Source organism: Niabella sp. CPT15-335-S11 (genome assembly GCF_058792415.1).
Map to the genome: position 1 here is coordinate 1235022 of NZ_JBYTEI010000001.1, position 230686 is coordinate 1465707.

Here is a 230686-nt window from a genome sequence, read left to right on the forward strand (position 1 = left end):
AAGAATCGCAAGTACTTAGGTTCGTACACCATTTTTAATCCTTTTATTTTCTTACGACGTTCAAAAACCCGGGCCGTTGATTCAGCCACTACATCCATGTGCGCTTGTGTGTAAACACGGCGGGGTAAAGTAAACCGAACCAGCTCCAGCCTGGGATGGTAGTTTTCTCCATTCGCTTTGCGCCCCGCGGATACAATGCCTCGCTCCATGGTGCGCACACCGGAGTCCAGGTAGATTTCCGCCGCCAGCGCCTGCGCAGGATAATGGTCCTGGGGAATATGTGGCAGGAATTCTTTCGCATTGACAAAAATTCCATGACCGCCGATGGGTTTTACAATGGGGATGCCATATTCGATCATTTTTTGGCCGAGGTAGATCACTTGCCCTACCCGCGCCCTGATATGATCATCGTCCACACTCTCCAGGATACCGATGGCCATGGCTTCCATATCGCGGCCTGCCAGTCCGCCGTAGGTGTGCAATCCTTCATAGACCACGACCAGGTTCCGGGCTTCTTCAAACAGATCCCAGTCGTTCAAAGCCAGGAAGCCACCGATGTTTACCAGGGCATCTTTTTTAGCGCTCATCGTACAGCCATCCGTATAAGAGTTGATCTCTTTAATAATTTCCCGGATCGGTTTGCGTTGAAATCCCTTTTCCCGCTCACGGATAAAATAGGCATTTTCTGCCACTCGCGTCATATCATGGATGATGCGGATGCCTTGCTTTTGTGTGTAACTCCTCAGTTCCCGGAGATTAGCCATGCTCATAGGCTGACCGCCAGCCATGTTGACACTGGTAGCTATGCTTACATAAGGGATTCGCTTTGCCCCATATTTTTTCACCAGCCGGTCCAGCTTTTCCAGATCCACATTTCCCTTGAAAGGGAACTCGCTGTCGGGGTCATGGGCTTCATCAATGATGATATCTTCAAACCGCCCGCCTGCAAGCTCCTGGTGGAGGCGGGTAGTGGTGAAATACATATTACCGGGAATAATATCGCCTTTGTGTATCAAAATTTTGGATAATATATTTTCAGCTCCCCGGCCCTGGTGGGTGGGGACCAGGTATTTGTATCCATAGACTTCCTGCACGGCTTTTTCGAGGTTATAAAAGTTCCGGCTGCCTGCATAAGCCTCGTCGCCCATCATCATACCCGACCACTGCCTGTCACTCATGGCCGATGTGCCGCTGTCGGTAAGCAGATCAATATAAACATCTTCCGATCTTAATAAAAAAGTATTGAACCCCGCCGCCTTCAACGCTTTACGCCGTTGCGCCGGACTGGTGATCTTTAACAACTCAACCATTTTCATTTTATAGGGCTCGGCCCAACTGTGTTTAACCTGCATGATTTTTCTTTTTAATTGTTGAATCGCATTAGTGGATTCAATGCGATAGATGCATTAAGATTTTATAAATATTCCGTTTACTGTTTCGATATTGGTTTCGCTATGACCTTTTTCAGACATCAAGGGAGACTGGTCTTAGCTTCGCTGTGAAATGCCTGAGCACGGGTGATTCTTCGATGATTTCCAGTCCGCGGACCCGGTGCCGTTTAGTGAAAAGTTCCAGTATCACTTCGGCCACATAATCGATATGGCTTTGCGTGTAAACCCGCCGGGGAATAGCTAGCCGCACTAATTCCGAGCGGGCCGGGATCAGTTTTCCCGCCCCATCGTATTTTCCAAACATGAGCGAGCCGATTTCGACGCCACGGATTCCACCTTCCAGAAAAATAGCGCAGGCCAGTGCCTGAGCCGGATATTGCTCAACCGGGATATGTGCCAGAAAGCGGCTGGCATCAATATACACCGCATGTCCTCCCGCCGGCCTGATCACCGGAACTCCCGCAGCATGTAGTTTTTCATTCAGATACTCGATGCTGCGGATCCGGTAATGGAGGTAAGGTTCTTCAAGCACTTCTTCCAGGCCGACAGCAATAGCTTCCAGATCGCGCCCTGCAAGTCCGCCATAGGTCGGGAACCCTTCGGTAAGAATGAGCAGGTTCCGGCACCGGGACGCCAGGTTTTCGTCGCGTAGCGCCAGAAACCCCCCGATGTTCGCAAAAGCATCTTTTTTCGCGCTCATGGTGCAGCCATCGGCATAGGAGAACATTTCCCTGGCAATATCCGGCAGCGATTTTTCCTGGTATCCCTGCTCCCTGGTTTTGATAAAATAGGCATTCTCAGCAAAACGGCAGGCATCAATAAACAAAGGGATACCGTGCCGATGGCAAAGCTGACTCGTCTCGCGGATATTCTGCATGCTCACAGGTTGGCCTCCTCCTGAGTTATTTGTCACCGTCAGGATACAAATTGGGATATTTTCTGCGCCTTTATCAACGATCAGTTGTTCCAGGGCTTTTAAATCGATATTGCCTTTGAATGGCGCAGGCATGCTAAGTTCGCGGCTCTCGGCACAAGGAAGGTCAACCCCTTGTGCTCCGGTGAATTCAATATTCGCACGGGTGGTGTCGAACAGGGTATTGGCCGGAAAGAATTTCCCGGCGCCACCCAGCACGCTGAAAAGAATCTTTTCTGAAGCCCGCCCCTGATGTGTAGGAATGATCTCGGGCATCCCGGTCAGGTTCTGAACCGCATCTCTGAAATGATAAAAACTGGGACTGCCGGCATAAGATTCATCACCCATCATGATGCCTGCCCATTGGCGATTGCTCATCGCGGCCGTGCCGCTGTCGGTCAGCAAATCGATCAGCACGTCTTCTGAATCGATCAGGAAGGGATTGTAGAAGGCTTTTTCCAGTACTTGTTGCCGTTCTTCCCGGGTGGTAAAATGAATCGCTTCCACGGATTTTATCCGGAAGGGTTCAATAATTGTGCGCATATAAAAGTTTTTCGAAAATTGTAAAAACGAAAGAACACAGACGGACCCGCCTTTAGGCAGTTGTCAAATCGGGAAAAGGAAGGAGGTGGCTTAGGTTGGTTTCCGGAGTATTTTGCTCCACAGGATCTCTGGTGCTGAGCTGCGGGTGGCAACGGCAGCTTTCACGACCAGACATTGGATGCAAACTCTCATATTATAAATATACAACTTTATTTGGAAGCAAAAAAAATAACTTTCGTGCTGTGTTTTTCCTGGGAACTTCGGCTTTGATAGGTTTCGTAACCGGCTGTCCCGAATCATTTTAATACCCGGATCATTTTTACAAAATGGTCCAGGTAGTAACCCGCAAACCGGCTGATGATCACACCGCGGCTGGAGGATGCGTGGATGAAGCGGAGCTCGGGCCCCTGGTCGGTCAGGATGCCTATATGCCCGATCCGACTGCTGTCACTGGCAGTAAAGAGAATGAGGTCTCCCGGCTGCGCCATGACGGGATCAACGTCCGCGCCCCAATGTTCGAATTCGTACGTGGATCTGGGAGATTTAATATTAAAGTGTTTGAAAACATAAAACAGGAATCCTGAGCAGTCGAAACCTTTGGCCGGGTCTGCCGAGGCATAGAGGTACCGGGTGCCCAGAAATTCTTTGGCATAACTGATGAATTCTTCCCTGTTTACATCGTGCAGGACGGCAGCGCCTGGAGCAGCAGATTGCGGGCGATCCGGGTCAGGCGTCGGCGTAACAACAGGAGCCGGCACCGGCGTTTTTTTACCTGTTGATTTCCTGGCCGGGCTGCAGCCCACCGCCAACAGGGCGATCAGCGAAACAGTTATCAGACCGGTTACGTTCATTATTTCAAAGATAGGGAATCATATACGGGCGATCCCCGGACGGCAGATTTTGGGGTCAGATTGTATCTTGTCAAATTTTTAGAGAGAGCAATCGCGGCCATAGCAGCTCATTCTGGCAGTCTTAACCTGTTTATCTACCTTTGGCGGAACGAAAAATTGAAATATGACAAGATACGGATTCTTTGCGTTGGGTATTTTTCTGCTGATCCCATTTCTGAGTCAGGCGCAGAGCAAGTCTGAGAAACAGGTAGAGAGAGCCGTGGCCTTACTCGTTAAAGGAATGGAAGACGGTGATCCCGGGATCCTGAACCGCATAGCCGACGATGGGTTGACCTATGGGCATTCCGGCGGCAAGGTCGAAAACAAATCCGAATTTGTGAACGCTTTTATCAGTGGCGCATCAGATTTTGTAAAAATAAATATCAGTGATCAGAAAATAGATGTGTTTGGCAAGACGGCCATTGTTGGCCATCTTCTCGAAGCCGATACCAATGACCGGAAAGTTCCGGGCCACGTAAAGTTAAAGATCATGACGGTCTGGAAGAAAAAAGGCGGCCAGTGGAAAATGATTGCCAGGCAGGCAGTTAAACCAGCCTGATCGCCAGACTGTTATGTTAATCCACATACGAAATTGAAATCGTTTTTGATCAGCAATGTTGCTTGATCGCCGGACTGCTATTTTAATTCCTGCATCTCGACCAATTTCCGGTAAAACCCTTTTGCTTCCATCAACTGGGCATGTGTTCCCCGTTCCACGATCCTGCCTTTTTGAAGCACGATGATCTCATCTGCATGTCTGATAGTGCTCAGACGGTGGGCGATCACAATGCTGGTGCGGTTTTGCATCATCGTGTTGATGGCATCCTGAACCAGTCGCTCGCTTTCCGTGTCCAGTGAAGAAGTGGCTTCATCCAGGATAAGAATAGGCGGGTTTTTCAGCAGGGCCCTGGCTATCGTCAGGCGCTGTTTCTCACCACCGCTTAACTTACTGCCGCGATCCCCAATATTCGACTGATACTGGTCTTCTTTCTGCATAATGAAGGAATGAGCATTCGCGATTTTAGCGGCCTCAACTATCTCTTCCATAGATGCATCAGGTTGACCTAAAGCAATATTTGCCGCGATGGTGTCGTTGAACAGGATGGGTTCCTGCGTCACGATGCTCATTTGATTTCTAACCGAATGAAGTGAGTAGTCGCGGATATTTATGCCGTCAATCAGCACTTCCCCGCTGGTCACATCATGGAATCGGGGGATCAGATCGGCCAGGGTAGATTTTCCCGCTCCCGAAGAGCCTACGAGCGCAACGGTTTTCCCCTTTTCGATCACCAGGTTGATATCATCCAGTATGACCGCATCCTCATAGGCAAAGCGGACATTCCTAAACTCGATCCTGTCTTTGAAAGCATCGAGCTGAAGGCCATCTGGGTTTTCATCCACCGTGACCGGGGTATTCAGCACCTCTTCAATCCGGGTAATGGCCGCTGAACCTTTTTGCATATTGCTGAACGAAGTGGACAGTGTTTTCACCGGATTGATCAGGTTATAAAACATAGCCAGGTAAGCAAAAAAAGCAGAGGCTTTCAGGTTGATTTGTTCGTTAAGAATTAGACCACCGCCAAACCAGACGATACCCACAAACACCATCACACCCAAAAATTCTGAGGTCGGCGAAGCCAGATCACGGCGCCGGCTGATCCGGTTCTTTGCTGTCAGCAATGCATTATTTATAGATGTGAAACGATTTTCAAGCACGCGCTCCACATTAAATGCTTTGATCACCCGGAGTCCGGCAAGTGTTTCCTCCAGGACTGACAATGATTCACCGTGTCGCAGTGCCGCTTCATTTGACTCACGTTTCAGCGCTCTTGAAATTCTGCCCAGGATAAATCCGATCACCGGAATGCAGACCAGAATCGCAGCGGTAAGCAACGGACTGATGATCAGCAATGCCGCCAGCGTGAGCAGGATGGTCAGCGGATCCCGTATCCAGCCTTCCAGCGCACCCACCATCGAGACTTCTACTTCGTTCACGTCATTGGTTACCCGGCTGAGCAGGTCGCCTTTTCTTTTCTCGGTAAAATAGCCGATCGGAAGAGAGAGGATCTTGTGATAAAGATCGGAACGAAAAGTATTCACTACTGTGTTCTTCAGCGGGTTCAGTACATAAAACGAGAGATATAGAAATAAGTTCTTCAGGAATATAGCGATGATCAGAATAATACAAATAATAGCCAGCAGACCAGTTTTGGAAAGATTAGCCCCCTGCACCGTCTGCAGCAGAAACCCTTTTAGTTGATCCAGCATGTTGGCGCTTCCCGCGGGCTGCGCACAGGGACAATTGGTCTGGGCACCGTAAAAAATGATGTCGAAAAATGGCTGTAATAAAGCGAAGCTGAACAGGGAAAAAAGGATCGACAGAATGGTGAACAGGAAGTATAGGCCTATCTTATTCTTGTAACCGCTTAAATAATAAAAAATTCGTGAATATTTCTTCATTCCAGGCTGATATACTGTCTTAAGCAGCAAAGTAACTATTTTTACAGCGAATAAAATATATTATTATGCAGGAAAGCAAGAGGCAAAAGCAGGTGGCGGGGTTACTGAATGCAGAAATAAATACGATATTTCAACGGCTGGGTTTGAATATGCTGAGCGGCGGAATGGTTTCGATTTCAGACGTGAAGGTGACCCCCGACTTGCTCGAAGCGAGGTTCTACCTGAGCTTTTTCCAGGTATCGGATACAAAAACTGCCATGAAAAAGATAGAAGACAGGCATCACGAGATAAAAAGGGAACTGGCCGCGTCGGTCAGGCACCAGTTGCGTAACATTCCCGTTTTAAAGTTTTACCCCGATGATACGCTGGACCATGTGTTCAAAATGGAAGAAATTTTTAAAAAGATAAGGGAGGAAAGAAAATCAGATGAGCCTGAATGATGTTGCTGCGGAACTTCTGTGAGTGCTTTTAACCATCAATAAAAATTATCGATTTGCATTTCTTATTTGCCTGGAGATATTTCAGGGCCAGGAAGTCCACCCAGGCGATCAATATCATAGCCTGGGTTTGTATCGTGGCGATCATCATCGGTACCACCGCGCTGATCCTGGTATTGAGCGTTTTCAATGGGTTTGAGGGTCTGGTAAAATCCTTGTATTCTTCCTTTTACCCCGAATTGAAAATTTCTGCGAGTCAGGGAAAGATGATGACCCTCACACCTGAACAGGTTGAGAAAATTGGTACGTTTCCCGGTATTGAAAATTATTCCCTGGTCGTGGAGGAAAAGGCGCTGCTGCAAAGCGATTATAACCAGACGCTGGTCCAGATAAAAGGGGTGGACAAACAGTATTCGAAAATAAACCAGGTGAAGGATCACGTAACGGACGGTGTGTTCAATACGGGAAATGAACAGCATCCCCTGCTTGTGTTGGGCATGGGGGTCGAGGGCGCCCTTGGTATCCGGGCTGCGCGGAATCCCGAACCACTAATGATCTATGTGCCTAGAAAAAATGACTCGGAAGAATTGGATCAGATAAATAATATTTCCAGTGATACGATTCATACTTCAGGGGCTTTTTCCATTCAGCAGGAGTTCGACAGTAAGTATGCGCTGACAGATATCCATTTCCTGAAAAAAGCGCTGATGCTGGAAGATGATCAGTACAGCGGCGTAGAAATTGCCGTTTCTCAGGGTGATGATATTGACCGTGTCAGGGATGCATTATCGCAGATGCTGGGTGATAAATACAAGGTGGAGAACAGGTTTCAGCAAAACCGGAATCTCTATGCCGTCATGAACCTGGAACGCTGGGTCTTTTATGCCGTACTTTGCCTGATCCTGGTTGTGGCTGCTTTTAATATGGTAGGCACGCTGACGATGCTGGTGCTTGAAAAGGAAAAGGACATCAGCGTACTTCACGCGCTGGGGGCCAATAGACGCTTTATTCAAAGGATCTTTTTGACTGAAGGATTTCTGCTGGCGATTGTAGGAGGGTGCCTGGGCATGGCTCTTGCCTTGGTTCTGGTAATTTTGCAGCAGAAATTCCATGTGATACCGTTACAGGGAGGTTCGTTTCTGATTGATTATTTTCCGGTGGAGTTGCGCCTGATCGATTTTCTCCTGGTTGCGCTGACCGTATTCATTATCGCCTTTCTGGCATCCTGGTTCCCTTCACGGAAAGCATCCCTGCAGGAATTTTCACTCAGAAGTGAATAAACAAATGTTTCAGGAGAAGACCGGCCGTTAAAGCGGTCTGAAGTATTTTAGTTTGTACAAACCGATCAGTAATCGCCCAGTGTTTCGGGAAGCTGGCTCAGTGCTCTTGCAAGTTGTTCATCGTTGGGAGCAATGCCATGCCATCCATGGTCGTTTTCCATAAAATCAACGCCTTTTCCCATAATGGTATGCATCATAATGGCGATAGGTTTACCTTTTCCGGTCAGTGCTTTTGCCTGAGCCAGCGTTTCCAGGATGCTATCCATATCATTACCACTCATTTCCAGCACTTCCCAGTTAAATGCCCTGAATTTATCGCCTATATTTCCAAGGCTCATCACCTTGTCCGTGGGGCCATCAATCTGCTGTCCGTTCCAGTCAACGGTGGCAATCAGGTTATCAACCTTATGATGTGCCGCGAACAGGATCGCCTCCCAGTTCTGTCCCTCATTCAATTCACCATCACCATGCAGTGAATAAACCACGCGGGTGTCCTTGTTGAGTTTCTTCGACCACGCCATACCGAGAGCAACACTCATTCCCTGACCCAGTGAACCGCTTGCAACGCGCACGCCGGGAAGACCCTCGTGTGTTGCGGGATGCCCCTGTAGTCTGCTGTTTATCTTCCGGAAGGTTGATAACTCTTTGATGTCAAAATAACCTGACCTGGCGAGTACTGAATAGAATAATGGGGAAATATGTCCGTTTGACAGGAAGAATACATCTTCATTATAGCCTTCCATATGAAATGCGGGGTCGTGTTCCATAACCTTGAAATAGAGTGCCGTCATGAAATCTGCGCAACCCAGGGACCCGCCGGGATGTCCGCTTTGCGCACCGTGTACCATTCTTACTATATCTCTTCTTACCTGCGATGCAATCTCCTGTAAACTTGCCATGGTAAATTCTTAGTTTGTTTACAAAGGTGCGGATTATTTTTGAAAAGGCAAGAAAACTTGGTTCATTTTCAACAGGCTAAAAGTCTGATTTTTATCATTTAAATCCTGGTTTACAGACGCCCGGAAGAATCCATGAGTGCTGGGGTATGACACCGGTGATTCCGGCTGACGATGTAGCCTGTGCCCACCGGTCCCGCGCTGCAGTTCCGGATATTCGCGCAATTCCGCTTATTTTTGCAGCCCGTTTTAATAAAAGTTAGTCAGTTATGTTTAATAACCTGCAGGATAAATTAGACAGTGCATTTAAAAACCTGAAAGGCCAGGCGCGGATTACTGAGCTGAATGTGGCGTCTACGGTCAAGGAGATCCGTCGGGCGCTGGTGGATGCCGATGTGAACTATAAGATCGCCAAAGAATTCACCGATAAGATCAAGGATAAAGCGCTTGGGGAGAAGGTGATAAATGCCGTGAGTCCAGGACAACTCATGGTGAAGATCGTGAAAGACGAACTGGCGGAACTGATGGGCGGGCAGGAGGCTGAGTTCAATGCTAAGGGCAATCCGGCTGTTGTCCTGATCGCTGGTTTGCAGGGTAGTGGTAAAACCACTTTTAGCGGTAAGCTGGCCAATTATCTGAAAACCAAAAAAGGACTGTCACCCTTGCTGGTGGCCGCCGATATTTACCGCCCGGCAGCCATGGAGCAATTGCGCGTTTTGGGCGAGCAGATCGGGGTAGAGGTCTATATTGAGGAAGAAAACAAGAATGCTATTGATATTGCTAAAAATGCGGTAGCAAAGGCAAGGTCGGCCAACAAGAATGTAGTGATCCTGGATACTGCGGGGCGGCTGGCGATTGATGAGGCGATGATGGCTGAAGTTACTGCCATCCGGGATGCCGTTAATCCGCAGGAAATTCTCTTTGTCGTGGACAGCATGACAGGTCAGGATGCCGTGAATACAGCTAAGGCATTCAATGAACGTCTTGATTTCTCGGGTGTTGTGCTGACCAAACTCGATGGCGATACGCGAGGTGGGGCGGCGATATCCATTAAATACACGGTCAACAAACCCATCAAATTTATCAGTAACGGCGAGAAGATGGATGCGCTGGATGTATTCTACCCCGAGAGAATGGCGCAGCGAATCCTGGGGATGGGCGATATTACCTCGCTGGTCGAAAAAGCCCAGGAGCAGTTCGACGAAAAGCAGGCCCGGAAACTCGAAAGCAAGATCCGGGAAAATAAGTTTGATTTTGCGGATTTTAAACAGCAGCTAGCCCAAATTAAGAAAATGGGCAATATGAAAGACCTCCTTGGAATGATACCCGGCGTAGGAAAGCAGATCAAAGATCTGGATATCAGCGATGACAGTTTTAAAGGCATCGAAGCCATCATTGATAGCATGACGCCCGCTGAAAGATCAAACCCCGATCTGATTAACGGTAACCGCCGGAAAAGGATCGCCCTCGGAAGCGGTAAGGATATTTCGGAAGTCAATGCTTTCATGAAACAATTTGAACAAATGCGACAGATGATGAAAAGCATGAATAAGATGGGGGGTATGGGTCGCATGATGCCTGGAATAGGGGGCAGAAGATAATCCCGAAAATACCGTAGGAAAGCTTGTTTCTGTAGGGGATTCTCCATTTTTATAATGAAATGATAAAAGTCCTGTTTTCGCATTAATCTGGCTATCTAAGCTTCATTTTTGCGCATAATTGCTTAATTTCGCAGTCCGTTACCCCCCGCTTAGGCGGGGAATATGAATAAACAATTATTATTTAAAGCCTTAAATTTCTATTTAAAATGGCATCTAAAATCAGATTGCAAAGACACGGGTCTAAAAAGAGGCCCTTTTACTTTATCGTGGTTGCTGACGCAAGAAGCCCCCGTGACGGTAAATTCATCCAAAAACTAGGCACGTACAACCCTCTGACCATCCCTGCTACCATTGAGCTGGACCGTCAAAAAGCATTGGAGTGGCTGAACAAAGGGGCTACCCCCACCGACACTGTTCGCCGTATCCTCAGCTTCAAAGGTGTACTCTACCTGAAACATTTACTGCGTGGTGTAAAACTGGGACTTTTTGATGAAGCTGCAGCAATGCAAAAGTTCACTACCTGGAGCGCCGAGCATGACATTCAGATCAAGAAACGTCAGGCTAAAGCGATCGAGGAAAGAAAAGCCAAACGTAGGGTTGCCAGTGCGGCACCGCGAAAAGTATCTGAACCTAAAGCTGAAACCGCTGCTCAGGACGCTAACAACGCTGAAAAAGGAGAATAAAAAGCTTAAAGGTACAAGAAACAGAAGGCTGTCCGGGATGGGCAGCCTTTTTTCCTGGTTACCATCGGATTTTTTGGTTGGCATCTCATAAGCTCTGGGGGAATTCAGCTTTGTTACATTGAATTAGTTGTTATTTTCGGATCGCCGGAGGTGATGGGATTACTTCGGATTTGTGTCTAAAAAATAGGATGAATACAAATCAAAAATATGTCAGCATAGGGAAGTGGGTGAGTACCCATGGACTGAAAGGCGATCTTGTACTCAGGCATGGGCTGGGGGAGAAAGTAACCCTGACAGGCCTGGGCGCGATTTTCGTCCGGGATATAACCGGAGGCTGGCTGCCCTGGTTCGTTGAAAATACAAGGGTCAAGAATGAAACCGAAATTTTTGTAAAACTTGAGGGTATTGACAGCAAAGAAGCCGGCAGGCCCCTGCTTCAAAAGGAGGCCTGGCTGAAGCAGGAAGACTTTGACGAATATGCGGATAAGTCGGCCGTCATCAAACTGCTGGGTTTCACAATCGTAGAAAAGGGGAAACCACTTGGCACCGTTGAGGAAGTGATCGAACAGCCACACCAGATCCTTTGCCGGATTGATATGGATGGGAAAGAAGTTTTTATTCCGTTGCATGAACAGACCCTGCTTAAAACAGATCAGCGCAAAAAATTGATTTACGTGTCACTACCCGAGGGACTCCTGGATATCTATCTGAAGGGGTAAGAAGTTAAGTTAAAGGAAATTAAGAATGATCAATTACGAATTACGAATATATTATACTAGTTATTCATTAATTTATCGTTGCGAATAGTTTTTCAGGACTGCTTAGTAGCATAGATCGATTAAATAAAGTAAAGAATAATATATTAGTAATCTAATATCTGGCGTCAAGTATCTAATGTCTAATTTTATTTCGGTCCACGGATGAAATCGGCCAACAGTTTCATCCGGAAATAAAGATTGCTCAGCATTAATCCCGTATTGTTTTTCAGGTGTGCTACTGTCTGGTTGTTCATTCTCTTTAGATTCTTCAACTCTTCAATTTTTTCGTCGATTTTTTCTACAAGCCGTTCCGCTGTCCAGCCCATGTAGCGCCTGTTTCTTTCGTCGGCAATATGATAGGGCTCAATCGTACCAGGCTTCAATTGCCTGAATTTAAAATTTCCGCGAATCGCGTCCTTGATGGCTTCATTACTCAGCAAATCGATCAGTGAATCGGCCGGTATATTATTCAGGTAGGCGTTATAAAAAATATTGAGGTTATCACGTAGCTCCCGCACGACTTGCTTTTTTGATGCATTGGAAGATCGGTTGATCTGATTTAAATAAGTGATCAGATCTTTCAGCGAATCAATACCGGGAGCAATGAAATCCATACTAACCTTTTCAGATGAATGAAGCTCTGCAAAATTAAAGGGGTTTTCCGAAAGGTAGCGCCGGTGAATTCCTCCTTCTTCAGGTCGGAGAAAACAGTCCTGAAGCCCCGGCCGGACATTTTGCAGCAAACAGAATACCGGAAGTTTGAGGTAAATTGCACGGAAATAAATGCAGGAAAAACAGGTTCCACATATTGCCCATTTTGATCTGGATTCTTTTTTTGTATCCGTGGAGATATTATTGAACCCGACCCTGAAAGGGAAGCCGGTCATTGTAGGAGGCACATCGGGCCGGGGCGTGGTTTCAACCTGTAGCTATGAAGCCCGAAAATTCGGTGTACATTCAGCCATGCCGATGACCACCGCCACGAGGCTTTGCCCGCAGGCAGTTATCCTGCCGGGTCAGCACAAACAATACAGCCATTATTCCGGAATGGTGACAGATATCATCGCCGCAAGGGTTCCCGGGTATCAGAAAGCTTCCGTGGATGAGTTTTATTGTGATCTCTCGGGTATGGATCGGTTCTTCAACGTCAGCCAATATACACAGGATCTGCGTCATTATATCATTCGGGAAACCGGACTCCCTATTTCCTGCGGGTTGTCTTCTGTAAAGTTCATCAGTAAGATGGCTACCAACGAAGCAAAACCCAACGGTTTCCTGGAAGTTCCACCGGGAAAGGAAAAGGAATTCCTCTGGCCACTTGGTATCGATAAAATTCTGGGAGTGGGGAAGCAGACAGAGCCTCGTTTGAGAGCGATGGGATTGCACACTATCGGGGATATTGCCAAACTTTCCAAAGAAACGCTGGAAAAAAAATTGGGTAAATGGGGCGCTATACTGTGGCGGAAATCACAAGGCATCGGGAGTGATGAGATCGAAACATCCTGGGACCAGAAGAGCATGAGCCGCGAAACTACCTTTCACGAGAACCAAACCGACCTGGTTTTTCTGAACAGCCGGCTGGTCAGGCTCACAGAAAAAAATGCATTCGACCTGCGACAGGATGGGAAGCTTACAGGATGCGTCACAGTAAAAATCAGGTATAGTGATTTTGAGACCGTCACCAGGCAGGAGACCATCAACTTCACTTCACTTGACGATGAACTGATTGGCAAAGCACAGGAGATCTTCGGCGGTTTCTACCAAAAAGGCCGGCCTGTCAGGCTCATAGGGATCCGGTTCAGTCAGTTGGCTGATTCAGGTATGCAAATGGATCTGTTTAGCCGTCAGGAAGAAAAATTAAAATTGTACCGCGCTGTTGACGACATTAAGAATAGGTTCGGCACCCGTGCCGTGACCAAAGCAGCCGGTAAATTTTCATCGCAGACCTCCAAACCTGCTGGCAAACCTCCCGCAAAAGGCGGGGCCCGTCAACATTAAATAAAATTACCCGTTTGCAGCACACACCGAACATGAAATGATTCGGATTCATGTTCAGCCTTCAAAATCTGCTCATCCTCCTAAATTACTGTCCGGGTTAACGAACGCCAATAAAAATCACATTCGCGCACGTGTCATAAATTAAGTAATCAGCCGAAACTGCAAGATGATGAACGAGTATTACAGGTAAGCGAGATTTACGCAGTCTGGTCGCTTACCGTGGCGCCCGGTGCGTTTTCTTTAACCGAGGCAATTCCGTTATCGCGGCCGGCTTCGCTTTCGTACATTTCACTGGTACCAATGATCTGCCCGTTAGAAGCTTTGAGGTTGAAGTAAAATTTACCGTTGGTGGATGTTTTCCGGTCGTACCTGTTATCGTCCACGGCGTTTTTACGTACTGAGTCCACGCCATTATCACAACCGGCTCTTGTTGTGTAACCTTCGCTTAACAAGATGTTTTGCCCGTTACCAGCCTTCAGGTTAAATTGAAACTCTCCGTTTGTTCTTTTTTTGATTACAAATTGACCCATAGTTGTTTTTAATGAGTTTGCAATCAAAAAGCATTCCATTTCAACTTTATACGTCCGGTGTAACACAAAAATGATGCATATCTTTTAGAAAATTATGAAGCGCTTCCATCCCTTGAAAAGGTTCGGCAATCAGCAGGAATGATCTTCCGGTTTGTTTCAACCGGGCCTTATTGGTGCCGGTTTGAACGTACTCGATGATCCGGTTAAAAACTGCAGATTCAAAATAGGGTGAATCCGGGCTGTTCACAAAATGACACCGCAAAGTTTCATTTTTCAGGGTCATCTTTTCGAATCCCAGGTCTATCGCCAGCCTGCGGCATCTGACCGTTTCAAAAAGATCGTTTACCTGAGGGGGGACCGGACCAAACCGGTCTTGTAATTCATGGTAAATTTCCATCAGTGAACCCTCGTCTTCACTGCTGTCCAGTCGCTGGTATAAAGATAACCTTTCGGTGATATTTTCAACATAGCTGTCGGGAATGAGAATTTCCAGGTCAGTGTCGATGGTACAGTCCTGTACAAAATCATCCTGCCGGCTGATCTCTTCTTTAAACAAGTCCCTGAATTCTGTACGCTTCAGTTCACGAATCGATTCATCCAGGATCTTTTGGTACATTTCAAAGCCGATCTCGGCCATAAAACCACTTTGTTCGCCGCCCAGCAGGTTACCGGCCCCGCGGATGTCAAGGTCACGCATGGCAATCTGAAAACCACTTCCCAGTTCACTATGCTGTTCCAGCGTCTGCAGCCTTTTTCTTGAATCTGCCGGCAGCGTACTCATCGGCGGTGCAAGCAGGTAACAGAAAGCTTTTCGGTTGCTTCGCCCCACCCGCCCGCGCAACTGGTGCAGGTCACTCAAGCCGAAATGATGCGCATTATTTACAATGATCGTATTAACGTTGGGAATATCCACTCCACTTTCAACGATATTGGTGCAAACCAGCACATCGTATTTACGGCTGATGAAATCCAGCACTCTTTCCTCCAGTAAGCGCCCCTCCATCTGGCCATGTGCGTAACCAATCGACAGGTCAGGGCAAAGCCCCTGAATGATGCTGGCCATTTCGGCCAGGCCCGCAACCCGGTTGTGAATAAAAAATACCTGCCCTCCGCGTTCAGTCTCAAAATAGATCGCTTCGCGGATTGCATCTTCCTGATAGACCTGTACTTCGGTTTGAATCGGTTGCCGGTTAGGCGGCGGTGTATTGATGATACTCAGGTCCCTGGCTCCCATCAGCGAAAACTGAAGGGTGCGCGGTATGGGTGTGGCAGTCAGTGTGAGGCAATCCACGGTGGTGCGAATGGTCTTGATCTTCTCTTTATGGGCCACGCCAAATTTCTGTTCCTCGTCCACAACCAGCAGTCCGAGATCCTTAAACTTCACTTCTTTTCCAATGAGCCCGTGGGTGCCTATGATAATGTCTATTTTGCCTTCTTTGAGTTTTTGAAGGGTCTCTTTTTTCTCTTTGGATGATTTGAACCGGTTGAGGTAGTCCACCGTTACCGGAAATTCTTTGAGTCGCTCGCTGAAAGTCTGGAAATGCTGATAAGCCAGAATCGTTGTCGGTACCAGTACGGCGGCCTGTTTCCCGTCCACGCAGGTCTTAAACGCTGCCCTGATGGCTATTTCAGTCTTGCCGAAGCCCACATCGCCACATATCAGCCGGTCCATGGGGGAGGGCGATTCCATGTCTTTTTTCACGTCGGCTGTGGCCCGGCTTTGATCAGGCGTATCTTCAAACAAAAAAGACGCTTCCAATTCGGTTTGGAGGTAACTGTCCGGACTATGTTCAAAGCCGTGTTGCGCCTTTCTTTTAGCGTATAGTTTGATCAGGTCGAAAGCGATTTCCTTTACTTTGGTTTTGGTCTTTTCTTTTAGTCGGTTCCACGCATCGCTGCCGAGTTTGTTGATTTTAGGCACACTTCCTTCCTTGCCGGTATACTTCGTGATTTTGTGCAGGGAGTTGATATTTACATAGAGGACATCTTTGTCTTTGTAAATGATCCTCACAGCCTCCTGCAACTTCCCGTTTACTTCAAGTTTCTGTAATCCGCTATAGACACCAACGCCGTGATCAATATGTGTAATATAATCGCCTGGCTGAAGTTCGCGGAGGCTCCTGAGCGTAATGGCCTTATTTTTATTGTAAGCCTGTTTAACTCGGTACTTGTGATAGCGCTGGAAAATCTGATGATCGGTATAACAGACCAGTTTTAGTTCTTCATCAATAAATCCCTGTGGAATAGCCAGGGGCACCGGATTGAAGACCACTCCGTTCTGTCCGCCGGATTCAGCCGAGAGATCATCAAAGATGGTTTGTAGTCTTTCGAGCTGTCTGGGATTCTCTGCGAAAATGTAAATGCTGTATCCCAGTTTTTCCCTGGACTTCAGGTCCTGGGTCAGCAGTTCAAACTGGCGATTAAAAGAGGGCTGTTCGCGGGTTTGGAAAGCAAACTCATGGGAGACCTGCCGATCGGCGTCCGGACTCATATACACCACCGCTCTCTTTTGGAGCGAAGCCGCCAGATCCCAGGATCTGATGAAGTCTTCCGGGCTGGTTTCTTTTCTGATCATTTTGCCCGTCTCCTCGGCAACCGATGCCGGGGTGGTGGTTTCAAGAAAATGGTCCAGCTCCTTTGCCATCTCATCAAGCTGATGCAGGCAATACGCTTCGTCTTGAACCCAGGCTACGGTGTTGGCAGGCAGGAAATCCAGCAGGGAAATCATACCATGACTACCAGCTTCCTGTTTTGAAAGATCATCCAGGTTTGGAATGATAGAAACCTGCAATAATTTTCGTTCGCTGAGCTGAGTCTCGGGGTCGATAATACGGATAGAGTCCACTTCGTTGCCAAACAGTTCAATCCGGTAAGGCTTGTCGTTGCCAAAAGAGTATATGTCCAATATCCCTCCACGAATGGCAAATTGGCCCGGCTCATAGACGAAGTCGCTTCGCTCAAACCCGTATTTATCAAGGGTCAGCAGCAGTTTGGGTATATCAAGTGTATCCGCCGTTTTGATATAGATGATGTTCTCCGCTACTGTTTGTGCGATCAGCACTTTCTCAAAGAGTGCTTCGGGATAGGTGATCAGAATCTTGCGCTTCAGCGTTTGGCTTGTGCCTGCATCCCTGGCTGGCGCCGAAAGCCGCATCAGTGCTTCAGTTCGCAACATGACATGCGAGGGATTGAGGACACTGAAGTTTTTATGCGTTTTGAACGAAGACGGGAAATAGAAAATATCAAGTTCTCCTGTAATGTTTTCTATCGAATTCTGAAAATAAGCAGCCTCTTCCGCATCGTCCAGGATTACCAGGTGGTTGAGGCCTTCAGCGTGGCCGGCACATGCAGCAAAAACAAACTGGGAGGCGCTGCCGGCGAGGCCCGACAGGGAGATTTTGACGGGGCCGGACATAGAAAGGGTGTCCGCAATTTTTAAACAGCGGGGGTCGTCAGCATAGAAATTCTTCAGCACATCCGGGCTCATCAACTGCAAAGATAAAAAAAATCGAGTTTTTCTCCTAAGTCAGGCGGATAGTTGAACCTGGCGTCATTGATCCGGAGATGTAGCATCTGTCTCAGTGGACACGACCGGCAGACCCGAATAACCCGTATATTTGTTATCACTGCCATTGTCAATAACCCCTACAGTTATTATGCATATCCTGATTGCCCCCAATGCGTTTAAGAACAGCCTGTCTGCAACAGAAGCTGCAAATGCCCTGGAAAAAGGTTTGAGGCAAAGCGGGCTGAAGTGCACCTGCACCCGTTTTCCTGTGGGGGATGGGGGCGACGGAACCGGCGCGCTGCTTACGAAGCATTTCAAGGGTAAGCAGTTGACCACCAGCGTGAAAGATCCGCTCGGCAGGCTCGTTCAGGCAGCTATGGGACTGTCGCCCGACCGGCGCACCGCGGTCATTGAATTGGCAAACGCTTCTGGATTGCGCCTGCTCTCACGTCGGGAATACCGGCCGTTGGTCGCCAATACCAGGGGGACGGGCATGCTGATCAGGGCTGCCCTTGACGAGGGCGTCTCAAAAATACTGCTATGCGTGGGTGGCAGCGCAACGATTGATGGGGGATGTGGCATGATGCGGGAGCTTGGCGTGAGATTTATTGACTCGGTTGGGACGGTGATCGAAGATTTCCCCCTCGGTCTGGCTGAATTACAGACGATCGATTGCAGTGCGATAGATAACAGACTCTTCCAAACTGAAATTAACGTGTTATGTGATGTTAGTACAAAATTGCTGGGCAGAAAAGGTGCGGCTGCAGTGTACGGTCCCCAAAAGGGAGCGAAACCGGGGGACATCAGGTTCCTGGAAGGGTGTTTGGCAAAATTGGATGATGTTGTGGCTGGGATTACCGGCAAAAGAATGAGCAGTCAGCCATTCAGCGGAGCAGCCGGGGGCACCGCGGCCTTGCTGGAAGCTCTTGGCGGTGCGAAAGCGATGGACGGAGCGAAGTATTTCCTGGAACTGACCGGTTTTGAACGACATTTAAAGCGGAGTGAATGGGTGATCACCGGCGAAGGGTCATTGGACGGTCAAACGCTTCAGGGTAAAGTTCCGTTTCAGGTGGCCAAGATCGCCAAAGAAAGAAATTTGTCGGTAGCGGGTGTGGCGGGGGTTATCGACAGAAAAGTGGAAAAGGATCTGAAAAAATATTTCGATACGTTAATCCGGATCAATCCGCCGCGGATCAGCTTGCCGAATGCTCTCGCAAATAGCGGCCCGAACCTCGTAAAGGCGGGTTTCAGAATAGGGCAATGGCTTGTGAGTACTTTACCAGTCTTTCCCGGCTGAGCCTCCACCAAGTGATTTTTCCTTTGACATTTTTTCGCTGATATTTTTTTCCTTTTGTTCCAGTTTATCAAGTTGCTTTTGAGCCTGGCTCTTGCTCATATCCGACTGGCTTGGGGATTGCTGCTGAGAACTACCGCCACCCCCACTTTGTTTTTGTTCCAGCAGCGCTTTTTGGAGATTTTCCCGGGCTTTCTGGTCATCAGGGTTCAGTCGAAGCGCTTTTTTATATTCTTCAATACTCTCCCGGATCTTTTTCTGACTGGAAAAAACTACACCGGCATTATAATAAGCCCCTGATCTGAGCATCGGATCGTTATTTTTTGCGTCCGCAGCGGCCTTATAAGCTTTTACTGCATCGTCATATTTTTTCTGGCGATAGAGCGCATTCCCCTTGTTCAAGAGGGCAATGTATCGATACTTGCCTTCAGTGGCCATGTCGTAAGCCTTTTCAGCGCTGACCCACATTGCTTTCTTGTACGACTGGTTTCCCTGCCGGATAGCATGGGCATCACCCTGCGCAAAAGCCTGCAGGCAGAACAAAGAAAACAGTATCGATAATTTCAACTTCATAACTTAGTTTCTTTTCCTTCGGGTAACAGGAGCTCCATGATTAACAGTATGAGCATCAATCCGGTAAAAATCCAGAAGTAATAGGTAAATGACATCAGGTTGATGTCCCCGCTAACTTTTTTATCGATTTGTGACAGTTGCTTCAGGACAGCCCTAACGGGTTCCCTGCCTTGATCGAGGTGTACATACAAACCGTTTGTGTTTTGTGCTATCTGCTTTAATTCGGCCTCATTAAGTCGCGAGACAATAGGCTGTCCGGTCTCAGGATCTATTTTGTGTCCGCCGGTAGAGTCATCGGGGATATAGCTTCCCTGCGACGAACCAATCCCCACGGTAATGAGCATCAGCCCGCGTCGGGCCAGTTCTTTGGAAATCTCGACGGCTTTTTCATCGTGATCTTCGCCATCGGAAATCAGGATCACCGCCTTATATTTGGCTTCACGCACTCCGAAAGCTTTCAGGCTTTGTTCCAGCGCTTCTCCAATCACGGTGCCCCCAACAGGAATGATATCGGGGTTGGCTTCCGCCACAAACATCTGCGCAGCGCCATGGTCCCCGCTTATCGGCATTTGGACATAGGCTTTGCCCGCAAACCACACCAGGCCTATGCGGTTTTCCGGCATTGCCTGAATCATATCAGAAATAAATTTCTTAGCCCTTTCCAACCGACTGGGAGCAATATCCGTGGCCAGCATACTCTTACTTAGGTCAAGCGCAAAGACCACATCGATACCTTCCCGCCTGATGCCATCATCTCCCCTGGGTTTACGCAGACTCATCACCGCAAGTACACCGAAGGCGAAGGCAAGCAGGATCAGGACGAATTTCAGGTTGGCTTTTCGTGGCGAGTAACGGCGTATCAGCGCTGTCACCAGGGCCGGTTCGCCCATCAACCTGAGTACGCGTTGCTTCCATCGATTCCGACGCCAAAACAGCCACAGCAGGATGAGTGTGCCCCCCATCAACCAAATCAAATCAAAGTATTGAAACTGAAAGCCCAATTTTCAAAGTTTTTTATCTATCTATACGATTCACCATTCCTCTCAAGTCTGAGATAGTGAAAATATTCTACGGCACGCCGACCTACCGGAAATTTTAGATCCGGCACATCAGTTGCGGCTGGGATCTCCAAATCCTGGAACTATTGTAAATTACCCACCCCGTATCCCGATCGGCGCCGGCTTCTCTAACGACGCAAAATAGATGCCTGATTTTATATGCGGCCGGTCCACCCTCGAATTCACAGGGATGATCAGGGATTCGCAGCTCACATTTTCCCGCTGAAGAATCCCATATTTGTCAATAATTCACGCAAAAGCGTTATTCTGGCTGTCTGCATATCAAAATCAGGATCCGGCGATTCCATGTTGAGCACAAAGAAATAGGGATGGTTGTTTTCCTCAATCCAGCCCACGATCCAGCCTAATTGATGGTTTTCAGGGGTCAGGCCGGTCCCGGTTTTATAAGCCAACCGGTAATTGGCATTATTTTCCATCAGCATGGCTTGCCTGACCTTTTCCTGGTATAATTTGAAAAACGGCAACTCATTGAAGTATAGCTTTTTTACCAGACCCAGGTTTTCATCCGGGGTGATCTTCAGCGTATTGTCGAGCCAGAAGGTATCTACCGCTGTAGTGATCCGGAACGCCGTGTCTTTTTTCCCCGCGCCATAATGCAAGGTATCTATCCAGAACTGCATAGTGTCTTTCCCGATGCGCCTGGCCACTTCCTGGAAATAGGGGACCGAGGAGGCTCTGAAGGCCTGAACCATGTTAAGGTCGTGATTCCATGCTTCCACAGAACGTTTTATGCCATCCCAGGGAATTATCATGCTGTCGCTGCTGATAATGCCAGTCTGTAAACCAATCAGCGCGTTAACAATCTTGAATGTGGATGCCGGCAGATAGGCGCTGTCCCGGTAACGAGGAAGATTGTACACCGTAAACATTCCGGTACCGTTGTCCAGCAAAGCAAAGCAACCGGTAACCTTCTGACCATCGAAATATTTTTTCAGGCTGTCGTCCTTTTTGACGTTGTTCTCGCTGCAGGAGGCCAGGATGACCATCAGCAGCGCTAAAAGTTGCAGACTAAAGCGACTGCTCCGGTGGCCCGTCTTTTCAGTGTAAAACGCATCGCGGGAACGGTTGATTTTCTTCACTGTTGTGAGAGAAAAACGGATTAACTGCTGTAAACCTGGCTTCATTATGCTGGAAATTATTATTATTTGTCAAAAAAAAGCCTTTTATCGCAATTCTTCACAGTTTTTCTTGAATATATTGAAAAATTTACCTATATTTACAGAACGATAGAGAGTGAGGAGGGATCTGATTACTTTTAAAGTGCTTTGTCATGCAGACCATGATGCAATACGGAAGTGATCCTCTGAATGATTACCGGCTGATTTTGGACACGCCGCAACCGGTGAAAAAGAAGGTCGCCGCCGTGAAAATAGCTTTCGATCAGGATTACCGGGGAATGGTGATTGCCGGAGGGAACCCTTTCATCTACCTGGCTACTTTTTCGCAGCATGAATCGGGCGAGCAAGCTGTTGTTGATGCGCTGGACCGGATCGCGCTGGGCTATATGCCTTTCAGAATGCACCTTCACGGTTTCGGTACCCTGGATGACAACGAAATTTATCTGAAAGTCGCGGAGCAGGAACCGGTATCCGCGTTGGTCGAACAGCTAAAAACGGTTGAAAAAATGATGCTTAGTGCAAGGTTTAACGATTTGCCCAGAATATCAATCGCCCAGCGTTTACAACCCTGGCAATTCCAGAAAAGCTGGCCTAAATATACACGTAAACAAGTATCGGCAGGTTTTCTGGCCGACAGCATGCTGCTGCTTAAACGGATGGAAGGCTTCAGGAGCTGGCAGATCCTGAAATACCTGGCCTTTCAGAACCAGATCGTGTCTCCGATCAAATTTACCTGGTAACCCGTTTCGTCACTGCCCTCTCAATACTTATTTTTTATATATTATATAAGGAGATAAGTTCTCTTTCGTTTGGCGGGAGATAAATTTATTCGCAGGGAGATTATTCGTTAAACGACCATCCCATCTGCATTACCAATGAAACCAGGAAGGTTACTGTTGTGGAGATGAGTTTTTCTTCGTTCCCTGCGCGTTTAATAGTTAAACGACCATCCCATCTGCATTGCCAATAAAACCAGGAAGGTTACTGTTGTGGAGATGAGTTTTTCTTCGTTCCCTGCGCGTTTAATCGTTAAACGACCATCCCATCTGCTTTGTCCACAAATTCTGTAAGGCTGATGTACAGTCTGAAACTTTAAAGTTGCTTTACAATTTGAAACCTTAAACTTTAATATAGATTTTCTTTTTATCGAGCCAGTAGCAAATAGCCCACATGAAGACAATCACCGTAATAGCAAATAACAGTGAACCATTCTCAGGTGGACCGGGCACGTGTACCCACACTTTTTTGTATAGCCAGTTCCAAGGGTTCAGGTTCTTATCCAGCCTGATAAGAGCGAGGGTCTTCGGCAGAAAGGCGCTTAATGCAAAAATAAACAACGCATTCTTTCCAAACACTTCGAAAAAACGACCGATGAAGCCCTTTCTTTTTTTTATTTCGACGATGTAGATCATCGTCGCAATGGTGATGATTCCAAGTCCGGTTGTATACACCACAAAAGAGCTGGTCCAGATTTTCTTATTGATCGGGAATACCATATCCCAGCAAAAGCCCGTTATCAGAAATGCTACGCCAATGACAAATAACCCGCTGAGCATTTTGTATAGCCCCGAGGGTTCTCCACCCTCAACCTGGGGTCCGACGGCCCCGCTTTTGATATACATGCCTACAAAGTATCCAAAAACAACCTGAACAATGGCAGGGATCGTACTCAGCAAACCTTCCGGATCAAACGCCAGGCCCTCCCCCTTATACATGTGCGGAACACCCAAAATTGCTTGATCAACCCGGTTGCCCACCCATCCCGTCAGGCTATAGGGGTCTGCAGGATTACCAGCGAGACAAATTCCCCAATAGAACAGAAGAAGCGCAAGGGCAGTGAAATAAGCCGTTTTCGGTTTGAAAAAATAAACGATCACCGAAGCGAAAAAATAACAAAGCGCGATCCGCTGCAGCACGCCCAGGATCCGCACGCCTTTTGTCGGATCGCTGCCACTAACCCACGGGATCCATTCCAGTGTATTCTGATTCCAGCGGATAAACGGGTACCAGTTCAGGAAAAGGCCAATGGCGAATATGATCAGCGTTCTCTTGATTATTTTCTTCCAGAACGCCTTGGTGCCCTCGGCCTGCAGTCGGGGTATGACGAAGGCCATCGCATTACCTACTGCAAACAGGAAAAACGGGAAAACCAGGTCCGTAGGGGTCAGGCCATGCCAGTGCGCATGTTTCAATGGCGCGTAAGTATGCGCCCAATTTCCGGGATTATTAACCAGGATCATCAGGCAAACAGTCGCTCCCCTGAAAATATCGAGCGATTGAAAACGTATCTTCATTGCTGGCAATTTAAAGATCTAAGATAATGGAAATTATAATCTGAATTCCAAACTTTGAAATTGCTCCGATGCCACTCCCAATTTAAACGGAAACTCGGATGGCGTTTGCGCCCGAATGCGGCACCTGCCGGCACTGGACCACGGGCAATTGTAAAGGATGGCCCACCAGATTTCCCGCCTGCATTTTTCGGATAATCCTGACCAGGGAACCGGTCCTGCAGCTATCCATTAAATAATCATTGGCTACATTTGCCTTTTGCAGCAAATGGAACAGGAAAAACTCCGACTCGACAAATACCTCTGGGCCATCAGGATGTTTAAAACAAGACGATTGGCTACGGATGCCTGTAACAGTAACAAGGTGAAATATGGTGATGAGCCGGCAAAGCCAGGTAAAAATGTACACTTGGGAGATATCTACGATATCCGAGCCGAAAGCCGGCGTTGGCGTATAAAAGTCACGGGGTTACTGCACAACCGGCTCAAGTATTCTGAGGCCATCAATTATTATACTGACCTGACTCCCCAGGATGAGATCGATCAGATCCAATACCAGCCATCCAGTTTCCATACCGGTAAAAGGCTGAGCAAAATCGGGAGACCTACAAAAAAAGACAGGAGGGATCTGAAGGATTTCCTGGAGTAGACAGAAGGGAGTTGTACGGTTAAAGTGAGATTTCATTACGGCCTGGTGCAGCCTGGAGCACAGTCTTCTACCAAAAAAATCGAGGAATATATTAAAATAATAGCAATCTGTAAACACCCAGATGCCATTGCGGGTTGGTCAGTGGTCAGCGCGACAGACCATGAAAACCTCGTTTTGTTGCCCCTCGCAGCGCCTGGATAAAGCGGGCTTTGCCACAAGGTTCTTATCTTCGTTCCATGCATATTGATATTGTATCCGTACTGCCCGAGTTGCTGAAAAGCCCCCTGGAACACAGCATCCTCAAAAGGGCGCAGGCAAAGGGGTTGCTGGAAGTGGATGTGCATGCACTGCGAAAATGGGCGGTTAATGAGTATGGACAGGTTGATGATTACCAGTACGGAGGCGGAGCCGGCATGGTGATGATGTGTGAACCTCTGGCAGCATCAATCCGGGAACTGGGAGAGAACAGGGTATTTGATGAAGTCATCTACCTTACACCGGACGGGGGGAAGCTGGATCAGAAAATGGCTAACACCCTTTCACTAAAAAAAAATATACTCATGATTTGCGGTCATTACAAAGGTATTGATGAACGGATCCGTCAGAAGTTTGTGACCAAAGAAGTTTCGATTGGCGACTATGTCCTGAGTGGAGGCGAACTGGCAGCGGCGGTATTGGTTGACGCGATAGGGCGACTGATACCCGGGGTTTTGAACGATGAGACCTCTGCACTCACCGATTCGTTTCAGGATAACCTTTTGGCGCCCCCAGTTTATACACGCCCGGTAGATTTTGAGGGAATGTTAGTTCCGGAGGTGCTTCTTAGCGGGGACCACCGGAAAATTGAGGACTGGCGATACGAGCAGTCCCTGCTGCGCACGCGCGAAAGAAGGCCCGGCTTGCTGGAATCCTGAAGGTACCATTTGAATGCACGGTTTAAATAAGGTTCGTCAAAAATCTATCTACTAATAAAATGGTAAAAACATTTTCGATCAGGGGACGTTTCGTCGATATACCTGGCAGGAACATTTATCCGGCAGAACTGCTGGTGGAAGATGGAAAAATAATTTCAATCACACCGGTCGAAACGCGATCGCAGGACGCCGCTGATGAATTTGGCGAAGGTTATATCCTCCCGGGTTTTGTGGATGCTCATGTGCATATTGAAAGCAGCATGCTGGTCCCCGCTGAATTTGCAAGGATGGCCGTCGTGCACGGCACAGTGGCAACTGTTAGCGACCCGCATGAAATCGCCAATGTCTGCGGTTTGAAAGGCGTCGAGTATATGATTGAGAATGGAAAGACGGTGCCTTTTAAATTTCATTTTGGCGCACCGAGTTGTGTACCTGCGACTATTTTCGAAACGGCAGGCGATGCGCTTGACAGCAGCCTGGTGGAAGGATTACTGCGGCATGAAGATATTTATTACCTCGCAGAGATGATGAACTTTCCGGGTGTCCTGAGTCGGGACCCGGAAGTGATGAAAAAAATTGAATCGGCTCACCGGCTGGGCAAGCCGGTAGACGGCCATGCGCCGGGACTCAGGGGGGAAGATGCCCGGAATTATATTCGTGCGGGTATTTCCACTGATCATGAATGCTTTACCAGGGAAGAGGCACTTGAGAAACTAGGCTATGGGATGAAGATCCTGATCCGCGAAGGGAGTGCTGCTAAAAATTTTGAGGAACTGGTGGGTCTGCTGCCCGAGCATTTTGAAAACATGATGTTTTGCAGTGATGACAAGCACCCCGACAGCCTGGAGGCAGGTCATATTAACCAACTTTGTGCGAGGGCGGTTGCCAAGGGAATAGACTGGTACAAAGTACTGCAGGCGGCCTGCATCAATCCTGTCGTTCATTATGGTATGAGGAATGGTCTGTTGCGTGCCGAGGACCCCGCAGATTTTATCATCGTTAAGGATCTGGTGGGTTTTGAAGTGATGAAAACCTATATTGATGGTTTACTCGTCGCAGAAAACGGCAAATCTTTAATAAATACACCGAATAGTGATATTATTAATAAATTTAACTCTCCGGCAAAAGAACCTGACGACTTTGCCGTTCCGGCATTTACCAGTGAGCCGCTACCTGTGATTGAGGCGCTGGACGGGCAGTTGATCACCCGCAGATTATTGCTGAAACCACTTATTAAAAATGGAAATTTTGTAAGCGACCCGGAAAGGGATCTTCTAAAGATTGTAGTGGTAAACCGATACCGGCAGGCGCCGGTGGCAAAAGCATTCATTAAAAACTTCGGTTTGAAGTTGGGCGCACTGGCGTCCTCAGTGGCTCATGACAGCCATAATATTGTAGCAGTTGGTGTTGATGATAAAAGTCTTTGTGATGCGGTGAACCTGGTTATCGGGGAAAGGGGTGGTATAGCGGCAGTCATACCGGGAAAAGAAATCGTTCTGCCTCTGCCGGTGGCGGGGCTGATGAGCGTTGAGGACGGTTACCGGGTATCTGAAGCCTATAAGGCACTGGATGTAATGGCTAAAAAAGATATGGGCAGTAGCCTGGGATCTCCCTTTATGACCCTTTCCTTTATGGCATTGCTGGTTATTCCGGAACTCAAACTCAGTGATCTGGGGTTGTTTGACGGTGCAAGGTTTCAGTTTGAGATTGGTTGGGATCCGGGAGCATCCCGTCCTGCGTGATGTGGGTTGCCGTTCATTTACCGTAAGAAACCGTTCATTCACCGATTATTGCCAGCGGTACACATCCCTACTGTTGTCTGCGCTTCCATATTAATCTATTTTTACATTAAAATTAAAAAGTGATGAGTGATCAGAACACCTATAGTACGGAATCCTACAATCAGCCGGAACGAAGCTATGAGCCGGAAGCTACTCCTGGGTTCAGGCGTCGGCATCCAAAAACGCATATCTGGCTGGGCCTCCTGCTGCTTGTGGTTGGAGGAAAAGTCCTGCTGAACAAAATGGGTTATGAATTGCCCGAATTTCTCTTTTCCTGGCAAATGTTCGTGATTGCGCTCGGTGTGATCATTGGTATCCGGAAGGATTTTCAGGGAGTGGGCTGGTTGATTATCGTTTTGATCGGAACGCTGTTCCTGATCGACGAGTTTGCGGTCGATGGAGGACTTCGAAAGTTCATCGTGCCTATAGTCCTGATAGGCACCGGGCTATTCTTTATTTTCAAGCCCCGCGGGCATTTTTCCGGTCGATGCATGCAAGGACCATCAGCCACTGAAAGCGAAACATTGTCACCGGGGGCATATTCCGCAGAAGACGTGTTGGATGTTACCTCTATTTTCGGAGGTATCAAAAAGAAGATATTTTCAAAAAATTTCCGCGGTGGTGAAATGGTGAATATTTTCGGGGGCAGCCAGATTGATCTGACACAGGCCGATCTGAATGGAACTGCCATCCTCGATGTCTCCATCCTCTTTGGGGGCGCCACATTGCTGGTTCCGGGTAACTGGAATGTTGTCTCTGATGCCGTTGCTATCCTGGGAGAAGTTAAAGATAAAAGGGTCGTGCAAAATTCTCCTGAAACATCGAGAAAAACCCTGTTGATTAAGGGCACCGTGATTTTTGGAGGGGTGGATGTAAAGAGTTTTTGATTATTTAATTCATGGGGTTAATCGTTCACTGGCGCGGTGCGGACAAACGATTTCCCCAAAAAAAGAAACATGCCTCCATCCCCCTTAGCAGCAAGAAAATTCCTTATTTCTCTAGGTGCCGGTTGGGTAGTACTCATGACGGGTCAGGTATATCTGTTGACAAGCCTGCATTTTTCGCTGGGGACTTCTGTTCTCGACAGCGTAATCAGTAATACGCTGCTGTTATTTGCCGCGCTGCTCATTCTGAATGTTTCTACCTATTACCTGCCCTCATCCTTTCAATACCTGGGTGTAATTGGTTCCTGCCTGGTGCTATCTGCACTCTGGCTTTTCATTACAGATCGTACCCTGGTCATTGTCTTTAGCGATTCGCAAACCTATCTCTCTTTCCTGGAGAATTCTTTGCTCGTGCGTTATGGTTTTGCTTTCCTTGTACTGAGCGTAGTGACATTTGCCGGGATCGTGTGGAATAATTGGGTGGAGCGACAGAAAACTGAACAGCGAAAAGAAGATGTTGAGAAATTGTCCAGGGACGCAGAGCTGTATAATCTGCGTCAGCAACTGCAGCCCCATTTTCTTTTCAACAGCCTCAATTCCATCAATGCGCTAATCGGAATTAATCCCCAGCAGGCGAGAAAAATGATCCAGCAACTTTCCGACTTTCTCCGGGGCACCCTAAAGAAGGAGGAGACACAGACGGCCACACTGGAAGAAGAGATCTGCCATTTAAATCTATACCTGGAAATTGAAAAGGTACGCTTTGGCAACCGCCTCGTTACCGAGATTCAGATCCAGGACGAAGCCCGGCAGAAAATGCTACCGGCTTTATTGCTGCAACCCATCGTGGAAAATGCTATCAAGTTTGGATTATATGACACAACGGGGGAGACCCTTATCAAAATAGTATGTTTTATGGAAGGGAAAGAACTGATTATCGAAGTCAGCAATCCACATGATCCTGAGACCTCCATTCCAATAAGAGGGACAGGATTTGGGCTTTCCTCTATCCAGCGAAGATTATTTCTGCTTTATGCGAGAAACGATCTACTCCTGACGGAAAGTGGTCCGGAGATTTTTAAAACGATTGTAAAAATACCCCAACATATATGATTAAAGTAATTATTATAGACGATGAATTCCTCGCCAGATCCATGGTGAAGGAATTTATGCAAAAACATCCGCAGTTGCAATTGGTGGCCGAGTGTGAGGATGGCTTTCAAGGCCTGAAAGCAATTCAGGAACAAAACCCCGATCTGATAATTTTAGACATCCAAATGCCAAAGATCAGTGGATTCGAAATGCTTGAACTGCTGGATCAGCCGCCAGCCGTCATTTTCGCAACCGCGTTTGACGAGTACGCGATCAGGGCTTTTGATGCGCATGCGATCGACTATCTACTGAAGCCATTTGACCAGGAGCGGTTCGACCGGGCAATCGAAAAATTTATGGCGCAGACAAAAGGAAACCAAGCCGCGACAAGGGAACTGTTAAATGACGCCAGTCTCCCTGGTGTTAATAACAGGATCGTTGTGAAAAACGGTTCCAAGATAAAGATCATCCCGGTGCAGGAAGTGCTGTACTTAGAGGCAGCCGATGATTTTGTAAAGGTGTTTACTAAAGATGGTTATTACCTCAAGAACAAGACAATGTCTTTTTTTGAATCTTTTCTGTCTGCAGATATGTTTGTGCGCTGCCATCGCTCCTTTATTGTGAATGTCCAGGAAATAACGCGGATTGACCCCTATGAAAAAGATGGGCATATCGCCATCCTCAAAAGCGGGGCCAGGGTCAACGTAAGCAGGAACGGTTACGGGAAACTGAGGGGTGTGCTGGGATTGTGATTCCCGAATTAAAGTGATAGCGTAACGGGCACAAAGCGGCCTGTTCGTTCCGCCGTAGGTATTTTTTACTGTTTTAGTCGGGTATTTGGCTGCAACGAAAACGCTGGTGAAAAAACTGCAGCCGCGCGCTTACAAAGAATAAACAAATTTATTATATGTAATTTCTGTGGTTGAACACGAATCGACCTTCCTGTTATTCCGGTTTATCCCATTCATATCCGATATCGTTTCGGTAATACATTTCGTCAAAACGAATATTTTTTAATGCGTTTCGCGATTTGGCTGCTGCCTCAGGAATTGAGCTCCCAAATGCTGTTGCACAAAGAACGCGGCCGCCATTGGTGACCAGCTGTCCTTCATGAAACTTTGTTCCGGCTTGAAAAAGAATGGTATCAGGATGCGCATCGGCTGATGCTGAGATGGAGATCTTATATCCTTTTTCAAAACTGCCGGGATATCCCCCGCTCACGGCTACGGTTGTTACAGCCGCACGGGCGTCAGTTTCGATGTTGATATCGGCGAGACGATGCTGAGCAGCCGCCAGGCAAAGATCTGCCAGGTTGTTCTTCAGCCGGGGCATAACTACTTCCGATTCCGGATCGCCCATGCGGCAATTGTATTCAATGACGAAAGGTTCGCCGCCAACTTTGATCAGACCAAAAAATATAAAACCGGTGTAGTCTATGTTTTCCCGGTGTAATCCGGCTACGGTTGGCCGGATGATCCTTTCTTCAACTATCTTCATGAATGCGTCTGAAGCAAATGGGACGGGGCTGACAGCACCCATACCCCCCGTGTTCAGGCCGGTATCTTTTTCTCCGATCCGTTTATAATCCTTGGCTTCCGGCAGCAAAACATATTCCTGTCCGTCGGTGAGAATGAAAACGCTCAGCTCAATGCCGTCCAGGAAAGCTTCCACAACCACTTTTTTGCCCGCATCCCCAAACTTTGCCTCCTGGATCATCTGTCCGAACACCTCCACCGCTTCTTCGGCGCTATGGCAAATGACCACTCCCTTTCCCGCAGCTAATCCATCGGCTTTCAACACAACAGGCAGGCTGTGCTGCTGGAGATATTCCACGCCTTCCTCAAAATTATCGATCGTGAATTCCCTGAAAGCGGCGGTAGGAATCCCGTGCCTTTGCATAAAACTTTTGGCAAAAGCCTTGCTGCCCTCCAGTTGGGCGCCGTATTCGGAAGGGCCGATGAAATGAATATGTCGCAGATGTTCCTGGTTTCTGAAGTAATCCCGGGCTCCTTTGACCAACGGCTCTTCCGGTCCGGCAATCACCATTTCGATCTTTTGTTCCAGGCAAAACCTGCCGATGGAAGCAAAGTCGGTGACAGGCAGGTCAATGTTGGTCCCACACAGGGCAGTCCCCGGGTTTCCGGGGGCCGAGAAAATTTCATCCCTTCCCTGGGAGCGCTGTTGTATATTCCAGGCCAGGGCATGCTCGCGACCACCGCCGCCCAATATCAAAATCTTCATAGTTCTGTCTTAAGTTAATCTCGGGGTTTAAATTCAAAAAATGAACGTCTGTGTCTGGTCGCAACTGTAGTGCTGACCCTGCATTCGACCGAAGCAGTTTTGCCGCAGCGATCATTTTCCGGGGCGGAAGATAGCCAAAAATGAAAACTTGAATAATGAATAATTTTGTTTTATTTTGGCAGGAATTTTTAAAAACCATTAACGATGACCGATACGACCGCCGTTCCCGTGCAAAAGGGTCACCCCCGCGGACTCTACTTGCTTTTTTTCACTGAAATGTGGGAGCGTTTCAGTTATTATGGAATGAGGGCTATTTTCATCCTTTTTCTGACCAAGGCTTTGCTGTTTAGTGATAAAGACGGTTCCAACATCTATGGAAGCTACACCGGGCTTGTTTATCTGACCCCCCTGCTGGGAGGATATCTCTGTGACAGGTTCCTGGGCAACCGCAGAAGTATCCTGACGGGAGGGATACTGATGGCTATTGGCCAGTTTCTGATGTTTTTATGCGCCAGCGTCCTGCATAATCCGGGATTATCCACCACGCTCATGTGGGCGGGACTGACTTCACTGATTATCGGGAATGGCTTCTTTAAACCCAATATTTCCACGATGGTGGGTCAATTGTATCCGAAAAGTGACCACCGTGTGGACAGCGCTTTCACAATTTTCTATATGGGGATCAACCTTGGCGCCTTTTTTTCTCCCCTGATATGTGGTGGTTTAGGTGATACTGGTAACGTGATCGATTTCAAATGGGGCTTCCTGGCCGCTTGTATTGGAATGATCATCAGTATTATTTCTTTTGAAATATTTAAAAACAAATACCTGCACAATGCGGAGGGAAAGCCCGTGGGTATGCCCGTGAAAAAATTGGATATTAAGAGTTTGGGTATGACCCTGGGAGCGGTCGTACTGATCTTTTTCCTGCTAGGTTTCAAGACTTTTTTCCACAGCGATGCCGAGGTGGTTAGCTACCTGATTTTTGGGGCCATGGTGATTGTCCCTGCCGTTATTATTACCGATAAATCCCTTACGCGTGAAGAAAAATCCAGAATATGGGTGATTTTCATCCTGGTCTTCTTTGTGATCTTTTTCTGGAGTGCTTTTGAACAGGCGGGGGCTTCGCTTACTTTGTTTGCCGATAAGCAGACTGAACGTCATATAGGCGCCTGGGAAATGCCGGCAAGCTGGTTTCAGTCTATAAATCCTTTGGCAATTATTGCTCTGGCTCCTATATTTTCTTATTTCTGGGGATTTCTTAATAAAAGAAATATGGAGCCTTCCTCCCCGTTAAAAATGGCCTGGGGCCTGGTCCTGCTGTGCCTGGGTTATGTGGTGATCGCTTTCGCGGTGAGGGGCGCCGACACTACTTCCAAAGTAGCCATGTGGTGGCTGTTTGGCCTGTATGTTTTGCATACAATGGGTGAACTCTGTTTGTCGCCCATAGGCTTATCAATGGTATCCAAGCTGGCTCCGGTACGGTTCGCCTCCCTGCTGATGGGTACCTGGTTCCTTGCCAATGCAGCAGCCAATAAGCTGGCGGGGACGCTGAGTGCCTTAATTCCCACCGAAAAACCGGGGAATCTCCTTGGCATACAAATCACGACCCTGTATGACTTCTTCATGGTATTTATTGTCATGAGTGGCACCGCGGCCATCATTCTTTTCCTGCTGAGCAACGTGCTGAAAAAAATGATGTACGGGATTAAATAAGGTTTGTTATTTATGGAAGGACCGTTCCCAAAGAGGAGCGGTTTTTCTTTAACACGGATTATTACAATATCTTCTGTCTAAAAACTTTGTTATGTGGAAAAAGCATCCTAAGGCCTTGCCATACCTGTTTTTCAGCGAAATGTGGGAACGATTTGGGTTTTACCTGATCCTGGGTATTTTTACTTTCTACCTCAAGGATGCCGTTACCGGTTTCGGTATGGATGAAAAAGAATCGGCCAGCCTGTATGGTACCTTTATAGCGCTGATTTATTTCACGCCTTTTTTGGGGGGATTGATCGCTGACCGCATCCTTGGATACCGGAAATCGATTATCATGGGCGGGTTACTGATGGGTGTTGGTTACTGCCTCATGAGCGTTCACTCGATTAGTATGTTGTATACGGCCATGACCCTGATCATCCTGGGAAATGGTTTCTTCAAGCCTAATATTTCAACCTTGCTGGGCAATGTTTACACGATGCCCCAATACCAGGACAAAAAGGATGAGGGATACAATATCTTTTACATGGGGATCAACATCGGTGCCTTCGTCTGTAATTTTTTCGGAGCGGCTTTATACACGATGATCGGCTGGGGAGCTGCTTTTATCGCAGCAGGTATCGGTATGTTTATCGGTGTGATCATTTTCCTGACGGGCACCAGGCATTACCGCGACTTTGATGTACGCAAGCCTATGAAACCGGGTGATCTTTCACTCGGCAGAATCATTGCCATCGTAATCCTGCCCTGTATTTTGTTTGGCGTGATCGGGTATTTTATCGGGGGGACAGAGGGTTATATATTTGACAGTAAAAGTACAGATGCGTTCATTTTTGCCTGTTTCCCGGTCCTGGTTTTTTTCATCTCTCTGTGGATCCGGAGCCCCCGGGACGAAAAGCCACAGCTTTCTGCCCTGCTTTCCATATTTGCTGTGGTTATTTTATTCTGGGCTATTTTCAAACAAAACGGATCCGCCCTGAATACCTGGGCAAGCCGCTATACGGAACGGCATGTGGATGGGGTGAGCGGCCAGGTATTATCCACGCTAAAGCAAACAGAAACCCTGCATTATACCCGGGATTCGATGGTGTTGCTGGACGACCAGTTCAGAAAGATCAAAGAAAATGGCCGGGAGGTAAAGGGGATAGATTATCCTCCCTACTTTAAAAATATGGACCAGAGCAAAACTCCCCTGCGTAACGGGGACACCGTGAAAGCCTGGGTGCCCTCTTTAAGCCAGTCTATCAACCCGTTTTGGGTTATTCTGCTGACGCCGCTGTTAGTAGCCTTTTTCACCTGGCTCAGGAGGAAGGGCAGGGAACCGAGTACAGCTACCAAGATCGCTTTTGGGTTACTGATTTCGGCCCTTTCGGTACTGGTCATGGTATGGGCTGTGAGAGCCGGCCACAACGGCGCCCAGAAAGTGAGTGTAGGTTGGCTGGTTGCAAGCTATGGGGTGATCACCATTGGAGAATTATTCCTGAGCCCGATGGGATTGTCGCTGGTCTCTAAACTTAGCCCTCCGCGGATCACCGCGCTGATGATGGGTGGATGGTTTCTGTCAACCTCTATCGGGAACAAACTTAGCGGTATTTTGTCCAGTAAGTGGGATCAGTACGATGACAAGAGTCATTATTTCTGGCTTAATTTTATCCTGCTTTTTGCAGCTGCAGCTTTTATGTTCCTCATCCTTCGCTGGCTGAACCGGATCATGAAGAATAAGGGCGTACATTAAACCCGAGCTTTTACCAGAGCATTTTTTCGGACCGCCCCTGTTGAAATCACTTTGCCGGTTGTTAGCCCAGGGTGTAGTAGCTTGTAATGCCCCGAGCAGGGACGCTGGGGGAAAGTCTGGTCGCGCATTACATCCTTTCGGGTGATTGCAACTTCCCGCTCAAATAACTTCCCGCCTTTTGTTTAGAGGCGTTTCGCAGGCCCCCCGCTACTTTCTGTTAAGTAACCCGGATATTGATTCATAATCAGGTTGATAAATAAATTAGCATTATTTTGCTAATTTATTTAGTTTTTTGGTTTAATTTAGCCCTGGAATGGATACCGTTACCATGGCAGACGCAGCATTTAACACCCAATTATTTCAACAACTGCAGGATAATATTTTGCAATGGCAGGGAATGCATGCGCCTCTGGATGAATCGTGCCCCGATATGGGTTTGGGGATGATGGGTGCCTCTTTTCCACACAGCGTATTCCCCGTTAGCGCGGTGCATGAGTTTGTCAGTCAGTCCAGGCAGGAAGCGGCTGCGGCCCTGGGTTTTATGGCTGGTTTACTGCGTATTCTTATGCGCAGGGGCCCCTGTCTGTGGGTTAGTGCGCATCGGATGGTATTTCCCCCGGGTTTAAAGGCTTTTGGTCTTTCTCCCGACCAGGTCATTTTTGTTCATGCGATCAATAATAGGGATGCGCTTTGGGCTATTGAAGAAGGGTTGAAAAATGAAGCGCTTTCAGCCGTGGTGGGAGAGGTACAGGATCTGGCTTTTACTGCATCCAGGCGCTTTCAGCTTGCTGTGGAGAAAAGCCGGGTAACAGGATTTATACAACGAAGGTTGAAGGGGGCAGGGGGGACGACAGCCTGTGTTTCCCGCTGGAGGATCAGGCCGCTTGCCAGTCTGACTGAAGAAAACATGCCTGGTGTGGGGTTCCCTCATTGGAAAGTGGAGCTGCTGAAGATCCGGAATGGCAGACCAGGTAGCTGGCAGGTACAATGGACGGGAAAGGGATTCCGGGTAGCTGAGGATAAAGAGGCCAGCATACCGGTGATGATAAAAAAAGTTGTGTAGAATGAGCAGGTATCTATCTATATGGTTTCCCAGCCTGGTAACAGAAAGGGCTATAAAGCTCCGGCCACAATTAGGACTAGTTCCGTTTGTGGTGGCCATGGCAGACAGGGGGCGTTTGCTGATAAAAGCCACGGGGCCGGTTGCCTGGCAAAAAGGAATCCGGCCGGGCATGGTAGTGGCAGATGCCCGTGCCATACTTCCGGGCCTGAAGGTGTTCCGGGACAGGCCCGGTGTTGAGGAGAAGCTGTTACGGGCGTTGGCAGAATGGTGTTTCCGTTTCACACCCACCGTTGCCATCGATCTTCCCGATGGACTGATCTTAGATATTAGCGGGTGCCCGCATCTTTGGGGTGGCGAACAGAAGTATAGGAACGATATCATAAACCGGCTCCATGTAATAGGATATACCGTACGGGTTGCCATTGCCGATACGATTGGCGCTGCCTGGGCAGTAGCCAGATATGGCCAGGGAGACCCTGTCATTAAACCCGGCCATCAAAAAGAAGCCCTGTTGTCCCTGCCACCGGCGGCCTTACGCCTGAATGCTGAGATCCTGGAACGAATGCGCCAGTTGGGTTTTCATACTATAGCGGGGTTTATCGATATGCCGGGATCTGTATTACGCCGCCGTTTTGGACAGGAACTGATAAACAGGATAGATCAGGCGCTGGGCCTGGCTATTGAACTGCCGGAACCGGTACAACCCGCTCCTGTTTTCCGGGAAAGCCTGCCCTGCCTGGAGCCTGTTAAAACCCGCAATGGGATTGAGTTCGCCCTGAAAACCCTTTTGGATGTGCTTTCTAAACATTTACTCCGGGAAACAAAAGGGCTGCGAACGGCCTTGCTTACCTGTTACCGGTTAGACGGCGGGGTTCAGCAGGTGGGAATCGGCACCAACAGACCTGTCAGGGATGTGTTGCACCTGTTAAAATTGTTTGAGCAAAAACTGGATATGATCAGGCCCGGGTTGGGCATTGAACAGTTTGTATTAGAGGCCCCGGAAGTGGAAGATCTGTCCGTCCGCCAGGAGTCGCTCTGGACCGCTCTGGGTGGCGGTAGTGAGCGCGAAGAGCTTGCGAATCTCCTGGATCGCATTACAGGCAGGATTGGCGAAAAAGCCATCAGCCGCTATTTACCAGCAGCGCGTTATTGGCCAGAACGATCCGTGCAGCCCGCCGGTTCCGTATTTGAAAAGGTGGATAGGGTTTGGCCGGATGACAGGCCACGACCTGTTTACCTGCTTCCCAACCCGGAGCGGGTTAATGTAATGGCCCCCATTCCGGATTATCCTCCCAAGCTCTTTGTGTACAAAGGGAAAGTCCATCATATCAAAAAGGCAGACGGTCCGGAGCGTATCGAACGCGAGTGGTGGATGGATCCGGGCCTGGTCCGGGACTATTATATAGCCGAAGATGAAGATGGAGCAAGATATTGGCTGTTCCGCTCGGGATATTATGATCAGCACAAACCGGAATGGTTTTTACATGGCTTTTTTGCTTAATTTGTTATGGAACAACCGCAATACACAGAATTACAGGTTACCAGTAACTTTAGTTTTCTCCGGGGGGGATCACACCCTGAAGAGATTATAGACCGCGCAGTATCCCTGGGCTACCGGGCAATAGCGATAACAGATCGTAATACCCTGGCAGGAATTGTGCGTGCACATGCTGCCACCAGGGGCCGGGATATCAGGCTGATCCCCGCCTGCCGCCTGGATCTGCTGGATGGTCCGGATCTGCTGACTTACCCTACCGACAGCGCTGCTTACAGCCGGCTTTCTGCATTGCTGACCATCGGCAACCTGCGTACGGAAAAAGGAAAATGCGATCTGTATAAGGCGGATGTATATCAGCAAGCGGAAGGCATGAAGTTTATTATTGTTCCCCCTGCAGAACTGAACAGCCAGTTTGATTTTGAAAAGGACTTCAAAGATGGGGTGTGGGAGTATAAGCAAATACTGGGCGATCGTCTTTACCTCGGCGCTGTTTTTACCTATCAGGGAAATGACCATAAAAAATTGTTCCGTTTGTCCCGCTTGTCGGAGACCTGCCAGGTTCCCCTGGTGGCGCTCAATGATGTGCATTATCATGGTCCGGACAGGCGGGAACTTCAGGATATTCTTACCTGTATAAGAGAAAAGTGTACCATTCATACTGCCGGATTCAGGCTGTGCCAGCATGCAGAACGTTATCTGAAGCCGGAAAAGGAGATGTTACGGTTATTTCGACAGTATCCGGATGCCATTGTCCGAACCAGGGAGATCGCTGATGCCTGCCGTTTTTCTTTGGATGAATTGAAGTATATCTATCCGCAGGAGCTGACCGGTGAGGGCCGTACTCCACAGGAGGAACTGGTCCTGCTGACCTGGAAAGGGGCAAAAGAACGGTTTGGAGACACTATCCCGGAGAAAATAAAAAAGACCATTCAGGATGAGCTGACCTTTATTGCCCAGAAGGATTATGCTTCCTATTTTTTGACGGTTTATGACTTTGTCAGCTTTGCAAGAAGGGAAGGCATTCTCTGCCAGGGGCGCGGATCCGCGGCAAATTCAGTGGTATGCTATTGCCTGGGGATCACTTCAGTAAATCCTGAAAAAATTTCTCTGCTGTTTGCCCGGTTTATGTCGGAAGCGCGGGATGAACCACCCGATATTGATGTGGATTTTGAACACGAGCGGCGGGAGGAAGTGATGCAATATATTTATAAGAAGTATGGGCGCGATCGTGCGGGTATTGTAGCCACCGTAACGCAGGTTCATTGGAAGGGGGCGGTGAGAGATGTGGGAAAAGCGATGGGTCTGTCTGCCGATGCTATTGATCATATGGCAAAATCAGGCTATGAATTTGATGAGGAATGGCTCGCAGGATATAAGAAGTCTGCCGCGGGTTTTATTGCCAATGATCCGCACTTGCTTAAAACGCTTGAGCTTACGCGGCAGTATATCGGGTTTCCCAGGCAACTGGGACAGCATACCGGTGGGTTTGTTATCACGCAGAATAAGCTTTCGGATCTATGCCCGATCCTGAATGCCCGAATGGAAAACCGGACCAATATTGAATGGAACAAGGACGATGTAGAAACACTCGGGTTTATGAAAGTGGATGTGTTGGCGCTGGGTATGCTCACCTGTATCCGGAAAGCATTCGACCTGGCCCGGCAACATTATAGTTTGAACCTAACCCTTGCCAATATTCCTGAGGATGATCCGGAGGTTTATGAAATGATTGGTCGCGCGGATACGATTGGAGTGTTTCAGATTGAGAGCAGGGCGCAGATGTCCATGTTACCCAGGTTACGTCCCAAAGAATTTTATGACCTGGTGATTGAGGTGGCAATCGTAAGACCCGGTCCCATCCAGGGCGATATGGTTCATCCCTACCTTCGTCGGCGAACGGGAAAGGAAAAGGCGGTGTACCCTTCAAAAGAATTACAGGATATTTTAGGCCGTACGCTAGGTGTGCCGTTGTTTCAGGAGCAGGCCATGGAAATAGCTATTGTTGCCGCGGGCTTCACGCCAACAGAGGCAGATGGTCTGCGCCGCAGCATGGCAACATTTAAGGCGCATGGTCAGGTAAGTAAGTGGCGGGCCAAACTGGTAGATGGTATGGTTGCCAGGGGGTATGAGAAAGAATTTGCGGAACGCGTCTTCCGGCAATTAGAAGGGTTCGGGTCCTACGGTTTCCCCGAGAGTCATGCGGCAAGCTTTGCATTACTGGTATACGCTTCATCCTGGCTTAAATGTCATTATCCCGATGTATTTGCCGCGGCGCTGCTGAATAGCATGCCTCTGGGATTTTATCAGCCCGCGCAGATAATTATCGATGCCCGGCGGCATGGTGTGGAGGTGAGGCCGGTGGATGTGAACTACTCGCAGTGGGACAATATCCTGGAAACGAAAAAAGGGAAATATTACGTTATCCGGTTAGGGTTCCGGCAGGTTAAAGGTCTGGCGGAAACAGAAATGGAAGTATTGGTTCAACAAAGAAAGCAGCCTTATACCGGTATCCACCGGGTACATGATGCCGGTGTATCGCAGTCTGCCCTGGAACGCTTAGCTAACGCAGATGCTTTCGGGTCTTTGGGGCTGGACAGGCGGCAGGCATTATGGGAAGTCATGGCACTTGCTGATAAACCCGAGGGTATTTTTCAGGGACAACCATCAGAGAGCAAACAGGAACCTGAAGTGTCATTGCCTCAGTTAAACCTTGCAGAACAGGTGCTGCAGGATTACAGCAGTACAGCATTGTCGCTGAAAGCTCATCCGCTCAGTTTTGCCAGGCAGCAGTTGTCGGGGCGAAGCGTTCTTACAGCCAAAGCGCTGGAAGGGTTGCAGGATGGGGTATTTGTTAAAGTAGCGGGGCTGGTATTGGTGAGGCAGCGTCCGGGCACGGCTACCGGGGTTTGTTTTATTACGCTGGAAGATGAAACGGGTGTTGTTAACCTGGTTGTATTCAGGGCTGTATTTGAGAAATACCGGAAGGAAATTTTACAGGCCAGGTTGCTCGGCGTATCCGGGAAGCTGCAGCGTGAAGCAGGCGTGACTCACGTAATTGTAAGGCATTGCTATAATATGAACCAGGTATTGTTAACTATGGCGTTCCCTAAAAACACTGCTCCTCTGCAGGAAGTCACAGCTCCCGCTGATGATATTTCAGCCGGTGACAGTAAAAAGAAAACGGCGAAAAAGTTGGTACAGGGAGAGTTGTTCCCTTCAAGAAATTTCAGGTAAATCAAAGGCGCCCGGATACTGGTCAGGACTTGTTGTATCAATAAGCATGATCCAAACCGGTAATTTCAAAAATCGTCGGCCTGCGGTCTGCTGTAAGAATTGAAGACAACGATCTGCGTCCGTCAATTTGATTTACCGGCTTTGATCGTAAGGCCAAAATGGCTTTTCAGGCCGAGTGTATTAGCCGACAAAGTGTCGATCACCCAATCGTTACCGCTGCTGATCATGTTGGTGCCGCCGCCGGTACGGCGAAAAGTCAGGGTATCGCTATGTAATCTGAAAACAGCTTCCTCTGTGATGCCGGCCATTTCAAATTTCATGGTACTGTCTTTGAAAATCAAACTCCCTTCCCTGGGTTGATCTCCCCAAAGTACGATGTTCCATTCTCCCTGCAGTAGTTTCTGCCTGTTGTCGCCGGAGGTGCAGGCGCCTAAAACTCCGGTCACCAATACAATCATTAAGGCAATATATAATTTCTTTTGCATAGGTTGCAAAGATAATTGAAAGGGATAATATCTACTTAATGCGCTTCAAGCCAATTTTCTCCAACGCCGCATTCTGCGACAACCGGCACACCCGAAGGCAGGGGAAGTGCGTTCTCCATATTTTCCAGGATCAGGGGTTTGAGTTCGTCAACTTCATCTTTCCAAGCATCAAACACCAATTCATCATGTACCTGGAGGATCATGCGGCTGCGCATTTTTTCTTTTTTCATGGCAGTATGAACCTTTTGCATCGCCAGCTTGATCATGTCGGCGGCTGTCCCCTGGATGGGAGAATTGATCGCATTGCGTTCTGCAAATCCCCGAACGGTGAAATTTGCTGAATTGATATCTCTCAACCATCTTTTCCTTCCCATGAGGGTTTGCACAAATCCATGCTCTCTTGCAAAATTGATGGTATTATCCATGTAAGACTGGATACCTTTGAACTCCTTTTTATAATTATCAATAATCTCTTTGGCTTCGGTTCTTGAAATGCCCAGGTTATCGGCCAGTCCGAAAGCACCCTGACCGTAGATAATACCGAAATTTACGCTTTTGCTTTTGTACCGCATTTCTTTGGTCACCTTGGAAGGATCTATTTTAAAGATCCGGGCAGCAGTGGCGGTGTGAATATCCTCGCCGGATTTAAATGCCTTAACCATATTTTCATCTCCACTGATAGCGGCTACAATGCGGAGTTCAATCTGAGAGTAATCCGCCGAAATTAGTACGCGATTTGAATCCCCGGGTATAAACGCCTTTCTGATCTCCCTGCCCCTGTCGGTACGGACGGGTATGTTCTGCAGGTTTGGGTTGTTGCTGGCCAACCTGCCGGTTACTGCAACAGCCTGGCCGTAGGTGGTGTGAACCCGGCCTGTTTTCGGATTTACAAGTTGGGGTAAAACGTCCACATAAGTTGAGTTCAATTTTGTCAGCTCCCGAAAAGTGATAATTTCCTCCGCGATAGCTAAGTCCCTGGCGGCGAGTTTCTGAAGAACGTCCTCGCCGGTTTGATACTGACCCGTTTTAGTTTTTTTGGCAGAAGGGTCAAGTTTCAGTTTGTCGAACAACACTTCGCCTAATTGTCTCGGGGATGCCAGGTTAAAGCGTACTCCCGCTAACGCGAAAACTTTTTCTTCTGCTTCGGCAGCATCTTTCTTCAGTTCCTTTGAGTAGGATTTTAGAAAAGCTTCATCAATTTTTACGCCCACAAATTCCATATCTGTAAGCACCTTTACCAAAGGTGCTTCTACTTCTGTGAAGACCCTTTCGACTTCTTTCCCCTTCAGCATAGGGACAAACACATTTCGGAGTTGCAGCGTAATGTCTGCGTCTTCAGCGGCGTATTCGGTGATCTGGTCCAGGGCCACATCCCGCATATTTCCCTGGTTCTTTCCCTTCTTGCCAATCAGCTCTTCGATATGGACAGGTTCATATCCCAGATATTTTTCGCTGAGTTGATCCATACCTCGTTTCCCATCGGGTTCTATAACATAATGTGCCAGCATCGTATCAAAAATATTTCCCCTGAGTTCATAGCCGAGCCATTTTAGTACGAGCATATCATATTTCAAATTCTGCCCCACCCAGGTTTTCTTTGGGTCTTCAAAAAGCGGTCTGAAAAGATCAAGTATTTTTTTTGTTGCGGACTGATCCGCGGGACAGGGCACAAACCAGGCATGGCCGGGAATCACAGAAAAGCTCATCCCCACCAGTTCAGCCATGCTGGCATCAAGACTGGTGGTCTCGGTATCAAAACAAATATCACCATATGTTGATAATTCCTTTATCAGATCTTTGATGTCTTTATCTCCGCTGACCGGAGTGTATTCATGCGGCACATCATTTATATTCTTTAGGGTGGTAAGAGTTTTTTCTTCCCCATCCGACTCCGGGAAATTTTCTTCCGTTTCTTCATCCTGCGTATCTCCGTCGCCGGTAATATTGCCAAACAAGTCTATTTGTACACCTTTCGGTGTTTTCAACGCTTTTGATTTTTCTGCAGAAGTAGCGGTACTCTGTGCCGCTTCCTTTGGCAGCGCATCCGGTTCCTCGTTCAGCAATCTCTTTGCCAGGGTCCTGAATTCGAGTTCTGCGAATACTTCTTTCAGTGCTTCCTTATTCCATTCCTTCAGTCTGAAATCTTCTTCATGAAATTCCACGGGGACATCGATAATGATCGTAGCCAGGCTTTTAGAAAGAATGGCCATGTCCTTTCCCTCCTGAACTTTTTTTCCAATGGCGCCTTTTATGTTATCTGCGTTCGCGACTACGTTTTCCAGCGTGCCATATGCCGCCAGGAGTTTGGCCGCCGTTTTTTCACCGACGCCAGCAATACCCGGAATATTATCTACTGCATCACCCATCAAACCGAGTACATCAATAACCTGCGATACGTTTTGGATGTTCCATTTAGCGCAGACTTCTTCCGGCCCCAGGATCTCGGGATCGCCACCCTGATAACCTGGTTTGTAGATCTTAATATTTTCGCTGACCAATTGCCCGTAGTCTTTGTCTGAGGTTACCATAAACACCTTGTATCCTTCTGCCTCGGCCTTTTTGCTCAGTGTGCCAATAATATCATCGGCTTCAAAGCCGTCTGCCTCAATGACCGGGATATTAAAACCTTCGATGATTCTTTTTATATCTGGCACTGCAATCAGAATGTCTTCAGGAGTTTCCTGGCGGTTCGCTTTGTAATCGGCATAACTGATGTGTCTTTCCGTTAGTTCATGGGTATCAAAACAAACGGCCATATGAGAAGGTTTCTGTTTCGTCATCAGTTCCACCAGCGTGTTGGTGAAGCCGAACTGGGCATTGGTGTTTTTATTTTTGCTGGTGATTCTGGGGCTGCGGATCAGGGCGTAATAGGCCCTGAAAACGAGGGCATAGGCGTCTAACAAAAACAGTTTTTTCTCCATAGGCGCTAAGATAGTTATTTGGGGGTATAGATAAATGTGAAAAAGCCGCCAGGCTCTTGCCATCGACCCCAACCATCAGTAGGCGAAAGGAAACCTGAACCGGGCTTTGTCGAAAAATAAATGATTTTACCTGAAACTAAAGTTTCAAACGCTTTAGGCAACATTTCAGACAATTGTATTACAGACAGTTGGACAAGAAATCGTAACTTGGCGCGACAGGCAGTTTTTTTGGATAATTGAATGCTACGTTTTCGTCTAAGACGAAAACAGCTAAACTTAAGAGCTAGATTTCATAATGGGAATTTTTACAAGGAAGAAAGCCGCTTTAATGGATTTGTCAGTCCTAAAGGCTGATATGCACTCTCACCTGCTTCCGGGTCTGGATGACGGATCCCCGGATATGGAAGCTACATTACGACTTATAACCGGTCTTCGGAAACTGGGATTTAAGAAACTGATCACCACACCGCATATTTTCTGGGATTTTTATAAAAACACGCCGGACATCATTCAAAAAAAGCTCGGGGAAGTGCAGGAGGCGCTCCTGAAAACCGGTCTGGATGTGGAGTTGTCTGCAGCCGCGGAATATTTCCTGGATGAACATCTGGCTGAGCTCCTCAGCCAAAGAGCGAAGTTACTCAGTTTCTCGGGGAACAAAGTATTGGTGGAATTCTCTACCATGCACGTGTCACTGGCTATGAGGGAAATGCTTTTCGAAATGCAGCTTGCTGGTTACCAGCCTGTGTTAGCGCACCCCGAGCGCTATTTGTACCTGAACGGCGCCAGGGAGATTTTTCATGAACTAAGGGAGAATGGCTGCATGCTGCAACTAAATATCCTCTCACTTACCGGTATTTACGGTAAAACGGTCCGTGACCTGGCCAATTACCTGATTGAAAAAGACCTGTACAGCTTTATGGGTACAGATTTGCATCACCAGGGTCACCTGGAACGACTGAAAAGGATTTGGATTACCCCCGAATTGGAAATCCTGCTCAACAGTGGCAGTTTACTGAACAATACCCTGTAGGAATGGCAGACGCCACGTAACGGTAAAGTTTTTGTTATTATTTATTTAAACTATTGGAAAGACAAAGTTTAAACATTAATTTAGAGGTTCCCAAATCAACAAACAAAATGGCAGTCAAAGAATTTAAAAATTTATTGATCGATAATGCTGATTTCCTCAAACCCTTTGCGGTAAACCTGACCAAGAATCCCGAAAGCGCCAAAGACCTCTATCAGGAGACGTTGTTCAGGGCGCTGGCAAATCATGAAAAGTATCGTAACGGAACAAATATAAAAGCATGGTTGTTCACGATCATGCGTAATATCTTTATTAATGATTATCGCCGGAATGCCAAAAGAAGAACAGTCTTCGACAGCACCCCGGAAGATTACCTGATCAATCTGAAGCAGGTGTCTATTTCTAACCAGGCCGATAGTAACCTTCGGGAAAAGGAAATTCTGAAAGCCATTGAAGATCTACCTGAGACATTTCGCACTCCTTTTAAATTGTATTTTGAAGGGTATAAATACCAGGAGATTTCGGACTATCTGGATGAACCATTGGGTACGATCAAAAGCCGTATTCACTTTGCCAGAAAGTTGCTGAAAGAACAGATACGCCGGTATTGATTCAGGACTAAATTGTGGGAGTGCCCCCAGTACAAGGCAGACTTTGAGCATGGGGCGTTTCTAAAGCGATATTTCGTTTTAGCGGTTGAATTAAGCCGTGTTTTTCTTAAAGTTTATATAAAATCACTTCCGGTTTTTTTTCAGGCGCGGGGGTTTTTCAATGAGTATCACTGGCCGGGTTTGAAGTGGGTGGATCGATCACGCCTTGCCCTATAAGACGAATCCCCGTCCTATTTCCGGACAGGGATTTATCAATTTGGTGTCATCCTGCAACAACCGGTTGGTTCGGCAAGTAATTCGGAGTATTAATTCGAATTCCCTATTTTCCTATCGGAGTTACAAGATGACAAAGATCTTTATTGGCAGCAGTTACAGGCTAATGTTTGCCTGTCATTAATTTTCGGAGGTTGATCAGGCCATAGCGCATTCTGCCAAGCGCAGTGTTGATGCTGCATCCGGTGAGTTCGGCAATTTCTTTAAAACTCAGGTTACCGAAATGTCTCAGAATAATTACTTCACGCTGTTCCATGGGTAATTGCTCAAGCATGTCTTTGGCTTTCCCTATATTTTGAACAGAAATGATTTTTTCTTCAACGTTTTGGTCTGCACAGTTGATATTATCCAATGCTTCATGATCCACGCTGCTTTTTGCAAAAGGGATCCGTTTTAGTTTCCTGAAGTAGTCAACACTCAGGTTATGGGCAATACGCATGGCCCAGGGCAGGAACTTTCCCTCCTCCTTGTATTTACCGCTCTTGAGTGTTTCTATGATTTTGATAAAGACTTCCTGAGAAATATCCTCAGCGTGATATTTGTCTTTAACTATAAATAAAATTGCATTGAAAAGTTTGTCTTTATATCTGTCTAAAAGTAAATCTAAAGCAGAGTCATGGCCATTCGCAAACAAACTAATTAATTCATTGTCACTTTTCTTTAAATAAGTTATCATCTTCCGTCAGATTTTATTCCGGTGACAAAAAGTATCGCCGCGAGGTTAAGATTTCAAAACTATTAAAGGAAATAGCCTTTAAAACAAAATTCTGCCTTTTTGGAGGTCAGAACGGATGCGAAAATAGGAATTTTCGGGTCTTTGTTCCAATTTGTAGCCCCGAAAACCGCTAAGTTTTGAAAAATTTATGTTAAAATTCATTAACAAATCTGTTAATTGCCTGGTTCCTAGACAATAATGAAATACCAAATTGAGTTGTCACTGGCGCCATATTTTTAGTGAGCTTGTCACTGACCGTATAAGAATCGTTGCCTGCCAGACGCTATTCTTTCCGTTTCAACTCAAACTCAATATCAAAACTCGATTTGAAAGAATTGCCTTAATTCTTGTTTTATTCAGGATTATTTCGTATATTGAGGGGTTGTCTTTCTCGAACCCGCCAGGTTGCCCCCGGGGTTAAATTTGGTTAGCGGGGAATGAATATTCCTGCATAAGTTTGTAGGCTATAGCAGGAAATTGAGTTCCTAACCTGTAGGGGTAAGTTCAACACTGCGCGCACTATAATAAATTCTATTCTTGTGGCTGTTAAAACGATGGATGAGATTCTGGTCAAAGGGGCCAGGGTTCATAACCTTAAAAATATTACTGTAAGCTTCCCGCGGAACAAGCTGATTGTTGTTACTGGTGTTTCGGGTTCTGGAAAATCATCCCTGACCATTGACACGCTGTACGCGGAGGGTCAACGCCGGTATGCAGAAAGTCTGAGCGCCTATGCCCGCCAATTTCTGAACCGGATGAACAAACCCGATGTAGATAATATCAAGGGGCTGAGCCCGGCGATTGCCATCGAACAAAAAGTCATAACACGCACCCCGCGAAGTACCGTAGGCACTATGACGGAGATTTATGACTACCTGCGTCTTTTGTATGCGAGAGTGGGAGACACCATCTCGCCGGTATCGGGAAATATGGTAAAAAAAGATGATGTTCAGGACGTCATTCAAGCGATCAGAGGGTTTCCCGCGGGCGACAGGATCTATATCCTTGTGAAGTTTAAACAACAGCCCAACCGGAACTACCGGGAAGAGCTCAATATACTGATGCAAAAAGGTTTTTCGCGCCTGGCCACGCTTTCTGAAAACGCCATAGATGATATCCGCATCGATCGGATAGAGGATCTGTTGGAGAAGGACAATAACGAGCTGGAAGGACCTTCAGGAAAGGCCCGGACAAAAAAGACGGAGGATGTTTATGTCCTGGTTGACAGGATTGTAGCAAAAGATCTGGACGAGGATGATGAGCACCGGCTCGGGGACTCGATTGGCACCGCTTTTTACGAAGGTGAAGGAGATGTTTTTCTTTGGCAGGAAAGCGGACAGACAGAAACTCCAAAAAAAAATGGATCAGGCAAAAGAAAATCCGCTTTAATATCCCCCGGCAAATTGCATCGTTTCAACAATAGGTTCGAACTTGACGGAATAGTATTCGAGGAACCACAACCCAATCTTTTTTCTTTTAATAACCCACTCGGCGCGTGCCCTGTCTGCGAGGGATTCAGTCTGGTATTAGGCATTGATGAGGACCTGGTGATACCTGACAAAAACCTGAGCGTTTATGAAGGGGCAGTTGCTCCCTGGAAAGGAGAGAAATTAGGCCGGTGGAAAGACCGCTTCGTACGTTACGCCGCTGATTACGATTTTCCGGTTCATAAGCCTGTATCCGAACTGACCAAAGCACAGTACGCGCTGCTCTGGAAAGGGAAGGGACTGCTGCCGGGTATCGATGAGTTTTTCAGGGAAGTGGAACAAAATCTTTACAAAGTTCAATACAGGGTATTACTCAGCCGCTACCGTGGCCGTACGAAGTGTCCGGCATGCAATGGTCACAGGCTGCGAAAGGAGTCACTGTATGTGCAGGTTGGCGGCAGGAATATTGGGGAGCTCACTGAGATGCCGGCCAAAGACCTGAAACAGTGGTTTGGTAAACTCAAACTGAATGCCCACAAGAAAGAAGTAGCCAAAAGAATATTGCTGGAAATAAATAACAGGTTGGATACGCTGTTGAAGACCGGCCTCGGTTATCTTACCCTCGGCCGGGTAGCCAATACACTAAGCGGGGGCGAGAGCCAGCGGATTCAATTAACGCGAAGCCTGGGCAGCAACCTGACGAACTCCCTGTACATCCTGGACGAGCCGTCCATTGGCCTGCATTCCAGGGATACGCAGAATCTTATCAAAGTGCTTAAAGAGTTGCGCGACCTGGGAAATACAGTGATTGTGGTGGAACATGATGAGATGATGATGCGCGAGGCCGATCATATTATCGACATGGGCCCCCTGGCCTCTCACCTGGGGGGAGAAGTAGTGGCAGTCGGCGATTACCAGGATCTTATGTATAATCCTTTAAGTCTAACTGGAAAGTACCTGAGCGGTGAACTTAAGATTGAGAAACCAAAAATACTTCGTAAATGGAATCGATCTATTAAAGTAGAAGGCGCCCGCCAAAACAATCTGAAGGATATAGATGTAGAGTTCCCGCTGAATGTACTGTGCGTAGTCAGTGGAGTGAGCGGGAGCGGGAAGACCACACTTGTCAGGCAGATCCTTTACCAGGGTCTGCAGCGTATAAAGGGCGGTCCGGTCGCCGGCGATAAAGCCGGGCTTCATAAATCTATCTCCGGTGATCTTCAAAGCATACACCAGGTGGAAATGGTGGATCAGAACCCGATCGGGAAATCATCGAGGAGCAATCCGGTGACTTATATCAAGGTATACGATGAGATCCGGGATCTTTTCGCGAGGCAACCCCTTAGCAAAATGCGGGGATTTTTACCTAAGCATTTTTCGTTTAATGTAGATGGTGGGCGCTGCGACACCTGCAAAGGCGAGGGGGAACAGGTGGTGGAAATGCAGTTTCTCGCTGATGTACACCTGGTGTGTGAAAGTTGTGGCGGAAAGCGATTCAAAGACGAAGTGCTGGAGGTGCAAATTCAGGGAAAGAGTATTCATGATGTACTGAACATGAGCGTGGATGAGGCTATCAGCTTTTTTGCCGGTCAGCCGGGCTCTATTGACAGCGCGCTTCAGCCCTTGTCGGACGTAGGGTTGGGGTATGTCAAGCTGGGGCAATCTTCAGCCACACTTTCCGGTGGCGAAGCTCAAAGGGTAAAGCTGGCGTCATTCCTGGGTAAAAGCAGGAACAGCAACAAGATCCTTTTCATTTTTGATGAACCTACGACTGGTCTGCACTTTCACGATATCAAGAAATTGCTGGCTTCCTTTAACGCACTGATTGAGCAGGGTCACTCCATCCTGGTCATTGAACACAACCTGGACGTAATTAAGAGTGCTGACTGGCTGATTGAGCTCGGTCCTGAAGCCGGAGAGGGTGGTGGCGAGCTGGTGTTCGCCGGCCGGCCCGAAGATATCAAAAAAGTAAAGCGTAGTTATACGGGGAAATATTTATGATGCCCGACCTTATTTCTTGCCTGCCTGCATCGCCATCTCCAGCGCTGAAGTGGTGATGTAATATTTGGTGATCATATTTGGAACTTCCCAGTCGGGAAGCTTCCCGTCTTTCAGGTATTGCAGATATTTTTCTGTCACCTGGCCAAAATGCGCTTCATGTCCGGTATTATATTTTTCAGGAACAACAACCTGCCAGCCGGTTGCGATTTTTTTTATTTCGACGCCGGGGTATTTTTCCTGAATCGATTTCAGGGATTCCGTCAGGTCTTTGTCAAAACCGGCATCGTTTTTCTTAACTGATTCGATGTACAGGGCCGGTTTGTAATTTTGTTCTTTCCCCTGGCGGATGATCAGGTTTGCCCGGGTTCCTCTCATGATGGAGTAATGCGTGTCGCCGGTGCCTTCCGGAGCTTTATAGGCCCAGGTGACGGAAACTTTCGCATGTACGCCGCGCAACTTATAATTAATTTCACCGTTACTGAAAACGTTTAGCGTGCTGTCATTCACCAGGTCTTTTTTCAGGTAGTCTGGAAATGCATCAAGCCGTGTAATGTCGGCAAACTGGCTCCTGGTCATCGTTGTCGGCCAGCGTTTGGCTGATACCATTTCAACATCTTTTTTGTAGTCGAGCACCTGATCAGGGAAGCATTCCCATTGCACCAGATCAACCAGGTGAGTGGTAACATCCACAATCCCCTCACCCTGCTGGGTAACATCCATGAACCAGGCGGGCCGCTGAAGGATACTTCCCGACACTGATTTGTAGAAATGGTGTACACTCTCTTTGGTCACAGCGGGATTTTCTGCAGTTCCTTTTTCCAGTTCCCCAAATACGGATGGGATCTGCGAAAATGCTTTCTGAAGCATGGTGTTGATCTCGAATCTTTCGGTCATGATATCATAGAGCAGCACTTTCTTTTCAGCGGCTTTTGCAAATGCCTGTTGCAGTAGACTGAATCCCTCTTTATTGATGGCCATGGGTTTGTCGGCAAGGACATTCATCCCTGCATCCACTGTTTTCATGATGTATTCAGTCTTTTTTTGATTGTTTCCTGCCATGACAACCACATTACCTTTTTTTTCAGCAATCATCTTTTCGAAGAAGTCGCCGCCGGTATAAGTATGTTCCTTCCAGTGTGTAGGGTTGTCTGCCCGGGTGTTGAACCCCTCAATCCGCTGGAGGTGCATTTGAAGGTCGGGTCCATCGGGAGCATAAACGTATACATTGGAATCCACTTCGGGATACATGGTTTTCTGCACGAGGGCAGCATGGAAATGGCCCGGGTCGAGGGTTACAAGGGTTATAGAGGCCGCATGCTCTTTCTGCTCACCGGATCCGGGGGTGTTATGACAGGCTATCAGTAAGGGTAACATAAACAATGGCAAAAGTCTTTTCTTCATTTTCATATATTTTATTTGTAATACTATTTCGGCACTCATTATGTCCGAAGCCATCACCGGCTAGTAAATCCGCAGGTATGTTATAGTAATATTTTATCATATTAAAACAACGCGTGTAAATTTCCGCAAGCAGCGCTCTGCTCACGAGGTAACGAAGGTATCGCTAAATCTTCAATTTGGAACACGGGAAATAATCTCCCCGTTAATGCGTTTTATCAAAACAGGGTGAAATCCCCCGGGGGTGAATGTTGATGTGAAAGTGTAGATCAGCCTTGACCGCCACAATGCGGGGATCTGATATATTATATTGTGTCAGATATATATTTAAATGCGGTCATAATTTTTCTGCTTCATCCCGACCCAGTTCCTGCCTGGCCTGCATAAATTCCTCCATGACCTGATGGATTATTTCCGCGGCGGGAAGAATATGCTGTAACAGCGCGCTGACCTGGCCAATTTCGAGCTCCCCTTCTTCCGTGTCACCATCAAACATCCCTTTTTTTGAACGGCCGTGTCCAAGTAAGGCCTTCAGTTCTTCGACCGATGCCCCGCGGGTTTCGGCTTCTGAAATGTCCCTGAAGAATTTGTTTCTGAGCAGCCTGACCGGTATCAGTTGTTTCAGGAAGAGCCGGGTGTCACCTTCCCCCGCCTTCAACACGGCTGTTTTAAAGTGTTCATGCGCAGAAGCTTCTGTACTGGCCACGAAACGGCTTCCCATCTGAACCGCTTCAGCGCCAAGGGCAAAGGCTGCCAGCATTTGCCGACCCGTGGCTATGCCTCCGGCAGCAATGACCGGTATTTTCACAGCCTTCGAGACCAGCGGAACGAGTACCATGGTTGTCGTCTCCTCACGTCCATTATGGCCCCCTGCCTCAAAACCTTCAGCTACTACGGCATCACAACCCGCTTCCTCTGCTTTTGCGGCAAACTTGCTGCTGCCGACGACGTGGACGACCCTGATGCCGGCGTCTTTAAAAGTTCCGGTGTAAATACGGGGGTTTCCTGCGCTGGTAAAAACTATAGGAACTTTTTCCTGCAATATTGTAGTGACATGTTCCGGGGCCGATGGGCTGAAAATGGGTAGGTTCACAGCAAAAGGGCGGTCCGTTTCCTGTCTGTATTTTTGAATATGTGCTTTTAATACATCCGGATACATGGATCCGGCGCCTATAATTCCCAGGCCACCTGCCCGGCTGACGGCGCTGGCCAGCCGCCATCCGCTGGTCCATACCATACCAGCCTGAATGATGGGGTACCGAATCTGAAACAGCCTGGTAATCCTCGTTTGCAGCATGGAGTATTAATATTTAATCAGATGGCAAACGCCATGACTGATAAATATAACTATTTGATCGTAATTCCGGGAATATTTATTGAAAGCAGGGGGTGCGGCGGCCGGGTATCAGCCCAAGTCAATCGTGGTATCTTCTCCTACATTCAGAATTCGCTTCTTGCCCTTCAAAAGGGTATCTCCGCCGATCAGTGAATCGGTCAGTACAATATCCGAAAGATTCGCCCAGGACCCTATGATGGAGTTGCTCACGATTGAGCGTTCAATTCGGGTGCCTTCGCCCAGGGTAACATTCGGCCCAATAATGCTGTTGCGGATGATGCAATCTTTTCCAATGCTGACCGGATCAATAATTACTGAATTTTCGTATTGCTGCGGGTTTGTCGTAATTCCTCTCTTTTTAATCAGGATGGCGTTGGATCGCAACAGTGATTCCTTATTGCCCGCATCAAACCAGTTGTCTACCTTAAAAGATTCAAACCTGACGCCTTGCTGAATCATACAATCCAGTGCATCCGTGAGTGTAAACTCCCCATGTGATACAATTCCACCGGCAATATTTTTTTCGAGACAGTCGAAAAGCATAGCAGTCTCGCGGATCTTGTAGATCCCCACCAGGGCTCTGTTGGACTTTGGTATCTGGGGCTTCTCAATCAGTGAATCGATGAAGCCATCACGAACTTCAGCCACGCCAAAATCATGCGGGTTATCCACTTTGCGTATGCCAATCATCGAATGCGGGTTTCGCAGGACCGCTTCCGTATCGTATTCACAGATGGTATCACCGAGTGATATCAGTATTTCATCATCTCCCACATCTGCCCGGGTGAGAAATACGGCATGGCCAACTCCTTTCCGGTCTTCCTGATTAACAAATTTCGCAGAGATATCGGGATGTTTCTCCTTCACGTAATTGATGACCTTGTCTCCCAGGTATCCAACTACAAATACGAATTCGCTGATTCCGGCTTCCTGTAACTGGTCAATAATGATGCTCAACACAGTTTTGCCCGCGAGCGGGATGAGCGCTTTCGGCTGTGTATAAATATGTGGTCGAAGTTGTTTACCGGCGCCCGCAAGAGGTATGATTGCCTTCATCGATCTTTGGGTCGTTTGAGTTGAATGTCCAATTGTTTATTTTGATTCTGATCTTCACCAGACCCTTATGCCCGGCCTGATGCTCCGTATTGGGTTGGCAAAGATCGGCGAAACTACGAATAATATAATGGAAGATTTTCCGTGAGGCGCATCAGGGTGACCGAATCCGACGCCTGCGCCCGGCGAAACCTGTGGTTTATCCGGTGTTACAACATCGGCCCCGCAAAGGGCCTGGATTCAGCGTACAAAAAAACCGCTTCGTTTAAAAAGCGGTTTTTGATACAATAATTTTTTATTAAGATTTCCGGGGCGCGTACCGGTCGTAGGGCGACAGATCGAAGGCGTCTACTTCCTCCATAGTCAGCCCAAGCGCTTTCGCCACACCTTTCCCATATTCAGGGTCGGCTTTAAAGCAATTACGGATGTGCCGGATCTGGATAAATTTATCTGCACCTCCCACTTGCGCTGCCGTGTTTTTGAAAAGGAGATCCGCTTTTCCATCCTTTTTGATGATCCTGAACAAATCTCCGGGCTGCGTAAAATAATCTTCATCGTCATCCCTGTAATTATGTGCATACGCGGTTCCGGTTAATTCCAGCGGAGGCTCTTTGGTTTCCGGCTGTTCCTGCCACTGACCAAAACTGTTAGGTTCATAGTGCAGTGTATCGCCATAATTACCGTCCACGCGCATGGCGCCATCCCGGTGATATGCGTGGTATGGACAACGCGGCTTATTTACCGGTATTTGAAAATGGTTGACACCCAGCCGGTAGCGTTGTGCATCTCCATAGGAAAACAAACGGCCCTGCAACATTTTATCGGGGGAAAATCCAATCCCCGGGACAATATTAGCCGGATTGAAAGCAGCTTGCTCCACATCCTGGAAATAGTTGTCGGGATTACGGTTCAGCTCCATTTCGCCAACTTCAATGAGTGGAAAATCTTTTTTTGACCAGACTTTCGTCAGGTCAAAAGGATGGAAACGATAGGTTTTTGCCTCTTCTTCCGTCATGATCTGTATAAAAAGTTTCCATTTGGGAAAGTCGCCTTTTTCAATAGCTTCAAACAGATCGCGCTGCGAAGATTCGCGGTCCCTGCCAACGAGTTCTGCTGCCTGTTCGTCGGTCAGGTTTTCAATTCCCTGCTGGGTCCTGAAATGAAATTTTACCCAATGGCGCTGGTTGTCTTTGTTGATGAAGCTATAGGTATGACTCCCAAACCCGTGCATATGCCGGAAACCTCTGGGAATTCCACGGTCGCTCATGACAATCGTAACCTGGTGTAAAGCTTCGGGCAGGAGTGTCCAGAAGTCCCAGTTATTGTTCGCACTACGCATATTGGTCTTGGGGTCCCTCTTAACGGCATGATTAAGATCGGGGAATTTCATCGGGTCCCTGAAAAAGAACACCGGTGTGTTGTTGCCGACCAGGTCCCAGTTTCCTTCGTCCGTGTAGAATTTCAATGCAAATCCCCGGATATCCCGTTCGGCATCGGCGGCTCCTCTTTCACCCGCAACTGTTGAAAAACGGGCAAACATCTCAGTTTTTTTTCCAATTTGGCTGAAAATATTCGCTTTGGTGTATTTCGTAATATCATGGGTAACAGTAAACGTGCCAAACGCACCCGAGCCTTTGGCATGCATCCTCCTTTCCGGAATTACTTCCCTATCGAAGTTTGCCATTTTTTCCATAAACCAAAAGTCCTGCAAAAGCATTGGCCCTCTTGGACCTGCAGTCTGAACGTTTTGGTTATCAGGTACCGGCGCCCCGGTCTGCCGGGTTAATTTGTTTTTCTTTTGTTCCATAATATAAAGTTTAGATGTTTTCAAATTTAACGAAAATAACGCTCGAAAGTTGCCGGGTCCGGATCAATTAATAGTTATTAACGGGAAATAGTGCAGTATCTTAAAAATAGGGTTCCACAGCCAGGATTTGAACCGGTTATTCAGGGAAGTAAAGTAAATTTCTACCTGCTGTTTGCGAGGAAACCCTAAAGACTTTCATAGCCCGGGAATTGCTCATCTACCAGGCTTTTCCAGGCTGGATGTCTTTTGATATATTGTGCAATATAGGGGCAATAAGGGAGTACTTTTTTGCCATGCTGCTCTAGATACTCAAGTGTTTTTTCGACAAGCACGGGTGCCACGCCTTTTCCCTCCAGGGGCGGCGATACCTCGGTATGCAACAGCGAGACCAGGTCGCCTTTTTCATCATAGATAATAAAGGCCGGATAGCCATCGACCTCTATTTCAAACCTTTTCCGATTTTCATTTTTTTTGACTGATATGTTATTCAAGTCAGTTGCCATGATCATTTGTTTAATTATATAGAAATGTATCTTATAAGATCCTGGTCGATTCTGCGCGGTGCAGGCAGGCCGCGGTACTATAACGATGCCTACCGGCCCGCAATATGCTATAGTCTGACATGACCAAGCGACTGTGGCAGCGGCACAAAATCTTTTTCATCGCCCGGAACCAACGGAAAGACGTCCAGGTTCCGGTTCAGCCAGTCGAGCTTTGCTTGTTCAATCACTTTTCGGTCTGAATGGACAAAATTCCAGAAGATAAATCGCTGCTCCGGAAACGGTTCGCCGCCGAAGAGGTAAACGGTGGCATTCTCACTCATTTCAAATTCGCAGAGAGTAGCATCCTTTGCAACCAACAGTTGCCGGCCACCGTAGGAGTTTCCTTCAATGGTCACTTCTCCTTCCATTACGTACAATGCAGATTCACCGAACAAATCTTTTCCGATATTCAGTTTCTGTGCGCCTTTATTTTTTATTTCGATGAAGAACAATTTGCTGAATACCGGTACGGGGGATTTTCTGCCAAATGCCTCGCCGGCAATCAATTTAAAGGAAAGATCACCATCTCCCCAAACCGGCAGGTCCTTTGCTTCGGTATGGGAAAAAGAAGGATCAACCTGCTCAAGTTCCCGCGGGAGGCCTACCCAGATCTGAAAGCCATGCAGTTTTTTGGGAGAATGCCGCATTGGTTCAGGGGTCCTTTCCGAGTGTACTACGCCCCTGCCGGCTGTCATCCAGTTTACAGCACCAGGAGTAATCTCCATTGCGTTACCGAGACTGTCCCGGTGAAATATGGATCCTTCAAAAAGGTAGGTGAGTGTAGACAGGCCCAAATGCGGGTGTGGAGCTACATCCAGGTTCTGACCGGCGTCCATGGATTTGGGTCCCATATGATCAATAAACACAAAAGGCCCAACCTGTCTTTTCTGACGAAATGGTAACAATCTGCCCACCAGAAAACCTCCGATATCCGCAGCTTTCTCTTCGTTGATCAATCCAATATTTGACATAAAAAAAGGTGTTTAGTTTTTGATAGGAAATATGACCCGTTTACTCCACCATATTCCCTGAAATCAGGTCCCCGCACGTTGTCGGTGCGGCTTTGCTATAAAAAGCAGGGCTAATCCCTAAAACTACTACAAATTTCAATACAAAACCTGCATCGGGCAAAAGCTTCAAATAGAGCAGCTTCGTAGGCTGCTGGGTCCGCGTATCTTTCCGGCTTCGTTCGTATTAGGAAAGCGACGGTTGATTATTCTGCGGCTGTACCGTTTTCTCCAGAGCCAGCCGGCGTTTCACTTCGGGTATCACTTCTTTGCCGTAAAGCTCAATGGATTTCATAGTCAGTTCATGAGGTACCCAGCCAATACTGGTGTGCGCCATAAACCTCGTAAACCCGAACAGTTTATATTCATAGATGATTTTCTCCACCACTTTCTCCACATTTCCGGTCATTAGAGAACCCTGGTCGCTCCGCATGAATTCGAATTGTTCCCTGGAAAGCGGGGGCCACCCCCTGTCTCTGCCTATTCTGTTCATCATGGTGGCATAATAAGGGAAGTACTTGTCGGCAATTTCTTTATCGTTTTCGCCGATCAGCACGTGATTGTTGATGCCAACCTGAAGTTCTTCCGGTTTTTTACCAGCCTTCAGGGAACTACGCTTGTACAGATCGATGAAAGGTACGAACTGATCGGGTCTGCCGCCAATGATAGCCAACATCAACGGGAGGCCGAGTTTTGCAGCCCGTAATGCGGAGCTGGGCGTACCGCCGGCGGCTATCCACACGGGCATTCCTCCGTTCAGCGCCCTGGGGTAAACGCCGAGGTTGGGAATCGGACGCCTGAGTTTGCCGTCCCAGCTTACTTTTTCATTTTGGTTAATTTCCAGGAGCAGCTTTAGTTTTTCCTCAAAGAGTTCGTCGTAGTCCTGCAAATCGTATCCAAAAAGTGGAAATGATTCTACGAATGATCCGCGACCGGCCATAATTTCTGCCCTTCCGCCCGAGATAAGGTCCACCGTGGCAAATTGCTGGTACACCCTTACCGGATCGTCAGAACTCAACACCGTTACGGCACTCGTCAATCTGATTTTCTTCGTGATGGCTGCGGCAGCAGCCAGTATAGTCACGGGTGACGACACTGCATAATCCACCCTGTGGTGTTCCCCAATGCCAAAAACATCGATACCCAATTCGTCGGCCAACACTATTTCTTCCTTCAGGTCTTTGACTCTCTGATAGGCGTGCTGCCCTTTTGTGGGATCGGGCTCAGGTTGCATGTCTGCAAATGTCATAACGCCAAATTCGATAGGTTTCATATTAGTTAAAATCCTCTTTGTTTAAAAAATCAACATTCAGTGAAAAATTTAGTATCTGCGCAGACTCCTTCATTTAACGTTGTGCAGTCACGCTGAATTATCCAAAGTGAATGATCAAATACAAATGCGCACGGGTCCAAGGTGATTGCCTCCGCTGTGGTGCTGCTCTTCCCGATTAGTCTTCCAGGTATCCGAATTTACCCCTGTTGAAATCATCAAAAGCCTGGATAATTTCCGCTTTGGTGTTCATCACAAACGGTCCGTGAGCCTCGATAGGTTCTTTGATTGGTTCGCCGCTCATAACGAGTACCACTGAGTCTTCCAGGGCTTCCACCCAAAAAGATTCGCCATCCCTGTTAAACTTTGCGAAGTGGTCCTGCAGCACGGCGTCGGTGCCATTCACCAGTACGCTCCCCTCGATGACCAGCAGGGCTGTGGTATAGCTTTCGGGAAAACTAAAAGGTACACGGTTGCCTTTTTTGAATTTTACGTTTAGCAAATGAACGGGCGTAAACGTATGTGCACTACCCTCGTGTCCATCGTACTTCCCGGCAATAACTTCTACCAGGCTGTTACCTTCGTTCAGTGAAACCTTTGTGAGCTCTGTGTTACGCAGACTCTGATAGCCTGGCTCACTATTTTTATATTTAGCCGGGAGGTTGACCCATAACTGCACCATCTGAAAGATGCCCCCTTTTCTGCTAAAGTTTTTTTCGTGGAATTCTTTGTGCAAAATTCCATTGGCTGCGGTCATCCATTGTACATCTCCTTCATAAATTACACCACCGTTGCCGGTACTGTCGCTATGCTCCACACTTCCTTTATAGGCAATGGTCACGGTTTCAAAACCTTTGTGCGGGTGCACGCCCACACCTCTTGGAATTTCGCTGGGTGTAAAATTGTATTTGCTGTTGTAGTCCAGCAGGATGAAGGGGTCCATTTCCTGCATGGTGGATTCACCCGGTATAAAATTGTGTACCCTGAAACCATCTCCCACAAAATGGGGGGCGCCGGGTTTCATGATTTTTGATATTGTTTTCTTTGCCATATTAACGCTCCTGTTTTTCAATTATGCTGCAACAAAACTACACCATACCTTAGGGATCTTCCATTGATATAGGTTAAGAAACACACAGAAGTGAAGAAATTCAGTAGCTGCCGGGATGATCAAAATACCGGATGCTCCCATCAGACTGTGCATCCATCCATTTCGCCATCAGCCCGCTCATTTTGTAGCGGATGAATTCCTCATCCGTGAAGCTAAATTCAATTTGAGCAGCATCGGGATGCAGGAGATCCGACAACCGGATCAGCTTTCTGTATTCTGTTTCAGGCAATGCCTTATCCACGATCAGCAGATCATACCGCTGCTGATGCATAGCCTCTACCACATGTTCAGAATCTTTCAAATAATTCAGTACAATGCCTTTGTATGTTTCGGCGATTTTATCCAGATTGCCGGTATCTGTCGCGGGATTAATCACTGCGAGTACATTCATTGCTTTCATAATAAACCTGATATAGTCAAAGGTACTTTCAAAACGCCTGCTTTCCGTTGATCTATGATAGGAACACAAATCCCCGGACTCACTGATCTCCTTGATTGTAATATATAACAGGTAGCGGGATCAGGCTTAGCCCCGGTCGCTCATTAAGTTAAGCCCATCCTTAATGTGCAGGCGCCTGAATACCACACCCGAGAAAATGGTGAGGATACCAAACACCAGGAAGGTGTACCGGAAGGCCTCGTGCGAACGGCTAACGCTTTGTCCCGCTCCGCCGTCAAAGAGTTTCAAAACAACAAGACCGAGCGAAATGCCAAATCCAACGGCCAGTTGTTGGTTTACCGACAACAATGAATTCCCGCTGCTGGTCTGGCTGGCACGCAGATCCGCAATAGAGATCGTATTCATGGCCGTGAACTGTATCGAATTGAAAAAACCGAGTACCGCGATGATGGGAATGAACCAATAAATGGAGGTATCTATTCCGGGAATAGCCAGGCTCAGGATGAGCAGGCCGATAATGGCCGTGTTAAGCCGAAGTGTCAAACGGTAGCCCAATCGGTTCAGGATCCTCAAGACCGATTGTTTGGCAAAGATTGACGTCAGTGCCATCGGCGCCACAATCCAACCTGAAACTACAGCGCTCTGTTTGTAGGCAACCTGTATCATTAACGGTATTAATAGTGGAATGGCACTAATGCCAAGTCTGGTCGCGAGGTTGCCGATGATCCCGATCCTGAAGGTCCTCACCTGGAACAGTTCGAGCGGAAAAATGGGGTTTTCGGTTTTCTGAGCGTAGCGGTAATAAAAGTACAACATCAGAAAGCCGAGGGTAAACACGAGAAGTACCGGCGTCATATTCTGTGTATTTCCCAGGAACTCCAGTGCGAGCGACAAAAAAAGGGAAGACAATGCGAAGATGAAAAATCCTTTCAGATCAAACCGGTTTTCATCATCTTTATAGTCTGGCATATATCGCAGCCCCAGTGCAATACCGAGGATGCCAATCGGAATATTAATCAGGAATATCCAGTGCCATGAAAAATAGTTCACGATATAACCGCCCACCAGGGGTCCCAGTATGGGACCGATTAAGGCGGGGATGATGGCAAAATTGAGCGCCTTCACCAGCTCGTCCTTCTCGAATGTTTTCATTAAGGCCAGCCGGCCCACCGGGTTCATGAGCGCACCACCCAGACCCTGAACGACCCTGGAAATAACGAGGAGGGTCAGGTTCGTGGAAAGCGCGCAAAACAGAGATCCGAGGCTGAACATGAAGACGGCGCTGGCAAACACGGTTCGCGTTCCCAGCCTGTCCGCGAGAAAACCACTGACCGGCATGAATATCGCCAGTGTTAACACATAACTGATAATGGCATTCTGCATTTCCAGTGGCGACTCATTCAGGTCTTTGGCGATAGCAGGCAGGGAAGTATTCAGGATAGTGGAATCAAGCATCTGCATAAAAATCGCAGTTGCAAGAATCGAGGGTAAGACCCGCTTTACATCTCTGGAGTTCCCTTCTGTCACCTGCATTCTGCAAAATTACCGGTTTCCTTTGTGGTACCGGTAAGCGGCAGCCAAAAAAGCACCGGTTCAACCAGTGCTTCCTATCATATCTTAAACAATTTGGCTTACAACCAGCCTCAGGCAGATTTAGTAAACTGCACTTCTGCGTGCACTTTCACCTCATCACTTACGAGTACGCCACCAGTCTCCAGCGCAGCATTCCAGTTTAGTCCCCATTCTTTCCTGCTAATCTTGCCATCAACAGTAAAACCGGCCTTATCATTACCCCATGGATCTTTATTGACACCGCCTGATTCTACATTCAGTGAGATCTCTTTCGTGATATCACGAATAGTCAGATCGCCAACCAGCTTGTATTCGTCCCCGTGCTTCTTAGTCAGGGATTTGCCCTTGAAAATTATTTTCGGAAATTTTTCAGCGCCAAAAAAATCATCGCTTCTCAGGTGGCCATCACGATCAGCCTGGTTGGTATTTACGCTGGCAGCATCGATTTCAACTGTTGCTGTCGCGGTTTCAAAATCTTCTCCGTCAATCTCGGCTGTGAAAGACTGAAAGTTTCCTCTCACATTTGCGATCATCATATGTCTCACCTTAAATTCAATTTCGCTGTGCGCGGGATCCAATGTCCATTTGGTAGTTGCCATTTGTTAATTTTTTATATTTAATTAATAACGCAAAGTTAGCCGCCGTCGGGGCCGTGCCCCATTGACCTATGGTAAGAAATCATTTTTTGAAATTCCTCTCGGCGAGTTCCTTTCTAACCCGGCTCAGACTCTCGGGAGTAATACCTAGGTAAGAAGCGACCATCCATTGAGGTACACGCAGCATGATGTCCGGATAAGTTTTAATAAACTCCAGGTAACGCTGTTCTGCTGTGAAACTTAGCAATTGGTTGATCCGGTTTTGTAATTGCCGGATGTGGTTTTGCAATAAACGGTTATTCAGTTCAAGAAACTGATGGTTTTCTTTGGCAAGTTGATTGATGTAAGATTCTTTTACGACAAGTGCTTCGCTGTCTTCAAGCGCATCGATAAAGAAATCGGCATTCATATTCAGACAGGCGCTTTGCCGGTCGCTCACGAACCAGCCCTCGGGTGCAAACTGGAGAATATGTTCTTTGCCTTTATCATCTATTGAAAAATAACGGAGCAAGCCTTTTTGCACGTAGTAAGATTGCTGGTGCATTTCCCCCTGGCGCAATACGTAATCGCCTTTCTTGATCTGAACGGTCTTACTGTTGTTTCGAAGGGCGTTAATGAAGTCTTCATTTACCGAAGTAACCGGCGGGAAATAAGGCTGCGGGGGAAGCTGATTCATATTCACCTTTTAGTATTTAAAGATAAGATTAATTTCAGAATAGGAAAGTGATCCGGGGCGCGCTCATTTTTAATTTTATTTTCCGGTCAGGCAATGCTCCTTCCGGTTGGGTGTTGGTTTCGCAGTTTTGCCGCCCGGCAGTTCCAAGGTTCTGAAATCAGCATGAAAAATTTTATGTAGGTTTGCGCCATGCAAAAAGACACACGCGTATTCGACCTTATCGGCAAAGAGCTGGAACGCCAGCGAAACGGAATTGAACTGATCGCTTCGGAGAATTTTGTATCCCAACAGGTGATGCAGGCAATGGGTACTGTACCGACCAACAAATATGCCGAGGGGTACCCCGGCAGGCGATATTACGGCGGATGCGAAGTGGTGGACGAAATCGAACAACTTGCGATTGACCGTTTGAAAGAAATATTTAATTGTAGCTGGGCCAATGTTCAGCCGCATAGTGGGGCTCAGGCGAACGCCGCCGTTTTTTTTGCCGCTTTGAACCCTGGCGATAAAATCATGGGCCTTAACCTGAGCATGGGCGGTCACCTCACGCACGGAAGCCCGGTGAATTTCAGCGGAAAACATTACCAGGTGACAGCATACGGTGTGGGTAAAGAAACCGGCACGGTAGACTATGATGAACTCGAACAGAAAGCACTGGCCGAAAAACCTAAAATGATCATTTGCGGAGCTTCTGCCTACAGCCGGGACTGGGACTACGCGCGGATTAGGGCCGTTGCAGACAAGATCGGCGCGATCGTTTTTGCCGATATCGCACATCCCGCAGGCCTGATAGCCACAGGATTGCTGAACGACCCGTTTGACCACTGCCATATCGTGAGCAGCACAACGCACAAAACCTTGCGAGGACCACGCGGGGGCATCATTATGGTCAGACATGATTTTGAGAACCCCTGGGGATATAAAGATCCGAAAGGGAAGACCCGCACCATGACCCAACTGCTGGATCTGGCGGTATTTCCCGGTGTTCAGGGTGGTCCGCTGGAACACATCATTGCATCAAAGGCAGTCGCCTTCGGCGAAATTCTGCATGAGGATTTCAAAAGCTACGGGAAACAGATCATTGCCAACGCCCAGGCTATGGCGAAAGCATTCACCGATAAAGGATACAATATCATCAGCGGGGGAACAGACAATCACCTGATGCTGATCGACCTGCGCAATAAAAACATCACCGGAAAAAAAGCACAGGAAACACTGGATAAGGCAAATATTACTTTAAATAAGAATTCCGTACCTTTTGATGACAAATCCCCCTTTGTTACCAGCGGGATCCGAGTAGGTGTTCCGGCTATGACTACCCGGGGATTAAAGGAGGCGGACCTCGTAGAAGTAGTAGGTATGATCGACAGGGTGCTGACAAATGCAGATGACGAAAAAACGGTTTTGAGTGTAAGGGAAGAAGTGAAAAACTTCATGCAGAAGTTTCCGCTGTACCCGGGTCTGTCAAATTAAGTAACGTGTACTGGCTATTAAAATAAATATAGTATGATCCAGAGACGACAAACCCTTTGGCTGCTCCTCTCGCTGATTTGTGCCGCCTTTACTTTTAAATATCCATTTTTTAACGGTACAATCGCCAACGTTACCGGCGGCATCAGTGCAGCGGAATTAACGGCCATGAGTAATTTACCGCTTTTATTGCTGACAGTAGCGATCATCCTGGTATCCCTCCTGTCCATATTTTTATTTAACGACAGAAAACTGCAGATTCGCGTCACTTTTGTCGGTTTTTTGCTGTCAGTGGCCCTCATTATTCTGTACTTTTATGATACACGAAAATTTGAACCCGGCGGTCGAATCTCTCTGACCTCTTTATTTACCTTATTAACAGTTTTTGGATTTTATATGGCACTCAAAGGCATCAGGAAAGATCAGAAGCTGATTAAGGACCTGAATCGCCTGCGATAGACTAACAGCGGGCTATTCCTTTACCCGGGGTCTTCGGGCCTTTTTCAGGTATTTCTCCCGGATTATATCCTGGACATGTTTATCGTAGATTTTGCTCTCCAGCCAGCTAACCACATCAAGGTAAGCAAAAGCACGGCCCTCCAGCCGGTCCTTCGGTAACTTTTTCAGTTGGTTGAGTAACTTAACGAATTCCGGTTTTATGGATTTGGTATTGAAATGGGAGGAGTTTTTCAAAAATGCCAGCATGGCCATCTCCACCCGGCTGATATTCTCCATTTTCAACATGTAACGGTACACCGACTTGATCAGATATTCCATCAGCTCAAAATTTCCCAGCTCATAATGAGCGATGAGATGAAGTAAACGGGAATAGCTTTGAAGATCTGAACGCAGGTCGTCTTTCTGATTGATGATCCGGTTCAGGTACTCGATGGTTTTCGCGTTGTTTCCGCTGCCAAAGTACAGGCTGGCAATTTTATAATAAAAGACCATTACCCGGTGGCGGTCCAGGTATTTCTCATATTTCACCAGCATCCGTTCCAGGAAAGGAACCATTTTAAGTCCCTTTGTAAAAGTGCCTTCCAGAAAATGCAGGTTGATGACAGCCGTATACAAGTAAACATAAACAACAATCCGGTTGTTTTCGCTTTGTTGTACAAGGCTGCTTTGAGCAAACTTTTTAAACCGTTGAATACAAGCGGCAAGTTTCTCATCATTCATCAGGTCGAAATGCGCGCTCATGAGGTTGTGCATACCTTTGGCATACATTGCAGTCTCAGCAGCGATCATTTTCGGATCTTCTTCAAAAAGATCCACCCATTTTTTGCTGTAGCGGTAGTAGGACAAAAAATCAAGCCTGATGAAAGCGTACCAGACATGGCATTGAAACAAATATATTTTTTCATAAAAACTTTCTCCCAGCATGCCGGGTGATGGCAGGTTGCTTTCAAAGAATTGCTGAACATTTTCGAGGTCTCCGATATTGCGGGCATGACCGTGCTGAATATACCAACTATACAGTTGAAGGTTCAAATTGGATAGCCGGTTAGTATTCTGAAGGATCCGGTTTACGTTTTCGGCCTCCCTGGTAAGTTCAGCAGCCCTGTTTTGAAGGCTCCTGGTGATATATAATGCCTCTATCTTTTTTTCAAAAAATAATGCCTGCTGCAGGTAGGTCTGCTGGTTATAGTCCGATGCCGTCTCCCTTATTTTTTCCAGTATTTTCAGAACCTGCAGGTACAGCCCTTTGTTGTACAAGATCCGGGCGTAATCCAGCATTTCGCGAAGTTGGATATCGATATTGTTGTAATTTTTAAGGAATCTGAGGCTCGAAAGAATCTGCTTCTGCAGCAGGGCTTTAGTATTGGACAATTGCAGCTTGCTTACTGATGGCACCTTTTTCAGGAGAACCGTCTCGTCATAATCGGCCATTTTGTCCAGCGCATTGAAGAGTTGCATAGTTTTCAGGCTTTCAGTTCCTGAATTTCTTTTTACAAACAGTTTCAAATTGCGCTTTTCGCTCTTTTCAAGGGATTTGATCAACTGAAACAGGGCATCCGTACTTTTACTGGGCATCGTAAATTTGTCCGATTTTAATCTCTGGTTTTCAATATATTACGACAAATATACGATTTTTATAAGACGTAATTGTATCGGTAAATTAGTTTTACCACAGGTGTGGGAATGCCTAATTTTAGGACCGGAAATAATATTAGCGCATCTTTGTCGGTTAACAGGCCCCGAATTTTCGCAAAAATTTTTAATTTTCAACGATTTAGATATGGCTCAAGATAAGGTCGATATTTTTGATACGACGCTCAGGGACGGGGAACAGGTCCCGGGTTGTAAGTTGAATACAGAAGAAAAAATTAAGCTTGCTTTAAGGCTGGAGGAGTTAGGTGTGGATATTATTGAAGCGGGGTTTCCTGTATCCAGTCCGGGTGATTTCAGGTCAGTACACGAAATTTCCCGGGTTATCAAAAATGCGACCGTGGCGGGGTTAACCCGGGCTGTTGAAAATGATATCCGGGTGGCCGGGGAAGCTTTGAAGCCTGCTGTTCACCCACGGATCCATACGGGAATCGGAGCGTCTGATAATCATATTCATTATAAATTTAATTCAACGCGTGAAGAAGTGCTTCGGCGGGGTGTTGAAGCTGTGAAGATGGCCCGTAACTATGTGGCCGAAGTGGAGTTTTACGCGGAAGACGCCGGCCGTGCCGATCTGGATTTTCTTGCCCGGATGGTGGAGGCCACGATCGATGCGGGTGCCAGGGTAATCAATATTCCTGACACAACCGGTTTTTGCCTTCCTCATCAATACCAGGAAAAGATTGCATTCCTGATGAACAAGGTGCCAAACATTGATAAAGCCATCCTTTCCTGCCACTGTCATAATGACCTGGGACTGGCCACGGCGAACTCCATTGCCGGCGCGATCGCCGGAGCGAGGCAAATCGAATGCACGATTAACGGAATCGGAGAAAGGGCCGGGAACACTTCTTTGGAAGAAGTGGTCATGACCATCAAGAAGCATCCGGAACTGAACTTATATACAGATGTGAAGACCTCCCGCCTGCTGGCCATGAGCCAACTGGTATCTGATACCATGCGGATGGTTGTCCAGCCAAATAAAGCGGTCGTCGGTGACAATGCCTATTCCCATTCGTCCGGTATTCACCAGGATGGATTTCTGAAAGAGGCAACCACTTACGAAATCATAGCGCCGCATGAAGTGGGCGCTGATATGTCGCGGATCGTTCTGACAGCCAGAAGCGGTCGCAGTGCACTGGCCTATCGGTTCAAAAACCTGGGTTACGATTTCGACAGGAACCAGGTGGATATCTTGTATGCGCAGTTCCTCAATATAGCCGATGCTAAAAAGGAAGTGGATGACGGCGATTTGAGGGAACTGGCCGAAAAAGTGATCGTCTCGGCGTGACCCGCCATTGCATCAAATTTAAAAAAAAGATGTGTGAAAATGGTGACAAGCCCGGATTGAATGCAGCCGGCAAGTCAGGACTGTTTTTTTTGATGAGCAAGTATTTTAAATCATAAACTATCAGCTATTACAATATCATATTAAAGAATGTTACGGTACACCAATCCGGAAAATATGAGCTGAATAATATTTCACTCAGGCTAGCGGCTGGCGAACATCTCGCGGTTTTCGGTCCGGGTGGAAGCGGTAAAACCCTTCTAGCCAAAGCCCTGAAGGGATCAGTTTTTCACACAGGGAGTGTGGCTTACAGCCGGAAAGGACAGGTTGGTAAACCCAGGGTAGCGTTAGTGCCCGCCACGCATACACTTAAGAATCTTTCGAATCGTACAGACTTTTATTACCAGCAACGTTTTAACAGTTTTGATGCGGATGATACGATAACCCTGAGGGAGGAATTACTTAAGAAAGGAGCTGAAGAAGAGATTATCAACTGGCTTAATAAGTTTCAACTGCTTCACAGGATCGATTCACCATTGATCCAGCTTTCAAATGGTGAACTGAAAAAGACCCAGTTGATCAGCTATCTGCTTGACCGCCCCGAAGTGCTGATCCTGGATGAGGCGTTCAACGGCCTGGATGCAGAGAGCAGGAAGGTATTGCACCGGGTCATCAATGAACTTGCGGGGAGCGGCGTTACGATCATACTGATCACTGATACCCACGAGCTGCCATCCTGCATCACGCATTTTGCGGAGCTGGGCCTTGGGAAGCTCGTAAATTTCGGACCGATAAGCAGGCTGGGTTACCTGGGCTATCATATCAATACCCGTTTTGGTGAGGCAAGCCCCTCTGTAAGCCAGGCATTTCATATCGGGCCTGTCATTCAGATGATGGGAGTTAACGTTTCTTATGGAAAAAAACGAGTATTGGAGAATATTCACTGGCAGGTGATGCCGGGAGAATGCTGGCTGGTAAAAGGTCCCAATGGCGCGGGGAAATCCACTTTGCTAAGCCTGATCAATGCGGACCACCCACAGGGCTATTCGCAGCCATTAAGTTTATTTGGCAGAAAAAGGGGAACAGGCGAGAGCATCTGGGATATCAAAAAAAAGATCGGATTTGTTTCACCTGAACAACATAGTTTTTTTGATAAGAGCATTACCGTTTTTCAGACCATCGCCTCGGGCTTTTTTGACACGATGGGCTTATATAAAAAGTTAAATCCATTCCAAACTGATAAGGTTAACGAATGGATTCATTATTTTTCGCTCTCGGCAAAGGCCGGTTTGCCGTTGTCCTCGCTTTCTTTCAGTGAGCAACGGTTAGTTTTTATCGCGAGAGCCATGGTAAAGAGTCCGCTGATTCTTGCTATGGATGAACCCTGTCAGGGACTTGATGACTACCAGAGAAGGAAAATAATCGCGCTGGTGGATGAATTATACAAGAAAGCAGGCATGACGCTGCTCTTCATTAGTCATTATGAAGAAGACGTCCCTTCCTGCGTGAAATACGTCCTGGAACTGGAAAATGGCCGGGCGGGGACAAGGATTTTCAGAAGTAAAAAAATCAGAATACTACAAGAATTATAAAATGAACAGCTCAGTAACAAAAAAAATTGCCGTCATTGAAGGTGATGGTATTGGCCCGGAGGTCACCCAGCAGGCCATTAAGGTATTGAATGCGATAAGCGAACAATTTGGTCACCAATTTGAATACACGCAAGTGTTAATGGGAGCATGCGCGATTGATAAGACAGGTGTTCCCTTACCGGATGAAACCATCGAAACCTGTTTGAAAAGCGATGCCGTTTTACTTGGTGCGATCGGCGATCCTAAGTACGACAATGATCCGACGGCAAAAGTAAGACCTGAGCAGGGATTGCTGAAGCTCAGAAAATCACTCGAATTATTTGCCAATATCCGGCCGGTAAATACTTATCCCGCTTTACAACATCTGTCTCCATTAAAACCCAAGAATATGGAGGGCGTGGATTTTATCATTTACAGGGAGCTCACCGGAGGTATTTATTTTGGTAAAAAGGAAACCAGCGCTGATGGCAATCAGGCATCGGACGATTGTGTGTACCACCGCGATGAAATAGAGAGAATTGCGAGGCTGGCCTTTCAGCATGCGGGGAAAAGGAATAAGAAACTGACGCTGGTCGATAAGGCGAATGTACTGGAAACATCGAGGCTGTGGCGAAAGGTGGTTCAGGAAATGGCCTCGGAGTTTCCTGATATCAAAGTGGATTACCTGTTTGTGGACAATGCCGCTATGCAGATCATTGTGAACCCCAAACAATTTGATGTGATGCTCACGGAAAACATGTTTGGCGACATCCTCAGTGATGAGGCCAGTGTTATCAGCGGGTCGTTGGGTATGCTGCCCTCGTCTTCCGTGGGAAGCAAGGTGGCTCTTTTTGAACCTATTCACGGGTCCTACCCCCAGGCAGCCGGTAAGAACATTGCAAACCCGGTTGGTTCTATACTTTCAGCAGCATTGCTGCTGGATCATTTCAACCTCACAGATGAAGCTGCGCTTGTGAGAGAAGGAGTGAGCTGGGCGCTGCAAAGCGGGTTCGTTACGCGTGATATCGACCCGGTGAATTCCTATTCTACCAGTTCCGTTGGCGACCTGGTCAGCGACTTTGTAGCAGGCAGGGTACCCGGGTCCCCCAAGAGCGAGAATATCCTGGCAAGAAAATCAACCATTATCTGATTCATAAATTCCGGGGTGAAAGAATATATCCCGGACCAAATGAAAAAATTCAAAATATGTCTGAAACAAATAAATACAGTAAAACGCTAACACAGGATGAAACCCAGCCGGCGGCACAGGCTATGTATTATGCGATCGGGTTTAAAGATGAGGACTTCAAAAAACCTCAGGTAGGTATCGCCAGTATGGGATGGGATGGTAATCCCTGCAATATGCACCTGAATGATCTGGCTACTGAGGTCAGGAAAAGCGTGAATGACAGCGGATTGGTAGGTTTGCGTTTTTATACCATCGGGGTTAGTGATGGCATCAGTATGGGTACCGATGGCATGCGGTACAGCCTGGTAAGTCGGGAGGTTATTGCGGACAGTATCGAAACGAATGCGGGCGCACAATATTATGACGGACTTATATGTATTCCCGGGTGTGATAAAAATATGCCTGGTTCCCTGATCGCGATGGCCAGGCTGAACAGACCATCCATCATGTTGTATGGCGGAACAATCGCGCCGGGACATTATCACGGGGAAGAACTCAATATAGTATCTGCGTTTGAAGCACTTGGGCAAAAGATTGCGGGCGACCTGAGTGAAGGCGATTTCAGGGGGATTGTAAGGAATGCCTGCCCTGGTGCCGGTGCCTGCGGAGGTATGTACACGGCTAACACCATGGCGAGCGCAATTGAGGCCATGGGGATGAGCCTGCCGAATTCATCGTCGAACCCCGCACTCAGCGCGGACAAACAAAAAGAATGTGAAGCGGTTGGGGAAGCCATGAAAAATCTTTTGGAAAAAGATATCAAGCCCGGGGATATCATGACACGCGAAGCGTTTGAAAACGCGATCACGGTGGTGATCGTCCTGGGAGGCAGCACCAATGCCGTTTTACACCTGATAGCTATGGCTAAAGCGATGGGCGTGGATATCACCATTGATGACTTCCAGCGAATCAGTGATAAAACTCCGGTGCTGGCAGATTTTAAACCCAGCGGTAAGCATCTGATGGCAGACCTGCACCAGCACGGAGGTGTTCCCGCGGTTATGAAATATTTACTTGAAAATAATATGTTGCACGGGCATTGCCTTACGGTGACTGGAAAAACGGTGGCGGAAAATTTACAAAGCGCTCCCGCACTGGATTTCGAAAAGCAGGACATCATTCAGCCGCTCAACAAACCCCTGAAAGCGACCGGACATCTGCAGATTCTTTATGGTAACCTGGCTACCGGGGGAAGTGTGGCGAAGATCAGTGGCAAAGAAGGTGAGAAATTTGAAGGTACAGCCCGCGTATTTGATGGTGAGCATTCGGTAATCAAGGGTATCTCAGAAGGCAGGGTACACGCCGGAGATGTTGTGGTTATCCGGAATATCGGGCCGAAAGGCGCGCCGGGAATGCCTGAAATGCTTAAGCCAACGGGAGCCATCATCGGCGCCGGATTGGGAAAAACAGTCGCGTTGATCACAGATGGCCGTTTTAGCGGCGGGACCCATGGTTTTGTGGTAGGACATATTACACCTGAAGCTGTGGAGGGGGGGCTAATCGGACTGGTTGAGGATAATGATATCATTGAAATTGATGCGACAAAAAATACTATTACGTTAAAAGTACCTGAAGAGGTAATTAATGAACGGAGGAAACAGTGGAAAAAACCGGAGCCAAAAGCTAAGAGCGGGGTATTGTATAAATATTCTCTGCTGGTTCAGGATGCTTCCCACGGATGTGTCACCGACGCCTCAGGCAACTGAGGAACCGTGCTAAGAAAACGGTGACTCAGCCTGCCTCTTAAATCTTTACCGCCGTTGTGTGCACCTGCGGTGACGACGATGGAAGTTGAAGGAGGTATGCGCCTTGGAGGCTTCAGGAAAGATCAATAAACAAATTCAATGTATAATTCAAATAATTAAAAATGGAAACAACGACTATAAAAAAACAAACCGACGCCAGGGAAGAGGCAACCGGTTCAACGCAAACCCAGGAAAAAGAACTAAAATCGCTAAAGGGTAGTGAGGCTGTGATTGAAGCCTTGCTCGCCGAGAAAGTAACTACGATATTCGGATATCCGGGAGGAGCCATCATGCCGATTTATGATGCATTGTATGACTACATGGATAAGGTGAAACATATTCTGGTAAGGCATGAGCAGGGCGCTATTCACGCGGCCCAGGGATTTGCCAGGGCCAGTGGGAAGACCGGTGTGGTTTTCGCGACGAGCGGTCCGGGCGCCACCAACCTGGTTACCGGTCTGGCTGATGCCATGATCGACTCCACCCCATTGGTGTGTATCACGGGGCAGGTTTTCGCACATCTGCTGGGCACAGATGCATTTCAGGAAACAGATGTAATTAACATCACAGCGCCGGTTACCAAATGGAATTACCAGGTTACCAACGCTGAAGAAATTCCGGAAGCACTGGCTAAAGCCTTCTTTATCGCCAAAAGTGGCCGGCCAGGACCAGTGCTGATAGATATAACCAAGAATGCACAGATTCAGGAATTTGAATTCAGTGGATATAAAAAATGCAACCATATCCGCAGTTACCGGCCAAAGCCTTTTGTGCGGAAAGAGTACATCAGGAAAGCTGCGGAGCTGATCAATTCAGCTAAAAAACCGCTCGTGGTTTTCGGGCAGGGCGTTATACTGGGTAAAGCTGAAAAAGAGTTTAAAGCCTTCATTGAAAAAGGAGGACTTCCTGCTGCGTGGACGCTGCTCGGCCTGAGCGCTATTCCTTCCGACCACCCGCTGAACGTGGGTATGCTGGGCATGCACGGAAATTATGGCCCAAATGTACTTACCAACGAATGCGATGTGCTCATTGCTGTGGGTATGCGCTTTGATGACCGTGTAACCGGACGCCTGGACAAATATGCCAAACAGGCCAAGGTGATCCACCTGGATATTGATCCGGCTGAGATCGATAAGAATGTGAAAACGACCGTACCGGTTTGGGGAGATTGCCGGGAAACATTGCCCCTGCTCACCGCGCTGATTGAACAAAAGGACCATAAAGAATGGCTGGCCAAATTTGGCGAGTATGCCAAAGAAGAAGATAAGATTTGTATTCAGCCGGAGATGCATCCCGAGACGGAGGTCATGTCGATGGCGGAGGTGATCGAAGCGATGAATGAACTTACCGGGGGTGAAGCTATCGTGGTTACGGATGTGGGACAACATCAGATGGTTGCCTGTCGCTATGCGAAGTTGAACAATACTAAAAGCAATATTACTTCAGGCGGACTGGGTACCATGGGCTTTGGCTTGCCCGCAGCAGTGGGTGCTTGTTTTGGTGCGCCAGAGAGGCAGGTTATTGCCATTATGGGAGACGGGGGATTCCAGATGACCCTGCAGGAGCTGGGCACCATCATGCAGTTCGATGTACCGGTTAAGATGCTCATCCTGAATAACGAGTTCCTGGGCATGGTGCGGCAGTGGCAACAATTATTCAATGACAGGAGATATTCCTTTGTAAATATTACCAGCCCGGATTTTGTGGCGCTCGCTAAGTCTTATGGAATTGCCGGGAACAGTATCGACAGGCGCGAGACCCTGAAGGAAGCGCTGAAGGCCATGCTGGATCATGAAGGTTCTTATTTGCTGGAAGTGAAGGTTGGAAAAGAAAACAACGTATTTCCTATGGTACCGCAAGGTAGCAGCGTCAGCGAAATCAGATTGAAGTAAATATCTCTAACCATTGAAAAAATAAAAATTAATAAATGAAGCAGGAATATACCCTTACAGTATACGCAGAGAACCATATCGGTTTACTATCGCGTATCGCCATTATCTTTACTAGAAGAAAGATCAATGTGGAAAGTCTCAATACATCTCCCTCGGAAATTGAGGGGATCCATCGGTTTAATATCGTTATCTCTGAAACAGAAGATGTCGTGAAAAAACTTTGCCGGCAGTTAGAAAAACAGGTCGAAGTGCTGAAGGCTTATTACAACGTAGAGGAGGAGATCATCTGGCAGGAGCTGGCGCTGTTCAAAGTGCCCACCCGCGAGGTTACCGAGAAAATGAGTGTGGAACGGATTCTGAGAAAGTATGGAGCACGTGTGGTGGCCATTAGAAAAGATTATACCGTATTTGAATCCACCGGGCACAGAGAGGAAACCAATAAACTGATCGAAGTATTAGGAGGTTATGGCCTGATCGAGTTTGTACGCAGCGGCAGGGTGGCTATCATTAAAGCCAGCGAAGGCTTCCACAAAAAAATCAAGGAATTCGAGTCAAGGCAACCTCATGAGGAAGTTGTGGAAAACGAATTTCTCTCTGAACAGGACCAGGTTTTTTCTATGTAAAGGGTCCCGAGACCAACAGCGTGACCAGGGAAGTCATTTAAAAAGAATTACCAAAAATAGTAATAAGAACAACTGTAATCAATGCGTAACCGCGGATCGCGCGACGATCGTGCAGCACGCAAAAAATCAAAAATCAAAAATGGCAAAATTAAATTTTGGCGGCGTTGAAGAAAACGTTGTAACCAGGGAAGAATTTCCTTTAAGTAAAGCACAGGAAATTTTGAAGAATGAGACAGTGGCTGTCATTGGCTACGGCGTACAGGGTCCGGGTCAGGCGCTGAACCAGAAAGATAACGGAATTAACGTTATCGTAGGTCAGCGTAAAAATTCAAAAACCTGGGAAAAAGCTGTTGCTGACGGCTGGGTACCGGGCCAGACCTTGTTTGAAATTGAAGAAGCGCTCCAACGCGGCACGATCATTTGTTATTTATTGAGCGATGCTGCACAAATTGCACTTTGGCCTACCGTTAAAAAATATCTGACACCGGGCAAGGCACTCTATTTCTCTCACGGCTTTGGAATTACATTCAATGAGCAAACCGGCATCATTCCACCTAAAGACGTGGATGTAGTTCTGGTTGCACCTAAAGGGTCCGGGACATCGCTGCGCAGGATGTTTTTGCAAGGCCGGGGGCTTAACAGCTCCTATGCAATCTACCAGGATGCAACCGGCAAGGCCTTCGATCGCGTGATCGCACTGGGCATCGCCGTAGGAAGTGGGTATCTGTTTGAAACCGATTTCAGAAAAGAAGTGTATAGCGACCTGACCGGCGAGCGCGGCACGTTGATGGGCGCCATCCAGGGAATTTTCGCAGCACAGTATGAAACCCTGCGTTCAAACGGACACAGCCCCTCAGAAGCTTTCAACGAAACCGTTGAAGAACTTACTCAATCGCTGATGCCGCTGGTCGCCGAAAACGGTATGGACTGGATGTACGCAAACTGTTCTACCACAGCGCAGCGGGGGGCGCTGGATTGGTGGAAGCGATTTAAAGACGCCACTCAACCTGTCTTCAATGAACTGTATCAAAGTGTGGCATCCGGAAAAGAAAGCCAACGCTCTATTGATAGCAACTCTCAGCCGGATTACCGGGAGAAACTGGAAAAGGAACTGGCTGAATTGCGGGAAAGCGAAATGTGGCAGGCGGGCAAAACCGTGAGAAGCCTGCGGCCGGAGAACCAGGACGTCTGAGCATTCATTCAAACGCTGAAGAAATGCGAGGCGGTTCGTCTCGCATTTTTGATTTCGGTAAACCAATGCTTCTTTCCTTCCGGCGGAAATAAATCAATCTTGCCGGAACGATTCAGGTGGTCGGCTGTTGAAGTAGAGACGGTCTCTGTGAATAGTTCAGGATTGGCCATTTTTGAAAGGTTGCCAATAGTCCGGAAGTAATTTTCCAAAGCTTCCCAAAGCAGGCGGGGACACCCGGGGGTTGGCTCTGCCGTGTGACAAATAATTATGATTGAAATTGAAACATTAAAACATCAGGATATAGACGTATCCGGTGCTGCAAAGCGACTGGCTAATATTGTTCAGCGGACGCCCCTGCAACTGAACGCTAATTTGTCGCGCAAACATCAGTGTCAGGTATTTCTGAAAAGAGAGGACCTGCAGGTTGTACGTTCCTACAAGATCCGGGGGGCATATAATCTCATCAGTACCCTGCCGGCCGAAAATTTGAGCAACGGCGTGGTTTGCGCCAGCGCCGGTAACCATGCGCAGGGCGTTGCATATAGTTGCCGTGCCCTGAATATCCGCGGTGTGATTTTTATGCCTACCAGCACACCCCGGCAGAAGATCGTCCAAACCCGGATGTTCGGCGGACAAAATATTGATGTTGTACTAACCGGGGATACCTATGACGACTGCGCACAAGCTGCTATTCAATACGCACAGGAACGCGGCATGTCATTTGTGCATCCATTTGATGACCTGAAAATCATAGAAGGCCAGGGAACCGTAGGATTTGAAATCTGGGAAGATCTGAAAGATATTGATTACCTCATTGTACCCATTGGTGGTGGCGGACTGGCGGCCGGAGTGGGCACATTTATTAAATCGGTCAGCCCAAAGACGCAGATCATCGGTGTGGAACCCGAAGGAGCGCCGTCCATGAAAGAAGCCTTTGAAGCGGGGCACCCGGTGGAACTCAGGACCATGGACCGTTTTGTGGATGGGGCGGCAGTAAAAAGAGTAGGAGAGATTACCTACCGGATTTGCAGGGAGGTTTTGAGTGAAGTCGTGCTGGTTCCCGAAGGCAAGATTTGCAGTTCTATTTTAAAAATGTACAATAAGGAGGCTATAGTGGTGGAGCCTGCCGGCGCGCTTTCTACTGCCGCGCTGTATTTCTTAGGAGACAGGATTCGGGGAAAGAACGTGGTTTGCATCGTCAGCGGTAGCAATAACGACATCGACCGGATGCAAGAAATTAAAGAAAGAAGTCTCCAGTATGAAGGCTTCCGCCATTACTTCCTGATCAGTTTTCCACAGCGGCCCGGCGCCCTCAAAGAATTTGTTAACCAGGTACTTGGCCCTGATGACGATATCACCAGGTTTGAGTACATCAAAAAAACGATGAAGGAATATGGCCCGGCGCTTGTGGGTATTGAACTGAAGAACCGGGAAGACTACCCCTCATTGATCCGGCGGATGGAAGAGCGGGGAATCAATTACACGGCATTGAACAAAAATGATACGCTATTCGGATATCTCGTTTAGCCAGGGTGATAGCCTCCGGCCAGATCCGGTGTCACTAGTTTGTAATAAATGGGGGACCCCAACTTCCGGAGGTATTATGGAATTATTGAATTTCAATTATTTATATTAAAAAACCTCTAAAAAGCTTGGAGCAAGTTTGCAGAATGTGTATTTTTTTTAGGAATTTGTTATATATTTGTAAAAGAGGGTAATTTTTTATTACCTTACACTGCTTCGACTGCCCACCCCATTGTGAAAACCTTAAAATTAATTAAATTATAGTAGCGTACTTATGACAGAAAAACAAGGACTATACGACCCTTCATTTGAGCGGGATGCCTGTGGTATTGGATTTGTAGCGAATATCAAGGGTAATAAAAACCATCAAACGATTTCTGATGCCCTTACAATTCTCGAAAACATGGAACACCGGGGAGCCTGTGGATGTGAACCTACCACAGGTGATGGCGCCGGTATCATGATTCAGATTCCGCATGAGTTTTTTTACGATGAATGTCTTCAGCTGGAGATCACGCTGCCCGACGCCGAGCAATATGCCGTGGGCATGATATTTTTTCCCAAAGAGATCAGATTAAGGGAAGAATGCCGCGATATTTTAAGCCGCGCCGCTGATAAAATGGGTATGAAAGTACTTGGCTGGAGGAATGTTCCTTCCAGGAGCCAGGGCATCGGACCTTCTGCCCTTAGTGTGGAGCCCGACATTGAACAGGTGTTCATTGAACGACCGGCAAATATTACAGACGCTGACGAGTTTGAAAGAAAATTATTTGTCCTCCGTAAATACGTTACGCATATTACCAGTGCGGCTGTAAAGAAAGATCCCATCGGATTTTATGTAGCTTCACTATCCTGCCGTACCATCATTTACAAAGGCCAGCTCACGAGCATGCAGGTGCGTGAGTATTATACAGATTTGTCAGACAAGAGGGTGGTAAGTGCATTCGGACTTATTCATTCCAGGTTTGCCACCAATACCTTCCCTTCGTGGAAACTGGCCCAGCCTTTCCGTTTTATTGCCCACAACGGGGAAATTAATACACTACAGGGAAATCTAAACTGGTTGCGCTCGGGTGAGTCAAGTTTTGAATCGCCTTTGTTTACCAGGGAGGAAATGGATATGCTTGTTCCCATCGTGAGTAACGTAAAAAGTGACTCCGCATGTCTGGACAACATGATAGAACTCCTGTCTCTGGCAGGCAGATCCCTGCCGCATGTGATGATGATGCTGATCCCTGAAGCCTGGGATGGCAATGAGGACATGGATCCGGCTAAAAAAGCTTTTTACGAGTTTCACGCCTCGCTGATGGAGCCTTGGGACGGACCGGCTTCTATTTCATTTACCGACGGAAAAATAATCGGAGCAACGCTCGACCGGAATGGTTTAAGACCTTCGCGTTATTGTGTAACAAGGGATGATCGTGTGATCATGTCCTCAGAGACGGGCACGCTTCCCGTGGATCAGAGCATGATCCTGGAAAAGGGGAGATTACAGCCGGGTCGGATGTTTGTCGTGGATATGGAGCAGGGTCGCATTATCAGCGATGAAGAGCTGAAACAACAGATTTGCCGGCAAAGACCCTATAGCGACTGGCTGAATAAGCATAAGATCAGGTTAAGTGAGTTGCCCGAGCCCCGTGTCATGTTTACGAATCTGAGTACAGATCAGGTGTTTAAATATCAGAAAGCATTTGGATACACGTCTGAAGACCTTGAGGACTTGCTGATAAAGATGGCCATCGATGCGAAGGAGCCGATAGGAGCGATGGGTACAGACGTACCGCTTGCGGTATTGAGTGATCAGCCCCAGCATTTGAGTTCATACTTCAAACAATTGTTTGCGCAGGTTACCAACCCGCCAATCGACCCCATCAGAGAACGGATGGTGATGTCGCTGGCAACTTTTGTGGGCAATAACGGAAGTCTGCTGATAGAGGAAGAGCTCGACTGCCACGTGGTGGCTCTCAAACAACCGGTTCTCACGAATTACGAGCTGGAAAAATTAAGAAGTATTGATACCGGCAGATTCCAGGCGAAGACCCTGCAATGCTATTTTTTGGCTGATGGCAAACCGGGTTCCCTGGAGAGAGGGGTGGAAAGGATCTGTAAATATTCGGAAGATGCCGTCAACGACGGTTTTGAAGTGATTGTACTGCAGGACAGGGCCATCGACAGTGATCATGCCGCTATCCCCAGCCTGCTGGCTGTGGCAGCCGTACACCATCACCTGATCCGGAAAGGACTGCGCGGGAAAGTGGGGTTGGTCGTAGAAGCCGGCGATGTTTGGGAAGTTCACCATTTTGCCTGTCTCCTTGGGTTTGGCGCAACAGCCATCAACCCGTACCTGGCGTTTTCTTCTATCCGGACGATGAAAGAAAGCGGTAAGATCAATACTGATTTGACTGCGGAGAAGCTGGAGAAAAACTATATCAAAGCCATCAGCGATGGGCTGCTGAAAGTTTTTTCAAAAATGGGAATTTCCACACTCCAGTCTTATCAGGGTGCACAAATTTTTGAGATCATCGGGATCAACCGGGCTGTCGTGGATCGTTATTTTACCGGCACAACCTCCAGGATCGAAGGTATTGGCCTGGATGAGCTGGCACAGGAGAGCCTTGCAAAACACAGGTTTGCCTACAGCAAGAAGGACGTACCCGTGGATTTGTTACCTGCCGGTGGGGTATATCAATGGAAAAGGAAAGGTGAGGCGCACATGTTTAACCCTCAGACCATCCACCTGTTGCAGCATTCGACCAAAATGAACGATTACGGCATGTTTAAGAAATACAGCCGTCTGATCGACGAACAGGGAGAGAAAGCAATTACCCTGAGAAGTCTTTTCGATTTTAAACGCACCCGGCCTTCCATTCCAATTGAGGAAGTGGAACCGGCAGAGAAAATATACAAAAGGTTTGCAACCGGAGCTATGAGTTTTGGTTCCATCAGTTGGGAAGCACATACCACGCTGGCAATCGCCATGAACCGGATCGGCGGCAAAAGCAATACGGGCGAGGGCGGTGAGGACGACCGTCGTTATCAGCCGCTGGAGAATGGGGATAGTATGCGAAGCGCCATCAAACAGGTTGCCAGCGGAAGATTCGGTGTTACGAGCTTGTATCTGACCGAAGCCGATGAGTTGCAGATCAAAATGGCCCAGGGTGCCAAGCCCGGCGAAGGCGGTCAGCTACCTGGTCACAAAGTAGATGATTGGATCGGTAGGACGCGGCATTCCACGCCTGGCGTGGGTTTGATCTCACCGCCTCCCCATCACGATATCTACTCCATTGAAGACCTTGCACAATTGATTTTTGACCTTAAGAATGCCAACCGGCACGCGAGGATCAATGTGAAACTGGTGAGCAAGGCAGGTGTTGGAACGATAGCTGCCGGCGTAACCAAAGCAAAGGCTGATGTAGTGCTGATCTCCGGCTATGACGGAGGAACAGGCGCATCACCGGTGAGCTCGATCCGACATGCAGGTCTGCCCTGGGAAATGGGATTGGCTGAAGCTCATCAGACCCTGGTGAAGAATAAATTAAGAAGCCGCGTGGTTTTGCAAACCGACGGGCAACTTCGTTCGGGCAGGGATATTATGATCGCGGCTTTGCTGGGCGCCGAAGAATGGGGAATAGCCACGGCGGCCCTGATCGTGGAAGGGTGCATCATGATGCGTAAATGCCACCTGAATACCTGTCCCGTGGGTGTGGCCACTCAGAATCCGGAACTCAGAAAGAGATTTACCGGTCAGGTGGACCATGTAGTGAATTTCTTTAAGTTCATTACCCAGGAGCTGAGGGAATGGATGGCAGAACTTGGATTCAGGACAGTAGATGAAATGATCGGGCAAACCAGTGAACTTAAAATGAGAGACGGTATTGATCACTGGAAATATAAAAACCTCGATCTCTCACCGATCCTTTACCAGGAGAAGGAGGAGGCAGGGGTTGGACTCTACTGTAGTGAAGAGCAGGACCACCTGATGCAAAATATCCTGGACTGGCGCTTCCTGGAAGCAGCCAGGCCCGCACTGGAACGCGGCGAGAAAGTAAAGGCAACTTTTGATATACTCAATACAGACCGTACCGCCGGCACCGTCCTGTCGCACGAACTGACAAAGATCTACCGTGGCGAGGGCCTGCCGGATGATACGATCCACCTCAAACTGAATGGTACAGCCGGTCAGAGTTTCGGGGCATTCTGTAACAAGGGTATCACGCTAGAGCTGGAGGGCGATGCCAATGATTATTTTGGAAAGGGGCTAAGTGGTGCACGTCTGGTCACTTACCCGGCTAAAAACGCCGGATTTGTTCCGGAAGAAAATAGCATCATTGGCAATGTGGCGTTTTACGGGGCAACCAGCGGGGAATCCTTTATCAGAGGCAAGGCTGGCGAAAGGTTCGCCGTCAGAAACTCAGGCGCCAACGTTTTAGTGGAAGGCGTTGGGGACCACGGTTGTGAGTACATGACGGGCGGTAAAGTCGTGATACTGGGCGATACCGGCAGAAACTTCGCTGCGGGAATGAGTGGCGGGATAGCCTATGTGTATGATGTGAAACAGCAGTTCGCAAATAACTGCAATATGGAAATGGTTGAATTGGATCCTTTGGACGAGGCGGATACACGTTTCCTTCACGAAATGATTTCAAAGCATTTCGAATATACGGAAAGTACCGTTGCCCGTTTCCTGCTGGAGGACTTTGATAATCAGATCAAAAATTTTGTCAAGGTATTTCCCAGAGATTACAAACGGATCCTGCTGGCGAAGAAAGAGGCGCAGACAGCCGTTTGATAAACGGTTTTGCGTGGGAAGGTGAACGGAAAATCACACGGGGTGAACAGGGCAGGTAAAAGCGCCGTGTAGTTTTTTTGGAAGAAAAAATAAAAACAAATACTCAAAAATTCAAATCTAAAGATGGGGAAACCTACAGGCTTTTTAGAATTTAACAGGGAAACACCGGAAAGAAAGCCGGTGGAGGAAAGATTAAAGGATTATCGCGAGTTTGTTGGCTTGTTACCGGAACAAAAATTGAACCAGCAGGCGGCAAGGTGTATGGATTGCGGCGTGCCTTTTTGTCAAAGCGGATGCCCGCTGGGAAATGTCATACCCGAGTTTAATGACGCCATATATCGTAAGGATTATCTGGAGGCCTATAAAATTTTGACGTCAACGAACAATTTCCCCGAATTCACGGGGCGCATTTGTCCCGCTCCCTGTGAGAGCGCCTGTGTGCTGGGGATCAATCAGCCACCGGTGACAATCGAAGAGATTGAAAAACACATCATCGAAATAGCTTTTGAAAAAGGTTTTGTCGAAAGGAAAGCGCCCAATATACGCACCGGCAAGAAAGTTGCCGTTATAGGCAGCGGCCCGGCAGGCATGGCAGCCGCTGTACAACTGAATTATGCGGGTCACCTGGTAACGGTATTTGAAAGGGATGAACAGCCCGGTGGGTTGCTGAGGTACGGCATCCCGGATTTCAAACTGGAGAAATGGGTGGTTGAGAGACGAATAGACGTGATGAAAGACGAAGGTATTATTTTTAAATGCCACGCTAATGTGGGTGTTAATGTAAATATTCATGATATCCTCCGGCAATTTGATGCCGTGGTTTTAACAGGGGGCAGTACAACGCCACGGAACCTTCCGATTCCTGGGCGTGACCTGAATGGGGTGCATTACGCCATGGACTTTTTAAAACAGAATAATAAACGGGTAGCCGGCCTGGATTTTCTCGCTCATAAGGATATTGAAAGTAATATACTTGACGAAGAGCTGCTGGCAACCGGTAAAAATGTTGTGGTGATCGGAGGTGGTGACACCGGCAGCGACTGCGTAGGCACCAGCAACCGTCATGGCGCGGCATCGGTCACCCAGTTTGAATTGATGCCTATTCCACCAAAAGAAAGAACTGATTTGATGCCCTGGCCTACCTATCCGATGTTATTGAAAACAACTTCCAGTCATGAAGAGGGGGCTAAACGTCATTGGAGCATTGCGACCAAAGAATTTGTAGGCGATGAAAATGGCAACCTGAAAGCGTTGAAGATCGTGGATCTTGCGTGGACTCCCGCCAAGCCTGGGCAACCAGCCAGGTTCACCGAAGTGGCAGGCAGCGAAAAAGAAATTCCCTGTGAGCTGGCATTGTTAGCGATGGGATTTTTGCATCCCCAACATGAAGGAATGCTAGAGCAATTAGGCATAGAATTCGATGGTCGGGGAAATGTACTGGCGTCCGAGACTGATTACCGGACGGCCATCAAGAAAGTATTTGCTGCCGGAGATATGCGCCGCGGGCAGAGTCTGGTTGTTTGGGCGATCAGTGAGGGGAGGGAATGCGCAAGGCAGGTTGATGAATACCTGATGGGAAGTTCTCTTTTGGAAAAGAAAGAAGCATCCATCATGATGTCCTTCAAATAATTTAATTACCGGAGGTTTGCAAAATTCTCCGGATAGTTACAATATTCAAGGCGGAGTTTCGAAATGGTTGTTCTGTCTGCAGATCTTAAATGATCAAGAGTGCATCGCCATAGCTAAAGAAGCGGTATTTATCTTTGATGGCTTTTTTATAGGCTTCCATCGCCAGTTCGTAACCTGCAAAAGCACAGGTCATGATCATCAGGCTGGTCTTGGGTAAATGAAAATTGGTCACCAGCGAATCCGCAATATTAAACTCGTACGGTGGATGAATGAAAATGTTCGTCCAGCCCTCTGCAGGTTTTAAATACTGCTGGGCAGTAAAAGAGGATTCCATGGCCCGCATGGTGGTTGTTCCGATTGAACAGATCCGGTTATTATTCTCTTTGGCACGGTTTACAATTTTGCAGGCATTTTCATCTATCCGGAAATATTCGGCGTCCATCTTGTGTTTGCTCAGGTCTTCCACTTCTATCGGGCGGAAAGTTCCGAGACCGGTATGGAGGGTGATTTCTGCAAAGCGAATCCCCTTAATCTCCAGTCTTTTTATCAGTTCGCGGCTGAAATGAAGGCCAGCAGTCGGAGCTGCTACGGCTCCTTCGAACTTCGCATAAACCGTCTGGTAACGCTCCTTGTCTTCTTCGTCGGGCTTGCGCTTAATATATTTTGGAAGAGGCGTTTCGCCGAGTGCTTCCAGCCTGGTTCTGAATTCTTCTTCAGGACCGTCCCATAAAAAACGGATTGTCCTGCCGCGGCTGGTTGTGTTGTCGATAACTTCGGCTACCAGCTCTTCATTTTCACCAAAATATAATTTATTGCCCACCCGTATTTTCCTGGCGGGGTCAACGATCACGTCCCAGAGTTTATTGGGTTTATTAAGTTCCCGGAGCAGGAATACTTCTATTTTGGCGCCGGTCTTCTCTTTCCTGCCGTACATGCGGGCAGGGAACACTTTGGTGTTATTGACTACAAACACATCCTTGTCATCGAAATACTCGAGGATATCCCGGAAATGTTTATTCTCCATTTGCCCGGTATGACGGTGAACCACCATCATGCGGGAATCTTCACGCTTTTTAGCAGGTGTTTGAGCTATTAGGTTAAGCGGCAGATCAAATTGAAATTGTGAGAGCTTCATTCAGAAACAGATTTAATTGTCAGTTACAATCAAAACAAGTGAAGCGGGGATGTAGCATTGAAAATCTATGGGTATAGCACTTTCAGCCTGTCGGTCCCCGGTCTTACGGCACCGGTTTTCGATTTTGGGTGCAAAAGTACTACAATTTTGGGGAGTAACCAAATTTAAATTATTGTATGATGCTGGTATCATTTTGATTAGAGGGAAAAAGTTTTTGAAATTCAGATTGATATATCGTTCGTCGCACAGGCAGGTTCAGGTCTTGGGGATCGCGGCAATCAGTTTTTTCGTATAGTCTCTAACCGGTTTCTCGTAAATCTGGTCTGCCGGTCCGGACTCTTCAATCTCCCCTTTATTCATCACCAGGATCCGGTCGCTGAAATAGCGGACTACAGAAAGGTCATGGCTGATGAACACAATAGTGAAGCCAAACTCCTTTTTCAGGTCATTCAGCAGGTTCAGTACCTGGGCCTGCACGCTCACGTCAAGCGCCGAGACCGACTCATCACAGATGATAAACGATGGTTGCAAAGCGAGGGCCCTGGCGATAACGATACGTTGTCTTTGTCCGCCACTGAATTCGTGCGGATACCGGTGGTAATGCCCTGCTTCCAATCCCACTTTCTCCAGCAGTTCAATGACCCGCTGCCTCCGCTCCCCGGCACCCGTTATTAGTTGGTGGACTTTTAGCGGCTCTTCAATAGCGTACCCGATCTTTTTTCGTGGGTTCAGCGATGAGTAGGGATCCTGGAACACGATCTGGAGTTGCTTTCTGAGAGCCCGGAGTTCGTTGGAAGTGTACAGATCCAGATCTGTCTGTCTGAAATAGATCTTCCCTTCGGTTACTGGTATCAGTTTTAGCAAGGCCCTCCCCAAGGTAGTCTTTCCGCAGCCGCTTTCGCCGACTATACCCAGCGTCTCGTTTCGAAAGACGTCAAAACTGACTTTGTTCACCGCTTTCGTGTAAGTAAGGGTCTTGCCCAGCCAATTTTTCTTATTGGGAAAGGTTACTGAAAGATTTTTCACCCGAATCAATGGTTCGGTATCTGCGGTTTCCGTTTCAGGTCCGGATGTTGGGGTCGAAAGTTTCATCTTTTTACCAGAACCATTCAGGAAATCGGATACTACCGGCAATCTATCGCCTCTTCTGTGATTTGCGGGGCGACAAGCAAGCAAGGCGCGCGTATATGGGTGTACCGGCGACCGAAAGAGCTCTGATACTACGCCTGATTCTACTATACCGCCCTGAAACATGACCAGGGCACGATCCGCAATTTCTGCTACCACGCCAAGATCGTGGGTGATGAAGATAACACCCATCCCTGTTTCACGCTGCAGGGTTTTTATTAGTTGCAGAATATTTTTCTGAACAGTCACATCCAGTGCGGTGGTTGGCTCATCGCAGATCAGAATACGAGGCCGGCAGCACATGGCCATGGCGATCATAACCCGTTGTTTTTGCCCGCCGCTTAATTGATGGGGAAACCGGCTGCAGACACCTACGGGATCCGGGAGGTCCACCCGCTCAAACCAATAGATGGTTTCTTTCAGGGCTTCTTCTTTTGAGATTTTCTTGTGCGCCCGCAACACCTCCATAACCTGTTCGCCGCAAGTATATACCGGATTCAGCGAGGTCATGGGTTCCTGAAAGACCATTGAAATGCTATGACCCCTGATGGTCCGCAGCGAGTCCCGATCCAATGTAAGTAAGTCTACCGGTGCCTTTCCCGGGTCTGAAAAAATGATCTGGCCCGATTCCATTTGAGCGGGCGGCGAGGGTAGTAACCGGAGGATAGAGAGTGCCGTCACTGATTTTCCCGAACCCGATTCGCCTACGAGCGCTACAATTTCTCCCGTGTTCACTTCAAAAGAAACATTTTTCACCGCGCGGTGAATTCCATCCCCGGACTGAAAATTCACTGAGAGGTTACTAATTGAGAGGACCGGCTGTGGCATTATTGAATAACTTGAATATATAGCTTTTTGCCAGGAGTGGGATAATAGGCCTTGCAAACAACGCAATTATCCGGGCTGATGGGCTGAATGAGTTTGAAATAAAAAGTGTCTCCTTCTTTCAGTTCGCGGGGCAGGTCGCATGAATTGGATACACCAAAAGCGTTGCGATAGGTTTTCCGGGTAACCGGATCTGTCCAGCTCGCCTCTACGAGGTTGGGATCAATATCGCCTTCCAGCACCGAAAAAGTGTAGTTAGCACAAATAGCTTTTATTTCGAACCTAGCCTTATACGTATTTCCTTCTGCAACAGGTACCTGTGACCGGGAGCACCCGGCCAGAAAAAGGATGACCAACAATAGCAGGGGAAAGATCGACATGCATTTTTTCATAACCTAACCATTTTACAACAAAGATGTCAGATTTAGAATACAAGATGTCTGACTGTCTGTTTGTTTTCAATAAGTTGTTTCAGCGATTCGATGCCAATATGTAAATGATTTTCTACATATTTCTCAGTCACAACCTTGTCGCTCTCCGCTGTTTTCACTCCTTCGGGAATCATGGGCTGATCGCTTACCAGCAGGAGGGCGCCCGTTGGCATTTTATTGTAGAAGCCCACGGCGAAGATAGTGGCTGTCTCCATATCCACCGCGTAGGCCCGGATTTTCTGGAGGTAAGATTTAAATGCCGTGTCATGCTCCCAAACCCTCCGGTTTGTGGTATATACCGTGCCGGTCCAGTAATCCGTATGTGCCTCACGAATGGCTGTGCTCACTGCTTTCTGCAAAGCAAAAGCAGGGAGTGCAGGAACCTCAGGCGGGAAATAATCGTTGGACGTACCTTCTCCACGTATAGCCGCGATGGGCAGGATAAGATCCCCTACCTTATTTCTTTTTTTTAATCCGCCGCATTTACCCAGGAACAAAACGGCCTTGGGTGAGATGGCCACCAGCAAATCCATAATCGTTGCGGCTGTGGGACTTCCCATGCCAAAATTGATAATCGAAATATTCCCCGCGGTAGCGCATTGCATGGGTTTATCTTCACCAACAACAGGCACATCATGCCAATGGGCAAATAACCTCACGTAATGGTCAAAATTCGTCAGCAGGATATATTTCCCGAAATTGTCCAGGCTCTCACCCGTATAACGGGGCAGCCAGTTCTTAACTATTTCTTCTCTGGTCTTCATATCTTTCAGTCAATCCGTTTATTTGTCCGCCCGCGTGCCGCAAAAATCGATCGCGAGTTAAATATTTCACTAGTCATTCAACGATAATAACAACTTCCCAATTGTCTTTAGGAGACAGACCTATACACCCGGCTGCAAAACCTGATTTCAGCCGGCGGAAAATCCGGCTTCCACAGCATCGCCGTTCACTATTGCTAAATTAACCATTATTTTTGAGCTGGTGATTGAAATACAGTATCCTGAACCTTTGTTTAATGTGCAGCAGCGCGAAGGACAGCTTTATATCCTGGACCCGCTCCGGAAAAAATGGCTGCTTTTGCGGGATGAGGAATGGGTGAGGCAGAATTTTCTGCAGTACCTGATTCAGGTGATGCTTTATCCTAAACCCCTGATTGCACAGGAAAAGGTGGTCATGTTGGGCAGCCTTAAAAAGCGATTTGATATTCTCGTATTCGATCGAACACATCATCCCTGGATGCTGGTGGAATGCAAGGCCCGGGAGGTAACCATCAGTGAACAGACTATCGACCAGATATTACGTTATCATATTCCGTTACCAGCGAAATACCTGGTCGTAACCAATGGTGATACGACATTCGGATGGGAAAAAGTCGACAACAAATTTTTGGAAATTGGTAAACTACCTGAATTTATCACTCACCTGTAATTCCCTGATGCCGGTCGTGTAAACGTAAAATCCTTCCCCGCTCTTCACTCCCAATCTCCCGGAATTCACCATATTGACCAGCAGGGGGCTGGGCGCATACCTGGGGTTACCAAATCCGCGTTGTAAAACCTGTAGAATAGATAAGCAGACATCCAGCCCTATAAAATCGGCCAATTGAAGCGGACCCATCGGATGACCCATACCGGTTTTCATAATCGTATCGATGGCTTCCACGCCAGCGACTCCTTCGTGAAGCGCACAGACCCCCTCATTGATCATCGGCATTAAAATCCGGTTAGCGACGAATCCCGGGTAATCATTAGCCAGCGCCGGGATCTTTCCGAGTTTTTTAGCCAGTTCCATGATCGTTCCGGTGACGTAAGGGTCTGTTGAAAACCCGTTAATGACCTCTACCAGCTTCATGACCGGCACGGGGTTCATAAAATGCATCCCAATCACCTGTTTTGGCCTGGCGGTTGCAGCGGCAATGAGCGTTATGGAAATCGAAGAGGTATTCGTGGCCAGGATGCAATCCTGAGGTGCAGCCTGATCCAATTGCTTAAATATTTTCAATTTTTGCGTTTCCTCCTCAATGGCTGCTTCCACCACGAGGTGCGCATCGGAGACTGATCTTTCGAGGTCGGTGGTGGTAGTAATGTTTCCGGCTGCTGCCAATTTTTGGTCTTGTGACAATATTCCTTTGCTCACCTGGCGGTCCATGTTACGGTCGATGACCTGCATCGCCTTTTCGAGCTGCTGTGGTGAGAGGTCCATCAGCGATACCATGAAGCCTTGCTGGGCAAAAACATGCGCGATCCCATTCCCCATGGTTCCGGCGCCAATCACGGATACGTTTTTTATCATGGAACAAATGTATTAAAACGGGGTATATTTATACTGGTAATTAACTTTGCAGTGAATAATCATCTATGCGAAAGAGTGTTTCAAACATCCTGTTTCTTCTGATTCTCCTGGTAGCGGTAGTTTACCTGTACCGCAGTTTTGTGCGACCCGGGAAAAAGGGTATCGCGCCGCAAACTGAAAGTCGCGCCAACCAGGTTCGCGGTAACGAAGTGGCCGACTCAGCGCCCGGAGACATTGAAGCGCTGACACGGGAAGCCGTGGTTGTGCCCTATGTAAAGCAGCACAACAGGTTGCCCTACTATTATGTGAGCAAACGGGAAGCCCGGCAAAAAGGCTGGATCGCCTCGGCCGGAAATTTGTGTGATGTATTGCCTGGTCATGCAATTGGAGGTGATGTATTTACCAACCGCGAAAGAAGCCTGCCCTCCGGACCGGGAAGGAAATGGTTTGAGGCCGATATTAATTTCAGGTGTGGCAGGAGAACCACTGACCGGCTGATATACTCCAATGACAGCCTGGTTTACGTGACCTACGACCATTATAAAACCTTTCAGCAAAGATAAAACTTGCGGGAAGTTATCCGACAGACTGATCATCAATCAAGGAATTCCATGAAAATATCAATCTTTGACTTCGACCTGATCGCTTCAATGGACGATTTTTACGAGCAGAGTGCCGAAGAATGGAAACTTCCGCCGGAATTTGGCAGGAACCTGGATGCGCTGTGGGATGTTGTCACCGGTGACCTGGAAATGCCCGTCGATATTCAATTCCGAAATCTGTCACCTGGCAAGCTGAAAACTTTTGAACAACTGATCAGACTTTTCAAGGATGCTGAAGCAGAGATGGATGGGGATCTCCACTTTTCCATTTTCCTCAAAATGAGATAATACAGGATTGGGGAACTATCCCGGTTTGCTTCAAATACTCCCGGCGATTTAATTGTTTTTGAAATCACCCCGCTTCCAGGCTTGAATGAATTCGCCCCAGGCCGCGGGATTAAAAATATTCATCGGGGGGATCTGGCCCTGATATCTGGCACGTTGGTACATTTTATTAAACTGCAGATTAGCCGCTTCACCGCCATCACCGGGCGTGGTACGGAGCAGTCGTTTCCTGGTTTCGGGGCTGTTATTTTTCCGGATGATCTCCATTTCGTCATCGGCGACACGGGTATTCACAAAATCACGGGCAAATTGTTCCCGCGTAGGTCTGGGTTTGATGATGGCCACGGGCAGGTAGGCTGTATCCCTCACCATCAACTGCACGATGCTGTATTGGCTCCCTTCCAGGTTTCGCGGAACCTGGGTGATCTTGGGTTTGTAACTAACGTGGGAAAATTCGATGCGGTCTCCTTTCAACACGGCTATGGAAAATACGCCATCTTTGTTTGTGATGGTACCCCGGTGAGTGCCTTTGATAACTACGCTTACATTGGGAATTCCATCCAGGCTGTCTGCCGTCATCACAATACCGAAAAGCTGGACCACCGAGTCGCGCGCCTTTTCAAATTGCGCGCTTGCCCCCAACGGTAATAAGGAAAATAGGATGATAGTACACGATAGAATTTTCTTCACGGCGCCAAAATTAAGTACTCAATCCAAATTAAGACAACAAAAACGGCCGGGGGATGTTTAACTTTGTAATTCGACATTGAATTTAACATAAGCTTAGATAATGACAAAAGAAAGAGTATTAGAGGCACTGAGTACTGTTCAGGAACCCGATTTAGGCAAGGATATCGTGACCTTGAATATGGTTAAGGATTTGGCGATAGAAAAATATTACGTTTCTTTCAATATTGAATTAACTACACCCGCTTGTCCGTTAAAGGACAAAATGAAAAATGATTGTATCCGGGCGATCAAAGAAATGGTGAACCCCGATGCTGTGGTAAAGGTAGGCTTTAACAGCAATACCACAACCAGCCGGCAACCAAGGGAGGCAGTGCTGCCTGGGGTGAAAAACATTATTGCTGTGTTCAGCGGAAAAGGCGGGGTTGGAAAAAGTACGGTTGCCGCGAATCTGGCCCTGGCGCTCTCCCAGAGCGGAGCCAGCGTCGGGTTGATGGATGCCGATATTTACGGGCCCAGTGTGCCGATCATGTTTGGTGTAAGGGGTGAAAGGCCGATGATGCGTGAGACCAACGGAAAGCCGCTAATTGTTCCGCTTGAACGATTCGGCATTAAGCTCCTGAGTATCGGTCTGCTGGTTGATGAAAACAAAGCCGTGGTATGGCGGGGACCGATGGCCAGCAGTGCCATCAGGCAGTTTATTTCCGATGTTGACTGGGGTGATCTGGATTACCTGATCGTTGATATGCCCCCGGGAACCGGCGATATTCATCTGACGATGGTGCAGACTGTCCGGGTTACGGGTGCAGTCATCGTAACCACGCCCCAGGATGTAGCTTTGGCTGACGCCAAAAAGGGTATTGCGATGTTTGGCCAGGCACAACTGAACACGCCAATTATTGGACTGGTCGAAAATATGAGCTATTTCACACCAGCCGAACTGCCGGAAAACAAGTATTATATTTTTGGCAGGGAAGGAGGGCGCAGGCTCGCTGACGAGTATGAAATACCGTTCCTCGGGGAAATTCCTTTGGTTCAGGGTATCCGGGAGGGAGGCGATATAGGGGTGCCCGTTATGATGGGAGATGACCAGGTTACCCGCGATGCATTCCTCAAATTTGCGGGCGAAGTGGCCAGGTTCGTTTCAGTTAATAATGCACGGAACTAACCGTAGCCTTTTTTCTGCGAGCTATTTATATGGGTGAAGTGCCGCATTCATCACAATCCCAGCACGTCTTTCATCGTAAATAGCCCTTTTTTATCCCTGATATAAGCCGCACCCAATAAAGCGCCGGCGGCGAAACCCTTGCGGCTGTGCGCGGTGTGGGTGATCGTGATATCATCGATTTCGGACTTGTAGTAGATACTGTGCGTGCCTGGGGCCGGATCGATCCGTTTACTTTCGATAAGCAGTTCGTCGTCAGCGGGTTTAACGTCATTCACCCATTTCTTCTTTTCGGTATAAACTTCCATGACCTGTTCTGCGAGTGTGATGGCGGTGCCGCTGGGCGCGTCGAGTTTTGCAGTATGATGAATTTCTTCCAGGCTGACTTTATAATCAGGATAGGGATGCATCAGTACCGCGAGTTTCCGGTTTAATTCAAAGAAAAGGTTGACCCCAATACTGAAGTTGCTGGCATACAACAGTGTGCCCTGATTCTCATTGCAGATCTTTTGGGCTTCATCTAACCGGTCAAGCCAGCCCGTTGACCCGCTCACTACCGGAATACCAAACTGAAGCAATTTTATAATATTATCAAAAGCTGTATGAGGCCCGGTAAATTCTATGGCCACATCAGCCCGTGCTACATTTTCCGCTGTGAATTCCTCCCGATTGGTGACATCAATCTTTAAAACGACCTTGTGCCCTTGCTGAAGGGCAATTTCTTCAATGGCTTTACCCATTTTCCCATATCCAATTAGCGCTATGTTCATTCGTATTTATTTTCTAATTTATTTTAATCCTACGACCAGGCTTAATCCGTTCGTATTTGCCAGGCTGCTATGGCCTGGCTTCACACGCAGACTCAGGTTGGGCGAGATGTCAAAACCGCTCAGATGCGCGTCCACCGATGCCTCCACTACATTCAACGCCCAGGCAATCAGGAAGTAAAGCCCCGCGTAATCCACTTCACGCCTGGTTTTATCACGGGCAAACTGCAGGGCTTCTACCCGATCCAGGACGGGCTGCAACTGTTTATATACTTTTGAAAAGTTTGCCGAATCCTTGTTGTAAGCTACCGTATAGGCAAAGCGGTAACGGTGGTACCACTGCAGATTATACAGGAAGTACCAGCCCGTGGTGCCCATTACAGCATAAACCACGGGTATTTTCCAATATTTATGGTTATAGGCCTGACCGAGGCCCGGCAATATCGCAGAGCGTATTGCGGCGCCCCGGGGAGTCCGTTCTTTGTGTCTTTTTTGTGGCAGGCTATCCGCTGCCGGTGAAGTTGGGTGAAGCAAAGCTCCGGGTACAGTGGTATCTTTCAGAACCAGGGAATCTTTTACCTGGGCTGTCAATGTAATTTGGCTGAACACGCATAACAGGAAAAAAATCAGATAATTATTCCTCGGGAATACCATAGCGCAAATAAAAAGCTTATTAGTCTACTGTCACGTTAAAGTTCTGCAACAGTTTATTCAGTTCTTCCAGTGAATAATAATCAAAAGAAATCTGACCGTTACCCTTCGGGCTGTGTTTGAGTTTTACTCTTGTGTCGAACCTGGAGGCCAGTTTGTCTTCAATTCGCTGAAAAGCGGCAGGAAGTCCCCTTTTTTGGGATTGTTGCTGTCCACCCGGTTGCTTGTAGGTGCTTCTGACAAGCGCTTCAGTCTGGCGTACTGAGAGGTCTTTTTCCCGGATCTCTTTAAAAATGAACAACTGCCGTTCCACCGTGTCTACGTTAATGAGCGCGCGGGCGTGACCCATGCTGATGGTTCCCGAACGCACAGCCAGTTGGATATCAGGTGGTAATTTGAGCAGTCGGATGAAATTAGCAACCGTGCTCCGGTCCTTTCCCATTCTTTCGGCTACTTTTTCCTGCGTGTATTCGAGTTCGTCCATCATCCGCTTATAACTGAGCGCTACTTCCATTGCATTCAGGTTCTCGCGTTGCAGGTTTTCCAGCAATGCAAGTTCCAGCAACTGGCTGTCATTGGCGGTGCGGATATAGGCAGGGATATCGGTCAGTCCAGCTTTCCTGGCAGCGCGCAGCCGCCTTTCTCCCGAAATCAGCCGGAACTTTCCATCGGGTTTTTTAGTAACGGTAACAGGTTGAATAATATCATGAAGCCTTACAGACTGAGCCAGCTCGTCTAAAGCCACCTCATCAAAATCACTCCTGGGTTGCCGCGGATTATGTTCGATGTCGTCCAGTGGAATTCTTGTGATATGGGTGACGCTTTCAATAACCGTTTTCTTCAACTCCCCGGTTCCGCTTTTTAATTCAGCGTCTATACTTCCCAGCAGGGAACGGATCCCCTTTCCCAGCGCGTCTTTATTTGGTTTTTGTGTAGCCATAATTTTTTGTTTATTCCGGGCTTTATCCAATCCTGATACGGTGAAACAGACTTTTTTTATATTCATTCAGGAGGTTGACACCGTACCCAAAACCCGCTGATATTCACCAAATGGTGATTTTTTCCGAAGTCCTGCAAATTATTCTATGATCTTTTCGTCATTCCGAATTTTTGTCATATTGTTCTTTTGCAGGATCTCTTTTGCCAGGTTCAGATAATTCAGGGCGCCCTTACTATTGGCATCATACAGCAGGGCCGGTTTTCCAAAACTAGGTGCTTCACTCAGTTTTGAATTCCTGTGTATGATCGTGTCAAAAACTATATCTTCAAAATGGCGGCGCACTTCACTGACTACCTGGTTACAAAGACGAAGTCGGCTGTCATACATGGTCATCAGGATGCCTTCTATCTGCAGTGCCGTATTAAGCCGGCTCTGGACTATTTTAATCGTGTTCAGTAATTTCCCCAGGCCCTCCAGTGCAAAAAATTCACATTGGACCGGAACGGCCACTGAATCGGCAGCAGATAAAGCATTCACCGTGATCAACCCCAGCGAAGGAGAACAGTCTATAATGATAAAATCATATAAGTCCCTGACATCTTCAAAGATGTTCTTCAGAACCATTTCCCGGTTGGGGTAATTGATCATTTCAATTTCAGCGCCCACCAGGTCAATATGAGACGGAATGACATCCAGGTTAGGAATCTCGGTTTTGAGAATCACTTCTTTGGCACGGGTCTGGTTTGTCATGCAATCGTAGAGGCTATGGGTAATATTATGAAGGTCGAAGCCAACCCCGGTCGTGCTGTTTGCCTGAGGATCAGCATCCACCAGCAGCGTTCGGTATTCCAGGACTGCGAAGCTGGCCGCCAGGTTGATGGCCGTGGTGGTTTTGCCAACCCCGCCTTTTTGGTTAGCTACGCCTATAATTTTGCTCATAACATAATTCTTGTTCAGTCTTCTAAACTAAATGATGCCGATTCTGTTTTTAAAGCAAATGTAAAGTATTCTGATTCTAAAAACGGATAAACGCGGAATTCGTTCCGATTCTAAAGAATTAGTAAATTTGTACATTGTATAAGTCCTGAAAATATGCGGCATTTTTCGTTTTGGTGGATCATTCTGGGAGTGATGTTGCTGGTGGACATCTATGTTTTCTTTGCGACCAGGTACTTGTTTAACCAGGAACATTCCAGGGGGCGAATGTTATACACTTTGCTTTACTGGCTGGTGACTGCGGTTGCCATGGTATTGGTTATCCTGTTGCCCTACCTGCAATTTCAACGACAAAATGGTATCATACGCAGCACGCTCTTTGCCCTGGTGTTTGCGCTTTATTTTGGAAAAATTATAGCGGTCTTTTTCTTTTTTACAGATGATCTGCGCAGGATGGGGCAGTGGGTGTTTTTAAAGATATTTCGGGGCAGACCGGTAGTTGCAGGTCCGGCCGGGGTTGAAGGTGACGGCATTTCAAGGTCTGCCTTCCTTACCTGGGTGGGAATGATCGCAGGTGGCAGCCTTTTCACCACCTTCGTGTATGGTCTGAGCAATAAGTACAATTATCAGGTGAGGAGAGTCAGGCTTCATTACCCGAACCTGCCCGCTTCTTTTAAGGGGATCAGGATCGCACATATTTCTGATATTCATAGTGGTAGTTTTACTAATAAGTCAGCAGTAAACAAAGGGATAGATAAGATCCTGCATGAAAAGCCTGATCTGATCCTTTTCACCGGTGATCTGGTCAATAACCGGGCGGATGAGATGGACGACTTTAAGGATATCTTCAGCAGGGTACAGGCGCCAATGGGCGTATTTTCGATCCTTGGGAACCATGATTACGGCGATTATTCTTCCTGGGAGACCCGAGAAGCAAAAAAAGCAAATCTCGAAAAGCTTAAATCCGTACATGGTGAGTTGGGCTGGCGTCTGATGCTGGACGAGCACCTGCCACTGCGCCGCGGAGATGATGAGATTGGTCTGGTTGGCGTTCAGAATATCAGCGGCCGCTCAGGTTTTCACAGTTACGGGAGCTTGTCAAAGGCCATGAACGGCGCAGGTAATTATCCGTTTAGAATCCTGATGAGCCATGATCCGTCACACTGGGATCAGGAAGTTAACACAAAATATAAGGATATAGATCTCACTTTAAGCGGGCATACCCATGGGATGCAATTCGGGGTGGAGATTCCCGGATTCCGCTGGAGTCCGGTGCAGTACGTTTATAAGCGCTGGGCCGGATTGTATGAAGTGGGCCATCAGAAACTTTACGTGAACCGGGGGTTCGGGTTTATCGGCTATCCCGGGCGTGTGGGTATCCTCCCGGAAATAACTTTGATTGAATTAGTTTAACTGATCCTTTTGTTTTCCTACTTTTGGGATTCGCTTTCTGGCCTGGTTTTGGCGAAAGCTACAAAGTAGTCAAATTATTATCCTAAATATTCTGTTATGCGTAAATTAAGATTCATATTGATTTTTGGCTTTATTTTATTGGTTCTCAATGCACAGGCACAGTTCAGTGTAGGTGTGAAAGCGGGTACTAATATCTCCAAAATAACCGGTAAGTCGTTCAACGATGAATTCCGGTACAACTACCTCCTCGGTGCTTTCGCAGAGATCGGATTGGGGGAAGTAATCAGTCTGAACCCTGAACTATTATTCAACCAATCCTCCTCAACACTTGATAGTAGCGGTTTTAAGAGCGTTTACCAAAATATTGGTATCAATAATTCACAAACCCGTGCCAGACTGAATTACCTATCCATACCCTTGCTGGCGAATATCAAACTGGGCGGACCGCTTCAGTTGGAGGTGGGGCCACAATACAGCATCCTGATGAGTTCAGACAAAAAATTCCTGGACAACGCCCACGATGCCTTTAAGGGCGGCGATTTTTCGATGGTCGGGGGTGTAAAACTTAAATTCAGCAAATTCAGGCTGGGTGGCAGGTATGTGATCGGCCTGGATAATATCAGCAACCTGGGTTCGCAGGATAAGTGGAAGAACCAGGCTATTCAGCTCAGCGCCGGACTGGCTCTGTTTTGATCTGCATTTCGCGCAGCAAACGGAGAAAGCTGAAACAACAACATTACTTCATCGTTTGGATTCCGCAGATCATGGCGTGATACGATTTCCAGGGTGGATCGCGCACTGACTGCGGATTTTTGTTATAGATAATCGGCGATATAGCATTCCTTTTAGCGTTATTCCCGCCTTATTAGCATATTTGTTCCTGACAAAAGCCTTATTGAAGGTCAGCTTTTCTGTAATATTGCCGATGGCACCATAATTGCCAAAAGCATATTGCACAAAAATTTTGAGCTGTCCGGCTCAGGCCGTGACAGTTTGTCTTATATTTAGAGAAAGATGAAAATAGATAAGGTGTATTTTGGACCTGAGGATGAAATGGATTTTATACCAATAATTCCGCTTAACGAGAGTGATACCGATGAACTTCCGGATAAGATCCCGGATGAGCTGGCCCTGTTACCCTTGCGAAACACTGTCCTGTTCCCCGGCGTAGTGTTACCCATCACGGTGGGGAGGGATAAAAGCATCCAGGCAGTAAATGATGCCTACAGTGGCGAGAAGCTGATCGGCGTGATCGCCCAGAAAGACAGCAATATAGAAACGCCTCAACCGGGAGATCTTGAGTCAGTAGGTACCATTGCCCGAATTGTCAAGCTGATCAAAATGCCGGACGGCGGAACTACGGTGATCATCCAGGGCCGGAACAAGTTTCAGGTTAATACCATCACGACTTCCGAACCCTATTTCAAAGCAAAGGTGTCCCTGATCGAAGATATACCGGCTCCTTCCGACAATGAATTTGAGGCGCATATTTCTAATATCAAGGATCTGGCTACAAATATCATTCAGCAGTCTCCAAACCTTCCGTCCGAGGCTACGCTGATCCTGAAGAACATTGAGAAACCCTCTTTCCTCATCCATTTCGTAAGCAGCAACCTGAATACAACCATCCAGGATAAACAAAGGCTGCTGGAGTTGAGAGATGTCCGCGAAAGGGCGGTCAGCCTCCTTGCACTTTTGCAGAAGGAATTGCAATTTGTGCAGTTGAAAAACAAGGTAACCGATAAAACCCGCACAGAACTCGACAAACAACAACGCGAATACTTCCTGCAACAGCAGCTCAAAAGTATCCGGGAAGAGCTTGGCGGTGATGGCAATAGCCAGGAGATCAAGGAACTGCAGAAAAAGGCCGAACTCAAGAAATGGCCCGCTTCCGCGAAGCAGGCTTTTGATAAGGGCATCGAAAAGCTGGAAAGAATGCATCCCAGTACGCCGGATTATTCCGTGATTTATAACCATGTCGACTTCATGCTCGAACTCCCCTGGGGTACTTATACGGAGGATCATTATGACCTTCTGGAGGCGCGGAGGACGCTGGATAAAGACCATTATGGGATGGCGAAAATTAAAGAGCGTATCCTGGAATACCTGGCCGTTCTGAAGCTTAAGGGCGATATGAAGAGTCCCATATTGTGTTTCCTGGGTCCCCCCGGTATCGGGAAGACGTCGCTTGGGAAAAGCATTGCGGGGGCTCTGGGTCGAAAGTACATCAGGCTCAGCCTGGGAGGTATTCATGACGAAAGTGAGATCAGGGGACACCGGAAAACCTATATCGGCGCAATGCCAGGGCGTATTTTGCAATCGCTGCGAAAAGCTAATAGCAGCAACCCGGTGATTGTGCTGGATGAAATAGATAAAGTGGGCAACGATTTCAGGGGCGATCCCGCCAGTGCACTGTTGGAAGTATTGGACCCCGAACAGAATAACAATTTTTACGATAACTACCTGGAACTGGAGTATGACCTGAGCAAAGTGATGTTTATCGCAACGGCCAATACCCTCCAGACCATACAACCCGCTCTTCGCGACCGGCTGGAGATCATTGACCTGACCGGTTACGCCATCGAAGAAAAGATTGAAATAGCAAAAAGGCACCTTGTCCCCAAACAAAAGGAGCTGCACGGACTAAAAAAGAATTCGTTCCGGATCAGCGACAAGACATTGCAAAAGTTAATCACCGATTATACCCGCGAAAGCGGTGTCCGCGAACTCGACCGGCAACTTGCGGCAATCATGCGGCATCAGGCCAAACGGCTGGCGATGAACGAAGGTCTGGATCCGTCATTGAGCCCCGATGATCTGGCCGTAGTTCTGGGTAAACCTAAATACAGCAACGACCTTTATAAAACGGTGAATATGGCTGGTGTGGCTGTGGGTCTGGCCTGGACCTACGTTGGAGGCGATATCCTTTTCATTGAAACCATCCTGAGTGACGGCAAAGGTGATCTTAGCCTCACGGGTAACCTGGGCAATGTGATGAAGGAAAGTGCTACGACGGCCCTGTCTTATCTGAAGTCAAATGCATCTAAATACGGGATTGACCCGGTTCTTTTTCAAAAGAAGAATATTCATATTCATGTACCCGAAGGTGCGACGCCAAAGGACGGTCCCAGCGCGGGTATTACGATGATGAGCTCTATCACGTCGGCGCTGACCGGAAGACGAATCAAACCCTACCTGGCTATGACCGGCGAGATAACGCTTCGCGGTCGGGTTCTGCCTGTCGGAGGTATTAAAGAAAAAATTCTGGCAGCCAGAAGAGCAGGATTGAAAGAGATCATTCTCTGTAAGCAGAACGACAAAGATGTTGCTGAAGTGGAGCCTGCTTTCATCAAAGGCCTGAATTTTCATTATGTAGAAAAGATGGAAGAAGTGCTGAAAATAGCGCTTGAAGTGGAAGTTAAAGCTTAACGGGAGAACGGGAGAGGAACGCCAAAAAGGTTGCATCTTCTATCGCGGAATTGAATAAGCGATCCTTTTGGCGATTCGCCGGATGCGACCGGACCCTTATAAAGATCGGTTTACCGGCAATAAATCCCCGTCTGCCGGTTGATGCTTCCTCCCAATATTTCCATATTTATACCTTTGGTTCCTTTAACTTCACAGCAGGAAAAGATGGCTGCTTTTCTCAGAAAATATTTGGAGCCGATAATCTGGTTGAGCGCTTTGGTTTGTTTGTTTTTGATGAACGGATCGGAATCTGAATTTTCTCTATGTCCATGGAAGACATTTTTTTCGAGCGATTGCCCCGGCTGTGGCCTGGGACACTCGATTCATTATGCGCTTCACCTCGATTACAGATCGGCCGTGCAGGCCCATATCCTAGGTATCCCGGCCACCTTGATTTTGCTGTACCAGAGCGGTAAGTCTTTCTACATTATTCATAAAAACAGCAACAATGGACCAACAAAGAATTTTAATGATGTTTCCGGATATGGACTCAGAAGAGCTTTACACAATTCAGGCTTTGATGAAGAACATGAACAGTGATCAGGAAAATACATTTCTGGCAATATATAAGGGCCGCCGGAGGGATCGCCAGCTCATGGTCATCCTGTGTATTCTGGGTTACTTTGGAATTGCCGGAATCCACCGGCTCCTCATGGGCGACATTCTCCTGGGTATCCTGTATATTTTCACCGTAGGCCTGTGTTTCATCGGTACTACTGTTGATCTGGTCAATATCAACCAGTTGACAATCCGTTACAATACCGGCCAGGCTAATGAAAGTGCAAAACTGGTCTGGTCAATTAACCAGGGTCATTAAAGCTATGCCTAAGGTTTTGGTCTGTAAAACCCGATAGAAATTCCGGCGTAAAAATTCCGACGGGGGGCTGCATTGAAATATCTTCCACCTGCGGCGTTAATATCATTTCCAAGGCTATAGATTTCATCCAGAAGATTATCAGCCCCTGCGTACAGGTTGAGATTTACTTTCGACAGTGAAAACTTCCGGCCGGTTCTGAAGCCCAGCAGGTGGTAAGCACTGGATGTAGCGGTATTCGCATCGTTCATAAAAATACGACTGGCGCCGAAATAGGATCCGTTTATGTACCAACCTCCGCGAAAAAAAAGATCTCCATTAAGTGAAAATGTTTGTTCAGGTATGCCGGGAACTTGTTTGCCCGAATAGTCCTTGCCGTCCTTTTCAAACTGTTTGTAGAGAAAATGGCTATAGGTATAGCCGGCTTTGAAGTACATATGATCTATCACCAGGTTAGGCGAGATTGGCACATAAAGATAAGAAGACAAAAGCTCAATCCCAGATTGGTTAATTTTTCCCGCATTGGTGAAAAAATCAGCCCCTGCAGCATCTCTCCGTTGTACGAGCGCCTGGTTCATAGTGAACTGAAAGCCCGTAGCCTCAAACAATAACTTCTTTCGCAGGAGGAATTGCCTGGCCGTCAGCTCATAATTGTATCCATGTTCAGCCCGCAATCCGGTTTCAATAATTCCGGTAGATGGCAGTAGCTCCGCAATAGTTGGCGGAGAAAAACCCCGGGAAACAGTAGCCAGTAAGGATAGATCATTTTGGAACTTTTTGAGGATCGAAAATCTCGGCGCCAGTTCGTTATAATAAGAGAAAGTCTGGCTGCGCACAGGATAACTGTTGAGTCTCGTAAACCGGAGCTTGTTATTATTCAGGCTGATACCACCCGTGAAAAGAAGGCTATTACCTGCCGCCCCAAGTGTTGCCTGGGTAAAAATGCTGTAAACGAATGACTCGATATCATCATCGGTTCGGAGACTGTCAGGCGAACCATTCCGGTTTTTCGCGACCTGGGTATTGAAATAGCCCTGTTGAAACTCAAGACCTGCGGTCCAGCGCAGGGAAAGTTTTTCTCTATTTCCCGTTTCGAAATTGAAAACGGACCTTCCTCCAAAATGAGGTTCATTCCTCCTTTCAAAATTCCGGATAGCGCTGTTTTTTACCTGTGCAAAAGCTCCATAGACCGAAGTGCGGTTCTCCAACCATTTTGTGATTTGATTGCGATAGCTCAGGCCCGTCAGAAAGGTTTTCTGAAAGATAGAGGCCCTGGCATCCTTTGCCGATGGAAAGGTCCCGACTGCAGGGCGGGCGGCACGAGGATCCCTTTCAAACTCACTCCTGGTGAGCGCGCCGGGAGTTTGGTAATACATATCCGTGTAAAGAAGCGAAGCCGTCAGTTCCTCCCTATCCGAAAGTTTCATCCGGCCCGTCCAGGAAAAATTGTCCCGCCGCATCTGCGTTTGCTCCCGGTATCCGCTTGAAGTTGTATGCGCAAAACTCAGGGTATGGTCAGAACGCTCACCACCCGTAACCGCCGTTGCCAGCAGGTTTCGGAGGTTATAGCTGCCCGTCAGGTACTCGAGACCAACTCCATGTCGGCGAGCAGTATCGTTGTTCAAGATGATCAATCCCCCGGTCCCCGCGCCATACAGACTTGAAGCGGGACCTTTGAAGACTTCCACACTAGTGAAATTATTGGTCGCCATCTGGTTGAAATAGGTGTTGCCCCCCGGATCGGTGAGTGGAATATCGTTCCAGTAGATTTTTACGTTTCTAACGCCGAAAGGCGACCTGAGGGAGCTCCCACGAATATTGATCCGGTAGCTTCCTGGCGAACGTTCCTCCATCCTGGCGCCGGGAACAGTATTGAAATCCCGTAAAATAGAAACCCTGTTTCCCGGGCCGGTAGGCCTGATCACGCTGACCAGGGCCGTCGTCATTCCACCCTCTTTGTGATCAAAAGCCTTTACCGTAACGCCTTCCAGGGTTTTCACTGTGTCTTCTTCCAATACCTGCGCCGAAATTTTAGTGAAGGGCAATGTTGCGCAGAGCATGAACAAGGAAAGAATCCAGATATCTTTCGAATCAATCATAGAACCCAAATATATTACCTGTCTGGCGAATTTTGTTTTCTGCTCTCATAAAATCGCATCATTTGCTTACTTTGTACCCTTGTTTGAGTATCCATAACAGATCATGCAACGAACTATTTCCATCAGTCTGAAATCCGGAGAAGCGGCCGATGAGCAGCGCATTATTCAGGAAATCGCCTCAGCATTGTCGGTGAATCCGGAGGAAGTAAGCGGTTATACCGTGCTGAAACGTTCGATAGACGCCCGTTCGCGCCAACCGTTGATCAGGCTTTCCCTCCTGGCTTACGTGGATGAACCTGCTCTGCCCAGGCAGTTGATGCCATTTGAATTTAAAGATGTACATGCAGCAAAAAAGAGCGTGGTAATTGTTGGTGCGGGTCCCGCGGGATTGTTCGCGGCCCTGCAATTAATTGAAACGGGGATCAGGCCGGTCATACTGGAAAGGGGTTCAGATGTCAAGAGCAGACGTCGCGATCTGGCAGCGATTAACAAACAGGGGGTGGTCAATCCGGAAAGCAATTATTGTTTTGGAGAAGGTGGCGCCGGCACCTACAGCGATGGAAAGTTATACACCCGGAGTCACAAAAGGGGCGATGTGGAGCGGATCCTGCAAATATTTCATTTTTTTGGCGCAGACGAAAAGATCTTGTACGAGTCGCACCCGCATATTGGAACCAATAAGCTGCCAAAAATCATTACAAATATGCGCGAGCAGATCCTGGCCTGTGGCGGGGAAGTCCATTTCAACCAAAAGGTTGTGGATCTGATTGCAGACAGCGATCGGATCAAGGGGGTAAAAACAGCCGACGGAACTACGTTTGAAGCTGATGCCTATATACTGGCAACTGGTCATTCAGCAAGAGATATTTATTATTTATTACATGCGAAAGGGATTCATCTGGAGTCAAAACCCTTTGCGCTTGGGGTAAGGGCAGAACATCCACAGGAACTGATCGACAAAGCCCAGTACCGTTGCGACGTGCGCGACCCATTTCTTCCCCCCGCTTCTTACAGTTTAGTGGAGCAGGTGGGGGGACTGGGTGTTTTTTCTTTTTGTATGTGTCCGGGCGGCATCATTGCCCCCGCAGCGACCAGTCCCGGTGAAATCGTCGTGAATGGTTGGTCGCCCAGCAAGCGAAATAATCCATATGCGAATTCGGGGATTGTGGTACAGGTCAGGGAGGAGGATGTCCGGTCAACCAGCTTTGCTAATGAAATTTCCGCCCGAAGTGGTCCGGATGCCTTATTTATGCTCGATTTTCAGCAATGGGTTGAGCAACGCGCATTTAAGGAAGGAGGTGGAGGGTTGGTAGCTCCAGCTCAGCGAATGGTGGATTTTTGTAATAATAAGGTGTCCCCCGATTTGCCGGGATGTTCCTATTTACCCGGGATTCATTCATCGGATCTGCGGGAAGTGCTACCCGGATTTATACATCAGGCCCTGCAGAAAGCCTTTGTGGCCTTCGGAAGGAAGATGCGCGGGTATTACAGTAATGAAGCGGTATTAGTGGCCACGGAATCGAGAACATCGTCACCTATCAGGATTCCCAGGGATACGGAGACGCGCAGCCATCCAGGGTTCAGGAATTTGTATCCTTGTGGTGAAGGTGCCGGGTATGCAGGTGGCATTGTGAGTGCGGCCATGGACGGAGAAAGGACGGCGAAAACTATTACGTCTCTTTGGACCTGATCAGTCTATTGATCGCCTGGCGTAGATTGCAGGCTGGTAAGCCATTTTTTCGCTACCAGGTGATTTTTGCGAAACGCCCGTCTTTCCCTTTTAAATTGATTTTTTTCCTTCCGACTAACTTTAGTCTGATTGAGATCCGGTCTTCCCGCATCCACCCATGCCGTATACCAAAAATCGGCAATAGCATTTGCTGAGGCGATTAGCTGGGTATTGATGGATGGGCCGATCGCTTTGTAATAATCGGCCGCGAATGCCTGTGAATAAAACCGTCTGTTACGACCCCAGCGGACCTGCCACCTGTATTTCGTAGTTTCGGTGAAACGTTTGGAGACCTCCTTTTCGGCAGCGAGCATTCCGGGTAACAACGAATGGGTATGTTCCAGGATCTGCCAGATGGCCTCCTGCGGAGACTGCAAGTAACGGGCCTTGTGGCGGCTCTGTAGGGTGAATTGAGAGAGTTTCAGTTCGGGAACCGATGTCTCCCAAAGATCGTGAATACCAAGCTGATTGGTTAGTTGTCCATCGTAATTCAGGGAAGTATGCAGTGGAACATGCGCGTCGCTGATGTAGTGACCGATATCAGCCGCATAAAACAGGATGCTGTCTGCATCCCGGTTCCGAAAGGCCCGTGTAAGTTTTTCCTGCGTGGCTATCACCGTGTAGGGCAGGGTCCCGTATTTTTTCAAGGTGTCCTCACTGTATTTCTTGACAGCATCAGTCCATGCATGAGGTACGGTACGGAATGGATTCTCATCGTAGTATTCCATGTCCATGAAGTGCTTATTGCCTTCTGTAGAATCGGTGTTGCGTCTGTTATCCGGACGTGGCGCGTTCTCAATCAGGTAATCTTTGTGTCTGAAAAAAAATCGGTCCAATTTTTTTGGCAATGCGTAAATGGCCAGTTGATTAACGGTCCGGTGGACGAGAAATCCCCAGCTGCTCAGTGTCAGGATCAGGCCAACAAAGAAAAATACCCTGGCAATTTTCCAGTTCATAGGCTTTAAAATTTCTGCAAATTTGAGCGAAAAAATCTTAAACGGTATGAAAAAAAGTATGGGCGTCACTATGCCTACGAAGAAGCGGGTAAGTTCAGGGACAAGAGTTATATTTGGATTCTAATTCAACCAATATGTCAATATTACAACTGCAGAACCTAAAAAAGTATTTCGATTCGCAGAAAGCTGTTGACGATGTGAGTCTGGGCATTGATCAGGGTCAGATTTTTGGGTTGTTGGGACCCAATGGCGCGGGCAAGACCACACTCATCCGTATGATTACGGGGATTTTTTATCCGGATGCCGGATCTATAATATTTGATGGCAAACCCTTTAATGCCGACCGCGACATCCCAAAGATCGGATATATGCCGGAGGAGCGTGGTCTGTATAAGAAGATGAAGATCGGAGAGCAGGCGTTGTATCTTGCCAGGTTGAAGGGCTTAGACAAGCGGGAAGCGGTTCAGCGCATTCGCACCTGGTTTCAGAAACTGGATATGGAGTCCTGGTGGAATAAAAGAGTCGAAGATCTTTCGAAAGGGATGCAGCAGAAACTGCAATTTGTGACTACGGTTTTGCATCATCCCAGTCTGGTTATTCTGGATGAGCCGTTTAGCGGACTTGATCCGGTCAATTCTAATTTGATCAAAGACGAGATCTATCAATTGGCAAAGCAGGGGGCCACTATCATTTTCAGCACCCACCAGATGGAACAGGTCGAAGAAATTTGCGATCATATTGTACTGATCAATAAAGGCAAGAAGATTTTAGATGGAACGCTTGCCCAGGTAAAACAGGACTTTAAAGAGGATCTGTATCGCATCCGGTTTGAAAAGGATATTTCAGCACCCGAACTTGAAACCAACCTGTTTTCTATCAAGTCATCCGGCGCTAAGGAACTGGTTATCCAGCGCCAGGAGCAAAGGACCAACAATGAGATCCTGCAATATTTTTTAGATAAAGGATTTCCTGTGGAATCGTTCAACGAAATTCTGCCGTCGTTAAATGATATTTTTATCCGCCAGGTGGAGGGCACACCGCTCGCCCGCAGGTTCGAAACCCTTTCTGCATGAACAGACTAGTATGCTTCAAAATCGTTAAATGAACAAGATCCTTCTAATTATTGAAAGAGAGTTTCTGACCCGCGTTCGGAAAAGAAGTTTTATTATAACAACGCTTTTGTTTCCTTTGCTCTACCTGGGTTTGATATTCGGAACGGCATATATCGGAGAAAAATCTTCCACCCGATTCAAAATTGCGGTCATTGATTCCTCAGGTAAATTTACCGCAGCCCGCCTTGAATCTGCGAACCATACAGACAAATCCAGTACGCTGGAATTGGTGCATGAAGCACCAGCAAAACTCGCAGCTAATTTTGAAGAAAGGGGATATGACGGGTATATTGTCATTCCCGAAAATACGATGATCGCCCGGTCTCCCGATCATATTGTCATCAGATCAAACCGGACTTTGGGCACGGCTTCTACCGTCCAGGCTAAACTCAATATGATCTGGAATGAAATTAAGTATGAAGAGCTGGGTATTGACAGCACCAAAAAGGCGCTGCTCAACGAGAGCCGGCTGAACGTGCAGGCGGAAAACATGAAGGACAAGAGTGCCAATGCAAACGTTGCCCTGGTGATAGGTTATGTATCAGGCTTCCTGATATATTTCATTTTGATTATTTACGGTTCGCAGGTGATGATGGGCGTTATGGAGGAGAAGACCAGCCGCATTGCCGAGATTATGGTATCTTCTGTCAAACCTTTTCAACTGATGTTAGGTAAGATCATCGGCATTGCCCTGGTGGCCCTTACTCAGTTTCTACTGTGGGTAGTTTTCATTTTTATTATTTATAATATCACGAAATCAGGGGCCGGCAGTAATCCCGCGATGAATGAAGTGGTGGGGAAGGTGCAGGACGTATTTACCAGCGTCAACATTTCTATGTTGCTGTTTATGTTTATCTTTTACTTCCTGGGGGGATTCTTTTTTTATGCTTCGTTGTATGCGGCCATTGGTAGTGCAGTGAATGAAGATATGCGTGAGGCACAGTCGCTCAGTTTTCCAATAACCATGATCATTATTTTCGCCATATTCATCCTGACCATCGCCATGCGGGAGCCCACCAGTGCTGTAGCCATTTGGGGCAGCATCATTCCCCTGACTTCGCCAATTGTGATGATGGCGAGGATCCCTTACGGGATTCCGGGTACGGTAACTTACTGGGAATTAGGATTGAGCATGGTATTACTGGTGGCCGGTTTTCTATTTATGGCCTGGTTTGCGGGGAAGATTTACCGCACGGGTATCCTGATGTACGGGAAAAAACCAACCTGGAAAGAAATGATCAGGTGGGCGTTCAGAAAGTAATCGGACTAAGGAGGCAGACTACCGGGAATGTGCTGATCGGCTCCAATCTGCGCTCCTGGCGAACATGTTCAGGTTTCAACGTATCAAATTCACTCCTATGAATAGACAAACGATCTTACTGTCACTATTTGTATTAATTACACTGGCTGCCTGTCACGGAAACAGGGAGCACAAAGAAGATAATCCTGAGGGAAGCGATTCCGCAATCGACCATCCTGCTGCCGTCACAGACGGGAGTTTTTATTCAAGATATGAAGGTGCGATTGGGGGAAAACCTGTGGTCATGCATATTTCAAAATTTTCCGATGAGATCAGTGCCAATTATAACCATGATGGTCAGGTTGGGTATACGCTGTTGTACCGCGACAGGGATACCGTTTTGCTCCGCGACAGCATTTCGTTATTTGAGGTCTCCGATTACGGGGGAGGGGATGCAGCGCTGCAGCCTGATCCGCGATGGCATGTGTTGGTCACAGCAGAGACCGTGCAAGGTGAGCGGATTAGTGGCGATAGAAAGAACAGGTACAGGATCGATCTGAAAAAGAGCTTCCCTCCGCGTTCTTCAGCATTTGATGTAATCGGCTTTCAAAATATCTATCGTTTCACCGGTTTAAAAAATGAAACCCCTGAGGCCAGGACCTCAGTCATGATGTTGGAGCCCTCATTGAGGGATGTCGACGGGCAATGGTTTAACCGGATAGTGAACAGTACTGTGTTTGGAGCGGGTTATGAATCATTGAATGTCACGCAGGTAGTAAAGAAATGGGGAACAGCGTTTATAGACAGTTATCGAGATGAGATGGACAGCCTGAAACCCTTGCTGCTGGCGGATACAGCGTCTCATCACGTGTTGAACTACGAGCAGATTATGAATACGAATCTAACCTATAATAATAACGGATATGTGGTGCTGCAGGTGATGGGATATGCCTACCAGGGTGGCGCCCACGGAATGTACGGTACCACGATGATTTGTTTTGATATGCAGGAAAAAAAGAAGATGGAACTGGCGGATATCGTGACTGCGGATTCACTGACGCTGAAGAGCCTGCTGGAGAAGCACTTCCGGATACAGCGAAATCTTCGGCCGCAGGAGTCACTAAATAGTACCCTGTTTGAGAATGACTTGCCGCCAAACCGGAATTTTTATTTTACACAAAAAGGGCTCGGGTTCAGTTATCAGCCCTATGAAGTGGCGGCCTATGCCTTCGGCGAAATAAGGGTGGTCATCCCCTACACCGATCTGAAACAATGGTTGAATCCGGTGTTCAGGAAAAGGATGAATCTCAGGTGACAGAAGAATTGATAGAAATTCAAATCATATATGACGTATTTAATATCTAACGTTTGATGTCGCCGCATCCGTCCGCCGCATCGGACGCATCGTTCGGGTGGGCAGGCCCGCCACAGGTGGGTAGAGTCTTGCGTCTAACCTTACATTCTCACCATTTAGAGATATTTCAGGTCCGTTTTTGGCGTAAGTGCCAGCAACGTCTCATACATCAGGCGGATCGTGTTTTCAACATCGTCCTTGTGTAGTATTTCCACCGTCGTGTGCATGTATCTCAGCGGTATTGAAATCAATACTGACGGGCATCCGTCGTTGGCGTAGGCGAAAGAATCCGTATCCGTGCCTGTGCTGCGACTCAAGGCGCGCCATTGTACGGGGATCTTTTTCTCCTCAGCGATCTTTTCTACAAATCCCAGGAGTTTATTATGAACGGCCGGGGCGTAGGCTAGCGAGGGGCCTTTTCCACACCAGATATCCCCTTCAATATTTTTATTGATCATAGGGGTGTTGGTATCATGGGTTACGTCGGTCACGATGGCTACATCAGGCTTAATGCGCCGGGCGATCATCTCCGCACCACGTAGTCCGATTTCTTCCTGGACAGCATTCACGATATACAAGCTGTAAGGCAATTTTTTCTTGTTCTCTTTTAATAGTCTGGCGACCTCAGCAATCATGAACCCGCCGACGCGGTTGTCGAAGGCGCGGCCAACCCAATGGTCATAGGATAATTCATCGAAACCATCCTGATAGGTAACCACTGCGCCGATATGGATGCCGAGTTTTTCAATCTCTTCTGCCGACCTCGCACCGCAATCCAACCAGATCGTCTCTGGTTTTGGCTGATTATCGTTTTTATCTCCTACGCGCGTATGGATGGCCGGCCAGCCAAAGACGGCTTTCACTGTTCCTTTTTTCCCATGGATATTCACCCGCAGCCCAGGTGCGATCTGATGATCGCTGCCTCCATTGCGTTTCACATATATCAACCCCTCCTTGGTAATATAATTCACAAACCAACTGATCTCATCGGCATGGGCTTCGATCACCACTTTAAAGGGTTTACCTGGCTGGATAACACCGACGGCAGTACCATAGGGATCAACGAACTGCTCATCGATAAATGGCGACAGGTACTCCAGCCAGAGCTTTTGCCCCCAGGTCTCGAAACCGACCGGGGAAGCATTATTGATGTAATTCCTCAAAAAGGACAATGAAGTTGCGGTTGTCAGTGTTTTTGGATGAGTTGTTGTCTTTTTGGCAGGTGCTGATTTAGCCATTTGTATAACGTATTTGAATTGTGAATAAACCGGTCCTGAAAAATGGACGTCATTTTACAATAAAGACCTGGTCTCAAATGTAAGAAAAAAGTTCAAGCATGCCGGGCAAAGCCCCGGGATTGGGTATTATTTGAGCTAATCGTCACCTGTTTGCGTATAAACGCAGCTTTTGAGTACTTCAAATCGTCTAACTTAAAATATCAAACTAATATGAAAAAGTCAGTCAGCATACAGCTCTTGTTATTAGGTGTGCTGTTTTTTACTGGGTCGAAGGTTGAGGCCCAGTGGGGACGTCCGATATGGGGCGACAGGTATCAACGCGGGATGGTATACCGAAGCAGGCCAAGGGTATCGGTTGGAATAGGCGCCTTTGGGGGCTTTGGGTTATATCCTGGCTATTGGGGTTTATCGGTAGGCCCGGGAATGGGGGTATCTGTTGGAATGAATTTTCCGGGTGTAGGTATTCGCATGAATATGCTACCTCCAGGTTACCAGCGTATGGATTTTGGAGGAGTTCCTTATTATTATTACGATGACGCTTACTATCGGCGACTTGAAAGGGGTGGCTATGTATCGGTAGCCCCGCCTTTGGGAGCAACAGTGAGGAGGCTGCCCAGCGGCGTAAGAGAATTGGATATCGATGGCGAGGTTTATTATGAACGCGGCGGTACCTATTTCAGGGAAGAAACCGCAGGTGACGGGGCGTTGGTCTACCGGGTAGTAGGTGTCCGGGGCAGGCTTGATACCGGATCAGGGCGCTCGGGTGGATATTCAGGAGATGACCCGGTGTACAATGATTCCGGTCGAAATTATCCTCCGGTTAACGATCAGTATACTCCATTAGAGGATCAAAAGAGTGAGACAGCGACCGGTGATGATTATAATACGGGTCCACAGGTAGGAGACCGTTTTGATCAGTTACCCCGCAACAGCCGGGCTATTTCGGTGGATGGCGCCAAACAATTTGTATCGCCGGGTGGAACTTACTACAAAGAGGTTCGGGAGGAAGGAAAGACCGTCTATGAGGTTGTGAGAACGCGCTGATAAGCAGATTTTTCGGTTGATTCCGGTCAGTGCCGCCTGTTTGCAACGTTCTGCAAAAAAGAAAGAGGCTGAAGTATTTTCAGCCTCTTTTAGTTACATCAGTATTTTGTTACTAATTAGTTTCCACTTTCAAATCCATTGGGTTTTAACAATGGGTTGGCATCGATAGCCTGTGGAGGAATGGGGAATATAGTTTTGTCTTTTCCATCCGCGGGTTTATCCCACCATTCTTCACCAAAACGATTCCAGCGAACAAGGTCGGTTCTCCTGTGACGCTCTCCGAGAAATTCGCGACCAAGCTCGTTTACAAACTCCTTATCGGTAAGCTTGGAAATATTGGCCACATAGCTTTCGTCAGGCCAGCTGGCATCGTCGAAATTTCTTTTCTTCACGGCGTCGATCAGTTGGGCCGCTCCGGCTTTATCGCCTGCGCGGAATTTACATTCGGCCAACGCGTAGTAAATTTCTGCCAGCCTGATCTCGGGTGCTGAATTCGATTGGAAAAGACCTGCAGGCCGTGGAAGCCAGGGGAATTTCAGGAGTCGTACTCCAGAGTTTTCTTCGCCAGTGGCAACGTGTGAACCTTCGGACCAGCGCCCACCGGGCTTTTCGGAGAATCTTCCTACCTGGTCAACAAATTTTAATGGTTTACCATTATACTCCTCGGTACCATTGAGGATCCTTGTGCTGTCATAACCATATCCCTTAGTCTGGTCATAATAGTACATCTGTCCAACGATAAAGAATCCTTCATAATTGCCGGTAGCGGAAGTGGTTCTGAACGTTTGTTTTCTTTTGTCTGTAGCGGCGTATTTCTCATAAGGTCCTCCAAGCTGATAGTTGTACAGGTTTCCATCAAGGTCTCTGGATGGTGATAAATGGATACCGTTCCATCCGCCCCAGTCGTTGCCCAGTGCATACCTCATTTGATAGTGAGAGAAAGCGTTATACATCCATCCGAAATTGTATACATCCAGTTTGTGAGGAAACTCAAAAAGGTTTTCAGGGGAACGATAGCCGTTAACCCCGGAACGGAAGGGTCCGCGATAATCCCGATCGATGGAATAAGTGCCGTATTTTCCATTGATGATATCCTGCGCAACAGCAGCACATTCAGTGTACATGGGTTTGCCAATCCATTTTTCGGCATTCAGGTACAGGCGTACCAGCAATGCTGCCGCACTTCCCTGATCCCAGCGACCGAGTTTTCCGTTCTTCGGAAGGTCCGGAATTGCTGTTTTGATTTCCTTTTCGATAAAGCTGAAAACTTCCTGTGGTGTGGATTGCGGTTTTGCTTCGCCCGCCTTTTCAACAATGGGCACATTTCTGAAGAAATCCAGCAGGAAAATGTAAAACCAGCTCTTCAGGGTGTTTAGCTCGGCCTGATGTTGTTTCTGATCGTTTGCAGTCATACCAAACTTCGTATAGTCGAGTTTTGCCAGGTCACCGCCAATAACAACACACTGCATGATTCCCTGCCAGGGTCCTATCCAACCTCCATAAATTTGCCCTTGTCTGTCATTCCATGTGTGACCGTGTAATTTAATCCAGTTGCCACCATCGTATCCGTGACGTCCTTTTTGAGTCCAGGTAAACTGATCTGCAGTTAGTTCCTGTAGGTACCACCTGTCACCATCCCAGCCACACCAATGGCCGTGTTCGTAGGGCCTGAGCAGGGCCGCCTGGACTGCGCTTTTGTCTGTATAATAACCATCTGCCGGCAAATCGCTGAACATCTCCTCAGTCAATTTGGTGCAGGAGGAAATTGCCATTACAAACAATGACAATGCGAATATTAAAAATTTATAGTTCTTCATAATAATATCGGATTAGAGATTAAAAATTTAATTGAACACCGAAAGTGTAAGTTCTGGTAACGGGATAAAGATCTAACTTGTTTACTCCGGGTTCGAGTCCTGTTGTCTGAACCGCTGCAGGATCAAGTCCCGTAAATTTGGTGAGGGTAAATACGTTCCTTACGTTTCCATAGAACCTCATGCTGTTCAATTTAAACTTGTTCATTTTTTTCGTCCATCCCAGGGTCAGGTTATCCAGCCTCAGGTAGTTTCCGTTCTCCAGAAAATAATCGGTGATCACTTTGCCCGATTTAATATGACCATTTCTGGTGTAAGCGTCCTGCAGGAGATTTACACCAGGTTCGGCAGCCAAACCAAAATACATTTGGTACAGGTTCAGGATCTGGTAGCCAAATTTGCCCTTGAAGAAAAGAGACAGGTCGAAGCCTTTGTAGTTAAGATCGTGGCCCCATCCCAATTCGACTTTGGGTACACCATTTCCCGTGGTCACTTTATCGTTGTCTCCGGCCTTGTTGGTCGCGTTTATTTTTTCATCTGTCAATTTTCCATCTTTAACAGCGTAGACCAGGATGTTACCCTTATCGTCTACACCCGCATACTTGAATCCCCAGAAATCGCCTACATACGAACCTTCCTGGTAGCGGAACGCTGGCCCAGGATTACCAGGTGAAGGCAGGTAGTAATAGTAGCGTTTGTCTGCCTTAAATTTTTCATTTGAGAACTTGGTCAGTTGTGAACGTGTATAGGATCCTGCGAAGTTGGTCGAATACTGAAGCGCATCGGTTGCGATTACTTTCCAGTTGAGGGTTAGTTCGAAACCTTTGTTAAGTTGATCGCCCACGTTCACGTACATACGGTCGTGCAGGTACGGTGGTACGGGAACCAAATAGTCGTTAATCAGATCGCTGCCTTTTCTGTGGAACCAGTCGAAGCTTCCTGACAACCTATAATCGAAGAGTGAGAAATCAACACCGAGGTCGTAGGCATGTTGTTTTTCCCACCTGAGGTCGGGATTGGGATTTGGAGAACCGGGTCCGTATACCCTGATCCACTGACCTGCGTCATTCAGATACCTGCCATAAGGTGAGTATTTAGCCAAAGAGGAGTATCTGTCAAATCCAGAGCGGCCGGTAATACCATAAGAAAAGCGCAGTTTAAGATCATTGATCGCTGAAATGGATTTGATAGCGTCCAGGTTTGAGATTCTCCATGCTGCTGAAGCGGATGGGAAGAAACCCCATTTGTTATTGGGACCGAATTTGGTATTCCCTTCATACCTGCCTGAAATGGTCAGGAAATAGGTTTCGTTGTAATTATACATTGCCCTGGCCAGGAAGGCGATGGTTTTTTCTTTGCTCCTGTTGGAGTAGATGATATCTGAGGCGTTGAAGACCTGACCGTTGTTCCAATCACCGGTCCCGATATTATTCCATTCAAAATAATCATTTGGAAAACGCCTGTTTTGCATTTGATCTCTGAAATAGTTGAGTTCGTTATAGCTGTAACCACCCACTGCTTTGATGTCATGCTTGTTTATTTTTTTAGCATAGTTGCCCAGCCATTCCAGGGTATAATCCCTCCATTGCTCATTGTTGATTCTGGCGAAACCAATGTAACCGCCGTTTACAGAGTTTTCATAATCGGCTGTTTCATACCTAAGCGCTTTTCGGGTATGTCCCTGTCTGGACAACCTCAGTTCTGTATTCAAATCACGGGTCAGGTTAAGTTTGAAGTTCAGGTTGATCACATCGTACTGCTGTTCGGCTCCATCTTTGCGGGTCAACAGCCTTTGCACGGGATTGTAAGTGTCATAGCCCTGTAATGTATTATACTTAAGAGGGTTAGTCGGGCTCATCAGTGGAATGGTAGGATTGAGTCTGACAGCTTGTTTGAAAGCGTCATAATCGGTAAAGTCTTCATTTGCAAATCTGTAAGACATGTCACCACCGATTTCCAAAATACCGTCCAATGCTTTTTGGAGGAAATTAGCTCTCAGTCCATATTCTCTCCTGTCGGTTGCTATGTCAATACCCTGTTTCCGACGGTAGTTTCCGGCAACGCGGAACATTGAATTCTCGCTTCCTCCGCTGGCTGCCAGGTAATGGTTGTAGCCAATGTTATTATCCCTGATCAACAGATCATACCAGTTCGTTGATGAACCAAAGTCCTTATCTCTCTTGTGTTCCAGGAATTGTGCAGGTGAAAGTATATTTGGACGTTTGGCTACCACGTCATGATCCAGCCAACCATCATAATTCAGTTTTACCTGACCTCCTTTTCCTTTTTTGGTGGTAACCAGGATTACGCCGTTAGCGCCTCTCGTACCGTAGATTGATGCGGATGCGGCGTCTTTGAGGACTGAGTAAGATTCAATATCCTGTGGCGTCAGGTTTCTCAGATCACCACCGGGCATCCCGTCGATAACGATGAGCGGACCGTTTCCGGCTCTGAATGAACCTGCTCCTCTAACCTGTAGTTCGGGTGCTGCGTTCGGATCGGCTACTGACCGTCCGGAAACTGCGAGACCGGCAACTTTCCCATCGATCTGCTGCATCGGGCTGTTAAATGCACCCTGCAGAAAATCCTTGCTGTTGACGTTGGAGATAGATGCGGTCAGGTCCTGTTTACGGGCCGTTCCGTATCCGATAACCACGACTTCATCCAGGTTGGTAGATTTGGAGGTCAACACAATTGGACCCAGGTTGCTCCTGTTGTTCACGGGGACTTCCACGGTGTTATATCCTATTGATGTAACCGAAAGGACTGCGTGTCCGCTGGCGACATTCAAACTGAATTCTCCGATTTCATTGGAGCTTACAGCGTTCGCCGTGCCTTTTTCCTGAATGGTTGCCCCAGCGATAGGGTTGCCTTTATCATCCATAACCTTACCGGTTACCTGGAAGACTGTTTTAAAAACTGTAAGTTCGTCTTTGCCGGGAAAAGGTCCTGTTCCCGAAGCAAAAAGCGAAGCACCTACTAACATACTGGCGAAAAATAGAATCGTCGCCCTGTACGGCAGCGTTGCACGCTTTAGTGCAAGCAAACTTGTTTTTTTCTTGTTTTCTTTCATGACAGAATTGTTTTTTGTGTAATAGTGTGTAAAGCAAAAAGTGCAACAGTTGGGCCAACGGGAACGAGATAAGTAGCCTGTCCAGCAAGCATTTAAGTGTTGCGTGTACAATTTTTGGTTTGGAACTGACTTGGCCGATTCATTCTCATGGCTAATGATCGTTTCGAAGTCTGGTTCAGTTTAAAGTTTTATTTCGATCTCTTAACGTTATACGAATTTGACAATGATCTCTATTAATCTCTGAGGAACTTCGGGATCCATAATTTATTCACCTGCCCCGTTTGCTATAATTTCATACCGTTTTTGCAAAAATCAAACTGAAGCATTCTTGACGTTTAGTCTATGCTAAAACGTTTTAGCTCATGTTTGACCAATAAATCGCTTTTCATTTTTCATCATGTAAGCGAGTCCCTTACTTAATCAAAAGATTCTGGCCCAAAATTAAAGGCAATTTTAGAATAAAGAAAATTATTTTTTTATTGCCTTACTGATACGCTGCCGGAGAAAAAACTCCTGTACGCACCAGCGCCAGGGCATCACAGCGATAATTCTGTTAGTGCAGGAACAATAGCGTTTTTTGTTCAGTCCCGGTAACTTTTATCTACCGGTCGCGTTTAGTACAAAAAAAGAGACTGAATTATTTTCTGTTTCTGTTACTGTTAGCGACAAAAATATCTTGTTACTTACTAATTTCCTCTCTCAAATCGATTAGGTTTTAAGAGCGGGTTGGCATCGATAGCCTGCGTAGAATGGAGTATACGGTTTTGACTTTCGCAACATTGGATTTAATCCGAATAACATCCATTTAATTAATACGTCATTTATTTTTTGGTAGAATTTCTCTCAATCAGTTTAGGAGAAACTAAAAAAGTCTCGTTCTTGGGGGAATTCACCGGTTGGTGAGAAAATTTACCTTCGATTCTTTCGAAAAGAATCCCGACCGAAATGTTTACAATCTGTTCAAGCGGCTGATCAATAACGGTGATTCCGGGCTGATAAAGGCGAAATAGCTCGTGATCATCAAAACAAATCACACCAATATCATCAGGTATCCGCAGATTTAGCAAACCCAGGCATTCCAGTCCCGCTATTCCCAGATAGTTGGTTCCGAAGAAAATCGCATCCGGCCGGTACTGTTGAATTGCGTGCTGCATCTTCTGTAATACCTGGTCTCTGGGTTCCTGAAACTTTACTTTCAGAATCTTTGCGGGGTAACCGGCAGCTTTCATGGAATTCAAATAACCCGCCTCTCTTTTTTTAATCTGCACCAAATTGAGCTGCACCGAGACAAAAAGGACCCTCTGATACCCACATTGAAACAGGTGATCCATACCCAGCTTAATACCCGCAAGGTTGTCGACCAGCACGCCGGGCACATCCAAACTCCTGAAATTCCGGTCGATGAATACAACCGGTAAATTTTTGCTCAGTAAGAAACGGATTGAATCCTGGATTCCGTCTACCGGAACGATCAGGAAACCGTCGACCAGCCCGTTTGCGAGGTTTTCAATGAGCCTGATCGTGTTGTCACGGTCGTTGTTTGTGCTGGAGCAGACCAACTGGTAGCCCTTCTCCCGGACAACACCTTCAACAATATGAGTGATGGTTGAAAAAAAATGGTTCGAAATATCTTCTACTATCAGGGCAAGGACCCTGGTCCTGCCGGATTTCAGTCCCTTTGCCACAGAATGTGGACCATAACGCATATGCTGCGCAATGGCGGCGACTTTCCTGATCAATGCATCACTTAAACGCATTTCCTTTCCGCGGCCGTTTAAAATGAGGGATACCGTTGTTACGGACACTCCTGCCTTATTGGCAACATCTTTTAAACGCACATTTTTCACGCCGGGTAGTTCAGGTATGTTTGATTTTGTTCTTATAAAATAGACAGACTTCTCTGAGCCCGCATATTTCACATTTCGGAGTGCGCGCCAGACAGATGTACCTTCCGTGGAGAATCAACCAGTGGTGAGCTTTGTGGATCAGATTACCTGGAATATTTTTCACCAGTTCTTTTTCTACCGCCAGCGGTGTACGGGCCCCTGCAGATACAAGCCCGATGCGTTTACTAACTCTGAAGACATGGGTATCCACAGCCATATTCGGTTGTTTTTCGACAACCGATGTGATGACGTTCGCTGTCTTCCTGCCTACACCCGGCAGCGTCATCAGTTGATTAACGGTCATGGGAATTTCACCGCCGAAATCGCTAACGACTTTACCGGCCATGCCTATCAGATGCTTGGTTTTGTTATTGGGGTAGGAAATACTGCGGATCAGCTGAAAGAGATCTTCCGTTTTGGCCACACTAAGGGCTTTTACGTCGGGGTATTTTTCAAAAATCTGTGGGGTCGTCTGGTTCACCCGTTTGTCTGTGCATTGGGCCGAAAGTATAACCGCCACAAGCAACTGGTAGGGATTATCATACACCAGTTCAGTCTCAGGTTCAGGGGCATGCTTTGTAAAATAGTCTATAACAAAACGATATCGTTCTTTTCTGGTCATTTCTACCGCAGTTGAAACAAATATACTTTTAATGGTTCAAATTGCATGGCGCCCATTAAAAAAACCGGCAATCCGCTTCGCGGCTGCCGGTTTTCAGCAATTTAATATTGTAATTATTTCGCCTCTTCTTTATGCGCGTTGTCTTCAGTCAGAAATATATCCTCGTTTGCCCTTTTCATCAGATATTTTTCCCTGGCCAGTTTTTCAATCAGGGCCGGGTCTGTCTGGAGGTTCTTTTTAATCTTCTGTAACTCGGATAATTCCCGGGTATAATAATCCTTACTGGACTCCAGCTCTTTTAGTTCCTTCCGTCTCTCCATATTGGTGATGAGGTCATTCTTATCAAGGAATACCATGACCACCACAAATATGGCGGAAGCAATAAAGAACTTGTTGGTCAAAAACCGGCCAATTTTGCTCAGTGCGCGCCTCCTTGCCACAGGTTTTTGTCGCGGCAACTGTTGTTCTTCTCTGACAAAATCTACAAATTTTTCCATATTGAAAAGATTAAATCCGGTCTGTAAAAAATCCTATACTTTCAAACTCCGCGCGGTTGTCACTTGTTAAACCGCCAGTCAATCAGCTCAGGAACCTGATCTTTCCATGGGGATATACCGCGCTTTCGCCCAGCAATTCCTCGATTCGGATCAATTGGTTGTACTTGGCGATCCGATCGGTCCGGCTGGCTGAACCCGTCTTGATCTGACCACAATTCAGGGCTACTGCCAGGTCGGCGATAGTCGTATCTTCGGTCTCGCCGCTACGATGACTCATAATCGTGTTGTATCCATTGGTCTGTGCCAAAGTCACCGCGTTGATCGTCTCGGTAACCGTTCCGATCTGGTTTACCTTTACGAGAAGTGCGTTAGCAACTCCTTTATCAATTCCTTGTTGAAGACGCTCCACGTTAGTAACAAACAGGTCGTCGCCCACGAGCTGACATTTCTTGCCGATCGCTTCGGTGAGCATGGCCCATCCTTTCCAGTCGTCTTCGGCCATGCCGTCCTCGATTGAAACGATTGGGTATTTTTTCACCCAGGTTTCCCAGTATTTTACCAGTTCTTCGCTGCTCATGGCTTTGCCACTGCTTTTGTGGAACACATATTTTTTCTTTTTGGCATCCCAAAGCTCGCTGTTAGCTGCATCCATCGCAATCACGATTTCAGAACCGGTCTTGTATCCCGCGGCAGTAATCGCTTCGAGTACCGTTTCAATCGCTTCTTCATTGCTTTGAATATTGGGTGCAAAACCGCCTTCGTCACCCACATTGGTGCTAAATCCTTTTTTCTTCAGTACATTTTTCAGCGCATGGAAAATTTCCACTCCCCAGCGGAGGCCGTCACTGAATGTTGTGGCGCCTACCGGCATAATCATAAACTCCTGAAAATCGATCTTATTATCCGCATGAGCACCGCCGTTGAGGATGTTCATCATCGGGATGGGTAAAGTCTTGGCATTGGTGCCCCCTACATAACGATACAAAGGCAGACCGGCTTCTTCAGCCGCAGCCTTGGCTACCGCCATACTTACTGCCAGCAGGGCATTGGCGCCCAGTTTGGCTTTGTTGGGTGTACCATCCAGTTCAATCATCAGTTGGTCAATGCCTGTTTGGTCAGCTACATCATACCCGATCAGCGCGGGCATAATGACCTCGTTCACGTTTTTAACTGCTTTTAGCGTACCCTTCCCCAAATATTTTTTCTTGTCTCCGTCTCTCAGTTCAACAGCTTCATGTATGCCGGTGCTGGCACCACTGGGAACGGCTGCACGTCCCAATATGCCTTCATCCGTAACTACGTCAACCTCCACGGTCGGATTGCCACGACTGTCCAGAATCTGTCTTGCAAAGACATCAGAAATGTAACTCATGCGAATAGTTTTATGTTAGTTTAATTAAAATGCCTTATTTGGTGACGCAAGTTAAACAATCGGCTGCGGAAAGCGGAATTTTTAGGGAAATTTTATAGCACAGATGTGGAAAAGCTCCCGCTGTTTCAGCGGGGAAACGCGATACCCGCGTCACGGATCTGGTGTTACACGGAGATAGTCCCTTTACTGTTGATTGTAGGTGAAATCGATACTTCCGGCCTCCGGATCACAGGTCGTCATAAAGATAAAGCGGATCGATCTGGCTGATATCGGGTTTTATTTCACAAAGGGTATTAATAACGCCATTACTGAGTCCGTAGACCCAGCCGTGCAGGTGTGGCGCCTGCCTTTCCTGCCAGGCTTTTTGTATAATGGAGGTCTTAGAAAGTTTTTGAACCTGTTCAATGACATTCAGCTCCACCAGCCTGTCTGCGCGTTTATTCTCATCCGCAATAGCTTCCAGTTCTTCACGATTATGAAATTGAACATCTTTAATATAGCGGAGCCACATATTGAGCACCTGGTTAAAATCGTGGTTGCTCATTGCAGCTTTAATACCGCCGCACCCGTAATGGCCACAGACGATAATATGCCGGATCTTTAAATGTACTACTGCGTATTCCAAAACACTAAACAGGTTGACATCCGTGTAATCCACGACGTTGGCAATATTCCGGTGGACGAAGATCTCGCCGGGGTTTGTTCCTGTGATTTCAGTTGCAGGAACCCGGCTGTCACTGCACCCGATCCATAAGAACTCAGGATGCTGAATATGTTCCAAACGGCTGAAGTATTCGGGGTCGAGGGAGAGTTTTCGCGCTGCCCAGTCCCGGTTCGACTGTAATAATTTTTCGTAGGATTTCATTCGTGGTAAGTTCCGGGTTGATTTAGCTCCCCGTTAAGTAAAAGTAAGGGTAAATGAAGAAGACGCAGAAAAAATCCTGATCATGACGGTATTTTCAGGTAGATAACGTCGATAGTCTAAAGTCTGACTTTCTATGGTCCGGCGCCCGGAATTCACAACTTATTTGAGATTAAATTGTCATATTTAAATGGGTGTATTAAAGCAGATGGCGGAATACCTTTGGTTGCGAAAAAAAGATTCCAATCGCCCCAGGAGTTCTTGGGTGGGTTATATGCATGGGATCAACAGGATCAGCATCATCTTATTCATCCTTTCGCTGATCATCATTGTTATTAAGCTGCTTCGACACTAATTGCAGGATCTTAGCCGCCGCTTTTTCAGAGGCGCTGCCTGAAAATGAAAGCAGGTCCTTCAGTTGCTTATAATCATCTGACAAGGTTTCTTTCCGATTTTCATCATATAACAAAGATCGCAGCTCGCGAACGAGGTTTCCCACGCTCATTTCACCCTGGATCAGTTCCTTCACGACTTCCCGATCCATAATCAAATTGACCAGTGAAATATATTTAATGCTGATGACCTGCTTCGCTATCAGGTAACTGATCGATGATCCTTTGTAGCAAACCACTTCCGGAACGCCAAACAAGGCGGTTTCGAGCGTTGCTGTCCCTGAAGTGACCAACGCGGCAGTTGCCTGCATCAACAAATCGTAGGTCCGGTTATTCACAACGGAGACATGGGGATAGTTGGCAGTGAACCGATGGTAATAAGAAGCGTCCAAAGAGGGCGCCCGTGCGATCACGAAATGAAAAGAAGGAAACTTCAGGCTGGCCTCAAGCATCACGGGCAGTTTCCGCTCAATTTCCTGTTTCCTGCTGCCGGGGAGCAGGGCTATCACCGGTTTGTTTTTTGCCGCACCGCGAATTTCGTCAATGGCCGACTCTTTGACCGGCTCCGATTTCTTTTTTTCGATTTCTTCAATTAAAGGGTGCCCGACATAAGTGACCTCCCAATTCCATTTATTTTTGAAATAATCTTTTTCAAAGGGCAGTATGACAAGCATCTCATCAATGCATTTCTTCATCATCTTAACCCTTCCCTCTTTCCAGGCCCAGACCTGTGGTGCAATATAGTAGGCAACTTTGATGCCCTGTTTCTTTGCCCAGGAAGCGATGCGCAGGTTAAAGCCGGGATAATCAATCAGGACCAGTACATCAGGTTTGAACGCGAGGATATCTCTCTTACAAAAACTGAGATTTTGCAGGATAGTACGCAGGTTTAGCACGACCTCCGCGAAGCCCATGAAAGCCAGGTCCCGGTAATGTTTCACGAGTTCAGCTCCCGCATCTGCCATCCGGTCACCCCCCCAGCATCTGATCGTAGCGGTGTTGTCCAGTTTTCGAATGGCACGGATCAGGTTGGACCCATGCAGATCGCCGGATGCTTCGCCCGCAATCAGGTAGTAACGGGTACTGCCCTGCCCGAGGTTTGAGGAACTTTGTTCTTCCCGGATGTTCGGATTCATGTCCAGCCTGTTTATTTGTCTGCTGTTTTATTTGTGCGAGTTTTCGTTTGCCGCTGTTTTGTAACCCCGTTTGTACCCCAGGTTTTCTCCAGTCTCTTTTTTACTTCGTAGGAGGTGAGGTCAAACTCAACCGGGACCACACTCACGTAATCATTTGCCAGTGCCCACACATCGGTATCTTTTGATGTGTCAAAATTGACGAAATCGCCCGTCAGCCAATAGTAATTCAGGCCGGTCGGATCCTTACGTCTCAGGAATTTCTCTTTATACTTGGCATAGGCCTGTTTACAGATCTTGTATCCCCTGATATCTTCCAGGGGAAGTTTTGGAATATTGACATTCAGCAGCAGGTGCGGATTTCCCTTTTCTTTCAGCAGTTTTTCAACAATCAGGCGTGCATAATATTTAGCAGCGGAGAAATCAGCATCGATGCGAGAATCCAGCAAAGAGAAACCTGCGGCAGGAATGCTTTCGATAGCGGCCTCCATGGCTGCCGACATCGTACCAGAATAAATAACGTTAATGCTATGGTTGGCTCCATGGTTGATGCCACTGATGCAGATATCCGGTTTTCCATGCAAAACCTTATCCACAGCCAGTTTTACGCAATCTACCGGCGTACCCGAACAGGAATAGGTTTCTGCACCCTCATACAGATCTATTTTTACAAGTCGCAGCGGATGTCCGATTGTGATGGCGTGCCCCATTCCAGATTGCGGCTTATCGGGCGCCACCACAACGATTTTTCCAAGTCCCTGCACGGCTTCTACAAGATTGCGGATGCCGGGTGCAGACACGCCGTCATCGTTGGTGACCAGGATAATGGGCTCTGTTGTCTTAACTTTTTTTCGTACTGCCATGCGGCAAATGTAAATCATATCCCGCAGGCCATAAATAATTCAATCACATTCCACCCAAATACCTGTCGGATGCAGGTTTCAGGCTGGAGTTACGGTCTGATTTTCCTAATCCTGCAGCAGGATCGAACTCGATTGATGGGTGAGTTTTCCACCAGCGGCCAACAAAATCCGGCGTGGCATCAGCATATAATTTGCCCCGCCCAACCGGCAAAAGCTATAATTTTGCCGCCTGCCACAACAATTAATTAATTTTGAAGATGCACAACGTTGATTTTTTAGTGATCGGTACCGGAATAGCTGGTCTGACCTACGCCTGGAAAATGGCGGGTCGATATCCGGAAAAAAAAATCCTGATCCTGACCAAGGCTACCGCAGATGAAACAAATACCAAGTACGCCCAGGGCGGTGTGGCTGTGGTGAGCGATACCGTAAACGACAGTTTTGATAAACATATCGAAGATACGCTGATCGCCGGCGACGGACTTTGCGATCAGAAAATTGTGGAGATTGTTGTCAGGGACGGGCCAGACCGGATCCATGAACTCATTGAACTAGGTGCTAGTTTTGACAAGGAGGCTGATGGCGATTATAAACTGGGTAGGGAAGGCGGGCACAGTGAATTCAGGATCATGCACCACAAAGATATCACCGGCTGGGAGATTGAGCGGGCCTTGCTGGATGCTGTTTCAAAGGTTCCGAATATCGAGATTTCAAAAAACCGGTTTGTGATTGATTTAATCACCCAGCATCACCTGGGTTACCTGGTTACCAAATCCACGCCGGACATTGAATGTTACGGTGTCTATGTGCTTAACCTGGATACGAACGAAACGGAAACCATACTTTCTGATCATACCTACCTGGCCACCGGAGGAAACGGGCAGGTGTACCGGAACACCACAAATCCGGGTGTCGCAACGGGAGATGGGCTGGCGATGGCTTACCGTGCAAAGGGAAGGATCGAAAATATGGAGTTTATCCAGTTTCACCCGACAGCACTTCACGAACCGGGCCTGACGGGGCAGGCCTTCCTGATCACGGAAGCGGTCAGAGGAGATGGAGGTATCCTTCGAAACAAAGACGGGGAAGCTTTTATGGAGCGATACGACCCGCGAAAAGACCTGGCCCCCAGGGATATTGTAGCACGTGCTATGGATAATGAATTAAAGGTGTCGGGTGACGACCATCTGTGGCTCGACTGCCGTCATTTTGAAGTGGAGAAATTTGTGGAGCATTTTCCCAATATTTATGAGAAGTGCAAAAGTATTGGCATTGATATTCATACCCAGATGATACCCGTTGCTCCGGCTGCCCATTATAGTTGTGGTGGCGTGAAAGTGGACGAATGGGGGAGGACTTCTATCCGGAACCTCTACGCGGTTGGCGAGTGCGCGTGCACAGGGTTACATGGTGCCAACCGGCTGGCCAGTAATTCGCTGCTGGAGGCGATGGTATTTGGTCATCGTTGTTTTGAATACGTTTCCGGTATTGTGGATTCGGGGCAAATGCACAGTTCCTACCGGGACTCCGCTACGATCCCATCCTGGAATGCCAAAGGCACTTCACACCCCCGTGAAATGATCGTGATCACGCAAAGCCTGAAAGAGCTCAGATCTGTGATGAGCGATTATGTGGGGATCGTGCGAAATAATTACAGGCTTCAAAGGGCATCCAGGCGGATCGATATGCTTTGGGAGGAAACAGAACAACTCTACCGAAGCAGTAAGTTGTCACCACAGTTGCTTGAACTCAGAAACATGATCACCGTTGGATATCTCATCATCAAAGGAGCCAGTTTCCGGAAGGAAAGCCGCGGTTTGAATTTCAATACTGACTATCCCGAAAAGAGCAAGCTGACACAAGATATCGTATTATAAATAAAACAGCAGCCGATGCCGGATTCCGGCGTGTATTTGAGATATGTACTATCTTCTTTATTCATTGTTATACCTGGTATCACTGTTACCGCTGAGGGTGTTGTACGTCCTTTCCGATGCCATCTACTTCCTGGTCTATTATGTAGCAGGCTACAGGAAGGGGGTTGTGATGCAGAACCTGGCTATCGCGTTTCCGGATTCTTCCGCGGGCGAACGGAAAAAGATTGCCCGCGAATTCTATCGCCGGTTTATCGATTCACTGATAGAAAGCCTTAAGCTGCTATCCGCGGACGCCAGTTTCTTTGAAAAGCGATTCCAGGGAAACTGGGAGGTTGTGGATCGTTTTTATGATGAAGGCCGCGCGGTGCAGTTGCACCTGGGGCATACGTTCAACTGGGAGTGGGGGAACGCTGTTCTCACCAAAAAAATCAGGTATCCATTTTTGGGCGTGTATATGCCACTAAAGAATAGAGCCATCGATCGGTTATTCCTGAAAATGCGATCCCGGCATGGCAGTATTTTGCTGAGTGCGCAAAACATGGCCAGGGAGTTTGCCCCTTACCGTGGAACGAAGTATTGCCTGGGTTTAGTGGCAGACCAGAATCCGGGGTACAACCTGCATTTGGCGAAGTGGTTCACCTTTTTCAACAGGCGGACAGCGTTTACAGTCAGCCCGGCTAAGAACGCGATCCGGAATGATACGGTGGTGATATTTGCCGCCATTCGCAGGCCCAGAAGAGGATATTATGAGGTTAGCTTTGAAGTGGGAGAAGAAAATCCATCGAGCAGTAACGAGGATCAATTGACCCTGAAGTTCGTCAGGTACCTGGAGCAGGTGATCATCCGGGATCCTTCCATGTGGCTTTGGAGCCATCGTCGGTGGAAACACGAGTGGGAAGATGGCCTGCACTTTGTAGCCTGACAGAAAATTCTACCGCTCCGATCCTGATATAAAGATTATCCGGGTGAGGCGAGGCCAGACCTGACTCAGGGGATGCAGGATATGGGCATCGTTTGTTACGTGAATTATTCCTGAGCTTTTGCCTGTTAACGCATGCTTTCTAGCGTCTTATTCCCTATCTTTGCGGCCGGCAGGTCTCATACGACCAGCTCCTACTGAACCTCCCCAGGGTCGGAAGGCAGCAAGGATAGGTGGTTGTAGCGGTGCGATGTGAGTAGCCTGCCTTTTTTTTATTTATACCGGTATTTTCATTGGATTGTAGAGCCTTTTAACTGGACCGGGACGGACGCCGGCAGCATCGTAAACCCATCATATTTGTGTAAACCTATTGTAACCATCAGAACTGAATTTTAGACTTTTGAAAACAAGAAGGCGGGCAAAAACGTTAATTTTCAAAACAAAGACTGATTATAATATGAAATTTTTCATCGACACAGCAAATCTGGCACAGATCCAGGAAGCCTACGAAATGGGAATTCTGGATGGCGTAACCACGAATCCAACGCTGATGGCCAAAGAAGGGATCAAAGGTAAACCAGCCGTCATGCAGCATTACAAGACCATTTGTGAAATGGTCAAAGGAGGAGATATCAGTGCCGAAGTGACCACCACTGATTTTGATAGCATTATTAAGGAAGGCCAGGAATTAGCGGCGATTCATCCGCAGATTGTCGTAAAAGTACCCATGATCAAAGATGGTGTTAAAGCCATCAAGTGGTTTACCGATCATGGCATCAGTACCAATTGTACCCTGGTCTTCAGCGCGGGACAAGCCATTCTTTGTGCCAAAGCCGGTGCAAAGTATGTGTCTCCTTTTATCGGAAGAATTGATGACAGTGGTTGGGACGGCGTTCAGTTGGTTGAGCAGATTGTGCACATCTACAATGTACAGGGTTTTGAAACGCAGGTTCTGGCTGCATCTATCCGCAATCCGAATCACATCATCCGTTGTGCGGAGGCTGGCGCCAATGTATGTACCAGCCCGCTGGAATCGATCCTGGGTCTGTTAAAACATCCGTTGACTGATATCGGTTTGGCCAAATTCATGGAGGACGCCAAAAAATTCCATTAGCAGATCTGCCGGATTACCCTGCGCATATCATTGATGTAATAATCCCCAGCAATGAATGTATCTGCCTTTATTGCCAACCGGATTGCCTTTAACCGCCAGCACTCCTTTTCGCGGTTTATTATCAGGCTCACGCTGGCTGCAACAATCATCAGCGTGGCCGTGATGATTATTACGCTTGCTTTTGCGAATGGATTTCAGCAAAAAGTGAGCGAGAAGGTCTTTAGTTTTTGGGGGCACATCCGGTTGCAGGAAATGCAACCCTATCAGTCGGTGATCTCAGAGGAGATGCCGATCAATGCCAACGATACGATTGTCCGTTTAATCCGGCAAATACCTGAAGTGCAAAGTATCAGTCCCTTTGCAACCCGTTATGCCATTCTCAAAACCCGCGATGATCTGGAAGGGGTACTTGTCAAGGGGCTTGATAGTACTTACTCTTTTAGTCACCTGAAAGATTTTTTGGTGGAGGGTGTCCCGCCGGTTTTCAATGACAGCTCTTACAGCCGTGAGGTTATGATCTCCAAATATATCGCCGGCCAAATGAAGCTCAAAGTCAATGACAGGGTACTGATTTATTTTGTACGGCCAGACGGCAGCCTGCGACCCGACCGCCTCAGGATTACAGGACTTTTTAAGACAGGTATTGAAGAATACGATAAGACCTTCGCTTTGGGCGATATCAGGCTGATCCGCAGGCTGAATGATTGGCAGCCCGATCAGGTGGGAGGGTATGAAATTTTTTTAAAGGACTACCATAAAATAGATCAGATCACCGATCAGATATTCAACCTGCCTGGGATGCCCTCGGGATGGGCTCCGCAGAGTATCAAGAAGATTACACCAAATATTTTCGACTGGCTAAATATGCAGGACGTTACCCGGAATGTTCTGATGGCCATAATGGTTATTGTGGCGCTGATCAACCTGATAACCTGTCTGATCATCCTTGTCTTGGAAAGGGTGAGAATGATTGGGGTGTTAAAAGCTGTAGGCGCGACGGACTGGGCCGTTCAGCGAATATTTTTGCGGCATAGCCTGATCATTACATTGACCGGAATTATTGCCGGTGCCGCGCTGGGCTTGGCCGTCCTGTGGTTACAGGTAAAAACCGGATTTATAAAACTTAATGAGGAGGCTTATTATCTTGATCGGGCGGCCGTTCATATAACCACTTCTGAGGTGCTTTTAATTTGTACCAGCACATTTGTGGTCTGCCTGCTTGTATTACTGATCCCTACATATATCGTAAAGAAAGTTCAGCCTGTAAAAGCGATTCATTTCCGTTGACGACGCTCATGGGGTCAGGTGCGAAAGTATAATGCCCGTGGCAACCGCCGCATTGAGAGATTCCGCAGCGCCATATTTTTCGATGGTGATCATCTTGCGCGCCAGTTTTGACACTGCCGCGCTTATTCCCTTAGACTCATTTCCAATGACGAGGATTCCTTTTTCAAGGCTTCCGGCGGATTTGAGAGGAACACCCTGGAGACCCGCCACGTAAATGGGGATTGTTTCCAGCGCTCCGAGAAACTCTGCTAATTTCGTGTAATGCATTTCAACCCTGAAGGTGCTCCCCATAGCTGATTGTACCACTTTAGCATTATACTGATCTGCACAGTCCTCGCTGCAAATAATTTGAGGAACTCCAAACCAGTCCGCGATGCGAATGATTGTTCCGAAGTTACCCGGGTCCTGAATGCAATCCAGCGCCAGCACCCAATTATGCAGGTTCACACGAAAAATATCCTTCCACGGTTTTTCCACCAATGCTACTACCTGATTGGGCGTTTTTAGCATTGAAATACGCTGCAATTCAATTTCTGTGACTTCAGTTCCGATGGAAGGAGGCAATAAACGCGCATGCTCCTGTATCCAGGAATGCAGCGCATACAGTTTTTTAACAGGTGTCCCAGGTGTTTTTAGGGCCTCTTCCACTATTTTTGGCCCTTCAATAAGGTATATATTTTCAAGATCCCTGAATTTTTTTTGGGATAAACTTTGAATATATTTGATTTCGGATTTACTGAGCATGGTAGACTGTAAATATAAAGCATTGAAGCAGCCTGGAAACTTTCACAAAAATATATTTCTTATCCTAACCGTCGCGATGGCGACCTTCCTTTTGCATTCCTGTAAAATTGGAACGGTAGTCAAGAAATATCCGGAGGGGCCGTTTATTTTCAAAACGACCTTAAAAGTTACAGATAAGCGAATCAGCAAATCTGAAAAGAACCGACTGGAAGATGGATTGCGCAGTCAATTAGACGATAGCCTGCAATCCCGTGAAGTGGATAAGGTATTCTATGCAACGATCAAAAACCCGCCCCGGCTGGATAGCGCCGCTATTGGAAAATCTTTGCAGTTCATGCATTATTACCTGAATGCCCAGGGCTATTTTGCGGATTCGATGAGTTTTACCACGCGCATCAAACCGGTGGGGGATCAGCAGCGTACTTTCGTGGATTTCGACATTCTTCCCGGTCCCATTACCAGGATCGACTCACTTAGTTATACGCTCCGAGACAGCAACCTGCAGGAGATAACAAAAGCGCACCCGAAAGATGTGCTCGTCAGGAAAGGTGATCCTTTTGCGCAATCGCCCATTTCTTCTGAAATGGACCGTTTGGTTGAGTTATATCACAATAACGGATACCAGCAGTTTTCCAGGAACCAGCTTTTTGCGCTTTGGGACACGCTGGATCTGAGTATGCTGCAGCTCACCCTCGACCCGCTGGAACAGGCTGAGCAACTGGAGCGGCTCCGGCAGCGGCGCCATAATCCGACGGCCAATCTGGATATCCGGTTACGGCCGGTTACAGATAGTAGCACGATCAGGCAGTATTATGTGGGCAAGGTGCTCGTTTACCCCGATGCGACTGCCGACACGACGGGACGCAAAAGACTTGAAACCACTATGGGTAATGTGACGGTTGTTCAGCATTACAAAAAATTCAAACCGAAGATCTTTCCGCCGGTGATCTACCTGAAGCCAGGCGAATTGTACAGGCAGAGTCGCTATTTGCGTACGCTGAACCGGCTAAACAATATGGGGAGCTGGCGACTGGTAGATATTCAACAGATTCCCAGGGAAAAACAGGATACGGTCGATTTTATTGCCCGTTTGTCTCCGGCTAAACTTTATAGTTTTACAACGAACCTGGAAGGAAGTTTCAGCCAAAGCGTCATTTCTGGCAATTTTGTCGGGTTAGGCGTCAATGTCGGTCTCCAGAACAGGAACTTCCTCAAAGGGGCCAATCTCCTGTCCACCAACCTTAGGTATGGTGTGGAGCTGGGTCAGCTTAGTGCCGCGCAGTTTATACAAACGCAGCAGGTCAGTCTGAGTAACTCGGTGATGTATCCCCGGTTTATATTTCCGGGCGCATCGGGATTTAAGAATAATTTCAGGGGCAATACCACATCCATTTTAACGCTCAATGGTGCCAATACCGAAAGACGCACTTTGTTTAACCTGACCAGCCTAAACAGTTCCTGGGGATACGAATTTACCTGGCGGGGACCGGATTACACATCTACTAACCGTAGTTTTACGTTAGGCATTAAGATTCCCAATATTGAATATTCCTATCTGGTCAAGCGGCAGGGGTTGTTGGATATGATCGAAAAAAATCCTGCTGTTGCGAATGTATTCTCAGATGGTCTGATCGCCTCGAATATCATCAATTTTACGATGCCGTGGACCAAAAAGAACAGCCGGACTACGCAGGTGCTTCGTTCCAACCTGGAGTATTCCGGGTTGCTGGCGGGTTTGATCCGCAATAAATTCCTGGATGATCAGCTTTATCGTTTTGCCAAGCTCGATCTGGAATATGCACGGATGGTAAAATGGACCCGCACTTCACTCGTATTGCGGGGCTTTGGTGGCTTGGGTTACGAGTTTGAAAGTACCCGCAATCCGGCTAAGCGTGACAAGCTGCCTTTTTTCAAACAGTATTACAGCGGGGGTCCCAACAGTATGCGGGCCTGGCAGTTACGCAGACTGGGTCCTGGTTCCACTGTTAAGGCTTTCACCGGGGAGCTGAGTGTTCCTGACCGGTTTGGCGATGTACAACTGGAGGGCAATATTGAGTATCGTGTGCCTCTTATCCGCCTTGCTGGCATTCCCATAAATGGAGCGATATTCACCGATGTGGGCAATGTGTGGTATTTAAAGGAGCAGGCGGGTCGTCATGATGAAGTATTCAATATATCCCGACTGGGAACCGACCTCGCCATTGGCAGCGGCGCCGGTGCGCGTATTGATTTTGGATTTTTTGTAATTCGTCTGGATTGGGGGTATAAAGTGAAGGACCCCAGCCCGAATCCGCAGAATATGAGTTATCAGAATAAATACTTTGCTTATCCGTTCTTCAAGGGAAGTCAGTTGCAGCTGGGTATTGGGTATCCGTTTATTTTCTGAGGGATCTGTTCCGGTTTATTTGGGTTAATTTAAATTCCCGAAATCGACTCGCTTATATTTTTTTTGTAAAAACAACTGAAATAACAATTTTAAATGCGTTATAATTAGTATAGATATGTCTAATATCTAATGTCTAGCGTCTAACGTCTAATATCTAGTCTCTCTCCTTAACGGCATTTGCAAATTCTTCAATACTAAGTGCGTTTTTCAGTTGAAAATCGCCGATTCGGGTTCTGCAGAGGCTGCTGAGATAGGCGCCGCAGCCGAGAAGTTTACCAAAATCATTGGCCAGGCTGCGGATATAGGTGCCGGTGCTGCACACAACCCTGAAAGGTACGCCTGGTAGCATGGAGCCATCTACTTCGAATTCGGAGATGGTAACAGGCCTGGGTTCCAGCTCCACCTCGATGCCCTTGCGAGCTAGTTCATACACCCTCTTACCATCTTTTTTTATGGCCGAATGGATGGGCGGTACCTGGCTGATGGCACCCGTTAATGCAGTTGCGGCTTTTAGGAGGTCTTCCTGGTGAAGGTGTTCAAATGGTTTGAAATTTACCGGTTCACTTTCGAGGTCATAAGTGGGGGTGATAGCGCCCAGGGTAAAACTGCCGGTGTATTCTTTTTCTTTAGCCATTAATTCGTTTATTTTTTTGGTGAACCGGCCGGTGCAAACGATCAGCAGTCCCGAAGCCAGGGGATCCAACGTGCCGGCGTGACCCACTTTTTTGATCCTGACGAGGTTCCGGATCTTCCGGACCACGTCGAATGAGGTCCAGCCTATTGGTTTATCAATCAGCAAAACTGCTCCTTCTTCAAAATCAGCCTTTATGATATCCTCTATTGTCATGGCCGCAAAAATAAATGCATTTATTGCTAGTCGGCTTCAAATGAGCATAACAAAGTTTTTAACAGGGAGATTGACAACATGCGGATAGCCATGGTATGGGCAACTGGGCCGACACGGTCCCCTTTGCCAGAAGGATTGGCGACATGCAGATCGCTCCGAATTAGCGACTGAAAAGATGGAGAACAGGCCGGATTTATCCCTGTGGTGGGGCCATTACATTCGGTAAGTACCTGAATCTGGTTAATTTTGGGCCATGAATCATTTTTCTGAATGGCAGGATACCATTGTGGCATTGGCTACGCCGCCGGGGGTTGGGGCTATCGGTGTTATTCGTTTGAGCGGGGAGGATGCGATCGCCATTGCTGGCAGGCTGTTCAAAGGGAAAAAGCTGGAAGACCAGCCTTCGCATAGTGTTCATTTTGGCACTATCCGCTCATCAGACGATACTTCCGGGCAAAAGGGCGAAGCGCTGGATGAGGTGTTGATTACTCTGTTCAGGGCGCCCCATTCCTATACCGGGGAGAACGTGGTAGAGATTTCCTGTCATGGTTCTCCCTATGTGCAGCAACGGATCATTGAAGCCTGTACTGCTGGTGGAGCCCGCCTGGCGAAGCCCGGCGAGTTTACCCAGCGAGCGTTCCTCAATGGTAAGATGGATCTGGCCCAGGCCGAGGCCGTCGCGGATCTGATCGCCGCCAATACCCGGGCCGCGCAGGTTACAGCATTCCGACAATTGCGGGGCGGATTTTCGGGTGATTTGAAACAATTGAGGGAGGAGCTGATACACTTTGCGGCACTGATGGAACTGGAGCTGGATTTCTCGGATGAGGATGTGGAGTTTGCAGACAGGGCGCAGTTCCGGGAGTTGATTGCCCGACTAAAGTCGCAGGTGAACAAACTGATCGAATCTTTTAGTCTGGGCAATGCCATTCGTCATGGCGTGAGTGTAGCCATCATTGGTAAGCCGAATGCCGGCAAGAGTACACTATTGAACGCCTTGCTCAATGAAGAACGTGCCATAGTAAGTGAGATTGCTGGGACCACCCGGGATACGATTGAGGAGACTTTGGTTATTGATGGTGTGTTATTCCGGCTGATTGATACGGCGGGTATCCGGGAGCACAGCACCGACACCATTGAGAACCTGGGTATTGAAAGGAGCCGTCAGAACGCGGAAAAAGCCAATATCATTTTGCATCTGGTGGACCTGACCGATGAGGAGGAGCAGCATTTTGAATGGTTGAAGCAGTATGCAGGCAAGACGGTGCAGGTCTTTAATAAAATAGATCTGGTTTCGGCAGACGACGAACTTGCTGAAAACCCTTTTGCAATTGGGTTATCTGCGAAAAACAAAACCGGCATTGAGGATTTGAAGAAAATGATTTTTCGCAAGGCGATTGGAGAAAGCGTTAATACGGGCAACACCCTCGTCACCAATGCCCGTCACCTGGAGGCTCTTCAGAAAACTGCACGCAGCCTGGAAGCAGTTGAAGAAGGGATGACGCACAAGTTGACCGGCGATCTCCTGACGATAGATATCCGTCGTGCTTTGCATTACCTGGGCGAGATAACCGGCCAGGTGGAAGTAGACAGGGATATCCTGGGAACGATATTCGGGAAGTTTTGTATTGGGAAGTAGGTGATACTAGCTAGCGTATAACAACGGGGTGACTCAAATATATCTGGAAGAATGTGTATTTTCATACTTCCTCAGCGTTGCGGGAACGGCGTGAAGAGAAAACGATACAGGTTCATATAAAATTTAAGCGACCATCCAATAGAGATGCTGCGGATTTTTTTTAAACTAGCGATATGCAAATCATACAAGCCATACAGAACAGGATTTACGAAATCAGGGGTGAAAGGGTTATGCTGGATTTTGACCTGGCTGCCCTATACGAAGTAGAAACCAAGGTTTTCAACCAGGCCGTAAAGAGAAATATCAAGCGCTTCCCCGTTGATTTTATGTTTCGGCTTACAAGCGACGAATGGGAAGATGTCAGGTGTGAACGTGAATCTCTGTTTAAACAGCACGAACCTTTAAGGTCACAAATTGTGACCTTAAAGGTTGGCAGGGGCCAACACACAAAATATCTGCCTTTCGCTTTTACAGAGCAGGGCGTAGCTATGCTCAGCGGTGTTTTAAACAGCGACCGGGCCATAAATATGAACATTGCCATCATGCGGGCGTTTGTCGAAATACGCCGGGTGCTATTGCAGCAAACGGATATGAAGGAGCAGTTGCGTTTGATACAGGAACATATAACCGAGCACGACGTTCAGTTAAGTCAGATTTATGACAGCATAGAGAATTTGTTAGATGAAAAAGCAGCGGGGCGAAAATGGGAAAACAGGGAGAGGATAGGGTTCAATCGGAATAGTTCAGATGGCGGTTCGTAGGTGTGCATGTAGGATTTGGAAATGTGCGACCATGTTTTTTTCTGTGCGGTTGGTTAATAGGCAAAAGGTCCTCAGGCTACCCAACCTACAGCCAGGAGATTCCTTGAATTCGGATTAAAACTTGCCTACCAGTGGGTTTACAACTTAATTTGGATAAATCACAATGAGGGATATTTACCTAATTCTGTCATCCAATGTTTTTGTGGTGTTTGATAGTCTTTTTGTCCCTTACTTTTATATAACCAGTCCATAAAAATATCCTCATGAGCGGCTGTGTCGATTTGATCATAATCAGCGAAGTGCAAATTATACGATGTCACTTGCAAGATCATTTGATTGATGTGCGCCAGCATGGATTTACTATTGGTTTTACCTACCATATAATCTGAGGCATAGAGCATTTCATTTTCTATGAACTTCGTTGGAAATCCGTGCCGATGCAATAAATGCTTTAGTTGGTCGCGAAATTTATCGATGGTCGATGCTATAGTTTTTCCTTTTACCACCACCGTCAGTAATGAAGGTTGATGTATGTAAAGCAATAGCATTTTGCCAGTGAAACCGCTTCTGCACAATACCGCATACCAGTTATGCAAGTGTTGGCCGGGGGCGGGCTCACTCACATACAGTACAGGTTTAATCCTGCTGGTGTTTAATAATTTTTGTGTTGCGTGAAAATGTAACATGCTGTATTTCTTTTAGTAGTCCGGTTTGGGGTATCAAAGCAAGAATCTGATGGCGGCCAATTCGTTGCCGATTTGCTGCACCCCTTTCAGTATTCTTTGGGTTTGAGTAGGCGAAGGTTTTTTATTGCCTTTGATGTATTGGGCTAAAAGGCTTTGATTCATGCCGATTCTTTCTGAGAAGGCCTTTGCATTGATGACCTTGTAAAATTCAAAAAACTGGGGCAAATCCAAAGTGATTTTCAAGTCCTTTTCGGTTACAGATTTGCCGTCCTTTTCAAAGTACAAATTAAGGGCCTCAATGCTTTTCTTTTTCAGGGCATCCAAAGTTTTGCCCACTGTATAAACAGGGTATTTTTCAGCATAAGCTGAATAGCCGGTCTTAGTTTTTTCTATGATCACCTCAATTTTCATAACACCTCGTTTCTATTTGATTCCTGTGTCTCTTTTAATTTTCTTTTCCAGCCCTTTGCCCACTTCGTGGCTACCGTGAAGGGGCCAAACGATCTGACCCTTTTTTTGCGGGATGCTCCATTATCTGGTGGCTGCCTGTTTGTTTTACAACAAACCAACCGTCGTTTTTAAGCAACCTTACCAGTTCACTGGATTTCATCTTTCAAAGGTAATAAAATTATTACTTCTCTCAGAGTTTTTAATAGACAGTCGGCCAAGTTCGTATGTTTTGAACTTTTTAGTGAGTGCAAGGAAAGATTGCCGACCGGAGCCAAATCAGGCCAGTTGCAGGGCCGGATTTTTCCAATCTATCGATATGTTGGCCATACAAACCAGTCAGAACAGGGTTTTGAAATCAGTCGCAAAAGGATTACTTTAGATTTTGATCTGGCTGCCCTTTTCGAAGTTGAAACCAAGGGTTTCAACCCGGCCGTAAAGAGAAATATCAGACCTTTTCCGACTGTTTTTATGGTTTGCTTTAACAGGCAGGAGTGGAAAGAGGTCAAATTTCTCGCATCGACACAAGTTATAGATATAGGTAGTATTACAACGAACTGGTCACAATTTGTGACCAGTTCACAGAGGCACGACTAGCAATCGAGCCGGATTTAAAGCGGCTTTGAAACCCACAAAAAAGCAGATGACGAGTGCCAGCCTTTCGGATAAATTATGAATCACGTAGTGTGAAAAATAAAAAAGGACTGTTTGTCAATCAAATAGTTGGCATAATTTACTTCAAATAGTCAATCTATACGTTTACTAGATTAGTAAAAAAGTAAATAAATAAATTTACAAAATGATTGACTATGTCAAATAATAACTTTACTTTTGTCTTATTAGGGTCAATGTATAACTTTACATTATGGGCAAAGAATCGCTTCGACTGCAACAACTAAACGACAAAATGTTACGCTTTGTTTCGCTTAAGCGGGTGGCCGTACCACCTACGGGGTGGATAAAAGCCATCCGTACCGCTGTTGGTATGTCGATGCAGCAATTGGGCAATAAACTCTCGATCTCCAAACAGGCCGTTCTTGATATGGAAAAGCGGGAAAAGGAAGGTTCCATTACTCTCAAGTCGCTCCGGGAAGTAGCCCGGGTTATGGATATGCAATTGGTGTATGGTTTTGTACCCATTGATGGATCACTGGATGCACTTATTGAGAAACGGGCAAGGGTACTGGCTACTGAAATCGTTATGCGTACCGCGACAACCATGAAACTCGAAGATCAGGCCAATTCAAAAAAGCGCATTAGAAAGGCTATTGAAGAAAGGACCGCATCAATTAAGAATGAAATTCCTAAGATCTTATGGGATTAGACTTGGAATACGTTTATGGTCAGACACCCTTGGACGAAGACGAGAAAGAAGGTCTTCTCATTCCTACCATAGCAACCCGGGGAGAGTTAGACGAGTTTGAGCAGCAGAACATTGAACGGGCCGTGCAATGGACGCTGGGGCGTTCATTTAAACCGGCGGTGGTCTTCACGGAAGATTTTGTCCGCACGGTGCATAAACGCATGTATGCCGATGTATGGGGGTGGGCTGGTGACTTTCGTAAGACCAATAAGAACATTGGCGTAGACAAATGGCAAATACCCACGGCGCTAAAATACCTGCTGGATGATACATTATATTGGCACGAAAACGATATTTATCTACCTGATGAAATGGCCATACGGTTTAAGCACCGCATGGTAAGTATTCATTGCTTTCCTAATGGCAACGGGCGACACAGCCGACTAATGGCCGATATTGTTGTCGGAAACCTACACAAGATTCCGGTATTCAGTTGGGGCTCGGACAATCTATCCAACGAGGGCGATGTTCGGGCCGCATATTTAAAAGCGTTGAAGCAGGCAGACCAGGGCAACTTTGGCCTGCTCTTGGCTTTCGCCCGATCATGAAATAACATCCAATCAATTTTCATTCGCTTCCTCGGAGACTTTTGTGTACCATTTGTTTTGGTCTAAAGGGAATCATCTTGTCGGTCCAACGAGGATCGGCTTCTTTTTAAGGTCTGTCTGGTATTTCAACGCAAGAAGACCACAGGTTAGTCGTTTTTGTAGGCCGAAGAGCCGCACAGCTTATGTTTCTACTGAATTGTACGTAAAATTTAATGAGTGAAAAACTATCAAAGTGTTGGTTTGAGGATCCACGAAAAGGGGATAGCTTGTGCAAACGGTTGAATCTTTGATCAGATATTTTTCTGTTATTACACCGTAACTTAGCACATGGCCAGACAACGGGTTTGGGTGGGCTTGGTGTTTGCCGGTGCCCGGGTTAAAAGTATCAACGCGCTGCTGGTATATATGGATCATTTCATCATTTATGAATGTTTTATTGGGAAGCGAAGCACGGAAAAATGTTCTTATACACGCGAACGTTCTTGTGAAGTTCTGTCTGACAAAATCATTAACCGCCAAAGGCGGTGAACCAAAAATATACGGATGAAAAAATTAATGCTACTAACGGTTTTTACGGTCATTCTTTTGGCCGTGCGCGCACAGCGCGAAAAGTTTAACGAGGATTGGTTGTTCAGGGTTGACAACGCGAATAACTGGGACGAGCAAACCATCATCAAGCGAAAACCGGTGCCGGTGACTTTACCGCACGACTGGAGTATTGAACAGCCTTTTGATAAATTCAGCCCCAGCGGCAACGGGGGCGCATCGCTACGGGGCGGGCTTGGGCTGTATGAGAAAAAATTTACCCTCAGCAACCAGGATAAAGACAAAAAGATCTTTATCGTTTTCGACGGTGTGTATATGAACAGTACTGTCATCATCAACGGGCACACGCTCGGCAACCGGCCTTCGGGATATATTTCCTTTGAATATGACATGACCCCATTTCTTAAATTCAATGGTGAAGAAAACCTGCTGACGGTCAGGGTAGAGAACAAACAACCCAATTCCCGCTGGTATAGCGGCAGCGGCATTTACAGAAACGTCTGGCTGGACAAACGGGGCACCGTTTACATAAAAAACTGGGGGACTTTTATCACTACTCCGGTGGTTAATAAGGATAGGGCCGTTGTGGATATCAAGACCCAGGTGGTTTCAACCAGCCGGCAACAAAACACCCTGCTGAAAACAACCCTGTTCGGGCCCGATGGCAGCAGACTGCAGGTGTTTACCGATACGATCGGCAGCCAGAAAGGTACGCAGCAGGTTGAGAGACAGCTAACAGTCGATAAACCACAATTATGGAGCACAACAGATCCGAAGCTCTATACAGCGGTCTCCGAAATAATGATCAATGGCGAGCTTCAGCATACCTACACCACAAAATTTGGGATCCGGACTTTTCAGTTTGATCAAAAGACTGGATTTTCACTCAATGGTGAGAAAATAAAGATCGTTGGCGCCTGCATGCATCATGACCTGGGATCCCTGGGGTCGGCTATCAACATACGGGCTATGGAACGCCAACTAATGACTTTGAAAAGTATGGGCATAAATGGTATCCGGACTTCCCACAATCCGCCTGCACCTGAATGGCTGGATCTCTGCGACAGTTTGGGATTGCTGGTGATGGACGAGGCCTTCGACGTATGGTCAGAAATAAAGACAGGCACACCCTTTAACTATAATCTCTATTTTGATGCCTGGCACGAGAAAGACTTGTCAGATCAAATCCTGAGAGATCGGAACCATCCATCCATTATCTTGTGGAGCATTGGCAATGAAATTCCCGAGCAATATGGGAAGGATGCCGACACCATTGGCAGAACGATCGCACGAAACCTCGTAAACATCATCAAGCGCTATGATCAAACCAGGCCGGTTACCGCGGCTATGAACTTCGCAAATAACGAAAATAACCTGTTTCTTTCGGGGGCGCTCGATGTTATTGGAGTAAATTATCACCATAAGCAATGGCAGGACCTTGGGACCAAACTTTTCGCCGGAAACAAACCCTTTATCCTGGCGGAAGACGTATCTGCACTCGCAACGAGGGGTGTTTATGACATGCCTTCGGATAGCATACGCCGCTGGGCAGGATTTAGGGAAACAAAGCCTGGTGGAAATAAAGATTTCACTTGCTCGGCTTACGAAAACTGCTCGGCCCCCTGGGCTTCTACCAACGAAGAAGCACTAAAGCTTTTTCTGAAATACCCCTACCTGAGCGGAATGTATTTATGGACCGGTTTCGATTACCTGGGTGAGCCTACACCATACCCGTTCCCGGCACGCAGCTCTTATTTTGGTATTGTTGACCTGGCGGGCTTTCCCAAAGATGCTTATTACTTATACAAAAGTATTTTTACAAAAGATAATGTTTTGCATATCCTGCCGCATTGGAACTGGACAAAAGGTCAAAAGATAGATGTGCATGTTTATTTTAATAATGCGGATCAGGTGGAGTTGTTCCTGAACGGGAAGTCACTCGGTAAAAAATCAAAGGTCGGGGATGATCTTTTTATCCGGTTTAACGGCATCACTTACCAACCCGGCACGTTGAAAGCTGTATCTACACGGAAAGGAAGGAAAGTGATGGAGTCGGTAGTCAGAACTGCCGGTGAGGCATACCAGGTCGTCGCTGAGGTAGATAGAAAACAGATTAAGGCTGACGGGGAGGACCTCTGTTTTGTGAAGGTCTCGATTCTGGATAGGCAGGGCAACCTGGTGCCGCGCGCTAATAACAAACTAGACTTTGAAATTTCAGGGGCTGGGGCCATTGCTGCCTTAGACAACGGTTACCAGGCCGATCTGGAGCCATTTTCCAATAAGAAATACAGAAATGCATACAACGGTTTGGCATTGGGTATCGTGCGACCGATGAAAGAAAAAGGTGAAATCATGCTCCGGGTCAATGCTGATGGATTGAAGGGGACGACTGTAAAGATTAATGCGGAGTAAAGAAAATTAAACGGAACAAAGAAATTGAATGTTATGACGGTGAAAGCTAATGGAAAATTATTGATTATTGTATTGTGTTTATTTATTATTTTTCCTATTATTCTCCATGGGCAGAGCCTGGCAAAACTCAATGAATTCGACAGGATATTCACAACTTACCCATTCTCAGATCCCAATCCAGTTCCGTCGTTCGCGAAAATCTACCCTTATTTCAGATTCGATGGGTTTGCGACAAAAGCCATCAATCGAAATTGGAAAGTAGTGCATCTTGAAAATGACTATATTAGTGTAGAGATCATGCCGGAAATTGGCGGTAAGGTCTGGTCAGCCTACGACAAAATCCATAAAAAGTATTTCATATATTATAATCAGGCGGTTAAGTTCAGGGACGTAGCAATGCGCGGTCCATGGACAAGCGGTGGGATTGAATTCAATTACGGTATCATAGGCCACACGCCAAATACAGCTACGCCTGTTGACTATATCACACGCACAAACGGTGATGGTAGCGTAAGCTGTATTATCGGTACCCTTGATTTGTTAACCCGGACAAGATGGAGCGTGGAGATCCGGCTGGAGAAGGACAAGTCGTATTTCACAACCCGGTCGTTTTGGTATAACGCAACCGACCTGGAGCAGCCATATTACCAATGGACGAACGCAGCGGTTTACGCGCACAAGGATCTTCAACTGATCTATCCGGGAGACGTTGCCTTAAGCCACAACGGGACGGTGCTGCCCTGGCCTTACGATTCCGCAGCAAAAAAGCAGGTATCCGACTGGCGGGAGAACGACTATGGCGGATCTAAATCATTCCATATTTATGGAAGCGGGAAATCTTACTTTGGCGCCTACTGGAAGGATCAGGATTTTGGGATGATGCATTACGTGACCAGAGATGATAAACCCGGCAGAAAAATGTTTACGTGGGCTTTGAGTGATCAGGGCGATATTTGGAAAGACCTGCTGACGGACAAAGACGGGCAGTACGTGGAAATGCAGAGTGGCAGACTGTTCAACCAGAATTCTGTCCAGAGCAGCTTGACACCCTTTAAACAAATTCGTTTTAGTCCTAAGGGTAGCGATACCTGGATCGAGTACTGGAGTCCGTTCAGCGGGACCGGCGGCGTGACCGATGCTAACGAGACCGGCATTATTTCATTTAAAAACGATGAGCTTAGCATTTCATCAAATTTGTTTATTAGAGATACGTTGTATTTGCAGGATTCGCTTGGAAATATAATCTTCCGGAGGATTGTACAGTTAAAACCACTACAGACTATCTCTCTGAAACTGAATCTAAACGCCGGATTAATGCGGGGCGCAACAATAAGTTTGGCCGATGCCCGATGGACTCTGGGGAAAGAGTCATTGAGTCGCCCTGATGAAAGTCCAGCAAATTTTGACTGGAGCTCAGTACAGGGATTATTTATTTACGCGAGGGATCTTGCCGGACTCAGGAACTATCCGGAGTCAGAAATCTATCTGCGAAAATGTCTGGAGAGAGATCATTATTTTGTTCCTGCATTATCATTGCTGTCGCAATTGCAATATGAAAAAATGAACTACGACTCTGCGTTTCATTTTGCGCGTTTGGCCCTTAGCGTTGATACCTATGACCCGCAAGCCAATTATTACTATGCACTGGCTGCATTCAAACTGGAAAAAAAATCCGATGCGTTGGATGGTATGGAGATTGCTGCTTTATCCACGTCCTTCCGATCGGCAGCTTATACGGGAATCAGCAGAATTTATCTACGTGATAATAATTTGCAGAAAGCGTTTGACTATGCAAAAAAGTCGATGGTTAATAACACTGCTAATATGGAAGGCTTGCAACTTCAATTTCTGGTAAACCGCCTGCGCGGAAAGGGCAATCGGGAGCTGGAAAATGAAATCAGATACCTTGAGCCACTCAATGCGTTCCTCTCCTTTGAACGATACTTCAAAGAAGATCACAAAGGAAAATTAGGTTCTTCTATACCCGTATTCAGGAATGAATTTCCGGAACAAACATTTCTGGAGATGGCTATTTGGTATGCAGGCCTGGGCAGAACGGAAGATGCAAAATCAGTTCTAAAACTGGCGCCTGAGCATCCTATGAAATATTACTGGCTTGCATGGTTGAGCGGGAACAGCCAGGACGAGCAGGTCTATATGCATCGAGCCATTGCTATGCCGGCAGATTTTGTATTTCCGTTCCGGGGAGAATCCAAGCCTGTTCTTGAATGGGCTTGTTCCAAAAGCGGAGACTGGAAATCTGTATATTATTTGTCTTTACTACATCTTTCTAAAAATAACAGGAGTCAGGCGGAACATTTACTGGAAGCCATCAAAGAGGAAACCGGTTTTGCGCCGTTTTACCTTACCCGGGCATCTTTGCATTCGGATTCAGCTATCGTATTGGCTGATTTGAAACGGGCAGAGAAAGTTGGCAACCATGACTGGCGGTATGCATATGCACTTGCCGAATTTTATCTGAATCATTATAATTACGCAGAAGCCCGCAGGACCATTGAACCCTATTATGTTCAGTATCCCGAACACTACATACCGGCCATGTTATACGTAAAAACGTTATTGAGACTTGATGATAATAGAAAAGCTGATAGTGTTCTATCCAGACTTACAATTCTCCCGTTTGAGGGCGCCGGGGAAGGAAGGAGGCTTTACCAGGAAACGAAACTGAGAATGGCTTTGGCCAGCCTGAAAGATGGCGAAAATGAATCTGCCTTGAAATATGTGGAAGAATCCAGGAAATGGCCGCATAGCATGGGTGCCGGGAAGCCTTATGATGACCTGGTTGATGAGAGGGCGGAGGATTACCTGCAAGCGACCATACTAGAGAGGTCAGGTAAAAAAGATGCGGCAATGAATTTCTTTAATAAGATAGCTGGTTCAAATAAGGATCCGTATTCAAATAATGCGCTCCTGCAAATACTTTCTTTGATTAAACTGGGTAAGTCACAGCAAGCGGGTGAACTATGGAATAAATGGAAAGGAAATCCGGGGAACCAAAGTTTTATGCAGGCCGCGGAAAATTTCATCAGTCAGTATGAGAAGAAATCGGATCAAATCGATTACAGCCGGTTTGACCGGTTTTTAAAAATGATTTCTTCTTCAAAAGACCAACGTTTGTTTTAATTAAGTAATATGAAAAAATTTAAGTTAGTATTGATTTGGGTCCTGTTTTTAACGACGGGCAGCTATGCACAGAACCTGGAATTTCACCAGGTGGACCCCTTGTATAAAGTTTTTAAAGAAAGAACCTGGTATCCCGAATCGAGAGATACGCTGCGGGCTGCCGCCGGCGAAACCGTGTCGGTCCAATTGGTCGTAAAAGCATTGAGACCTATAAAAGGCCTTTCAGTTTTACGTGCAGATGCTACAAATGGCAGGATATCCCTTTCGGCGCGGAAAGGTTGGGTGACCTATGTACCGGTGGACAGGAGTTATTATCCTGCATCCCGGGATATTATCCGTTCGGTATCGGGCTATTTTCCTGATCCTATTGTAGATGATACCACGTTGAATCTTGCAGCAGGAGAAGTGAACCCCTTGTGGATTTCAGTTCCAGTTCCAGTAACCGCGCCAGCCGGCATTTATAAAGGAAAAGTGACGTTGACCGGATTGGTGCAGGGTAAAAAGGAGTTGTTCTCCGGAGAGTTTAATATCAAAGTATATCCTGTAACGGTTTCTGAGACTTCCCTGTGGATCACGAATTGGTCGGCACATTTCAGCCCGTTAATGCTTGAGTACCTCAACAGGGGGAAGAAGGTAGATATCTATTCGCCTCTGTACTGGGAGTTGTTGAAAGTACACGCGGACATGATGGCTTCCCATAATCAGAATATACATCGTATATATGCTGCATGGAATACGAAATTTACTTTCAAGGACGGTAAGTATGGATTTGATTTCAGCAATTTTGATAAAGAAGCGGAGATCTTCGAAAAAGCTGGAGCACTGAAGAGAATTGAGGGCGGGCACCTTGCCTGGAGATCCGGAGCCTGGGATGATCCGTTCTTTGTTGAAGTCCCGCTACCCGATGACGAAAACAGCCGGAAGCTGCGCCAGGCGCCCAATCCATCGGCCTTATTGTGCGGGATGCGTTCTGTATTGCTCCCGGTAAATGACGAACGGACAAAAAATTTCCTAAGCCAATTTTTACCGGCATTGAAGGATCATCTGGAAAAACGGGGATGGTTGCATAAATATCTTCAACATATCGCTGATGAACCAACTTCAAAGAATGCCGCCTCTTATGTAAAAATCAGCAGTTATGTAAAAAAATATCTCCCAGGCGTGAAAATAATGGATGCCGTGATGACATCCGGTGAACTCAAGGACGGAGTGGATGTCTGGGTACCCGTGCTGAGTGTTTTTCACAAAGACTATCCATTCTACGAGGGGCTCAGGAAGTCGGGCAAGGAGATCTGGTTTTATACCTGCGTGGAACCGCGGGGAAATTATGCCAATCGCTTCATTGAGCTCCCGTTGATTCAGACAAGATATCTGCACTGGATCAATTTTAAATATGGTGCCACGGGGTATTTGCACTGGGGTCTCAACTACTGGGGCAGCCCCGATCCATTGAGGGATAACGCTTCCCGTGACCGGGGTAAACTGCCCGCGGGAGATGCATGGATCGTATATCCCGGATACAAAAAACTTTATACTTCGATACGCTTTGAGACGATGAGAGACGGTATCTATGATTATGAATTGCTCAAAATGCTCGAACGGAAAGACTCTGTCAAATCAAAGCAAATCATAAATGATCTGATCCGCAATTTTGATGACTATGACAACAGCGTATTATATTTCCGGAAAATCCGCAAGGAAATTCTTGAGCTTCTAAGCCGTTAAACTGAAAGAGATAACTCCGGACTAAACTTTGCATCATTGAATCAACAGCGATAGTAGAGGTCAAGGTTTATTATCGGAGAAGCTGCGAAAAAAAGAGCATAAAGTTTTTCGGGCAGATTTGCAATTATGCAGGATTTCCTAATTTTAGGGAAGATGGCACTACAAAAAAGGATATCCGGCAAAAAAGCAATCGATAACACGGGGCTAAACACCTCCACAGAGGCTAAATACGCGAGGTTTGTAAATAAAGACGGGACGGCCAATATTGTAACCAGGGGGACCGCTTTTTTCAACAAATTCGGAGTCTATAACTTCTTGATCAATCTTTCGAGTTGGAAGTTTGCCGTGTTGATCCTGGCATTTTACACGCTGATAAACCTACTGTTTGCGGTCATTTATTATTTATTTTGCCTTCCATATTTACGGGGTATCGAAATCGGCAGTCCGATTGAGACCTTTGAAGAGGTTTATTTTTTCAGCTCCCAGACCTTGACCACGGTCGGTTATGGCCGGATCAGCCCCTCGGGATTTTTTACCAACACCATTGCTTCATTTGAAGCACTTACCGGTATCCTCACCCTGGCCATCATCACAGGCCTGCTCTATGGCCGGTTTGGCAGGCCCAAGGCCTATATTCGCTTCAGTACACACGCACTCATTGCTCCATTCAGGCAGGGAAAGGCCATGATGTTTCGGGTTGCGCCCATTAAGAATGCGACGCTGAGCGAGGTAAACATCAAAATGGCTGCGAGTATGATGGTAGAGGAAAACGGAAAGATGATCAATAAGTATTTTGACCTGCCCCTTCAGTTTGATACCATCAACACCTTATATATTTCCTGGACCGTAGTACATCCGATTGATGAAAATAGTCCGATCAATAACCTGACCTCAAGCGATCTGAGAGATGCCGATTTTGAATTGGTCATCTACCTGAAAGCATTTGATGAGGATTATTCAAGTACAGTCATCGCAAGGACCAGCTATACCTGGGATGAAATTGTTAATGGTGCAAAGTTTGTCCCGGTGTTTTTTGATTCCCCTGAAGGCAAGGGCACCATTGTTGATTTACGAAAGTTGAATCAGTTTGTTCCTTTCGAATCAGTAAAGATCTGAAGCAGTAGACTAAATATAATTTTTAGGACTATATTTTGATTTCGAAAAGATCTCTCTTTTGTTATCTCCCTTTTAATGCAGACAAATACCGGTCCAGGTAAGCTTCTTTCTCTTTGCTTTTGTATTGCTGGATATACCTGGGATGATCCAGGATGACAATATTCTCAAAAAATTTTTTCTTCTTGTTCACCTTAAGGATAAACTCCGCATTTTTTTTGCCCAGCACATAGACTTCAGAAGTGTCCAGACCCAGAGAAATATGTTTGTTCAGCGAATCGATCATAAAAGATTCCGTCATGGCCATCAGCTCACGATCATCGTAATAGTTGGCGTTTACCCATTTCCCGTCTCCGTTCTGGCGGATGATGGCTAGCGGAAAAGGTGAGTTGATATAAAAGCGGCCAAAGAATTTCCTGACGCCGCCAAATCTTTCAATCACTTCATAAACAAAAACAGATGAGGGCTCATGGGAATAGGCGCTGCTCATTTTTATCCCGCAAACTGCATCCAGTCGCTTTGTATCGGTAAAAGGAACACCGGTTAGCCCTGCGCCCCAACGACCGGGATTAATACCGATGATAAAACGACGCTTTTTCTCGTCATTGTAAAACTTTTTATAAAACTGCTGCATGACCTGCATGGTCTCCGGATTGCTGCGAAACGGATTAAGCACATCGAAACCGGCAGGCAGACTACCCTCATAATGCAAGTTCTGATTGAACGTTATAACTCTATCTGAAAAACTCATGGTAATAAGGTCATAACAAAAAATCCGCTTCCTGGTTCATAAACGACTCCCGAAATCATTGGATCAGCAGGTTAAAACTTCCCCTAAGCATCGATCCAGCCTGGAAAAGGGCTTTTCGTCTGCGGTAGAATTTTGGCGGCGGCTCGGTAGTGGGTGTTCAGGTATTTCTAATAAAATGTGATAAATCTTGAAATTTTCGTAAAGAAATCACTTTGGTTTGAATCGATTTGACTGAATTCCCTAAATTAGCAAAATATTGCCAATAGCAAAACAAGATTCCGGCCAGTATAAAGATTTTTAAATAACAAAAGCCATAGACACGGATGCCCAAAAGTTTCAGGACCCAGGCAGCGCATGACGAGTACGTTGCCCGGCGCAAGAAGAATAGTACAATCTGGAGTGTGATCACTGCATCTTCTCTGGGAACCTTAATTGAGTGGTATGATTTTTATATTTTTGGGAGCCTCGCCGCTGTACTGGCTACTAAATTTTTCCCTTCTGAAAATCCTACTGCTGCTTTTTTATCAACGCTAGCCACCTTCGCAGCCGGGTTTGTTGTCCGACCGTTCGGGGCTCTATTTTTTGGTAGGCTGGGAGATATGATTGGCCGTAAATATACATTTCTAGTTACCCTGCTGATCATGGGCGGATCTACTTTTCTTATCGGTTGCGTACCCGGCTATCAGACAATCGGCTATGCAGCTCCCATATTAGTCCTGTTGTTGCGGCTGCTTCAGGGACTGGCTTTGGGTGGTGAATACGGCGGCGCCGCTACTTATGTCGCTGAGTACGCGGAGCCGGGACGGCGTGGATTCTGGACATCGTGGATTCAAACGACCGCTACCGCCGGTTTGTTTGTGTCTCTGATCGTGATCTTAGTGACCAAATCGTCACTCACGCCCGAAGAATTTGACAAATGGGGCTGGCGAGTGCCGTTCTGGATATCGATCCTGATGGTGGGTGTATCCTATGTGATTCGGAAAAATATGAAAGAATCGCCCTTATTTGCCAAAGCAAAGAAGGAAGGAAAAACCTCTTCAAATCCACTCAAGGAGAGTTTCGGGAACAGGTACAACCTGAAATACGTGCTGCTTGCGCTTTTTGGAGCGGTTATGGGTCAGGGCGTTATTTGGTACACCGGGCAGTTCTATGCCATCAGCTTTATGCAAAAGGTGATGCAGGTTGACAGTGCACAGGTTGATGCGCTAATGGCAATAGCCCTTTTTGTTGCTACCCCTGGCTTCGTGCTATTTGGCTGGCTTTCGGATAAATGGGGCCGGAAAAGTATCATGCTAGCCGGTATGCTTTTGGCAGTACTTGCTTACCGGCCGATCTATGACCAGATGTTTCAATTGTCGAACCTCTCCGAAAAGCAGGTGGCTGCCAATGGGATAGAGGAGAAGCGGAACGGATTTGAAAACGAGGAAATTCGGGGCGACAGCACCATTACTTTTTCCAGGATCCTGACTTTTACCGATGGAACGGTTAGCCGGACCGACAGCGTGGTTCACAGGAGTCTGCAGCCACAAATGGCTAGCCCGCCCGCGGTGGTTTCTAAAAAAATTATCCTCAATAGTCCGGATAAATGGACCCTGGCTTTCCTGGTATTTATCCAGGTATTATTTGTGACGATGGTGTATGGCCCCATCGCAGCATTCCTGGTGGAAATGTTCCCGGTCAGGATACGCTATACATCGATGTCGCTTCCTTATCATGTTGGTAATGGCATTTTTGGAGGGTTACTCCCGGCCGTGGCCACCTATCTGGTAACCAATGGGAAGGCAAGCGGCCATAGTCACTGGTACCTCGAAGGACTTTGGTATCCAATTGTGGTGGCGTCGGTATGTTTTATTATCGGACTGATTTACCTCGATGGAAAAAACAGGGAACCGAGGGAGCTCTGAATGGTCTCTGGCAGTTAGCTTAAAAAAAATAAATTAAAAATTCTAAATATTGATTATGGATATCATTAAGAAATTCTTAGGTGCGATCTGGCTATTGCTATCAGTCGTTACCGCCTATTTCTGCATTTTTGTTTTTGGCGTACCCAAGCTGTTAACGGGCAAACAGGAAGACCTGGTGTTTGGTCTCATCATCCTGGTTATACTTACGCCCATTATCGTGGGTGGCCTTGCGATGTTCGGATACTTTGCCGTGAAAGGTGAATACAGCAGTCATCATAAATAGCAAATATCTACTGACTGACAGATCAGTGTAGATGCGCATTTTGAAGAAATTTTTTATTAACAGGAGTAATAGATTGTTTTGTTTTATATTTATCCCTCCTGAAGTTATTGCAAATCAAATTAACCCTTAAAGTAGTGATCAAATGAAGAACTATGTGATCGAGTCGCTTCCTGACTATTTCAAACAGTATAAAAAGTCGATCAAAAACCCAAAGAAATTCTGGGATAAGGTGGCGGATGAGAATTTTGTCTGGTATCAGCGCTGGGAGAAAGTGGTGAACTATGATATGCGCGAGGCTAAAATTGAATGGTTCGTTAATGCCAAAATGAATATCACCAAAAATTGTATTGACAGGCATCTTGCGCCCAGAGGAACCAAGCCCGCAATTATTTGGGAGCCGAATGATCCGAACGAAGAAGCCCAGACCATTACTTACCAGGAATTGTATGACAGGGTTGGAAAAATGTCTAACGTCCTGCGCGACCAGGGCGTGAAGAAAGGCGACCGGGTTACTATTTATCTGCCGATGATTCCTGAACTGCCCGTTGTCATGCTGGCTTGTGCCCGTATCGGCGCTATCCATTCCGTGGTGTTTGCAGGTTTTTCATCGAATGCACTGTCCACCCGGATTAACGACAGCGAAAGCAAGGTTGTGATCACTGCAGATGGCAGTTACCGCGGTAATAAAGTGCTGGAACTAAAAGCGATTGTGGATGAGGCGCTGAATAAATGCCCTGTAGTCGAAAAGGTGCTGGTAGTAAAGCGTACCCATAGCGATATAAAAATGAAAGAAGGCCGGGACATCTGGTTGCAACCGTTACTGAACAACGCACCAGTTGATAATATCCCCACTATTATGGATGCGGAAGATCCTTTATTTATCCTATATACATCAGGTTCCACGGGTAAACCAAAAGGGATGCTCCATACCTGCGCGGGATACATGGTATTTACTGCATATACGTTCAAAAACGTTTTTAACTACCAGGAAAATGATATTTATTGGTGCACGGCTGATATTGGCTGGATCACCGGTCATTCCTATATCCTGTACGGACCGCTGGCAAACGGCGCTACAACCCTGATGTTCGAGGGGATACCTACTTATCCGGAACCTGACCGCTTTTGGCAGGTCATCGAAAAGCATAAAGTCTCGCAGTTTTATACGGCACCCACTGCCATCAGGGCACTCGCAAAAGAAAGTACATCCTGGGTGGAGAAGCACGATCTCTCTTCACTGCGCGTGATCGGGTCTGTTGGCGAACCGATTAATGAAGAGGCCTGGCACTGGTATAATGATCAGGTGGGTAAAAAGAAATGCCCTGTCGTTGATACCTGGTGGCAAACCGAAACGGGAGGCATTATGATATCTCCGCTTCCGTTTGTAACGCCTACTAAACCCACTTATGCCACCTTGCCACTGCCCGGTATTCAACCGGTCTTGATGGATGAAAAGCGAAATGAGATCACTGCTAATCAGGTTGATGGCAATCTTTGTATCCGTTTTCCGTGGCCTGGTATCGCGAGAAGTATCTGGGGCGATCATCAACGCTATAAGGATACCTATTTCAGTTCATTCCCGGGCAAGTATTTTACGGGAGACGGAGCCTTACGCGACGAAGTGGGCTATTACCGGATCACCGGCAGGGTGGATGATATCATCATTGTGTCCGGGCACAACCTGGGGACAGCTCCTATTGAGGATACCATCAATGAGCACCCGGCAGTTGCGGAAAGCGCCATTGTAGGATATCCGCATGATATTAAGGGAAATGCGCTGTACGGCTTCGTGATCCTGAAGGAAAGAGGGGAGACGCGGGACAGGGAGAACCTCCGAAAAGAAATAAATCAACTGATTACCGACCAGATCGGGCCGATCGCCAAATTGGAAAAGATCCAGTTTGTACCGGGATTGCCCAAGACACGCAGTGGCAAGATCATGCGGCGGATACTCAGGAAAATCGCGGAAGGCAATTTTACTGATTTTGGTGATACCACTACATTGCTCGATCCGGAAGTGGTGGAAGAAATTAAGAATAACAGGATTCCGTAGTTAATCCGGGAGGTTGGAAGACTTGTTACCCTTCAGGAAATCCTTGAGTCCATGGCCCATGATCTCCTTCCATCCAGCCTCGAAATTTTGCGGGGTGAAAGCAGGCCCCAGATCTGCAAAGGCTTCCAACCCCTCATGGGTGAGCCTGACCTGGGTATTGTCACCATCAGGCGATAATTTCCAGGTAACCATTGTGATCCCATCCCCAAGTTCGGGATAAGTCCAGGTATGCTGCAGTTTTTGCAGGGGAATGATTTCTTTGATGGTACACTGGTGATGGAATTGCCGGGCGTCGCCAGGTTCATAGAAGTTGAAAACAGCGCCAACGCGAAGTTCAAAATCAGGGATATCGAAATACCATTTTTTTATTGTGTCTTTATCAGTTAACGCCTGCCATACTTTTTCGACAGGTACATGGTAAAGTTCTTCTCGTACATAGTTCTCCGGGTGCATATACTATCATTTAAAAATTAAAGTCGTTCACATGCCGGGTCCAGTTTAGTTTCTAATTTCCAGGCTGGGATTCAAGACCTATTTCCCTGGCCTTCGCGATCAGAAATGTTTTTGAATCTTCGTAAGTGTTTGGAATATCTCCATCCAGGATCGCGTCTTTCAGTGCTTCTTTCAAAAGACCAACGGGTCGGGAAGGTTTCAGGTTAAACATCTCCATAATTTGCACGCCATCGATCGGTGGTTGCCAGTTCCGGATATGATCTTTCTCTTCCACTTCGCGGCAACGCTCCCTGACGAGCTGGAAGTTCTCAAGATAACGCTTAACCCTTTGTCTGTTCTTGCTGGTAATATCCGCCTCACAAAGCATCATCAGTGCTTCAAAATCTTCACCGGCATCAAACAGTAAACGGCGAATAGCAGAATCCGTAATGTTTTCTTTGGTCAGACTGATAGGGCGGAGGTGCAGCTCCACCAGCTTTTTGACCTGCCGCATTTTTTCGTTTTGCGGCAACCGAAGCCTGGCAAATATACCCGGGACCATCTTTCCACCCACTACTTCATGACCGTGAAATGTCCATCCGTGCCCCTTTTCAAATTTCTTGGTCGCGGGTTTCCCGATGTCATGGAGAATGGCCGCCCATCGGATCCAGAGGTCATCGGTGTTCATTGAAATATTATCCAGCACTTGCAGGGTATGGTAGAAATTATCTTTGTGACCCAACCCGTCGATATACACTGCTCCCGCCAGCGCTGCCATTTTGGGGAATATGATTTTCAGTACGCCGGTCTTAAACAGCAGGTCAAAGCCGATAGATGGTTTTTCTGCCAGGATAATTTTATTCAGTTCATCAGTGATCCTTTCCTGTGAGATGATTTGAATCCGCTCCGCGTTTCGACTGATCGATTGCAGGGTCTCGTCGGCGATCGTAAAACCCAATTGTGTCGCAAAGCGGATGGCGCGCATCATACGCAACGGATCGTCACTGAAGGTTTGGTCGGGTTCCAGCGGCGTAATGATAAGCTTTTCTTCGAGATGCCGGAGACCGTCAAACGGATCGTTCAGCTTACCGAAATCTTTTTTATTCAGGCTGATTGCCATTGCGTTGATTGTGAAGTCCCTCCGTTTCTGATCGTCTTCAAGGCTCCCTGGCTCAACCTGGGGTTTACGACTGTCCTGTTGGTAACTTTCCTTCCTCGCCCCCACGAATTCGAGGTCAAAACCGGCCGTATGTAAATGCGCAGTACCGAAATTTTTGAAATAATTGACAGCAGGCACCGGATTCATTTTTTCTGCCACCGCTTTGGCGAGGCGGATCCCGTCGGCGTCACAAACGATATCGGCATCCCTGGTGGGCCGGTTCAATATTTTATCGCGCACAAATCCGCCAATCAGATAACATTCCATGCCGAGGCTTTCAGCGGCATCCGTCACTGTTTCCAACAATTTTTTCTCGACTGGGGTCAATTCAATTTCCATCAGCCGTCAAAGATAAATATTTTGTCCGGGGCTGGAGATTCAGGGCCGGATAATGATGATCTCTCCGTTTTTCCATCGGATGATGGGCGAGGACTTATGCGGCGTTTCATCGTCCTGTCGGTACGAAACAACATAATCAACCCCCAACCTGATCTGATCGCTTACCGACTTAAAATTGGCCGGCGTGGCCGCACCGGAAATATTGGCGGAGGTGGATACGATTGGTTTCCCAAAGCGTTTCAGTAGACTCCTGCAGAATGTATCCCTGCAGATTCTGATCGCAATGCTTCCGTCCTGTGCCGTCAGGTTCTCGGCAAAACCGATCCCCTGGTCATAAATAACGGTGGTGGGTTTTTGTACAGTTGACAGGTAGTCGAACAGGCTCAAATCGGCTTCGGAGGTGTACTTCATGATTTCCAGCTCGTCGGCAACTAATACAATGAGCGCCTTGCTGTCGGCCCGTTCTTTAAGGGTATACACTTTTTCAACAGCATCCGTACGCGTTGCATCACAGCCTAATCCCCATACGGTGTCTGTGGGGTACAGGATAACCCCACCCCTGTTGAGGATATTAATACAATGCCTTATGTCTTCTTCAAAAATGTTCATAGCGTTGTTTTAAACAAAAAATGGCAGACGCCCTCCGTAACTCACGCCCCTGCGACTGTTTCATACATCTTCATCACTGCACCGACGTAGGTCTCAGGCAGAAATTTTTTTACCTGTTCAAAGCCAAGTTGTGTCATGTGTTCCGCCAGTACCGGGTCGCCAACTATTTTCCGGAACCCCTCCGCCATTTCAGATGGATTTTCAGGATTCACATAAAACGCCGCCTTGCCGCCCACCTCAGGCAGGCAGGAGCTGTTGGAAGTGATTACGGGGGCGCCACCCGCCATGGCTTCCACGATTGGAATACCGAATCCTTCGTAAAAGGAAGGGTAGATCATGGCAGTGGCCATTTGGTAAATGGCAGGGAAATCCTCCCGGAGTACAACCGGTGAATGCCCAGCCCCGGAGAGGCTTTCGGAGAGAAATAAGATACTGTTTTCCATTTGGTTTTCCCCGATAAATTGCTTAACTTTATCTTTATACCTTTTGCCGTCTCCCACCACCACCAGGGGGATATTAATTTCACCCTGTATCATCTTCATCGCCCGGCAAATATTGAGGAGGTTCTTTCTCTCAATGATGCTCCCCACATGCAGAAAATAGGCAGGCGGAAGCTGATACTTTTCGCGGATATTTTCTTTCTCAGCCCGGCTTTGCAGCTTTGAAAAAACAGGGTCGAAACTTTGATAGATCACTTCAATTCTTTCGGGGTCAACCCCATACTTTTCAATAATATGTTTTTTAGTTTCCTGGCTGATAGCCATGATCCGGGTTGCATTTTTGCAGGCATATCTCGATTTGCTTCTGTATATTTTCACATCCAGCGGTTTATATTGCTCTGGATAAATCTCTGGAAATAAATCGTGCATGGTCACGATGGATGGAATACCCGTTGCAGGCATCCCCCGGGGTATCTCATGGCTTAAACCATGGTACAGGTCCAGTCCGAGTTTTTTAATGTCTCGGGTCGAGCATTTGCTGCGCCAGAGGCTGCTCAGCATGCCGGTTAAATACGGGGGCGGCAGTATTTCAGAAAGGGATGCGCCGGATGCGTTGAAAAGATTACCCGGTTTGGGATTGAACAGATAATACTGGTTATCCGGATAGTTATCTACGAGCAACTGGATGAGCACCCGGCTGAAAACGCCCAGCCCGGTGTGATTATGGAATGCTCTCTTTGCATCAAACCCGATCTTCATCCGGCAAAGATATAGGGGTTTGAGGCTGGATCGCTAACAGGTATTCTGTGGATCTGTTTTTCTAACATGGCCGGAAAGCGTCGGTTATGCTGGATCCCGATGAGCAATTTCTATTATCTTTGAGGCCTTTAAAAATTAAATATGAAGGAACTGATTGAAGCGGCCTGGGCTGACAGAGATTTATTGAAAGATAAAAAATACGGCGATGCCGTTCATGAAGTTATTGCCGCACTGGATCACGGGAAACTTAGGGTGGCGGAGAAAAACGGTAATAAATGGATCGTTAATGAATGGGTGAAGCAGGCCATTCTGATGTATTTTGCTATCCAGCCGATGAAGACCTGGGACCTAGATCCGTTTGAATTTTACGATAAGATGTTGTTGAAAAAGAACTACCAGGAACAAGGCGTCAGGGCTGTGCCTCACGCGGTGGCCCGTTATGGGTCTTTTCTTGGGAGGAATGTTGTGCTGATGCCGTCTTATGTGAATATCGGCGCCTACGTAGATGAGGGGACCATGGTGGATACCTGGGCCACAGTGGGAAGTTGCGCGCAAATCGGCAAGGGTGTGCACCTGAGCGGAGGCGTAGGTATTGGAGGGGTTCTGGAACCCCTGCAGGCCAGTCCGGTGATTATTGAAGATGGATGTTTTCTGGGAAGCCGTTCTATCGTTGTCGAGGGAGTGATCGTTGAAAAAGAAGCTGTACTTGGGGCCAATGTCGTATTGACGAAAAGTACCCGCATTATCGATGTGAGTGGTTCAGTTCCCATCGAAAGCAAGGGCAGGGTGCCGGCCCGGAGCGTAGTGATACCGGGAACCTATGCGAAAAAATTTCCGGCCGGTGAATTTCACGTGACCTGCGCACTGATCATCGGTAAGAGAAAAGCCAGTACCGACCTCAAAACAAGTCTGAACGATGCACTCCGCGCATTTAATGTAAGCGTCTGATCTTCAGCCTTAGACGGTGCGGTGGGGCTGGGACCGAAGGTCAGCGCGCATTTTGAAGTCCGTGGGTTGCAGGAATTTGTATTAATATATTATTGAATACATTTAGATTGATGCTTTACAGATAAAGCCAGTTTTAAAAACGCCATGTCATTTTCCGCGATCGTTTATAAATCAACCGGTAGCTGGTATACCGTAAAAGATGCAAAAGGGGTGTTTTATAATGCCCGTATCAAAGGCGTTTTCAAAATAGACGAAATCACCAGTACCAATCCAGTTGCAGTTGGTGACGAAGTAATGGTGGAACTGGAGGACGAAAAAGGATCTACTGCCATTATCACGGAGATTTTACCCCGCCGGAATTATATCAACCGTCAATCCCCCCGTTTAAAACATCAGCAGCACATCATTGCAGCAAATCTGGATCAATCGGTACTTGTTGCCACTCCCCGGGAGCCGCGTACTTCAACGGGGTTTATCGACAGGTTCCTGGTCGTGTGTGAAATGTATCATGTGCCGGCAATACTGGTGTTTAATAAAACGGATCTGTACGGAAAAAAAGAGTGGCAGAAACTGGAAGCTACCAGGAAAATTTATGAAACGATAGGTTACGGGACCCTCACGACCAGCGTTATTCGGGATGAAGGTCTGGCGGAACTCTCCGACCGCCTGGCTGGCAAAACCACCTTGTTCAGCGGCCATAGCGGCGTTGGGAAATCGTCCCTTTTAAATAAACTGATTCCCGGCCTTGAGCTCAAGACCCAGGAGCTTAGCGGCTGGAGCGGAAAGGGTCAGCACACGACAACATTTGCCACGATGTATGACCTCTCAGCGGGAGGCCGGATCATCGATACACCGGGCATACGCGAGCTTGCCATCACGTCGCTCGAGAAAGAAGAACTTTCGCATTATTTCCCGGAGATGCGCGAGCGCCTGCAGGACTGCCAGTATAACAACTGTGTACACGTGAATGAACCAAACTGTGCGGTCAAGAAGGCGGTGGAAAATGGTGATATATCGGAAGAACGATATATAAATTATCTGAATATTTTGAATAGTCTGGGTGAAGGTCTGCCCAGATACGGATAATTTTAGAACCTCAGCACCGGCTCAGGGAAGTGCCTGTGATGGGGCGGCAAATTAAATCAGCGATCATGGAATTTGGCATCATTACGGTACCGGCAGCACCGGTAAGGAAGAAGCCCGATCACCGGCAGGAAATGGTGAATCAATTGCTTTTTGGCGAAGCTTTTGAAATAATTGAAAGCCGTCAAAAGTCCTGGTATAGGGTCAAAAGCCTCTACGACGGTTATTCGGGCTGGATCACCCATCATCTTTTTACGTCAGTGAATAAGTTAGAAGCTCAGTCATCCAACGGGTTGTTTGCTGGGGATTACCTGAACAGGATACTGCTGAATGATGTACCTGCTTATATCCCGATGGGTTCTTTTCTACCTGGTTTTGACGGTACCTGGGGTAAGGCGGGAGATTCCAAATATCAATTTCAGGGAGACGTCGTGAATCCTGCCGAAAGCACCGCTCCAAAATCAAACATGGTTGAGTCGATGGCCATTAGCTGGCTGAATGCGCCTTATTTGTGGGGAGGTAGAACGATTCTTGGTGTCGATTGCAGCGGCTTTGCCCAGACTGTTTTTAAAATGGCCGGAGTGCCACTGCCCCGGGATGCCTGGCAACAGGCCCTTCAGGGAACCGCGGTAAAGAAATTAGCCCTTTCTCAAAAAGGTGACCTGGCTTTTTTTGATGATAAAGATGAAATCGTTCATGTGGGAATATTGCTGGGCACCGACCGGATCATTCACGCATCAGGAAAAGTCAGAATTGATCTACTGGATAAGGAAGGTATCACTAACGCTGAAACCGGCAAGAGAACGCACAAGCTGAATTCCATCAGGAGGTTTTGGTAGAAGGGAGGGTCAGTCTGAATTCCCATAAATACTTTGTTTCGAAAAACCGAACGGCACCGCATAATTGTCGACAACCCTCAACCTGATCAATAGGGTTAGCACCAGTTGCTTTGACTGCGACAGGGTTTGCCAACTCAGCGAGGCGGGGCTCACCAGGGCGAGTTTATTATAATAGGTACGGACTTCGCCATCCTGCACATTTTTCACGCCACGCAAGCTACTCGCTTCCACGTCGGGCAGGTCTCGCTTCAGTTTTCTGGCGAGTGTATTATATTCTTTTTCCAGTGCTTTCCTGATGGCAGGATTATCCTGACAATACACGATAATCTGGTAGTTGTAGAAAGTCAGATATTGAGGCTGATTCTTTCTGTCTTTCATAGAAAACTCATCTTCCGCGAAAAGGATCTCAACCTTTGTTGCCGGAAAATTAAAAGGGTTAAACACTTTGTACTCGCCGGTCAGGATGTACATGGTGCTGTCTGTTTTCAGGGTCTCCTTCTTATTCAGCAGATCAGGATCGGTGCGCAAGGTCTCCAGAAACGCCGGGAAGGGTCCTCCGATCGGATTGACCCTGAATTGTGATTTCAGAATCCTGGAAAGTTGAAACTGCCCGAAAACGATAGAACAGGCCAATAAACTGCCAGTTAATAACAGGATATTTTTGAAGTTTCCGGGCACGTTGTAACTGATTAAGTGTTGATGCTATCGCTGAAAATTTTCCTTGTACAGGTCGATCGCTTCCGTAATAACAGTAAGTGCGGTAGCCCTGTCCTGGAAAGTATCAATTTCAACTTTCTTGCTTTCGAGAACTTTATACTGTTCGAAAAAATTGCGCAACTCCAGCAGGAAGTGTTGTGGTAATTCATCGATATGATCGTAGTGATTCACGGATGGATCATCCTGGGCAACCGCAATGATCTTATCATCATATTCTCCGCTGTCGATCATCTGCATGTTACCGATCACTTTTGCGCGTACCAGGCAAAATGACCGGATAGCCTGTGAACAAAGGACCAGGATATCAAGAGGGTCATGATCATGTCCCAGCGTTTGTGGAATGAATCCATAATTGACAGGGTAGTGAAACGATGAATATATCACACGGTCGAGCTTCAGTAGTCCGGTTTGTTTGTCGATTTCATATTTTGACCTTGAACCCTCCGGGATTTCTATAATTGTATTCACTATCTCCGGTGCATTGGGACCGTAGTGTACCCCGTGCCACGGGTGATTGACTGTTATCATGTGTATTTTAGTTTTTGTCCGGAGTCGATTTTATTCATTTCGACTCGCGGAGGATATTTGAACAATAATTCACGGACAGACCTTGTATTCTGTCAGACCCGCGATCACCTGCATCTTTTTCCGCTTTTAGCTGATTGACTTACCGGGGAGCGGAGTTTTCCAGGGAATCGATACGGGGATATGCCTGATCGTGATCAAAGAGATACTTAAAATCCACCAGCCACTTACCATCCTTTCGCACGATTTTTAATGTGTCTTTATTATCAGCATGAAAGGAATTTGAGTAAATGATGATGCTGGTACTGTCATTAACGAGTTTCCTGCTATGTATTTTAACGGTGGCATCCCACAGTCCCTGACGTTCGTCGGGAGTGAGCCTCATCCGCGATACAGCTTCCAGATGCTGGTCGTTGACAGAATCATGCAGCATATAGTTTCCGGCCAGATCATATTTTCCTTTTAAAGCTGCCTGAACAAACCCGATGGCGACATTCAGGTCATTGTCACTGTCGGCCTCTCCGGAGCTGTTGTCTTCATCCGGTGAATTACAGGATGCCAACCATAAGAGGGAGAGGAATAGGAAAGTATAAAACCTTTTCATCCGTAATTTTTTTAGTTCACCGCCTTTGGCGGTTAGGAATTTTATCGGATGGAACTCCGCATATACATCCCCTCTGTAAGAATAATTAACGAGGCTTCGGTTCATCCGTAATTTTTTTAGTTCACCGCCTTTGGCGGGCATGCCTGCAAAATAAAAACTTTATAACCGATTATTCAGATTTATGTTTTTCCAGGTTTTTTTGGATTTCTTCAACCTTACCAGGATCCATATTTCTGAGAATGCTATCGGCCAGTTCCATCGAATGTTGAATATCCTGGGGGTTCAGGTTGTGGGTGCTGTCCATAATCAAGTCGGCATCATTTTTGGGTTTATGCCGGCCCAAAGCAGCCAGGTTTTCCAATGTTAACGCAACTTTCCAGTTTTCTCCTGTTTTGATGAGCTTGAATTGTGTCAGAACCCTTTTCTCCGATTTCAGCCGCACCGGGATTGTAGCCGTATTCCCTGAAATTAGCGCTTCGCCCACTTCAAGGTTGCTAAACACTTTTGTACTATCTGTTGCAGATCCCCGATCTCTTAATTTCTCCGACCATTCCATTCCTCTCCTGATCATGTCAATCAGGTGCCGGCTATCTTCCGTGGTGAGCCTGGCAGCTCCATTCAGATCGTTTTTTGAAAGCGATTCAATGAACGAGTTAAAAACGGCGTTGGGACCATGCGGCCCCGACGACCGGCAGGCCGCAAAGAAAAGGGTTATAAGCAGAATCAGGCAACAAAGGTTTGAAGTGCTTTTCTTCATCAAAATTCTTTTATCTAATACAAATTTAAGGATTGTTCTATTCAGGACGTTAGTCACTTTTTCAACGAGTGTTCCATCTGGATTTGCCGTGCAAGAAACTTTACGCCGGTTCAGAAATGACCAGCAGTATAGCCGCGGCGCGAACCGGAAGCCATTAGTCGGGGACGTTCGGCCGACAGTGAAGCTAACCGAATAGCGGGTTTCAGGTATTACTGTCGGGCCTGTAATGCTGGTCCCGATTACCTGTATTAGAATTTTCTGTATTGCGTTCGTGTTCCGCGTGGTAGGCTTTGATGATTGCCTTCACCAACCGGTGGCGTACCACGTCTTCTTCATCCAGTTCAACGTGACCTATACCCTGTATATTCTGGAGGATACGAACGGCAGTCTGAAGGCCGCTCCGCTGGTTCCGGGGCAGATCAATCTGGGTCAGGTCGCCCGTAATAATCGCTTTGGCGTTTGCGCCAATCCGAGTCAGGAACATTTTTATCTGGAGATCGGTGGCATTCTGCGCTTCGTCCAGGATAATAAAGGCATTGTCGAGCGTGCGGCCGCGCATATAGGCCAGTGGTGCAATTTCAATAGCCCGCGTGGTCATATAATAACCGAGTTTATCCGCAGGAATCATATCATCCAGCGCATCATATAAGGGCCTCAGGTATGGGTCGATCTTTTCTTTCAGGTCACCCGGTAAAAACCCGAGGCTTTCTCCGGCTTCGACGGCGGGACGGGTGAGGATGATTTTTTTTACCTGTTTATTCTTCAAAGCTCTAACTGCAAGGGCAACGGCAGTATAGGTTTTGCCGGTCCCTGCCGGGCCGATCGCAAATACGATGTCATTTTTTTCGGCTTCCTGCACCAGTCTTTTCTGGTTGGCGGTCCGGGCTCTGACCGACTTTCCGTTTGGCCCGAACACCAGCACATCATTGGGATGGCGCTCAACGAAATTGTCAATCGATTCCGCATCATCGCCACCCAGAATCTGGTCAAAATAATTCTCACTCATGTGACCATTTCGCTCGATGTAGGAGATGACCAGGTTGATTTTCTCTGTAGCCGCCTGAATCTGTTCGGGGGACCCACTCAGTTTTATCTGTTTACCTCTCGATAAGATTTTCAGGAGAGGGAATTTTTTTTTCAGGATGTCCAGCTTCCCGTTGTTTACGCCAAAAAACTCAATGGGATTTACGGTTTCAAGGTTAATAATTGTCTCGGTCAATTCAGCATTTTTTATGAATATGCGTGGCCGGCAAAGGGCGAACCGGGATATAGCTCATCATCTGTATAATTTAGTTTACAAATGCCTGCCCTTCTAATTCAAATTTATTCAGGAAAACCCTGACACTGAAATAATTTTTATTCACAGGTGTGGATTTTCAGGGCCTGGAAATTATAATTTAACATTTGCCTGCTTAAGTTTTGAGATTGCTTGCGAAGGGTCATTCGCCTTAAATATTGTAGTGCCGGCGACAAGAACATCGGCGCCTACTTCCAGGATCGCGGCGGCGTTTAACAATGTCACACCCCCGTCGACGACTATTTGCGTACGCAGATTTCTCTCCCGGATCATTTTTTTCAGTTCCCTGATCTTTTGAATACTATGCGTGATAAACTGCTGTCCGCCAAACCCAGGGTTTACACTCATGATCAGCACGATATCTAAATCATGCAATATATCTGCGAGTAACGCTACAGGTGTATGTGGATTCAATGCAACACCTGCTTTCATACCCAACGACCTGATCTGCTCCACGTTGCGGTGAAGGTGGGGGCAGGCTTCGAAATGTACGGTCAGGTGATCCGCACCTGCATTCCGGAAAGCTTCAGCGTAATTTCCCGGCTCTTCGATCATCAGGTGTACATCACAGGGTTTTTGGGCAATTTTTTTAACAAATTCAACCATCATCGGCCCAAAGCTGATATTAGGAACAAAACGCCCGTCCATAATATCCAGGTGAAACCAGTCTGCATCACTATTGTTAACCAAATCACATTCCTCCTGCAATCTCAGGAAGTCCGCAGCCAGCAGCGAAGGAGCGATCAATGCCATTGCTCAGAATTTAGCGCAAATTAAGCCAAATTCCCTGAAATCCCTATATTCGCAAACATCAACAAAACCAATTAATTTAATTAACATGGAGACAGCTCTTCTTCATACCCACAGCTTCCTGCGCTGGGTGATCCTGTTTTTATTGCTATTAGCCATTTTCAAAAGCCTTGGAGGGGGGAACAAACCATTTACCGCCGGACACCGGAGAACTGGATTGTTTCTGATGATCGCCTGTGACATCATGCTGCTGATAGGACTTTATCAATGGTTTACGGGGCAATATGGTCTGTATCTTTTTCAGCACTTTGGAATGGCAGAAATCATGAAGACTCCCGTGTACCGATTTTTCGCGGTTGAGCATATCAGCATGATGACCCTGGCTATTATCCTCGTTCATATTGGAAAATCCTACGCGAAGAAAAATATATCCGATCGGAAAAAGCATCGCAAAACAGTACTTTTTTATGTACTGGCATTGATCATTATACTGGCAGCCATTCCATGGCCCTTCCGTGAAATCGGACAAGGGCGCGGTTGGGTTTGAGCAACGAGGCTTCATTCCAGCAATAGTTTTTAATTGTTGATTCCGGTTCGCCTGATTGACCGGTTAAGGGAAGTGCCTGCTTATTTTTTACCGAGTTCGATGACCTCACAATCCCGGATGTCATTTCCATCGATGGTAAACCGAATCAGGGTTCTGACTTTATGCCAGCCCTGGCGGCCGCATGCACCGGGATTCATGTGCAGGCATTGAAGTTGTTCATCGTAAATGATCTTCAGAATATGTGAATGCCCGCTAATAAATAGTTGTGGTTTTTCAACGATCAGTTGTCGTTTGGTTTCTCTGTTATAGTTGGGAGGATAACCTCCGATGTGTTTCATCATCACCTTGATCCCCTCACAGTTGAAAAGGTTGACCTCGGGGAAGATGTTCCGGACCGCCTGGGCATCTATGTTTCCGTATACACCTCGTAAGGGTTTAAAGGCCTGCAGTCGCTCTACCAGTGACAAATCCCCAAAATCACCGGCATGCCATAGTTCATCGCAATCTTTAAAGTGAACAAAGATTTTTTCGTCTAAAAAGCCATGTGTATCTGATAGCAGTCCAATCCGCAACATCCCTTTTTGATTTTAAATTTGAGATAAAAATATTATTTGTGCTTCATTGATTCAAATCAAAGTGGTCTTCGTAACTTTAACCTAACCATAAAACGTTATTTTATGCAACTTACAGACCTTAAAACGGGCGACTGGGTGAAACTAAATGATGAAGGGGTGGAGCGAGAGGGTACTGTTTTGCGGGTTAGTCTCGAAGAACACGAAGTATGTGTTGACAATGGCATCCAGGAATTCTGGTACCACATCGATCAGGTGTCGGGTCTGCCGGTTGATGAAAACCAGTTGCTCAGGCTGGGTTTTACTAAAATGGAGGCAGAAAATGGGGTTAAGTATGGAAAAGGCGCCTTTAGGTTATGGGCGCCAACCGATTTTTCGATGGTAGAAACCTGGTACCGCGAAGATCATCGCCAGTTCGACCGGCCGTTGATGGTTCATGAACTTCAGAATATTTTTGAACAGATGACAAAAATGCCACTGAATTCCTGAGGTTCAACGGATTCCCGGAAGAAAACAGCCGGTGACATGCGGGGTAATCACCATAACGGAACAAAAACCCATCGGGTTGCTTGATTGTATGCGTATATAGCTGATAATCAACAATATACAAGATAATTAGTACTTTTGATCTGTTGCCGGGACAAAAAAGCACCCGAACGGATCTATAATTAATAAAAACTTCGTATCTTTGCACCCCAAAAATTTTTATGGCCAAACAACCATTGATTAAACAGGATGGAGTGATTCTGGAAGCGTTATCTAATGCGATGTTCAGGGTGAAATTGGAGAACGGTCATGAGATTTTGGCGACTATTTCGGGTAAGATGCGAATGCACTACATCCGTATTTTGCCTGGTGACAGGGTGGGGTTGGAGATAAGCCCTTATGACCTGTCGAGGGGAAGGATCAATTTCAGGTATAAAAATTAGCTTTCCGCGAATTATTGAACTTTTTTTAAAAATAAGAATATGAAAGTAAGAGCATCCATTAAGAAACGCAGCGCAGAGTGCAAAATTGTACGCCGCAAAGGGAAGCTTTATGTAATTAACAAAAAAAATCCCCGCTTTAAGCAAAGGCAGGGATAGTTCCGGATCGGCTTGGTTTTACCCTGAATATGGGTGAAATGGGGCGCTCTTCACAAACTGTAAGATCTTAAAAGTAAATATCAAAATCTAAATTATCATATGGCTCGTATTGCCGGTGTTGACTTACCAAAAAATAAAAGAGGCGAAATTGGACTGACCTATATTTATGGGATCGGTCCCTCTACGGCAAAGTATATTCTTGACAAGAATAATATTGACCGTAATAAGAAGGTACATGAGTGGGATGATGCGGATCTGAATGCTATCCGCCAAACCATCACGGAAGAGTTGAAAGTGGAAGGCCAGTTGCGCAGTGAAGTACAAATGAATATCAAGCGACTGCTGGATATTGCCTGCTATCGTGGTTTGCGCCACAGAAAAGGACTTCCTGTTCGTGGACAACGCACCAAGACCAACAGTCGCACCCGCAAAGGAAAACGGAAGACAGTTGCTGGTAAGAAGAAAGCAGCTAAGAAATAAGATCTGGCTGTTTGGCCTCCGCCGTTATATGCGAGGGTGGAACAACCGGATTTGCACCAGTTTTTTCCGGACCAACTGCGGATTCCAGGTGCAGGCGGAGAGTTGGTTTGGGTTTCGCAATTTGCGAAATGAATTATTAAATTAAAAGATTACCTGAATTTCTCATGGCAAAAGCACAATTAAGCGCAAAGGCCGCGGCTAAAAAAAGAATTGTAAAAGTAGACGCATACGGCGACGCGCACATTTCAGCAACATTCAACAACATTATCATCAGCCTGACCAACAAAAGCGGTCAGGTGATCAGCTGGAGCAGCGCCGGCAAGATGGGGTTCCGCGGTAGCAAGAAGAACACACCGTACGCAGCACAGATGGCAGCCGCAGATGCAGCCAAAGTGGCTTACGACGCTGGTTTGAAGAGAGTTGATGTATACGTTAAGGGTCCGGGATCCGGCAGGGAAGGCGCTATTCGCTCGCTTTCTCAATCTGGTATTGAGATCGTGATGATCAAAGACGTTACCCCGCTGCCGCATAACGGCTGCCGCCCACCCAAGAAACGCAGGGTATAAGTCCTGTTGCTCTTCCGTTGGGAAGACACTTAGATCTTTCAAAGTATGCCAGGAGGAGAGCCCGAGTCGTTTACAGCACCGGGTTTCAACGAATGGCAGACATATAGCCAAATGGCTTTTCATTTTTAATAAAGGGTACCCAATTAATTTTTTCCAAAGCTTTTTATGGATTGGCGTACCGGTTTTTAAAAAAGCTTAAATGAAAGTATAGTATGGCACGTTACAATGGTCCAAAGACCAAAATCTCCCGTATTTTCGGAGAGCCTATTTTAGGAAATGGTAAATGGTTGGGTAAGAACAGCAACCCGCCCGGTATGCACGGCGAAAAGCGCAAGAGAAAAACACTCGGGGAATATGCGCTTCAGCTTCGTGAAAAACAAAAAGCAAAGTATACCTACGGTATCCTGGAAAAACAATTCCGCAAGACTTTTGAAGAAGCAAACCGCCGCAAGGGCGTTACCGGTGAAAACCTGATTAAATTACTGGAATCCCGGCTGGATAATACAGTCTTCCGTATGGGATTCGCGCCAAGCCGTCCGGCAGCGCGCCAATTGGTAAGCCACAAACACATCGAAGTGAATGGAGAGGTCGTGAATATCCCTTCTTATCAGTTAACGAACGGGGATGTTGTCACCCTGAAAGAGAAGAGTAAATCCAATACATCCATCACCAGCCAGGTACGGGCAAAAAACCCGAAATTCAACTGGCTCGATTTCAATGAAACTGAGTTTACCGGTACTTTCATCACCTTCCCGCAAAGGGAAAGCGTTCCGGAAAATATCAAGGAACAGTTGATCGTGGAATTGTACAGTAAGTAATTTTTTGGGTGAGCGCTACCGGCGCTGACCCTTTATCATTTAATACTAATCTACATATGGCAATTTTAAATTTCCAGCAGCCCGACAAGATTATACTGCAGAAAGCTTCTGATTTTGAGGCTCAGTTTGAGTTCAAACCTCTGGAGCCGGGTTACGGTGTAACCATCGGAAATGCCCTGCGCAGGGTATTGTTAAGCTCCCTGGAAGGATATGCAATTACAGGCGTTAAGATCGAGGGTGTCGATCACGAGTTCGCAACGATCAAAGGAATCAGCGAAGACGTTGTGGAAATCATCCTGAATCTGAAACAGGTACGCTTTAAGAAAAAAGTTGATCACGAAATAGCAGGTGAGAAAATCTCTATTTCTGTAAAAAACAAAACAGAATTCACCGCCGCAATGATCGGCGATGCGACCCCTTCATTCCAGATCATGAATCCTGAATTAGTGATCTGTACACTGGATGCAACCGCTAAACTGGACGTTGAATTAACCATCGGGAAAGGACGCGGCTATGTACCTGCGGAAGAAAACAAAGTAAAAGATGCTCCGGTAGGTCTGATAGCCGTGGATGCGATCTACACTCCAATTAAGAACGTAAAATACAGTATCGAAAATACGCGTGTTGAACAGCGGACCGACTACGAAAAGCTGATCATGGACGTTGTTACCGATGGAACTATTCATCCCGAAGAAGCGGTAAAGCAGGCAAGCCGTATCCTCATTCAGCATCTCATGATTATCACCGATGAGAATATCACGTTCGATAACAAGGAAGAGAAGAAAGAAGATATGGTGGACGAACAAACCCTACAGCTTCGCAAGGTTTTGAAAACCCCACTGGAAGACCTGGATCTTTCTGTAAGGGCGTTTAACTGCCTGAAGGCTGCGAAAATCAATTCACTGAGTGAACTGGTGCAGTACGAGCAGGAAGATCTGATGAAGTTCAGAAACTTCGGACAGAAATCCCTTTCCGAAATCGAGCAGGTGCTGATAGAAAGAGGTCTGGGCTTTGGTATGGACCTGCAAAGACTGGGTATTGAAAAAGACGAGAACTGATAGTTCAGTCTGAGGATATAAAAACCAAAAATTATATATATCGTAAGTAGATTGTAATTCCTGACACGGTACAATCGAATTTTTTAACCGGATTTGCGTTTGTAAGAAAGCAGACAAAAATCTAAAATTAATAAGTCATGCGTCACGGAGACAAAATCAAAAATCTTAGCCGGACCAAAGCGCACAGGGATGCGTTGCTGGGAAATCTTTCCAGCCAGTTGATCAAGCATAAGCGTATCGTAACCACGCTCGCCAAAGCAAAGGCCCTGCGTGTGTTTGTCGAACCGCTGATCACAAAAAGTAAAGATAACACAACGCACCAGCGCAGAATTGTATTCAGCCATTTGCAGGATAAAGAAGCAGTTACTGTACTGTTTAACGAGGTGGCCACTAAGGTGGCGGGCCGTCCCGGTGGATATACCCGAATAATTAAATTGGGGACCAGGCCGGGGGATGCCGCTGAGAAAGCCCTGATTGAACTGGTGGATTACAATGAAATTTATGGCAAGGGTGTTGGCGATGCCAAGGCCGGTAAACGCAGTCGTCGTCGTAGTGGTAGCCGTAAGAAATCTGAAACAGAAGGAACCGTAAGTGAAGCAACTCCGGTTGCCCAGGAAGCACAGGTTGTAGCGGATGAGGCAGCAAAATCAGAGAAGGTAGCACCTGCCGCTGAAAAGACTGACACTGAAGGTGGAGAAAAAAACAGTTAGCCGACGCCGGGCGTTGCGAACAGTGTAATGAGAAATTTACCTGGTCAGTAACGAGAAAACCGGCCGAAGAAAATTAGGATAATGCCCCGCAATTGCGGGGCATTTTTTTGGAGACTGCAAAAAAAGCAGCACCTGTCGCGAAAAAATATTATCTTGAACCGCATTGCCTGCCGGAAAGTTGAAACAAAACAAAAACGGGTTTAAAAAATGGATATTGTCGCAAGCAGGAGCTTATATCATTTTAAAAGCGAAGTAGGCACGAGATTTCAGTTATACAGCAGTCTCTTTACCTCTTTGCCCTTTCACAGGATAGAGAAGACGGGAATTCTTCTCTCCCTGTTCCTGAATGAATGTGAAGAAGGATACCAGCGCCAACTCAGCCCGGAAGAAATTGTGGAGGAATTTTTTAACGCACATACTAATTACCAGGACGAGAAGGGAAAGTTGGATCTGCTTTTCAGGTTTATTCAATACGTAGAGAGGCAGGTAGTTTTGTTTGATGCACTCGAAGACGCTTCTTTTAAAGCCACGCACGATGTCAACGGAGCAGGTACGCTCAAACATCTGTTGTCTGAGATAACACAGCAGGATATCGCGGCAAAATTGAAAAACGTATTAAATACGTTCTCTATACGATTGGTGCTGACCGCTCACCCCACCCAGTTTTACCCGGGTTCGGTATTGGGTATAATCCACGACCTGAGCCGGTCCCTGGTCAGAAATGATGCAATCGAAATCAACAAGTTGCTACAGCAACTTGGGAAGACTCCTTTTTTTAAGAAGAAGCAACCTTCGCCCTATGATGAAGCTGTCAGTCTGATCTGGTACCTTGAGAACGTGTTCTACCAGGCGGCAGGCCGCATTATTGATACGATCAAAGCGCAGCTCCCATCGGTATTACCGGAAAATAAATCCATCCTGCAGATGGGATTCTGGCCTGGTGGGGACAGGGATGGGAATCCGTTTGTAACCAGCGAAATTACCCTTCAGGTTGCGGGAGCACTTCGTTCGGCTATTCTGAAATGTTATTACCTGGATGTCAGGAGACTAAAGAGGCGCCTGACTTTTGACGGTGTGGAAGTACTATTGCAGGAGCTTGAGCAAAAAATTTATGATAACCTGTTTATCCCTGGGGCAGACACAGGTTTATCAGCCGGTGAGATCAGAAACATCCTTGAAGAGATCAGAGCCATTCTTATTGAAAGACATAATGGTCTTTTCATATACATGGTGGAAAGCCTGATCAATAAAGTGGACGTGTTTGGGTTGCATTTTGCTGCGCTCGACATCAGGCAGGATAGCTCGATACACCAGAAATTATTTAAAAAGTTAGCCGCGTCAGATGCGGGTATACTGCCTGCGAATTACGATGATTTAGATGAACATCATAAGATCCAGGCCCTGCTCCACATTCAGGCCGGTCTGCCCGTTTCTTTTCCGGACGATCCCATTGCTGAGGACACTATCCAATCTGTGGCTATAATCCAGAGAATACAGGAGACTAACGGTGAGGCCGGCTGTAACAGGTATATCATCAGCCAGTGCAATAGTATCCTGAATATGGTAGAAGTATTTACGCTCTTTAAACTGGCCGGGGTACCCCCGGAAGAAGTGAAGGTAGATATTGTACCGCTGTTCGAAACCATTGATGACCTTCAGAACGCTCCGGGGATCATGCGCGAGCTGTACAGTCTGCCTTTTTACCGGGATCACCTGAAACGGAGGGGACAAATCCAAACCATCATGCTCGGTTTCAGTGATGGCACAAAAGACGGTGGATACCTGATGGCTAACTGGAGTATTTACAGGGCTAAGGAAGAGCTTACACGGGTTTCCAGGCATTACCAAATTGACGTGGCATTTTTTGATGGCAGGGGAGGTCCCCCATCAAGAGGAGGCGGAAAAACGCACAAGTTTTACGCGTCGATGGGAAATAATATTTCCAACAAAGAAATACAACTGACGATCCAGGGGCAGACCGTGAGTGCAAATTTCGGAGTGATTGATTCGGCGCAGTTCAATATGGAGCAATTGCTTACAGCCGGCATCACCAACCAATTGTTTGCAGATAAACATCCGTCTTTTCCCGGGCAGGATGAACAATTGTTGCAGGAGTTCTCATCTTATGGTTATGATCATTACAAAAAGTTGCGTGACCATCCTGAGCTCGCTAATTACCTGTACGAGATCAGCCCGGTCATGTATTACAGCGATACAAATATCGCGAGTCGCCCCGCAAAAAGGGCGAGCTCAGCTCACACGGTTTCCCTGAAGGGCTTGCGTGCGATCCCGTTTGCGGGAGCATGGAGCCAGCTAAAACAGAATGTGCCGGGATTCTTTGGCGTGGGAACTGCGCTGAGGCAAATGGAATACATCGGTAAGTTTGACGCACTAAAGAAACTCTATCACGGATCGCAGTTCCTTAAGACATTATTGGATAATTGCGAGATGGCCATGTCTAAATCCTTTTTTCCATTGACATCCCATCTAAAGAATGATCAGCAGTTCGGACCAATCTGGCAAATGATTTATGATGAGTTTCAGCTCACTGAAAAGTATCTGCTTAAATTATCGGGAAAGCCTTATTTAATGGCCGATTACCCGGTTGAAAAACTTTCGATCGAAATGCGGGAGAGAATCGTCCTGCCGCTTACCACTATTCAGCAGTATGCGCTGGCTAAGATCAGGGCTGAAGAACATTCGGGGGCTACAACAGACGGGTTGAAAGAGATTTACCGGAAACTGGTGGTTAGATGCTCCTTTGGTATTATCAATGCCGGGCGTAATTCAGCGTGATCAAAGAAGAAAATTGTTTGGTGGAATAGTGCCTCGTGTTTCCGGGCGGTTAACGGCCCAACCAGGCCCTTGGATCTACATTTCTGTCCTCAATCATCAAAAGGAAATCCAGCTTGCCATTACCCGTTTCCTCGTCGGCGCCCACTCTCCCGAGAGTCTGACCTCTGGCAACAACAGCGCCCTTGCTTACGTTTACGGAAGACAGGTTACTGTAGGCTGTGAAATACTTTCCATGTCTGAGAACGACAAATGACATGCCCCCAACACTTGAAATGGTGGCTACTTCACCGTCAAAAACAGCGCGAACCGGGGATCCGACCGCCGCGGAATAAGTCACGCCGGGATTATCTCCTACAATATCGGGCCCAAGCCCTTCAATCCGGTAACGTCCGAATCCAAGGGTAATTACGCCATCTACGGGCGCCTGAAGCGTACCTCGGTGAGCAGCGAAGCTGTTGTTTACGGATACGTCGACCGGTTTATAATTCAGGTATCCTCCCGTTGGCTTGCTCGTGGCTACCGGTTCTGGCCGCGCGACTTCGGCGGCGCCCGCTGGATTTTCCACACGGATCGGATTTGCCCTGGCCGTAAGTGAACGACTTGTTCCGGTTGGGACAGTCCTCGTATTCAGCGTCGGCCCACTGGTTACCTTACCCGGTTTTGGGAGATTAGTCGTTTTTATCTCAGCCCCTTCACCTGCTCCTTCGGTCACCGCGGGCGTTTCGGGTGCACGTGCAATATCTTTTTCCCTGGCGTTCGTCAGCGCCTTCCGTTCAGCTTCCCTTTGTTGGTTTGCCAGGGCTTCGGCGCGGGCCCTGGTCTCCGCGGCAGCTCGTTTTTTAGCGTCTTCCCTGACTAACCGCTGAGCTTCCGCCAGTTCCTTCCGGATGACCGATTTTATGCTGCTGTTTAATTCACTATCCCTGTGCTTTTTTTTCGCAAACTGTTTCTGCAGATCGCTGGTTTGTGATTTTAACTGTGTGATAACTGAATCTTTTTCCCGTTTTTGGTGCTCTAGTACGGTATACTCATCAGACCTGTTGACCAATGCTTTTTGTTTTCCGTCTTTCAGCTTTAATTGCCGATCGTAGCGGCTGGCGATCAGATCGCGGGTTTTGTTGATGTCACTGATTTGATTTTGCCGGTAATCGCGATAGCTTTTTAAGTAAGCAATCCTTTTTATCGCGTCATTGAAACTGCCTGCCGAAAATATGAAGTTGAGGTAATCATAGTTACTCCGGTTTTTGTAGGCATAAACCACCGTCCGCGCATAATGCGTTCTGAGCGTGTCGAGCTGGTTCTTCAGTGTTCTGATTTCAAGGGCACTATAATAAATATCATCATCAAGCAGGTGAATTTCTTTGCCGATATTGTTGATGTATTTCTCCTGCAAATCAATCTTTTTGTTCAGGGATGCCAACTGCGAAATGTTGACCCGCGTTTGACCTTTCACCGCCTTGAGGGCAACCTGGATCTCATTCATTTCCCTTTGGATTTGAGCGCGCTCGTTAACCATGGACGACTTATCGCTGCTTTTTTGTGCTGTTGCAGCTACCTGAATTCCGGTCAGCAACACTCCGAAAATAATATGTTTTACGCTAAACATGCAGAATATTGATTGAGGTCAGAGTCATTTATTTACTTTACCTTGAATCCTTTGGGGATAGCGAACGGCGTTGATATTTCATGATTAAAATTATATTTACCAAAACGTAACTGAATAGTGATGTTTTTCTTGTATTTGATCAGGATATTTCGCAGCGTTGAAAAAGAAGCGTTTCCTTCCGGATGATAATCACTATAACTTAATTCTGCTGATCTCTTCCTTGACGAGTCAATAGCGGCCAGTTTACTGAAAGTAGGAAGCAGGCCGGGGTTCGTGACGAGGAGCTGGTTACTGATTCCGCGATCTTCGCTACTGATTAGCCATCCCTGCTCATTCCGGATAACATGGCTGCTGTCAATATTGATGAACACGGGATTGCCAACCAAAAGATCCTGCATGGAATTCAGATCAAGCGGCAGCCCCAACTGATCCTGCAGGTAGGAAATGCTCCGCTGAATGTATTCCCTGTTCAGCCGGTTAATGATCTTAACTGAGTCGCGCGTGATTATACCTCTCATGCCTTCAATTCCCAGCGGACCGGTGGCTGAAAACCATATGATACTGTCGCGCAGCATGTTCACCTTAATATCGAAATTATTCTTTTTGCCTCCGTCCTGGGCGAAATCAACTTCAGCCCTTCCGGAAAAGGTCTGATACTTTACGCGGTTCAGTCCCGAGAGATCCGGCGCGGTAACAACCGAATCCACGGGTGGCTTAGCCGTCACTGTATCCTTAGGTGGCCCTGATACCGGTTGTTGAATTTTCTTCGCAGCTCTGCAGGACACCAGTATCAGCGCGGCCATACTCAGATATAATATCTTCTTCATTTCTCCAATGTTAAAAACCAGCATAACTAAACGACCGTGCCTGATTATTCGGTGCCGGTATGACCAAAACCGCCGGTATTTCTTTTTGTTTCTTTTAACGCTTCAACGGCTTTCCATTGTACTTTTTCTACTTTTTGAATCACCATTTGCGCGATCCTGTCTCCATCGGTTACAGACTGATTTTCGTTGGAAAGATTGATCAGGATGATCCTGATCTCTCCCCGGTAGTCTGCATCAATGGTCCCCGGAGTATTCAGGCAGGTGAGCCCCTGTTTCAGGGCCAGTCCGCTCCGCGGGCGTATCTGAGCCTCATAGCCTTCGGGCAGTTCAATGAACAGCCCGGTTGGAATGAGTATTCTCTCCAGGGGCTTGAGTCTAACCGTTTCTTTCAAAGACGCTTTTAGATCCATACCCGATGCACCCGTGGTCGCATAAGCGGGCAAAGGATGCGCCGAGTGATTGACAATTTTTACTTCCAGAAAAGGCATCGTGGCAAAGATAATTCCTTCATATCAAAGCCGGAACCTTTGGTACACGAAAAAGGACAGGCGGTTACCGGGAAGACGAGGTCAGCTTCCACATGGGATTGGGAGTGAATTTTAAGCTTTTTGTAACAGGGCTGTTGCAGAGGCCATCAGGCCTTCTTGCCGTCCAATTGAGCCAAGCAGTTCGGCGGTTGTAGCCTTAATGGAAATATCCCCGGTGTCCAGTCCCGTTACCTGTGCAATAGCGGCCCGCATGGCCTGTACATAGTTTTTTATTTTGGGTTCCTGCAAGACAACCGTGGAATCGATATTAACGATCTGATAGCCTTTTTCTCTGATCATGGTCACACATCGCTCCAGCAGGATTTTGCTGTCGATATCTTTATATTGTGGGTCTGTATTTGGAAAATGAATGCCGATATCCCCCAGGCCCAGGGCACCAAGCAGGGCATCGCAAATGGCATGCAATAATACGTCTGCGTCGCTGTGCCCCACTGCCCCTTTGTGATGTGGGATCTTTACTCCGCCGATCCAAAGATCACGCCCTTCGGCCAACTGGTGAAAATCAATACCCGAACCAATTCTGTACGACATGAGTTTTTTTGTAAAAATAGCGGAACGGAGGGTATAGAAGATAACTTTTTCAAAAAACAACCAGATAGTTATTTTTGTCGAATGAATGTCCCGGAATTGTACAACATCTTTCTCAAAAACCCGTCCGTACAGACCGATACCCGGAAATTGAAACGGGGTGATCTGTTTTTTGCACTGAATGGTGATAATTTCAACGGTAACAGGTTTGCACAACAGGCCGTTGATGCAGGCGCCGCCTGGGCGGTTATCGACGAGAAGGAATATGAAATACCCGGGAAGACCCTGCTTGTTGAAGATGTGCTGACAGCCTTGCAGGAACTAGCCGGATATCACCGTAGACAGTTTAATATACCTTTTATTGCCATCACGGGAAGCAATGGCAAGACAACAACCAAAGAGCTGATTCATGCGGTACTAAGCCGGGCATTTACCGTCTACACGACTGAGGGTAATCTGAATAATCATATCGGCGTGCCGCTTACCGTTTTGAAAATCAGACAGGATGCAGAAATCGCCGTTATTGAAATGGGAGCCAATCATCTGCACGAAATTGAAAGTTATTGCAGGATAGCTGATCCTACCCACGGGTTGATCACCAATTGCGGAAAGGCGCACCTGGAGGGGTTTGGCAGTATCGAGGGTGTCAGGAAGGCCAAGGGCGAACTCTACGACCATCTGAGGGAACGGGGCGATGGTACGGCCTGGGTTATGTGGGACTATGATTATCTGCGTGAAATGAGCCGTGGGATCCATCGGATACTGACCTATGGTACGCATGATGCATCGGTGACGGGAACAGTGACAGAAAGTGCTCCTTTCCTAAAAATCAGCGTACAAATCGGGCAGGGGCTTGTACCCATAGACACCCGTCTGGTTGGCGCCTATAATCTCCCCAACGTGCTGGCAGCGATAGCCGTAGGCATTGAAATGGGTGTGCCATTCGATCAGATCAAAGATGCCATTGAAAAATTTATTCCATCCAACAGCAGATCACAACTGATTGAAAGGGGGACCAATACTTTCATTCTGGATGCTTATAATGCCAATCCGACCAGCATGAAAGAAGCGGTGGAGAATTTTGCGGGCATCGCACAACCCCGTAAAGTGCTGATGCTGGGCGCTATGGCTGAAATGGGTTCCGAGACCGTTAAGGAGCATGAAAACCTTGTTAAGCTGATCGAAAAATTTTCCTGGACCGACGTGGTTCTTGTCGGTCTGCCTTTTGAACCTTTTAAAGACAAGTATCGTTATTTTGAAGATAGCGAAACGGCAGGGAAGTGGTTTCGGCAGCAGAATTTTGAACACACCTGGTTTCTCGTGAAAGGAAGCCGGACTACGGCTATGGAAAAAATTCCGGACCTGGGTGGGATCGCCTAATTTTGAAAAATTAATTATTCGCAAATTGAGTGTTGAAAAATCAGCCGGAAATTATCTGGCTTCAGTGGTAGCCTGCAGGTGCCCAAGATGCAGGGAGGGAAAACTATTCGCCCGACCGTATCGTTTTGGATTCAGACATGTCCTGGACATGAATAAGACCTGTCCGGTTTGTGGTCAGCCTACAGAAATTGAAGTGGGTTTTTATTATGGCACGAGCTATGTAAGTTATGCTTTATCTGTTGCCATCAGTGTTGCCAGCGCCGTTGCATGGTGGGTGATCATCGGTTTTTCTGCCCATGACAACCGGTTCCTTTACTGGATATTTACCAATGCAGTGCTCTTAGTGGTCCTTCAGCCTTATTTGATGAGGCTTTCCCGCAGTGTGTGGATCTCCTGGTTTGTGAGGTTCGATCCATACTGGAATGAAAACAATCCGGCCGACGTTTCGGAACGACTGAATGACGATCAGGGCAATAACTGGTGAAGTGCAGGCTGAGGCTGTCTCAGTAGGTGGACCACAGCTCCTTGATGATGATGAATATGCCCATCAACAGGATAAACCAGCCGAATAAGGGTTTCATCTTCTTGCCATCAATCCGTTTGGAGATGGCCATACCGATAAACATGCCGACAATGGCGGCCCCCGACACTTTCGCTAGCAGGATCTTGTCGAACTGAACCCTGTTTATCACATCACCCAGGAAACCGATCAGGGAATTGACCGTAATAATGAATAAGGAAGTGGCAATCGCAAACCTGAGGTCCATCTTCCCATAAAACAGCAGTGCCGGCACGATCAGGAATCCTCCTCCCGCGCCCAGGAAGCCCGTGATAACGCCAACGATCAAACCGATGATTGCAAGCCGGAATGGTGAGGCGACTCCTGTTTCGGTTGTTTCCCTTCGCCGGATCATCGAAACGGCCGCTGCGATCATCAGGATGGAAAACACCACCATGATCAGTATGTGTTTGGTCAGGGTAAAATTGCCGGCGCTGAAAAGGACTTCGGGTATCGCTGGTAAGAGATATTTCCGGGTAAGCAAGAGTGTCACTAACGAAGGGGCGGCAAAGATCAGCGCCTCCTTCAGTTTGAGGTTGCCCAGCCTGTGATGCCGGAAAGACGCGATGGAGGAAGTAATACCCACGATGAACAGGGAGTGCGTGGTGGCGTTTTCAGGTGTGACTTTAAACAAGTAAACCAGAATCGGCACAGCCAGAATGGAGCCCCCACTGCCGATTAAACCGAGAGAAATGCCAATGAGTAACGATATGAAGTATCCAATGATTTCCAACAGAATTTATTTTTAAGTGACCCGAAGTAAGGGAGCAAAGAAACTAAATCCCCGTTTATAATTCGTGATTTTAGTTACACATGAGGGGCGGAGAATCTGAACCTGACAACATCGAAAATAAAAACCAGAAAGCCAGGTCATGGGACCCCGACCGGGTAACATCAACCCCAATTACCTCGGTTTAAACTGGGCGGGAAACAGGTTCCGGAACCTGGAAAAAATATTTTTGCAATCGGTTACAATTGTCGAAAGTTGTTATAACTTTGTTAAGGATCAGTTTGCGGGAAAGCAATTATCTTGAGACCTGAGTTAAGCCATATGTGTTGGTTCTTGCTGTTCCCTTTCGATTTCTCGTTTGCTATTTCCTATTGTATTATATAATCATTCAATCATGCATTATGAGTAAACCTAGATTCTTGCAATTAATGATGCTGGTTCTCCTGATGTTACTTGTTTCTCCGGAGCTATTCGCTCAGGGCCGGACAGTGGCCGGGGTGATCCAGGATCAGAACGGTTACCCGTTGCCCAACGCAACGGTAACAGTGAAAAATACCCGGCTGGCCACCAGCACCAATCCGAACGGAAGGTTTAGTATTCAGGTCCCAGCCGGTGCAACCACGCTGGTGATCACCTATGTGGGGGCCAAACCGAAAGAGATCTCGATTATGGACAGATCTGAAATTACTGAATCGATTGATGTTTCCGATAACAGGATGAGCGAGGTGGTTGTAATCGGATACGGATTAGCCAGAAAGGCAAACCTCACGACGGCCCAAACATCGGTTTCAGCCGCCGCCATTGACAAGACGGTCAACACCACCATCGAGCAGGCTATTCAGGGACGGGCAGCCGGTGTATATGTCACGCAAAATTCAGGACAACCCGGTGGTGGCATTTCGATAAATATCAGGGGTATCAGCTCGCTGAATGCCACACAGCCGCTCTATGTGATAGACGGTGTTCAAATCCAGGCCAGCTCAGATGTTTCGTATGGTTCGTCCAGTTCATCAAACCCCCTGTCTGGTTTGAACCCTTCGGATATCGATGACATCCAGATCCTGCAAGGACCATCGGCCACGGCAATCTATGGCTCCAGGGCCACAAACGGAGTAGTGCTGATCACCACAAAACGCGGGAAGGCGGGCGATGTTAAAATCAATTATATCTATCAATACAGTCTCCAAACACCACCCGAAAATCTGCCGGTCATGAACCTGAGGGAGTATGCTCAGATGGTAAAAGAATATCATGCCGTTGCGGGAGGAGCTACGCCCGGAGAATTCCTGGATCCCTCTTTACTGGGTGAGGGTACGAACTGGCAAAAAGAGTTGTTCAATAATGCAGCGATGAACAAACATCAACTTAACCTAAGCGGCGGTTCCGAAAATACTACGTATTATCTTTCAGGAGAATATCTGAAGCAGGAAGGTGTAGCCGAAGGATCTGGTTTCAAACGTTACGGATTCCGGCTAAACCTCGACAATAAGCCGAGGAAATGGGCAACTCTCGGAGCAAATCTCAGTTATAACCAAACCAATGAAAAACTTACGTCCACCAATTATGGAGACGCCCAAAGCCCACTTATTGCTAACGCGCTTAGACTAACCCCTCAAATCCCTGTAACCAACCTGGACGGTTCCTGGGGGGGAAGTGACCCCGTTAATGGTGCGAATCAGTTTGCTCCCATCAATCCCATAGCGCTCGCAAACCTGATTACCAATAACAATATGAAAAGACAGTTCCTGGGCGGCGTTAACCTGGCGATAAATATATTTAAAGGTCTGGTCTTTCGAACCTCATTTAACGGTAATGTCGGAAATGGACTCTCTACCTATTATACACCCACCTATAAGATTGATCAATGGCATTACAATACCCTGTCTTCGCTGCAAAGCGGAACTTATTCCAGTTGGTACTGGAACTGGAATGAGCTGTTGGAATACACCCGTCAGATAAACAAACACAATATTCACCTGATGGTGAGCCACGAGGCCCAGGAAAGCGAATGGAAGGCCCTTTCCGCGGGCAGGACGGGATTCCTGACCAATGATATCTTTGATGTGAATGCAGGTAATCCCACTTCAGCCACCAACGGAGGTGGCACTTACCCCTGGTCCATGGAGTCCTATCTGGGAAGGCTGAATTACAATTACGATAACCGTTACCTGGTCACGGCCACTTTCCGCAGGGACGGATCGCCTTACTTCGGCGCCGATAATCGATGGGGTAATTTCCCCTCGGTATCCGCAGCCTGGCGGGTAAATAATGAAAAGTTTTTCAATGTGCCCTTCATTAGCGATTTGAAACTGAGGTATGAAACCGGGGTAACCGGTAACCAGGGCTCGGGTTCAGGTATCTACGCACCGCTCTCCACCGGCGCGACACCCTGGGGAACGGGACTGCGCCCTTCAACTTTCACGAACCCAAAATTGAAATGGGAGCAAACCCAGACCAACAACTTCGGTCTGAACCTCGGACTGCTTCAGAACAAAATCACCCTTGAAGCAGACTACTATGTGAAATCAACCGACAATCTGATCATGCCCGCAAGCCTTCCCTGGTATATGGGAACGAACGGAAGTCCCGGCTCTGTAGGCGCTCCGCTGGTTAACGCCGGATCGCTGGAAACAAAAGGCTGGAACTTCACCATTACCACCAATATCATCGATAAAAAAGATTTCAGGTGGCAGTCTAACCTGAACCTTTCCCATTTTAAAAGTATCATAACATCCCTCAATTCCGAAAACGCATTTATAGACCGGACTTCCTGGTGGATGAATAACTGGACGCAACGTGCGGCCATCGGAAAGGAACCCTGGCTTTTCAGAGGGTATATTGTTGAGGGTATTTTCAAATCAGTAGATGAAGTAAATAACAGTCCGGTACCGGTGGATAACAGCGGTAAACGCAGGCCCACGGATCCACAGACCGGAATATGGGTGGGAGATGTGAAGTATAAAGATATCAGCGGACCAAAAGGAACACCCGATGGTATCATTGATGTAAATGACATGACATTCATTGGTAACCCCTGGCCGAAAGTCAGCGGAGGCTTCACCAATACTTTCAGTTATAAGAGTATCGATTTGAGTGTGCTGATTACCGGCGCTTATGGCAATGATGTGTACAATTATATAGCCGCCGAGGCCAGTAACCCCAATAATATCAACCTCAGCAGAAATTTATTGAAGGATGCCATGGATTATGCTAAAGTCATTACAGATCCCAACGGAAAGGTCGTGCTGTCAAATCCCGAAACGACCATTCCGCGGATGTCCAGTAACCAGATTGCTAATGACAATAATTACGGCCGGATTAACAGCAGGTTTGTGGAAGACGGATCCTATCTCCGGGTCAAGAATATTTCACTTTCGTATAGCATCCCGGCGAAACTGCTGGGTTACACAAAAGTGATCCGGAGTTTAAGGGCAACTATCGGTGCACAGAACTTGTTCACGATTACAAAGTACAAGGGATATGACCCCGAGATCGGTGCCTATGTGGGCACCGGCTCAAGTGGCTCTAATCAGGCAACCGGTATTGATTTTGGGCGGTATCCGCTGACACCGATGTACACAGCAACCCTAAGTGTTAATTTCTAAACATATTGAATATGAAAAACTATTTATCCGTAAGATATATTTTCCTGTTCCTCCTGCTTCCCGGGTTGTTCGGATGCAAGAAGAGCTTTTTGGAAAAACCACCTTTAAGCTCTGTGGTTGACGCTAATTTTTATAAGACAGATGAGCAGGTGATGGCCGGTACAGCGCTGCTATATAGCGAAGTCTGGTTTGACTACAACGATAAAGCCATGTACAACCTGGGCGACTTTCGCGGCGGCACCGCATTTTCCGCCTGGAACGACCGCGGTAATGTCATGTTCAATACAACGGGGGATAACGGCGAGAACGGCGCCTCCTGGCGGGCGTTTTACAATGTTGTTGGACAGTCTAATCTCTTTCTGTACAACATTGCGAGGTACGGTGGAAGCGCCGTATCGCCACAGGTAAAAAAGACAGCTATCGCCGAAGCCAGGTATATGAGGGCGCTGGCCTATCGTTTCCTGGTGATGAACTGGGGACCTGTTCCGGTCATCGAAAACAATTTTGACCATCTGTTTGACTCCTCTATAACCAGGAATACTATTCCCAGTGTATGGCGCTTTATTACCAGGGAGATGAAGGCTGCCGCTACTGATCTGCCGGAGACGGCGCCGCAGCCGGGCAGGCTGACCAAATGGTCTGCTGAAGGTATGCTGGCCAGGTTCTATCTGACACGCGCCGGCGTTGAATCCAGCGGCGGTTCAAGGAGGCAGGAGTTTTTGGACAGCGCGAAATATTATGCCCAACGAGTGATAAATAATAGTGGAAAGACACTGTTGAGCAGCTATGAAACCCTCTTCAAATACCCGTATAATAATAACAATGAATCACTGTTTGAACTGCAGTGGGTTTTTTCCGGATCTAATGTATGGGGTACCAATAACAGCATGCCTGAATACCTGGCTTATAATCCGGATATCTCTTTTGGCGGATGGGGAGGTGATAAGGGTGCTACCTGGTGGATGATCAAACAGTATGACGGATTTAATCAGCAACCCGATGGCACACTGAAAGGCAGGACCCTGGATCAACGGCTTCATGCGACCTTTATGCTTCCCGGGTTTTACTATCCGGAAATTACAAAGGTATCAGATAAGACAAAACTCGTCTTTCCGTATACCGGATTTAACCAGAGCGCTTCTAATAGTAATAATTTCCTGTCTATTAAGAAGTATGTCATTGGTTCACCTATTGATTTGGCGGGCATTGCATCACAGCAACACTATCCCAATCATACTTATATGATGCGGTTGGCGGAGATGTTTCTGATTTACGCTGAGGCTGCGGTTGGTAATAGTGCCTCAACTTCAGACGCGACGGCCATTGATTATTTTAACCGCGTGCATACCCGGGCTGGCCTGCCCGCCTGGATTGTATCCGGAGCTAACGCCAATGGACCGCTGACACTGGATGCAATTTTCTCCGAACGGTTTAAGGAGTTCGCCATGGAAGGTATGGCCTGGTATGATTTGGTCAGTCTGCATTACTGGAACCCGGCAAAGGCATTCAGCATCCTGAACAGTCAGGATCGGGGCCTGTTTTTTACACAACCTGATCAGATGCCAAACCCAACACAGTGGACTTTCACCAAAACATCCTGGTTCAATGAACGGATGATCAACGCCAACGAGGGAAACTTCCTGTTGCCTATTCCAAATGTGGAACTAGGTCAGGCGCCAAATTTGAAGAAAGCACCTGTGGAATACCCATAGGAATTTGCGCAAAAGAAACTGTTTAAATTATATCAACATTTAAACTACTAAAAGATGAAATCAATCAATAAATATTTGCTGATTTTTCTGGTTGCGGTGGTGACCATTCTTTCGATGGTTTCCTGTAAGAAGGAGACTTCCGGAGGTACACCTACCGTAAGTTATGTTAGGGTAACCAATCCCGAGGCTTCCGACTCATTGCTTTCGGGAGCGGGCCAGGGCAGGCTTATCGCCATTGTAGGCGACAATTTGGAGGATGCCATTGCCATTTGGTTCAATGATCAGAAATCGAGGCTGACACCGACCTATATCAGCAGGAATTCGATCCTGGTATCGGTACCCAGTCAGATTCCGCAGACTATCACAAATCAAATGAAGATAGTTTTCAAAAGCGGGTATGAGTTGTTATACAATTTCAGGGTAGAGATCAGTAAACCGTTGCTGAGCAGTATGGATTGTGAGTTTGTAAACGATGGAAGCATCGCTACATTCAGGGGAAATTATTTCTATGCTCCGGTAACGGTTACTTTTACCGGAGGTAAAACCGCTGAGATTGTCTCAGTGAAAGATCAGGAGTTACAGGTGAAGATACCCGCCGGGGTGCCGGCCGGGCAAATCACAGTGAAAACCAATTTTGGGGAAACTAAATCAGATTTTGTATTCAGAGACCCGCGTAATCATTTCATCGACAGTGATCCATATGAAGGATGGTGGAACGCCAGCTATGTGGTCAGCAACCCCGGCCCTTCAGATCCTCCCCTGATCAGCGGGAACTATATACGTTTCACCAAAAAAGTAGGTTCCTGGAGCTGGAACGAATTAGCCGGCGGGCCCGCTTCATCCATGCCCCAGCACAGTAAAAATATTCCTGATGCAGCTATTCTGAAGCCGGAGGATTATTACCTCAAGTTTGAAGTGAATACGCTCAAGCCATATAACGGGAACGTAGTAAAGATAAATTGTTGCCTCAGCGCGGAAGATAATAATGGATACAAATGGCAGCCGCCCTTTGACACTCAGGGACAATGGATGACAGTTGTTATTCCACTGACTGAAGTGTTTGCGGAGTATACGCCCAAACCTACAGTCAATCCCAACGGTTACTGGAGCCGGATTTTGATCGGTCACGCCTCTGGGGGATGGGATGCGGATATCTGCTTCGATAATTTCAGGGTGGTTCCAAAAACTATTAAATAGATTCAAATCTGACAGATTATGAAAAATATTTTCAAAGTATCTTTTCTGCTGATCTGCGTTCTGCTGATACTGACCGTGTCTATGACTTCATGCTCAAAGAACGATAACGGTGTAGCGAGTGGAAAAGTAGAATTACTCAGCTATGGTCCTGCCGGCGTTTTTCACGGCGATAGCATAAAGATTATCGGCAGGAACCTGGATCAGGTAACAGAGCTGACACTTGGAGGCGTGAAGATCCCAAAATCAGCTTTCGTCCTGCAACGATCAGATCTGATTGTCGTTCTTGTTCCGAAAGAAGCCGTCAGGGGAAAATTGATTTTAAAATCACCAAGCGGTGATATTGAATCAAAGGCGATGATTGATTTTAATGTACCTGTGAAAATCACCGGCATGCCTTCAACCGTTCGCCCCGGGCAGGCTATAACCTTGCAAGGGTCATTCCTGAACTGGATCACATCGATCCTTATTCCCTCAGACAGCCTGGTGACAAAGTTTACGTCGGCATCGCTTAGCCAGTTAGTTTTCACCGTCCCTATGACGGCTCAAACGGGGAAGTGGATCTTTTCGATCAGCGGTACCGAACCCAAACAATTCTCCACAGAATCGGTGATTCAGGTCACCCTTCCTTCAATAGCATCCGCAACGCCGGATCCGGTCAGGCCCGAAGCCAATATTACCATCGCAGGCAGTGACCTGGATCTGGTGAAAGAGATCAAATTGCCGGGAGTCTCCAGGGCTATCTCAACGTTCGTATCCAGATCCGCGACACAGATCGTGCTGAAGGTACCTCCCGAAGCGAAAGCGGGCAAGATCACGCTGGTTGCGTATTCGGGTGTGAGTGTGATCTCCTCATTTGACATGCACGTACTGTTGCCGGGAATTGAAGGGTTTTCACCAAATCCGGCCGATCGCGAAACTAATCTTACAATCACCGGGACCGACCTGGATCTTGTCAAAGGTGTAAAATTAAATGGCGCTTCCAGTATCATTACCACTTTTGTCAGCCAATCGGAAACTCAGCTCGTTGTCAAAATACCGAGAGAAGCCGTATCCGGCGTGGTTGGTTTGGTTGCCAGTTCGGGCGTTGTGGTTGAGTCTGCTGCCACACTTCGTATTTCCGGCGATCTGCCGCCGCTGCCCGATTTTACGTTGCCGATTTATACAGATGCGCTGCAGAACGGATTTCAAAACTGGTCCTGGGCAACCAACGACTTCAATAGTTCGACGGTGGTACGGCAAGGTACACGAAGCATCTTTGCCACTTATGGTTCGGGCGGTTACGAGGGAATTACTTTCCATAATAATGCGGGGGTTGCCACCACGGGTTTGACCACCCTTGAATTCTCCGTATATGGCACACCAGGGACAGGTGGAAAATTATTGAACCTCGTTATCAATGGCGACTGGTCGCACGCCTACAAGTCACCCCCAATTGTTGAAGGTGAGTGGACGAGAGTCATCTTCCAACTGTCGGCTATCGGATCGCCAAATCCGCTGAAGGAGGTTGTCTTGCAGTCAAATGGATGGTCAGGGTCCATTTATATTGATGAAGTGGGGTTGAGGTAGAGTCGCAAAAGGCGTTTTCATGTGGGAGTTACGTTAGCTGGACCGCATCAAGGCACCTGCGATAGGATTTTTTATGGGCGACTGGCAAGAGAAGGAATTTTACGCTGCGGGTAACCTATTATCCGGTGGAGCCGCTGACATAGGTATCCTGTTCCATCCGGATCGACTGGGGTAAAGGGATTGTTCCTGGGCCTCAGCGGTTTTTGCAGTCATAGAAAAAAGATAATAAATAATCTTTAGGGCATTAATTATAAACTAAATATAATATATGATTAGGGCAGGTAGTATTGTATTCCTGATATTGATCTTCTGGTTTGGTTCTGCTGCAAATGCACAACCGGCTAATTACCGGTTTCTGGACCAGGGAGTAGAAATAAATCCAACAGAAATCGTAACGGGGGAGCGGATGATAGTCCGGGTCACTTTCATGTCTGCCAATGTCGCCCGCGTTACAGTCTTGCCCGCAAAAGATCAACTTCAGCGGGAAAGTCTCTCTGTAATTGCCACTCCGCTACAGGTCCAGGTTGACAAAAAAGTGGAGGCAGGAAGGGCAGTACTGAGCTCTGATCGCATTAAAATATTCGTGGATCTGAAATCGGGTGGCGTTTCCTTTGCTGGACCAGATGGAAGATCCATGCTCGTTGAGGGGACAAATGGAGGCAGGATAATAGAGCCTGCGGTGTTCGCAGGTGAGCCATTTCTTAAAGTTAAACAAATTTTTCGGATAAACAAGGGCGAAGCATTCTACGGACTGGGACAGCACCAGGAGGATATTTGGGACTACCGCAACCGGCAGGTGATCTTTTTCCAGAATAACACGGAAGTGGCGGTGCCCTTTTTAGTGTCCTCCGGAAATTATGGGATCCTCTGGGATAATTATTCTTACGGAAAGGCCGGGGATACCCGTGATTTTCTGCCAATTTCCCATCTGAAATTATTTGATAAAAAAGGTGAGGAAGGTTGGCTGACCGCAAGTTTTGTCAATGATCGTAAGAAACCTGGTGTGGAGACTTTTGAAAAGGCACAGTCGGAGATCTCATATTCCTGGTTGGGAGATAGCAGGGTCAAACTACCCGGGAATTTCACTCCGGCACAGGGGTCCGTTACCTGGGAAGGTTCACTGTCGAGTGACATTGAGGGACTTCACACGTTAAAAGTAAAGTACGCTGGATACTGTAAAATTTGGCTGGATGGACGCCTGATTTTTGACAGATGGCGAGAGGCATGGAACCCTGGTTCGGGGATAGTAGAGATGAATATCGGGAAAAATAGAAAGTACGCTTTCAAAATGGAATGGATCCCGAATGGCAGTGAATCATACCTTGATCTGGGGTATCTCCCCCCGTTGCCAAAAGAAGATGAAAATTTATTTGCTTTTGAATCTGAGGCCGCCCGCAAGATCGATTATTATTTTGTTTACGGAAAGAATTTAGATGAGGTTATTTCCGGTTATCGTTTTCTGACGGGCAAAGCGGTTATGCCACCTCGCTGGGCGATGGGCTTCTGGCAAAGCCGCGAGCGCTACAAAACACAAGAGGAATTATTGAACACGGTTGCGGAGTTCAGAAAGCGGCATATACCCCTGGACAATATAGTACAGGACTGGTCGTACTGGAAGGAAGATCAGTGGGGCAGCCAGGAATTTGATCCGGTGCGTTTTCCCGATCCGGATAAGATGATCGCTGAAGTACATGATAAGTTCAAAGCGCAGTTCATGATTTCTGTCTGGCCGAAATTCTACGAAGGGATCGATACTTATAAAACGTTTAATGAAAAGGGATGGTTGTATAAACGGAATATTGCTGACCGTCAGCGGGATTGGATCGGAAAAGGATATATATCTACCTTTTATGATGCATTTAGTAAAGATGCGCGCGAGGCATTCTGGAAGCTGATACATGATAAGCTCTCCCTGAAAGGTGTAGATGCCTGGTGGATGGATGCCAGTGAACCCGATATTCTCTCCAATGTCTCGCCGCAGTACCGGAAATTGGAGATAACGCCGACTGCCTTAGGTGCTGCTGCTGAGTTTCTGAACGCGTATCCCCTGCAGAATGCGAAGGGCATTTATGAAGGACAGCGAAAATCGGATCCCGACCGGCGGGTTTTTTTGCTGACGCGTTCCGGGTTCGCCGGGTCCCAGCGATATGCTGCCACGATCTGGAGCGGTGATATCGCCGCTAGGTGGGAGGACATGAAGGCCCAGATCAGTGCGGGACTTAATTTCTCCATGTCAGGCTTACCCTACTGGACCATGGATATCGGCGGGTTTGCCGTTGAGCGGCGGTATGAGCGACCGGAACCCAAAGATCTGGAGGAATGGCGGGAGCTCCAGACGCGATGGTTCCAGTTCGGCGCCTTTGCTCCGCTGTTCAGATCACATGGGCAATTCCCTTACCGGGAGATTTACAATATTGCACCCGAAGGACATCCCGCCTATCAGAGTATGCTGTACTACAACAAACTCCGGTACAGGCTTATGCCTTATATATATTCACTATGTGGTGATATATATTATCACGACTACACCATGATGAGAGGCCTGGTGATGGATTTTCCTAAAGACCCGCGAGCCTTGTCAGTGAGCGATCAGTACATGTTTGGCCCATCCCTGCTCGTCAGCCCGGTTTATAGTTACAAGGCAACTTTCAGAAACCTGTATCTGCCCTCCGGACAGGGATGGTATGACCTGTATGACGGCAGGTATCATGCAGGCGGACAGTTGATTCAAGCAGACGCACCCTACCAGCGGATGCCGGTGTTTGTAAAAGAAGGCTCTATCCTGGCCGTCGGCCCTGAACTGCAATATGTCGCGGAAAAACCTGCCGATCCCATTACGCTTTGTATCTACGGTGGCAGAGATGCCCATTTTTCCCTGTATGAAGATGAAGGGCTGAATTACAATTACGAAAAAGGTGCCTTTGCACGCATACTCATCAGCTATGATAACAAATCCAGCACTGTCACGATCGAGAAGCGGGTCGGTAGCTTCCCCCGAATGTTAAGTGAAAGAACGTTTTACCTGAGGCTTATCGACAAAAACCATCCCTCTGGTATTGATAACGGGAATCCACAAAAAATAGTGAAGTATAATGGGAGCAGGATAGTCATACAACTTTGACTTCTGTTGTGTCAGCCGGCTTATTGCTGTACCCAGACCTAAGCACTAAATTTTTCGATAGTTTTGGCTATTCATTTTAAAAGCTTTAGAAGAGTAGCCGGTTTGTTATCTTTATAAGAGCTTTTGCTTCTGAACTAAGTTTGTATTCGGGACTGTGGTCTATTTTCAAAACAAAAAACATGCATTTGAGAGCGATTAAATTTTTAGGTCTTGTCATTTTTCAATTATTGCTGGTCAGTATGGCATCAGGACAGGAAACCATCCTGCGGTATTTGTCAGGGAAAGACAAGGATCATACGGTAAACTGGGATTTTTGGTGCAGTTCAGGGATGAACAGCAACAAATGGGGTAAGATTGCCGTGCCTTCCAATTGGGAACTTCAGGGTTACGGTACTTACAATTATGGGAGAGATGTGGTCAACCCCGAAGAACATGGCATTTATAAATATTCGTTTGATGTTCCTGCTTCGTGGAAAGATAAAAAAGTCTTTATCGTCTTTGAAGCATCGATGACAGATACCCGGGTACTAATTAATGATGTCCAAGCCGGACCCATCCACCAGGGTGCATTTTATGAATTTGAATACGATATCTCTAAACTGCTGACTTACGGGGCATCGAACAAATTGCAAGTAGAGGTTAAAAAAAAATCAGCTAATGAATCCATTAACAGGGCGGAGAGGCAAAGTGATTTCTGGATATTTGGCGGCATCTTCCGGCCTGTCTATCTGAAAATATTACCAGCCACATTCATCGAACGCGTTGCGATCGATGCGAAAGCTGATGGTCAGTTTACGATGGACGTCTTCACGCAGAATGGCCGCAGGAATCAATCGGTTGAGGCTGAAATAACCGACCTGAAAGGAAAGCAGGTAGGCTTCATTCAGGCCACACCCATCTCTGACAAATTAACTTTAAGTACACGTTGCAACGGCGTGAACGCATGGAATCCTGAGCAGCCCTATCTGTACCAGGTACAGGTGACCATGAGGGAAGGGAAGAAAATCATACACCGTTATCATCAGCGGTTTGGATTCAGAACGGTGGAAGTCAGGAAGGGCGATGGTATTTATGTAAATGGTACGCGCGTTATTTTCAAAGGGGTGAATCGTCACAGCACCTGGCCTGAATCCGGCAAGACCCTCAGCCGGGAAATTCACCTCCAGGATATCAGGCTCATGAAGGAGATGAATATGAATGCTGGGCGGATGAGCCATTATCCGCCCGACAAGGAGTTTCTGGATCTTTGTGATTCTCTGGGTTTGTTTGTACTGGATGAACTTACAGGCTGGCAGAAAGCCTATGATACCGTAACCGCCAGGAGACTTGTGCGCGAGTTAGTGGTCAGGGATGTAAATCACCCATCTATTGTGCTATGGGCGAATGGAAATGAAGGCGGGTGGAACCGGGCCGTGGATAATGATTTCCGGCTCTACGATCCGCAGGACCGCTTGGTCTATCATCCCTGGGAACGATTCAATGGTGTCAACACAAAGCATTATCCTGTTTACGATTACGTGGTGAAAGAAAAAGAATCGGGCGATATTTTCTTTCCCACCGAGTTCATGCATGGGCTGTTTGATGGTGGACATGGCGCTGCGTTGAAAGATTTTTGGGCGGAGATGATGAAGAATCCCCGCAGTGCAGGAGGTTTTCTTTGGTGTTTTCATGATGAAGGGGTCCGCCGACGGGATCTGCACGACAGTATTGATGTAGTCGGCAATTTTGCGCCGGATGGTATTCTGGGACCGCACCGGGAGAAAGAAGCCAGTTTTTTTGCCATTAAAGATATCTGGAGCCCCGTATCCATTTCGTTGGATAGTATTGATATTCATTTTACTGGAAGTGTGCCTGTCACCAATAACTATTTGTACACGAACCTGAACACGGTCCGTTTCAAATGGGAGTGGCTGAAATTTCCTGGTCCGTATCAGAAAGTTCCGGATCCGGCCGTGCTCAAGGCCGGAACTGCCAAAGGTCTGCAGGCAAAGCCTGGTGGGAGGGCCATGCTAAGTATTTCTGCGGGCAAAGCTCTTTTGGAGCGGGCTGACGCACTTCGGCTGACCGCTTTTAACGCAAAAAATGAGACGATCAATACCTGGAGTTGGCCGGTTAAGAACAACCGAAGCATTAATGACGAGAGGTATTCATCACTTAATGGTGAGAAATTATCTATAGCTGATTACGACGGCCTGTTTAAAGTCACCTGTGACGGGGTTGAATACAATTTCGATAAAAGCACAGGATTTCTTAAGCAAGTGAGCTACAAGGGAGCTATAATTTCTCTGCATGATGGCCCGGCCCTCGCCGGCTGCGATCTGCCGCTACAGAATTTTACGACCGTCTCTGATAAGGGCGTACAGCATATTTATACTTCCTACAGGAATGACAGTTGCCGGCTGGATAATCATTGGGTGTTTGCTCCGGGTAAGATGCCCCAATTACAATACAATTATTCGTTGAAACCCGTGGCAGACTATTCGGGTATTACTTTTAAATACCCCGAAGAAAAGATCAGGAGTATGAAATGGTTAGGGAGAGGGCCTTACCGCGTTTGGAAGAACAGACAGGAAGGTATGCAATGGGGTGTATGGGAAAAGGAGTATAACAATACCATTACTGGTGAATCCTGGATATATCCCGAGTTTAAAGGCTGGCACGCGCAGGTGGCCTGGGTCACAGTCAATAACAGTGAATCGCCTTTTACCATTTACACCGGAAAAGACCTGCCTTACTTCCAGATGCTTCAGCCTGCTCCCCCGGTTGCGGCACGAAATAATCACACGGCACCGCCATTCCCGGGCAATGCAATCGGAATATTCAACCAGGTAAGCCCCATCGGAACCAAGTTTCAGGATGCGGCGCTGTTGGGACCGCAAAGTCAGAAGAACCATAATCCGGCAGGCAGTACTTATTTGGGAACCTTGTGGTTTGATTTTAAGGTGAAGTAACAATGGCGCTTTTACCGGCAGCTTTTGTTAAAGTGATCAACCTACTAAATGAACGTGATGGCAAAGAAATCTTTTTTACTCACATTAAGCCTTTTGGCAGTTGGGGTGGCTGTTTTGTCTCAGCCTCCACTCCGGTTGGTAGATTCAAAAGCTACACGGGAGACCAGGAACCTGTATCAAAACCTGCACCGGTTAGCTGAGAGTCATATTTTATTCGGACACCAGCATGCCACGGAGTACGGCCATGGATGGTCGGGAGACAAAGACAGAAGCGATGTCAAATCCGTGACCGGATCGAACCCGGCAGTTATCGGCGTTGATTTTGCAGGGCTTTCAGGCCAACCGACCTCGGAGATTGAAAAAGAAAAAGCCAGGTTGCGGAAAATCATTGCTGATACCTATGATCGTGGGGGAATCACAACCGTGTCCTGGCATTTCAATAACCCGGTATCAGGCGGTGGTTTTTACTGGAAGGATAGTGTGTCGGCGCCCGCGGTAAAATATATTATACCGGGAGGTACCGCGCATCAGCCATACAAGGAAATATTGAAACAGATTGGGAGCCTGGTAAATTCAGTCAGGGGCCGTGATGGTGCAAAAGTTCCGATGATCTTCCGACCCTACCACGAATTTGACGGCGATTGGTTTTGGTGGGGACGGAGCCATTCCACCACGGAAGAATTCAAAAAATTGTGGCGGTTCACGGTTTCTTACCTGCGTGACTCATTGAAGATACATAATTTCATCTATGCGTTTTCGCCCGATAATCTTTTTACTACGGAAGCCCAATACCTGGAGCGCTATCCGGGAGATGAATGGGTGGACATGGTGGGTGTAGATAATTATGGCGACTTTGGACGCTACGGGAAATATAATCTGGAAGCCGGTTTTCAGAAATTAAAGATTGTCTCGGCGTATGCACAAAAAACGGGTAAGCTGGCTGCTTTTACGGAGACTGGTCTCGAATCGATCCCTGATCGCAACTGGTGGACGGAAAGTCTGCTAAAAACTTTGAAGCGCGAGAACCTAAAATTGTCCTATGTGCTCGTCTGGCGGAATGATACTCATAGTCCGACTCATTTTTACGCGGCTTTCCCGGGGCACGCATCGGTAGGGGATTTTCTGAAATTTTATGATGATGATTATACCATTTTCGAAAAAGATCTTATAAACACAGACCTTTATGGCAAATCGCACCGGGTTATGAATCCAGTAAACAAACACGGATCACTGAAAGTACAGCATGGTAAGCTGGTCGACAAACACGGGCAGCTAGTCGCCCTCAGAGGTATGAGTTTCGGCTGGCATAACTGGTGGCCCCGGTTTTACAATGCCGGTGCTGTTCATGAATTGGTCACGAAATGGAACTGTACGGTACTGCGTGCAGCAATGGGCGTAGATCCTAAAGACGGTTACATTCAAAGCCCGGATAATTCAGTCAGGCTTGTGAAGCAGGTTGTGGATGCATGTATCAAGGAAGGTGTCTATGTGATCATCGACTGGCACAGTCATAATATCCGCACTGCAGAAGCCAAACAGTTTTTTGAGTTGATGGCGAGGACCTATGGTCGATATCCGAACGTGATCTATGAGATTTTCAATGAGCCGGTTCGCCAATCCTGGGACAGTCTGAAAATGTATTCGGAAGAGATCATCCGGACCATCCGGAAATATGATCCGGACAATATTATTTTGGTGGGATCCCCGCATTGGGATCAGGATATTCATATAGTTGCAGATGATCCTTTGACAGGGTTCAACAACCTCATGTACACGATGCATTTTTATGCTGCCACGCATAAACAGTCCTTGCGTGATCGCACAGACTATGCACTGGGTAAGGGTTTGCCAATTTTTGTTTCTGAATGTGCCGGAATGGAAGCCACCGGGAATGGACCCATCAATCATGAGGAATGGAATCGCTGGGTGAGGTGGATGGATGAGCGGGACCTGAGTTGGGTAGCCTGGTCTGTTGCAGATAAAGATGAGACTTGTTCAATTTTATTGAAGACAGCGGGATCTGAGGGAGGCTGGAATGAGGCGGATTTGAAGGAATGGGGAAAGATGACCCGGAAATATCTAAATAAGTACGGAAATAGCGATGTTGAAATATATGTAAAATAAGTAAATCATTAGGTTAATGCCTGAAAAAGGTGGATGCTTTGTAAATAATTTTTTTGAAAAATTCGGGAACACAAGCATAAAACTATTTATCGCATGTTACAGAAAAAGAGAAATAGAAATGGGATCCCCGGGGTTGCCATTTTTCGACTGTTATTGCTGGTTTCAATGCCGTTATTTTTGATGCCGGCCTCGGGAATAGCGTCCGGTATTGAATTGCGGGATCAAAAGTTGCTTGTAGTCTTTGACGCTGAAACCGGTGCGTTGACACGACTGGAAAATCTGCAAACCGGTTGGGTCATCAACAGCAGAGCATCATTAGGCATTTCATTCAGGATGCATGCGCCCCTGCCTGATCGCCGTTTTAATTACATTTACGGGCAGAAGCAACATGCTGTAGTTAACAAAATATCAGACAGCCAGATCCATTTCGAATGGCGCAATTTGAAAAGTGAGAACGGAGGTGTTCTGCCCTTGATATTTAGCGCAACGGTAACCTTAACTGATGGAAGACTCAACTTTGAAAGTAAGCTGATCAATAATTCTGCGCTTACGGTGGAAACGATTGATTATCCTTATTTGGGAGATCTGAAATCACCTGCAAAAAATATTTCCCTGAATGCCCGTACCATGTGGTATGGCGGATTGGAAAGCGAAGAAATTTATCCAAACTTCGACAATCGCAAGGGGTACTGGGGTGTTTTCAATCCCACAAAAACAAAGGGTTCACATCGGAGCCTGTACTGTTTGTTGCAATCATCAGCTAACCAGGGGCTGTATGTTGGTGTGCAGGAGCCGAAGCAACGCTACTATGTGGAATATACCTGGGAACAGCACCCGGCAAATATTAATTCAGTAAACGGTCTAGTCCCTCAGTCTGATGAGATCAGCGGGTTGACAGTAAATACTGAGTTTCGCCTGTGTCATTTTGTATTTGCTGCGCCCCATTCAACAACGGAACTGATACCCATCCTGTTTACTCCATACAATGGTGACTGGCAGGCTGGGGTGGATGTATACAAGGAATGGAGAAAGACCTGGTTTAGGAAACCCAATACGCCGGCGTGGGTAAAGGATGTAAATTCATGGATGCAGTTGCAGATCAATTCACCTGAAGACGACTGGCGTGTTTCTTTTAAAGACCTCTATAAATATGGAAAAGAATGTGCAGAGAATGGCGTTACAGGTATCCAGCTTGTTGGTTGGAATAAATTGGGACAGGACGGCAACGACCCTTCGCAGGACTTCGAAGATCATTTGGGAACCTGGGACGATTTGCGTGATGTGATCAGAAAGATCGAAGACCTCGGCGTTCATATGATCTTGTTCGGTAAAATAAACTGGGCGGACAAAACAACGTCAGCGTACAAAAAAGAATGGTATAAATATGAAGTTAAAGATCCGTATGGGATACCTTATGAGCAGGGGGGCTACAGCTATTACACACCTACCCAGTTGGCTGGCATTAATAATCACCGGCGCGCTATTATGGACTTCAATGCGCCGGGTTATCAGGACGCCATCGCCAGGGAGTTCAGGAAAGTACTTGATCTAAACCCTTCGGGATGGCTGTTCGATGAGAATTGCCACCACGGACCGGCATTGTATAATTTCGCGAAGGACCATGGATATGCTGCTCCGGGATATGTTTATGGAGGCGATATGCCATTAGCGTCAAAGCTGAATGAGATGGCCTTCAGGAAAAATCCAAATTTTTTATTTGCAGGAGAAGGTCACATGGATTGGTTGTTTCAGCAATACCAATGTTCGTATTTCAGAATCGGGCTCAACGCAACGCCGGTGGATCGTTATATCGACTCTGAGGCGCCATTGGTGGTAGCAGTTACCGGGGTCGACGACCGGGAAAAACTGAATCTTATTTTGATGGACAGATACATTATTAGTTATGAACCCTATAATTTCAAAGGGCATATAACTGACTTTCCGCTGACGCTTGCCTATGGGAAAAAAATTGATGCGCTGAGAAAAAAGTATAAAGACTGGGTTTGGCATGCGGCATTTAACGATGTTCTCGGCGCCAGCGTAAGTTCCGATGGCCCTCACAAGTATGCTGTTTTCCTGAATAGCGCCGGTAAGAAAGCTGTAGTAGTAGGTAATTTTGGAAGAGAGAAGAGTATACATGCCCGTGTCCGGCTGGATGGAAGGGAGCATGCGCAGTTTGACGTAGTGACACCCGAAAACCTCAATCCCTTCCTGAATGAGGGAGAGATCGACATTCCAGCTCGTTCAGTAGTTGTAATGATGGAAAAGTAAAATGATTTGTGGAGTGTTTTGTGTTCACTTTGAAAATTTGTAGGAAAGCAAGATGAATGACGGAGCAAACATTATTGACAGGGAACGGCTTTTAAAAAAAGCAACAGAGGCCGGCGTGCTTTGGGACATGGTTGTGATTGGAGGCGGGGCGAGTGGTCTGGGAACTGCGCTTGAAGCAGCAACACGCGGCTACAAAACGCTGTTGGTAGAGCAGGCCGATTTTGCAAGCGGAACTTCCAGCAGGAGTACCAAACTGGTACATGGAGGCGTACGTTACCTGGCCCAGGGGAATATTGCACTCGTACGCGAAGCCAGTGTAGAACGAGGCTTGCTTAAACAAAATGCTCCCCATCTGGTGAAAAATCAGACGTTTATTGTCCCGGTGTATACAGTGTGGGAAAAGTTCAAATATACCGTTGGCTTAAAACTCTACGATTGGATCGCCGGCCGTTTATCATTGGGCCCTTCCGTATTTATTTCCAGGAAAGAAGCGATGGACGCTCTTCCGGAATTGCGGTCCAAAGGATTGCTGGGCGGCGTATTGTACCACGATGGTCAGTTTGATGACTCGAGGCTGGCGCTCAACCTGGCTCAAACGATCCTGGAGCAGGGCGGACTCGCCATTAATTATTTAGCGGTTACAGGACTGGAAAAGAGTGAAGATGGTAAAATTACAGGGGTGAGTTTAAGAGATGCAATGCGAGGTACAAGCCACCAGATAATGACCAAAGTAGTTGTGAATGCCACCGGCGTGTTCGCAGATGAGATATTGAAAATGGACAATCCCGCAGCTCCAAAAAGCATTGTGGCGAGTCAGGGTATCCACCTGGTTCTGGGAAGGGAATTTTTTTCTTCAACGCATGCGTTAATGATTCCCCGGACCAGCGATGGAAGAGTGCTGTTTGCAGTCCCCTGGCACAAAGAAATCGTTGTGGGCACTACGGATACGCCGGTGCGGGACATTACCATGGAACCGCGGCCACTGGAGGAAGAAATTAATTTCATTCTAAATACCGCCGGGGCATATCTGAATAAACAGCCAACGCGCAAAGATGTGCTTAGCGTATTCGCAGGACTACGCCCTTTGGCAGCTCCCAGAGAAGGAAAGGAAAAAACGAAAGAAATATCCCGCAGCCATAAAATAATTGCATCGCCGGCGGGATTGTTTACCATGATCGGCGGCAAATGGACCACATACCGGAAAATGGGCGAGGATATGATAAACCTCATTGAGAAAAAAATGGACTGGCCTCCAACAAATTCAAGGACAGTTCGTCTGCCGATTCATGGTTATACGAAGGGAACAGATTGGGACGATCCTTTTTATTTTTATGGGAGCGATGCGAAGTGTTTAAAAGAAAGAAGCAATGGAACCTGGATTAGCGAAAAGTTGAGTATCAATGAAGCGCAGGTCCGGTGGGCAGTTACGCATGAAATGGCCCTGACGGTGGAAGATGTATTGGCAAGAAGAACAAGAGCATTGTTTCTGGATGCAGCAGAGTGTATGAGGATCGCAGAACCGGTCGCGGAGATCATGATGCGGGAGCTTCATCAAAACGAGGTATGGAAGCAACAGCAGCTACAGGCTCTTGGGGCGCTTGCGCGGCAATACGTTATATAAAAGGATAAGATAGTGTGACTGCAGATGAGAATTGCACAAATAGTGTCGATAGCGAAATTTATAGGAAATAAGCCGGTGATCTCTATCACAAAAACGGAGAAGGAATGATGGTGTGCTTTATTTAGAAAGCTAATTGTGCACCTGGTTCTTGCCGTTAAACCCCGAATATTTGCCCTTGGTCCTTGAAGCACGCACTTGTCAATCCGGTTTTATATCTTATTCAGGATACTTTCCTAATTGATAGGTATTTCAGTTTTTTGTAGTATATTGCTCGGTCCAAATCTTGTATTGTTATTTTCGACAAAACTCTAATGTGTGAAGGCCATGAAAAGACGACATCTTGTAACCATTAAGGATATAGCGAGGGAGTTGCGGATATCGACGGCAACGGTATCACGCGCGTTCCGCGATACTTTTGATGTAAGCGCAGAAACGAGGGAAAAGGTATTGAACAAAGGAAAAGAATTGAATTACCGGCCTAACTTCAATGCCAGAGGCCTGGTCAACAATAGGTCGCACAACATCGCTATCATTCTGCCTACGATTACCAACTACTATTTTTCTACTGTAATTACCGGCATTCAGACGATCGCCTATGAAAGCGATTACAATATTATCCTTTATGTCACGGGCGAATCGAAAGACCGCGAGATTTTGATAGCCCAAACCTTATCTTTAAGTTCTATCGATGGCTTACTGGTATGTGTCACCTCTGAATCTGACCATTGCGATCACCTCCGAGAGGTGATGGACAGCGGTGTGCCAATGGTATTTTTTGACCGCGCGGCCGAAATGGAAAACACCTCTCGGGTGACTCAGAATGATTTTGAAGGTGGCTTTATGGCGGTAGAGCATCTTGTTAGCCAGGGATACAAGAAGATAGCACATATCGGCGGACCGGCGGGTTTGTCTTTTTCCAGGGAGCGGCTGAACGGATATCTGGCAGCTTTAAAGAAATATAAACTTGCATTCTCCGATGACTGGATTATCCAGTCCGAATTTTCGCAACTGAGCGGCCAGCAGGATACAGAGCAGTTGCTGCGGAACAAAAAAAACAGGCCCGATGCTATTTTTGCCGTTAACGACCGGAAGGCAATTGGTGCTATGCTAGCCTTAAAGGAAGCGGGCATACAAATCGGTAAAGATATAGGTGTGGTGGGCTTTACGAACGACCCGATGTCCGCCATCATTTCGCCGGGGCTTACCACCGTAGAAGAGCCTGCACTTGAAGTAGGGAAGCAAAGTTGTGAACTACTACTCAAACATATTTCAAAAAGAAATTTCCAGGCCAGAAACGTCGTTTTAAATGGAAAACTAATCGTAAGGGAATCGACTACAAGATGAAGGGGATGAGTATGGCGTGTACCTTGCGCGCAGGGGCGGCTCATGGATTTTACACACCGTCCGGACGTGAACCAAACGCGTTGAAAACTTATGTGATAGCCGTCAAATCTAAATCGCAGATACATCGTTGTTTTTATGCATAGGAGGGCCCAGCCAGATCTTCAGACGCTATTATCGGAAACGTTATCGGTGTTTTTTCCAGCTTCCACTGTCCCATTTATTAGTTTTAGATAATTATTGATACCAAATTAGTTCAGCTAAAACTCTTCAAAAATGCATCAGGAGAAAAAATTCAGAGTAGTTCTAGGGCTCGCCATATTCTTATTTCTCTGTTTCCTGTTCGGACCCACTGTTCAGGCTCAGGAAGCCAAGAATATCAGGGGAGAAGTAAAGAACGAAGCTAGTCAGCCTTTAACGGGCACTACCATCGCCATTAAAAACGGGAACGTTCGGGTTTTGACCGCGAAAGATGGAACTTATAGCTTGCACGCGGCAACAGGCGATACAATCGTCTATTCAAATGTGGGGTACGAGACTGTAGAAAGAATCGTTGGCGATGCCTCAGTAATAAATATTGTACTGAGAGAAAATGCCACCGAACTGAGCAACGTGGTTGTAACAGCGCTCGGTATTAAAAGGCAGGCGCAGTCTTTGACCTACTCCACTCATCAGCTCAACGGAAATGAAATTACGGCTGTGCAGGATCCCGGCGGTAATATTATGAATAGTTTGAGCGGGAAGGTGGCCAATATGGTCGTTACACCTGCGGCTTCCGGGCCCGGAGGTGCAGCGCGGGTGATACTTAGAGGGAACCGGTCCATCAACGGAAATAATAACGCTCTGATTGTAGTGGATGGCGTGCCGATAGATAATTCTATGAGTTGGGAGCCCAATAGTGGCGGTTCTGCAAACACACTGGGGACGCAGGCAAAAGGGATTGGCAGTAGCTATGCCGGAATGGACGGAGCTTCCAGTGTTAATCCGGAAGACGTGGAAACGATCACTGTCCTAAAAGGACCGGCAGCAGCGGCTTTGTACGGAAGCCGCGCGGCAAACGGAGCACTTATCATCACTACAAAGAGCGGCAAAGCTGGGAAAACTACCATAAACTATAACGGAGGTGCTTCCGTTGACCTCCCATATTTCTTAAATACATTTCAGAATGAATATGGAGCGGGAAATGGTGGAAACGCGGGTACCAGTGCTGCCCAGAGCTGGGGAGCAAAGGCTAAAACCTATCCTGACAATGTAAAGAGTTTCTATCGAAATGGCTTTTTGGCGAACAACTATGTGGATGTCTCCGGTGGCTCAGAAAAGATGCGCGCTTTTGCATCCTACGCCCGAAATAACACAAATGGAATTGTCCCCGAGAATTCTATGACCCGCGACAATTTCAATTTGAGGGTGTCGGGGAGGATCTTACCCCGACTTACGATGGATGCGAAGATCACCTACCTGAATCAGTCGATAGATCATCTCCCCAGGCTCGGCGACCAGGGTATTCATAATGAAGTATACATTATGCCGAGGGATCTCAGCACCGACGCGCTGAAAAATTTTGAGAAAACGGACCCGGCTACAGGGCAGCCCTTGCCGATATATTGGACAAATTCGTCAATTTTTCAGAACCCTTACTGGGATGTGTACCGGATGAATGTTACAGAAAACCGCGATCGCATCCTGTTGTTAGGTTCGTTAAAATATGAACTTACCGACTGGCTCAACTTTCAGGCGCGATATAGCCTGGACAAGGATGATGATCTGCTTACCGGATCTTACCATAATGGTACGGTGCTAGCACCTTTCAACCCCCCTGGTGGGCGGTACCAGGAATCAGCGATAAGCCGCTGGGAGCGGAATGTGGACTTCCTATTTTCGGGTAATAATAAGATTGCAGACAATCTAAGTGTCGGTTACAACCTGGGCGGCGCAATTCTGGACCAGAGAGGGGGAAGCAAATCCACGCTCGCCAATGGCCTGAATGTGATCAATAAATTTTCTTTTGATTTTGCAACCGCCCTTTCCGGGACTACCGTACCTTTTAAGAAGGAGATACAGTCACTTTATGGAAATGTGCTATTCAACTTCAAGGATTACCTGTATCTGGACGGCAGCGTGAGAAACGATTGGTCAAGCACGCTTCCCGCACCGTACAGCTACTCATATCCTTCGGTCGGGTTGGCTGCTGTAATTAGTGAGATGACCAGACTTCCGTTGTGGATAACATTTGGTAAGGTAAGGGTAGCTTATACCAATGTTGGTAACGATGCGGATCCATACCGTACTACGCAACTTTATCTTTACAGTGCAGGGGCAGGAAGCGGATTTATTTCGCGGGATGCCACAAAAAGCATTACCGACCTGAAGCCCGAAAAGACGAGGTCTATTGAAGCAGGCATTGAGTGGCGATTCTTCAATAACCGGCTCGGTATTGATGCCACCTTTTACAAGACGAACACAGTTAACCAATTGGTGCTCATAGGTCTTCCCGCGGCCAGCGGATTCAGCAACCAGTACGTCAATGTGGGTAATATCCGAAATGCTGGATTTGAAGCGCATGTATCGACTATACCGGTCAGTACACCAGTTTTTAAATGGACTTCCAATATAAATTTTGCACTCAATAGGAACAAGATATTATCATTGAAAGAAGGGATTACTTCAACCGTTTTAGCAGCGTCAACGAATTTTGGGCAATTGATTATAGCGCCGGGCGGGTCATATGGAGATATTTACGGATATGGATGGGCGAAAAACACGACGGGTAAATATCTGATATCTGCAGCTGGATTGCCGGTGGCAACTCCTGCAAAGGATCAGAAGCTGGGCAATTTTAACCCTGATTATACCGTTGGGTGGAGTAATACGCTGAGCTATAAAAGATTGAATCTGGGTTTCCAGGTTGATGGAAGAGTCGGGGGTATCATCATGTCGGGCACCGATGCAATAATGGCTTTCTATGGCGTAAGTGACTACACAACAAAGTTCAGAGACGGTGGTCTGGTACTGGATGGGGTATTGGCCGACGGCAGCCCTAACTCCACGGCCATTAACGCGGAAAAGTTATGGACGACACTGAGTGCCGGCGGTCGTAATACAGGTTATGATCAGTTCTTTGCATTTGACGCGACCAATTTCCGTTTAAGGGAATTGTCCGTTGGATATACGTTTAAACTGAATCCGGGATTCGTTAAAGACGTCCGTTTGTCGCTCAGCGGCAGAAATTTATTGTTCCTGTACCGGGGTAAATCGAAATTGGATATCCCAGGAATCGGCCGGCGGACTTTGCCAGTTGATCCCGAAGCTGCCATCGGAACGAGTAATTACCAGGGCATCGAATCGGGACTGCCTCCTGCAGTTCGCAGCATTGGAATAAATCTTCACCTTTCCATCTAAATCTAATTTGCATCATTATGAAATACAAAAACATATATCCGATATTACTATTTATGGGACTGGCATTCTCATTGCTATCCTGTACGAAGAATTTCGATAAGATCAATACAAATCCTAGTGCGCTTGCTTCAGTGGGCAAGCTAGAGTTTGGATACATGTTCACCCGCGCAGAGTCTGGCGCATGTATGAACCAGGGATATTATCAAACCGTACAGAATCTTTACACAGATCTGTACGCCCAGTATTTTTCTTTAAATACGACCAGTTTTTCCACTGACCGGTATGTGATGAACGACGGGTGGCTGGGGCGGCTTGGCGTAGTGACTTATGTATTCGCTATGCCCAATCTGAAAACGATCATGGATAATACCGATCCCAATTCGGGGGAATATGCGCTGGCCAATATCTTATGGGTGTATGCGTTTCATCATCTGACTGAGTATTTTGGTCCGGTTGCTTATTTACAGGCTGGCGAGTCCTCAGCATCGATTCCTTACAATTCGGAAAAGGAAATTTATCTGGATTTTTTTAAGAGGCTGGGCACCTCCGCTACAACGCTGAAAAATTTAAATCAGCCGAATGTCTTTGGAAAATTTGACATTATCTACGGCGGCAATGTACAGCAATGGATACGCTTTGCCAATTCCCTACGTTTAAGGCTGGCTTTGCGAATTTCAAATGTGTTGCCAGATCAGGCCAAACAGGAGGCGGAAGCGGCAGTAGCAGGCGGCGTTATGACTGATGTAAGCCATTCAGCGTGGATAGCAAAATCATTGAACGGCAACGATGGGAATGGACTGGCGCGTATTGCCAGTTTTAATGAATTCAATATGAGTTCGACGATGGCCTCTTATCTCAAAGGGTACAATGATCCGAGACTCTCTGTGTATTTTCAACCGGCAGTTGGCAACGGAAAATTCAAAAGCATCCGGAACGGAACTCCCGCAGCAGATCTGAATAATCCTGTAAATAAAAATAAGCAGGTGTCAAATCTCGGGACGTACTGGGTTACCTGGAGCGGTACAGCCTGGAGTCCGAACCTAACCGCGAATCAACCTGTCATGTATGCGGCTGAGTCTTATTTTCTCAGGGCAGAAGGTGCTTTGAACGGATGGAAAATGGGTACTGAAACCGCGCAGCAACTTTATGAAAAAGGCATTGAGGTGTCAATGAGACAATGGAATATCACAGACCCCGCAATAATCGGCAGTTATCAGCAATCGACCGCCGTGCCGGTAGCTCCGGATGATTTTGCCAAGTCACCGGCTGTATCGGATATCCCTGTGAAATGGAGTAGTACAACGGATGTTCAACGCGCACAGGTGGGCACACAAAAATGGCTGGCAATCTTCCCTGATGGTTTTGAAGGCTGGGCTGAGTTCAGGAGGAGCGGATATCCGAAAATGTATCCGGTCATTCAGTCGGACAATGCAGATCTGCCGGCAGGAACTTTTATTCAACGGCTTCCCTACGCATCGTCGGAAAGATCAACCAATGCCGTTGAGTTAGATAAGGGAATTAAGTTGCTCGGCGGACCTGACAAAGTCTCAACTAAACTCTGGTTTGCAAAATAATTTTCTGAGAGCTTAGTACAATCGGCGAGGTCTCTGATAAATATTTATACATTCATAGTCAATAAACCGCCACTATTGAGTAAGATATTATTTTTCTGTTTACTGAGCGCGATGTCGAATTTTTATCGCGTAGGTGCAGACAGAGCTGTGCCCGAAAGTCACCTGGATACTCTCCCCAGAGTGTCCTTTACAGAGAAAGCCGATGTGATAGCCCGGTCGTTGGAAAAAGACGCCGCTGTTAATTTTGACCTGAGAAAACTCTCATCAGATAAACCGGGGTGGGAATTGCAAAAGCGCGAGTTGCGCAGGCGGATCTGGAAAGCCGCCGGGGTAACTGTAGATCATAGCCTGCCACTGGATTATCGGGAAACAGGGATGATAAAACTGAACGGTTATACAATCAAAAAAATATATTTTCAAACCAGGACAGGTGTGTATGCTACAGCAAACCTCTATGTACCTGATGGCAAGGGGCCATTTCCTGCGGTGATAAATATGCATGGGCACTGGGCTGAGGGAAAAGCAGCGGAGTCGGTGCAGTCATGCGCACACGAACTCGCGCTCAATGGTTATGTTTGTTTGAACATCGACGCCTGGGGGAGCGGGGAGCGCACGACCAATCACGGCGTTCACGAATACCATGGATCCAATCTTGGCGCCTCTTTAATCAATGTGGGTGAAACCCTGCTCGGCGCCCAACTAGCCGATAATATGCGCGGCGTGGACTTATTGTGTTCATTGCCTTATGTGGATAAGAACCGTATTGGAGCTACCGGCGCCAGTGGTGGCGGTAATCAAACTATGTGGCTTTCTGCCATGGATGACCGGATTAAGGCTAGTATGCCCGTAGTAAGCGTGGGGACCTTTCAGGCTTATATCATGGCTTCTAACTGTGTCTGTGAGATGTTGCCGACAGGACTAACTTTCGCGGAAGAAGCGGGCGTGCTGTCGTTGATGGCCCCCCGCGCTTTGATGATTGCCAGCGCATTGCAGGACAAAAATAAAGCGTTTTTTCCCAGTGAGATGTTACGGAGTTTTACGCACATTAAACCCATATATGAACTGTATGGTAAATCTGAAAATATAGCATACCGCCTATTTGACACGCCCCATGGCTACTGGCCGGAAATGCGGGAAGCGCTTCTGGGATGGTTTGCTTTACATCTGAAAGGGGAGGGTGATGGTAGTCCGCGAAAAGAAATTCCTTTTCAATTGCTGACTGAGGAACAGCTTATGGTCTTCAAGAAGGGCGAAAGAGCCCCACTTGTGGTCAGCACCGTTGCATACTGCAAAAAGAAAGGCGCCCTGGAATCCCTGAAATGGGAAGGACTCCGGACCATCGATAAAAAAGAAAAAAGGAATAAGCTAAAGGATATCGTCTTGTATGAAAAAGATGACTTGCGGATTGCTCACCCGGTAAAGAAGAACGATTCTATTGAAAATACGATACTGGAGACGGAGGATAAGCAATTGATACCGCTCACGATATTTAACGCGAAGGATAAGAAGCGAGCCCTGGCGCTGGTTTTATTCACCGATGAGGCTGATCAGACTTACCGCAATGCCGTGATAAGCAGTTATAAGCGAAGAAATTATATTGTTGTGGCAGCGGATTTATGGGGTCTGGGCACCAACAATTCTCCACAAGCAAAAGTGACCGACGGAAGTCTTCCTTCCTTCCATACACTTGCACGGGCTAATCTCTGGCTGGGACACAGTGTGCAGGGCAGGTGGGCCGACCAGATCCGGTTGATCCTTGAATATACGAAACAACGTTTTTCTCCAGGTTCCGTTACGGTGGATGCTGTACGCGAGACAAACATTGCATCTTTGATAGCTGCTAATCTTTTTAACAACATAGATACCTGTGTACTGCGCAGTTGCCCGCTAAGCTACGCGGTGGGCGACCGAGCCGGAATGGATTTTTTTAATATGTCTGTCCATCTGCCGGGCATTATTCCCTGGGGTGATATACCGTTGCTGACAGCGATGAGTGGATGCAAACTGGTCGAATTCCGAAATCCGGTCTCTTTATCCGGCAAAATGGCCGATGCCACGAAGCAAAAGTATTTTGAAGAAAAGGTAAGAGATGCAATGAAGAAGGCGGGAACAGTAGGCTCGATACGATTTACAAATAATGAAAACTTATGACGATGACAAACAAGCGTAGAGACTTCCTTAAAAAGACCGGACTATTCGGAGCCTGGCTCACCAGTGCTCTAATGCCCGGTTCCAGGGCTTTCGCGGGATCAGTTGATGATTATTTTTCTGCAAAGAAAAATGCGGACCTGTCTGACCCCGGTAAACAGATATTTAATATGTGCGGATACAGGGCGCCGAAGATAAAGACTGTCAGAATAGGATTTGTAGGTTTGGGCAACAGGGGTGCCGCGGCGGTGCCGCGCATAAATTTTGTCGAAGGTATTTCGATTAATGCTCTTTGCGATATACGCCCCCAAAGGGTGCAGTTGGCGAAGGACAGCATCAAAAATTCTCCGTATAAACCCGCTTTGTATTCAGGTAAAGAAGATGCCTGGAAAGAGTTGTGCGAGCGGGATGATATTGATGTTGTTTACATTGCTACTCCCTGGAAACTGCATGTGCCCATCGCTACCTATGCAATGAAACATGGCAAACACGTAGCGCTGGAGGTTGGCATGGCAGAGTCGCTCGAAGAATGTTGGGAGCTGGTACATGCTTCAGAAACAAATAAGCGGCACTGTATCTTTCTTGAGAATTGTTGCTACGATTTTTTCGAATTGCTCACCTTCAATATGGCGCGGCAGGGCTATTTCGGCGATATTATTCATTGTGAAGGAGCCTATATGCACACCAATGTAGCCAGTCTCTTCGATAAAAAGGCCAGGTACGATCTGTGGAGGCTGAAGGAGAATATAAATCGTAACGGTAATCTGTATCCCACCCATGGAGTAGGGCCTATTGCTCAGGTATTGAATATAAACCGGGGGGACAAAATGGATTTCATGGTTTCGATGAGTAGCAATGATTTTACCATGAAAGAGTTAGAGAAACAATCCTCTGAAAAAGACCCGGATACCTTCAAACCGCTCCTCCACGCGAAGTTCAGAGGTAATATGAATACCTCGGTTATAAAAACCCGGCTTGGCCGAACCATTATGCTACAGCATGATATCAGCTCGCCCCGGGTATATTCCCGCATTCATTTGATCAGCGGAACAAAGGGCAGCGCTCTGAAATATCCGCTTCCGGGAAGGATTGCCAAAAGTCATGAAAGCTGGTTGTCGGACGACGAGATGAAAAAGGTGGAAGAATTATATACACTTCCAATTGTAAAAAGGTTGGGGGAGATGGCGAGGCAGATTGGCGGGCATGGCGGAATGGACTTTCTGATGGACTGGAGATGGATCGACAACCTGCACAATGGGCTGCCCATGGATTGTGACGTTTACGATGCGGCATTATGGACTTCTGTTTCGCCGTTAAGCGAATGGTCAGTTGCACACGGATCGGCTCCGGTGAAAGTTCCCGACTTTACCAGAGGCGCGTGGAAAACCAACAAACCAGTCGATTACTCTATTGATCATGGAAATCTGACTCCAGTAAAAAAATAGTTAATGTCAGGTAGTGCTCTTCAGGCAGCTGTCGGAATAAATATAAAAACAAGTGAATCTTTTTAAAAAATTGAATTTAAGACAAATGAAAATCAGTGTTCAGGAGGATCCCATTAAATTAGGGGAAGAAGCAGGTAAAAAGGCCGCGGAACTAATCCGCGCGGCAATCAGTGAAAATGGCTCCGCGGCAATAATTCTCGCTACCGGATCCAGTCAGTTCGAAACGATCGAGCAATTGATTAGAGAGGAAAATATAGATTGGGGGGCGGTTACGATGTTTCATCTTGATGAGTATATAGGGCTCCCCCTATCTCACAAAGCCAGTTTCAGAAGGTACCTGAAGGAGCGGTTTGTAGATAAGGTACCTGCGTTAAAGGCCGTACATTTCATCAATGGCGAAGCAGAGCCGGAAGGAGAGTGCAAACGTCTGGAATTGTTAATTCGGAAATCGCCTGTGGATGTTGCCTTGGTGGGAATAGGAGAGAACGGTCATCTTGCTTTCAACGATCCCCCCGCAGATTTTGATACAGAAAGGGCCTATCTCGTCGCAGACCTGGACACAGACTGCCGCCTTCAGCAGGTGCACGAGGGCTGGTTCTCCGAAGTGAACCAAGTACCCCCGCAAGCTATAAGTATGTCGGTTAGACAGATCATGCGGTCGAAACATATCATCTGTTCAGTACCCGATTCCAGAAAGGCCATGGCTGTCAAAAATACTATTGAGCAGAAGGTGAGTAATCTATACCCTGCGAGTATTCTGCAGGAACATCCGGATTGTTACCTGTATTTGGAGACAGCCTCGGCAAGTCTGTTAGCAAAGGGAATCTGAAAAAAGCCGAGCAAATGAAACAGTCGAAGAAAGCTGCGGCAGTAGATGCCGGTTCTCTGTCACGAAGGCAGATAATCCTTTCCCTTATCCTGATCGGGACACTCTTTTTTATTTTTGGATTCGTTTCCTGGGTAAATGCCATTTTGATTCCTTACTTTAAAATAGCCTGTGAGCTTACTCATTTCGAATCTTACCTCGTGGCATTTGCTTTTTATATTGCCTATCTGGTGATGTCAGTGCCTTCCTCTTACCTGTTAAAGAGAGTAGGATTTAAAAAAGGAATCATGTTGGGGTTTTGGGTAATGGCCATCGGCACCCTGCTCTTTATCCCGGCGGCATATTTACGTACCTACGGTATTTTTCTTGCGGGACTTTTTACTATCGGTATGGGGCTGGCTGTTTTGCAGACCGCTGCCAACCCGTATGTCACCATACTAGGGCCTATAGAAAGTGCTGCCCGCCGTATCAGTATTATGGGTGTGTTTAATAAGGGCGCCGGCATCATAGCCCCGTTGCTGCTGGCCGCGGTTATACTCAGACCAAACGACAGCGAAGTTTTTAAAACGCTGGAGCATATTTCTGTAGTGGAGAAAAATGTCATTTTAGACGAACTGATTCGCAGAGTAATTTTACCCTACGGCATATTAACCTGTATTCTGGTGGTCCTTGGGTTGATCGTCCACTTTTCCCCCTTACCTGAAATAGATACCGAGACGGAGACCGGGGAAGTATTGCAGGCAAATGCCGGTAAAAAGAGTATTTTCGATTTTCCCTATCTCATACTGGGTGCGCTGGCCATTTTTCTGCATGTGGGCACGCAGGTGATAGCAATTGATACGATCATCGGATATGCAGATTCCATGGGAATCGGTTTGGTCGACGCAAAGGTTTTTCCTTCTTTTACTTTGGCAGCTACTATATGTGGCTATTTGCTGGGTATTGTTATTATACCCAAATACGTGTCACAGCTAACAATGCTGAAAGTTTGTACGATACTGGGCCTGACCCTGTCATTACTGATTCTTTTCGTTGATGGCGAGGTGAGTTTGTTTGGTTTTCATACCCATATTTCCATTTGGTTCGTGGTGCTGCTCGGATTTGCCAATTCGCTGGTTTGGGCGGGCATCTGGCCGCTGGCGCTGAAGGGTCTCGGAAGATTTACTAAATTAGGCGCTTCAATTTTAATCATGGGATTATGCGGCAATGCTATATTACCGCTTATTTATGGTAAATTGGCGGACATTTATACCGTGCGGACTGCCTATATTGTGTTGGCGCCCTGTTATATATATTTAATTTTTTATGCTATGAAAGGACACAGGATTGTTCGCTGGTCCATACTAAATAAATCGTCATGAGCAGAAGAATAAAATTTGTGAATGGAAAGATCATTACAACCCACAGGATTATGCCGCGGGGAAGTCTGCTGGTTGAAGACGGCAGGATCACCGGGATCAGTGAGGGGACCCTTTCCGCTGCGGCAGATACCACCATTGATGTTGAAGGTAACTACATCTCACCCGGTTTTATTGATATCCATATTCATGGCGGTGGGGGAAGTGATTTCATGGACGGAACAACGGAAGACTTTTTAAAGATCGCCGAAACACATAGCCGGTTTGGAACCACTGCCATGGTGCCAACAACCCTTACTTCGGAAAAGGAAAATCTATTACATATTTTAAATACTTACAGGAAAGCGGTGCCGCTGAATCACAACGGAGCGCGCTTTTTAGGAATGCATATCGAAGGGCCTTATTTCGCGCTGAGCCAGAAGGGAGCACAGGACCCGCGTTATATTCGCAATCCTGACAGGGATGAATATTCGGAAATTGTTGAAAAAGCCGGCGATATCATTGCACGCTGGAGTGCAGCCCCTGAGTTGGAAGGTGCGCTGGAATTTGGCCGGTATCTGCGAAGTAAAAATATTCTTGCCGCCATCGCCCATACTGACGCCCTGTATGATGATGTGGTGAAAGCCTTTGAAAGCGGATATACCCTGGCTACCCATTTTTATTCGGCTATGTCAGGAGTCACCCGTCGCAATGCATTTCGTTATGCCGGTGTGGTTGAGAGCGTTTACCTGATGGATGAGATAAACGTGGAGATGATCGCGGATGGCGCTCATTTGCCGGTGCCGCTTTTACAGCTTATCCATAAAGTCAAAGGCCCCGGCAGGACGGCGCTGATAACCGACGCGATGCGTGCGGCTGGAACAAATGATACTGAAAGTATTCTGGGACCAAAAGACAATGGGCTTCCGGTGATTATAGAAGATGGTGTGGCTAAATTGCCCGACCGGGCTTCATTTGCCGGCAGCATAGCCACCACTGACCGACTGGTCCGGACGATGGTCGCAAAAGCAGGTATCTCTCTGGTGGAAGCAATACGCATGATCAGCTTAACGCCAGCAGGAATTATGGGAATGGCGGGTAGTACCGGCTCCCTCAGCCCAGGCAAGGACGCCGATGTCGTTATATTTGATAATGATATTCGTGTGCTTGCAACGATGGTGAAGGGAAACATAGTATTTAATAAAATGCAATAAGAATTTTTGCATTAAAGCATCATTTAAATATCAATAAACCAAAATGAATCAGAGCCCCATATCTGGCCGGTTACAATCCCTGGACGCCCTCCGCGGATTCGACATGCTTTGGATCATTTCGGGGGAAGGAATAGTGCATGGTGCAGCAGCAGCGACGGACTGGTCATTTATAGGATGGATGAGTGCGCAACTGCACCACACCGTCTGGAATGGCTTCACCTTTTACGATCTGATATTCCCCCTTTTTATTTTTATTGCTGGTGTGTCTATGCCATTTTCATTCGGAAAGAAACTTGCAGGTGGCGTTGAAGACAGAAAAAGGGAGAAAAAGAAGATATACAGATCTCTGATAAAGAGGACGGTGATACTCATCCTGCTAGGTATGGTGGTGAACAAGGCGCAGCGTTTTCTTGGGTACGATACCTTCCGCGTTGCCAGCGTGTTGGGAAGAATAGCGCTGTCCTGTTTCTTTGCCGCGGTCATTTTTCTGAATTGTTCTCTTCGGAAACAGATGATGTGGTTTGCCTTGTTATTGCTGGGTTACTGGGCTGCAATGACGCTGATTCCGGTGCCTGGTTTCGGAGCGGGAGTCCTTACTCCAGAGGGGAATCTCGCCGGTTACATCGATCGGAGATTTTTGCCAGGACAGGTGCTTAGGAAGGTCTATGACCCCGAAGGCATTTTGTCAACTGTACCCGCAATTGGGTCTGCCCTACTGGGGATTTTTGTAGGCCAGTTCCTGCGAAATTATTTTCAGGATATGAGCAGGCTACGCAAAGGCTTTGCCTTGCTGCTCGCAGGGGTCATCTTTATCGGCATCGGTCTGCTGTGGGACCTGGTTTTCCCAATAAATAAAAATATGTGGACCAGTTCCTTTGTGATGTTTACCGGGGGATTGAGTTGTCTGTTGCTGGGCGTTTTTTACCTGATAATAGATGTATGGAACTTCAGGACGTGGAGCCTGCCGTTGGTTTGGATTGGCACGAATTCGATTTTGATTTATATGCTTTCCCACGGAGTCATTGATTTTGCACATACCTCCAGCTTTTTGTTTGGGGGACTCATTCATTTTACACCAGAGCCCTGGCATAACTTCTGGTTATTTGCCGGAGTACTTTTAATACAATTAATTTTTTTGAAATTCCTGTACGTAAAGAAGTTATTTTGGAAGATTTAAACGGTACAGCAAGTTCACAGGAATAGTTGTTTCCCTTTATTTTTCGATCTTGAAATATGAGAGACGCCAGTGACATACATGGCCGGATAAAATACCCCTATAGCTCTCTTCCTAACGATTGACCGGCTCCCGCAACAAAAGCCACATTGCGTTTCAAAATAGGAGATGACTGGTAAGCGTAGAAATAGATGGACTAACTAACAATTGCCGGGATTTGTTTTGCCAGTTAAATTAATTTTCTATTTTCGATGCAGGAGGCGGATGAAGAGTCCGGCTATTCGGCGGGTTACTTAGCAAACGAATACTCAATCTATAAATATACAAAAAGTTTGTTGCATGCCAAAATTTGTTTTATCCCTGGATCAGGGTACCACCAGCTCCCGGGCGATTGTATTTGACAAGACAGGAAATATTGTCGCTGTTGCTCAAAAAGAATTTACCCAGATCTTTCCGCAGCCCGGATGGGTGGAGCATGATGCGAATGAGATCTGGTCTACTCAGTTGGGAGTGGCTGCAGAGGCGATCGCGAAAGCAGGATTAAACGCGGGCGATATCGCTTCCATCGGAATTACCAATCAACGGGAAACGACGGTCCTGTGGGATCGCAGTACAGGACAACCGGTGTACAATGCCATTGTATGGCAGGACCGTAGAACGGCCGGTTATTGCGACTGGCTAAAGCAGGAAGGTTATGCGGATCAGATACGCACTAAGACCGGTCTAATAGCTGATGCTTATTTTTCGGCTACGAAGATCCGGTGGATTTTGGAGAACATCGAAGGAGCCAGGAGCAAGGCAGAGAACGGGATGCTTTGTTTTGGTACCGTAGATTCCTGGCTGTTATGGAAGCTCACCAACGGACAAGTGCATGCCACAGACGTAAGCAACGCCTCACGTACGATGGCCTACAATATTCATAGTCTTCAATGGGATGAAGAATTACTCGCTTTGTATGAAATTCCTAAGATCATGATGCCGGAGGTTCGCTCCAGCAGCGAGGTATATGGACACACCACGATGCTGTTAAATGGGGCCACGATTCCCGTTAGCGGCATTGCTGGTGATCAGCAGTCAGCATTATTTGGCCAGATGTGCACGCAACCTGGTATGGTAAAAAACACTTACGGGACGGGTTGTTTTATGCTGATGAATACCGGAGCGCAACCGGTTCCTTCGCGAAACAACCTGCTTACTACCATTGCCTGGAAGATCAATAACGAAGTAAGTTATGCTCTGGAAGGGAGCGTTTTTATTGCGGGCGCAGTGGTTCAATGGCTGCGCGATGGGCTCAGGCTAATTCAGAAATCGGCCGATATCGAAACCTTAGTGGCGACGGAGCCAGATAACGGTGGTGTGTATATGGTGCCTGCGTTTACCGGTCTTGGTGCGCCGTACTGGAATCAACATGCCAGGGGAATGATTACTGGTCTTACACGAGGCAGTTCTGATGGACATGTCGCACGCGCTGCTGTGGAAAGTATCGCCTACCAAAGCATGGATGTTCTACAAGCCATGGAGGCGGATGCCGGCATCACGATCAAAGAAGTGCGGGTAGATGGCGGCGCTACAGTCAACGATTACCTCATGCAGTTCCAGGCTGGCCTGTTACAAACGGATGTAGTGAGACCACAGATCACCGAAACTACGGCACTAGGTGCAGCATATCTGAGTGGTCTGGCCGTTGGCTTCTGGAAAAATGTTGAAGAAGTGAGACAATATTGGCAGTCCAATAAGATATTTACCCCCGGTATGAGTGATGATAAGAGAACAGAACTTATCCGGGGCTGGAAGCGTGCGGTGAGAGCCGCTCAGGTCTGGGCGGAGGAGGCCTGATGGCACAGTTGCCGAGGCAAAAGTCATTCAGTCACCCGGGACATGATCACTTGCTTAGTCAAGGGAGCGATGCTCCGGGAATTCGTTAGCTCCTGGTCTCTATGCCAAGCAGAGAAGCAAGGATAATCGCGTAGGATAAATCTTCCCGCCAGCAATTTTTAAAAATTATTCCGGGTCAAAGTGCTGTTAAATTCCAGCGGGATATTAATTTTAGGGGCTAAAAAAACTACAGCAGTTTTTGAGGATAACAGAACTACTGGCTTACGTGTAAATTTTTCAAACAAAATTCTTATGAATATTTTTACGGGTGAACTCATTGGAACATTTCTATTGATCCTGTTAGGAAATGGCGTGGTAGCCAATGTTGTATTGAACAAAACAAAGGGTAATAACAGTGGCTGGATAGTGATCGTTCTAGGTTGGGCTATGGCTGTGTTTGTTGGCGTGTTTGCGGCCTCAAAGGCCAGTGGAGCCCATTTGAATCCCGCCGTGACCCTTGCGCTGGCTTATTTAGGGAAAATACCTGTTGCTGCAATACCAGACTACCTGGGCGGCCAGATTGTGGGTGCCGCATTAGGACAGGTGGTAGTATGGATGACGTACCGGCAGCATTACCTGAGTACGGACGATACTTCGTTAAAAAAAGCTACGTTTTGCACTGCCCCGGCCATCCGAAGTGGCATTCAGAATATGCTTTCAGAGGCTATTGGTACGTTTGTGCTGATCATTGGAGTTTTATTTATTATAGCGCCGGCAAACAGTTTGGGTGCGCTGGACGCGTTACCAGTCGCCTTTATCGTGCTGGCCATTGGTTTGAGTCTGGGTGGCCCAACCGGATATGCCATTAATCCCGTGCGGGATTTTGTTCCAAGGTTGTTATATGCGGTCCTCCCTACGGGCAAGAAAGAACCTGTCGACTGGGCCTATGCCTGGGTACCTGTTGTAGGTCCGCTGGCAGGCGCATTGTTGGCCGCCGTGGTGTTTCAGCAACTGAATTGATAAGGAGACGCTAGTTAATAGATATAGTTACTACCGCCCGAGCGTACAAATTTGGTACGGGCAGGGGAGGGGATATTAGATATATAATATTCAGTAGTCACGTTCTTTCAGTACCGATTTTCCTATAATGGTAGAATCCCGCCAGCACAAGAATACAGACGATTAGCATGCAGAGCTTCCGCCGGTAATGAGTCGTAAACGGGTCATACCTGTCGTGTCCCGTTGCTGTAAATTCTTGATTGCAATCCAACTATTTTCGCGATATTAGCAACCCCCTGGTTTTGGAGATCAGAAGAGAGCGTGGGAATAAACCGGCCACGGAAGGTTTACGGTTTTATGATCTGGTCAGTTGGAAAAAAAGTAAACTTCTGGAAAAATGTCGAAGATGAAGCAAATAATCACGTTGATTATGGCTCTGGTTTCTGTAGCCGCACTGGATGCACAGGAACTGAAAGTGGCAACTTTTAACTTGCGAATGGAGACACCCAGCGATTCGGGGAATTTGTGGAAGGACAGGGTGGCTCCGGTTTCGAACCTCATCAGGTATCACGATTTTGATGTATTCGGAACGCAGGAAGGTTTCAAAAACCAACTGGAAGATATTCGCAGAAATTTGCCCGGGTATGACTATTATGGAAAAGGGCGTGATGATGGCAAAGACAAGGGGGAGCATTCCGCAGTCTTTTTCAAAAAGGATAAGTATGCGCTTCTTCGATCCGGCGACTTCTGGCTTTCAGAAACTCCTGACAAACCAGGCAAGGGATGGGATGCCAAATGTTGTAACCGGATCTGTTCCTGGGTACAATTGGAGGACCGCGCCACAGGAAAACGATTTTATTTCTTTAACGTCCATTTTGATCATGAGGGAAAAATTGCCAGGGAGGAAAGCGCGAAGCTGATCATCCGTGAGATGCGGCGAATCGCGCAAGGGGGGAATGCGATCCTGACAGGAGATTTTAATGCAGATCGCAATTCGGTTCCCTATAAGATAATTTCAGGCAGTGGGTATTTAAGAGACAGCTACGGAGATGTTAAGTCTCCATACGAGAATAACGGATCTTTTAACGGTTTTGGAAAGGCGCTGAATAGCAACGGCGTGATTGATCATATATTCATTACCAAGAACGGCAAGGCAGGCAAATGGGCGATCCTGACAGATACGTATCGGGGGAAGTTTCCGTCGGATCATTTCCCGGTGGAAGCTACGGTTAGATTTTAATCGACAAATAAGCCGCGAATTGATATGTTAGCATATAGCGAATTCATAGAGCTCAGAGACAAGTTGGTGAATGGCGAAATTGGATTGGAAGTTGCCAAAGCACGATATTGGAAGAATTTTGAAGAAGGCATTTTTACTTTATTTAGACGACAATGTCAAATATCTTTCCTTTGAGGACACAATTACTGCCTATAAAAAATGTGCATCGTACTTGGATTTATACAATATGGAATTGTGCCCAAAATGTCAAGAATATTACAAAGGCATTCAATATCCCACTTGTATTCAATGTTTGCCCGAAGAGAAGCGAAAAACAGTATTAAAAAAATATTGAATTCGGGAAAGAGATGCGAACAATGCATAAGAAATATGGTATTGACTAGATAAAATTGAATTTTGGAGATTCAATAAAGGACCTATCCCAAAAATTGTATTGAAACATGGCAGGGCGACTAGTATATATTTTCAGCTTTTGAAACCTAATCGATTTCGGTCCTGGCACTGTGACGATGCGGATAATGGCAAACGCTATGACACACGAATATTCAAATATTGCAATATCGCTTTTGCAAGGGTGATTGCTTAAAGATTTAGCATTCTTTCGCTTGTTTTCTTATATTTGGCACTATCAGAATAATTAAACTGGTATCATTGAAAGTGGGGTTACAGCGATTGGGAAAGGCATACGACGAAGAGGGAGACAGAAACGATTTTGCGTCAATTCATACTCGTCCTGAATTTAGACGCGGCTAGGTTAAGGATTATGGAAAATGGCAAGGACGATTCTAAGCGGTTACAGGTCCTCCTCTTTATACAGTTGGTGCCGGCTGATGAGACTGAAATGCGGATTGTTTGGCTTTTCAAAAGGTTAATGACGTGCTTAAACGCGAAAAATTGGCTGATGACGTGATAAGCTTGGCGTTGAAAATTTAAAACAGATATGCGTTAATAATCTTCGAAAAAAGTGGGGAAAGTCACACAAGGACAGATTATGTATACAGCATAAACTTTACAGAATCAATGAGGTATATAAATATCGGAAGAATTAACGCATATTATTTGGAAACAATATCCCAAAATCCGTATTTTGCAAACAATAATACCTGCCACGCCTCTTCACAATGCGCAACCGGGCAGGTTTTCGCTTTTTTGGGGTTATCCGCTCACTTTAGATTCCAAGAGAGATGAACTACAGTAAACCCCCGATTTCGATTGCCGACCAAATTAATAAGTTGAAGGGAAGAGGTATGGTGATAGACGATGTTTCAAGTGCAACTTCATATTTATCCAATATCAGTTATTACCGTCTTCGCGCATATACATTTCCGTTCCAAGACAATGACGATCCTGCACACCCTTTTATTTTCCCAGTAAGTTTTGAGCAAATTATCAGCCTCTATGTTTTTGACAGAAAATTAAGGTTGCTGTTATTTGATGCTATTGAAAAAATTGAAATTTCAATGCGAACCGAAATTATCTATCAATGGGCGCTAAACAATGGCAGTCATTGGCATTTGGATGAATCACTTTGTAGAGATGCTGTAGGATACCTAAAGAACAAAACGAGGCTGAGCCAGGAAATTAGTAGAAGCGAGGAAACATTTATTAAACATTACACGACAAAATATACAAATCCTACAGACCCGCCGAGTTGGATGAGTTTGGAAGTGACGAGTTTTGGATTGCTTTCCCTCATTTTTATGAACCTAAGAAAGGGTCCTGAGAAAAAGGCCGTAACAAAGTACTACGGCTTGAAGGATGTGCGTATTTTGGAAAGTTGGATGCATTCGCTAAGCAACATCAGGAATGTATGTGCCCACCACAGCCGCTTATGGAACAGAAGATTCACGGCGCATATTAAACTGCCAGCTCAAACAGAGTTTACATTCATTAATAATAAAAAAATTTTGCCTTATAAGATCTATGCCGCCATTTGCTGCATACAATACCTGCTGAACATCATCAGCCCTGGCTGCGGTTTCAAGGATCGTTTGCAGTCGCTAATGAAAAGTTGCCCTCTGGCGCAAGAAAAGGAGATGGGCTTCCCAACTGATTGGCAAAACGAATCCTTATGGCAAAATCAAACGACACGAACCCAGACAAAAAAAGTAGCTAAAAAATAATTAAGGATATTATCAATTAGAACAACACCGTTCAGTGCAGATAAATCATCTCTATGATCGAAAACAGAAAAGGTAGCAATTTAGCTACCTTTTCTACTATCTTTTCTTATAACCGATTGATTATCAGCTACAATTGCGGAGACTAAGGGATTCGAACCCTTGATACCCTTTAGAGGTATACACACTTTCCAGGCGTGCCTCTTCAACCGCTCGAGCAAGTCTCCCGAAATCGGGCTGCAAAGGTAGGGCTTCACACCCTATAACCCGAATAATTTTTTGGCGTTCCGACTGGTAATTTCAGCAATTTCCGCTTCGGTTAATTGCTTGATCTCCGCCAGTTTCCCGGCCACCTTCGGAAGATAAGAAGGCTCGTTTCTTTTACCGCGATATGGAACCGGCGCCAAATACGGAGCATCAGTCTCCAGTACGACCTGATCCAGCGGAAGATCCCTCATCACTTCATCTAACCCCGATTTTTTGAACGTCAGCACTCCGCCGATTCCCAGATAAAACCCCAGATTCAGGATCTTCAATGCCTGCTCCCTGCTCCCGCCAAAACAATGGAAAACCCCGGTAAGTCCGCGCTGTACCTTTTTTTCAACCATCTGAATACAATCATCCGTCGATTCCCTGCTGTGGATCACCACCGGGACAGCATAGCGAATCGCTAACTCCATCTGGTATTCAAAGGCCTCCACCTGTTCCTCCTTGTAACTCAGATCCCAATAGTAGTCAAGCCCCGTCTCACCCACCGCAACAAATTTTCGTTCCTCAAAATACCTGTCCAGCACCGCCAGCTCCTTCCTGAACGCTGCTTTCACCGACGTGGGATGCAGCCCCATCATACTTAATACCCTATCGGGATACTTCGTTTCCACATCAATCATGTCGCCATGCGTTGCTGAATCTATCGCCGGCATCAGAATTTTATCCAGGTTCTGCTGCCAGGCCCTGTCCAGTACCGCAGGCAGGTCATGGGCGAACTCATTCAAATAAATATGCGCATGCGTGTCGATATACATCCCAATCGGTTTAAAAAGGTTTATATTGAATTAACTATTTTTTGTGATTCCCTGTAAAATAATTTAACTTCATCTCCAAGTTTTCATAGGGTACGGATTAAAAATCGGGCTTGAGTCTACACTCAGGCCCTCCTTAATTAATTCATCAACATGCCCGGCGCATATCATTCACCCCCGCCGGAATTAACTCAGGACCTCCTTGCTTCAAGATCTGCAACGCAGATCGGCTCAAACCGGAATCCAGCACGGCTAAAATGCTCCAACACCCCTGGTAAAGCTACCCGCAGGTTTGGAAACGATTTAATACTATCGTGAAACACAATGATTGAGCCCGGCACGGCGTGACGGATAACAAGATCCCTGCATTCAGACGGAGCTCTCTCTGCATCAAAATCACCGCTAAGCACATCCCACATGACTATATGAAAAGGTGAGACCTCCGCAACCCGATTTCTGAGTGACGCAGCCTGCCGACTGGTGATCCTGCCGTATGGCGGCCTGAACAACCGGGATGGAATATAACCCCCGGCCTGAAAAACGTTGTTAATATAAGCTTCCTTGTCCGTCTTCCAGCCGTTCAGGTGGTTGTGAGTATGATTGCCTAACGTGTGCCCCCGCTCAACCAGACTGCTCAGGATCCCGGGCTCCCGCATCGCATTCTCGCCTACACAGAAAAATGTGGCTCTGGCATCGTATTGCCTCAACAACTCCATGACGAAAGGTGTAATTTCCGGATGCGGGCCATCGTCAAACGTCAAATAAAGCACTTTTTCCCCGGTACCCAGGTCCCAGGTATAGTTACGATACAATTTTTTTAGCCAAAATGGCGTTTTAGTAAAATACATCAGGAGTAAATGAGATTGGCTAAATTAATGGTATTTGAAGATTTGACTATCACAAATAAACCGAATTATACGGAGAATGTCATGTATTAACTTGATCCTGTTTGTATTACATAAATACGTCCAGCAAAATTTTGGAAAATAGTGACGCAAAATTTAAGAAATAAATTTGTGGAATTTCAATAAATTGTCATCTAATTAAAAAAATTATCTAATTTTCGGGCCCAATCGTAGGAAATGCCTTTAAAATCTACAGAGGATTATGAGAGGAAACGCAACAGGCAGGTTGCGGGAATGAAGTCCATGCTGGACTATGTGATGGGATTGATCATTCTCCTGATTGGCTTGTTTTTGTTTTTTCGAAATATGGCTGAACTACCTTTGAATAAGCGATTTCCACCCGATTACCTGGATAAGGTATTTGGAACAGTTTGCGTTGTGTACGGTGGATGGCGAATTTATAGAGGGTATAAGAAAAATTATTTTAAATAAATATGTTTAGGGAGAGATTGACGGCGGGATTGGTATTCCTGCTCGTGTTTGTTTTTTCCTGTAAATCAACTAAGGAAAAAGATGCAGAGCGACCGGATACCCCCGTGAGGGGAACTATAACCGTCAGCGCGGATGAATCTTTCAAACCTATCGTAGATGCTCTGGTACAGGTATATGAGTCAAATGAGCCCGGAACCAAGATCAACGTGCAGTACAAACCCGAGGCAGACTGCGTCCGGGATCTGTGGAATGACAGCATCAGGATGGTGATTTCCACCATTCAGTTGACTGAACCTGAAAAAAGGGGACTGGCAGATTCGCTCAAAGTAGTGGTCACCCAGTTGCCCGTGGCCCGCGATGCCATTGCGGTCATCGTAAATCCCGCTTCAGCAGATTCGGTTTTTACCATGAACGAAATCAGGAATATCCTGACGGGAAACCATTCCGGAAGGAAATATCCGGTATTTGACGGTGTAAAAGCCACCAGTACGGTACGGTATATCGTCGATTCTGTATTGCATGGTGCGCCACTCTCCAGAGAAGCCTACGCTGCCAGGACCAGCGATTCGGTAATTCACTGGGTCGCCGGCCATCCGGATGCCGTGGGATTCATCGGAGTGAGCTGGGTAGGTAATCAGGACGATCGTGAACAATTAAGTTTTTTAAAAAAAGTTAAAATTGCTCACCTTGAAAGCAACGCCTCACCTGGAAAATATATCTTACCTGTGCAGGCGAATATTTATACAAAAGAATACCCTATGACCAGAGATCTGGGCTATATATTGAAAGAAGGATACCGGGGATTAGGAACCGGTTTTGCCGATTTTATGAGCGGTGAAATCGGACAACTGATCTTCAAACGCGCTTACCTCATGCCGGGCAGAAGGAGCTTCAAAATAAGACCCATAAGTTTGAACGAAGAATAAATGTTAAATATTAACCTTTTAACTAATTTTACTTTCACAAAAACTATAAACTGAAAAAAATGATCAAAAAAACAATCCAATTAATGGCGGCTGGGTTATTGTTGGGGGTGGGTGTGTACGCGCAATCCATCCAGGAAGGGATCAGGGCGCTTAATTCGGATCGGCTCACCGACGCTACCGCAATTTTGCAAAAGTTAGGAGATAATCCCGAAGCTCAATACTGGATGGTCAGGGTGCTGTTACAGGAAAAGAAAGTATCCGACGCCCGTAATTTACTGCAAAAAAGTTCTGCAGCTCACCCCGATGACGCAATGCTGATCGCCCAAAAAGGTGAAATGGCACTGATGGATAATAAAGTAAATGAAGCAAAACAGTTTTTCGAACAAGCCGTCACAGCCAGCAAAGCAAAAAAAGCAGATGAAGCATCTATCTTAAATGCAGTCGGCAGGGCTATCGTTGCAACATATCCCGTTTATAAAAACGGAGATCTGAATTATGCCATTCAACAACTGGAATCTGCTGCTTCTATCATAAAAGCACAGAAGGAAAAGAATCGTGATACCTGGAAACTTTCAGACATTTATACGAATCTGGGAGATGCTTACCGGATGGCTAAACCCGGGGAAGGAAGCCTGGCATTTGCACAATACCAGAATGCAGTAGCCGCCAACCCCAGTTGCGCAAAGGCAAACTTCAGGATGTCGCAAATATTCAAATCACAACGTAACTACGACCTGCAGCAGGAATACCTGAATAAGGCGATCACCGCGAATCCCACATACCTGCCGGCTTATTATTCACTCTACGAATACAAACTGGGCACACACGATTATGAAGCAGCCCAGCAAATCGCCACGAAAATTGTGCAAAACTCACCCGGAGATCCGAACAATGAGTATTTTTCTGCACAGACTTATTTCGTGAATAAACAATATGACCAGGCAATTGCTTCTGCAAAGAAAGTGATCGCAACCGCGAAAGACCATGCAACTCCCCTGGCTTACAAAGTAATTGCCTATAGCCTGCTGGAAAAGAAAGACACCGCAGCGGCAATTCCCTATGTAGATGACTACTTCAAGAAACAAGACAGGGAAAGCTTATCCCCGAAAGACTATACGCTGAAGGCCATGGCCTATTCTACGACCCCGGGGAAAGAATCTGTCGTGTTCCAGACCTACTTGGACGGACTTAAAGCGGACACTGTTCTGGCAAACAAAATTGAATTACTGGAAGAAGGAGGAAAGTATTTTGGTTCTAAAGGACAATATAATCTGCAGGGTGATCTGCTGAGTAAGCTCCTGGAGATCAAACCGGCTGATAAGATTACTATTAATGACTTCTTTAACGCCGGATATTTCGGATATTATCGCGCGGGTAGTTATGAAAAAGCCTGGAAAGTATTCGATGCCATGCGGAACAAATACCCCGCTCAGAATTATGGCTACCTTTGGGCATTTAACAGCAGCAAGATCTTTGATTCAACGAACGCGAAGGGCGTCTTGCTGAACGATGGCGAAAAGCTGATCGTTTTCTCTCAGACAGACACGGCAAAAGACGCAAAGGCTAATTTGTACAATGCGGCCTATACGCTGGCTATGTATTACGCCAATACAAAAAAAGACTACCCCAGCAGCGTTAAATATTTTCAATCGGCGTATAACGCTTCTGACAACGCTGATGTAAAACGTCAGTTGGGAGATATTATCAAACAACTCGGAGGCACTGTTCCTGGCAGCGGGACCTCAGGCCCAACTTCCAGCGTTTCCAGAGAAGCTACAAAACCGAAAGGAGGTAAATAACCCCTTCTGAAAAAATAATACCCTTAGAAAACTGTCCGTAATTTTTTGCGGGCAGTTTTTTTATGACTAAATCCCGATTATTTATTGGGAGTACCTTATTTTTGCCTATCTCCTGAAAAATGATTACCTTATTAACAACCAACCCGAATGATGCCGCCAGTTTCATACCTGTCGGACTGCAAATCTTGTTCGCCGTAGGATTGATTATTCTATTGGTGGTAGTTTCACATTTGTTGGGACCCAGACGGGCGACCGAAGAAAAGCTGGAAAATTTTGCCAGCGGAATTGCCTCGCATGGTGACGCCCGGCAACCCGTGGCGGTGAAATATTTTCTGACGGCTATTCTGTTTGTGCTTTTTGATGTGGAAGTCATTTTTTTCTACCCCTATGCAGTGAATTTCAGAGAATTGGGCTGGGGAGGCTTTCTGGCTGTGTTAATGTTCGTCGGCTTTTTCGTGTGCGGGTTTATCTATATCATTGGCAAGGGAGCATTAAAATGGGAGGATTAGAACATTTGTTGTTTACAGATTGTTTACTAGTTGGCCCTCGTGGACTCGAACGAAAGTAAACTGTAAATAACCACAAATTATGCAATTATGCGTCCTGTATCATACAATATAAAAGTAAAAAAGCTCGAAAATGATATCAGCATAGTTGATATGCCGGATGGATATCAGGGACAGGGCTTTTTTGCAACCAGTATGGATGCTGTGATTGGGTTGGCCCGGAAGAACTCCCTCTGGCCGCTACCATTTGCAACCTCCTGCTGTGGCATCGAATATATGGCTACCATGGCTGCTCATTATGACATTGGGCGATTTGGCAGCGAGCGTGTAGGTTTTTCACCCCGCCAGTGTGATCTGCTCATGGTCATCGGAACCATTGCGAAAAAAATGGGACCTGTCGTGAAGCAGGTCTATCTGCAAATGGCTGAACCCAGGTGGGTGATGGCAGTCGGCGCCTGCGCCAGCACGGGAGGTATTTTTGATACCTACAGCGTGTTGCAGGGGATAGACCAGGTTGTGCCTGTAGACGTTTATGTTCCGGGATGCCCGCCCCGGCCGGAAGGAATTCTGGACGGTCTGATGCGTATTCAGGATCTGGTGGGCAGGGAAAGTCTGAGGCGGCGTAACAGTCCGCATTATAAAGCCCTGCTGGAAAGCTATGGTATCCAGTAGCCGTTAAACATTGGATACCGGAACATGGCAGTATCCGGCAACATAGGACCATGGGTTGGGATCAATTAAATTCGTTTTAAGTTATGGGTTTGACCAACGAAATCATCATACAAAAACTGGCTGATAAATTTGGCGACCAGGTTTCGGGTTTTGAAGAAACCTATGGTATGCTGGCCTTTACCGCGCCCAAAGAGCTGAATCTGAAGGTACTGAACTTCCTTATCGACGATGAGGAACTGGGATTCACCTTTCTAACCGATCTGTGCGGCGCACATTTCCCGGATCGCAAAGGTGCCGAACTGGAAGTGGTGTACCACCTGCACAACCTTAAAGAAAATCGGAGACTTCGTTTTAAGATTGAAATGAATATCGCCCAGCCGGAAGTGTACACGGCTACGGGGCTGTTTTCTGCAGCCAACTGGATGGAAAGGGAAACCTACGATTTTTTTGGGATCCGGTTTGTTGGGCATCCCAACCTCAAAAGAATTTTGAATGTGGAGGAAATGGACTATTTTCCCATGCGAAAAGAGTATCCGCTGGAAGACCAGAGCCGTGCAGATATAGATGATGAAATGTTTGGACGAGAGACCGTTGAAGCACTCAGGCTGAAAGAGAATACCTGAGCCGGGTCTGGTCCGGACCTGAAAAAGTTCAGGTTTACATAAAAAGAAACAGCCTGTTCAGGGCAAAGCATTTTGTCAAAACCGGCTGAGCAGTTATAGAGAATCGGCTAGATGATTTTCAGCGGGTTATTGTATTACCAGATAATATAAACAGCACAAAACAACGTGTCAGATATACATCAAAATATTAATTTACCGGTAGGTTCTATTGAAAAGCAAACAACAACATTGAACCTCGGGCCTACACACCCGGCAACCCACGGTGTTTTTCAGAATATTCTAGAACTTGACGGTGAGAAAATTGTGAGTGCCGAATCAACAGTAGGCTATATACACCGCGCCTTTGAGAAGATCGCCGAACGCAGACCGCTCTATCAGATTACGCCGCTTACTGACAGGCTCAATTACTGCTCAGCACCCATAAATAATTTGGGATGGCACCTGACCTGCGAGAAACTGCTGGGTATTAAAACACCAAAGCGCGTGGATTACCTCCGCGTCATTATTATGGAACTGGCAAGGATCGCTGATCACCTGATTTGCAGTTCCATCATGGGCGTTGACGCCGGAGCATACACCGGCTTCCTCTATGTTATGGAGTACAGAGAACTGATCTATGAAATTTGGGAAGAGGTTTGCGGATCCAGACTGACCACCAATATCGGTAGGATTGGTGGATTTGAGCGCGATTTCAACGACATTGCATTTCAGAAACTTGATAGATTTTTAAAAGAATATCCTGCTGTCCTGGAAGAGTTTGAGAACCTGTTTACCAGGAACCGCATTTTTATGGACCGTACCATGGGCATAGGTGCTATTTCTGCCGAGAGAGCATTGAACTACGGATTTACAGGACCCAACCTGCGGGCAGCCGGCGTGGATTATGATGTGCGCGTAGCTACGCCGTACAGCCGGTATGATGAGTTTGATTTTGAAATTCCTGTTGGCTCCACAGGCGATGCTTACGACCGGTACCAGGTCCGCAATGCCGAGATGTGGCAAAGCCTGAAGATCATTGAACAGGCTCTGCGGAAAGTGAATGACCTCAAAGGAGAAGAGGCTACAAAATATCATGCCGATGCGCCTGAATATTATTTGCCTGAGAAGCAAGCTGTTTACACGAAAATGGAAGAACTGATCTGGCATTTCAAGATCATCATGGGTGAGATCAATATGCCGAAAGGTGAAGTGTACAATTCCGTTGAAGGCGCAAACGGGGAACTGGGGTTCTATTTTATCAGCGATGGGGGACGTACACCCTACAGGTTGCATTTCAGAAGACCCTGCTTTATTTATTATCAGGCGTATGAAGAACTGATAAAGGGGTCAATGCTGAGCGATGCCATTATCGCTATGTCATCGTTGAACCTGATAGCGGGCGAGATGGACGCGTAATTGTAAAAAATAAATCAGTATTAGCATATTTAACAGATAAATGACACAATTTTCACAGCAGAAACTAGAAGAAGTAAAGAAGATAGTCGGGCGTTATCCTCAGGGTAAACAAAAAAGCGCTCTTCTTGGCGTATTGCATATGGCTCAGGATGAATTTGGCTGGTTGAGCACAGAAACGATGGATTACGTGGCTTCGCTTCTGGACCTGGAACCGATTGAAGTGTATGAAGTTGCCACATTTTACAACATGTACCACCTGAAGCCTGTGGGGCAATATGTGTTTGAAGTATGCCATACCGGCCCCTGCATGCTGAAAGGAAGTGATGAAATTATCAATTATATAAAAGAAAAATTAAATATAAATCCCGGAGAGACAACGGCTGATGGTAAGTTTACCCTTAAAACGGTGGAATGCCTGGGCGCCTGCGGGTATGCACCAATGATGCAACTTGGAAAGACTTACAAGGAGCATCTGACAAAAGAAAAAATTGATCAGATCATCACCGCGTGCCGGGTTAATGACATCTGACGGGTGACAAAGAATTGATGAGCAAAAAAAATCAACTCCCCTGAAGGGGATCGGAAAATATGGGCAGAAAATTATTATTGGAAAAAATTCACGTGGAGGGAATCCGGTACTTCGACACCTACCGAAGAGAAGGCGGTTACCGGAGCGTTGAAAAAGCGCTGAAGACCATGTCGCCCGATGACGTGACCGAGGAAGTGAAGAAAAGTGGATTAAGGGGCCGGGGTGGCGCCGGATTTCCGACTGGAATGAAATGGAGTTTCCTGGCAAAACCGGAAGGAGTGCCGCGTTACCTAGTTGCGAACGCAGATGAAAGCGAACCTGGTACTTTCAAAGACAGGTACCTGATGGAATTTATTCCCCATAGCCTTATTGAGGGGATGATTGTTGCATCTTACGCCCTGGGCAGTAATGTCTCCTACATCTATATTCGAGGGGAGTACGCATGGATCGTGGATATCCTGGAACAGGCTATTGAAGAGGCCCGCCAGAACGGTTTCCTGGGTAAAAATATACTGGGTAGCGGGTTTGATTGTGAAATATATGTCCATCGCGGTGCCGGCGCTTATATCTGTGGTGAGGAGACCGCCTTACTCGAATCCCTGGAGGGGAAACGCGGTAACCCCAGGATCAAACCGCCCTTTCCCGCGCTGAAAGGTGTCTGGGATTGTCCCACTGTGGTCAACAATGTGGAGACCATCGCTTCCGTAGTTCCTATTATCAATGAAGGAGCCGACGAATACATGAAGATCGGCGTGGGCAGATCGGTTGGAACCAAACTGATTTCCGCTTGCGGGAATATCAACAAGCCCGGAGTTTACGAGATTGATATGACCATCTCGGTGGAAGAATTTATTTATAGCGAAGAATGGTGTGGTGGTATAGCAAACGGTAAAAGGCTAAAGGCCTGCATCCCGGGTGGTGCATCCGTCCCGATACTGCCCGCAAACCTCCTGCTGAAAACCGCCAAGGGCGACCAGCGTTTCATGAACTATGAAAGCCTGGCAGACGGCGGCTTCCAAACCGGAACGATGATGGGAAGCGGCGGATTTATCGTTTTAGACGAAGATCAGTGCGTGGTAAAACATACCTATACGATATCGAGGTTTTTCCGCCACGAAAGTTGCGGTCAATGCTCTCCCTGCCGGGAAGGTACAGGCTGGCTTGAAAAATTAATTCTACGAATCGAAAAGGGACAAGGGAAGCTGAGTGATATAGATTTACTGTGGGATATCCAGGACAATATAGAAGGAAACACGATCTGCCCGCTTGGTGATGCAGCCGCCTGGCCGGTTGCCGCAGCCATCCGGCATTTCAGAGATGAGTTTGAATGGCA

Annotated in this window: 189 protein-coding genes, 1 tRNA gene and 1 other RNA gene (2 of these 191 only partly in view); 114 read left to right on the forward strand and 77 right to left on the reverse strand. The window is 47.0% G+C overall.

The window, feature by feature from the left end; genetic code table 11:
• The 3 genes from AC3WS5_RS04920 to AC3WS5_RS04930 all read right to left on the reverse strand — a co-directional run.
• Window positions 1–1352, reverse strand: partial view of a tyrosine phenol-lyase gene (locus AC3WS5_RS04920; RefSeq protein WP_492466139.1) — the 5' portion only. It extends 25 nt beyond the left edge of the window; the window shows 1352 of its 1377 coding nt (coding positions 1–1352); it begins with the start codon at window positions 1350–1352; its stop codon lies beyond the left edge, outside the window.
• A gap of 112 nt (window positions 1353–1464) precedes the next feature.
• Window positions 1465–2847: a tryptophanase gene (locus AC3WS5_RS04925; protein ID WP_492466140.1), complete on the reverse strand. Its 1383-nt coding sequence runs from the start codon at window positions 2845–2847 to the stop codon at window positions 1465–1467.
• A gap of 296 nt (window positions 2848–3143) precedes the next feature.
• On the reverse strand, window positions 3144–3698 hold the full coding sequence (locus AC3WS5_RS04930) for a C40 family peptidase (protein ID WP_492466141.1): 555 nt from the start codon (window positions 3696–3698) through the stop codon (window positions 3144–3146).
• Between the two features lie 163 nt (window positions 3699–3861).
• On the opposite strand from AC3WS5_RS04930, the gene AC3WS5_RS04935 reads away from it, so the two are divergent.
• Window positions 3862–4296 carry a nuclear transport factor 2 family protein gene (locus AC3WS5_RS04935; protein WP_492466142.1) on the forward strand — a complete coding sequence of 145 codons (435 nt, stop codon included), beginning with the start codon at window positions 3862–3864 and terminating at the stop codon, window positions 4294–4296.
• Between the two features lie 77 nt (window positions 4297–4373).
• Here the strand turns inward: AC3WS5_RS04935 and AC3WS5_RS04940 are convergent, their stop codons facing one another.
• Complete coding sequence (locus AC3WS5_RS04940) at window positions 4374–6197, reverse strand: ABC transporter ATP-binding protein (protein ID WP_492466143.1); 1824 nt, start codon at window positions 6195–6197, stop codon at window positions 4374–4376.
• Between the two features lie 65 nt (window positions 6198–6262).
• On the opposite strand from AC3WS5_RS04940, the gene rbfA reads away from it, so the two are divergent.
• Window positions 6263–6637, forward strand: coding sequence for a 30S ribosome-binding factor RbfA (gene rbfA, locus AC3WS5_RS04945; protein WP_492466144.1), 375 nt, complete (start codon window positions 6263–6265; stop codon window positions 6635–6637).
• A gap of 53 nt (window positions 6638–6690) precedes the next feature.
• Entirely contained in the window at window positions 6691–7914 is a 1224-nt protein-coding gene (locus tag AC3WS5_RS04950; protein WP_492466145.1) for an FtsX-like permease family protein, read from the forward strand.
• A gap of 65 nt (window positions 7915–7979) precedes the next feature.
• On the opposite strand, the gene AC3WS5_RS04955 is transcribed toward AC3WS5_RS04950, so the two are convergent.
• Window positions 7980–8813, reverse strand: a complete 834-nt coding sequence (locus AC3WS5_RS04955; RefSeq protein WP_492466146.1) for a transketolase — start codon at window positions 8811–8813, stop codon at window positions 7980–7982.
• Window positions 8814–9079: 266 nt separating this feature from the next.
• On the opposite strand from AC3WS5_RS04955, the gene ffh reads away from it, so the two are divergent.
• From ffh to rimM, 3 genes are all read left to right on the forward strand, one after another.
• Window positions 9080–10411, forward strand: a complete 1332-nt coding sequence (gene ffh / locus AC3WS5_RS04960; protein WP_492466147.1) for a signal recognition particle protein — start codon at window positions 9080–9082, stop codon at window positions 10409–10411.
• A gap of 206 nt (window positions 10412–10617) precedes the next feature.
• Entirely contained in the window at window positions 10618–11094 is a 477-nt protein-coding gene (gene rpsP, locus AC3WS5_RS04965; protein ID WP_492466148.1) for a 30S ribosomal protein S16, read from the forward strand.
• Between the two features lie 188 nt (window positions 11095–11282).
• The gene (gene rimM / locus AC3WS5_RS04970; RefSeq protein ID WP_492466149.1) at window positions 11283–11813 is read left to right on the forward strand and encodes a ribosome maturation factor RimM; all 531 of its coding nucleotides are present in this window, start codon (window positions 11283–11285) and stop codon (window positions 11811–11813) included.
• Between the two features lie 185 nt (window positions 11814–11998).
• Here rimM and AC3WS5_RS04975 read toward each other — a convergent pair whose 3' ends face one another.
• Window positions 11999–12466 (reverse strand): hypothetical protein, encoded by a 468-nt coding sequence (locus tag AC3WS5_RS04975; protein WP_492466150.1) that lies wholly within the window; start codon window positions 12464–12466, stop codon window positions 11999–12001.
• Window positions 12467–12635: 169 nt separating this feature from the next.
• On the opposite strand from AC3WS5_RS04975, the gene dinB reads away from it, so the two are divergent.
• Window positions 12636–13850: a DNA polymerase IV gene (gene dinB / locus AC3WS5_RS04980; RefSeq protein WP_492466151.1), complete on the forward strand. Its 1215-nt coding sequence runs from the start codon at window positions 12636–12638 to the stop codon at window positions 13848–13850.
• 197 nt (window positions 13851–14047) lie between these two features.
• Here the strand turns inward: dinB and AC3WS5_RS04985 are convergent, their stop codons facing one another.
• Together AC3WS5_RS04985 and mfd are read right to left on the reverse strand one after the other, a co-directional pair.
• Window positions 14048–14380: a YegP family protein gene (locus tag AC3WS5_RS04985; RefSeq protein ID WP_492466152.1), complete on the reverse strand. Its 333-nt coding sequence runs from the start codon at window positions 14378–14380 to the stop codon at window positions 14048–14050.
• A gap of 46 nt (window positions 14381–14426) precedes the next feature.
• Window positions 14427–17867 (reverse strand): transcription-repair coupling factor, encoded by a 3441-nt coding sequence (gene mfd / locus AC3WS5_RS04990; RefSeq protein ID WP_492466153.1) that lies wholly within the window; start codon window positions 17865–17867, stop codon window positions 14427–14429.
• Between the two features lie 169 nt (window positions 17868–18036).
• Here mfd and AC3WS5_RS04995 point away from each other — a divergent pair, with 169 nt between their 5' ends.
• A complete protein-coding gene (locus AC3WS5_RS04995) occupies window positions 18037–19185 on the forward strand; it encodes a glycerate kinase (RefSeq protein WP_492466154.1) in 1149 nt (382 codons plus the stop codon).
• Here the strand turns inward: AC3WS5_RS04995 and AC3WS5_RS05000 are convergent.
• The 3 genes from AC3WS5_RS05000 to AC3WS5_RS05010 form a co-directional block, all read right to left on the reverse strand.
• Window positions 19165–19755 carry a tetratricopeptide repeat protein gene (locus AC3WS5_RS05000; RefSeq protein ID WP_492466155.1) on the reverse strand — a complete coding sequence of 197 codons (591 nt, stop codon included), beginning with the start codon at window positions 19753–19755 and terminating at the stop codon, window positions 19165–19167. The genes AC3WS5_RS04995 and AC3WS5_RS05000 overlap by 21 nt on opposite strands.
• Window positions 19752–20756, reverse strand: a complete 1005-nt coding sequence (locus AC3WS5_RS05005; RefSeq protein WP_492466156.1) for a VWA domain-containing protein — start codon at window positions 20754–20756, stop codon at window positions 19752–19754. The genes AC3WS5_RS05000 and AC3WS5_RS05005 overlap by 4 nt, the downstream gene beginning before the upstream one ends.
• A 266-nt stretch (window positions 20757–21022) precedes the next feature.
• Window positions 21023–21958, reverse strand: coding sequence for a penicillin-binding transpeptidase domain-containing protein (locus AC3WS5_RS05010; RefSeq protein WP_492466157.1), 936 nt, complete (start codon window positions 21956–21958; stop codon window positions 21023–21025).
• Window positions 21959–22104: 146 nt separating this feature from the next.
• Here AC3WS5_RS05010 and AC3WS5_RS05015 point away from each other — a divergent pair, with 146 nt between their 5' ends.
• Window positions 22105–22692 (forward strand): 2'-5' RNA ligase family protein, encoded by a 588-nt coding sequence (locus AC3WS5_RS05015; protein WP_492466158.1) that lies wholly within the window; start codon window positions 22105–22107, stop codon window positions 22690–22692.
• 378 nt (window positions 22693–23070) lie between these two features.
• Here the strand turns inward: AC3WS5_RS05015 and AC3WS5_RS05020 are convergent, their stop codons facing one another.
• Complete coding sequence (locus AC3WS5_RS05020; protein ID WP_492466159.1) at window positions 23071–24246, reverse strand: acyltransferase family protein; 1176 nt, start codon at window positions 24244–24246, stop codon at window positions 23071–23073.
• A 265-nt stretch (window positions 24247–24511) separates the two neighbouring features.
• On the opposite strand from AC3WS5_RS05020, the gene AC3WS5_RS05025 reads away from it, so the two are divergent.
• From AC3WS5_RS05025 to AC3WS5_RS05050, 6 genes are all read left to right on the forward strand, one after another.
• Window positions 24512–24892 carry an RNA-binding S4 domain-containing protein gene (locus AC3WS5_RS05025; RefSeq protein WP_492466160.1) on the forward strand — a complete coding sequence of 127 codons (381 nt, stop codon included), beginning with the start codon at window positions 24512–24514 and terminating at the stop codon, window positions 24890–24892.
• Window positions 24893–25128: 236 nt separating this feature from the next.
• The gene (gene trmD, locus AC3WS5_RS05030) at window positions 25129–25806 is read left to right on the forward strand and encodes a tRNA (guanosine(37)-N1)-methyltransferase TrmD (RefSeq protein WP_492466161.1); all 678 of its coding nucleotides are present in this window, start codon (window positions 25129–25131) and stop codon (window positions 25804–25806) included.
• A gap of 59 nt (window positions 25807–25865) precedes the next feature.
• Window positions 25866–27548: an adenine deaminase gene (gene ade, locus AC3WS5_RS05035; RefSeq protein ID WP_492466162.1), complete on the forward strand. Its 1683-nt coding sequence runs from the start codon at window positions 25866–25868 to the stop codon at window positions 27546–27548.
• Between the two features lie 122 nt (window positions 27549–27670).
• Complete coding sequence (locus AC3WS5_RS05040) at window positions 27671–28474, forward strand: LiaF transmembrane domain-containing protein (RefSeq protein ID WP_492466163.1); 804 nt, start codon at window positions 27671–27673, stop codon at window positions 28472–28474.
• Window positions 28475–28543: 69 nt separating this feature from the next.
• Window positions 28544–29584 (forward strand): sensor histidine kinase, encoded by a 1041-nt coding sequence (locus AC3WS5_RS05045; RefSeq protein ID WP_492466164.1) that lies wholly within the window; start codon window positions 28544–28546, stop codon window positions 29582–29584.
• Window positions 29581–30315 (forward strand): LytR/AlgR family response regulator transcription factor, encoded by a 735-nt coding sequence (locus tag AC3WS5_RS05050; protein WP_492466165.1) that lies wholly within the window; start codon window positions 29581–29583, stop codon window positions 30313–30315. The genes AC3WS5_RS05045 and AC3WS5_RS05050 overlap by 4 nt, the downstream gene beginning before the upstream one ends.
• A 193-nt stretch (window positions 30316–30508) precedes the next feature.
• On the opposite strand, the gene purD is transcribed toward AC3WS5_RS05050, so the two are convergent.
• Window positions 30509–31804: a phosphoribosylamine--glycine ligase gene (gene purD, locus AC3WS5_RS05055; protein ID WP_492466166.1), complete on the reverse strand. Its 1296-nt coding sequence runs from the start codon at window positions 31802–31804 to the stop codon at window positions 30509–30511.
• Window positions 31805–32008: 204 nt separating this feature from the next.
• Here purD and AC3WS5_RS05060 point away from each other — a divergent pair, with 204 nt between their 5' ends.
• From AC3WS5_RS05060 to AC3WS5_RS05080, 5 genes are all read left to right on the forward strand, one after another.
• The gene (locus AC3WS5_RS05060) at window positions 32009–33520 is read left to right on the forward strand and encodes a peptide MFS transporter (RefSeq protein WP_492466167.1); all 1512 of its coding nucleotides are present in this window, start codon (window positions 32009–32011) and stop codon (window positions 33518–33520) included.
• 91 nt (window positions 33521–33611) lie between these two features.
• Window positions 33612–35255 carry a peptide MFS transporter gene (locus tag AC3WS5_RS05065; protein WP_492466168.1) on the forward strand — a complete coding sequence of 548 codons (1644 nt, stop codon included), beginning with the start codon at window positions 33612–33614 and terminating at the stop codon, window positions 35253–35255.
• A 313-nt stretch (window positions 35256–35568) separates the two neighbouring features.
• Window positions 35569–36318 (forward strand): ImuA family protein, encoded by a 750-nt coding sequence (locus AC3WS5_RS05070; protein ID WP_492466169.1) that lies wholly within the window; start codon window positions 35569–35571, stop codon window positions 36316–36318.
• A gap of 1 nt (window position 36319) precedes the next feature.
• Complete coding sequence (locus AC3WS5_RS05075) at window positions 36320–37819, forward strand: Y-family DNA polymerase (protein ID WP_492466170.1); 1500 nt, start codon at window positions 36320–36322, stop codon at window positions 37817–37819.
• Window positions 37820–37825: 6 nt separating this feature from the next.
• Window positions 37826–41050 carry an error-prone DNA polymerase gene (locus tag AC3WS5_RS05080; protein ID WP_492466171.1) on the forward strand — a complete coding sequence of 1075 codons (3225 nt, stop codon included), beginning with the start codon at window positions 37826–37828 and terminating at the stop codon, window positions 41048–41050.
• 122 nt (window positions 41051–41172) lie between these two features.
• Here the strand turns inward: AC3WS5_RS05080 and AC3WS5_RS05085 are convergent, their stop codons facing one another.
• On the reverse strand, window positions 41173–41535 hold the full coding sequence (locus AC3WS5_RS05085; protein WP_492466172.1) for a hypothetical protein: 363 nt from the start codon (window positions 41533–41535) through the stop codon (window positions 41173–41175).
• 35 nt (window positions 41536–41570) lie between these two features.
• Complete coding sequence (gene polA, locus AC3WS5_RS05090; RefSeq protein ID WP_492466173.1) at window positions 41571–44456, reverse strand: DNA polymerase I; 2886 nt, start codon at window positions 44454–44456, stop codon at window positions 41571–41573.
• A gap of 328 nt (window positions 44457–44784) precedes the next feature.
• Here polA and AC3WS5_RS05095 point away from each other — a divergent pair, with 328 nt between their 5' ends.
• Complete coding sequence (locus tag AC3WS5_RS05095; RefSeq protein ID WP_492466174.1) at window positions 44785–45486, forward strand: tyrosine-protein phosphatase; 702 nt, start codon at window positions 44785–44787, stop codon at window positions 45484–45486.
• 107 nt (window positions 45487–45593) lie between these two features.
• Window positions 45594–46094, forward strand: coding sequence for an RNA polymerase sigma factor (locus AC3WS5_RS05100; RefSeq protein ID WP_492466175.1), 501 nt, complete (start codon window positions 45594–45596; stop codon window positions 46092–46094).
• A gap of 376 nt (window positions 46095–46470) precedes the next feature.
• On the opposite strand, the gene AC3WS5_RS05105 is transcribed toward AC3WS5_RS05100, so the two are convergent.
• Window positions 46471–47043, reverse strand: a complete 573-nt coding sequence (locus tag AC3WS5_RS05105; RefSeq protein WP_492466176.1) for an RNA polymerase sigma factor — start codon at window positions 47041–47043, stop codon at window positions 46471–46473.
• A 593-nt stretch (window positions 47044–47636) separates the two neighbouring features.
• Between AC3WS5_RS05105 and uvrA the strand changes: the two genes are divergently transcribed.
• Complete coding sequence (gene uvrA / locus AC3WS5_RS05110) at window positions 47637–50510, forward strand: excinuclease ABC subunit UvrA (RefSeq protein ID WP_492466469.1); 2874 nt, start codon at window positions 47637–47639, stop codon at window positions 50508–50510.
• A 9-nt stretch (window positions 50511–50519) separates the two neighbouring features.
• On the opposite strand, the gene AC3WS5_RS05115 is transcribed toward uvrA, so the two are convergent.
• The 12 genes from AC3WS5_RS05115 to AC3WS5_RS05170 form a co-directional block, all read right to left on the reverse strand.
• A complete protein-coding gene (locus AC3WS5_RS05115) occupies window positions 50520–51911 on the reverse strand; it encodes a putative oxidoreductase C-terminal domain-containing protein (protein WP_492466177.1) in 1392 nt (463 codons plus the stop codon).
• A 334-nt stretch (window positions 51912–52245) separates the two neighbouring features.
• Complete coding sequence (locus AC3WS5_RS05120) at window positions 52246–53205, reverse strand: NAD(P)H-dependent flavin oxidoreductase (protein WP_492466178.1); 960 nt, start codon at window positions 53203–53205, stop codon at window positions 52246–52248.
• A 108-nt stretch (window positions 53206–53313) separates the two neighbouring features.
• Window positions 53314–54300 carry a sugar phosphate nucleotidyltransferase gene (locus AC3WS5_RS05125; RefSeq protein ID WP_492466179.1) on the reverse strand — a complete coding sequence of 329 codons (987 nt, stop codon included), beginning with the start codon at window positions 54298–54300 and terminating at the stop codon, window positions 53314–53316.
• A gap of 295 nt (window positions 54301–54595) precedes the next feature.
• The gene (locus AC3WS5_RS05130) at window positions 54596–56104 is read right to left on the reverse strand and encodes a catalase (RefSeq protein WP_492466180.1); all 1509 of its coding nucleotides are present in this window, start codon (window positions 56102–56104) and stop codon (window positions 54596–54598) included.
• Between the two features lie 185 nt (window positions 56105–56289).
• Window positions 56290–56607 carry a GNAT family N-acetyltransferase gene (locus tag AC3WS5_RS05135; protein WP_492466181.1) on the reverse strand — a complete coding sequence of 106 codons (318 nt, stop codon included), beginning with the start codon at window positions 56605–56607 and terminating at the stop codon, window positions 56290–56292.
• Window positions 56608–56714: 107 nt separating this feature from the next.
• Window positions 56715–57617, reverse strand: a complete 903-nt coding sequence (locus AC3WS5_RS05140) for a pirin family protein (protein WP_492466182.1) — start codon at window positions 57615–57617, stop codon at window positions 56715–56717.
• Window positions 57618–57840: 223 nt separating this feature from the next.
• A complete protein-coding gene (locus tag AC3WS5_RS05145) occupies window positions 57841–58926 on the reverse strand; it encodes an Atu2307/SP_0267 family LLM class monooxygenase (RefSeq protein ID WP_492466183.1) in 1086 nt (361 codons plus the stop codon).
• A 175-nt stretch (window positions 58927–59101) separates the two neighbouring features.
• Window positions 59102–59974 carry a pirin family protein gene (locus tag AC3WS5_RS05150; protein WP_492466184.1) on the reverse strand — a complete coding sequence of 291 codons (873 nt, stop codon included), beginning with the start codon at window positions 59972–59974 and terminating at the stop codon, window positions 59102–59104.
• Window positions 59975–60074: 100 nt separating this feature from the next.
• On the reverse strand, window positions 60075–60434 hold the full coding sequence (locus tag AC3WS5_RS05155; protein ID WP_492466185.1) for a hypothetical protein: 360 nt from the start codon (window positions 60432–60434) through the stop codon (window positions 60075–60077).
• Window positions 60435–60560: 126 nt separating this feature from the next.
• A complete protein-coding gene (locus AC3WS5_RS05160; protein WP_492466186.1) occupies window positions 60561–61967 on the reverse strand; it encodes an MFS transporter in 1407 nt (468 codons plus the stop codon).
• 110 nt (window positions 61968–62077) lie between these two features.
• Window positions 62078–62605 (reverse strand): YceI family protein, encoded by a 528-nt coding sequence (locus AC3WS5_RS05165; RefSeq protein WP_492466187.1) that lies wholly within the window; start codon window positions 62603–62605, stop codon window positions 62078–62080.
• Window positions 62606–62684: 79 nt separating this feature from the next.
• Window positions 62685–63278: a Crp/Fnr family transcriptional regulator gene (locus tag AC3WS5_RS05170; RefSeq protein WP_492466188.1), complete on the reverse strand. Its 594-nt coding sequence runs from the start codon at window positions 63276–63278 to the stop codon at window positions 62685–62687.
• Between the two features lie 189 nt (window positions 63279–63467).
• Here AC3WS5_RS05170 and glyA point away from each other — a divergent pair, with 189 nt between their 5' ends.
• Window positions 63468–64751 (forward strand): serine hydroxymethyltransferase, encoded by a 1284-nt coding sequence (gene glyA / locus AC3WS5_RS05175; RefSeq protein WP_492466189.1) that lies wholly within the window; start codon window positions 63468–63470, stop codon window positions 64749–64751.
• 33 nt (window positions 64752–64784) lie between these two features.
• Window positions 64785–65207, forward strand: a complete 423-nt coding sequence (locus AC3WS5_RS05180; RefSeq protein WP_492466190.1) for a DUF4293 domain-containing protein — start codon at window positions 64785–64787, stop codon at window positions 65205–65207.
• Between the two features lie 12 nt (window positions 65208–65219).
• On the opposite strand, the gene AC3WS5_RS05185 is transcribed toward AC3WS5_RS05180, so the two are convergent.
• Window positions 65220–66782, reverse strand: a complete 1563-nt coding sequence (locus tag AC3WS5_RS05185) for a hypothetical protein (RefSeq protein ID WP_492466191.1) — start codon at window positions 66780–66782, stop codon at window positions 65220–65222.
• A gap of 205 nt (window positions 66783–66987) precedes the next feature.
• On the opposite strand from AC3WS5_RS05185, the gene AC3WS5_RS05190 reads away from it, so the two are divergent.
• The 7 genes from AC3WS5_RS05190 (at window position 66988) to ilvC (ending at window position 76357) form a co-directional block, all read left to right on the forward strand.
• Window positions 66988–68148 carry a 2-isopropylmalate synthase gene (locus AC3WS5_RS05190; RefSeq protein WP_492466192.1) on the forward strand — a complete coding sequence of 387 codons (1161 nt, stop codon included), beginning with the start codon at window positions 66988–66990 and terminating at the stop codon, window positions 68146–68148.
• 188 nt (window positions 68149–68336) lie between these two features.
• Entirely contained in the window at window positions 68337–69737 is a 1401-nt protein-coding gene (locus AC3WS5_RS05195) for an ATP-binding cassette domain-containing protein (protein ID WP_492466470.1), read from the forward strand.
• 1 nt (window position 69738) lies between these two features.
• Window positions 69739–70866 carry a 3-isopropylmalate dehydrogenase gene (gene leuB, locus AC3WS5_RS05200; protein WP_492466193.1) on the forward strand — a complete coding sequence of 376 codons (1128 nt, stop codon included), beginning with the start codon at window positions 69739–69741 and terminating at the stop codon, window positions 70864–70866.
• Between the two features lie 56 nt (window positions 70867–70922).
• Window positions 70923–72611 carry a dihydroxy-acid dehydratase gene (gene ilvD, locus AC3WS5_RS05205; protein WP_492466194.1) on the forward strand — a complete coding sequence of 563 codons (1689 nt, stop codon included), beginning with the start codon at window positions 70923–70925 and terminating at the stop codon, window positions 72609–72611.
• A 161-nt stretch (window positions 72612–72772) separates the two neighbouring features.
• On the forward strand, window positions 72773–74542 hold the full coding sequence (gene ilvB / locus AC3WS5_RS05210) for a biosynthetic-type acetolactate synthase large subunit (protein WP_492466195.1): 1770 nt from the start codon (window positions 72773–72775) through the stop codon (window positions 74540–74542).
• A gap of 35 nt (window positions 74543–74577) precedes the next feature.
• A complete protein-coding gene (gene ilvN / locus AC3WS5_RS05215; protein WP_492466196.1) occupies window positions 74578–75165 on the forward strand; it encodes an acetolactate synthase small subunit in 588 nt (195 codons plus the stop codon).
• A 139-nt stretch (window positions 75166–75304) separates the two neighbouring features.
• Window positions 75305–76357, forward strand: coding sequence for a ketol-acid reductoisomerase (gene ilvC / locus AC3WS5_RS05220; protein WP_492466197.1), 1053 nt, complete (start codon window positions 75305–75307; stop codon window positions 76355–76357).
• Window positions 76358–76365: 8 nt separating this feature from the next.
• Here ilvC and AC3WS5_RS05225 read toward each other — a convergent pair whose 3' ends face one another.
• Window positions 76366–76527 (reverse strand): hypothetical protein, encoded by a 162-nt coding sequence (locus AC3WS5_RS05225; protein WP_492466198.1) that lies wholly within the window; start codon window positions 76525–76527, stop codon window positions 76366–76368.
• Between the two features lie 97 nt (window positions 76528–76624).
• Here AC3WS5_RS05225 and ilvA point away from each other — a divergent pair, with 97 nt between their 5' ends.
• The 3 genes from ilvA to AC3WS5_RS05240 all read left to right on the forward strand — a co-directional run bounded on the left by ilvA (window position 76625) and on the right by AC3WS5_RS05240 (window position 84299).
• On the forward strand, window positions 76625–77884 hold the full coding sequence (ilvA, locus tag AC3WS5_RS05230) for a threonine ammonia-lyase IlvA (protein ID WP_492466199.1): 1260 nt from the start codon (window positions 76625–76627) through the stop codon (window positions 77882–77884).
• Between the two features lie 271 nt (window positions 77885–78155).
• On the forward strand, window positions 78156–82670 hold the full coding sequence (gltB, locus tag AC3WS5_RS05235) for a glutamate synthase large subunit (protein ID WP_492466200.1): 4515 nt from the start codon (window positions 78156–78158) through the stop codon (window positions 82668–82670).
• 123 nt (window positions 82671–82793) lie between these two features.
• Window positions 82794–84299, forward strand: coding sequence for a glutamate synthase subunit beta (locus tag AC3WS5_RS05240; protein ID WP_492466201.1), 1506 nt, complete (start codon window positions 82794–82796; stop codon window positions 84297–84299).
• An 85-nt stretch (window positions 84300–84384) separates the two neighbouring features.
• Here AC3WS5_RS05240 and queA read toward each other — a convergent pair whose 3' ends face one another.
• The 4 genes from queA to AC3WS5_RS05260 all read right to left on the reverse strand — a co-directional run bounded on the left by queA (window position 84385) and on the right by AC3WS5_RS05260 (window position 88582).
• Window positions 84385–85434, reverse strand: coding sequence for a tRNA preQ1(34) S-adenosylmethionine ribosyltransferase-isomerase QueA (gene queA, locus AC3WS5_RS05245; protein WP_492466202.1), 1050 nt, complete (start codon window positions 85432–85434; stop codon window positions 84385–84387).
• Window positions 85435–85689: 255 nt separating this feature from the next.
• Window positions 85690–87390, reverse strand: a complete 1701-nt coding sequence (locus AC3WS5_RS05250; protein ID WP_492466203.1) for an ABC transporter ATP-binding protein — start codon at window positions 87388–87390, stop codon at window positions 85690–85692.
• A complete protein-coding gene (locus AC3WS5_RS05255; protein ID WP_492466204.1) occupies window positions 87390–87779 on the reverse strand; it encodes a hypothetical protein in 390 nt (129 codons plus the stop codon). Before AC3WS5_RS05255 ends, AC3WS5_RS05250 begins: the two co-directional genes overlap by 1 nt.
• A 32-nt stretch (window positions 87780–87811) precedes the next feature.
• On the reverse strand, window positions 87812–88582 hold the full coding sequence (locus AC3WS5_RS05260) for an AMP nucleosidase (RefSeq protein WP_492466205.1): 771 nt from the start codon (window positions 88580–88582) through the stop codon (window positions 87812–87814).
• A 220-nt stretch (window positions 88583–88802) separates the two neighbouring features.
• Here AC3WS5_RS05260 and AC3WS5_RS05265 point away from each other — a divergent pair, with 220 nt between their 5' ends.
• Complete coding sequence (locus tag AC3WS5_RS05265; protein WP_492466206.1) at window positions 88803–89249, forward strand: type I restriction enzyme HsdR N-terminal domain-containing protein; 447 nt, start codon at window positions 88803–88805, stop codon at window positions 89247–89249.
• Here the strand turns inward: AC3WS5_RS05265 and AC3WS5_RS05270 are convergent.
• Window positions 89223–90113 carry a 3-hydroxyacyl-CoA dehydrogenase family protein gene (locus tag AC3WS5_RS05270; RefSeq protein WP_492466207.1) on the reverse strand — a complete coding sequence of 297 codons (891 nt, stop codon included), beginning with the start codon at window positions 90111–90113 and terminating at the stop codon, window positions 89223–89225. The genes AC3WS5_RS05265 and AC3WS5_RS05270 overlap by 27 nt on opposite strands.
• 65 nt (window positions 90114–90178) lie before the next feature.
• Between AC3WS5_RS05270 and AC3WS5_RS05275 the strand changes: the two genes are divergently transcribed.
• Complete coding sequence (locus tag AC3WS5_RS05275) at window positions 90179–90676, forward strand: ribonuclease domain-containing protein (protein ID WP_492466208.1); 498 nt, start codon at window positions 90179–90181, stop codon at window positions 90674–90676.
• Window positions 90677–90724: 48 nt separating this feature from the next.
• The gene (locus AC3WS5_RS05280; protein ID WP_492466209.1) at window positions 90725–91003 is read left to right on the forward strand and encodes a barstar family protein; all 279 of its coding nucleotides are present in this window, start codon (window positions 90725–90727) and stop codon (window positions 91001–91003) included.
• A gap of 48 nt (window positions 91004–91051) precedes the next feature.
• On the opposite strand, the gene AC3WS5_RS05285 is transcribed toward AC3WS5_RS05280, so the two are convergent.
• A complete protein-coding gene (locus AC3WS5_RS05285; RefSeq protein ID WP_492466210.1) occupies window positions 91052–91690 on the reverse strand; it encodes a carboxypeptidase-like regulatory domain-containing protein in 639 nt (212 codons plus the stop codon).
• 100 nt (window positions 91691–91790) lie between these two features.
• Here AC3WS5_RS05285 and AC3WS5_RS05290 point away from each other — a divergent pair, with 100 nt between their 5' ends.
• Window positions 91791–92855, forward strand: coding sequence for an Mrp/NBP35 family ATP-binding protein (locus AC3WS5_RS05290; protein WP_492466211.1), 1065 nt, complete (start codon window positions 91791–91793; stop codon window positions 92853–92855).
• Between the two features lie 50 nt (window positions 92856–92905).
• On the opposite strand, the gene dapB is transcribed toward AC3WS5_RS05290, so the two are convergent.
• The 4 genes from dapB to AC3WS5_RS05310 all read right to left on the reverse strand — a co-directional run bounded on the left by dapB (window position 92906) and on the right by AC3WS5_RS05310 (window position 96149).
• The gene (dapB, locus tag AC3WS5_RS05295; protein WP_492466212.1) at window positions 92906–93622 is read right to left on the reverse strand and encodes a 4-hydroxy-tetrahydrodipicolinate reductase; all 717 of its coding nucleotides are present in this window, start codon (window positions 93620–93622) and stop codon (window positions 92906–92908) included.
• Window positions 93623–93640: 18 nt separating this feature from the next.
• Window positions 93641–94273, reverse strand: coding sequence for a DUF5683 domain-containing protein (locus AC3WS5_RS05300; RefSeq protein WP_492466213.1), 633 nt, complete (start codon window positions 94271–94273; stop codon window positions 93641–93643).
• A gap of 19 nt (window positions 94274–94292) precedes the next feature.
• Window positions 94293–95210 carry a ParB/RepB/Spo0J family partition protein gene (locus tag AC3WS5_RS05305; RefSeq protein WP_492466214.1) on the reverse strand — a complete coding sequence of 306 codons (918 nt, stop codon included), beginning with the start codon at window positions 95208–95210 and terminating at the stop codon, window positions 94293–94295.
• A 138-nt stretch (window positions 95211–95348) separates the two neighbouring features.
• Window positions 95349–96149, reverse strand: a complete 801-nt coding sequence (locus tag AC3WS5_RS05310; protein WP_492466215.1) for a ParA family protein — start codon at window positions 96147–96149, stop codon at window positions 95349–95351.
• 153 nt (window positions 96150–96302) lie between these two features.
• Between AC3WS5_RS05310 and AC3WS5_RS05315 the strand changes: the two genes are divergently transcribed.
• From AC3WS5_RS05315 to AC3WS5_RS05335, 5 genes are all read left to right on the forward strand, one after another.
• Window positions 96303–97559: a metallophosphoesterase gene (locus AC3WS5_RS05315; RefSeq protein ID WP_492466216.1), complete on the forward strand. Its 1257-nt coding sequence runs from the start codon at window positions 96303–96305 to the stop codon at window positions 97557–97559.
• Window positions 97560–97655: 96 nt separating this feature from the next.
• Complete coding sequence (locus AC3WS5_RS05320) at window positions 97656–98252, forward strand: porin family protein (protein WP_492466217.1); 597 nt, start codon at window positions 97656–97658, stop codon at window positions 98250–98252.
• 321 nt (window positions 98253–98573) lie between these two features.
• A complete protein-coding gene (gene lon, locus AC3WS5_RS05325; RefSeq protein WP_492466218.1) occupies window positions 98574–100988 on the forward strand; it encodes an endopeptidase La in 2415 nt (804 codons plus the stop codon).
• 273 nt (window positions 100989–101261) lie between these two features.
• Entirely contained in the window at window positions 101262–101567 is a 306-nt protein-coding gene (locus AC3WS5_RS05330; protein ID WP_492466219.1) for a DUF2752 domain-containing protein, read from the forward strand.
• Window positions 101476–101844, forward strand: a complete 369-nt coding sequence (locus tag AC3WS5_RS05335) for a TM2 domain-containing protein (protein ID WP_492466220.1) — start codon at window positions 101476–101478, stop codon at window positions 101842–101844. The genes AC3WS5_RS05330 and AC3WS5_RS05335 overlap by 92 nt, the downstream gene beginning before the upstream one ends.
• 8 nt (window positions 101845–101852) lie before the next feature.
• On the opposite strand, the gene AC3WS5_RS05340 is transcribed toward AC3WS5_RS05335, so the two are convergent.
• Entirely contained in the window at window positions 101853–103940 is a 2088-nt protein-coding gene (locus AC3WS5_RS05340) for a TonB-dependent receptor family protein (RefSeq protein ID WP_492466221.1), read from the reverse strand.
• A 103-nt stretch (window positions 103941–104043) separates the two neighbouring features.
• Between AC3WS5_RS05340 and AC3WS5_RS05345 the strand changes: the two genes are divergently transcribed.
• Window positions 104044–105630: an NAD(P)/FAD-dependent oxidoreductase gene (locus tag AC3WS5_RS05345; protein WP_492466222.1), complete on the forward strand. Its 1587-nt coding sequence runs from the start codon at window positions 104044–104046 to the stop codon at window positions 105628–105630.
• A gap of 5 nt (window positions 105631–105635) precedes the next feature.
• Here the strand turns inward: AC3WS5_RS05345 and AC3WS5_RS05350 are convergent, their stop codons facing one another.
• On the reverse strand, window positions 105636–106625 hold the full coding sequence (locus AC3WS5_RS05350) for a zinc dependent phospholipase C family protein (protein ID WP_492466223.1): 990 nt from the start codon (window positions 106623–106625) through the stop codon (window positions 105636–105638).
• 134 nt (window positions 106626–106759) lie between these two features.
• Here AC3WS5_RS05350 and AC3WS5_RS05355 point away from each other — a divergent pair, with 134 nt between their 5' ends.
• The 3 genes from AC3WS5_RS05355 (at window position 106760) to AC3WS5_RS05365 (ending at window position 110292) form a co-directional block, all read left to right on the forward strand.
• Window positions 106760–107698 carry an ABC transporter ATP-binding protein gene (locus AC3WS5_RS05355; RefSeq protein WP_492466224.1) on the forward strand — a complete coding sequence of 313 codons (939 nt, stop codon included), beginning with the start codon at window positions 106760–106762 and terminating at the stop codon, window positions 107696–107698.
• 28 nt (window positions 107699–107726) lie between these two features.
• Window positions 107727–108998: an ABC transporter permease gene (locus tag AC3WS5_RS05360; RefSeq protein WP_492466225.1), complete on the forward strand. Its 1272-nt coding sequence runs from the start codon at window positions 107727–107729 to the stop codon at window positions 108996–108998.
• A 97-nt stretch (window positions 108999–109095) separates the two neighbouring features.
• Window positions 109096–110292 (forward strand): RsiV family protein, encoded by a 1197-nt coding sequence (locus tag AC3WS5_RS05365; RefSeq protein ID WP_492466226.1) that lies wholly within the window; start codon window positions 109096–109098, stop codon window positions 110290–110292.
• Between the two features lie 155 nt (window positions 110293–110447).
• Here the strand turns inward: AC3WS5_RS05365 and AC3WS5_RS05370 are convergent, their stop codons facing one another.
• Window positions 110448–111569 (reverse strand): M42 family metallopeptidase, encoded by a 1122-nt coding sequence (locus AC3WS5_RS05370; RefSeq protein WP_492466227.1) that lies wholly within the window; start codon window positions 111567–111569, stop codon window positions 110448–110450.
• 210 nt (window positions 111570–111779) lie between these two features.
• Here AC3WS5_RS05370 and AC3WS5_RS05375 point away from each other — a divergent pair, with 210 nt between their 5' ends.
• Window positions 111780–112613, forward strand: a complete 834-nt coding sequence (locus AC3WS5_RS05375; RefSeq protein ID WP_492466228.1) for a DUF6515 family protein — start codon at window positions 111780–111782, stop codon at window positions 112611–112613.
• Window positions 112614–112729: 116 nt separating this feature from the next.
• On the opposite strand, the gene AC3WS5_RS05380 is transcribed toward AC3WS5_RS05375, so the two are convergent.
• The 7 genes from AC3WS5_RS05380 to AC3WS5_RS05410 form a co-directional block, all read right to left on the reverse strand.
• On the reverse strand, window positions 112730–114430 hold the full coding sequence (locus AC3WS5_RS05380; protein ID WP_492466229.1) for a RagB/SusD family nutrient uptake outer membrane protein: 1701 nt from the start codon (window positions 114428–114430) through the stop codon (window positions 112730–112732).
• Between the two features lie 19 nt (window positions 114431–114449).
• Window positions 114450–117500, reverse strand: a complete 3051-nt coding sequence (locus AC3WS5_RS05385) for a SusC/RagA family TonB-linked outer membrane protein (protein ID WP_492466230.1) — start codon at window positions 117498–117500, stop codon at window positions 114450–114452.
• A gap of 821 nt (window positions 117501–118321) precedes the next feature.
• On the reverse strand, window positions 118322–119338 hold the full coding sequence (locus AC3WS5_RS05390) for a LacI family DNA-binding transcriptional regulator (RefSeq protein WP_492466231.1): 1017 nt from the start codon (window positions 119336–119338) through the stop codon (window positions 118322–118324).
• A gap of 19 nt (window positions 119339–119357) precedes the next feature.
• On the reverse strand, window positions 119358–120008 hold the full coding sequence (nth, locus tag AC3WS5_RS05395) for an endonuclease III (RefSeq protein WP_492466232.1): 651 nt from the start codon (window positions 120006–120008) through the stop codon (window positions 119358–119360).
• A 113-nt stretch (window positions 120009–120121) separates the two neighbouring features.
• On the reverse strand, window positions 120122–120505 hold the full coding sequence (locus AC3WS5_RS05400; protein ID WP_492466233.1) for an FtsB family cell division protein: 384 nt from the start codon (window positions 120503–120505) through the stop codon (window positions 120122–120124).
• Between the two features lie 82 nt (window positions 120506–120587).
• The gene (gene eno, locus AC3WS5_RS05405; protein WP_492466234.1) at window positions 120588–121877 is read right to left on the reverse strand and encodes a phosphopyruvate hydratase; all 1290 of its coding nucleotides are present in this window, start codon (window positions 121875–121877) and stop codon (window positions 120588–120590) included.
• A 226-nt stretch (window positions 121878–122103) separates the two neighbouring features.
• A complete protein-coding gene (locus AC3WS5_RS05410) occupies window positions 122104–122742 on the reverse strand; it encodes a carbonic anhydrase (protein WP_492466235.1) in 639 nt (212 codons plus the stop codon).
• Between the two features lie 205 nt (window positions 122743–122947).
• Here AC3WS5_RS05410 and AC3WS5_RS05415 point away from each other — a divergent pair, with 205 nt between their 5' ends.
• Window positions 122948–123094 carry a DUF6728 family protein gene (locus AC3WS5_RS05415; RefSeq protein WP_492466471.1) on the forward strand — a complete coding sequence of 49 codons (147 nt, stop codon included), beginning with the start codon at window positions 122948–122950 and terminating at the stop codon, window positions 123092–123094.
• Here the strand turns inward: AC3WS5_RS05415 and lpxB are convergent.
• Window positions 123044–124267, reverse strand: a complete 1224-nt coding sequence (gene lpxB / locus AC3WS5_RS05420) for a lipid-A-disaccharide synthase (RefSeq protein ID WP_492466236.1) — start codon at window positions 124265–124267, stop codon at window positions 123044–123046. The two genes, AC3WS5_RS05415 and lpxB, sit on opposite strands and share 51 nt — an antisense overlap.
• Before the next feature lie 11 nt (window positions 124268–124278).
• Window positions 124279–125127 carry a 5'/3'-nucleotidase SurE gene (gene surE, locus AC3WS5_RS05425; protein ID WP_492466237.1) on the reverse strand — a complete coding sequence of 283 codons (849 nt, stop codon included), beginning with the start codon at window positions 125125–125127 and terminating at the stop codon, window positions 124279–124281.
• Between the two features lie 257 nt (window positions 125128–125384).
• Here surE and nadB point away from each other — a divergent pair, with 257 nt between their 5' ends.
• From nadB to AC3WS5_RS05450, 5 genes are all read left to right on the forward strand, one after another.
• On the forward strand, window positions 125385–127004 hold the full coding sequence (gene nadB / locus AC3WS5_RS05430) for an L-aspartate oxidase (RefSeq protein ID WP_492466238.1): 1620 nt from the start codon (window positions 125385–125387) through the stop codon (window positions 127002–127004).
• A gap of 43 nt (window positions 127005–127047) precedes the next feature.
• Complete coding sequence (locus AC3WS5_RS05435) at window positions 127048–127926, forward strand: lysophospholipid acyltransferase family protein (protein WP_492466239.1); 879 nt, start codon at window positions 127048–127050, stop codon at window positions 127924–127926.
• Between the two features lie 167 nt (window positions 127927–128093).
• Window positions 128094–128193: signal recognition particle sRNA small type (gene ffs / locus AC3WS5_RS05440), an RNA gene on the forward strand.
• A 187-nt stretch (window positions 128194–128380) separates the two neighbouring features.
• Window positions 128381–129037, forward strand: coding sequence for a fructose-6-phosphate aldolase (gene fsa / locus AC3WS5_RS05445; RefSeq protein ID WP_492466240.1), 657 nt, complete (start codon window positions 128381–128383; stop codon window positions 129035–129037).
• Window positions 129038–129088: 51 nt separating this feature from the next.
• Window positions 129089–130324 (forward strand): ABC transporter permease, encoded by a 1236-nt coding sequence (locus AC3WS5_RS05450; protein WP_492466241.1) that lies wholly within the window; start codon window positions 129089–129091, stop codon window positions 130322–130324.
• A 6-nt stretch (window positions 130325–130330) separates the two neighbouring features.
• Here the strand turns inward: AC3WS5_RS05450 and AC3WS5_RS05455 are convergent, their stop codons facing one another.
• Window positions 130331–131068 (reverse strand): TrmH family RNA methyltransferase, encoded by a 738-nt coding sequence (locus tag AC3WS5_RS05455; RefSeq protein WP_492466242.1) that lies wholly within the window; start codon window positions 131066–131068, stop codon window positions 130331–130333.
• Between the two features lie 22 nt (window positions 131069–131090).
• On the opposite strand from AC3WS5_RS05455, the gene tamL reads away from it, so the two are divergent.
• Entirely contained in the window at window positions 131091–133454 is a 2364-nt protein-coding gene (tamL, locus tag AC3WS5_RS05460) for a translocation and assembly module lipoprotein TamL (protein ID WP_492466243.1), read from the forward strand.
• 154 nt (window positions 133455–133608) lie between these two features.
• Here the strand turns inward: tamL and truB are convergent, their stop codons facing one another.
• On the reverse strand, window positions 133609–134301 hold the full coding sequence (gene truB, locus AC3WS5_RS05465) for a tRNA pseudouridine(55) synthase TruB (protein ID WP_492466244.1): 693 nt from the start codon (window positions 134299–134301) through the stop codon (window positions 133609–133611).
• A gap of 253 nt (window positions 134302–134554) precedes the next feature.
• Between truB and mnmE the strand changes: the two genes are divergently transcribed.
• Entirely contained in the window at window positions 134555–135940 is a 1386-nt protein-coding gene (gene mnmE, locus AC3WS5_RS05470) for a tRNA uridine-5-carboxymethylaminomethyl(34) synthesis GTPase MnmE (protein ID WP_492466245.1), read from the forward strand.
• Between the two features lie 173 nt (window positions 135941–136113).
• Window positions 136114–136701 (forward strand): ORF6N domain-containing protein, encoded by a 588-nt coding sequence (locus AC3WS5_RS05475; RefSeq protein ID WP_492466246.1) that lies wholly within the window; start codon window positions 136114–136116, stop codon window positions 136699–136701.
• A 158-nt stretch (window positions 136702–136859) separates the two neighbouring features.
• On the opposite strand, the gene AC3WS5_RS05480 is transcribed toward AC3WS5_RS05475, so the two are convergent.
• From AC3WS5_RS05480 to AC3WS5_RS05490, 3 genes are all read right to left on the reverse strand, one after another.
• On the reverse strand, window positions 136860–137387 hold the full coding sequence (locus tag AC3WS5_RS05480; RefSeq protein ID WP_492466247.1) for a DUF6933 domain-containing protein: 528 nt from the start codon (window positions 137385–137387) through the stop codon (window positions 136860–136862).
• A gap of 33 nt (window positions 137388–137420) precedes the next feature.
• Window positions 137421–137798: a hypothetical protein gene (locus tag AC3WS5_RS05485; RefSeq protein WP_492466248.1), complete on the reverse strand. Its 378-nt coding sequence runs from the start codon at window positions 137796–137798 to the stop codon at window positions 137421–137423.
• Window positions 137799–137868: 70 nt separating this feature from the next.
• Window positions 137869–137997, reverse strand: a complete 129-nt coding sequence (locus tag AC3WS5_RS05490; protein WP_492466249.1) for a type II toxin-antitoxin system HicA family toxin — start codon at window positions 137995–137997, stop codon at window positions 137869–137871.
• A gap of 125 nt (window positions 137998–138122) precedes the next feature.
• Between AC3WS5_RS05490 and AC3WS5_RS05495 the strand changes: the two genes are divergently transcribed.
• The 7 genes from AC3WS5_RS05495 to AC3WS5_RS05525 all read left to right on the forward strand — a co-directional run bounded on the left by AC3WS5_RS05495 (window position 138123) and on the right by AC3WS5_RS05525 (window position 148688).
• The gene (locus AC3WS5_RS05495) at window positions 138123–138431 is read left to right on the forward strand and encodes an ORF6N domain-containing protein (protein WP_492466250.1); all 309 of its coding nucleotides are present in this window, start codon (window positions 138123–138125) and stop codon (window positions 138429–138431) included.
• Between the two features lie 268 nt (window positions 138432–138699).
• Window positions 138700–139158, forward strand: a complete 459-nt coding sequence (locus AC3WS5_RS05500; RefSeq protein WP_492466251.1) for a mobile mystery protein A — start codon at window positions 138700–138702, stop codon at window positions 139156–139158.
• Entirely contained in the window at window positions 139149–139745 is a 597-nt protein-coding gene (locus AC3WS5_RS05505) for a mobile mystery protein B (protein ID WP_492466252.1), read from the forward strand. Before AC3WS5_RS05500 ends, AC3WS5_RS05505 begins: the two co-directional genes overlap by 10 nt.
• Window positions 139746–140288: 543 nt before the next feature.
• A complete protein-coding gene (locus AC3WS5_RS05510) occupies window positions 140289–142703 on the forward strand; it encodes a glycoside hydrolase family 2 TIM barrel-domain containing protein (RefSeq protein ID WP_492466253.1) in 2415 nt (804 codons plus the stop codon).
• Window positions 142704–142736: 33 nt separating this feature from the next.
• Complete coding sequence (locus tag AC3WS5_RS05515) at window positions 142737–145847, forward strand: DUF5107 domain-containing protein (protein ID WP_492466254.1); 3111 nt, start codon at window positions 142737–142739, stop codon at window positions 145845–145847.
• A 9-nt stretch (window positions 145848–145856) separates the two neighbouring features.
• Window positions 145857–147572, forward strand: coding sequence for a DUF4091 domain-containing protein (locus AC3WS5_RS05520; protein WP_492466255.1), 1716 nt, complete (start codon window positions 145857–145859; stop codon window positions 147570–147572).
• Window positions 147573–147725: 153 nt separating this feature from the next.
• The gene (locus AC3WS5_RS05525) at window positions 147726–148688 is read left to right on the forward strand and encodes an ion channel (protein WP_492466256.1); all 963 of its coding nucleotides are present in this window, start codon (window positions 147726–147728) and stop codon (window positions 148686–148688) included.
• A gap of 61 nt (window positions 148689–148749) precedes the next feature.
• Here AC3WS5_RS05525 and AC3WS5_RS05530 read toward each other — a convergent pair whose 3' ends face one another.
• Window positions 148750–149436, reverse strand: a complete 687-nt coding sequence (locus AC3WS5_RS05530; RefSeq protein ID WP_492466257.1) for an SMUG2 DNA glycosylase family protein — start codon at window positions 149434–149436, stop codon at window positions 148750–148752.
• Between the two features lie 323 nt (window positions 149437–149759).
• Here AC3WS5_RS05530 and AC3WS5_RS05535 point away from each other — a divergent pair, with 323 nt between their 5' ends.
• The 3 genes from AC3WS5_RS05535 to acs all read left to right on the forward strand — a co-directional run bounded on the left by AC3WS5_RS05535 (window position 149760) and on the right by acs (window position 153676).
• Window positions 149760–151340 carry an MFS transporter gene (locus AC3WS5_RS05535; RefSeq protein WP_492466258.1) on the forward strand — a complete coding sequence of 527 codons (1581 nt, stop codon included), beginning with the start codon at window positions 149760–149762 and terminating at the stop codon, window positions 151338–151340.
• Between the two features lie 55 nt (window positions 151341–151395).
• On the forward strand, window positions 151396–151623 hold the full coding sequence (locus AC3WS5_RS05540) for a DUF6814 family protein (protein WP_492466259.1): 228 nt from the start codon (window positions 151396–151398) through the stop codon (window positions 151621–151623).
• Window positions 151624–151765: 142 nt separating this feature from the next.
• The gene (gene acs, locus AC3WS5_RS05545; protein ID WP_492466260.1) at window positions 151766–153676 is read left to right on the forward strand and encodes an acetate--CoA ligase; all 1911 of its coding nucleotides are present in this window, start codon (window positions 151766–151768) and stop codon (window positions 153674–153676) included.
• Here acs and AC3WS5_RS05550 read toward each other — a convergent pair whose 3' ends face one another.
• Genes AC3WS5_RS05550 through AC3WS5_RS05565 form a run of 4 tightly spaced genes read right to left on the reverse strand, consistent with a single transcriptional unit; the run spans window position 153677 to window position 157414 of the window.
• Window positions 153677–154129 carry an SRPBCC family protein gene (locus AC3WS5_RS05550; protein WP_492466261.1) on the reverse strand — a complete coding sequence of 151 codons (453 nt, stop codon included), beginning with the start codon at window positions 154127–154129 and terminating at the stop codon, window positions 153677–153679.
• Window positions 154130–154181: 52 nt separating this feature from the next.
• Entirely contained in the window at window positions 154182–155606 is a 1425-nt protein-coding gene (locus AC3WS5_RS05555; protein WP_492466262.1) for a CCA tRNA nucleotidyltransferase, read from the reverse strand.
• A gap of 39 nt (window positions 155607–155645) precedes the next feature.
• The gene (locus AC3WS5_RS05560) at window positions 155646–156215 is read right to left on the reverse strand and encodes an L-threonylcarbamoyladenylate synthase (protein ID WP_492466263.1); all 570 of its coding nucleotides are present in this window, start codon (window positions 156213–156215) and stop codon (window positions 155646–155648) included.
• A 41-nt stretch (window positions 156216–156256) separates the two neighbouring features.
• Entirely contained in the window at window positions 156257–157414 is a 1158-nt protein-coding gene (locus tag AC3WS5_RS05565; RefSeq protein WP_492466264.1) for a glycosyltransferase family 4 protein, read from the reverse strand.
• A 141-nt stretch (window positions 157415–157555) separates the two neighbouring features.
• Here AC3WS5_RS05565 and AC3WS5_RS05570 point away from each other — a divergent pair, with 141 nt between their 5' ends.
• From AC3WS5_RS05570 to AC3WS5_RS05580, 3 genes are all read left to right on the forward strand, one after another.
• Entirely contained in the window at window positions 157556–158362 is an 807-nt protein-coding gene (locus AC3WS5_RS05570) for a 2,3,4,5-tetrahydropyridine-2,6-dicarboxylate N-succinyltransferase (RefSeq protein ID WP_492466265.1), read from the forward strand.
• A 144-nt stretch (window positions 158363–158506) separates the two neighbouring features.
• Entirely contained in the window at window positions 158507–159448 is a 942-nt protein-coding gene (gene rsgA, locus AC3WS5_RS05575) for a ribosome small subunit-dependent GTPase A (RefSeq protein WP_492466266.1), read from the forward strand.
• A gap of 65 nt (window positions 159449–159513) precedes the next feature.
• Window positions 159514–160284, forward strand: a complete 771-nt coding sequence (locus tag AC3WS5_RS05580; protein WP_492466267.1) for a C40 family peptidase — start codon at window positions 159514–159516, stop codon at window positions 160282–160284.
• 9 nt (window positions 160285–160293) lie between these two features.
• Here AC3WS5_RS05580 and AC3WS5_RS05585 read toward each other — a convergent pair whose 3' ends face one another.
• The 6 genes from AC3WS5_RS05585 to rpe form a co-directional block, all read right to left on the reverse strand.
• On the reverse strand, window positions 160294–160962 hold the full coding sequence (locus AC3WS5_RS05585) for a hypothetical protein (protein ID WP_492466268.1): 669 nt from the start codon (window positions 160960–160962) through the stop codon (window positions 160294–160296).
• A 24-nt stretch (window positions 160963–160986) separates the two neighbouring features.
• The gene (locus AC3WS5_RS05590) at window positions 160987–161529 is read right to left on the reverse strand and encodes an inorganic diphosphatase (RefSeq protein WP_492466269.1); all 543 of its coding nucleotides are present in this window, start codon (window positions 161527–161529) and stop codon (window positions 160987–160989) included.
• A 139-nt stretch (window positions 161530–161668) separates the two neighbouring features.
• Window positions 161669–162235 carry a hypothetical protein gene (locus AC3WS5_RS05595; RefSeq protein WP_492466270.1) on the reverse strand — a complete coding sequence of 189 codons (567 nt, stop codon included), beginning with the start codon at window positions 162233–162235 and terminating at the stop codon, window positions 161669–161671.
• Window positions 162236–162299: 64 nt separating this feature from the next.
• A complete protein-coding gene (locus AC3WS5_RS05600) occupies window positions 162300–162887 on the reverse strand; it encodes a nuclear transport factor 2 family protein (RefSeq protein WP_492466271.1) in 588 nt (195 codons plus the stop codon).
• Window positions 162888–163089: 202 nt separating this feature from the next.
• Window positions 163090–164106, reverse strand: coding sequence for a PhoH family protein (locus AC3WS5_RS05605; RefSeq protein WP_492466272.1), 1017 nt, complete (start codon window positions 164104–164106; stop codon window positions 163090–163092).
• A 171-nt stretch (window positions 164107–164277) separates the two neighbouring features.
• A complete protein-coding gene (gene rpe, locus AC3WS5_RS05610; RefSeq protein WP_492466273.1) occupies window positions 164278–164937 on the reverse strand; it encodes a ribulose-phosphate 3-epimerase in 660 nt (219 codons plus the stop codon).
• 85 nt (window positions 164938–165022) lie between these two features.
• On the opposite strand from rpe, the gene AC3WS5_RS05615 reads away from it, so the two are divergent.
• Window positions 165023–165481, forward strand: a complete 459-nt coding sequence (locus AC3WS5_RS05615; protein ID WP_492466274.1) for a hypothetical protein — start codon at window positions 165023–165025, stop codon at window positions 165479–165481.
• A gap of 80 nt (window positions 165482–165561) precedes the next feature.
• Here the strand turns inward: AC3WS5_RS05615 and AC3WS5_RS05620 are convergent, their stop codons facing one another.
• Entirely contained in the window at window positions 165562–166056 is a 495-nt protein-coding gene (locus AC3WS5_RS05620; RefSeq protein WP_492466275.1) for a metallophosphoesterase family protein, read from the reverse strand.
• Between the two features lie 102 nt (window positions 166057–166158).
• Here AC3WS5_RS05620 and AC3WS5_RS05625 point away from each other — a divergent pair, with 102 nt between their 5' ends.
• From AC3WS5_RS05625 to AC3WS5_RS05665, 9 genes are all read left to right on the forward strand, one after another.
• Window positions 166159–166542: a hypothetical protein gene (locus AC3WS5_RS05625; RefSeq protein ID WP_492466276.1), complete on the forward strand. Its 384-nt coding sequence runs from the start codon at window positions 166159–166161 to the stop codon at window positions 166540–166542.
• 218 nt (window positions 166543–166760) lie between these two features.
• The gene (gene infA, locus AC3WS5_RS05630; protein WP_492466277.1) at window positions 166761–166982 is read left to right on the forward strand and encodes a translation initiation factor IF-1; all 222 of its coding nucleotides are present in this window, start codon (window positions 166761–166763) and stop codon (window positions 166980–166982) included.
• Window positions 166983–167021: 39 nt separating this feature from the next.
• Window positions 167022–167138, forward strand: a complete 117-nt coding sequence (ykgO, locus tag AC3WS5_RS05635) for a type B 50S ribosomal protein L36 (protein WP_224018341.1) — start codon at window positions 167022–167024, stop codon at window positions 167136–167138.
• Window positions 167139–167237: 99 nt separating this feature from the next.
• Complete coding sequence (rpsM, locus tag AC3WS5_RS05640) at window positions 167238–167618, forward strand: 30S ribosomal protein S13 (RefSeq protein ID WP_492466278.1); 381 nt, start codon at window positions 167238–167240, stop codon at window positions 167616–167618.
• 164 nt (window positions 167619–167782) lie between these two features.
• Complete coding sequence (gene rpsK / locus AC3WS5_RS05645; RefSeq protein WP_492466279.1) at window positions 167783–168184, forward strand: 30S ribosomal protein S11; 402 nt, start codon at window positions 167783–167785, stop codon at window positions 168182–168184.
• Between the two features lie 212 nt (window positions 168185–168396).
• Entirely contained in the window at window positions 168397–169002 is a 606-nt protein-coding gene (rpsD, locus tag AC3WS5_RS05650) for a 30S ribosomal protein S4 (RefSeq protein ID WP_492466280.1), read from the forward strand.
• A gap of 56 nt (window positions 169003–169058) precedes the next feature.
• The gene (locus tag AC3WS5_RS05655) at window positions 169059–170060 is read left to right on the forward strand and encodes a DNA-directed RNA polymerase subunit alpha (RefSeq protein WP_492466281.1); all 1002 of its coding nucleotides are present in this window, start codon (window positions 169059–169061) and stop codon (window positions 170058–170060) included.
• A gap of 137 nt (window positions 170061–170197) precedes the next feature.
• Window positions 170198–170770, forward strand: a complete 573-nt coding sequence (gene rplQ, locus AC3WS5_RS05660) for a 50S ribosomal protein L17 (protein WP_492466282.1) — start codon at window positions 170198–170200, stop codon at window positions 170768–170770.
• A 207-nt stretch (window positions 170771–170977) separates the two neighbouring features.
• Entirely contained in the window at window positions 170978–173566 is a 2589-nt protein-coding gene (locus tag AC3WS5_RS05665) for a phosphoenolpyruvate carboxylase (protein WP_492466283.1), read from the forward strand.
• A 49-nt stretch (window positions 173567–173615) separates the two neighbouring features.
• Here the strand turns inward: AC3WS5_RS05665 and AC3WS5_RS05670 are convergent, their stop codons facing one another.
• The 4 genes from AC3WS5_RS05670 to ispF form a co-directional block, all read right to left on the reverse strand.
• On the reverse strand, window positions 173616–175172 hold the full coding sequence (locus AC3WS5_RS05670) for a murein hydrolase activator EnvC family protein (RefSeq protein ID WP_492466284.1): 1557 nt from the start codon (window positions 175170–175172) through the stop codon (window positions 173616–173618).
• Window positions 175173–175204: 32 nt separating this feature from the next.
• The gene (gene lolB1 / locus AC3WS5_RS05675; protein WP_492466285.1) at window positions 175205–175999 is read right to left on the reverse strand and encodes a lipoprotein insertase outer membrane protein LolB1; all 795 of its coding nucleotides are present in this window, start codon (window positions 175997–175999) and stop codon (window positions 175205–175207) included.
• Window positions 176000–176043: 44 nt separating this feature from the next.
• Window positions 176044–176487: a dUTP diphosphatase gene (dut, locus tag AC3WS5_RS05680; protein ID WP_492466286.1), complete on the reverse strand. Its 444-nt coding sequence runs from the start codon at window positions 176485–176487 to the stop codon at window positions 176044–176046.
• 111 nt (window positions 176488–176598) lie between these two features.
• Entirely contained in the window at window positions 176599–177078 is a 480-nt protein-coding gene (gene ispF, locus AC3WS5_RS05685) for a 2-C-methyl-D-erythritol 2,4-cyclodiphosphate synthase (protein ID WP_492466287.1), read from the reverse strand.
• An 81-nt stretch (window positions 177079–177159) separates the two neighbouring features.
• On the opposite strand from ispF, the gene AC3WS5_RS05690 reads away from it, so the two are divergent.
• On the forward strand, window positions 177160–178455 hold the full coding sequence (locus AC3WS5_RS05690) for a UDP-N-acetylmuramoyl-tripeptide--D-alanyl-D-alanine ligase (RefSeq protein WP_492466288.1): 1296 nt from the start codon (window positions 177160–177162) through the stop codon (window positions 178453–178455).
• Between the two features lie 25 nt (window positions 178456–178480).
• The gene (locus AC3WS5_RS05695) at window positions 178481–178939 is read left to right on the forward strand and encodes a DUF983 domain-containing protein (protein WP_492466289.1); all 459 of its coding nucleotides are present in this window, start codon (window positions 178481–178483) and stop codon (window positions 178937–178939) included.
• A 19-nt stretch (window positions 178940–178958) separates the two neighbouring features.
• Here AC3WS5_RS05695 and AC3WS5_RS05700 read toward each other — a convergent pair whose 3' ends face one another.
• On the reverse strand, window positions 178959–179747 hold the full coding sequence (locus AC3WS5_RS05700) for a sulfite exporter TauE/SafE family protein (protein ID WP_492466290.1): 789 nt from the start codon (window positions 179745–179747) through the stop codon (window positions 178959–178961).
• A gap of 398 nt (window positions 179748–180145) precedes the next feature.
• Between AC3WS5_RS05700 and AC3WS5_RS05705 the strand changes: the two genes are divergently transcribed.
• The 22 genes from AC3WS5_RS05705 (at window position 180146) to AC3WS5_RS05810 (ending at window position 220547) form a co-directional block, all read left to right on the forward strand.
• Complete coding sequence (locus AC3WS5_RS05705) at window positions 180146–183349, forward strand: SusC/RagA family TonB-linked outer membrane protein (RefSeq protein ID WP_492466291.1); 3204 nt, start codon at window positions 180146–180148, stop codon at window positions 183347–183349.
• Window positions 183350–183360: 11 nt separating this feature from the next.
• Window positions 183361–185061, forward strand: a complete 1701-nt coding sequence (locus AC3WS5_RS05710; protein ID WP_492466292.1) for a RagB/SusD family nutrient uptake outer membrane protein — start codon at window positions 183361–183363, stop codon at window positions 185059–185061.
• A gap of 54 nt (window positions 185062–185115) precedes the next feature.
• A complete protein-coding gene (locus AC3WS5_RS05715) occupies window positions 185116–186258 on the forward strand; it encodes a glycan-binding surface protein (protein WP_492466293.1) in 1143 nt (380 codons plus the stop codon).
• An 18-nt stretch (window positions 186259–186276) separates the two neighbouring features.
• Window positions 186277–187824 (forward strand): hypothetical protein, encoded by a 1548-nt coding sequence (locus tag AC3WS5_RS05720; RefSeq protein WP_492466294.1) that lies wholly within the window; start codon window positions 186277–186279, stop codon window positions 187822–187824.
• A 268-nt stretch (window positions 187825–188092) separates the two neighbouring features.
• Window positions 188093–190945, forward strand: coding sequence for a glycoside hydrolase family 31 protein (locus tag AC3WS5_RS05725; RefSeq protein WP_492466295.1), 2853 nt, complete (start codon window positions 188093–188095; stop codon window positions 190943–190945).
• Between the two features lie 185 nt (window positions 190946–191130).
• Entirely contained in the window at window positions 191131–193896 is a 2766-nt protein-coding gene (locus tag AC3WS5_RS05730; protein WP_492466296.1) for a glycoside hydrolase family 2 TIM barrel-domain containing protein, read from the forward strand.
• A gap of 57 nt (window positions 193897–193953) precedes the next feature.
• A complete protein-coding gene (locus AC3WS5_RS05735; RefSeq protein ID WP_492466297.1) occupies window positions 193954–196020 on the forward strand; it encodes a cellulase family glycosylhydrolase in 2067 nt (688 codons plus the stop codon).
• A 93-nt stretch (window positions 196021–196113) separates the two neighbouring features.
• Window positions 196114–198291, forward strand: a complete 2178-nt coding sequence (locus AC3WS5_RS05740) for a DUF6259 domain-containing protein (RefSeq protein ID WP_492466298.1) — start codon at window positions 196114–196116, stop codon at window positions 198289–198291.
• 52 nt (window positions 198292–198343) lie between these two features.
• Window positions 198344–199912, forward strand: a complete 1569-nt coding sequence (locus AC3WS5_RS05745) for a glycerol-3-phosphate dehydrogenase/oxidase (protein WP_492466299.1) — start codon at window positions 198344–198346, stop codon at window positions 199910–199912.
• 324 nt (window positions 199913–200236) lie between these two features.
• On the forward strand, window positions 200237–201256 hold the full coding sequence (locus AC3WS5_RS05750) for a LacI family DNA-binding transcriptional regulator (RefSeq protein ID WP_492466300.1): 1020 nt from the start codon (window positions 200237–200239) through the stop codon (window positions 201254–201256).
• Between the two features lie 273 nt (window positions 201257–201529).
• Entirely contained in the window at window positions 201530–204652 is a 3123-nt protein-coding gene (locus AC3WS5_RS05755) for a SusC/RagA family TonB-linked outer membrane protein (RefSeq protein ID WP_492466301.1), read from the forward strand.
• A 17-nt stretch (window positions 204653–204669) separates the two neighbouring features.
• Complete coding sequence (locus tag AC3WS5_RS05760; RefSeq protein WP_492466302.1) at window positions 204670–206226, forward strand: SusD/RagB family nutrient-binding outer membrane lipoprotein; 1557 nt, start codon at window positions 204670–204672, stop codon at window positions 206224–206226.
• 75 nt (window positions 206227–206301) lie between these two features.
• Window positions 206302–208377 carry an alpha/beta hydrolase family protein gene (locus AC3WS5_RS05765; RefSeq protein ID WP_492466303.1) on the forward strand — a complete coding sequence of 692 codons (2076 nt, stop codon included), beginning with the start codon at window positions 206302–206304 and terminating at the stop codon, window positions 208375–208377.
• A 2-nt stretch (window positions 208378–208379) separates the two neighbouring features.
• Window positions 208380–209819 carry a Gfo/Idh/MocA family protein gene (locus tag AC3WS5_RS05770; RefSeq protein WP_492466304.1) on the forward strand — a complete coding sequence of 480 codons (1440 nt, stop codon included), beginning with the start codon at window positions 208380–208382 and terminating at the stop codon, window positions 209817–209819.
• An 85-nt stretch (window positions 209820–209904) separates the two neighbouring features.
• Window positions 209905–210648, forward strand: coding sequence for a glucosamine-6-phosphate deaminase (locus tag AC3WS5_RS05775; protein WP_492466305.1), 744 nt, complete (start codon window positions 209905–209907; stop codon window positions 210646–210648).
• A gap of 14 nt (window positions 210649–210662) precedes the next feature.
• Window positions 210663–212006, forward strand: coding sequence for a sugar MFS transporter (locus AC3WS5_RS05780; RefSeq protein WP_492466306.1), 1344 nt, complete (start codon window positions 210663–210665; stop codon window positions 212004–212006).
• The gene (gene nagA / locus AC3WS5_RS05785; protein ID WP_492466307.1) at window positions 212003–213196 is read left to right on the forward strand and encodes an N-acetylglucosamine-6-phosphate deacetylase; all 1194 of its coding nucleotides are present in this window, start codon (window positions 212003–212005) and stop codon (window positions 213194–213196) included. Before AC3WS5_RS05780 ends, nagA begins: the two co-directional genes overlap by 4 nt.
• Window positions 213197–213239: 43 nt before the next feature.
• Window positions 213240–214373: an acyltransferase family protein gene (locus AC3WS5_RS05790; protein WP_492466308.1), complete on the forward strand. Its 1134-nt coding sequence runs from the start codon at window positions 213240–213242 to the stop codon at window positions 214371–214373.
• 336 nt (window positions 214374–214709) lie between these two features.
• Entirely contained in the window at window positions 214710–216206 is a 1497-nt protein-coding gene (gene glpK, locus AC3WS5_RS05795) for a glycerol kinase GlpK (protein WP_492466309.1), read from the forward strand.
• Window positions 216207–216497: 291 nt separating this feature from the next.
• Window positions 216498–217205 (forward strand): MIP/aquaporin family protein, encoded by a 708-nt coding sequence (locus tag AC3WS5_RS05800; RefSeq protein WP_492466310.1) that lies wholly within the window; start codon window positions 216498–216500, stop codon window positions 217203–217205.
• A gap of 385 nt (window positions 217206–217590) precedes the next feature.
• A complete protein-coding gene (locus tag AC3WS5_RS05805) occupies window positions 217591–218424 on the forward strand; it encodes an endonuclease/exonuclease/phosphatase family protein (RefSeq protein ID WP_492466311.1) in 834 nt (277 codons plus the stop codon).
• Window positions 218425–219608: 1184 nt separating this feature from the next.
• On the forward strand, window positions 219609–220547 hold the full coding sequence (locus tag AC3WS5_RS05810) for an Abi family protein (protein ID WP_492466312.1): 939 nt from the start codon (window positions 219609–219611) through the stop codon (window positions 220545–220547).
• Between the two features lie 136 nt (window positions 220548–220683).
• On the opposite strand, the gene AC3WS5_RS05815 is transcribed toward AC3WS5_RS05810, so the two are convergent.
• The 3 genes from AC3WS5_RS05815 to AC3WS5_RS05825 all read right to left on the reverse strand — a co-directional run bounded on the left by AC3WS5_RS05815 (window position 220684) and on the right by AC3WS5_RS05825 (window position 222414).
• Window positions 220684–220771: transfer RNA gene (locus AC3WS5_RS05815), tRNA-Ser, on the reverse strand.
• Window positions 220772–220804: 33 nt separating this feature from the next.
• Window positions 220805–221569: a TatD family hydrolase gene (locus AC3WS5_RS05820; protein ID WP_492466313.1), complete on the reverse strand. Its 765-nt coding sequence runs from the start codon at window positions 221567–221569 to the stop codon at window positions 220805–220807.
• A gap of 188 nt (window positions 221570–221757) precedes the next feature.
• Window positions 221758–222414, reverse strand: a complete 657-nt coding sequence (locus tag AC3WS5_RS05825; RefSeq protein WP_492466314.1) for a polysaccharide deacetylase family protein — start codon at window positions 222412–222414, stop codon at window positions 221758–221760.
• A gap of 234 nt (window positions 222415–222648) precedes the next feature.
• Here AC3WS5_RS05825 and AC3WS5_RS05830 point away from each other — a divergent pair, with 234 nt between their 5' ends.
• The 9 genes from AC3WS5_RS05830 to nuoF all read left to right on the forward strand — a co-directional run.
• Entirely contained in the window at window positions 222649–222903 is a 255-nt protein-coding gene (locus AC3WS5_RS05830; protein WP_492466315.1) for a hypothetical protein, read from the forward strand.
• Between the two features lie 2 nt (window positions 222904–222905).
• Window positions 222906–223829, forward strand: a complete 924-nt coding sequence (locus AC3WS5_RS05835) for a PstS family phosphate ABC transporter substrate-binding protein (RefSeq protein ID WP_492466316.1) — start codon at window positions 222906–222908, stop codon at window positions 223827–223829.
• A 59-nt stretch (window positions 223830–223888) separates the two neighbouring features.
• A complete protein-coding gene (locus AC3WS5_RS05840; protein WP_492466317.1) occupies window positions 223889–225628 on the forward strand; it encodes a tetratricopeptide repeat protein in 1740 nt (579 codons plus the stop codon).
• Window positions 225629–225747: 119 nt separating this feature from the next.
• Entirely contained in the window at window positions 225748–226137 is a 390-nt protein-coding gene (locus tag AC3WS5_RS05845) for an NADH-quinone oxidoreductase subunit A (RefSeq protein ID WP_492466318.1), read from the forward strand.
• An 87-nt stretch (window positions 226138–226224) separates the two neighbouring features.
• Window positions 226225–226806: an NADH-quinone oxidoreductase subunit B gene (locus tag AC3WS5_RS05850; protein ID WP_492466319.1), complete on the forward strand. Its 582-nt coding sequence runs from the start codon at window positions 226225–226227 to the stop codon at window positions 226804–226806.
• Window positions 226807–226889: 83 nt separating this feature from the next.
• Window positions 226890–227429 (forward strand): NADH-quinone oxidoreductase subunit C, encoded by a 540-nt coding sequence (locus AC3WS5_RS05855; RefSeq protein WP_492466320.1) that lies wholly within the window; start codon window positions 226890–226892, stop codon window positions 227427–227429.
• A 165-nt stretch (window positions 227430–227594) separates the two neighbouring features.
• Complete coding sequence (locus AC3WS5_RS05860) at window positions 227595–228824, forward strand: NADH-quinone oxidoreductase subunit D (protein WP_492466321.1); 1230 nt, start codon at window positions 227595–227597, stop codon at window positions 228822–228824.
• A 40-nt stretch (window positions 228825–228864) separates the two neighbouring features.
• Window positions 228865–229353, forward strand: coding sequence for an NADH-quinone oxidoreductase subunit NuoE (nuoE, locus tag AC3WS5_RS05865; protein ID WP_492466322.1), 489 nt, complete (start codon window positions 228865–228867; stop codon window positions 229351–229353).
• Window positions 229354–229412: 59 nt separating this feature from the next.
• Window positions 229413–230686, forward strand: the 5' portion of a protein-coding gene (nuoF, locus tag AC3WS5_RS05870; protein ID WP_492466323.1) for an NADH-quinone oxidoreductase subunit NuoF. 91 nt of this gene lie beyond the right edge of the window; only the first 1274 of its 1365 coding nucleotides appear in the window; its start codon is at window positions 229413–229415; its stop codon lies beyond the right edge, outside the window.

Bases quoted from the DNA above. Each gene is read 5' to 3' on its own strand.
- AC3WS5_RS04925 (WP_492466140.1), bottom strand. From the start codon at position 2,847: ATGCGCACAATTATTGAACCCTTCCGGATAAAATCCGTGGAAGCGATT.
- AC3WS5_RS04930 (WP_492466141.1), bottom strand. From the start codon at position 3,698: ATGAACGTAACCGGTCTGATAACTGTTTCGCTGATCGCCCTGTTGGCG.
- AC3WS5_RS04935 (WP_492466142.1), top strand. From the start codon at position 3,862: ATGACAAGATACGGATTCTTTGCGTTGGGTATTTTTCTGCTGATCCCA.
- AC3WS5_RS04940 (WP_492466143.1), bottom strand. From the start codon at position 6,197: ATGAAGAAATATTCACGAATTTTTTATTATTTAAGCGGTTACAAGAAT.
- rbfA (WP_492466144.1), top strand. From the start codon at position 6,263: ATGCAGGAAAGCAAGAGGCAAAAGCAGGTGGCGGGGTTACTGAATGCA.
- AC3WS5_RS04955 (WP_492466146.1), bottom strand. From the start codon at position 8,813: ATGGCAAGTTTACAGGAGATTGCATCGCAGGTAAGAAGAGATATAGTA.
- ffh (WP_492466147.1), top strand. From the start codon at position 9,080: ATGTTTAATAACCTGCAGGATAAATTAGACAGTGCATTTAAAAACCTG.
- rpsP (WP_492466148.1), top strand. From the start codon at position 10,618: ATGGCATCTAAAATCAGATTGCAAAGACACGGGTCTAAAAAGAGGCCC.
- rimM (WP_492466149.1), top strand. From the start codon at position 11,283: ATGAATACAAATCAAAAATATGTCAGCATAGGGAAGTGGGTGAGTACC.
- AC3WS5_RS04975 (WP_492466150.1), bottom strand. From the start codon at position 12,466: ATGGATTTCATTGCTCCCGGTATTGATTCGCTGAAAGATCTGATCACT.
- dinB (WP_492466151.1), top strand. From the start codon at position 12,636: ATGCAGGAAAAACAGGTTCCACATATTGCCCATTTTGATCTGGATTCT.
- AC3WS5_RS04985 (WP_492466152.1), bottom strand. From the start codon at position 14,380: ATGGGTCAATTTGTAATCAAAAAAAGAACAAACGGAGAGTTTCAATTT.
- mfd (WP_492466153.1), bottom strand. From the start codon at position 17,867: ATGAGCCCGGATGTGCTGAAGAATTTCTATGCTGACGACCCCCGCTGT.
- AC3WS5_RS04995 (WP_492466154.1), top strand. From the start codon at position 18,037: ATGCATATCCTGATTGCCCCCAATGCGTTTAAGAACAGCCTGTCTGCA.
- AC3WS5_RS05000 (WP_492466155.1), bottom strand. From the start codon at position 19,755: ATGAAGTTGAAATTATCGATACTGTTTTCTTTGTTCTGCCTGCAGGCT.
- AC3WS5_RS05010 (WP_492466157.1), bottom strand. From the start codon at position 21,958: ATGAAGCCAGGTTTACAGCAGTTAATCCGTTTTTCTCTCACAACAGTG.
- AC3WS5_RS05015 (WP_492466158.1), top strand. From the start codon at position 22,105: ATGCAGACCATGATGCAATACGGAAGTGATCCTCTGAATGATTACCGG.
- AC3WS5_RS05020 (WP_492466159.1), bottom strand. From the start codon at position 24,246: ATGAAGATACGTTTTCAATCGCTCGATATTTTCAGGGGAGCGACTGTT.
- AC3WS5_RS05025 (WP_492466160.1), top strand. From the start codon at position 24,512: ATGGAACAGGAAAAACTCCGACTCGACAAATACCTCTGGGCCATCAGG.
- trmD (WP_492466161.1), top strand. From the start codon at position 25,129: ATGCATATTGATATTGTATCCGTACTGCCCGAGTTGCTGAAAAGCCCC.
- ade (WP_492466162.1), top strand. From the start codon at position 25,866: ATGGTAAAAACATTTTCGATCAGGGGACGTTTCGTCGATATACCTGGC.
- AC3WS5_RS05040 (WP_492466163.1), top strand. From the start codon at position 27,671: ATGAGTGATCAGAACACCTATAGTACGGAATCCTACAATCAGCCGGAA.
- AC3WS5_RS05045 (WP_492466164.1), top strand. From the start codon at position 28,544: ATGCCTCCATCCCCCTTAGCAGCAAGAAAATTCCTTATTTCTCTAGGT.
- AC3WS5_RS05050 (WP_492466165.1), top strand. From the start codon at position 29,581: ATGATTAAAGTAATTATTATAGACGATGAATTCCTCGCCAGATCCATG.
- purD (WP_492466166.1), bottom strand. From the start codon at position 31,804: ATGAAGATTTTGATATTGGGCGGCGGTGGTCGCGAGCATGCCCTGGCC.
- AC3WS5_RS05060 (WP_492466167.1), top strand. From the start codon at position 32,009: ATGACCGATACGACCGCCGTTCCCGTGCAAAAGGGTCACCCCCGCGGA.
- AC3WS5_RS05065 (WP_492466168.1), top strand. From the start codon at position 33,612: ATGTGGAAAAAGCATCCTAAGGCCTTGCCATACCTGTTTTTCAGCGAA.
- AC3WS5_RS05070 (WP_492466169.1), top strand. From the start codon at position 35,569: ATGGATACCGTTACCATGGCAGACGCAGCATTTAACACCCAATTATTT.
- AC3WS5_RS05075 (WP_492466170.1), top strand. From the start codon at position 36,320: ATGAGCAGGTATCTATCTATATGGTTTCCCAGCCTGGTAACAGAAAGG.
- AC3WS5_RS05080 (WP_492466171.1), top strand. From the start codon at position 37,826: ATGGAACAACCGCAATACACAGAATTACAGGTTACCAGTAACTTTAGT.
- AC3WS5_RS05085 (WP_492466172.1), bottom strand. From the start codon at position 41,535: ATGCAAAAGAAATTATATATTGCCTTAATGATTGTATTGGTGACCGGA.
- polA (WP_492466173.1), bottom strand. From the start codon at position 44,456: ATGGAGAAAAAACTGTTTTTGTTAGACGCCTATGCCCTCGTTTTCAGG.
- AC3WS5_RS05095 (WP_492466174.1), top strand. From the start codon at position 44,785: ATGGATTTGTCAGTCCTAAAGGCTGATATGCACTCTCACCTGCTTCCG.
- AC3WS5_RS05100 (WP_492466175.1), top strand. From the start codon at position 45,594: ATGGCAGTCAAAGAATTTAAAAATTTATTGATCGATAATGCTGATTTC.
- AC3WS5_RS05105 (WP_492466176.1), bottom strand. From the start codon at position 47,043: ATGATAACTTATTTAAAGAAAAGTGACAATGAATTAATTAGTTTGTTT.
- uvrA (WP_492466469.1), top strand. From the start codon at position 47,637: ATGGATGAGATTCTGGTCAAAGGGGCCAGGGTTCATAACCTTAAAAAT.
- AC3WS5_RS05115 (WP_492466177.1), bottom strand. From the start codon at position 51,911: ATGAAGAAAAGACTTTTGCCATTGTTTATGTTACCCTTACTGATAGCC.
- AC3WS5_RS05120 (WP_492466178.1), bottom strand. From the start codon at position 53,205: ATGCTGCAAACGAGGATTACCAGGCTGTTTCAGATTCGGTACCCCATC.
- AC3WS5_RS05125 (WP_492466179.1), bottom strand. From the start codon at position 54,300: ATGAAGGCAATCATACCTCTTGCGGGCGCCGGTAAACAACTTCGACCA.
- AC3WS5_RS05130 (WP_492466180.1), bottom strand. From the start codon at position 56,104: ATGGAACAAAAGAAAAACAAATTAACCCGGCAGACCGGGGCGCCGGTA.
- AC3WS5_RS05135 (WP_492466181.1), bottom strand. From the start codon at position 56,607: ATGGCAACTGACTTGAATAACATATCAGTCAAAAAAAATGAAAATCGG.
- AC3WS5_RS05140 (WP_492466182.1), bottom strand. From the start codon at position 57,617: ATGTCAAATATTGGATTGATCAACGAAGAGAAAGCTGCGGATATCGGA.
- AC3WS5_RS05145 (WP_492466183.1), bottom strand. From the start codon at position 58,926: ATGAAACCTATCGAATTTGGCGTTATGACATTTGCAGACATGCAACCT.
- AC3WS5_RS05150 (WP_492466184.1), bottom strand. From the start codon at position 59,974: ATGGCAAAGAAAACAATATCAAAAATCATGAAACCCGGCGCCCCCCAT.
- AC3WS5_RS05155 (WP_492466185.1), bottom strand. From the start codon at position 60,434: ATGAAAGCAATGAATGTACTCGCAGTGATTAATCCCGCGACAGATACC.
- AC3WS5_RS05160 (WP_492466186.1), bottom strand. From the start codon at position 61,967: ATGCAGGTGACAGAAGGGAACTCCAGAGATGTAAAGCGGGTCTTACCC.
- AC3WS5_RS05165 (WP_492466187.1), bottom strand. From the start codon at position 62,605: ATGGCAACTACCAAATGGACATTGGATCCCGCGCACAGCGAAATTGAA.
- AC3WS5_RS05170 (WP_492466188.1), bottom strand. From the start codon at position 63,278: ATGAATCAGCTTCCCCCGCAGCCTTATTTCCCGCCGGTTACTTCGGTA.
- glyA (WP_492466189.1), top strand. From the start codon at position 63,468: ATGCAAAAAGACACACGCGTATTCGACCTTATCGGCAAAGAGCTGGAA.
- AC3WS5_RS05180 (WP_492466190.1), top strand. From the start codon at position 64,785: ATGATCCAGAGACGACAAACCCTTTGGCTGCTCCTCTCGCTGATTTGT.
- AC3WS5_RS05185 (WP_492466191.1), bottom strand. From the start codon at position 66,782: ATGCCCAGTAAAAGTACGGATGCCCTGTTTCAGTTGATCAAATCCCTT.
- AC3WS5_RS05190 (WP_492466192.1), top strand. From the start codon at position 66,988: ATGGCTCAAGATAAGGTCGATATTTTTGATACGACGCTCAGGGACGGG.
- leuB (WP_492466193.1), top strand. From the start codon at position 69,739: ATGAACAGCTCAGTAACAAAAAAAATTGCCGTCATTGAAGGTGATGGT.
- ilvD (WP_492466194.1), top strand. From the start codon at position 70,923: ATGTCTGAAACAAATAAATACAGTAAAACGCTAACACAGGATGAAACC.
- ilvB (WP_492466195.1), top strand. From the start codon at position 72,773: ATGGAAACAACGACTATAAAAAAACAAACCGACGCCAGGGAAGAGGCA.
- ilvN (WP_492466196.1), top strand. From the start codon at position 74,578: ATGAAGCAGGAATATACCCTTACAGTATACGCAGAGAACCATATCGGT.
- ilvC (WP_492466197.1), top strand. From the start codon at position 75,305: ATGGCAAAATTAAATTTTGGCGGCGTTGAAGAAAACGTTGTAACCAGG.
- AC3WS5_RS05225 (WP_492466198.1), bottom strand. From the start codon at position 76,527: ATGGCCAATCCTGAACTATTCACAGAGACCGTCTCTACTTCAACAGCC.
- ilvA (WP_492466199.1), top strand. From the start codon at position 76,625: ATGATTGAAATTGAAACATTAAAACATCAGGATATAGACGTATCCGGT.
- gltB (WP_492466200.1), top strand. From the start codon at position 78,156: ATGACAGAAAAACAAGGACTATACGACCCTTCATTTGAGCGGGATGCC.
- AC3WS5_RS05240 (WP_492466201.1), top strand. From the start codon at position 82,794: ATGGGGAAACCTACAGGCTTTTTAGAATTTAACAGGGAAACACCGGAA.
- queA (WP_492466202.1), bottom strand. From the start codon at position 85,434: ATGAAGCTCTCACAATTTCAATTTGATCTGCCGCTTAACCTAATAGCT.
- AC3WS5_RS05250 (WP_492466203.1), bottom strand. From the start codon at position 87,390: ATGCCACAGCCGGTCCTCTCAATTAGTAACCTCTCAGTGAATTTTCAG.
- AC3WS5_RS05255 (WP_492466204.1), bottom strand. From the start codon at position 87,779: ATGAAAAAATGCATGTCGATCTTTCCCCTGCTATTGTTGGTCATCCTT.
- AC3WS5_RS05260 (WP_492466205.1), bottom strand. From the start codon at position 88,582: ATGAAGACCAGAGAAGAAATAGTTAAGAACTGGCTGCCCCGTTATACG.
- AC3WS5_RS05270 (WP_492466207.1), bottom strand. From the start codon at position 90,113: ATGATAAAAAACGTATCCGTGATTGGCGCCGGAACCATGGGGAATGGG.
- AC3WS5_RS05275 (WP_492466208.1), top strand. From the start codon at position 90,179: ATGCGAAAGAGTGTTTCAAACATCCTGTTTCTTCTGATTCTCCTGGTA.
- AC3WS5_RS05280 (WP_492466209.1), top strand. From the start codon at position 90,725: ATGAAAATATCAATCTTTGACTTCGACCTGATCGCTTCAATGGACGAT.
- AC3WS5_RS05290 (WP_492466211.1), top strand. From the start codon at position 91,791: ATGACAAAAGAAAGAGTATTAGAGGCACTGAGTACTGTTCAGGAACCC.
- dapB (WP_492466212.1), bottom strand. From the start codon at position 93,622: ATGAACATAGCGCTAATTGGATATGGGAAAATGGGTAAAGCCATTGAA.
- AC3WS5_RS05300 (WP_492466213.1), bottom strand. From the start codon at position 94,273: ATGGTATTCCCGAGGAATAATTATCTGATTTTTTTCCTGTTATGCGTG.
- AC3WS5_RS05305 (WP_492466214.1), bottom strand. From the start codon at position 95,210: ATGGCTACACAAAAACCAAATAAAGACGCGCTGGGAAAGGGGATCCGT.
- AC3WS5_RS05310 (WP_492466215.1), bottom strand. From the start codon at position 96,149: ATGAGCAAAATTATAGGCGTAGCTAACCAAAAAGGCGGGGTTGGCAAA.
- AC3WS5_RS05315 (WP_492466216.1), top strand. From the start codon at position 96,303: ATGCGGCATTTTTCGTTTTGGTGGATCATTCTGGGAGTGATGTTGCTG.
- AC3WS5_RS05320 (WP_492466217.1), top strand. From the start codon at position 97,656: ATGCGTAAATTAAGATTCATATTGATTTTTGGCTTTATTTTATTGGTT.
- lon (WP_492466218.1), top strand. From the start codon at position 98,574: ATGAAAATAGATAAGGTGTATTTTGGACCTGAGGATGAAATGGATTTT.
- AC3WS5_RS05330 (WP_492466219.1), top strand. From the start codon at position 101,262: ATGAACGGATCGGAATCTGAATTTTCTCTATGTCCATGGAAGACATTT.
- AC3WS5_RS05335 (WP_492466220.1), top strand. From the start codon at position 101,476: ATGGACCAACAAAGAATTTTAATGATGTTTCCGGATATGGACTCAGAA.
- AC3WS5_RS05340 (WP_492466221.1), bottom strand. From the start codon at position 103,940: ATGATTGATTCGAAAGATATCTGGATTCTTTCCTTGTTCATGCTCTGC.
- AC3WS5_RS05345 (WP_492466222.1), top strand. From the start codon at position 104,044: ATGCAACGAACTATTTCCATCAGTCTGAAATCCGGAGAAGCGGCCGAT.
- AC3WS5_RS05350 (WP_492466223.1), bottom strand. From the start codon at position 106,625: ATGAACTGGAAAATTGCCAGGGTATTTTTCTTTGTTGGCCTGATCCTG.
- AC3WS5_RS05355 (WP_492466224.1), top strand. From the start codon at position 106,760: ATGTCAATATTACAACTGCAGAACCTAAAAAAGTATTTCGATTCGCAG.
- AC3WS5_RS05360 (WP_492466225.1), top strand. From the start codon at position 107,727: ATGAACAAGATCCTTCTAATTATTGAAAGAGAGTTTCTGACCCGCGTT.
- AC3WS5_RS05365 (WP_492466226.1), top strand. From the start codon at position 109,096: ATGAATAGACAAACGATCTTACTGTCACTATTTGTATTAATTACACTG.
- AC3WS5_RS05370 (WP_492466227.1), bottom strand. From the start codon at position 111,569: ATGGCTAAATCAGCACCTGCCAAAAAGACAACAACTCATCCAAAAACA.
- AC3WS5_RS05375 (WP_492466228.1), top strand. From the start codon at position 111,780: ATGAAAAAGTCAGTCAGCATACAGCTCTTGTTATTAGGTGTGCTGTTT.
- AC3WS5_RS05380 (WP_492466229.1), bottom strand. From the start codon at position 114,430: ATGAAGAACTATAAATTTTTAATATTCGCATTGTCATTGTTTGTAATG.
- AC3WS5_RS05385 (WP_492466230.1), bottom strand. From the start codon at position 117,500: ATGAAAGAAAACAAGAAAAAAACAAGTTTGCTTGCACTAAAGCGTGCA.
- nth (WP_492466232.1), bottom strand. From the start codon at position 120,008: ATGACCAGAAAAGAACGATATCGTTTTGTTATAGACTATTTTACAAAG.
- AC3WS5_RS05400 (WP_492466233.1), bottom strand. From the start codon at position 120,505: ATGGAAAAATTTGTAGATTTTGTCAGAGAAGAACAACAGTTGCCGCGA.
- eno (WP_492466234.1), bottom strand. From the start codon at position 121,877: ATGAGTTACATTTCTGATGTCTTTGCAAGACAGATTCTGGACAGTCGT.
- AC3WS5_RS05410 (WP_492466235.1), bottom strand. From the start codon at position 122,742: ATGAAATCCTACGAAAAATTATTACAGTCGAACCGGGACTGGGCAGCG.
- AC3WS5_RS05415 (WP_492466471.1), top strand. From the start codon at position 122,948: ATGGCGGAATACCTTTGGTTGCGAAAAAAAGATTCCAATCGCCCCAGG.
- lpxB (WP_492466236.1), bottom strand. From the start codon at position 124,267: ATGAATCCGAACATCCGGGAAGAACAAAGTTCCTCAAACCTCGGGCAG.
- surE (WP_492466237.1), bottom strand. From the start codon at position 125,127: ATGGCAGTACGAAAAAAAGTTAAGACAACAGAGCCCATTATCCTGGTC.
- nadB (WP_492466238.1), top strand. From the start codon at position 125,385: ATGCACAACGTTGATTTTTTAGTGATCGGTACCGGAATAGCTGGTCTG.
- AC3WS5_RS05435 (WP_492466239.1), top strand. From the start codon at position 127,048: ATGTACTATCTTCTTTATTCATTGTTATACCTGGTATCACTGTTACCG.
- fsa (WP_492466240.1), top strand. From the start codon at position 128,381: ATGAAATTTTTCATCGACACAGCAAATCTGGCACAGATCCAGGAAGCC.
- AC3WS5_RS05450 (WP_492466241.1), top strand. From the start codon at position 129,089: ATGAATGTATCTGCCTTTATTGCCAACCGGATTGCCTTTAACCGCCAG.
- AC3WS5_RS05455 (WP_492466242.1), bottom strand. From the start codon at position 131,068: ATGCTCAGTAAATCCGAAATCAAATATATTCAAAGTTTATCCCAAAAA.
- truB (WP_492466244.1), bottom strand. From the start codon at position 134,301: ATGACAATAGAGGATATCATAAAGGCTGATTTTGAAGAAGGAGCAGTT.
- mnmE (WP_492466245.1), top strand. From the start codon at position 134,555: ATGAATCATTTTTCTGAATGGCAGGATACCATTGTGGCATTGGCTACG.
- AC3WS5_RS05475 (WP_492466246.1), top strand. From the start codon at position 136,114: ATGCAAATCATACAAGCCATACAGAACAGGATTTACGAAATCAGGGGT.
- AC3WS5_RS05480 (WP_492466247.1), bottom strand. From the start codon at position 137,387: ATGTTACATTTTCACGCAACACAAAAATTATTAAACACCAGCAGGATT.
- AC3WS5_RS05485 (WP_492466248.1), bottom strand. From the start codon at position 137,798: ATGAAAATTGAGGTGATCATAGAAAAAACTAAGACCGGCTATTCAGCT.
- AC3WS5_RS05490 (WP_492466249.1), bottom strand. From the start codon at position 137,997: ATGAAATCCAGTGAACTGGTAAGGTTGCTTAAAAACGACGGTTGGTTT.
- AC3WS5_RS05500 (WP_492466251.1), top strand. From the start codon at position 138,700: ATGGGCAAAGAATCGCTTCGACTGCAACAACTAAACGACAAAATGTTA.
- AC3WS5_RS05505 (WP_492466252.1), top strand. From the start codon at position 139,149: ATGGGATTAGACTTGGAATACGTTTATGGTCAGACACCCTTGGACGAA.
- AC3WS5_RS05510 (WP_492466253.1), top strand. From the start codon at position 140,289: ATGAAAAAATTAATGCTACTAACGGTTTTTACGGTCATTCTTTTGGCC.
- AC3WS5_RS05515 (WP_492466254.1), top strand. From the start codon at position 142,737: ATGACGGTGAAAGCTAATGGAAAATTATTGATTATTGTATTGTGTTTA.
- AC3WS5_RS05520 (WP_492466255.1), top strand. From the start codon at position 145,857: ATGAAAAAATTTAAGTTAGTATTGATTTGGGTCCTGTTTTTAACGACG.
- AC3WS5_RS05525 (WP_492466256.1), top strand. From the start codon at position 147,726: ATGGCACTACAAAAAAGGATATCCGGCAAAAAAGCAATCGATAACACG.
- AC3WS5_RS05530 (WP_492466257.1), bottom strand. From the start codon at position 149,436: ATGAGTTTTTCAGATAGAGTTATAACGTTCAATCAGAACTTGCATTAT.
- AC3WS5_RS05535 (WP_492466258.1), top strand. From the start codon at position 149,760: ATGCCCAAAAGTTTCAGGACCCAGGCAGCGCATGACGAGTACGTTGCC.
- AC3WS5_RS05540 (WP_492466259.1), top strand. From the start codon at position 151,396: ATGGATATCATTAAGAAATTCTTAGGTGCGATCTGGCTATTGCTATCA.
- acs (WP_492466260.1), top strand. From the start codon at position 151,766: ATGAAGAACTATGTGATCGAGTCGCTTCCTGACTATTTCAAACAGTAT.
- AC3WS5_RS05550 (WP_492466261.1), bottom strand. From the start codon at position 154,129: ATGCACCCGGAGAACTATGTACGAGAAGAACTTTACCATGTACCTGTC.
- AC3WS5_RS05555 (WP_492466262.1), bottom strand. From the start codon at position 155,606: ATGGAAATTGAATTGACCCCAGTCGAGAAAAAATTGTTGGAAACAGTG.
- AC3WS5_RS05560 (WP_492466263.1), bottom strand. From the start codon at position 156,215: ATGAACATTTTTGAAGAAGACATAAGGCATTGTATTAATATCCTCAAC.
- AC3WS5_RS05565 (WP_492466264.1), bottom strand. From the start codon at position 157,414: ATGAAGATCGGGTTTGATGCAAAGAGAGCATTCCATAATCACACCGGG.
- AC3WS5_RS05570 (WP_492466265.1), top strand. From the start codon at position 157,556: ATGAAGGAACTGATTGAAGCGGCCTGGGCTGACAGAGATTTATTGAAA.
- rsgA (WP_492466266.1), top strand. From the start codon at position 158,507: ATGTCATTTTCCGCGATCGTTTATAAATCAACCGGTAGCTGGTATACC.
- AC3WS5_RS05580 (WP_492466267.1), top strand. From the start codon at position 159,514: ATGGAATTTGGCATCATTACGGTACCGGCAGCACCGGTAAGGAAGAAG.
- AC3WS5_RS05590 (WP_492466269.1), bottom strand. From the start codon at position 161,529: ATGATAACAGTCAATCACCCGTGGCACGGGGTACACTACGGTCCCAAT.
- AC3WS5_RS05595 (WP_492466270.1), bottom strand. From the start codon at position 162,235: ATGAACCGAAGCCTCGTTAATTATTCTTACAGAGGGGATGTATATGCG.
- AC3WS5_RS05600 (WP_492466271.1), bottom strand. From the start codon at position 162,887: ATGAAGAAAAGCACTTCAAACCTTTGTTGCCTGATTCTGCTTATAACC.
- rpe (WP_492466273.1), bottom strand. From the start codon at position 164,937: ATGGCATTGATCGCTCCTTCGCTGCTGGCTGCGGACTTCCTGAGATTG.
- AC3WS5_RS05615 (WP_492466274.1), top strand. From the start codon at position 165,023: ATGGAGACAGCTCTTCTTCATACCCACAGCTTCCTGCGCTGGGTGATC.
- AC3WS5_RS05620 (WP_492466275.1), bottom strand. From the start codon at position 166,056: ATGTTGCGGATTGGACTGCTATCAGATACACATGGCTTTTTAGACGAA.
- AC3WS5_RS05625 (WP_492466276.1), top strand. From the start codon at position 166,159: ATGCAACTTACAGACCTTAAAACGGGCGACTGGGTGAAACTAAATGAT.
- infA (WP_492466277.1), top strand. From the start codon at position 166,761: ATGGCCAAACAACCATTGATTAAACAGGATGGAGTGATTCTGGAAGCG.
- ykgO (WP_224018341.1), top strand. From the start codon at position 167,022: ATGAAAGTAAGAGCATCCATTAAGAAACGCAGCGCAGAGTGCAAAATT.
- rpsM (WP_492466278.1), top strand. From the start codon at position 167,238: ATGGCTCGTATTGCCGGTGTTGACTTACCAAAAAATAAAAGAGGCGAA.
- rpsK (WP_492466279.1), top strand. From the start codon at position 167,783: ATGGCAAAAGCACAATTAAGCGCAAAGGCCGCGGCTAAAAAAAGAATT.
- rpsD (WP_492466280.1), top strand. From the start codon at position 168,397: ATGGCACGTTACAATGGTCCAAAGACCAAAATCTCCCGTATTTTCGGA.
- AC3WS5_RS05655 (WP_492466281.1), top strand. From the start codon at position 169,059: ATGGCAATTTTAAATTTCCAGCAGCCCGACAAGATTATACTGCAGAAA.
- rplQ (WP_492466282.1), top strand. From the start codon at position 170,198: ATGCGTCACGGAGACAAAATCAAAAATCTTAGCCGGACCAAAGCGCAC.
- AC3WS5_RS05665 (WP_492466283.1), top strand. From the start codon at position 170,978: ATGGATATTGTCGCAAGCAGGAGCTTATATCATTTTAAAAGCGAAGTA.
- AC3WS5_RS05670 (WP_492466284.1), bottom strand. From the start codon at position 175,172: ATGTTTAGCGTAAAACATATTATTTTCGGAGTGTTGCTGACCGGAATT.
- lolB1 (WP_492466285.1), bottom strand. From the start codon at position 175,999: ATGAAGAAGATATTATATCTGAGTATGGCCGCGCTGATACTGGTGTCC.
- dut (WP_492466286.1), bottom strand. From the start codon at position 176,487: ATGCCTTTTCTGGAAGTAAAAATTGTCAATCACTCGGCGCATCCTTTG.
- ispF (WP_492466287.1), bottom strand. From the start codon at position 177,078: ATGTCGTACAGAATTGGTTCGGGTATTGATTTTCACCAGTTGGCCGAA.
- AC3WS5_RS05690 (WP_492466288.1), top strand. From the start codon at position 177,160: ATGAATGTCCCGGAATTGTACAACATCTTTCTCAAAAACCCGTCCGTA.
- AC3WS5_RS05705 (WP_492466291.1), top strand. From the start codon at position 180,146: ATGAGTAAACCTAGATTCTTGCAATTAATGATGCTGGTTCTCCTGATG.
- AC3WS5_RS05710 (WP_492466292.1), top strand. From the start codon at position 183,361: ATGAAAAACTATTTATCCGTAAGATATATTTTCCTGTTCCTCCTGCTT.
- AC3WS5_RS05715 (WP_492466293.1), top strand. From the start codon at position 185,116: ATGAAATCAATCAATAAATATTTGCTGATTTTTCTGGTTGCGGTGGTG.
- AC3WS5_RS05720 (WP_492466294.1), top strand. From the start codon at position 186,277: ATGAAAAATATTTTCAAAGTATCTTTTCTGCTGATCTGCGTTCTGCTG.
- AC3WS5_RS05725 (WP_492466295.1), top strand. From the start codon at position 188,093: ATGATTAGGGCAGGTAGTATTGTATTCCTGATATTGATCTTCTGGTTT.
- AC3WS5_RS05735 (WP_492466297.1), top strand. From the start codon at position 193,954: ATGGCAAAGAAATCTTTTTTACTCACATTAAGCCTTTTGGCAGTTGGG.
- AC3WS5_RS05740 (WP_492466298.1), top strand. From the start codon at position 196,114: ATGTTACAGAAAAAGAGAAATAGAAATGGGATCCCCGGGGTTGCCATT.
- AC3WS5_RS05745 (WP_492466299.1), top strand. From the start codon at position 198,344: ATGAATGACGGAGCAAACATTATTGACAGGGAACGGCTTTTAAAAAAA.
- AC3WS5_RS05750 (WP_492466300.1), top strand. From the start codon at position 200,237: ATGAAAAGACGACATCTTGTAACCATTAAGGATATAGCGAGGGAGTTG.
- AC3WS5_RS05755 (WP_492466301.1), top strand. From the start codon at position 201,530: ATGCATCAGGAGAAAAAATTCAGAGTAGTTCTAGGGCTCGCCATATTC.
- AC3WS5_RS05760 (WP_492466302.1), top strand. From the start codon at position 204,670: ATGAAATACAAAAACATATATCCGATATTACTATTTATGGGACTGGCA.
- AC3WS5_RS05770 (WP_492466304.1), top strand. From the start codon at position 208,380: ATGACAAACAAGCGTAGAGACTTCCTTAAAAAGACCGGACTATTCGGA.
- AC3WS5_RS05775 (WP_492466305.1), top strand. From the start codon at position 209,905: ATGAAAATCAGTGTTCAGGAGGATCCCATTAAATTAGGGGAAGAAGCA.
- AC3WS5_RS05780 (WP_492466306.1), top strand. From the start codon at position 210,663: ATGAAACAGTCGAAGAAAGCTGCGGCAGTAGATGCCGGTTCTCTGTCA.
- nagA (WP_492466307.1), top strand. From the start codon at position 212,003: ATGAGCAGAAGAATAAAATTTGTGAATGGAAAGATCATTACAACCCAC.
- AC3WS5_RS05790 (WP_492466308.1), top strand. From the start codon at position 213,240: ATGAATCAGAGCCCCATATCTGGCCGGTTACAATCCCTGGACGCCCTC.
- glpK (WP_492466309.1), top strand. From the start codon at position 214,710: ATGCCAAAATTTGTTTTATCCCTGGATCAGGGTACCACCAGCTCCCGG.
- AC3WS5_RS05800 (WP_492466310.1), top strand. From the start codon at position 216,498: ATGAATATTTTTACGGGTGAACTCATTGGAACATTTCTATTGATCCTG.
- AC3WS5_RS05805 (WP_492466311.1), top strand. From the start codon at position 217,591: ATGAAGCAAATAATCACGTTGATTATGGCTCTGGTTTCTGTAGCCGCA.
- AC3WS5_RS05810 (WP_492466312.1), top strand. From the start codon at position 219,609: ATGAACTACAGTAAACCCCCGATTTCGATTGCCGACCAAATTAATAAG.
- AC3WS5_RS05820 (WP_492466313.1), bottom strand. From the start codon at position 221,569: ATGTATATCGACACGCATGCGCATATTTATTTGAATGAGTTCGCCCAT.
- AC3WS5_RS05825 (WP_492466314.1), bottom strand. From the start codon at position 222,414: ATGTATTTTACTAAAACGCCATTTTGGCTAAAAAAATTGTATCGTAAC.
- AC3WS5_RS05830 (WP_492466315.1), top strand. From the start codon at position 222,649: ATGCCTTTAAAATCTACAGAGGATTATGAGAGGAAACGCAACAGGCAG.
- AC3WS5_RS05835 (WP_492466316.1), top strand. From the start codon at position 222,906: ATGTTTAGGGAGAGATTGACGGCGGGATTGGTATTCCTGCTCGTGTTT.
- AC3WS5_RS05840 (WP_492466317.1), top strand. From the start codon at position 223,889: ATGATCAAAAAAACAATCCAATTAATGGCGGCTGGGTTATTGTTGGGG.
- AC3WS5_RS05845 (WP_492466318.1), top strand. From the start codon at position 225,748: ATGATTACCTTATTAACAACCAACCCGAATGATGCCGCCAGTTTCATA.
- AC3WS5_RS05850 (WP_492466319.1), top strand. From the start codon at position 226,225: ATGCGTCCTGTATCATACAATATAAAAGTAAAAAAGCTCGAAAATGAT.
- AC3WS5_RS05855 (WP_492466320.1), top strand. From the start codon at position 226,890: ATGGGTTTGACCAACGAAATCATCATACAAAAACTGGCTGATAAATTT.
- nuoE (WP_492466322.1), top strand. From the start codon at position 228,865: ATGACACAATTTTCACAGCAGAAACTAGAAGAAGTAAAGAAGATAGTC.